The sequence below is a fragment of the Bacillus sp. Brlt_9 genome, from assembly GCF_051948935.1.
Taxonomy (GTDB): domain Bacteria; phylum Bacillota; class Bacilli; order Bacillales; family Bacillaceae_G; genus Bacillus_A.
This window is the reverse complement of record NZ_JAYJLO010000002.1, coordinates 230,687-461,372: the sequence shown is the minus strand read 5'-3', so window position 1 is coordinate 461,372 and position 230,686 is coordinate 230,687. Positions and strand designations below refer to the sequence as shown.

At 36.6% G+C, this 230,686-nt stretch carries 229 protein-coding genes, 2 tRNA genes, 2 pseudogenes and 8 other annotated features; of the genes and pseudogenes, 54 read left to right on the top strand and 179 right to left on the bottom strand.

The genetic code is table 11. The features are described from left to right. Positions 1-359: 359 nt before the first annotated feature. The 10 genes from aspS to VF726_RS08540 all read right to left on the bottom strand — a co-directional run bounded on the left by aspS (position 360) and on the right by VF726_RS08540 (position 13,870). On the bottom strand, positions 360-2,135 hold the full coding sequence (gene aspS / locus VF726_RS08585; RefSeq protein ID WP_097841224.1) for an aspartate--tRNA ligase: 1,776 nt from the start codon (positions 2,133-2,135) through the stop codon (positions 360-362). Between the two features lie 12 nt (positions 2,136-2,147). Continuing rightward, entirely contained in the window at positions 2,148-3,419 is a 1,272-nt protein-coding gene (hisS, locus tag VF726_RS08580) for a histidine--tRNA ligase (protein ID WP_440167403.1), read from the bottom strand. A gap of 69 nt (positions 3,420-3,488) precedes the next feature. Beyond that, positions 3,489-3,717: a binding site (T-box leader), on the bottom strand. 54 nt (positions 3,718-3,771) lie between these two features. Next, on the bottom strand, positions 3,772-3,948 hold the full coding sequence (locus VF726_RS08575) for a hypothetical protein (RefSeq protein ID WP_048531368.1): 177 nt from the start codon (positions 3,946-3,948) through the stop codon (positions 3,772-3,774). Between the two features lie 201 nt (positions 3,949-4,149). After that, the gene (locus tag VF726_RS08570; RefSeq protein WP_076873213.1) at positions 4,150-4,590 is read right to left on the bottom strand and encodes a D-tyrosyl-tRNA(Tyr) deacylase; all 441 of its coding nucleotides are present in this window, start codon (positions 4,588-4,590) and stop codon (positions 4,150-4,152) included. A gap of 17 nt (positions 4,591-4,607) precedes the next feature. After that, complete coding sequence (gene relA, locus VF726_RS08565) at positions 4,608-6,791, bottom strand: GTP diphosphokinase (protein WP_001262809.1); 2,184 nt, start codon at positions 6,789-6,791, stop codon at positions 4,608-4,610. Positions 6,792-7,001: 210 nt separating this feature from the next. Further along, positions 7,002-7,514: an adenine phosphoribosyltransferase gene (locus VF726_RS08560; protein ID WP_000346214.1), complete on the bottom strand. Its 513-nt coding sequence runs from the start codon at positions 7,512-7,514 to the stop codon at positions 7,002-7,004. Between the two features lie 47 nt (positions 7,515-7,561). After that, a complete protein-coding gene (gene recJ, locus VF726_RS08555) occupies positions 7,562-9,901 on the bottom strand; it encodes a single-stranded-DNA-specific exonuclease RecJ (protein WP_440167399.1) in 2,340 nt (779 codons plus the stop codon). A gap of 101 nt (positions 9,902-10,002) precedes the next feature. Then, positions 10,003-10,896: a cation diffusion facilitator family transporter gene (locus VF726_RS08550; RefSeq protein WP_440167397.1), complete on the bottom strand. Its 894-nt coding sequence runs from the start codon at positions 10,894-10,896 to the stop codon at positions 10,003-10,005. A 154-nt stretch (positions 10,897-11,050) separates the two neighbouring features. Continuing rightward, positions 11,051-13,315, bottom strand: a complete 2,265-nt coding sequence (gene secDF, locus VF726_RS08545; protein ID WP_440167395.1) for a protein translocase subunit SecDF — start codon at positions 13,313-13,315, stop codon at positions 11,051-11,053. A gap of 270 nt (positions 13,316-13,585) precedes the next feature. After that, positions 13,586-13,870, bottom strand: coding sequence for a post-transcriptional regulator (locus VF726_RS08540; protein WP_048531380.1), 285 nt, complete (start codon positions 13,868-13,870; stop codon positions 13,586-13,588). Between the two features lie 172 nt (positions 13,871-14,042). Between VF726_RS08540 and spoVB the strand changes: the two genes are divergently transcribed. After that, the gene (gene spoVB, locus VF726_RS08535; protein WP_440167393.1) at positions 14,043-15,602 is read left to right on the top strand and encodes a stage V sporulation protein B; all 1,560 of its coding nucleotides are present in this window, start codon (positions 14,043-14,045) and stop codon (positions 15,600-15,602) included. A gap of 86 nt (positions 15,603-15,688) precedes the next feature. Here spoVB and VF726_RS08530 read toward each other — a convergent pair whose 3' ends face one another. After that, positions 15,689-16,279, bottom strand: a complete 591-nt coding sequence (locus VF726_RS08530) for a DUF421 domain-containing protein (RefSeq protein WP_440167391.1) — start codon at positions 16,277-16,279, stop codon at positions 15,689-15,691. Between the two features lie 103 nt (positions 16,280-16,382). Between VF726_RS08530 and VF726_RS08525 the strand changes: the two genes are divergently transcribed. Further along, a complete protein-coding gene (locus tag VF726_RS08525; RefSeq protein ID WP_440167389.1) occupies positions 16,383-16,766 on the top strand; it encodes a TIGR04086 family membrane protein in 384 nt (127 codons plus the stop codon). 35 nt (positions 16,767-16,801) lie between these two features. On the opposite strand, the gene yajC is transcribed toward VF726_RS08525, so the two are convergent. The 6 genes from yajC to ruvA are packed head-to-tail and all read right to left on the bottom strand — an operon-like array spanning position 16,802 to position 21,135. Beyond that, positions 16,802-17,062, bottom strand: a complete 261-nt coding sequence (gene yajC / locus VF726_RS08520) for a preprotein translocase subunit YajC (RefSeq protein ID WP_048531388.1) — start codon at positions 17,060-17,062, stop codon at positions 16,802-16,804. Positions 17,063-17,089: 27 nt separating this feature from the next. Continuing rightward, on the bottom strand, positions 17,090-18,229 hold the full coding sequence (gene tgt / locus VF726_RS08515; protein ID WP_000125362.1) for a tRNA guanosine(34) transglycosylase Tgt: 1,140 nt from the start codon (positions 18,227-18,229) through the stop codon (positions 17,090-17,092). A 12-nt stretch (positions 18,230-18,241) separates the two neighbouring features. After that, positions 18,242-19,294 carry a tRNA preQ1(34) S-adenosylmethionine ribosyltransferase-isomerase QueA gene (gene queA, locus VF726_RS08510; protein WP_440167386.1) on the bottom strand — a complete coding sequence of 351 codons (1,053 nt, stop codon included), beginning with the start codon at positions 19,292-19,294 and terminating at the stop codon, positions 18,242-18,244. A 19-nt stretch (positions 19,295-19,313) separates the two neighbouring features. Continuing rightward, positions 19,314-19,514: a DUF2905 domain-containing protein gene (locus VF726_RS08505; RefSeq protein ID WP_000138162.1), complete on the bottom strand. Its 201-nt coding sequence runs from the start codon at positions 19,512-19,514 to the stop codon at positions 19,314-19,316. Then, positions 19,511-20,512: a Holliday junction branch migration DNA helicase RuvB gene (ruvB, locus tag VF726_RS08500; protein WP_046197784.1), complete on the bottom strand. Its 1,002-nt coding sequence runs from the start codon at positions 20,510-20,512 to the stop codon at positions 19,511-19,513. Before ruvB ends, VF726_RS08505 begins: the two co-directional genes overlap by 4 nt. 5 nt (positions 20,513-20,517) lie before the next feature. Further along, positions 20,518-21,135 carry a Holliday junction DNA helicase RuvA gene (gene ruvA, locus VF726_RS08495; protein WP_000464511.1) on the bottom strand — a complete coding sequence of 206 codons (618 nt, stop codon included), beginning with the start codon at positions 21,133-21,135 and terminating at the stop codon, positions 20,518-20,520. Positions 21,136-21,323: 188 nt separating this feature from the next. Between ruvA and VF726_RS08490 the strand changes: the two genes are divergently transcribed. After that, entirely contained in the window at positions 21,324-22,268 is a 945-nt protein-coding gene (locus tag VF726_RS08490; protein WP_166702892.1) for an iron-hydroxamate ABC transporter substrate-binding protein, read from the top strand. 10 nt (positions 22,269-22,278) lie between these two features. On the opposite strand, the gene VF726_RS08485 is transcribed toward VF726_RS08490, so the two are convergent. Further along, complete coding sequence (locus VF726_RS08485) at positions 22,279-22,809, bottom strand: BofC C-terminal domain-containing protein (protein ID WP_440167382.1); 531 nt, start codon at positions 22,807-22,809, stop codon at positions 22,279-22,281. A gap of 441 nt (positions 22,810-23,250) precedes the next feature. Between VF726_RS08485 and VF726_RS08480 the strand changes: the two genes are divergently transcribed. Beyond that, on the top strand, positions 23,251-23,685 hold the full coding sequence (locus tag VF726_RS08480) for a branched-chain amino acid ABC transporter substrate-binding protein (protein WP_440167380.1): 435 nt from the start codon (positions 23,251-23,253) through the stop codon (positions 23,683-23,685). A gap of 32 nt (positions 23,686-23,717) precedes the next feature. On the opposite strand, the gene VF726_RS08475 is transcribed toward VF726_RS08480, so the two are convergent. From VF726_RS08475 to nadB, 5 genes and pseudogenes are all read right to left on the bottom strand, one after another. Next, positions 23,718-24,365 (bottom strand): YhcN/YlaJ family sporulation lipoprotein, encoded by a 648-nt coding sequence (locus tag VF726_RS08475; RefSeq protein WP_440167378.1) that lies wholly within the window; start codon positions 24,363-24,365, stop codon positions 23,718-23,720. A 1,865-nt stretch (positions 24,366-26,230) separates the two neighbouring features. After that, positions 26,231-26,387: pseudogene (gene safA / locus VF726_RS08470) on the bottom strand (SafA/ExsA family spore coat assembly protein); the annotation flags it as partial. A 226-nt stretch (positions 26,388-26,613) separates the two neighbouring features. Further along, the gene (nadA, locus tag VF726_RS08465) at positions 26,614-27,720 is read right to left on the bottom strand and encodes a quinolinate synthase NadA (protein WP_440167376.1); all 1,107 of its coding nucleotides are present in this window, start codon (positions 27,718-27,720) and stop codon (positions 26,614-26,616) included. A 30-nt stretch (positions 27,721-27,750) separates the two neighbouring features. After that, positions 27,751-28,584 (bottom strand): carboxylating nicotinate-nucleotide diphosphorylase, encoded by an 834-nt coding sequence (gene nadC, locus VF726_RS08460; RefSeq protein ID WP_440167374.1) that lies wholly within the window; start codon positions 28,582-28,584, stop codon positions 27,751-27,753. Positions 28,585-28,603: 19 nt separating this feature from the next. After that, positions 28,604-30,133, bottom strand: a complete 1,530-nt coding sequence (gene nadB, locus VF726_RS08455; RefSeq protein WP_440167372.1) for an L-aspartate oxidase — start codon at positions 30,131-30,133, stop codon at positions 28,604-28,606. A gap of 152 nt (positions 30,134-30,285) precedes the next feature. Here nadB and VF726_RS08450 point away from each other — a divergent pair, with 152 nt between their 5' ends. From VF726_RS08450 to VF726_RS08440, 3 genes are all read left to right on the top strand, one after another. Further along, positions 30,286-31,428: an IscS subfamily cysteine desulfurase gene (locus VF726_RS08450; protein WP_440167370.1), complete on the top strand. Its 1,143-nt coding sequence runs from the start codon at positions 30,286-30,288 to the stop codon at positions 31,426-31,428. After that, positions 31,428-31,970 carry a transcription repressor NadR gene (locus tag VF726_RS08445; protein ID WP_000812272.1) on the top strand — a complete coding sequence of 181 codons (543 nt, stop codon included), beginning with the start codon at positions 31,428-31,430 and terminating at the stop codon, positions 31,968-31,970. Before VF726_RS08450 ends, VF726_RS08445 begins: the two co-directional genes overlap by 1 nt. 79 nt (positions 31,971-32,049) lie before the next feature. Further along, positions 32,050-32,697 (top strand): MOSC domain-containing protein, encoded by a 648-nt coding sequence (locus tag VF726_RS08440; RefSeq protein WP_440167367.1) that lies wholly within the window; start codon positions 32,050-32,052, stop codon positions 32,695-32,697. Between the two features lie 62 nt (positions 32,698-32,759). On the opposite strand, the gene pheA is transcribed toward VF726_RS08440, so the two are convergent. From pheA to hemA, 32 genes are all read right to left on the bottom strand, one after another. After that, a complete protein-coding gene (gene pheA, locus VF726_RS08435; RefSeq protein WP_000621725.1) occupies positions 32,760-33,611 on the bottom strand; it encodes a prephenate dehydratase in 852 nt (283 codons plus the stop codon). 96 nt (positions 33,612-33,707) lie between these two features. Continuing rightward, positions 33,708-35,624, bottom strand: a complete 1,917-nt coding sequence (locus VF726_RS08430) for an ABC transporter permease (protein WP_440167364.1) — start codon at positions 35,622-35,624, stop codon at positions 33,708-33,710. 49 nt (positions 35,625-35,673) lie between these two features. Then, complete coding sequence (locus tag VF726_RS08425; RefSeq protein ID WP_440167362.1) at positions 35,674-37,596, bottom strand: FtsX-like permease family protein; 1,923 nt, start codon at positions 37,594-37,596, stop codon at positions 35,674-35,676. Then, positions 37,571-38,347: an ABC transporter ATP-binding protein gene (locus tag VF726_RS08420; protein WP_000114530.1), complete on the bottom strand. Its 777-nt coding sequence runs from the start codon at positions 38,345-38,347 to the stop codon at positions 37,571-37,573. The genes VF726_RS08425 and VF726_RS08420 overlap by 26 nt, the downstream gene beginning before the upstream one ends. A gap of 93 nt (positions 38,348-38,440) precedes the next feature. Further along, positions 38,441-39,523 carry a HAMP domain-containing histidine kinase gene (locus tag VF726_RS08415; RefSeq protein WP_440167360.1) on the bottom strand — a complete coding sequence of 361 codons (1,083 nt, stop codon included), beginning with the start codon at positions 39,521-39,523 and terminating at the stop codon, positions 38,441-38,443. After that, positions 39,513-40,220 (bottom strand): response regulator transcription factor, encoded by a 708-nt coding sequence (locus VF726_RS08410; protein ID WP_440167358.1) that lies wholly within the window; start codon positions 40,218-40,220, stop codon positions 39,513-39,515. Before VF726_RS08410 ends, VF726_RS08415 begins: the two co-directional genes overlap by 11 nt. Before the next feature lie 139 nt (positions 40,221-40,359). After that, positions 40,360-41,646: a GTPase ObgE gene (gene obgE, locus VF726_RS08405; protein ID WP_048531424.1), complete on the bottom strand. Its 1,287-nt coding sequence runs from the start codon at positions 41,644-41,646 to the stop codon at positions 40,360-40,362. Beyond that, positions 41,646-42,194 (bottom strand): sporulation initiation phosphotransferase B, encoded by a 549-nt coding sequence (locus VF726_RS08400; RefSeq protein WP_001003587.1) that lies wholly within the window; start codon positions 42,192-42,194, stop codon positions 41,646-41,648. Before VF726_RS08400 ends, obgE begins: the two co-directional genes overlap by 1 nt. Before the next feature lie 63 nt (positions 42,195-42,257). Then, on the bottom strand, positions 42,258-42,548 hold the full coding sequence (gene rpmA / locus VF726_RS08395) for a 50S ribosomal protein L27 (protein ID WP_000944957.1): 291 nt from the start codon (positions 42,546-42,548) through the stop codon (positions 42,258-42,260). Positions 42,549-42,551: 3 nt separating this feature from the next. After that, positions 42,552-42,896, bottom strand: coding sequence for a ribosomal-processing cysteine protease Prp (locus VF726_RS08390; RefSeq protein WP_001973720.1), 345 nt, complete (start codon positions 42,894-42,896; stop codon positions 42,552-42,554). Positions 42,897-42,907: 11 nt separating this feature from the next. Continuing rightward, positions 42,908-43,216 (bottom strand): 50S ribosomal protein L21, encoded by a 309-nt coding sequence (gene rplU, locus VF726_RS08385; protein WP_000270907.1) that lies wholly within the window; start codon positions 43,214-43,216, stop codon positions 42,908-42,910. A gap of 14 nt (positions 43,217-43,230) precedes the next feature. Then, positions 43,231-43,308, bottom strand: a sequence feature (ribosomal protein L21 leader region). Positions 43,309-43,385: 77 nt separating this feature from the next. Next, positions 43,386-44,774: an Rne/Rng family ribonuclease gene (locus VF726_RS08380; RefSeq protein WP_440167352.1), complete on the bottom strand. Its 1,389-nt coding sequence runs from the start codon at positions 44,772-44,774 to the stop codon at positions 43,386-43,388. A gap of 67 nt (positions 44,775-44,841) precedes the next feature. After that, on the bottom strand, positions 44,842-45,702 hold the full coding sequence (spoIVFB, locus tag VF726_RS08375) for a stage IV sporulation intramembrane metalloprotease SpoIVFB (protein ID WP_440167350.1): 861 nt from the start codon (positions 45,700-45,702) through the stop codon (positions 44,842-44,844). Further along, positions 45,695-46,441: a stage IV sporulation protein SpoIVFA gene (gene spoIVFA / locus VF726_RS08370; protein ID WP_087957059.1), complete on the bottom strand. Its 747-nt coding sequence runs from the start codon at positions 46,439-46,441 to the stop codon at positions 45,695-45,697. Before spoIVFA ends, spoIVFB begins: the two co-directional genes overlap by 8 nt. Positions 46,442-46,574: 133 nt before the next feature. Beyond that, entirely contained in the window at positions 46,575-47,372 is a 798-nt protein-coding gene (minD, locus tag VF726_RS08365; RefSeq protein WP_000503310.1) for a septum site-determining protein MinD, read from the bottom strand. 2 nt (positions 47,373-47,374) lie between these two features. Beyond that, positions 47,375-48,061 (bottom strand): septum site-determining protein MinC, encoded by a 687-nt coding sequence (minC, locus tag VF726_RS08360; protein ID WP_087957061.1) that lies wholly within the window; start codon positions 48,059-48,061, stop codon positions 47,375-47,377. A 35-nt stretch (positions 48,062-48,096) separates the two neighbouring features. Next, entirely contained in the window at positions 48,097-48,642 is a 546-nt protein-coding gene (mreD, locus tag VF726_RS08355) for a rod shape-determining protein MreD (protein WP_440167346.1), read from the bottom strand. Between the two features lie 14 nt (positions 48,643-48,656). Continuing rightward, the gene (gene mreC, locus VF726_RS08350) at positions 48,657-49,508 is read right to left on the bottom strand and encodes a rod shape-determining protein MreC (protein ID WP_440167344.1); all 852 of its coding nucleotides are present in this window, start codon (positions 49,506-49,508) and stop codon (positions 48,657-48,659) included. Positions 49,509-49,549: 41 nt separating this feature from the next. After that, complete coding sequence (mreB, locus tag VF726_RS08345) at positions 49,550-50,569, bottom strand: cell shape-determining protein MreB (protein ID WP_000466737.1); 1,020 nt, start codon at positions 50,567-50,569, stop codon at positions 49,550-49,552. Positions 50,570-50,726: 157 nt separating this feature from the next. Next, positions 50,727-51,404, bottom strand: a complete 678-nt coding sequence (gene radC, locus VF726_RS08340; protein WP_087957065.1) for a DNA repair protein RadC — start codon at positions 51,402-51,404, stop codon at positions 50,727-50,729. A 46-nt stretch (positions 51,405-51,450) separates the two neighbouring features. Beyond that, on the bottom strand, positions 51,451-52,026 hold the full coding sequence (locus VF726_RS08335; protein WP_440167341.1) for a Maf family protein: 576 nt from the start codon (positions 52,024-52,026) through the stop codon (positions 51,451-51,453). Positions 52,027-52,247: 221 nt separating this feature from the next. Further along, positions 52,248-53,210 carry a stage II sporulation protein B gene (locus tag VF726_RS08330; protein WP_440167339.1) on the bottom strand — a complete coding sequence of 321 codons (963 nt, stop codon included), beginning with the start codon at positions 53,208-53,210 and terminating at the stop codon, positions 52,248-52,250. Positions 53,211-53,375: 165 nt separating this feature from the next. Further along, positions 53,376-54,677: a bifunctional folylpolyglutamate synthase/dihydrofolate synthase gene (locus VF726_RS08325; RefSeq protein WP_440167337.1), complete on the bottom strand. Its 1,302-nt coding sequence runs from the start codon at positions 54,675-54,677 to the stop codon at positions 53,376-53,378. Positions 54,678-54,771: 94 nt separating this feature from the next. Then, the gene (locus VF726_RS08320) at positions 54,772-57,417 is read right to left on the bottom strand and encodes a valine--tRNA ligase (protein WP_440167335.1); all 2,646 of its coding nucleotides are present in this window, start codon (positions 57,415-57,417) and stop codon (positions 54,772-54,774) included. A gap of 38 nt (positions 57,418-57,455) precedes the next feature. Next, positions 57,456-57,687, bottom strand: a binding site (T-box leader). 170 nt (positions 57,688-57,857) lie between these two features. Next, entirely contained in the window at positions 57,858-58,883 is a 1,026-nt protein-coding gene (gene ysxE / locus VF726_RS08315; protein ID WP_440167333.1) for a spore coat protein YsxE, read from the bottom strand. A 64-nt stretch (positions 58,884-58,947) separates the two neighbouring features. Continuing rightward, a complete protein-coding gene (gene spoVID / locus VF726_RS08310) occupies positions 58,948-59,958 on the bottom strand; it encodes a stage VI sporulation protein D (protein ID WP_440167331.1) in 1,011 nt (336 codons plus the stop codon). A 78-nt stretch (positions 59,959-60,036) separates the two neighbouring features. Continuing rightward, positions 60,037-61,326 carry a glutamate-1-semialdehyde 2,1-aminomutase gene (gene hemL / locus VF726_RS08305; protein ID WP_440167329.1) on the bottom strand — a complete coding sequence of 430 codons (1,290 nt, stop codon included), beginning with the start codon at positions 61,324-61,326 and terminating at the stop codon, positions 60,037-60,039. After that, on the bottom strand, positions 61,326-62,315 hold the full coding sequence (hemB, locus tag VF726_RS08300; protein WP_440167327.1) for a porphobilinogen synthase: 990 nt from the start codon (positions 62,313-62,315) through the stop codon (positions 61,326-61,328). The genes hemL and hemB overlap by 1 nt, the downstream gene beginning before the upstream one ends. Before the next feature lie 69 nt (positions 62,316-62,384). Further along, entirely contained in the window at positions 62,385-63,137 is a 753-nt protein-coding gene (gene hemD, locus VF726_RS08295) for a uroporphyrinogen-III synthase (RefSeq protein WP_440167325.1), read from the bottom strand. A gap of 2 nt (positions 63,138-63,139) precedes the next feature. Beyond that, complete coding sequence (hemC, locus tag VF726_RS08290; protein ID WP_440167321.1) at positions 63,140-64,069, bottom strand: hydroxymethylbilane synthase; 930 nt, start codon at positions 64,067-64,069, stop codon at positions 63,140-63,142. Positions 64,070-64,084: 15 nt separating this feature from the next. Then, positions 64,085-64,918: a cytochrome c biogenesis protein gene (locus VF726_RS08285; protein ID WP_166702920.1), complete on the bottom strand. Its 834-nt coding sequence runs from the start codon at positions 64,916-64,918 to the stop codon at positions 64,085-64,087. 17 nt (positions 64,919-64,935) lie between these two features. Next, on the bottom strand, positions 64,936-66,270 hold the full coding sequence (gene hemA / locus VF726_RS08280; RefSeq protein ID WP_440167319.1) for a glutamyl-tRNA reductase: 1,335 nt from the start codon (positions 66,268-66,270) through the stop codon (positions 64,936-64,938). A 416-nt stretch (positions 66,271-66,686) separates the two neighbouring features. Here hemA and VF726_RS08275 point away from each other — a divergent pair, with 416 nt between their 5' ends. Both VF726_RS08275 and VF726_RS08270 read left to right on the top strand, forming a co-directional pair. Continuing rightward, the gene (locus VF726_RS08275; protein WP_440167317.1) at positions 66,687-67,139 is read left to right on the top strand and encodes a MarR family winged helix-turn-helix transcriptional regulator; all 453 of its coding nucleotides are present in this window, start codon (positions 66,687-66,689) and stop codon (positions 67,137-67,139) included. Positions 67,140-67,141: 2 nt separating this feature from the next. Continuing rightward, positions 67,142-67,558, top strand: coding sequence for an organic hydroperoxide resistance protein (locus tag VF726_RS08270; RefSeq protein ID WP_048531467.1), 417 nt, complete (start codon positions 67,142-67,144; stop codon positions 67,556-67,558). Positions 67,559-67,592: 34 nt separating this feature from the next. Here VF726_RS08270 and ysxC read toward each other — a convergent pair whose 3' ends face one another. The 7 genes from ysxC to VF726_RS08235 all read right to left on the bottom strand — a co-directional run bounded on the left by ysxC (position 67,593) and on the right by VF726_RS08235 (position 77,032). Beyond that, positions 67,593-68,189 carry a ribosome biogenesis GTP-binding protein YsxC gene (gene ysxC, locus VF726_RS08265; RefSeq protein ID WP_144612374.1) on the bottom strand — a complete coding sequence of 199 codons (597 nt, stop codon included), beginning with the start codon at positions 68,187-68,189 and terminating at the stop codon, positions 67,593-67,595. Next, positions 68,186-70,516, bottom strand: coding sequence for an endopeptidase La (gene lon / locus VF726_RS08260; protein WP_087957079.1), 2,331 nt, complete (start codon positions 70,514-70,516; stop codon positions 68,186-68,188). The genes ysxC and lon overlap by 4 nt, the downstream gene beginning before the upstream one ends. Positions 70,517-70,700: 184 nt before the next feature. Continuing rightward, on the bottom strand, positions 70,701-72,371 hold the full coding sequence (gene lonB / locus VF726_RS08255) for an ATP-dependent protease LonB (RefSeq protein WP_033656407.1): 1,671 nt from the start codon (positions 72,369-72,371) through the stop codon (positions 70,701-70,703). A 106-nt stretch (positions 72,372-72,477) separates the two neighbouring features. Beyond that, the gene (gene clpX, locus VF726_RS08250) at positions 72,478-73,737 is read right to left on the bottom strand and encodes an ATP-dependent protease ATP-binding subunit ClpX (protein WP_048531476.1); all 1,260 of its coding nucleotides are present in this window, start codon (positions 73,735-73,737) and stop codon (positions 72,478-72,480) included. 264 nt (positions 73,738-74,001) lie between these two features. Next, complete coding sequence (gene tig / locus VF726_RS08245) at positions 74,002-75,279, bottom strand: trigger factor (RefSeq protein WP_212955906.1); 1,278 nt, start codon at positions 75,277-75,279, stop codon at positions 74,002-74,004. 309 nt (positions 75,280-75,588) lie between these two features. Then, entirely contained in the window at positions 75,589-76,587 is a 999-nt protein-coding gene (locus VF726_RS08240; RefSeq protein WP_440167313.1) for a hypothetical protein, read from the bottom strand. Positions 76,588-76,783: 196 nt separating this feature from the next. Beyond that, the gene (locus VF726_RS08235; RefSeq protein WP_001983650.1) at positions 76,784-77,032 is read right to left on the bottom strand and encodes a hypothetical protein; all 249 of its coding nucleotides are present in this window, start codon (positions 77,030-77,032) and stop codon (positions 76,784-76,786) included. 473 nt (positions 77,033-77,505) lie between these two features. On the opposite strand from VF726_RS08235, the gene VF726_RS08230 reads away from it, so the two are divergent. After that, positions 77,506-78,120, top strand: a complete 615-nt coding sequence (locus VF726_RS08230) for a PH domain-containing protein (protein WP_440167310.1) — start codon at positions 77,506-77,508, stop codon at positions 78,118-78,120. Between the two features lie 84 nt (positions 78,121-78,204). On the opposite strand, the gene VF726_RS08225 is transcribed toward VF726_RS08230, so the two are convergent. Continuing rightward, entirely contained in the window at positions 78,205-78,405 is a 201-nt protein-coding gene (locus VF726_RS08225) for a cytoplasmic protein (RefSeq protein ID WP_151633448.1), read from the bottom strand. 625 nt (positions 78,406-79,030) lie between these two features. Between VF726_RS08225 and VF726_RS08220 the strand changes: the two genes are divergently transcribed. Further along, positions 79,031-79,984 (top strand): WXG100 family type VII secretion target, encoded by a 954-nt coding sequence (locus tag VF726_RS08220; RefSeq protein ID WP_377823936.1) that lies wholly within the window; start codon positions 79,031-79,033, stop codon positions 79,982-79,984. Between the two features lie 12 nt (positions 79,985-79,996). Continuing rightward, entirely contained in the window at positions 79,997-80,353 is a 357-nt protein-coding gene (locus VF726_RS08215; RefSeq protein WP_001173693.1) for a DUF6572 domain-containing protein, read from the top strand. 158 nt (positions 80,354-80,511) lie between these two features. Here the strand turns inward: VF726_RS08215 and VF726_RS08210 are convergent. The 8 genes from VF726_RS08210 to VF726_RS08175 all read right to left on the bottom strand — a co-directional run bounded on the left by VF726_RS08210 (position 80,512) and on the right by VF726_RS08175 (position 86,432). Then, a tRNA-Arg gene (locus tag VF726_RS08210) sits at positions 80,512-80,585 on the bottom strand. A gap of 1 nt (position 80,586) precedes the next feature. Next, positions 80,587-80,660, bottom strand: a tRNA-Gly gene (locus VF726_RS08205). Between the two features lie 109 nt (positions 80,661-80,769). Next, the gene (locus VF726_RS08200) at positions 80,770-81,273 is read right to left on the bottom strand and encodes a metallophosphoesterase (RefSeq protein ID WP_440167307.1); all 504 of its coding nucleotides are present in this window, start codon (positions 81,271-81,273) and stop codon (positions 80,770-80,772) included. Between the two features lie 13 nt (positions 81,274-81,286). Next, a complete protein-coding gene (locus tag VF726_RS08195) occupies positions 81,287-81,895 on the bottom strand; it encodes an XTP/dITP diphosphatase (RefSeq protein ID WP_142286678.1) in 609 nt (202 codons plus the stop codon). Between the two features lie 11 nt (positions 81,896-81,906). After that, positions 81,907-82,644: a ribonuclease PH gene (gene rph, locus VF726_RS08190; RefSeq protein ID WP_001261765.1), complete on the bottom strand. Its 738-nt coding sequence runs from the start codon at positions 82,642-82,644 to the stop codon at positions 81,907-81,909. Positions 82,645-82,772: 128 nt separating this feature from the next. After that, the gene (gerM, locus tag VF726_RS08185; RefSeq protein ID WP_440167303.1) at positions 82,773-83,822 is read right to left on the bottom strand and encodes a spore germination protein GerM; all 1,050 of its coding nucleotides are present in this window, start codon (positions 83,820-83,822) and stop codon (positions 82,773-82,775) included. Positions 83,823-83,952: 130 nt separating this feature from the next. After that, on the bottom strand, positions 83,953-84,762 hold the full coding sequence (racE, locus tag VF726_RS08180; RefSeq protein ID WP_000774001.1) for a glutamate racemase: 810 nt from the start codon (positions 84,760-84,762) through the stop codon (positions 83,953-83,955). A gap of 344 nt (positions 84,763-85,106) precedes the next feature. Further along, positions 85,107-86,432: an MFS transporter gene (locus VF726_RS08175; protein ID WP_440167301.1), complete on the bottom strand. Its 1,326-nt coding sequence runs from the start codon at positions 86,430-86,432 to the stop codon at positions 85,107-85,109. A 377-nt stretch (positions 86,433-86,809) separates the two neighbouring features. Here VF726_RS08175 and VF726_RS08170 point away from each other — a divergent pair, with 377 nt between their 5' ends. Further along, on the top strand, positions 86,810-87,499 hold the full coding sequence (locus VF726_RS08170) for a type 1 glutamine amidotransferase domain-containing protein (RefSeq protein ID WP_440167299.1): 690 nt from the start codon (positions 86,810-86,812) through the stop codon (positions 87,497-87,499). A gap of 42 nt (positions 87,500-87,541) precedes the next feature. On the opposite strand, the gene VF726_RS08165 is transcribed toward VF726_RS08170, so the two are convergent. From VF726_RS08165 to VF726_RS08130, 8 genes are all read right to left on the bottom strand, one after another. Further along, positions 87,542-88,180, bottom strand: a complete 639-nt coding sequence (locus tag VF726_RS08165; protein ID WP_001233029.1) for a TetR/AcrR family transcriptional regulator — start codon at positions 88,178-88,180, stop codon at positions 87,542-87,544. A 157-nt stretch (positions 88,181-88,337) separates the two neighbouring features. Continuing rightward, positions 88,338-89,000: a type 1 glutamine amidotransferase domain-containing protein gene (locus VF726_RS08160; RefSeq protein WP_440167295.1), complete on the bottom strand. Its 663-nt coding sequence runs from the start codon at positions 88,998-89,000 to the stop codon at positions 88,338-88,340. A 98-nt stretch (positions 89,001-89,098) separates the two neighbouring features. Next, complete coding sequence (gene gerE, locus VF726_RS08155) at positions 89,099-89,323, bottom strand: spore germination transcription factor GerE (protein ID WP_000659484.1); 225 nt, start codon at positions 89,321-89,323, stop codon at positions 89,099-89,101. A 165-nt stretch (positions 89,324-89,488) separates the two neighbouring features. Continuing rightward, a complete protein-coding gene (locus VF726_RS08150; RefSeq protein ID WP_440167292.1) occupies positions 89,489-90,784 on the bottom strand; it encodes a purine/pyrimidine permease in 1,296 nt (431 codons plus the stop codon). Positions 90,785-90,823: 39 nt separating this feature from the next. Then, positions 90,824-91,723: a DMT family transporter gene (locus VF726_RS08145; protein WP_440167290.1), complete on the bottom strand. Its 900-nt coding sequence runs from the start codon at positions 91,721-91,723 to the stop codon at positions 90,824-90,826. A 93-nt stretch (positions 91,724-91,816) separates the two neighbouring features. Beyond that, positions 91,817-93,061: an amidohydrolase family protein gene (locus tag VF726_RS08140; RefSeq protein ID WP_440167288.1), complete on the bottom strand. Its 1,245-nt coding sequence runs from the start codon at positions 93,059-93,061 to the stop codon at positions 91,817-91,819. A gap of 13 nt (positions 93,062-93,074) precedes the next feature. Further along, entirely contained in the window at positions 93,075-94,325 is a 1,251-nt protein-coding gene (locus VF726_RS08135; RefSeq protein ID WP_440167286.1) for an amidohydrolase family protein, read from the bottom strand. A 111-nt stretch (positions 94,326-94,436) separates the two neighbouring features. Continuing rightward, positions 94,437-96,002: a glutathione ABC transporter substrate-binding protein gene (locus VF726_RS08130; RefSeq protein WP_440167284.1), complete on the bottom strand. Its 1,566-nt coding sequence runs from the start codon at positions 96,000-96,002 to the stop codon at positions 94,437-94,439. A gap of 326 nt (positions 96,003-96,328) precedes the next feature. Here VF726_RS08130 and nikC point away from each other — a divergent pair, with 326 nt between their 5' ends. The 8 genes from nikC (at position 96,329) to VF726_RS08090 (ending at position 103,440) form a co-directional block, all read left to right on the top strand. After that, positions 96,329-97,228, top strand: a complete 900-nt coding sequence (nikC, locus tag VF726_RS08125; protein ID WP_000453816.1) for a nickel transporter permease — start codon at positions 96,329-96,331, stop codon at positions 97,226-97,228. A 15-nt stretch (positions 97,229-97,243) separates the two neighbouring features. Beyond that, positions 97,244-98,164 carry a nickel ABC transporter permease gene (gene nikB / locus VF726_RS08120; RefSeq protein ID WP_440167281.1) on the top strand — a complete coding sequence of 307 codons (921 nt, stop codon included), beginning with the start codon at positions 97,244-97,246 and terminating at the stop codon, positions 98,162-98,164. 14 nt (positions 98,165-98,178) lie between these two features. Next, positions 98,179-99,195, top strand: a complete 1,017-nt coding sequence (locus VF726_RS08115) for an ABC transporter ATP-binding protein (RefSeq protein ID WP_440167279.1) — start codon at positions 98,179-98,181, stop codon at positions 99,193-99,195. Between the two features lies 1 nt (position 99,196). Next, the gene (locus tag VF726_RS08110; RefSeq protein WP_440167277.1) at positions 99,197-100,183 is read left to right on the top strand and encodes an ABC transporter ATP-binding protein; all 987 of its coding nucleotides are present in this window, start codon (positions 99,197-99,199) and stop codon (positions 100,181-100,183) included. 69 nt (positions 100,184-100,252) lie between these two features. Further along, on the top strand, positions 100,253-101,026 hold the full coding sequence (locus tag VF726_RS08105; RefSeq protein WP_440167275.1) for a sensor histidine kinase: 774 nt from the start codon (positions 100,253-100,255) through the stop codon (positions 101,024-101,026). Next, positions 101,023-101,718, top strand: a complete 696-nt coding sequence (locus tag VF726_RS08100) for a response regulator transcription factor (RefSeq protein WP_440167273.1) — start codon at positions 101,023-101,025, stop codon at positions 101,716-101,718. Before VF726_RS08105 ends, VF726_RS08100 begins: the two co-directional genes overlap by 4 nt. A 3-nt stretch (positions 101,719-101,721) precedes the next feature. Then, a complete protein-coding gene (locus tag VF726_RS08095; protein ID WP_440167271.1) occupies positions 101,722-103,026 on the top strand; it encodes a sodium:solute symporter in 1,305 nt (434 codons plus the stop codon). Between the two features lie 228 nt (positions 103,027-103,254). Then, on the top strand, positions 103,255-103,440 hold the full coding sequence (locus tag VF726_RS08090) for a PspC domain-containing protein (protein ID WP_000044335.1): 186 nt from the start codon (positions 103,255-103,257) through the stop codon (positions 103,438-103,440). Positions 103,441-103,509: 69 nt separating this feature from the next. Here VF726_RS08090 and VF726_RS08085 read toward each other — a convergent pair whose 3' ends face one another. Continuing rightward, positions 103,510-104,082: a helix-turn-helix domain-containing protein gene (locus VF726_RS08085; RefSeq protein WP_087957097.1), complete on the bottom strand. Its 573-nt coding sequence runs from the start codon at positions 104,080-104,082 to the stop codon at positions 103,510-103,512. Between the two features lie 100 nt (positions 104,083-104,182). Here VF726_RS08085 and VF726_RS08080 point away from each other — a divergent pair, with 100 nt between their 5' ends. Next, positions 104,183-105,148: a DMT family transporter gene (locus VF726_RS08080; RefSeq protein ID WP_440167268.1), complete on the top strand. Its 966-nt coding sequence runs from the start codon at positions 104,183-104,185 to the stop codon at positions 105,146-105,148. A gap of 143 nt (positions 105,149-105,291) precedes the next feature. Further along, positions 105,292-105,957 (top strand): MIP/aquaporin family protein, encoded by a 666-nt coding sequence (locus tag VF726_RS08075; protein WP_440167266.1) that lies wholly within the window; start codon positions 105,292-105,294, stop codon positions 105,955-105,957. A 59-nt stretch (positions 105,958-106,016) separates the two neighbouring features. Here VF726_RS08075 and VF726_RS08070 read toward each other — a convergent pair whose 3' ends face one another. The 3 genes from VF726_RS08070 to VF726_RS08060 form a co-directional block, all read right to left on the bottom strand. Then, a complete protein-coding gene (locus VF726_RS08070; RefSeq protein WP_000512998.1) occupies positions 106,017-106,448 on the bottom strand; it encodes an Rrf2 family transcriptional regulator in 432 nt (143 codons plus the stop codon). 118 nt (positions 106,449-106,566) lie between these two features. Then, a complete protein-coding gene (locus tag VF726_RS08065; protein WP_440167262.1) occupies positions 106,567-107,787 on the bottom strand; it encodes an ABC transporter permease in 1,221 nt (406 codons plus the stop codon). A 2-nt stretch (positions 107,788-107,789) separates the two neighbouring features. Beyond that, the gene (locus tag VF726_RS08060) at positions 107,790-108,674 is read right to left on the bottom strand and encodes an ABC transporter ATP-binding protein (RefSeq protein WP_440167260.1); all 885 of its coding nucleotides are present in this window, start codon (positions 108,672-108,674) and stop codon (positions 107,790-107,792) included. Positions 108,675-109,017: 343 nt separating this feature from the next. Here VF726_RS08060 and VF726_RS08055 point away from each other — a divergent pair, with 343 nt between their 5' ends. Beyond that, positions 109,018-109,845 (top strand): 5'-nucleotidase, lipoprotein e(P4) family, encoded by an 828-nt coding sequence (locus VF726_RS08055; protein WP_440167258.1) that lies wholly within the window; start codon positions 109,018-109,020, stop codon positions 109,843-109,845. A 26-nt stretch (positions 109,846-109,871) separates the two neighbouring features. On the opposite strand, the gene motB is transcribed toward VF726_RS08055, so the two are convergent. Further along, positions 109,872-110,660 carry a flagellar motor protein MotB gene (gene motB / locus VF726_RS08050; protein WP_001256734.1) on the bottom strand — a complete coding sequence of 263 codons (789 nt, stop codon included), beginning with the start codon at positions 110,658-110,660 and terminating at the stop codon, positions 109,872-109,874. Then, entirely contained in the window at positions 110,650-111,444 is a 795-nt protein-coding gene (gene motA, locus VF726_RS08045; RefSeq protein ID WP_000344858.1) for a flagellar motor stator protein MotA, read from the bottom strand. The genes motB and motA overlap by 11 nt, the downstream gene beginning before the upstream one ends. Before the next feature lie 264 nt (positions 111,445-111,708). On the opposite strand from motA, the gene VF726_RS08040 reads away from it, so the two are divergent. Next, complete coding sequence (locus VF726_RS08040; RefSeq protein ID WP_440167255.1) at positions 111,709-112,488, top strand: M15 family metallopeptidase; 780 nt, start codon at positions 111,709-111,711, stop codon at positions 112,486-112,488. A 36-nt stretch (positions 112,489-112,524) separates the two neighbouring features. Here VF726_RS08040 and VF726_RS08035 read toward each other — a convergent pair whose 3' ends face one another. The 4 genes from VF726_RS08035 to sdhC all read right to left on the bottom strand — a co-directional run bounded on the left by VF726_RS08035 (position 112,525) and on the right by sdhC (position 116,252). After that, positions 112,525-112,971: an acyl-CoA thioesterase gene (locus VF726_RS08035; protein ID WP_440167253.1), complete on the bottom strand. Its 447-nt coding sequence runs from the start codon at positions 112,969-112,971 to the stop codon at positions 112,525-112,527. A 93-nt stretch (positions 112,972-113,064) separates the two neighbouring features. Next, positions 113,065-113,826 carry a succinate dehydrogenase iron-sulfur subunit gene (gene sdhB, locus VF726_RS08030; protein ID WP_048531517.1) on the bottom strand — a complete coding sequence of 254 codons (762 nt, stop codon included), beginning with the start codon at positions 113,824-113,826 and terminating at the stop codon, positions 113,065-113,067. Continuing rightward, on the bottom strand, positions 113,819-115,612 hold the full coding sequence (gene sdhA / locus VF726_RS08025; protein WP_048531519.1) for a succinate dehydrogenase flavoprotein subunit: 1,794 nt from the start codon (positions 115,610-115,612) through the stop codon (positions 113,819-113,821). Before sdhA ends, sdhB begins: the two co-directional genes overlap by 8 nt. 13 nt (positions 115,613-115,625) lie before the next feature. Beyond that, complete coding sequence (gene sdhC / locus VF726_RS08020; protein WP_000678354.1) at positions 115,626-116,252, bottom strand: succinate dehydrogenase cytochrome B558; 627 nt, start codon at positions 116,250-116,252, stop codon at positions 115,626-115,628. 300 nt (positions 116,253-116,552) lie between these two features. Between sdhC and VF726_RS08015 the strand changes: the two genes are divergently transcribed. After that, entirely contained in the window at positions 116,553-117,002 is a 450-nt protein-coding gene (locus VF726_RS08015) for a YslB family protein (RefSeq protein ID WP_000042224.1), read from the top strand. A gap of 114 nt (positions 117,003-117,116) precedes the next feature. Here the strand turns inward: VF726_RS08015 and uvrC are convergent, their stop codons facing one another. The 8 genes from uvrC to VF726_RS07975 form a co-directional block, all read right to left on the bottom strand. Beyond that, positions 117,117-118,901, bottom strand: coding sequence for an excinuclease ABC subunit C (uvrC, locus tag VF726_RS08010; protein ID WP_440167249.1), 1,785 nt, complete (start codon positions 118,899-118,901; stop codon positions 117,117-117,119). A 147-nt stretch (positions 118,902-119,048) separates the two neighbouring features. Then, entirely contained in the window at positions 119,049-119,363 is a 315-nt protein-coding gene (gene trxA / locus VF726_RS08005) for a thioredoxin (RefSeq protein WP_001018943.1), read from the bottom strand. Between the two features lie 211 nt (positions 119,364-119,574). Beyond that, positions 119,575-120,552, bottom strand: coding sequence for an electron transfer flavoprotein subunit alpha (gene etfA, locus VF726_RS08000; protein ID WP_429600486.1), 978 nt, complete (start codon positions 120,550-120,552; stop codon positions 119,575-119,577). Positions 120,553-120,588: 36 nt separating this feature from the next. Beyond that, positions 120,589-121,362, bottom strand: coding sequence for an electron transfer flavoprotein subunit beta (gene etfB, locus VF726_RS07995; protein ID WP_001029030.1), 774 nt, complete (start codon positions 121,360-121,362; stop codon positions 120,589-120,591). A gap of 78 nt (positions 121,363-121,440) precedes the next feature. Continuing rightward, positions 121,441-122,217, bottom strand: a complete 777-nt coding sequence (locus VF726_RS07990) for an enoyl-CoA hydratase (protein WP_000911295.1) — start codon at positions 122,215-122,217, stop codon at positions 121,441-121,443. An 11-nt stretch (positions 122,218-122,228) separates the two neighbouring features. Further along, positions 122,229-122,816, bottom strand: a complete 588-nt coding sequence (locus VF726_RS07985) for a TetR/AcrR family transcriptional regulator (protein WP_000742223.1) — start codon at positions 122,814-122,816, stop codon at positions 122,229-122,231. A gap of 106 nt (positions 122,817-122,922) precedes the next feature. Continuing rightward, a complete protein-coding gene (locus VF726_RS07980) occupies positions 122,923-124,608 on the bottom strand; it encodes a long-chain-fatty-acid--CoA ligase (protein WP_440167243.1) in 1,686 nt (561 codons plus the stop codon). 189 nt (positions 124,609-124,797) lie between these two features. After that, positions 124,798-125,853 (bottom strand): BclA C-terminal domain-containing protein, encoded by a 1,056-nt coding sequence (locus tag VF726_RS07975; protein WP_440167241.1) that lies wholly within the window; start codon positions 125,851-125,853, stop codon positions 124,798-124,800. Between the two features lie 449 nt (positions 125,854-126,302). Here VF726_RS07975 and VF726_RS07970 point away from each other — a divergent pair, with 449 nt between their 5' ends. The 3 genes from VF726_RS07970 to VF726_RS07960 all read left to right on the top strand — a co-directional run bounded on the left by VF726_RS07970 (position 126,303) and on the right by VF726_RS07960 (position 129,936). Next, positions 126,303-127,277, top strand: a complete 975-nt coding sequence (locus VF726_RS07970) for an ABC transporter substrate-binding protein (protein ID WP_440167239.1) — start codon at positions 126,303-126,305, stop codon at positions 127,275-127,277. Positions 127,278-127,284: 7 nt separating this feature from the next. Further along, positions 127,285-129,321 (top strand): Fe(3+)-hydroxamate ABC transporter permease FhuB, encoded by a 2,037-nt coding sequence (gene fhuB / locus VF726_RS07965; protein WP_440167237.1) that lies wholly within the window; start codon positions 127,285-127,287, stop codon positions 129,319-129,321. A 111-nt stretch (positions 129,322-129,432) separates the two neighbouring features. Beyond that, positions 129,433-129,936, top strand: a complete 504-nt coding sequence (locus tag VF726_RS07960; protein ID WP_440167235.1) for a DinB family protein — start codon at positions 129,433-129,435, stop codon at positions 129,934-129,936. Positions 129,937-130,000: 64 nt separating this feature from the next. Here VF726_RS07960 and VF726_RS07955 read toward each other — a convergent pair whose 3' ends face one another. The 7 genes from VF726_RS07955 to VF726_RS07925 all read right to left on the bottom strand — a co-directional run bounded on the left by VF726_RS07955 (position 130,001) and on the right by VF726_RS07925 (position 135,199). After that, positions 130,001-130,693, bottom strand: a complete 693-nt coding sequence (locus tag VF726_RS07955) for an ABC transporter permease (protein WP_440167233.1) — start codon at positions 130,691-130,693, stop codon at positions 130,001-130,003. Between the two features lie 24 nt (positions 130,694-130,717). Further along, entirely contained in the window at positions 130,718-131,590 is an 873-nt protein-coding gene (locus VF726_RS07950) for a DUF4097 family beta strand repeat-containing protein (RefSeq protein WP_440167231.1), read from the bottom strand. 34 nt (positions 131,591-131,624) lie between these two features. After that, positions 131,625-132,329 (bottom strand): ABC transporter permease, encoded by a 705-nt coding sequence (locus VF726_RS07945; RefSeq protein WP_440167229.1) that lies wholly within the window; start codon positions 132,327-132,329, stop codon positions 131,625-131,627. A 34-nt stretch (positions 132,330-132,363) separates the two neighbouring features. Beyond that, positions 132,364-132,525 carry a hypothetical protein gene (locus tag VF726_RS07940; protein ID WP_440167227.1) on the bottom strand — a complete coding sequence of 54 codons (162 nt, stop codon included), beginning with the start codon at positions 132,523-132,525 and terminating at the stop codon, positions 132,364-132,366. Further along, positions 132,518-133,441 (bottom strand): ABC transporter ATP-binding protein, encoded by a 924-nt coding sequence (locus VF726_RS07935; RefSeq protein ID WP_440167225.1) that lies wholly within the window; start codon positions 133,439-133,441, stop codon positions 132,518-132,520. Before VF726_RS07935 ends, VF726_RS07940 begins: the two co-directional genes overlap by 8 nt. Positions 133,442-133,566: 125 nt before the next feature. Next, a complete protein-coding gene (locus tag VF726_RS07930; protein WP_440167223.1) occupies positions 133,567-134,502 on the bottom strand; it encodes a HAMP domain-containing histidine kinase in 936 nt (311 codons plus the stop codon). Position 134,503: 1 nt separating this feature from the next. Continuing rightward, positions 134,504-135,199 carry a response regulator transcription factor gene (locus VF726_RS07925; RefSeq protein ID WP_440167221.1) on the bottom strand — a complete coding sequence of 232 codons (696 nt, stop codon included), beginning with the start codon at positions 135,197-135,199 and terminating at the stop codon, positions 134,504-134,506. Between the two features lie 169 nt (positions 135,200-135,368). Between VF726_RS07925 and VF726_RS07920 the strand changes: the two genes are divergently transcribed. After that, entirely contained in the window at positions 135,369-135,542 is a 174-nt protein-coding gene (locus VF726_RS07920; RefSeq protein WP_001293578.1) for a hypothetical protein, read from the top strand. Further along, positions 135,543-135,737, top strand: coding sequence for a YwbE family protein (locus VF726_RS07915; protein ID WP_001014310.1), 195 nt, complete (start codon positions 135,543-135,545; stop codon positions 135,735-135,737). 39 nt (positions 135,738-135,776) lie between these two features. On the opposite strand, the gene VF726_RS07910 is transcribed toward VF726_RS07915, so the two are convergent. After that, positions 135,777-136,976, bottom strand: a complete 1,200-nt coding sequence (locus VF726_RS07910; RefSeq protein WP_440167217.1) for a class I SAM-dependent rRNA methyltransferase — start codon at positions 136,974-136,976, stop codon at positions 135,777-135,779. A 300-nt stretch (positions 136,977-137,276) separates the two neighbouring features. Between VF726_RS07910 and isdG the strand changes: the two genes are divergently transcribed. Further along, positions 137,277-137,600: a heme oxygenase gene (gene isdG, locus VF726_RS07905; protein WP_000587815.1), complete on the top strand. Its 324-nt coding sequence runs from the start codon at positions 137,277-137,279 to the stop codon at positions 137,598-137,600. A 68-nt stretch (positions 137,601-137,668) separates the two neighbouring features. Here the strand turns inward: isdG and srtB are convergent, their stop codons facing one another. From srtB to zapA, 13 genes are all read right to left on the bottom strand, one after another. Beyond that, entirely contained in the window at positions 137,669-138,433 is a 765-nt protein-coding gene (gene srtB, locus VF726_RS07900; protein WP_440167214.1) for a class B sortase, read from the bottom strand. A gap of 32 nt (positions 138,434-138,465) precedes the next feature. Continuing rightward, on the bottom strand, positions 138,466-139,236 hold the full coding sequence (locus VF726_RS07895) for an ABC transporter ATP-binding protein (RefSeq protein WP_000403752.1): 771 nt from the start codon (positions 139,234-139,236) through the stop codon (positions 138,466-138,468). After that, positions 139,226-140,209 (bottom strand): FecCD family ABC transporter permease, encoded by a 984-nt coding sequence (locus VF726_RS07890; RefSeq protein ID WP_440167212.1) that lies wholly within the window; start codon positions 140,207-140,209, stop codon positions 139,226-139,228. Before VF726_RS07890 ends, VF726_RS07895 begins: the two co-directional genes overlap by 11 nt. 27 nt (positions 140,210-140,236) lie before the next feature. After that, positions 140,237-141,118 (bottom strand): heme ABC transporter substrate-binding protein IsdE, encoded by an 882-nt coding sequence (isdE, locus tag VF726_RS07885; RefSeq protein WP_440167209.1) that lies wholly within the window; start codon positions 141,116-141,118, stop codon positions 140,237-140,239. 69 nt (positions 141,119-141,187) lie between these two features. Then, positions 141,188-144,475, bottom strand: coding sequence for an NEAT domain-containing protein (locus VF726_RS07880; RefSeq protein WP_440167207.1), 3,288 nt, complete (start codon positions 144,473-144,475; stop codon positions 141,188-141,190). A gap of 32 nt (positions 144,476-144,507) precedes the next feature. After that, positions 144,508-144,966 (bottom strand): NEAT domain-containing protein, encoded by a 459-nt coding sequence (locus VF726_RS07875; protein ID WP_440167205.1) that lies wholly within the window; start codon positions 144,964-144,966, stop codon positions 144,508-144,510. Between the two features lie 23 nt (positions 144,967-144,989). Then, a complete protein-coding gene (gene isdC / locus VF726_RS07870; RefSeq protein WP_440167203.1) occupies positions 144,990-145,700 on the bottom strand; it encodes a heme uptake protein IsdC in 711 nt (236 codons plus the stop codon). 499 nt (positions 145,701-146,199) lie between these two features. Beyond that, positions 146,200-147,525: a branched-chain amino acid transport system II carrier protein BrnQ6 gene (gene brnQ6 / locus VF726_RS07865; protein WP_440167201.1), complete on the bottom strand. Its 1,326-nt coding sequence runs from the start codon at positions 147,523-147,525 to the stop codon at positions 146,200-146,202. Between the two features lie 114 nt (positions 147,526-147,639). Beyond that, positions 147,640-147,890, bottom strand: a binding site (T-box leader). A 108-nt stretch (positions 147,891-147,998) separates the two neighbouring features. Next, the gene (locus tag VF726_RS07860) at positions 147,999-148,688 is read right to left on the bottom strand and encodes a 23S rRNA pseudouridine(2604) synthase RluF (protein WP_440167199.1); all 690 of its coding nucleotides are present in this window, start codon (positions 148,686-148,688) and stop codon (positions 147,999-148,001) included. A 195-nt stretch (positions 148,689-148,883) separates the two neighbouring features. Continuing rightward, positions 148,884-151,244 (bottom strand): endonuclease MutS2, encoded by a 2,361-nt coding sequence (locus VF726_RS07855; RefSeq protein ID WP_087957128.1) that lies wholly within the window; start codon positions 151,242-151,244, stop codon positions 148,884-148,886. 19 nt (positions 151,245-151,263) lie between these two features. Next, entirely contained in the window at positions 151,264-152,982 is a 1,719-nt protein-coding gene (polX, locus tag VF726_RS07850) for a DNA polymerase/3'-5' exonuclease PolX (RefSeq protein ID WP_440167196.1), read from the bottom strand. 55 nt (positions 152,983-153,037) lie between these two features. After that, positions 153,038-153,577: a CvpA family protein gene (locus VF726_RS07845; protein ID WP_440167194.1), complete on the bottom strand. Its 540-nt coding sequence runs from the start codon at positions 153,575-153,577 to the stop codon at positions 153,038-153,040. 1 nt (position 153,578) lies between these two features. Next, on the bottom strand, positions 153,579-153,848 hold the full coding sequence (zapA, locus tag VF726_RS07840; RefSeq protein WP_000082701.1) for a cell division protein ZapA: 270 nt from the start codon (positions 153,846-153,848) through the stop codon (positions 153,579-153,581). A gap of 124 nt (positions 153,849-153,972) precedes the next feature. Here zapA and rnhC point away from each other — a divergent pair, with 124 nt between their 5' ends. From rnhC to VF726_RS07825, 3 genes are all read left to right on the top strand, one after another. Beyond that, positions 153,973-154,908 carry a ribonuclease HIII gene (gene rnhC / locus VF726_RS07835; protein WP_440167191.1) on the top strand — a complete coding sequence of 312 codons (936 nt, stop codon included), beginning with the start codon at positions 153,973-153,975 and terminating at the stop codon, positions 154,906-154,908. A gap of 116 nt (positions 154,909-155,024) precedes the next feature. Then, positions 155,025-155,294, top strand: coding sequence for a hypothetical protein (locus VF726_RS07830; protein WP_440167189.1), 270 nt, complete (start codon positions 155,025-155,027; stop codon positions 155,292-155,294). 13 nt (positions 155,295-155,307) lie between these two features. Further along, positions 155,308-155,559 carry a hypothetical protein gene (locus tag VF726_RS07825; RefSeq protein WP_440167187.1) on the top strand — a complete coding sequence of 84 codons (252 nt, stop codon included), beginning with the start codon at positions 155,308-155,310 and terminating at the stop codon, positions 155,557-155,559. A 41-nt stretch (positions 155,560-155,600) separates the two neighbouring features. Here VF726_RS07825 and VF726_RS07820 read toward each other — a convergent pair whose 3' ends face one another. The 5 genes from VF726_RS07820 to VF726_RS07800 all read right to left on the bottom strand — a co-directional run bounded on the left by VF726_RS07820 (position 155,601) and on the right by VF726_RS07800 (position 162,350). Then, positions 155,601-155,735, bottom strand: coding sequence for a YuzL family protein (locus tag VF726_RS07820; RefSeq protein WP_000039594.1), 135 nt, complete (start codon positions 155,733-155,735; stop codon positions 155,601-155,603). A gap of 92 nt (positions 155,736-155,827) precedes the next feature. Next, the gene (gene asnS / locus VF726_RS07815; protein WP_000432171.1) at positions 155,828-157,219 is read right to left on the bottom strand and encodes an asparagine--tRNA ligase; all 1,392 of its coding nucleotides are present in this window, start codon (positions 157,217-157,219) and stop codon (positions 155,828-155,830) included. 52 nt (positions 157,220-157,271) lie between these two features. Then, positions 157,272-157,523: a binding site (T-box leader), on the bottom strand. Between the two features lie 235 nt (positions 157,524-157,758). Continuing rightward, complete coding sequence (gene pheT, locus VF726_RS07810; RefSeq protein WP_440167184.1) at positions 157,759-160,179, bottom strand: phenylalanine--tRNA ligase subunit beta; 2,421 nt, start codon at positions 160,177-160,179, stop codon at positions 157,759-157,761. Between the two features lie 18 nt (positions 160,180-160,197). Further along, positions 160,198-161,232: a phenylalanine--tRNA ligase subunit alpha gene (gene pheS, locus VF726_RS07805; protein ID WP_000388217.1), complete on the bottom strand. Its 1,035-nt coding sequence runs from the start codon at positions 161,230-161,232 to the stop codon at positions 160,198-160,200. A gap of 43 nt (positions 161,233-161,275) precedes the next feature. Continuing rightward, positions 161,276-161,504: a binding site (T-box leader), on the bottom strand. Positions 161,505-161,552: 48 nt separating this feature from the next. Next, positions 161,553-162,350 (bottom strand): TrmH family RNA methyltransferase, encoded by a 798-nt coding sequence (locus VF726_RS07800; protein ID WP_440167181.1) that lies wholly within the window; start codon positions 162,348-162,350, stop codon positions 161,553-161,555. Positions 162,351-162,432: 82 nt separating this feature from the next. On the opposite strand from VF726_RS07800, the gene sspI reads away from it, so the two are divergent. The 4 genes from sspI to VF726_RS07780 all read left to right on the top strand — a co-directional run bounded on the left by sspI (position 162,433) and on the right by VF726_RS07780 (position 165,152). Further along, complete coding sequence (gene sspI / locus VF726_RS07795) at positions 162,433-162,642, top strand: small acid-soluble spore protein SspI (RefSeq protein WP_000009509.1); 210 nt, start codon at positions 162,433-162,435, stop codon at positions 162,640-162,642. A 177-nt stretch (positions 162,643-162,819) separates the two neighbouring features. After that, on the top strand, positions 162,820-163,377 hold the full coding sequence (locus VF726_RS07790) for an HD domain-containing protein (RefSeq protein WP_000554791.1): 558 nt from the start codon (positions 162,820-162,822) through the stop codon (positions 163,375-163,377). Between the two features lie 139 nt (positions 163,378-163,516). After that, positions 163,517-164,230 (top strand): lysostaphin resistance A-like protein, encoded by a 714-nt coding sequence (locus VF726_RS07785; RefSeq protein WP_440167177.1) that lies wholly within the window; start codon positions 163,517-163,519, stop codon positions 164,228-164,230. A 247-nt stretch (positions 164,231-164,477) separates the two neighbouring features. Continuing rightward, a complete protein-coding gene (locus tag VF726_RS07780; RefSeq protein ID WP_088059833.1) occupies positions 164,478-165,152 on the top strand; it encodes a CPBP family intramembrane glutamic endopeptidase in 675 nt (224 codons plus the stop codon). A 27-nt stretch (positions 165,153-165,179) separates the two neighbouring features. On the opposite strand, the gene VF726_RS07775 is transcribed toward VF726_RS07780, so the two are convergent. Continuing rightward, positions 165,180-166,208, bottom strand: a complete 1,029-nt coding sequence (locus VF726_RS07775; RefSeq protein WP_088113762.1) for a DUF4179 domain-containing protein — start codon at positions 166,206-166,208, stop codon at positions 165,180-165,182. A gap of 21 nt (positions 166,209-166,229) precedes the next feature. Continuing rightward, positions 166,230-166,772, bottom strand: coding sequence for a sigma-70 family RNA polymerase sigma factor (locus VF726_RS07770; protein WP_088059837.1), 543 nt, complete (start codon positions 166,770-166,772; stop codon positions 166,230-166,232). Between the two features lie 145 nt (positions 166,773-166,917). Between VF726_RS07770 and VF726_RS07765 the strand changes: the two genes are divergently transcribed. Next, entirely contained in the window at positions 166,918-167,289 is a 372-nt protein-coding gene (locus tag VF726_RS07765) for a DNA-binding protein (RefSeq protein ID WP_440167174.1), read from the top strand. Between the two features lie 79 nt (positions 167,290-167,368). Then, a pseudogene (locus VF726_RS07760) lies at positions 167,369-167,682 on the top strand (ammonia permease). Positions 167,683-167,702: 20 nt separating this feature from the next. Here VF726_RS07760 and VF726_RS07755 read toward each other — a convergent pair. Next, positions 167,703-169,502 (bottom strand): DHA2 family efflux MFS transporter permease subunit, encoded by a 1,800-nt coding sequence (locus tag VF726_RS07755; protein ID WP_440167172.1) that lies wholly within the window; start codon positions 169,500-169,502, stop codon positions 167,703-167,705. Positions 169,503-169,514: 12 nt separating this feature from the next. Beyond that, complete coding sequence (locus VF726_RS07750; protein WP_048531600.1) at positions 169,515-170,168, bottom strand: HlyD family secretion protein; 654 nt, start codon at positions 170,166-170,168, stop codon at positions 169,515-169,517. 297 nt (positions 170,169-170,465) lie between these two features. On the opposite strand from VF726_RS07750, the gene VF726_RS07745 reads away from it, so the two are divergent. Then, positions 170,466-171,083, top strand: a complete 618-nt coding sequence (locus VF726_RS07745) for a TetR/AcrR family transcriptional regulator (RefSeq protein WP_000023671.1) — start codon at positions 170,466-170,468, stop codon at positions 171,081-171,083. Between the two features lie 40 nt (positions 171,084-171,123). On the opposite strand, the gene VF726_RS07740 is transcribed toward VF726_RS07745, so the two are convergent. The 19 genes from VF726_RS07740 to VF726_RS07650 all read right to left on the bottom strand — a co-directional run bounded on the left by VF726_RS07740 (position 171,124) and on the right by VF726_RS07650 (position 191,346). Further along, on the bottom strand, positions 171,124-172,209 hold the full coding sequence (locus VF726_RS07740) for a M42 family metallopeptidase (protein ID WP_000163547.1): 1,086 nt from the start codon (positions 172,207-172,209) through the stop codon (positions 171,124-171,126). A gap of 70 nt (positions 172,210-172,279) precedes the next feature. After that, a complete protein-coding gene (locus VF726_RS07735; protein WP_440167169.1) occupies positions 172,280-172,771 on the bottom strand; it encodes a dUTP diphosphatase in 492 nt (163 codons plus the stop codon). Between the two features lie 470 nt (positions 172,772-173,241). Then, positions 173,242-173,598: a 50S ribosomal protein L20 gene (rplT, locus tag VF726_RS07730; RefSeq protein WP_001138362.1), complete on the bottom strand. Its 357-nt coding sequence runs from the start codon at positions 173,596-173,598 to the stop codon at positions 173,242-173,244. 37 nt (positions 173,599-173,635) lie between these two features. Further along, a complete protein-coding gene (rpmI, locus tag VF726_RS07725) occupies positions 173,636-173,836 on the bottom strand; it encodes a 50S ribosomal protein L35 (RefSeq protein WP_001125945.1) in 201 nt (66 codons plus the stop codon). Between the two features lie 21 nt (positions 173,837-173,857). Next, complete coding sequence (gene infC / locus VF726_RS07720) at positions 173,858-174,361, bottom strand: translation initiation factor IF-3 (protein WP_000973214.1); 504 nt, start codon at positions 174,359-174,361, stop codon at positions 173,858-173,860. A gap of 62 nt (positions 174,362-174,423) precedes the next feature. Then, positions 174,424-174,544, bottom strand: a sequence feature (ribosomal protein L20 leader region). A gap of 210 nt (positions 174,545-174,754) precedes the next feature. Further along, positions 174,755-176,692 (bottom strand): threonine--tRNA ligase, encoded by a 1,938-nt coding sequence (thrS, locus tag VF726_RS07715; RefSeq protein WP_000786081.1) that lies wholly within the window; start codon positions 176,690-176,692, stop codon positions 174,755-174,757. Positions 176,693-176,740: 48 nt separating this feature from the next. After that, positions 176,741-176,969: a binding site (T-box leader), on the bottom strand. Positions 176,970-177,000: 31 nt separating this feature from the next. Continuing rightward, positions 177,001-177,882 carry a putative sporulation protein YtxC gene (ytxC, locus tag VF726_RS07710; protein ID WP_440167163.1) on the bottom strand — a complete coding sequence of 294 codons (882 nt, stop codon included), beginning with the start codon at positions 177,880-177,882 and terminating at the stop codon, positions 177,001-177,003. Between the two features lie 279 nt (positions 177,883-178,161). Further along, the gene (gene dnaI, locus VF726_RS07705; protein WP_440167161.1) at positions 178,162-179,100 is read right to left on the bottom strand and encodes a primosomal protein DnaI; all 939 of its coding nucleotides are present in this window, start codon (positions 179,098-179,100) and stop codon (positions 178,162-178,164) included. A 33-nt stretch (positions 179,101-179,133) separates the two neighbouring features. Then, positions 179,134-180,540, bottom strand: coding sequence for a replication initiation and membrane attachment family protein (locus VF726_RS07700; RefSeq protein WP_440167159.1), 1,407 nt, complete (start codon positions 180,538-180,540; stop codon positions 179,134-179,136). A 153-nt stretch (positions 180,541-180,693) separates the two neighbouring features. After that, complete coding sequence (gene nrdR, locus VF726_RS07695) at positions 180,694-181,155, bottom strand: transcriptional regulator NrdR (protein WP_001203687.1); 462 nt, start codon at positions 181,153-181,155, stop codon at positions 180,694-180,696. Between the two features lie 285 nt (positions 181,156-181,440). Beyond that, entirely contained in the window at positions 181,441-181,824 is a 384-nt protein-coding gene (speD, locus tag VF726_RS07690; protein ID WP_002003660.1) for an adenosylmethionine decarboxylase, read from the bottom strand. 388 nt (positions 181,825-182,212) lie between these two features. Then, positions 182,213-183,241, bottom strand: coding sequence for a glyceraldehyde-3-phosphate dehydrogenase (locus tag VF726_RS07685; protein WP_000198978.1), 1,029 nt, complete (start codon positions 183,239-183,241; stop codon positions 182,213-182,215). Between the two features lie 109 nt (positions 183,242-183,350). Further along, the gene (gene coaE / locus VF726_RS07680; protein WP_440167156.1) at positions 183,351-183,953 is read right to left on the bottom strand and encodes a dephospho-CoA kinase; all 603 of its coding nucleotides are present in this window, start codon (positions 183,951-183,953) and stop codon (positions 183,351-183,353) included. A 53-nt stretch (positions 183,954-184,006) separates the two neighbouring features. Beyond that, positions 184,007-184,639, bottom strand: coding sequence for a sporulation membrane protein YtaF (ytaF, locus tag VF726_RS07675; RefSeq protein ID WP_340421127.1), 633 nt, complete (start codon positions 184,637-184,639; stop codon positions 184,007-184,009). Between the two features lie 72 nt (positions 184,640-184,711). After that, positions 184,712-185,542: a DNA-formamidopyrimidine glycosylase gene (mutM, locus tag VF726_RS07670; RefSeq protein WP_429605906.1), complete on the bottom strand. Its 831-nt coding sequence runs from the start codon at positions 185,540-185,542 to the stop codon at positions 184,712-184,714. Positions 185,543-185,554: 12 nt separating this feature from the next. Beyond that, a complete protein-coding gene (polA, locus tag VF726_RS07665; RefSeq protein ID WP_440167153.1) occupies positions 185,555-188,188 on the bottom strand; it encodes a DNA polymerase I in 2,634 nt (877 codons plus the stop codon). 283 nt (positions 188,189-188,471) lie between these two features. Beyond that, positions 188,472-190,235 carry a sensory box histidine kinase PhoR gene (gene phoR, locus VF726_RS07660; RefSeq protein WP_440167151.1) on the bottom strand — a complete coding sequence of 588 codons (1,764 nt, stop codon included), beginning with the start codon at positions 190,233-190,235 and terminating at the stop codon, positions 188,472-188,474. Further along, on the bottom strand, positions 190,228-190,947 hold the full coding sequence (phoP, locus tag VF726_RS07655) for a two-component system response regulator PhoP (protein WP_001065226.1): 720 nt from the start codon (positions 190,945-190,947) through the stop codon (positions 190,228-190,230). The genes phoR and phoP overlap by 8 nt, the downstream gene beginning before the upstream one ends. A 162-nt stretch (positions 190,948-191,109) precedes the next feature. After that, entirely contained in the window at positions 191,110-191,346 is a 237-nt protein-coding gene (locus VF726_RS07650) for a hypothetical protein (RefSeq protein WP_440167148.1), read from the bottom strand. 89 nt (positions 191,347-191,435) lie between these two features. On the opposite strand from VF726_RS07650, the gene VF726_RS07645 reads away from it, so the two are divergent. Next, positions 191,436-191,567 carry a hypothetical protein gene (locus VF726_RS07645; RefSeq protein WP_001241581.1) on the top strand — a complete coding sequence of 44 codons (132 nt, stop codon included), beginning with the start codon at positions 191,436-191,438 and terminating at the stop codon, positions 191,565-191,567. 56 nt (positions 191,568-191,623) lie between these two features. Here the strand turns inward: VF726_RS07645 and VF726_RS07640 are convergent, their stop codons facing one another. The 5 genes from VF726_RS07640 to VF726_RS07620 form a co-directional block, all read right to left on the bottom strand. After that, positions 191,624-192,097 carry a MaoC family dehydratase gene (locus VF726_RS07640; protein WP_000914178.1) on the bottom strand — a complete coding sequence of 158 codons (474 nt, stop codon included), beginning with the start codon at positions 192,095-192,097 and terminating at the stop codon, positions 191,624-191,626. A 216-nt stretch (positions 192,098-192,313) separates the two neighbouring features. Next, complete coding sequence (mdh, locus tag VF726_RS07635; protein WP_000153232.1) at positions 192,314-193,252, bottom strand: malate dehydrogenase; 939 nt, start codon at positions 193,250-193,252, stop codon at positions 192,314-192,316. A gap of 19 nt (positions 193,253-193,271) precedes the next feature. Then, complete coding sequence (icd, locus tag VF726_RS07630) at positions 193,272-194,564, bottom strand: NADP-dependent isocitrate dehydrogenase (protein ID WP_000206898.1); 1,293 nt, start codon at positions 194,562-194,564, stop codon at positions 193,272-193,274. Between the two features lie 160 nt (positions 194,565-194,724). Further along, entirely contained in the window at positions 194,725-195,873 is a 1,149-nt protein-coding gene (gene citZ / locus VF726_RS07625) for a citrate synthase (RefSeq protein WP_440167144.1), read from the bottom strand. 387 nt (positions 195,874-196,260) lie between these two features. After that, positions 196,261-196,722 (bottom strand): DUF441 domain-containing protein, encoded by a 462-nt coding sequence (locus VF726_RS07620; RefSeq protein ID WP_000625507.1) that lies wholly within the window; start codon positions 196,720-196,722, stop codon positions 196,261-196,263. A 421-nt stretch (positions 196,723-197,143) separates the two neighbouring features. Here VF726_RS07620 and ytvI point away from each other — a divergent pair, with 421 nt between their 5' ends. Continuing rightward, on the top strand, positions 197,144-198,262 hold the full coding sequence (gene ytvI / locus VF726_RS07615) for a sporulation integral membrane protein YtvI (protein ID WP_001081377.1): 1,119 nt from the start codon (positions 197,144-197,146) through the stop codon (positions 198,260-198,262). A 558-nt stretch (positions 198,263-198,820) separates the two neighbouring features. On the opposite strand, the gene VF726_RS07610 is transcribed toward ytvI, so the two are convergent. From VF726_RS07610 to dnaE, 8 genes are all read right to left on the bottom strand, one after another. After that, positions 198,821-199,210, bottom strand: coding sequence for an FxsA family protein (locus VF726_RS07610; protein WP_440167141.1), 390 nt, complete (start codon positions 199,208-199,210; stop codon positions 198,821-198,823). Between the two features lie 198 nt (positions 199,211-199,408). Further along, positions 199,409-201,166, bottom strand: coding sequence for a pyruvate kinase (gene pyk / locus VF726_RS07605; protein ID WP_048531634.1), 1,758 nt, complete (start codon positions 201,164-201,166; stop codon positions 199,409-199,411). A 53-nt stretch (positions 201,167-201,219) separates the two neighbouring features. Continuing rightward, positions 201,220-202,179, bottom strand: a complete 960-nt coding sequence (gene pfkA, locus VF726_RS07600; RefSeq protein ID WP_000821161.1) for a 6-phosphofructokinase — start codon at positions 202,177-202,179, stop codon at positions 201,220-201,222. Between the two features lie 128 nt (positions 202,180-202,307). Further along, positions 202,308-203,282: an acetyl-CoA carboxylase carboxyl transferase subunit alpha gene (accA, locus tag VF726_RS07595; RefSeq protein ID WP_060632500.1), complete on the bottom strand. Its 975-nt coding sequence runs from the start codon at positions 203,280-203,282 to the stop codon at positions 202,308-202,310. After that, positions 203,270-204,139 carry an acetyl-CoA carboxylase, carboxyltransferase subunit beta gene (gene accD / locus VF726_RS07590; RefSeq protein WP_000942865.1) on the bottom strand — a complete coding sequence of 290 codons (870 nt, stop codon included), beginning with the start codon at positions 204,137-204,139 and terminating at the stop codon, positions 203,270-203,272. The genes accA and accD overlap by 13 nt, the downstream gene beginning before the upstream one ends. A gap of 185 nt (positions 204,140-204,324) precedes the next feature. Further along, on the bottom strand, positions 204,325-204,969 hold the full coding sequence (locus tag VF726_RS07585) for a FadR/GntR family transcriptional regulator (protein WP_440167138.1): 645 nt from the start codon (positions 204,967-204,969) through the stop codon (positions 204,325-204,327). Positions 204,970-204,983: 14 nt separating this feature from the next. Then, the gene (locus tag VF726_RS07580) at positions 204,984-206,192 is read right to left on the bottom strand and encodes an NAD(P)-dependent malic enzyme (protein ID WP_166703035.1); all 1,209 of its coding nucleotides are present in this window, start codon (positions 206,190-206,192) and stop codon (positions 204,984-204,986) included. A 133-nt stretch (positions 206,193-206,325) separates the two neighbouring features. Further along, positions 206,326-209,652 (bottom strand): DNA polymerase III subunit alpha, encoded by a 3,327-nt coding sequence (dnaE, locus tag VF726_RS07575; RefSeq protein ID WP_440167136.1) that lies wholly within the window; start codon positions 209,650-209,652, stop codon positions 206,326-206,328. 42 nt (positions 209,653-209,694) lie between these two features. Between dnaE and VF726_RS07570 the strand changes: the two genes are divergently transcribed. Together VF726_RS07570 and ytrI are read left to right on the top strand one after the other, a co-directional pair. Then, complete coding sequence (locus VF726_RS07570) at positions 209,695-210,108, top strand: YtrH family sporulation protein (protein ID WP_002003648.1); 414 nt, start codon at positions 209,695-209,697, stop codon at positions 210,106-210,108. Beyond that, positions 210,105-210,608, top strand: a complete 504-nt coding sequence (gene ytrI / locus VF726_RS07565; RefSeq protein ID WP_001265736.1) for a sporulation membrane protein YtrI — start codon at positions 210,105-210,107, stop codon at positions 210,606-210,608. Before VF726_RS07570 ends, ytrI begins: the two co-directional genes overlap by 4 nt. 51 nt (positions 210,609-210,659) lie before the next feature. On the opposite strand, the gene VF726_RS07560 is transcribed toward ytrI, so the two are convergent. Beyond that, entirely contained in the window at positions 210,660-211,592 is a 933-nt protein-coding gene (locus tag VF726_RS07560) for a DHH family phosphoesterase (RefSeq protein ID WP_098880534.1), read from the bottom strand. Between the two features lie 160 nt (positions 211,593-211,752). Here VF726_RS07560 and VF726_RS07555 point away from each other — a divergent pair, with 160 nt between their 5' ends. Beyond that, complete coding sequence (locus tag VF726_RS07555; protein WP_440024982.1) at positions 211,753-212,049, top strand: YtpI family protein; 297 nt, start codon at positions 211,753-211,755, stop codon at positions 212,047-212,049. A gap of 23 nt (positions 212,050-212,072) precedes the next feature. Here the strand turns inward: VF726_RS07555 and VF726_RS07550 are convergent, their stop codons facing one another. The 4 genes from VF726_RS07550 to VF726_RS07535 all read right to left on the bottom strand — a co-directional run bounded on the left by VF726_RS07550 (position 212,073) and on the right by VF726_RS07535 (position 215,267). Continuing rightward, positions 212,073-212,330 carry a DUF3949 domain-containing protein gene (locus VF726_RS07550; RefSeq protein ID WP_431172373.1) on the bottom strand — a complete coding sequence of 86 codons (258 nt, stop codon included), beginning with the start codon at positions 212,328-212,330 and terminating at the stop codon, positions 212,073-212,075. An 89-nt stretch (positions 212,331-212,419) separates the two neighbouring features. Continuing rightward, complete coding sequence (locus VF726_RS07545) at positions 212,420-213,361, bottom strand: phosphotransferase enzyme family protein (protein ID WP_440167132.1); 942 nt, start codon at positions 213,359-213,361, stop codon at positions 212,420-212,422. 102 nt (positions 213,362-213,463) lie between these two features. Continuing rightward, positions 213,464-213,787 carry a hypothetical protein gene (locus tag VF726_RS07540; RefSeq protein ID WP_440167130.1) on the bottom strand — a complete coding sequence of 108 codons (324 nt, stop codon included), beginning with the start codon at positions 213,785-213,787 and terminating at the stop codon, positions 213,464-213,466. 166 nt (positions 213,788-213,953) lie between these two features. Next, positions 213,954-215,267 (bottom strand): CBS domain-containing protein, encoded by a 1,314-nt coding sequence (locus tag VF726_RS07535; protein ID WP_098545481.1) that lies wholly within the window; start codon positions 215,265-215,267, stop codon positions 213,954-213,956. A 244-nt stretch (positions 215,268-215,511) separates the two neighbouring features. On the opposite strand from VF726_RS07535, the gene VF726_RS07530 reads away from it, so the two are divergent. Then, the gene (locus VF726_RS07530) at positions 215,512-215,673 is read left to right on the top strand and encodes a hypothetical protein (protein ID WP_440167127.1); all 162 of its coding nucleotides are present in this window, start codon (positions 215,512-215,514) and stop codon (positions 215,671-215,673) included. Between the two features lie 40 nt (positions 215,674-215,713). On the opposite strand, the gene VF726_RS07525 is transcribed toward VF726_RS07530, so the two are convergent. Then, positions 215,714-216,397 carry a metal-dependent hydrolase gene (locus VF726_RS07525; protein WP_440167125.1) on the bottom strand — a complete coding sequence of 228 codons (684 nt, stop codon included), beginning with the start codon at positions 216,395-216,397 and terminating at the stop codon, positions 215,714-215,716. A 149-nt stretch (positions 216,398-216,546) separates the two neighbouring features. On the opposite strand from VF726_RS07525, the gene pepQ reads away from it, so the two are divergent. Then, positions 216,547-217,644, top strand: coding sequence for a Xaa-Pro dipeptidase (gene pepQ, locus VF726_RS07520; protein ID WP_060632512.1), 1,098 nt, complete (start codon positions 216,547-216,549; stop codon positions 217,642-217,644). A gap of 41 nt (positions 217,645-217,685) precedes the next feature. On the opposite strand, the gene VF726_RS07515 is transcribed toward pepQ, so the two are convergent. Further along, positions 217,686-218,060, bottom strand: coding sequence for a hypothetical protein (locus VF726_RS07515; RefSeq protein WP_440167123.1), 375 nt, complete (start codon positions 218,058-218,060; stop codon positions 217,686-217,688). Between the two features lie 94 nt (positions 218,061-218,154). Here VF726_RS07515 and VF726_RS07510 point away from each other — a divergent pair, with 94 nt between their 5' ends. After that, positions 218,155-218,982 carry a DUF2785 domain-containing protein gene (locus tag VF726_RS07510; RefSeq protein ID WP_440167120.1) on the top strand — a complete coding sequence of 276 codons (828 nt, stop codon included), beginning with the start codon at positions 218,155-218,157 and terminating at the stop codon, positions 218,980-218,982. 14 nt (positions 218,983-218,996) lie between these two features. On the opposite strand, the gene VF726_RS07505 is transcribed toward VF726_RS07510, so the two are convergent. From VF726_RS07505 to VF726_RS07465, 9 genes are all read right to left on the bottom strand, one after another. Then, a complete protein-coding gene (locus tag VF726_RS07505; protein ID WP_048544386.1) occupies positions 218,997-219,203 on the bottom strand; it encodes a hypothetical protein in 207 nt (68 codons plus the stop codon). A gap of 63 nt (positions 219,204-219,266) precedes the next feature. After that, on the bottom strand, positions 219,267-220,271 hold the full coding sequence (locus VF726_RS07500) for an anti sigma factor C-terminal domain-containing protein (RefSeq protein WP_440167117.1): 1,005 nt from the start codon (positions 220,269-220,271) through the stop codon (positions 219,267-219,269). Next, positions 220,252-220,761 (bottom strand): RNA polymerase sigma factor, encoded by a 510-nt coding sequence (locus tag VF726_RS07495; RefSeq protein WP_262740131.1) that lies wholly within the window; start codon positions 220,759-220,761, stop codon positions 220,252-220,254. The genes VF726_RS07500 and VF726_RS07495 overlap by 20 nt, the downstream gene beginning before the upstream one ends. A 122-nt stretch (positions 220,762-220,883) precedes the next feature. Further along, positions 220,884-221,228 carry a DUF6176 family protein gene (locus tag VF726_RS07490; RefSeq protein WP_440167115.1) on the bottom strand — a complete coding sequence of 115 codons (345 nt, stop codon included), beginning with the start codon at positions 221,226-221,228 and terminating at the stop codon, positions 220,884-220,886. A 2-nt stretch (positions 221,229-221,230) separates the two neighbouring features. After that, a complete protein-coding gene (locus VF726_RS07485; RefSeq protein ID WP_440167112.1) occupies positions 221,231-222,019 on the bottom strand; it encodes a GNAT family N-acetyltransferase in 789 nt (262 codons plus the stop codon). Then, positions 222,016-222,348, bottom strand: coding sequence for a cupin domain-containing protein (locus VF726_RS07480; RefSeq protein ID WP_440167109.1), 333 nt, complete (start codon positions 222,346-222,348; stop codon positions 222,016-222,018). The genes VF726_RS07485 and VF726_RS07480 overlap by 4 nt, the downstream gene beginning before the upstream one ends. Before the next feature lie 44 nt (positions 222,349-222,392). Continuing rightward, a complete protein-coding gene (locus tag VF726_RS07475; RefSeq protein WP_440168278.1) occupies positions 222,393-222,761 on the bottom strand; it encodes a hypothetical protein in 369 nt (122 codons plus the stop codon). Between the two features lie 141 nt (positions 222,762-222,902). After that, a complete protein-coding gene (ald, locus tag VF726_RS07470; RefSeq protein WP_001219405.1) occupies positions 222,903-224,036 on the bottom strand; it encodes an alanine dehydrogenase in 1,134 nt (377 codons plus the stop codon). A 213-nt stretch (positions 224,037-224,249) separates the two neighbouring features. Then, positions 224,250-225,041, bottom strand: coding sequence for an SDR family oxidoreductase (locus VF726_RS07465; RefSeq protein ID WP_440167107.1), 792 nt, complete (start codon positions 225,039-225,041; stop codon positions 224,250-224,252). A 147-nt stretch (positions 225,042-225,188) separates the two neighbouring features. Here VF726_RS07465 and VF726_RS07460 point away from each other — a divergent pair, with 147 nt between their 5' ends. Continuing rightward, the gene (locus tag VF726_RS07460; RefSeq protein WP_001066672.1) at positions 225,189-225,647 is read left to right on the top strand and encodes a universal stress protein; all 459 of its coding nucleotides are present in this window, start codon (positions 225,189-225,191) and stop codon (positions 225,645-225,647) included. Between the two features lie 41 nt (positions 225,648-225,688). Here the strand turns inward: VF726_RS07460 and VF726_RS07455 are convergent, their stop codons facing one another. Beyond that, positions 225,689-226,384 carry a hypothetical protein gene (locus VF726_RS07455; RefSeq protein WP_440167104.1) on the bottom strand — a complete coding sequence of 232 codons (696 nt, stop codon included), beginning with the start codon at positions 226,382-226,384 and terminating at the stop codon, positions 225,689-225,691. 95 nt (positions 226,385-226,479) lie between these two features. On the opposite strand from VF726_RS07455, the gene VF726_RS07450 reads away from it, so the two are divergent. Next, positions 226,480-226,659, top strand: coding sequence for a ProA domain protein (locus VF726_RS07450; protein ID WP_440167102.1), 180 nt, complete (start codon positions 226,480-226,482; stop codon positions 226,657-226,659). A 97-nt stretch (positions 226,660-226,756) separates the two neighbouring features. Beyond that, positions 226,757-227,323: a DinB family protein gene (locus VF726_RS07445; protein ID WP_440167100.1), complete on the top strand. Its 567-nt coding sequence runs from the start codon at positions 226,757-226,759 to the stop codon at positions 227,321-227,323. A gap of 52 nt (positions 227,324-227,375) precedes the next feature. On the opposite strand, the gene argH is transcribed toward VF726_RS07445, so the two are convergent. Then, positions 227,376-228,767: an argininosuccinate lyase gene (argH, locus tag VF726_RS07440; RefSeq protein WP_440167098.1), complete on the bottom strand. Its 1,392-nt coding sequence runs from the start codon at positions 228,765-228,767 to the stop codon at positions 227,376-227,378. Next, entirely contained in the window at positions 228,764-229,969 is a 1,206-nt protein-coding gene (locus VF726_RS07435; protein WP_000412329.1) for an argininosuccinate synthase, read from the bottom strand. The genes argH and VF726_RS07435 overlap by 4 nt, the downstream gene beginning before the upstream one ends. A gap of 167 nt (positions 229,970-230,136) precedes the next feature. Here VF726_RS07435 and VF726_RS07430 point away from each other — a divergent pair, with 167 nt between their 5' ends. Continuing rightward, entirely contained in the window at positions 230,137-230,454 is a 318-nt protein-coding gene (locus VF726_RS07430; RefSeq protein ID WP_440167096.1) for a radical SAM protein, read from the top strand. Positions 230,455-230,482: 28 nt separating this feature from the next. Here VF726_RS07430 and VF726_RS07425 read toward each other — a convergent pair whose 3' ends face one another. Beyond that, positions 230,483-230,677: a hypothetical protein gene (locus VF726_RS07425; RefSeq protein ID WP_440167094.1), complete on the bottom strand. Its 195-nt coding sequence runs from the start codon at positions 230,675-230,677 to the stop codon at positions 230,483-230,485. Positions 230,678-230,686 lie beyond the last annotated feature (9 nt).

The following is a 230,686-nucleotide window of genomic DNA, read 5'->3' as shown; positions in this document are numbered from 1 at the left end:
CCAAATACACGTTTAAAAAGGAGGATTTAGAGAACCGAGCAGATCGAGGCACGTATGCTAGGAGGAGCGCAGTGTAGGAGTACTACTCGAGCACCGGACTAGCATACGTAACGATGAGGTGTGACAGTTATCTAAACCGGACTTTTTAAACTTCCTTTCAATACACGTTTAAAAAGGAGGATTCAGAGGACCAAGCAGATCGAGGCGCTAAAGCCAGGAGGAGCACAGTGTAGACGGACTACATGAGCACCGGACTGGCGAAGCAACGACGAGATGCGACGGCCATCTGAACCGGACTTTTTAAACAACCTCTCAAAAAAAGTCTAGATGGTATTAGTATAACCATCTAGACCCTATTCTTACTTCTCTTCTTTTAAGCTTAATTTTAAGTTCAACTCTTCAAGCTGTGCTTCTGCAACTGGGCTTGGAGCTTCTGTTAATAAGCAGCTTGCGCTTGCTGTTTTCGGGAATGCAATTGTGTCGCGAAGGTTCGTACGTCCTGCAAGTAACATAACAAGACGGTCTAAACCTAATGCAATACCGCCGTGTGGTGGCGTACCGTATTCGAATGCTTCTAATAAGAATCCGAATTGCTCTTGTGCTTCTTCTTGTGAGAATCCAAGCGCTTTGAACATTTTTTCTTGTACGTCACGCTCGTAAATACGAAGTGATCCACCACCAAGCTCATAACCGTTTAATACAAGGTCATATGCTTGTGCACGTGCTTTTTCTGGTGCTGTTTCTAATAACTCAACGTCTTCACGGAATGGCATTGTGAATGGGTGGTGAGCTGCGAAGTAACGATCTGCATCTTCATCGTACTCAAGAAGTGGCCAATCCGTTACCCATAGGAAGTTATATTTACTTTCGTCAATTAACTCAAGCTCTTTACCTAGACGTAAACGAAGTGCACCTAAGCTATCTGCAACAACACTCTTCTTATCTGCTACGAATAGTAATAAGTCGCCAGCAGTAGCTTCTAATGTAGCCATTAACGCGTTTGCTTCTTCTTCACCGAAGAATTTCGCAATCGGTCCTTTTAAGCCATCTTCTTCAACTTTAAGCCAAGCTAGACCTTTTGCACCGTATACTTTTACGAATTCAGTTAATGCATCGATATCTTTACGAGAGTATTTGCTCGCAGCACCTTTTGCATTAATTGCTTTTACTTGTCCGCCGCTTTCTACAGCACTTGTAAATACTTTAAAACCACAACCTGCTGCAAATTCAGATAGGTCTGTTAGTTCCATTTCAAAGCGTGTATCTGGCTTATCAGAACCGTAACGAGCCATTGCATCAGCATATTTCATACGAGGGAATGGTGCGCTAACTTCTACACCTTTTGCATCCTTCATAACTTTCGTCATCATGCGCTCCATCATATCCAAAATTTCATCTTGTGTTAAGAATGAAGCCTCGATATCGATTTGCGTGAATTCTGGTTGACGGTCTGCACGTAAATCTTCGTCACGGAAACAGCGTGCTACTTGATAGTAACGCTCAAATCCGCCGACCATAAGAAGCTGTTTAAATAATTGCGGAGACTGTGGTAACGCATAGAATTCACCGTCATGTACACGACTTGGTACTAAATAGTCACGAGCTCCTTCTGGTGTGCTCTTCGTTAAAATTGGTGTTTCCACTTCTAAGAAATCTTCTGTGTCTAAGAAGTTACGAATTGTTTTCGTTACGTCGTGACGCATTTTGAATGTGTTAAACATTACAGGACGACGTAAGTCTAAATAACGATATTTCAAACGCACATCTTCTGATGCATCTGTATCATCAGCAATAATGATTGGCGTTGTTTTCGCTGCATTTAATACGTTTACTTTCGTTGCTTGTACTTCAATACGACCAGTTGCCATGTTGTCATTAATTGCGCCTTCACCACGCTCAACAACTGTACCTTCTACGTGTAATACGTATTCGCTACGAATTGTTTCTGCTACTTCTAGCGCTTCTTTTGATGTTTCTGGGTTAAATACAACTTGTACGATACCTGTACGGTCACGTAAGTCGATAAAGATTAATCCACCTAAATCACGGCGTTTTTGTACCCAACCTTTTAATTGAACTGTTTGTCCAACTGCTTCTACTGTTACTTTTCCACATGCATGTGTTCTTTCAGCCACTGTAAGTTCCCCCTATATTAATTTCTCTGCTACGTATGAAGCAAATACATCTAATGCTACTTCTTCTTGTTCTCCTGTTGCCATATCTTTCAAGTTGATGATGCCTTTATCTAGCTCATCTTCCCCTAATACAGCTACAAATTTCGCTTTTAGACGATCTGCTGATTTAAATTGTGCCTTCATTTTGCGGTCTAAATAATCTTTTTCAACTGATAATCCAGCTTTACGAAGATCAAACGCAACTTTTGCAGCATGGTCTTTCGCTTTCTCTCCAAGCGCTACAACGTAACAATCAATGCTATGTTCAATTGGCAATTCAATATTTTCAGCTTTTAGCGCCATAATTAAACGTTCGATACTCATCGCAAAACCGATACCTGGCATTTCTGGTCCACCAATTTCTTGTACAAGTCCGTTATAACGGCCACCACCGCTTAATGTAGTAATAGCACCAAAACCTTCTGCCTCACTCATAATTTCAAATACAGTGTGTTGGTAGTAGTCTAAACCACGTACTAAGTTCGGATCTTTTTCAAATGGAACATCCATCATCGTTAATAGTTCTTGAACTTTTTCGTAGTATACTGCTGATTCTTCGTTTAAGTATTCTGTAATAGATGGTGCTGTTCCCATTAGTTCATGGTTACGGTCCTTCTTACAATCTAAAATACGAAGAGGGTTCTTTTCTAAACGAGATTGACAGTCAGAACAGAACTCACCGATACGTGGCTCAAAGTGTGCGATTAACGCATCACGGTGCGCTTGACGGCTCGCCGCATCACCTAAGCTGTTTAATACAACTTTAATATTTTTTAAGCCCATGCCGCGGTAAAACTCTACAGCAAGTGCAATTACTTCTGCATCAATTGCAGGATCGTTACTACCGATTGCCTCAATACCGAATTGTACGAATTGACGATAGCGACCTGCTTGTGGTCTTTCGTAACGGAACATTTGACCGATATAGTATAATTTCGTTGGTTGTGTTGCATCACCGAACATTTTGTTTTCAACGTAAGAACGTACAACAGGTGCAGTACCCTCTGGACGTAATGTTAAACTACGCTCTCCACGATCTTGGAATGAGTACATTTCTTTTTGTACGATATCTGTCGTATCACCAACACCACGTAAAAATAGCTCAGTGTGTTCAAAAATTGGTGTACGAATTTCTTTATAATTGTAACGACGGCAAATTTCGCGTGCTTGCCCTTCTATATACTGCCATAACTCAACAGTGCCTGGAAGAATATCTTGCGTTCCGCGTGGGATTTGAATAGACATATTCAGTTCCTCCTCAAATTGTTTTAATCTTAATAAAAATAAAAAAACTCCCGCCTCTACTGTTTGAACAGTAGGGACGAGAGTATTATACCCGTGGTGCCACCCTAATTGAAGCACGTATGCTTCCACTTTTTTAATAACGCTTAAATGTGCGTTCATCTCTACTAAGCATATGCCGTTCAAGTTGAAACCTCCAGAGTGTCATTCAATTCGTCATCATGTAGAAATGTTTTCAGCCTAAGACATTTCTTCTCTTTCCATGTGTGTCTCATTTACTCTTCTCTATCAACGGTTATATTCATATGTAAATATAAAATTACTATACGTTTGTTGAGTAGGATTGTCAAGTACTCTAAGAGCGTTCAATTTGCTTCTTTAGGCGCTTTACATCTTGAAGAGAAATCCCAAACTCAGAAGCAAGCTCCATTGAAGTATTGTTTTGCTCTTTCGAAATAAAATCATGAAAACTCACGTTAAACAGTTGATTTGCACCATTTGTAACAGAGTGCCCTTTTTCATTCATACGCATACGTATATCCCTCACATTCAATATGGATGTTTTACTTTTTATTGTTCCATATTGATTAAAGAGTTATACATAAACGAAACAGCTATTAATTCCAAAGAAATTCTCGGGGGTTATTTCCCACAAATAGCGGGATAAATGAACAAAACATACAACAATGTATAAAAAAGAGAGGATGATATCATCCTCTCTTCTTAAGCAACACTATTTACTTTCCACAATTAAGGTCACCGGACCATCATTGATTAAAGAAACATCCATCATTGCTCCGAACTTCCCTGTTTCTACACGCAATCCTTGCTTACGTACTTCTTCATTAAAGAAATCATATAAACGCTCTGCATAGTCAGGTTTGGCAGCATCCATAAAGTTTGGACGTCTTCCCTTGCGGCAATCTCCGTATAATGTGAATTGCGAAATTGATAGAACTTGTCCTTCTACATCAAGTACAGAATGGTTCATCTTTCCGCTCTCATCTTCAAAAATACGTAAGTTCGCAATTTTTTCTGCAATGTAAGTTGCATCTTTTTCTGTATCTTCATGCGTAATGCCAACTAGTAATGTTAAACCGAACGGAATTTGTCCTACGATCTCACCGTCTACTGTGACAGACGCTTCTTTTGATCGTTGTAAAACAACTCTCATCTTTTCTACACTCCCTATTAATGCATCATGCGTCGTACTGCATAAATTTCTGGAACGCGTTTAATGCGCTCAACTACTTTTTTCAAGTGCTGTAAGTTACGAATAGAGATTGACATATTAATTGTCGCCATCTTATTACGGTCACTTCTACCAGAAACTGCCGAAATGTATGTTTTCGTCTCTGTAACAGCTTGCAGCACTTCATTTAATAAACCACGGCGATCGTAACCTGAAATTTCAATATCAACGTTATACTCAATTTCTTTTTCAGGGCTACCTTCCCACTCTACTTCTAATAAACGTTCTATAGCTTCTTCTGTATGAACATTTACACAATCACGGCGGTGAATCGAGACGCCTCGGCCTTTCGTAATGTACCCAACGATGTCATCGCCTGGTACTGGGTTACAGCATTTTGATAAGCGAATTAGTAAATTATCCGCACCGCTCACTTTAACGCCAGAATCCCATTTTCGAATTTTCATCGGTTTACGAACTTCTTTAACTTCAACAATCTCTTCTTCTTCACGTTGCTTACGGAACTTGTCCGTTAGTCGCGTAACAATTTGTGATGCAGTGATGCCATTATATCCAACTGCTGCAAACATATCTTCTTCATTTGCAAAGTTGAATTTTTCAGCAACACGTTTTAAATTGTCAGGAGCTAACACTTCTTTCATCTCATACTCTAGGCTACGCACTTCTTTCTCAACAAGTTCACGGCCTTTTTCAATATTTTCATCTCTACGTTGCTTCTTAAAGAATTGACGTATTTTGTTTTTTGCATGAGATGTTTGAGCAAGTTTCACCCAATCTTGACTTGGTCCATACGAATGTTTTGATGTTAAAATCTCAATGATGTCACCTGTTTTTAATTTATAATCAAGCGTCACCATTTTCCCGTTTACTTTTGCACCAATTGTTTTATTCCCAATCTCTGAATGCACGCGATATGCAAAGTCAATCGGAACAGATCCAAGTGGCAATTCCATTACATCGCCTTTCGGTGTAAAGACGAATACCATGTCAGAGAATAAATCGATCTTTAATGACTCCATAAACTCTTCCGCATTAGAAGCTTCATTTTGCCATTCTAATATTTGACGGAACCATGTAAGTTTCTTCTCTAATGTACCTGTTGTTTCTGCTGTTTTTCCTTCTTTATACGCCCAGTGTGCCGCGATCCCGAATTCTGCAATCTCATGCATTTCTTTCGTACGAATTTGTACTTCAAGCGGATCACCTTTTGGCCCAATTACAGTCGTATGAAGAGATTGATATAGGTTTGCTTTCGGCATTGCAATATAATCTTTAAAACGACCTGGCATCGGCTTCCAACACGTATGAATAATTCCAAGTACCGCATAACAATCTTTAATACTATTTACAACGACACGTACAGCTAATAAATCGTAAATTTCATTGAACTGTTTATTTTGCAGTGCCATTTTGCGATAAATGCTATAAATATGTTTTGGTCTTCCAGAAATTTCAGGTTGAATTGCAACTTCGTCTAATTTCTCACGAATACCAGTCATTACTTCGTCTAAATACTCTTCACGTTCTGCACGTTTACGCTTCATTAAATTTACAATACGATAATATTGCTGTGGATTTAAATAGCGAAGTGACGTATCCTCTAGCTCCCATTTAATAGTACTAATTCCGAGTCTATGTGCTAAAGGTGCAAAGATTTCTAACGTTTCATTCGCAATGCGACGCTGCTTCTCTTGAGGCAAATGTTTCAATGTACGCATGTTATGAAGACGATCAGCTAGTTTAATTAAAATAACTCGAATATCTTGAGCCATTGCAATAAACATTTTGCGATGGTTTTCTGCTTGTTGTTGCTCATGAGATTTGTATTTAATCTTTCCAAGCTTTGTCACACCATCGACAAGCATAGCAATTTCTTTGTTAAATTCCCGTTCAATATCTTCTAATGTAATCTCTGTATCTTCTACTACATCATGTAAGAAACCTGCCGATACCGTAGCTGGATCCATGTGTAAATCAACTAAAATACCTGCAACTTGAATTGGATGAATAATGTATGGTTCACCCGATTTTCTGTATTGTTCGCTATGCGCATCGCGTGCATATTCATAGGCACGTGCCACTAGCTCAATATCTTCATCCACTAAATATTGACTTGCTTTCTCGAGTACCTGTTCAGCTGTTAGTACCTGCTCATTTGCCATCGAATCACCTTTTATTGAAAATTGACTTTATCTTTAATTAAATAGAATAAATTATATTCTATCATTATAACCCAATGATTGTGAATTGTGAAAAGGAAAAGATTTTACTGACATTTCACCATGATTTTTTGTTCAATTATACAAAAGTACCCGCTCCTCTCCAAGAGATTCACGGGTACTTTTTATCACCGTAGTTTTACTATATAGTGATTAGTATTTTTCTAATACTAATACATCGTAACCATCTAACATTTTACGACCATCTAAGTAAGTAAGTTCTACTAAGAATGCAATTCCTGCTACAACTCCGCCTAGCTCTTCAACTAGCTTAATTGTCGCTTCAATTGTTCCACCTGTAGCTAATAGATCATCTGTAATTAATACGCGTTGACCTGGCTTAATTGCATCTTTATGGATTGTTAAAACATCTTTACCATATTCTTTACCGTAGTCAACTGTAATTACTTCACGTGGTAATTTTCCTAATTTACGAACTGGCGCAAATCCTACTTCTAACGCATAAGAAACTGGGCAACCAATAATGAAACCGCGAGCTTCTGGTCCTACTACAAGATCGATGTCTCTCTCTTTTGCATACTCAACGATTGCATCTGTTGCTGCTTTGTATGCTTTACCGTCGTTCATTAACGGTGTGATGTCTTTAAAAACAATACCTTCTTTTGGATAATCCGGTACAATTGCGATATGTTGCTTGAAATCCATATTTCTGAATCCTCCTCAGATCTAAAAGGTTTGTAAATACAAATCCTTTACCCTAACTGTTCTACTTCTTTATGATTACGAATCGTTTCAAACCATGTATATAGTTGCTGATATGTGCTATAAACCAATTCTTTTTCTAATTGTAAGTGGTTCATTTTCTCACGATATGTGTTCGATTCAATTAAATCACGCTTTTGTTTTTTGTCTGCCATAAAAATGACGCCATCTTTTATTGTAACAAATTCTAACTCAAAAAACACCTGTGTCATGAAATTTACTGTATCTTTTGACCAACCTTTATGTTGACATAGTTGCGCTCCATATTGTCTTAAAGAAAATGGTGCTTTTTGGCTCAAGAACGAATAGTACCATTTAAAGTGTTCTCTCGTCGGAACAGTACTAAATAAATGATTATTCTCTTGATAAAATAGTGTATAAATTCGCGATGGGAACCCAACTTTAAATAGCGCTCTTAATTCATCTGTTCCTTTTGGTAAATCAAGGAACACGATATATTGGTCATCTAACTCAGTTACTTCTGATGCATGCATCATATGCTCTTTATAGTCTTCTAAAGAAAATTTATTCAATACCTCTTCAGAAAAATACACCATCGTTATTTTTTCTTTCGGAAGTTCTGCTACATTTGCTTCTACGTTACGCATACTACGCCAATCAAATAATTGCCATGCCTCTACTGCAATATCTTGTACCATTAATTGCGGCTTCTTAAAATTATTCCATTCATTAATAGATGCTTCTCCTATTACAGATACCTTTGCAACTGGAGAAATTTCTTTCGCATACGCACCAAAACCAAATCCGATTGTATCCAGTGTTGCTTGTCCATCACGAAGAGCCATTTTCAAATGAGAACCGTCGGATCCGATTGCTCGAATACTTTCTAGCTCTGCATCCTTCACTGCAATACGTGGTTTTGGATTTCCAACACCAAATGGCGCTAACTTTTGCATATCTTCAATGGCTGCAAGTGTTACATCCTCCACTTTACAAAAGACATCAACAGATGTAATCGGAATAAAATCTTCTTCCGTTAAAATCGTATCTGCTTGTTCATTTAAGCGGCGGCGTAATTCATCTACATCATTCATATGTAGCGTCATTCCCGCTGCCATCGGATGCCCTCCGAAGTGTGGCAATAACTCTCTACAATCTGACAAGTTTGCAAACAAATCAAATCCTGCAATACTACGTGCTGAACCTTTTGCTGTTTCCTTGATAGGATCAATGCTTAATACAATCGTCGGACGATAAAAACGTTCAACTAATTTAGAAGCGACAATTCCAATTACACCTGGATTCCAGCCTTCTTTTGCAAGCACCAACACTTTATTGTCTTCTGGCGGGAAATTATTTTCCACTTCAGCGATAGCTTCTTCTGTAATTTGCTTTACAATATCTTTTCGCAATTTGTTCAGCTCATCAATTTCTTCAGCTAGCTCTTTTGCTTCTTCTGGATCATCTGATAATAAAAGATGTACAGCCGGCGTAGCATCTTCTAAACGTCCAACTGCATTAATACGCGGTGCGAGTGAGAACCCAATACTCTCTTCTGTAATTTCACTTTGCGAGACATTAGCAACTTTAAATAGCGCCTTTAATCCAATATTTTTCGTCATGCGCATATGCTTTAAACCACGCTTCACTAGCAATCTATTCTCACCATGAAGTGATACTAAATCGGCTACTGTACCAATTACTGCAATTTCTAATAAATGTTCTGGTACACGTCCTAATAATGCATGTGCAACTTTAAACGCAACACCTACACCAGCTAAATAGTGAAACGGATATACACCGCCATCTAATTTCGGATGAATAATCGCAAGTGCTTCTGGCAATTGTGGTGGTGGCTCATGGTGATCCGTAATAATAAGATCTACGCCAAGCTCCTTCGCTATCTTCGCTTCATGTACCGCTGCGATACCAGTATCCACAGTAATAATTAGTGAAAATCCTGCGCTATGCGCCCAGCGAAATGCTTCTTCATTTGGTCCATAACCTTCTGTAAAACGGTTTGGAATATAAAATTCTACGTCTGCACCTAATTCTTGCAAGGCAAGATATAACACAGTCGTACTACTTACTCCATCGGCATCGTAGTCACCAAATATTAATATTTGTTCTCCATTTTGAATCGCCTTATTTACACGTTCTACCGTTCGATCCATTCCTTCTAATAAAAATGGATCATGAAATTCTTGATTTTCTGTATTTAAAAAATCTAAAATCTTATCTTCTGTATCTAATCCTCTGCCGAGGAATAAAGAAACGACAAGTGGTGATAATTGTAATTTACTTGCTAATTCACTCACTCGCTCGCCATTATATTCTTTTTCTTTCCAACGCGTCTTCGGTTGTAACACGAAATCACCCCTTAACCTGTTCATTATACAAGACAGATTAAGGGGTGACAATATAATGCAAACTACGATGCAATATCTATATACTAAAATGTTAATAATATTTAATTTGGAGAATACGGATTTATATGTACAAACACATTTTGTACGTTATCTTGTTTCATAAGCGTTTCTTTCACATGCTTTCCAATGCGGTGCCCTTCCTCTACAGTAATGTATGGATCTACAGAAACTTTAATATCAACAATAACGTAATGACCATGCTCCCTTGCATATAAAGAACCAATTTTTTTCACACCATCTATTTGAAGTACTGCTTCTCTAAGAGGAACAACATCTTCCTCATGAAGAACATGATCAAGCGTTGCATGTATTGCTTCCGCCCCAATACTCCACGCCATTTTTGCAACAAGAAGTGAAACAAATAATCCTGCAATTGGATCGGCATATACAAGCCAATCTACCCCAAACTTACCACCGATAATCGCTGCACAAATACCGATTAAAGCTGCAATTGAAGAAAATACATCCGAACGGTGCTCATATGCATTTGCAATAATTGCATCACTATTTACCCTCTTCCCTAATCGGAATTTATATTGAAACATTCCTTCTTTTACGACAATCGAAAGAACAACAGCAAAAATCGTAATTCCTTTCGGTGGTTCTAGTTCCTGCGAAAAAGCTTTTATAGACGAAATCGCTATCTCGATTCCCACAATAAATAATAATACCGCAACAATAATCGCTGAAATCGATTCAGCTTTACCATGACCATACGGATGATCTTCATCAGGCGGCTGCTTTGCTGCTCGCAATCCAAACAGTACAGCCAGCGAACCGATTACATCTGATGCAGAATGCACAGCATCCGCTAATAGCGCTTTACTATTCCCAATATAACCAATTACCGCCTTTACAATCGCTAATATAATATTCCCAACGATCCCGACAATAGCACCAAACTCGGCCTGTTTAAAACGTTCATCTTTTTCCATAATTAAAATCCCTTCTTTTCTTAACCTATCTTTTTAGTTTAACAAAAACAGCGATAAAACCACCACTTTCTTCCATTTATTTTTTTCAAAAGTTGCTATCTTATTGTATCCACAAACGAAAAAAGAGATGCCTCATAAAGAGACATCATCTTTTTTATACTTGCGGTTCAGATTCTACTTTCTCAACCTTCTTCTTGTTTTTAGCTTTTTTCAAACGACGGTTTTCAAGCATTAACCAAATTTGAGAAGCAACGAAAACAGAAGAGTACGTACCTACAACTAAGCCGACAAGTAAGGCAAACGAGAAGTTACGTAGTGACTCACTACCGAAGATAAGTAACGCAATTACTGGGAATAACACTGTTAATACGGTATTAATCGAACGACCAAGCGTTTGACGAATACTTGCATTTACGATTTCTTCTAAGTCTTTTATATCACGAACTCGTTTTTTCTGTTTGTATAATTCACGGTTTCTATCAAATGTAACAATCGAGTCATTAATAGAATAACCGATGATTGTTAATACCGCAGCGATAAACGTTAAGTCTACCTCTAATTGGAAAATACTAAATATAACAACCATAACGAATGCGTCATGTAATAATGCAAGTACTGCAGATAATGCGTACGTAAATCTGAATCGAATACTTACGTATAAAATGATAACCGCAGAAGCGATTAATACTGCGATAAATGCATTTCGTGCAATTTCTTTCCCAATTGTCGGTGAAACTGTACTTACGTTTGGATCTGTACCATATTTATCGTGGAAGAATGTTTTTGTTTTCGCAATTTCATCTTTTGATAGAACACCTAATGTACGAACTGCGAACCCTTTATTGTCATCTCCAGTCGGTACAATATTTTCTTCCTTCACATCAATGTTCAATTCTTTAAAATCTTTATGAACATCAGACACAGTAAGTGTTTGTTTTGATTGCAAGTCGATACGTGTACCACTCGCAAAGTCAATACCAAGATTCAATTTGAAAATTGGTAAAATAATTGCACCTGCAATTACAACTACAATCGAGAAAACAAGGAATTTATGACCGATATTTACGAAGTTAATACGATCAAATCTTGTCGGTGGATGTACTACACCTTTTGTTAATGGAATAATATCCTTTTGTTTTACACCAAAGTATCCTGGTTTTTTATCGAAGTAACGGCTCTTTACAAGTAATCCTAGTAAGAAACGAGTACCGAATACGTTCGTAATGAAACCGACTAAAATACTTACGATTAAACTTGTTGCGAATCCTTTTACAGAGCTATTACCATAAACGAATAACACACCAGCTGCTGCAAGTGTTGTAATGTTCGCATCTAAAATCGTTGCTAATGAACGATGGTTACCAGCACGGAATGCTGACATCATTGACTTACCAATTTTCAGCTCTTCTTTCAGTCTCTCGTACGTAATAATATTCGCATCAACTGCGATACCTACCCCGAGCACTAACGCCGCAATACCTGGCAACGTAAGAACTGCATGCATCCAGTTAAAGACAAGTAATGTAACGAAAATGTATAAACCTAACATAATAACCGCTACAAGTCCTGGTAAACGGTAGAATACAAGCATAAATAAGAAAATAAGAGCGATACCAATCGCACTAGCGAAAATCGTTTGCTCTAACGCTTGTTGACCAAACTTCGCTCCAACAGATGTTGAATACATTTCTTTTAAATCAACAGGAAGTGCACCTGCATTTAATAAAGATGAAAGTTGTTTCGCGCTTTCAACTGTGAAGTTTCCACCTACGATAGATACTTCAGCTTGATTAAACACTTGGCTTACTGTTGCTGCTGATAAGAACTTCGGATTCGGTTTTGCAGATTCTGCTTTGTATGAATCTTTTCCTTCTTCAAAATCAAGCCAAATTACCATTAAATTCGTTGGTGGTGGCATTTTTGAAATTTTTTCAGTCACTTCACGGAATTTTTCAGCGCTTTTTAGTGTAAGACCTACGCTCGCACGGCCTTGCTCATCGAATGTTTGCTTCGCTCCGCCGCCTTTTAAATCCGTTCCGTCCATAAGAAGGTTGTCATCTACATCACGGAATGTTAATTTCGCTTGTGTTGATAACATTTCACGTGCTTTTTGCTGATCTTGTACACCAGCAAGCTGTACGCGAATTCGGTCCTGCCCTTCAATTTGAATGTTCGGCTCACTTACACCGAGAACATTGACACGATTTTCAAGAGCACCTACTGTACTTACAAGTGCCTCTCGGTCAATTTTATCACCTTTTTTGGCTGGTTTTACTTCATACAGAATTTCAAAACCACCGCGAAGGTCTAGTCCTAGACTAATTCCTTTTGCTATGTCTTTTCCTGCCGCACCAATTACTCCACCGATCAATAATACGATGAGGAAAAAGGCGGCAATTCTCGTACCACGCTTTGCCATATGTACCCTCTTTCTGCTACTAACACTTTAAATAAATCTCTTACGATTCACTTTTACACGTGTGCATACGCCTAGTTAGTAGACTTCCTTTCTATAATTTTGCTAGTTCATCGCTAGCTGTGTCGATATGGTTTTCACAATACCTACACTTTCATTATTTATTTTTTCTCTTCACTACCCCCTTTATATATAATCTTAGACATAATTATTTCCTCATTATCAATACCTATCATTATACTGCAAAAGGAAGAACAAACCAATTGCAGTCGGTTATTTATTTTCATATTCATCAAACGACCAAAGTGGCGCTTGATATGCTTCAACAGTTAAATACGTCATATATTCATTAGCACTTACTGTTAATACATCATTAACTAATTCATACAATCTAACATCACTGTCTATCTTCTTCCACTTTTTCGTTTTAAGAAACTTCCAAATGTCATCATCTGTTACTCGATCATAACCGAACATGTGGAACTCTTCTACTTTACTTTCTAAAACGACTTGTAACTGTCCGCGGTATGATTCTACCAAAGCCTCTTTTTCTAACATACATAACATCTCCTTCTGATTTCAGCACGAAAAGTCGCTTTTAATCCCGCTCTAATGGACAGCAATAACTACTTTCAAGAGCACTCTCTTAAATGCTTGTCATTCTTGTCTCGTACGTGCATATAAATTATTGTAAATCATTCCACTGATTTTGAGAAGGTAGGAGAAGACCATGACGAGACAAAGCTTTTTAAAAGGCGCATTTATTTTAATGATAGCCGGCTTTATTACCAAAATCCTTGGATTTATTAACCGGATTGTAATGGCACGTATTTTAGGGGAAGAAGGCGTTGGCCTTTATATGATGGCCGTTCCTACATTCATTCTAGCAATTACATTAACACAAATCGGTCTTCCTGTCGCAATCGCAAAATTTGTAGCAGAAGCGGAAGCTGTGAACGACAAACAAAGAGTTAAAAAAATATTAACAGTATCATTAGCTGTTACATCCGTTATTAGTATCATTTTAACAATCGGAATTATGCTTCTCACACCTATTTTAGCAAAAACATTATTAACTGACGAACGAACGTACTATCCATTAATGGCCATTTTGCCTGTCGTTCCTGTTATTGCTGTTTCTTCTGTTTTACGCGGGTATTTCCAAGGGAAACAAAATATGAAACCTAGCGCTTACGCCCAAGTTATAGAGCAAGTTGTCCGCATTACCATTATCGCTATATGTATTCAATTATTTTTACCATACGGCGTAGAATATGCTGCAGCTGGCGCTATGTTATCAGCCGTTCTCGGTGAAGTTGCATCTTTATTATTTTTACTCACTTTATTCCAGCGCGAAAAACATTTATCTATACGCTCTGGATTTTTCACTACTGTAAAGGAAAGCAAGGGGACACTTTATTCTCTTATGGATATTGCACTTCCAACTACAGGAAGTCGCTTAATCGGTTCCGTTTCCTATTTTTTTGAACCTATCGTCGTTATGCAAAGCTTAGCGATTGCCGGCGTCGCTGCCTCCGTCGCAACCCAGCAATACGGTATATTAAACGGGTATGCCTTCCCACTTCTTTCGCTGCCAGCCTTTATTACATACGCTCTTTCTACAGCACTCGTTCCATCCATTAGTGAAGCAATGGCCAAAAGACAGCACAAATTAGTAGAACATCGCTTACAACAAGCTCTACGCATCTCATTAATTACTGGTGGATGGTCAGTTGTTATATTGTACGTATTTGCTTCTCCTATTTTGACCCTTATGTATGGATCGGATAGTGCAACAGCATTCATCCAGCTTCTTGCGCCTTGTTTTTTATTTCATTATTTCCAAAGTCCACTCACCTCTGTTTTACAAGCTTTAAACTTAGCACGTGCGGCGATGATGAATACATTTATTGGCGCAATCGTAAAATTAATCGTTATTTTTGTACTAGCTTCAAGACCAGAATTTCAAATGATGGGGGTCGCCCTTGCAATTGCAGCAAATATAGTAACAGTAACATTTCTTCATTACGCTACTGTTTTAAAGAAAATTACATTTACCATTTACGCAAAAGACTACATTTTCGGCGGACTTGCCATCGGTATTGCAGGCTCCTTCGGTTTTTACCTTCATAAGTATATGATTTTCTCTCATTCACTTGGCATACAAACATTATGGGAAATCACTTTAACAACACTCGTTTATATCGTTCTCCTCTTCACTTTCAAGCTCATTCGAAAAGAAGAGTTAAGTCGGCTCCCTATCATTCGAAAACTTTCATTTTTGAAGTAAACAGGCTTACTATTTCATATAGTAAGCCTCTAGTTTTCTTTCAAATCAACAAAGAATTGTCCGTTTTGAAAGCTACAGTATAAAATTTATGTTACATCGTTATAGCCTAAGTTTTTTAATTTTCCAACGAGCCACTCATCTGTATGTTCAATCATTTGCAAATGACTAGATTGAATTTCTCCATCAATAACAAGAGGAAGAGTAAACTGCAATGCATCCTCTTGACCTTTTCGTTTTTGAAAGACAGATAACTTCCCAGACGGTTCTAAAATAGCGTATTCTACATCCCGGATGTCTCCAACTCCCTGTTCCCTTAGTTGCATCATTAAATCATCTATATTATATCGCTGGTTTTTCATCTTTTTTTCGTCAATTTTTCCCGCATTAATAATGATCGCTGGTTCCCCTTCTATTAAATGCCGAAAGCGTTGAAACTTTAAAGAAATGACAGACAAAATGATCTGTATACACATAAGAAAAATCATCGGAACTAATTGATGCCAAAGTGATTTATCGGTATTTTCAATTGCCACTACAGCCATTTCGCCAAGCATAATGAATACGACTAAATCTAATACACTTAATTCTCCTATTTCACGTTTACCCATAAAACGAAAAATAATTAATATGATGATATACAAAAGCATCGTCCGGCCAATTACCGATACCCATTCCATTTCTGCATCTCCTTTTTTACCTATAGATTCCCCTATAAAAAAGAAACTAGTCTAACTTAGGCAAAAGGAAAATATGCTTGTATTAAAAAGGGGGAATGTATAAATGGATGGAACGAAAAAATTATCAACTGCAATCGGCTTCGGCATCGTTACCCTATTAATTCTCGCAACAATTACTAGCATGATAATGGCTCTTTTATTAAAGTTTACAAATATGAATGAAGGGACGTTAGCTGTTACTATTTTTATACTTGCTCTTTTATCTATGCTTATATCTGGGTTTACTGCCGGAAAAAAAGCACAAGGCAAAGGTTGGCTAGTAGGCTTCACAACAGGACTTACATTCACTATACTCGTTTTTCTAGTTAACTATTTAGGCTTCTCTCAAACTTTATCGAACTCACAGTTACTTTATCAATTAGCATTAATAGGCGCCAGTACACTCGGTGGTATTTTCGGTGTAAATATGTCAAAACAAAACAACTAAAAAAGGCCCTGCATATTTCATGCAGGGCCTCCTCATTAGTTTTTCACAACTTCACGAATCGCATTGCGATCGAAAGTTAAGTGTGAACCACCAGATTTAATAACGATTTTCGTATCATCTACTGATTCGATTGTACCGTGTAAACCACCGATTGTTACGATAGCATCACCTTTTGCTAACTCACTTTGCATTTGAGCAACTGCTTTTTGACGTTTTTGTTGCGGGCGAATTAATAAGAAATAGAAAATCGCAAACATCGCAACGATCATAACGATATTCATCATACCTGGATTCATCTTTTGTTCCTCCTTTTAAATTATGTATTAGAAGTTTTTAGCATTCGGTTTATTAAAGCCATACTGTTCAAAGAACTCTTCGCGGAAATCGCCAAGACGGTCTTCACGAATAGCTTGTCTCACCTGCTCCATTAAGTTTAACAGAAAATGAAGGTTGTGATAAGACGTTAAACGAATTCCGAACGTTTCATCACATTTCATTAAGTGACGAATGTACGCACGAGAGTAATTTTTACATGTATAGCAATCACAATTTGGATCAAGCGGACCGAAGTCTCTTGCGAATTTCGCATTTTTCACAACAAGGCGACCTTCACTTGTCATACATGTACCATTTCGAGCGATACGAGTTGGAAGTACGCAGTCAAACATATCAATACCACGAATTGCACCATCGATTAATGAGTCAGGAGAACCTACTCCCATTAAGTAACGTGGCTTATTATCTGGAAGAAGTGGTGTTGTAAACTCAAGTACACGGTTCATAATATCTTTTGGTTCCCCAACAGATAAACCACCTACAGCGTAACCAGGGAAATCCATTGAAACAAGGTCTTTTGCACTTTGACGACGAAGCTCTTCGAACTCTCCGCCTTGTACAATACCGAATAAACCTTGATCTTGCGGACGCTCATGCGCTTTTAAACAACGTTCTGCCCAGCGGCTTGTACGTTCTACAGATTTCTTCATATATTCAAAAGTAGCCGGGAATGGTGGACACTCATCAAATGCCATCATAATATCTGAACCTAATGCATTTTGAATTTCCATCGCTTTTTCTGGTGATAAGAATAATTTATCTCCATTTAAGTGGTTACGGAAATGAACGCCTTCCTCTTCAATACGACGGAAGTCACTTAAACTGAATACTTGGAAACCACCAGAGTCCGTTAAGATTGCACGATCCCAGTTCATAAATTTATGCAAACCACCTGCTTCACGAATGATTTCGTGACCTGGACGTAACCATAAATGATACGTATTACTTAAAATAATGCCAGAATCCATTGCTTTTAATTCTTCTGGTGACATTGTCTTAACTGTTGCAAGTGTACCAACTGGCATAAATGTTGGTGTATCAAATGAACCGTGCGGCGTATGTACACGTCCTAAACGGGCACCTGTTTGTTTACAAGTTTTAATAAATTCATAACGAATTGCTGTCATAATTTACTCCTTTTATTTGTTTCCCATCTTAGCGTGAGATGCAACGAACATTGCATCACCGAAGCTAAAGAAACGATATTTTTCTTTTACTGCTTCATTATAAGCATGAAGTACATTATCTCTGTTTGCAAATGCACTTACAAGCATAATTAATGTTGATTTCGGTAAATGGAAGTTTGTAATCAAACCATCAATTGCTTTAAATTCATAACCTGGGTACATAAAAATGTCTGTCCAGCCAGAAGCAGCACAAAGCTTGCCATCGTGATCTGTCGCAATTGTTTCTAACGTACGAGTTGAAGTCGTACCTACCGTAATAATACGTCCACCATTCTCTTTCACACGGTTTAATAATGCCGCTGTCTCTTCAGACATATGGTAATATTCTGCGTGCATATGGTGTTCTTCAATCGTATCAGCAGAAACTGGTCTAAATGTTCCAAGCCCTACGTGAAGTGTGATGAAAGCTAACTCGACGCCTTTTTGTTTTAACTTCTCTAGTAACTCTTCTGTGAAGTGAAGTCCTGCAGTCGGCGCTGCTGCTGAACCGACCTCTTTCGCATATACTGTTTGATAGCGATCGCGATCTTCTAGCGTCTCTTTAATATATGGAGGAAGTGGCATTTCTCCAAGTTCATCTAAAATTTCATAGAAGATGCCGTCATATGAAAATTCAAGCTGACGTCCACCTTGATCTGCAGTTCCTGTGCAAGTTGCTTTTAATTTCCCTTCGCCAAAAGAGATAACAGTTCCTTCTTTTACACGTTTCGCTGGCTTAACAAGCGTTTCCCACTTATCGCCTTCTTCTTGTTTTAAAAGAAGCACTTCAATGTGTGCGCCTGTATCTTCTTTCACACCATGCAAACGAGCAGGCATTACTTTCGTTTCATTTAAAACTAAGCAATCCCCTTCATGTAAGTAAGAAAGAATGTCCGTAAAATGTTTATGCTCAATGTCACCTGTATCACGGTCTAACACCATTAATCTTGATGTTTCACGATCTTCTAATGGGACTTGTGCAATCAGTTCTTCTGGTAAATGAAAATCAAACAGATTAATATCCATAGCTATATCCACCTATTTCTTATTTAAATCGATTTATTATATACATAATAAAAGATAATACAATACTTAACACAATACATGTAATGATAGGAAAATAAAAGGTAACGTTTCCTTTTTTCACAAAAATATCGCCTGGAAGTCTTCCAATGAACTTCCAAGCTAATCCAACAACGATGAGCAAGATACCTGCTGTAATAAGCAACTTTGGCATCTCCGTCATACTTTTGGCATCTCCATTCCGAAATGCTCATATGCAAGTGGCGTTACGATTCGGCCCCTTGGCGTCCGTTGCAAAAAGCCAATTTGTAATAAATACGGCTCATACACATCTTCAATCGTATGAGATTCTTCTCCGATCGTTGCCGAAACCGTTTCTAACCCGACTGGGCCACCGCGGAATTTCTCAATAATACCAAGCAATAATTTATGATCGATATGATCTAGGCCTAATTTATCTACTTGCAGTAGCTCTAACGCCATTTGTGTAATTTCCATCGTAACTGTTCCGTTACCACGAACTTGTGCGAAATCACGTACACGTCGTAATAAACGATTCGCAATACGAGGTGTACCACGAGCACGTCTTGCAATTTCTAGTGCGGCTAACGAATCAATTTCAACTTCAAATACTTCTGCTGTACGTTCAACAATCTCAGAAAGCTGATCTACTGTGTAATATTCTAATCTTGAAAGTACACCGAAACGGTCACGAAGTGGTGCTGATAATGCCCCCGCACGTGTCGTTGCTCCAACTAATGTAAATGGCGGTAAATCTAAACGTACAGACCGTGCTGACGGTCCTTTTCCAATTACAATATCAAGGCAAAAATCTTCCATCGCAGGATATAGTACTTCTTCAATCGATCTATGCAAACGATGAATCTCATCAATAAATAATACATCCCCTGGCTGAAGCGCTGTTAATACGGCTGCTAAATCTCCTGGCCTTTCAATTGCTGGACCTGAAGTTGTTCTAACATTTACGCCCATTTCATTGGCAATAATATTGGCAAGCGTCGTTTTACCAAGTCCTGGTGGTCCATATAAAAGCACGTGATCTAACGTTTCTTCACGCATTTTCGCTGCTTCAATAAACACCTCTAAATTATGTTTCGCTTTATCTTGGCCAATATACTGACGGAGCGTCTGTGGCCGTAATGAATATTCTAAATCTGCATCTTCATATGCAGATTCCCCTGAAAGGAGACGTTCGTCCATTATACTCACCTCTTACCATTTAGTAAAAGACTAAGTGCCTTTTTAATATATTGATCCGTCGTTAATGATTCTTTTAATAACTCTGGTACAACGCGAGAAACTTCTCTTTCTGCGTATCCAAGTGCGCGCAGAGCTTCCAGCGCCTCATCAAGCTCAGCTGATGAACCTTTCTTCTCATCAAAACGTTCTGTGTCTGAGAATAAATCAACAAATGCATCTGGCACGACATCAGCTAATTTCCCTTTTAAATCTAAAATCATTTGGCGCGCTGTTTTCTTTCCAACGCCCGGGAATTTCACTAAAAACTTCTCATCTTCATGTTCAATCGCTTGAACGACCTGTCCTGTTTGACCAGAAGCTAAAATTGCAAGAGCGCCTTTTGGTCCAATACCAGACACACCTAACAACTTTGTAAATAATAAACGCTCTTCACGTGTTTTAAATCCGTAAAGCGCCATAATATCTTCTCTCACATAATGATATGTATAAACACGGATTTCTTGCTTACTTCTTTGAAATACATACGGATTCGGTGTGAAAATTTGATAACCAATTCCATTATGATCAATTACGACATATTCCGGTCCTACATACTCCACGTAACCTGTAACATATTCAAACAAAATACGATCTCTCCCTCTTAAATCATGTATTCCATTTTAACATATTTAATGATAGAAAAGCGAGACTACCCCAACAAATGTTCTCCATTTGAAACTTCTGTTATTTTCCATTGACAGAAAGCATGAACCACCTTAATATACAGAGGTCGATAATGATTATCAATACTAATTAAAGGGGTTACATCAGGATGAAACAGAAGCTATTTATTTTATGTACTATTATGCTAGTTGTTCTTTCTATCGTTGGCTGTTCTTCTCAAAAAGAAGAATCAAAAGCGAAAGAACAACCGAAAACAAAAGTTGTAAAACATGCTAAAGGGGAAGCGACAATTCCAGTAAATCCAAAGAGAATTGTTGACTTATCTGGATCAACGGAAGAATTATTACTTCTTGGACACAAACCTGTTGGTACAGCAAACACATATAAAGATAAAATCCAAAATCACTTAACAGAAAAATTAGATGGCGTAAAAGCAGTAGGTTGGTACTGGGCACCTAAAGTTGATTTAGAAGCTGTTACTGCTTTAAAACCAGACTTAATTATTTTAAATAATCGTCAATTAAAGATTTATGACCAATTAGAAAAGGTTGCACCGACAGTTGTTTTAGAAACAAACTTAGAAGACTGGCGCGGTAAGTTTAAAGAAGTAGGCAAACTATTTGACGAAGAAAAGAAAGCAGACAAATGGATTGCAGACTACGATAAAAAAGCAGACTCTTTATCTAAAAAAATTAAAGAAAAAACAAAAGATGAGAACTTTATGTTTGTCGCAGTTACACCACAAAACTTCCGCGTATACGGTAGCTTCGGATACGGTGACATCATCTTTAATGACTTAAAACTTCCAGCAACAAAAGGTACAGATTTAAAACAAACGATGGCGCAAGTATCGCTAGAAGGTCTTGTTGCATTCCAACCTGATCAAATGTTTATTGTAAACTTTGGCGGCGAAGCTGATAAAGTTTATGAAGACTACAAAAACAGTGCTGTTTGGAAAGACAATAAAGCTGTGAAAAACAATCATGTATATGAAGTATCCAATGAAATCTTCAATACGAAAGCTTTCAATCCAATCGGAAAAGATATGCTAATCGATGAAATCGCAAAACAAATTTTAGATAAAAACAAGTAAAAAAAGCAGCTCACCATGAGCTGCTTTTTTTCTTATTTTGCACAGCGTATTGTTTCATTTTTTCAATCGTCTTCACAAAACCTTCTTTTGATTTAATACGAATACCACGCTTCAATTTCGCACGATCGTAACTCTCAAGCTTTTTCATATCAATTTGAAAGAAGGAATGAATCGCATTATCACTTTTCGGTACACCTTTAAAAATTTGTAGTATCCCTTCCTCTGACACGCCAAAATAACCGCTCGTCTTTAATAACGGAGAAATATCATCAACTTTCTTTTGTAATACAATTTGTACATCATCACGATCAACAAGTTGCCATTCTTTATATTGCTGTAAAAACTTTTCTAAGTCTGCCACTTTTTCTGTAAATATTTCCTCACTTACTTCTCCATCAACATACATTCGCTCTAATAAAATTGTAACTTCCGGCTCTTTTTCTGTTACTTCTGGTACTGGACCTTCCGCCTTCACGTTCGTTTCATAAACGAAACAAAACATCATAACGAAAGCTTGCATCGCAATCAGTATCCATCTCATTTCCGTTCACCTCTTTTAGGCAAGATCAAACTTTCATTAGTAGTTTTTCCGGAAATGGAGGTTTTATCCATATAAACAACCACATTATAATTCTCTTGAAAATAAAAAATGCAGATAAAGTTTTATCTTTATCTGCATTAGCATTTGTTTTTATATAAAATGAAAGACGCCTGCAAAGCAGGCGTCTTGATGCGTTTACGGCGAGAGACCAGGCGACCACATTCGCGTGTTTAGCACTTAAGCATATCTCTCGTCTTACGTAAATTAGCTCATCGCTTTGCTAATATAACATTAATAACGTATAAGTGCAACATGTTTATAAAAATATTTTACTTCCTCTTTCATCCAAAAGAATTATACGTAAAATATAAATTGATAAATGCAATATATACGTTACAATTAATGTAACAACGAAATCATAATAAACAGGAGATGGATATTGTGAAAAAAATAAAGGATGAACGTCTCATTCTACAAACATTAAAAAACATACGCATCGCTTTTCTTTTTCAATCACTCGGTATAATTGGCATTTTAGGCTATATCGGATTCACTGAAGGAGCGGATCAAATTACAAAATCTCCATTATGGTTATTATTTATTCTTACGAGTATGGTACTTAGTTATTTACAGTTAAGCGTTTCTATCGATGTAGAAGAAAGCGAAAAGGAAATAAAATTAACTCCTTATTACAAAATTGTTTTACGTTCTCTTATTGTAGGAATCGTTATGGCTATTATTTATATTATTTTCAGTCCAGAAAGACCTATCTTTGAAGCTATTTTAACAGGTGGTATTCTCTTCTTATGCTTTTTAGGTTCTTATTCGGTTAGTTATTTTATTAAAAAACGTCGTTTACAAGACGACGATGAATAAAGAGGAAGGGCAGCCCTTCCTCTTTTATTTTACTATCGCATAGTACCTGTTAAACCGTAACGAATGTCTCGGAACATATTTGTTATGTCACGATTAAAATCGTTTGTAACTGTACCGTTACGTAGTCGTGTACTCATTGCGTCGACACGAGTAAACATGTCATTTCTTACAGAAACATAGACATTTCTGTTTCCAACTTCATTTACAACAGCTTGACGAACTTCATTTGCAAGCGCTGTTTCATTCGATACTGGATTACGTGGTTTCACTGCAATCGCCACATCGTTTCCATATACAACTGTAGACACACGGTCTACGTTATTCATACGTTTCACACGATTTGTAATTCTTTCTGCTGTTTTACCATCATTGTTAATGTATGAATTGTTCATTGTAATATTACGTGTTGGATGCGGATTAGCAATTTGGCCATTGTAATTTACATCACGGTAATAATTGTTATATCCTGTACCGTTACGACCATTTCTATATGTTACATAATCTGTATAACGATCGTTACGCGTTACATTATCACGATATTGGTGTGTATCATTATAAGATGTACGCTCGTAATTGTAGTTACGTCCATCCATTGCATTGTTATCTTTTGGTGTACCACATGCAGCTAATGCACTGGTAACTAACAAAGAAGCAGCAATCACTTTTACTTTCGTATTCAATACAAAAACCCCCTCTGTTAGAATGAGCTTCTCTTCTGAAAAGCTCCCTCTTATGATGAGTAACAGAGAAGGTTTTTACACTGTTAATATTTCACTGGGAATTTTCTAACATCCGATGTAAATCTTCCTGTTTCAAAACGACTCTACATACAAAAAAGGTGGGAATAATCCCACCTTTTTTTAAACTTCTTCTTCATCCTCTTCTTCTGAAACTGGCTCCCCAAATACATTTGGTGGATCTGGTTGGTAATACATCGTTCCTGGCTGTGGTGCATATGCCGATTGAGTTGGTTGATAATATAAAGGATTCGCGTATTGCGGCCCTCCAGGTTGCGGACTATATAGCCTACTCTCACCTCCACACCCACAATCTTCCTCCCCTTGCACGAGCGGCGGCATATTATTATCCATTGGCATCATATTTGGATTTGGCATAGACGTGTACTGCGGTCCAAATGGCGGTCCTTGCTGATACGGCATTTGATATGAATTTGGTGGTTGATTATACGGATTCGGCGGCATCATAGGTTGTTGGTATGGCATTTGATATGGCATCATATTCGGTGGTTGATTGTTATCCATGATCGGCATCATATTTGGCATTTGATTATTATCCATGATTGGCATCATATTTGGCATTTGATTGTTATCCATGATCGGCATCATATTTGGCATTTGATTGTTATCCATGATTGGCATGATGTTTGGCGGTTGATTGTTATCCATGATTGGCATGATGTTTGGCATTTGATTGTTATCCATGATTGGCATCATATTTAGCATTTGATTGTTATCCATGATTGGCATCATATTTAGCATTTGATTGTTATCCATGATTGGCATGATGTTTGGCGGTTGGTTATTGTCCATGATTGGCATGATGTTTGGTGGTTGGTTATTGTCCATGATTGGCATCATATTTGGTGGTTGGTTATTGTCCATGATTGGCATCATATTTGGTGGTTGGTTATTGTCCATGATTGGCATGATGTTTGGCGGTTGGTTATTGTCCATGATTGGCATCATATTTGGGACTTGAATATTTGGCGGTATAACTTGTGGAATCACTACATTTTCTTTCGATACATTTGGTGACACGATATTCCCTACATTTTCTTTCTTCACTTGCGGTGATACGATATTCCCTACATTTTCTTTCTTCACTTGCGGTGATACGATATTCCCTACATTTTCTTTCTTTACTTGTGGCGATACGATGTTTCCTACATTTTCTTTCTTCACTTGCGGTGACACGATATTTCCTACATTTTCTTTCTTCACTTGTGGTGACACGATATTATCTTTTTTCGTTTGCGGAGAAATGATGTTATTAGGTTTCATTTTCGTAATTTGAGGAGCAATTAACTCGTTTCCTTTTTTAATAACATCTGAAATTTTATATTCTTTTTTCGCTTTAATTGGTGGTTGCGGTGGTTGTGGTAATACATTTACCGAGAACTTTGTGTTTTCTTTTTCTGCTGGCTTTTGTTTTTCTATAACCGGTGGTTTTTGAATAACAGACGGTTTTTCAACTGGTTTTTCTATTTGAATTGGCTTTTCTTTTTGCACTTCTTTTTGTGGCTTTACCTGTATTTCCTTTTGCGGTGTCACTTGCATTTCCTTCTGTGGTTTTACCTGTACTTCTTTTTGCGGCTGCACTTGCATTTCCTTCTGTGGTTTTACTTGCACTTCTTTTTGTGTTTGTTGCATAGCAGGTTGCTGTGTAATTGGCGCTGATTGATAGGTAACTTCTTCCTCATCTTCTATTCCAAGCGGAGTTGGCGTTGCTGCAAACTCTTTTTGTTGCACCTCTTTTACGTATTGCTTTGGAGGTGCTGAACCTGCTCCAGCATGTTGTTTTACGTGAACGCTGCTTGATGGCACTTTAATTTTCATACCTGGCATGATTAAATCTGGATTACTAAGTTGTGTATTTGTATTTTTCAACGTATCAAAATCCACTCCGTACTTTTTTGCAATTTTCCAAAGGGTATCTCCTTTTTGCACGATATGAATTTTCAAATTTTCCCCCTCCTGTATAACTTATCTATAAGTAACAAATCTCATGAAGTAACACCTTCTAAATAACATGAACTTCTTTTTACTTTTAACACTCCTTCTATTTCCAATATAGTTCGAAGTGGCATAAGCATAAGAAAATCACAATGATTTCTTCACAACAATGTATGCCCATTTCGTTCTCGTTATGATTATATGTACGAAAAAAAGCAACGGGAATCCCGCTGCTTTACACACGCTCTAACATACGATTTAATGCAAGAACCGCTTCTTCGGTCACTTGTTTATCTACGCTAATAACGTTAATTACTTCTCCTCTTTCTATCGTTTCAAGTGCCCATAATAAGTGCGGCAGATCAATTCGGTTCATCGTTAAACACGGACACATAAATGGATTAAGTGAAACAATTTCTTTATCTGGATGTTGTTGAATAATTCGGTTCACTAAATTCATCTCTGTACCAATCGCCCATTTACTTCCAGATGGAGCCGATTCAATCATATCAATAATATATTTCGTTGATCCTGCGTAATCCGAAGCAGCTACAACTTCGTAGCAACATTCCGGATGTACGATAATGTTCATATCCGGATGATTTTTCCGTACATTCTCAACGTTTTTCACTGTAAAGTTTTGATGAACAGAACAATGTCCTTTCCATAAAATCACTTGAATTTCTCCTATATCTCCATCGTACTCTAATGAATCTGTATGCGGGTCCCAGACTGCCATTTTATCTAACGGGATACCTAAATCGTATGCTGTATTTCTTCCTAAATGTTGGTCCGGTAAAAAGACAAGGCGCTCTTTTTGTGTAAATGCCCAAGATACCATTTGTTTTGCATTAGACGAAGTTACTGTCGCTCCGCCATTACGACCGCAAAACGCTTTAATTGCAGCTGTCGAGTTAACATACGTTAACGGAATCATCGTATCTCCAAATAATTTTGTGAGCTCTTTCCACGCTCTTTCTGTTTGTTCGATATCTGCCATATCTGCCATCGAACACCCTGCACGCATATCTGGCAACATAACGATTTGATCGTCTGTCGTTAACATATCTGCTGTTTCTGCCATAAAGTGCACACCACAAAATACAATGTATTTTGCTTCTTTATTGCTCGCTGCAACTTGCGCAAGCTGAAGTGAATCTCCTGCTGCATCAGAAAATTGTACCACTTCATCTTTTTGATAGTGATGTCCTGGAATAAATAGTGATTTCCCCATTTTTTCTTTAATTGCACGAACACGCTTTTCCATATCTTCTATTGTCATCGTGTAATAACGCTCTGGTAACATCGTTTCAATCGGTTGTACTTTTTCTAAAATACTCATATCCCTTTCTCCCCCTCTAAGCCACTTTCCTTACGCCTCTATATTGAAACTAATATCAAGTGCTTTCACTGAATGTGTTAACGCTCCAAGTGAAATATAATCTACCCCTGTTTTTCCGTATTTCGATAATTCTTCAATTGTAATGCCTCCTGATGCTTCCGTCACGATGGCACTTGGTACAATCTTTGAAAACTCCCGGATCTCATCTGGCGTACGGTTATCAAACATAATAATATCCGCACCAGCAGCTACTGCTTCTCTCACTTGGTCCTCTGTTTCTGTTTCCACTTCTACTTTCACCATATGTCCTAATTTTTCTTTCACCGATGTAACGGCTTTCGTAATAGAACCAGCAAAAGCAATATGATTGTCTTTAATCATGACACCGTCATATAAACCAAAACGGTGATTAAATCCGCCTCCGCACACAACTGCATACTTATCAAACATACGTAGCCCCGGCATCGTTTTTCGTGTATCGCAAATACGTGTATGGCTACTATTTAAAGCACGAACAGCTTCATGTGTCATTGTAGCTATCCCACTCATACGCTGAATAACGTTTAATATAACGCGCTCTGCCGTTAATAACGAAGCAATTGGCCCTTGCACAGTTGCTATTATTTCGCCCTTTTCTACAAGATCTCCATCTTTTTTATGAAGCTCCACTTCAATTCTCTCATCAATTAATTTAAAGCCTTCTTCAATTACTAAACGCCCCGCAAAGACACCTGTATCCTTCGCAAGAAATGTTCCTTTTGAAAGTAAATTGTCTGGAAAAATAAGCTGAGATGTTACATCTCTTTCTCCTATATCTTCTAGAAAAAATCGATTTAATGCTTCTTTAACTTTTATCATGTTCATAAAGCCCCTCTTCCCTTCATCACACAAGTTGTAGTTTTCTTTTCACTCGAACGATCTCTTTTTTTTCGCTATTTCTATCTAGATAATCACTTCTATAATGACCACCAATGCTTTCTTCTCTTTGCAAAGCTGATACGACTATAAGCTCACAGACTGTTAACATATTAATAAGCGTTATCTCTTCATTTGTAAGAGCGTCATGTTGCAATATCATATTTCGAACACCGTATTTACTAAGCCATCTCTTTGCATAAGATAAACTTTGCTCTGTTCGCACAATCCCAACATATTTCATCATGCATTCTTGTATTTCTTCTTTCGCCGGCAAATGACTCAGGGCGATAAACTTCTTTTCCTTCTCAGCTAGTGTGTTCAATCTGCCTTTTGCCGCTTTCGTTAAAATATGTTGTCCTATTCTTTTTCCAAACACAAGACCTTCTAATAACGAATTACTTGCTAGCCTATTTGCCCCATGAACACCGTTACAAGCTACTTCACCGACCGCATATAAATTTGGAATGGACGTCTCTCCATCACAGTTCGTTTTCACGCCGCCCATATGAAAATGAGCACCGGGTACGACCGGAATACGTTTTTCATTTATATCGATGCCATTCTTTTTACACAATAATGATACAGTCGGAAAACGTTCTTCGAAATTTCGGATAGACTCGATATTTACATACACTTGTTCACCCGACAAAAGCTGTTCATGAATCGCTCTTGCTACTACATCGCGCGGCGCGAGATCGTGATCATGGTGTATATCCATCATAAAACGCTGCCCTTTTCCATTTATAAGGACAGCTCCTTCACCACGGACAGCTTCAGAGACGAGGCCGCAGCACCGTCCGTTCGCGTATAACATTGTTGGATGAAATTGTACAAACTCTAAATCTACGAGTTCTCCGCCTGCGCGGTATACCATCGCAAGTCCATCACCCATAATTGTCTTATCGTTAGAAGTAAAGGCGTATAAACCGCCAATCCCACCTGTTGCTAACACCGTATAATCTGCAACGTAACGCTTCAGCTTCCCTTCACTATTTCGCGTTAAAACTCCAACACATTTATCATTTTCTATAATAAAATCGAGCACCATTTCCTGTTCCACTACCGTAACGTGCGGAGCTACTTCTTGAATGAAATGCTCTAATAAATTCTTTCCTGTTGCATCGCCGCCTGCATGTAAAATGCGACGCTTTCGATGTGCACCTTCTTTTCCAAGATGAGGACCCGTTTCATCTCCATCAAATTTCATTCCATTTCCAATGAGATTATTCATCTCTTTCGGTCCTTCCTCGACTAAATAACGGACCACATCTTCATTGTTATAATGACACCCAGCTACTAACGTATCTTCAAAATGATCGTTTGGATTGTCATATGTAGCAACCGCTGCGGCAATTCCGCCTTGCGCTAAATATGTATTATTATTACGGTTCGTTTCTTTTGTGATAATAATCACATTCTTTTCGTGACAAATCTCTTTCGCAACACGAAGTGCCGCAACGCCACTTCCAATAATTAAGACATCTGCACTTGGCATAATTGTTGCCTCCTACTTTACACTTTTCAACTGTCTTGACACCTATATTTACATAGTTTTAAAATAATGACAAGAGTTTTTTTATAATTCTTATTTTCACTACCATTTAAAAAATAAAAGAAATGTAACTCTTACTAGAGAGAGGATCTTACATGATGATATATCTTGACTATGCAGCTACTACACCTATGAGCGCGGAAGCATTACAAACATATATGAAAGCAGCATCGCAATACTTCGGAAATGAGCAAAGTTTACATGACATTGGAGGAACAGCATCTTCTTTATTACAAGTTTGCAGAAAAACATTTGCTGACATGATTGGTGGAAAGGAACAAGGGGTATTCTTCACGAGCGGCGGCTCAGAATCTAACTATCTGGCGATTCAATCTCTTCTAAATGCCCGAAATAAGAAACATATTATTACGACACCTATGGAACACGCATCCATTCGAAGTTATTTTCAATCCCTACAATCAGAAGGGTATACAATTACTGAAATTCCTGTTGATGAAGGCGGGCGAATTCATTTAGATGATTTAGAAACAGCTATTACAGAGAATACTGTTCTAGCAAGCATACAGCACGGAAACTCTGAAATTGGAACCGTTCAAAACATCGCAGAAATTGGAGCACTTTTAAAAAAATATAAAGTTTTATTTCATTCCGATTGTGTGCAAACATTCGGTAAGCTTCCTATCAATGTTTTTGAGATGGGGATTGATAGTCTTTCTGTTTCAGCACATAAAATATACGGACCAAAAGGTGTTGGCGCTTGCTATATAAATCCGCAAGTACGCTGGGCACAAATATTTCCGGGAACTTCTCACGAAAAAGGGTTTCGCCCAGGTACAGTAAACGTTCCTGGCATCGCATCTTTTTTAACCGCAGCTGAGAATATATTAAAAAATCAGCAGGAAGAAAGCTTACGTTTTAAAGAGTTGCGAGCCTACTTTTTAGAGCGATTACAAGCACTTCCTCTAGAAATTGAAGTAGAAGGTCATTCTACTTCTTGTTTACCACATATTATTGGGGTTACAATAAAAGGAATAGAAGGTCAATACACAATGCTAGAATGTAATCGCCATGGTATTGCCATTTCCACCGGAAGTGCTTGCCAAGTCGGTAAACAAGAACCTTCGAAAACAATGCTTGCAATTGGAAAAACGTATGAAGAGGCAAAACAATATGTCCGCTTCTCTTTCGGGCAGCAAACAACGAAAGATCAAATTGATACTACTATTCATGCACTACACACAATTGGAAATCAATTTTATAGAGGTGTTAAATCATAATGAAACAAAATGAACAAAAAAAGATTTTAGGTGAAGAAAGACGACAACTTATCCTGCAGTGGCTTCTTGCTGCAAACGAACCGTTATCAGGGAATGAACTATCGAAAAAGACGAACGTAAGTAGACAAGTTATTGTGCAAGATATTTCCTTGCTTAAAGCACGAAACGAACCGATTATTGCGACTGCTCAAGGGTATCTATATTTAAAACCACAAGAGAAACAACAAGCTTTCGAACGCGTAATTGTATGCCAACATAAACCAGCAGAAGTACGTCAAGAACTTACAATGCTTGTTGACCACGGCGTTACGATTAAAGATGTAAAAGTTGAGCATCCTGTATATGGTGACTTAACAGCATCCATTATGGTAAGCAATCGCTTTGATGTAGAGCAATATTTACAAAAAATCGAAAACACAAATGCTTCCTACCTCTCGCAACTAACAGACGGTATTCACTTACATACAATTGAAGCAGATTCTAAAGAAAAATTAGACGCTGCTTGCGAGGCTTTAGATAAAGCGGGATTTCTCGTTTATTAATGTAAAGCACAGAGTTTTTATAATTCTCTGTGCTTTTTTAATGCTATAATATTGTAATCAATCGTAAAGGAGATCAAATATGAGAATTGAACTCGTTCACTTTAGCATTGGCAAACCGAAACAAATGAAATATGGCGAAGATAAAGAAATGATAACAGGTATATGTAAAGATTCTACGGAAGAAGCTTTTCTCTCAAAAGATGGCTTCCTTGGTGATGACGTAGCGGATTTAAAACACCATGGGGGACCTGATCGTGCAGTTTGTGTGTACTCACACGAGCATTACGCACTATGGGAAGAGGAATTTCAAACAACACTCCCAGCTTCTGCATTTGGCGAAAACATTACCGTAACAAATATGTTAGAGCGTGATGTTTGCATCGGAGATACATATCAACTAGGCGAAGCAATCATTCAAGTAACACAAGCAAGAGTACCTTGTAGCACAATTTCAAAACGTCTTGGTATCCCTGGCATACTGCCGCGTATTGTAGCAACTGGCTTTACTGGCTATCTATGCCGCGTTCTTCAAGAAGGTACTGTACGTAAAGATTCTAAAATTACTTTACTAGAACGTCCATCAAACAATGTATCTGTTTTATTCTCTAACGAAATTTATTTTCATAATAGAAAAGATAAAGATGCTATTGAAAAGATTCTTTCTGTTCCAGAACTAGCTGATGTTTGGCGTGGTCAGTTAGAGGATCGTCTTGCGAAGTTAAAATAAAGAATCCCACCATTTATAGGTGGGATTTTATTTATCTATCACGCGGTATAACCTAGCTCCCCTTACAACCAATAAGAAGAATAACTCCCAAGCACAGTAACAGAAAAACCGAGTGCTTCAAGTTCCATCGTTACACCTGGCAATAATACATCATCGTATGCTTTATCGACATCGATTAAGAAAAAGTAATTTCCAAGGCCTGTTTTCATCGGACGCGATTCGATTTTTGATAAGTTTAGTTTTCTCCATGCGAAAGCTGATAACACTTGATATAGTGCTCCTGCATAATCAGCAGGTAACGTTATCATAAGCGTCGTTTTCTCTCCGCGGTTTTCTCCGTTATTTGAGAGTATTGCTTTCTTTTTCTTATGGAGCACGAGGAAACGTGTATGATTATTTTTATGTGTATGAATACTTCGTCTTACAATCGTCAATCCGTATTTCTCTGCAGCTGCTTCATTTGCAATGGCAGCAATTTTTTCTTCAGGATGTTCTTTCACATATTGTGCAGCGGCACTTGTTGATGTCATATCTCGAGCAGTTATCCCTTTTAATTCTTCATTTAAAAACTTATGACATTGGGCAATAGCGTGCGGATGAGAATGCACTGCATATACTTCTTCCCACACTTCTGCATACTGCGGATGCACAAGTAAATGTTGCTGAATTGGTACTGTAATTTCTCCTACAATAGAAAGTGGTTGCTCATGCACGAGGTAATCAACTGTTATATTCACTGAACCTTCTATGGCGTTTTCTAGTGGTACCACTGCATAATCTACATTTCCATTTGCAGCTGCATCCATACAATCTGGGATCGTTCGATACGGTACATGCTCTGCTTCCGGAAAAAAACGACTCACCGCCATATTTGTAAATGTTGCTTCTGGTCCTAAATATCCTACTCGAATCATCGTCTTTTCCCCTCTTTTTCGTTTTCTTACTGTTATACCATACTTTTTTATATTCTTCTATGTAAATTTCGAATATTAAAAAAAGACTAGCATTCGCTAGTCTAAATGTTTCCTATATTCTCTTTGAGCAAAAAAGAAATACATGATGCATGCAGCGATATAAAATAGAATAAACAAGCCTACTTTTCGTAATGAACCATCCATAAACATCGTATTATGAAACGTATATAACGCAACTGCACTATGCATACTCCCTACTATAATTGGCGCAAAAAATAGCGTACATAATTGCCAGCGAGAAATCTTCCATACTTCTTCCTTCGTCATTCCAAGTTTAGAGAGTGCACCATACTGCTTTCGGTCCGATGCAATATTATGGAACCATTTAAAATATACGATGCTACATGATGTAAGGAAAAATAATATACTAATGAATGAGCCTAGAAATAGAGTAATATCACCGAACGATTTCATATTCACATATAACTCCATATTACTTCGAAATGCATGATCTTTATCTTGTTTCATATGTTTCCGTAAATCTTCATTTAATTCTTTCGTATTTTCGATATTTGGTAATGTATAGCCTCTATATATCATTTTTTCAGAATCAGGAACTTGATTTGCTATACTGTCAAAGTCTTTATCATTCATAACGAAGAACAGACCATTAATGTACGAAGGATGATAGTTAAATTGAATCCCTTCTTTCTGGCCGTTAAATACGAATTGATATGGTTGATTCATTACTTGCAATTGAATCTCTTTTTGATTATATACATTCGAATTATTGTATTTATTATAATAAACGAGTGTCACTGTACCTTTTTTAGGATAATACGTTTTCTGTTTTTGTTTCCTCGCTTCTTGGTTATATTCACTTCCTTTTATAAGCGGTACTATTGTTGTTTCTCCCTTATTGGACTGAAAAGATGCATACACTCCAACAAAACTCATATATTGAAAATCATCATACCCATATTGGTGCAATAATTGTTCAACCGTTCCTTCCGCAAAGACTTCATGAGAAGAAGTACCTTTTTCTATGTAAGAAAATGAGTGCACTCCTCCACCCCGCCACATATCTTGCATACCAGAAAAATATAAGAACACCGTACCTGTTGCCGTAACTACAAACGTCGTTGCCATTGACATTAAAAAGAAAAAACGACCATTTTCCTTCATTCGATGTGACAATTGATTCACTATAAATAAATACGGATATGTATACATAATCTTTTTATTTCGTTTTATCATTTCTAATATTTGAGCAGTACCATGTGTAAATGAAAAATACGTTCCGAAAAAGACAAGTATAGACACAGGCAAAAAGAAGTATAACGCTATCGTTAGCATCGTAGCTTGTAACGCTAACGCATATCCTATCCCTAAACAAATAAAGCCGAATATACAAAGCCACATTGATGTTTTCTTCTCTTTTTTATCTGTTCGAAATTCTTTCAATAACCGAATGATTTTTATGTTCCATATACGTAAAGCACTTATAAAAGATAACAGAATAAAAACAACCATATATGTAATAAACGTTACCCCAATCGCTTTCAAGTCAAATATGACAGGGAGTTCTTTCGGAAGCCCCAGCAACATACTAAACACCATAAAGAAGAGCTTTAGAAAGATCATGCCAAGCCCAATGCCAAAAATATTAGCAAATACCCCGATCAACATTTGCTCGGTCATAATTACGCCAATTACGTTAGATTTCGTTGCTCCCATTAACATATATAACCCTAATTCTTTCTTACGCGCTTCTATGAAAATAGAAGTAGAGTACAAAATAAATATGACGAAAAAAGAAATGATTATAACATTACATATAATAAGTCCCCAGCGTACGTTTTGATACCACATCGTCTCCTGCATATACGGATGTACAATGACAGACATGTATGCAAAAGACGCAAATATTGCAAAACAACTACTTAAGAAAAACACTTTATAATTACGCCAATTTCCTTTTATATTTTGCAGCGCTAGTTGCCGAATGTTCATCTATCGTCCCCCTATAACTTACTACATAGGTAAAAAGCTAGAGGTTTCTCTAGCTTTTCACGTGTTTCAAATATCCTCTTTGCGCGATTATAAAGTAAATCGCAGAAGCTATAACGTATGCTCCAATTACAATCGCACCTGATTTCCATAAATCGAGATAAAGCATTTTCCCTAACGTATGAAGAGCAAATCCACTATGAATGGCACCGATCAAAATTGGGATAAAGAAGATAACGCCCATTTGTCGAATTGCAATTTTACGAATTTCTTTATCTGTCATACCGATTCTCTTTAATGATTTAAATTGAATACGATCTTGTTCTTTATCGTTAAACCATTTAAAGTATGTCATACTACAAGCGAAGAAGAAGAACAGTACAGCTACAAAGAAACCGATAAACATCGTAATTGCTCCTGATTCCCTTATATTTTTATAATTGAGCACCGAGTTATTTAATTCCGCTTGCTTATCTGGTGCAATTTCCTTTTTCAAATCTAACACAAGGTCTTCTGTACTTTTCCAGTCTTCTATATAATAACCGTAATATTTCGTCTTTTCTTCATCTGGTACGAGTTTTGCGTATTTCTCAAAATCTTGATCATTCACAATGAGATATTCACTATCATTAAAAACAGAAAATGAAGTTGGCTTATTCAGTTGAACAGACTGCGTTTGTCCGTTAATTTTAATTTCATACGGTTTCGAAAGATCTATCTTCATCATATCGTTCGCCATATCCATTATGACCATCGTTGCACTACCTGGTGCATTATGAACTTCTCTAACTTGCTCTCTCTTTTGTTTACGTACTTCAGCGTTATATTCTTTTTCTGAAACAATCGCCATTGGCACTTCATGTTCACTGTTAAACATCGTGATTTTTTGAGTTCCAGGAAGTTTTACGTACGTTACTTCTCGCGCATCTTCAAACCCCTGTTTTTTTATTAATTCTTTTGTTTTTCCTTCTTTGATGACATTATGCGTATGAATGCCTTTTTCCTCATACGAAATAGCATGCGGGGTACTAGTTACTGCCTTATAACTCATATCCTCAAAAAATACGTACAGTGTACCAACTGCTGAAGATACAACGGCCGTAATGATAGAAATTACAAATAGAAAACGAGCATTATCTTTCATTTTATAAATCAGATTGCTAAGTACGAACATATTTGGATATGTATAAAAAGATTTTTTTCGTTTTTGTAACGCCTTTAATACAACTGTACTACCTTGTGTAAACAGTAAATAAGTTCCGCCTATCGTCAACCCTACAATCGGTAAAAACAGAATGATAAAATTCATAAATGTTACTTGGAAGCTAAGTACATATGCAACAATAATACATCCTATACCAACTACACATAACCATGTAAATGCAAAAGGTTCTACTTTTTGTTTTCTTGCTTCTCTTAATAAATCAATAATTTGCAAGCGTCCTACTGTCCAAACGCTAAACAATGATAAGATTAAAAATAGAATAAAGTATACACCCGCTGTAATCAAAACTGCTTTACTATTCCATACGAGTGGAAGTGTTTTATCTATTTTCAATATTACACTTAATGCTTGGAAAAATAATTTTGAACAAAGCATACCAAGCCCAATACCTACTACAATGGCAATGCTACCTAACATAAGCTGCTCTAATATAATCATCCGGCCAAGTTGAGATTTTGTTCCACCTATTAACGTTAATAGACCAAATTCTTTTTTCCTTGCTCGTAAAAATGTTGAATTTGCATATAAAATAAAGAGTGCTGAGAAAATGACTACAATATAATTCATCGATTCTAACCCTTTTGAAATCATATCCCTCATACTAATATTACCGCTTACGACATCTGGATGATAAATAAAGGAAGCATACATGAAAAATACGACTATCGATAAACAACTACTTATAAGAAACGCTTTATAATTACGCCAATTTCCTTTTACATTACTAAGCGCGAGCTGGCGAAAGTTCATGATATTCTCCTCCTAGCATCGCAAGTACGTCCAGAATTTCTTGGAAAAAGGCTTGCTTCGTTCTTCCTTTATGTATTTCTGAGAAAATTTCTCCGTCGCGAATGAATAGAATACGTTCGCAATAACTCGCCGCTACTGGATCATGCGTAACCATTGCAATTGTCACTTTCTTTTGTTCATGCAAATCTTGCAACGCGCTCATTAATGATTTCGCTGACTTCGAATCTAAGTTTCCAGTCGGTTCATCTGCTAAAATTAACGTAGGCTCATGAATAATCGCTCTCGCAGCTGCTGCACGTTGTTGTTGTCCGCCTGATACTTCATATACTTTTTTATTTAAAATTTCTTCGATATTTAAAAACTTTGCAATCTCAAGCACTTTTGCATCGATTTCATTTACAGATTTCTTCGCCATGACAAGTGGTAAAATAATATTTTCTTTAATCGATAACGTATCAAGCAAGTTAAAATCTTGGAAGATAAATCCTAAATGTGTACGGCGAAACTCCGCTAATTTTGCAGCACGCATTTGATTAATTTCTTCCCCATTTACAAGCACATGACCTGAAGTTTGCTTATCAATTGTTGCTAATAAATTTAAAAGCGTTGTTTTCCCGCTTCCTGAAGGGCCCATAATCCCTACAAATTCGCCTTCTTCTATTTTAAAATTTATATCATTTAAAGCAGTCGTCGCTACTGAACCTTTTGATTGATACACCTTTGTTAATCCTTTTACTTCAAGAACACTCATTTCTAATCCCCCTATGCGTTTTCTTCTTACATTTACTATAAGAAAAATAAGAAAAAGAAACGAGTGATTTCCCTTACAAAACGTTTTGTTATCTTACAGTTTTGTCATTTTTCTCATTAATGTATGATATTCTTCATCTTTTGCAAATTGGAACGTGAATGTTGTCCCTTCCCCTTCAGCCGATTGCACATAAATACCGTGATGTAAATTATCACAAATTTCCTTCGTAATATATAAGCCCATTCCAGTCGCTTCTCTCGTTTTACGGCCATTTATTCCCGTAAAGAATGGATCAAATATACGCTTTACATCTTGCTTTGGAATACCAATTCCATTGTCCTTAATATGTAATAATACCTTTTGGTCTTTTTCTTCAATTTGAAATTGAATTTCCTTTTTCTCTGTCTCTGAAATTTTCGTATACTTAATTGCGTTTACAACAATTTGACTTATAGCAATACTGAGCCATTTTCTGTCAGATGCAACCATACAAGTATCTTCCTCAAACATTACTTTCGGGAATACAGACGATTGAATAAAGGATTTTCGATTTTCATTAATAATACCTCGAATGATATCTATCACATTTACTACTTCTACCTTATAATCTTTCGCAAACTGCCCTAACCTTGCCATATGTAACGCTAAATCTAAACCGTTTAATATACGATTATTTTCTTCACGAATACTTTCAACTGTTGCTCTTGCTTCACGATGTTCTTTACCAAACTTCTGTAATAATAATTCGATAACAGATACTGGTGTTTTCATTTGATGAATCCATTGATTCATAAATATCATTTGCTGCTGTTCTTTCGCATGTTGTTTATGAACTTCATTCATATATTGCTGTCTTAATAACGTAAATGATTCAACGACCATCTCTTGCTCTGACGTATAAGAAGTATCAATAAGTAATGAATCATGTAATGTATTTCCGCCAGTAACATACTTTTCGATCCTCTTTAAAAACACACTCCGTTTTCGGTAATCGTAAATGAGGTATACAGTAAACACAAGCATCCCTAATAAAAGTCCATATAACCACGTACTCCAATCAATGGATCGCTTTTCTAAAAGACTTTGCAGCTGCAAAACGAGCCCAAATAAACAAAGGCTAACGATATAGGAAAGAATTAAAGAAAAGCGGTCCATGAGGTAATTTTTAACCTTCATGCCCTTCTCCCCACTCTGTAAGAAGCGCATAACCATATCCACGTTTCGTTACAATCGCATTTTTAATGCCTAGCTCCTCTATTTTCTTCCTTACACGTTTTACATTTACAGTTAATGTATTATCATCAACAAAGGCTACTTCATCCCACAGGGCTTCTAACAATTCTTCGCGCGTTACATATTGATTTGCTTGTTTCATTAAACACTCTAATAAGTAAAATTCATTTTTGGTCAGCTCCGTTTGTTGCCCCTGCCACTCAACGATGTGTTGTGATGGGAATAACAACAGTCCATTTACACCTAAACAATCACTCTCCGCAACAGAGGCATACTCACCATACCCACGGCGAAGTGCACTTTTCACCTTTGCCATTACAATATCTAAATGAAATGGCTTCGTAATGTAATCATCACCGCCATTTTCAATCGCCATTACTTGATCCATTTCCCCTGTTCTTGCAGAAACAAAAATAATTGGCGCATTCGATACACTGCGGATTTGACGACACCAATAAAAACCATCAAAATACGGTAAATTAATATCAAGTAACACGAGATGTGGATTTACCTTTACGAACTCATCTTTTATATGTCGTAAATCACTTGCTCTAAATGACTGATAGCCATACCTTTCTAAATGCTCTTCTAATATCCCCGCGATTTTTTCATCGTCTTCTACAATTAATATTTTATACATGTTCACTTTCTCCCTATAAAAAATTCTTCTAAAACCACTCCTCTTTTTATTATAAATTGAAAATTTAATTAGTGGGGATTTTTTCCTGTTTAAATCAGACTTTTACGATATAAAAAAAGACTGCCATATTTCGGCAGTCTTAGTCGATAAATTCAAATTCATATTCAAGAATTTTTACAATATCTCCGTCTTTCGCACCACGTGCACGAAGAGCTTCATCAATACCCATTCCGCGCATTTGACGAGCGAAACGACGTATAGATTCATCACGTGAGAAGTCTGTCATCTTGAATGTTTTCTCGATATCGTAACCAGAGATAACAAACGTACCATCACTTTCACGTGTAATTTCAAATTTAACACCTTCAGTATCAAATTTGTACATTACACTTGTGTCAGACTCATCCGCAACTTGATGTATCGGGAATTCTGGTGTTGTTTCTATTAAGTTCGCTACTTCAAACAGTAAGTCACGAACACCTTGTTTCGTTACAGCTGAGATTGGGAAGATTTTTACTTCGTCTCCCACTTTCTCTTTAAATGCTTGTAAGTTTTCTTCTGCATCTGGCATATCCATTTTGTTTGCAACAACAACTTGTGGACGCTCCGTTAAGCGAAGATTGTATTCTTTTAATTCATTATTAATCGTTACGTAATCTTCAAATGGATCACGGCCTTCTAAACCAGACATATCAATAACATGCACGATTACACGTGTACGCTCGATATGACGTAAGAATTGATGTCCAAGTCCAACGCCAGCATGTGCGCCTTCAATTAGTCCAGGAAGGTCAGCCATAACGAAGCTGCGGTTATCACCAGTTTCAACAACACCAAGATTTGGAACGATTGTTGTGAAGTGATACTCTGCAATTTTCGGACGTGCTGATGATACGACAGATAATAATGTAGATTTACCTACACTTGGGAATCCGACAAGTCCAACGTCTGCTAGTACTTTAAGTTCTAGAATGACATCACGCTCTTGACCTGGTTCCCCGTTCTCAGCGATTTCTGGCGCTGGGTTCGTAGCTGTTGCGAAACGTGAGTTACCACGGCCACCGCGGCCACCTTTTGCAATTACAGCAGTTTGCCCATGCGTTACTAAATCGGCAAGAATTTGACCAGTTTTTTCATCTTTTACTACTGTTCCTGGTGGAACCTTTACAAGTAAATCTTCAGATTTACGTCCGTGCTGACCTTTACTCATTCCGTGCTGACCACGATCAGCTTTGAAATGACGTTGGTAGCGGAAGTCCATTAATGTACGTAAGCCTTCCTCAACAACGAAAACAACATCTGCACCTTTACCACCGTCGCCACCTGCTGGGCCACCTTTTGGAACATACTTCTCACGACGATACGCAACCATTCCGTTACCACCGTCGCCGCCTTTTACATATATCTTGACCTGATCTACAAACATTATTTCACCACACTTTTTTCAATTGGTTGTAATATAACTGAGACCTCTTCGTCTCTTACTGTATAAGAAATGGAATACCATTTATTGTTTTGGGTCGCAAGCCAATTCTGTAGTTCTTCTACACTCGTTAGCTTACCACGAAAATCAAAAAAGAAACGAGCATTCTCCGCGTCACATTCAATTGTGATACAAACATAATTTTCAACATATACGTCTAAACTATGCTGAAGCATTGAGAAAAATTGATTCGTCCATGTACATACAGTCTCATCTAAGTGAGATAAGTTATGTAATTTCCCTAATACTTCGTACTCCAATAAGCACGGCTGCTGTTTCCAATTATATGTTAAAATCCACTCTGAAAATAAAGGCATTGATAGCCCCATCAGATTGGATTCTTGTCTCGCTTCTTGGACAAAACGATCGATGAGACTATGAATTTCTTCCACTTTTCCAAGGGAAAGGTTTCCTTTCACCATCTGCATACGATTGAGCCAATCATGCCTTGAATGGCGCAATGCATCTATAATTGTCCATTTTTCATTCATTTAGATACCCCTTAATATAGAAAAACTCTAACCTGCACTCAGGTTAGAGTTTTCCGTGAGTTCTTATGCTTCTTGAGCAACAGGATATACGCTCACTTGTTTGCGGTCACGGCCAAGACGCTCAAAGCGTACTACGCCGTCAACTTTCGCGTATAAAGTGTCATCGCCACCACGACCAACGTTAACACCTGGATAAATTTTTGTACCGCGTTGACGGTAAAGAATTGAACCACCTGAAACCGTTTGACCATCTGCGCGTTTAGCACCAAGACGTTTTGACTGAGAGTCACGACCGTTCTTTGTACTACCTACACCTTTCTTAGATGCGAAAAACTGAAGATCTAATCTTAACATACGTTACACCTCCTGCACTTTTTCTATTAAACGGATATACTTTCCGTAATCAAGTTCGATCGTCTTAAGCGAAACAACCAATCCTTCTAAAAGCGTTTGTGCTTTTTCTGCTGCATGAACGTCTAAATCATTAGGCAATTCATACGTTAAGAATCCGCCATCGCTTCCGAGTTCAATAGTTGCCTGCACATTACAAAGTTCTTCCACTGCATTTATAGAACCAAACACAACCGCTGTAGTTCCAGCACAGACAAGATCTTGTCCATGTGGCGCATAATCGGCATGTCCAGTCATTTTAAATGATTGGATACTTCCTAATTTCGTGCGACTTATCGTAATTTTAATCATGTTAACCTGGATTAAGCGTTGATAGCTTCAACAACTAGCTTAGTGTAAGGTTGACGATGACCTTGTTTCTTACGATTGTTCTTTTTCGCTTTGTATTTGAAAACGATGATTTTCTTAGCGCGACCTTGTTTTTCAACTTTCGCAGTAACTGTTGCACCTTCTACAACTGGGCTACCAACTTTAACGTTTTCGCCACCAACGAAAAGAACTTTGTCAAAAGTAACAGTTTCACCAGCTTCAACATCTAATTTTTCAATGTAGATTGCTTGACCAGCTTCAACTTTAATTTGTTTTCCACCTGTTTCGATAATTGCGTACATACTTGCACCTCCTCTTAATTACTAAGACTCGCCAAAAACGAGGTAGACATAAATGCCTTTAGGGAACCTGTCTTGTGCGGTTGTAGCATATAGCCGTTTAGGTGCTATAAACTATAACATAAAGATGTTATCATGAATCATAGACGGTTGTCAATGAAAGTTCTACTAACTATTTTTTCCGTTCTACAATTTCTTTTTTACTTCCAAAACGGATAATGGCGTACTTTTCGATCATATCATCTTTGAAATAAATTTCAAATGGAATATTTTTTTGTAATTCTTTTTGCAAAAATTGCTTTTGTAATTCTTTAGGTGCAGCAATTAATACTGCTTCGTCTTCTATATTTCCATATGTGATTAGCTCTCTCTCTAACTCATACGCAATTGTTTCATATGACATCACATACCCCGTCGCTTTGCACGGTACACACTCTTCTAGTAATACGTCGCGTAAAGAATGTTTTTTACGTTTACGTGTCATCTCCAAAATCCCTAACTCTGTAAACCCAAGTACTCTCGTATATGTGCGATCACTTTGCATAGCAGCGATGAGACATTCTCTTACCTTTTCTTTATCTTCTCTTCTTTTCATATTAATGAAATCAATTAATATCATACCGCCAATATCACGCAATCTTAATTGACGCGCTATCTCTTCAGCAGCCAATTCATTTGTACGAAGAACTGTATCTTGTAAATTCTGTTTTCCAGTAAACTTGCCCGTATTCACGTCAATTACAGTCATCGTCTCCATTTGTTCCACAATTAAATACGCACCGTTCGGGAGCCACACAATTTTTTGAAGTGCTTTCTCGATTTCACGCTCTATTCCAAAATGGCTAAACATTGAAGATTTTTCATTATAAAAAGATACTTTTTCTTTTCCGACTTTTTCTTCTAATTCTTTTACTATACTTCTTGTATCTACAACTATTTTTTCAATCGTTTCAATTGGATTCTCTTGAAATACACGATCTAAAAAGGTGGCCGGTCGATGAAGTAGTAACGGTGCCTTTCCTTGGCCCTCTTTTCTTTTTAACTCTTCATATAGCTGCTGTAATCTTTGCATTTCAGCTTGTATTTCTTCAATTTCTCCTTTTTCAGAAGCAGAACGGAAAATGTACCCACCTGTCCCTTCTACTTCAATTTGGAGTAGTTGCTGCCTTCTTTTATTATTTTTTATTTTCCGAGAAACGGCACGCATTTCATCATATGGCATATAAACGACATATTTCCCGGTAAATTCTATGTTCGCTGTCAATTTCGGCCCTTTCGTATCAATTGCCTCTTTCACAACTTGTACGAGTACTGCCTGCCCTTCATGTATACGATAAGAAGACGGCACATCATCGTATGAAAGATACGCATGTTTTTCTAAACCGATGTTTACAAATGCTGCGTTCATTCCAGCAATCGTTCTTACGATACGTCCAACATAAATATGCCCAACAATCTCTTGTTGTTCATTTCGCTTCCATAAAAACTCAACCATTTTTTTCTTCTCTTCAATCGCAACGCGTTTTTCCGATCCAGCGTAGTTTATATATAACGTTTTCAAAATTCTTTCCTCACTTTATAATCTTCTTTGCTTTTACAATAATAAAAGGTTAGTGCTATCGTCAACACTAACCGATTAATTCTTCGACAGATGAAGTTGTTCGTTTTTCAGTAAAATACGCATAGAGCAATTCATTTTCATCCAATGTGTAATGTTCTTTATATTTTCCATGAACGATAATAGAGTGCTTATACCCTCTACGAAATTTTGTGAAGATCTTATATAAATGATCTTCTGATTGCACTTCAATGGGTGCAATCTTTTCAATTCCTCTTTTGTTCCCATAGTATCGTTCTAACAAAAAACGCATAAAGGCGTACCGTCTTTGTTTCCATTCTTGATATAACGATATCGCTAAAAATATGAGAAGTACCCACATCATAATATTGTTACTATTCCAAAGTAACTGCCACACTAATATTACACTAAAAAAAACACATGATAATTTCATCATCTTTTCATGTGCTTGTAAATAAGGAAAACGATATGATAATACGTTAAACAATACTTTCCCGCCATCAAGCGGCCAAATAGGAAGTAAATTAAATGCTAAAATAATTATATTATTCCACATAAAGAAATAATATAATTCCGCACTTAGCCAACCCGTTGCAAACAATATATAACCTACCGCCATCATCCAAATATGTTGAATAGGTCCTGCAATTACGACAACAAGCTCCTCTTTCAATGACTTATTGCCATGTTCCTCAAGCTCAGCTACACCACCAAACGGTAAAAGTTGAATCCTTTTAATCCTCCAATTATAATGTGCCGCTGCGAAAGCATGCCCAAGTTCATGGATAAGAACGATACAAAATAAAAGCAGCAACTCTTTAAAACGTGCCGTAAAAATACCAATGACTATAATAACCCAAAACAACGGATGCACTGAAATTTTCGTTAAAACATCTCTATATTTAATCAAACGAAATCACCTGAATCGGGTCGATAAATTTTTCATTCTTTTTTATTGCAAAATAAAACTTACCATTTTTATTATTTGCGTCATTATTCACTGTTCCAATTTTTTGTTTCTTTGAAACGTAATCATATAATTTCACTGACATGTCATTTAAATTCGCATACCATGACTCCGTACCATCTGCATGCTGAATTTGAACTGTATTACCGAGTTCCTCTTTCTTGCCTGCAAAAACAACAAGCCCTTCATTCACTGACTCAACAGTTGCATTTGTAGCTGTTTGGACAAATACACCTTGGCCATTTTTTTGAAACCCTTGCATTACCTTTCCTGAAGCAGGAATTGCATAATCTTTTTGCTGAATCGTTCCTTCTTTTTTCTCATTAGGCGAATAAAATACGAGCGGTTTTCCAAACTGCTTTTCGTACCATTTCGCTACAGTAGCAAACTGAAATTCTTCTTTCATCACTTTTTCTGTAACTGCTTTCGCACCGTCGAAAGAAGAGGGGGCATTCTTATATAAAATAGCGACAGAAAGAACTAATATTGCTGATAATAAAACTTTGAAGAGAAACACTTCTTTTCGAAATAAAGGATGAATTTCCTTTTCTCCATCTTCAATAAATACTGTTTCACTGTCAAAATTCCCTCCAGCAAAATATTGCTCTTCCTCCATCCTCTCTTGCTCTGCCTTCCTCTTCGCAATCCGTTTTTTAATTTCTTCTACACGTCTATTCTTCATACTGTCTCCTTTCTTTCATTAAGCTAATTTACAGAGAAACAGTTGTATACAGTTTGTACATATGTATGAGCTAGGCAAGGAAGATATTCGTGTGAAGAAAAAAGAAAGCACTCCGCAAATATGCGAAGTGCTTTTAACGGATTCCAAAGAAGTTTTTCATCTTTGTAAATACCGATACCTTTTCTTGTTCAAATGCTTGTAGCGGGACATTTTCACCCAACAAACGTCTTGCAATATTACGATAAGCTAACGCTGCTTTTCCGCTCGGTTGCAACGCTACAGGTTCACCTGTGTTTGTAGCACGGATAACTTCGTCATCATCTTCGACAACACCAAGAAGCTCGATTGACAATGTACGTACGATTTCATCAACATCTAACATATCCTGTTCATGAAGCATATGACTACGCACACGATTAATAACAAGTTTCGGTGGTTCAATATCCTCTTTTTCTAAAAGCCCGATAATACGATCCGCATCGCGCATTGAGGATACTTCTGGCGTCGTAACAACGATTGCTTTATCCGCACCAGCTACCGCGTTTTTAAATCCCTGCTCAATCCCCGCAGGACAATCAATTAATATGTAATCATAATCTTGACGTAATACTTGTATTAATTCATCCATTTGTTCAGGTGTTACCGCTGATTTATCACTCGTTTGTGCTGCAGGTAATAAATAAAGATCATCAAAACGTTTATCTTTAATAAGAGCCTGAGGTAAACGGCAACGCCCTTCAACGACATCAACAAGATCAAATACAATACGATTTTCCAGCCCCATTACTACGTCTAAGTTTCTAAGACCGATATCTGTGTCAATTAAGCACACTTTCTTTCCAGATAACGCTAGGGCTGTACCAATGTTCGCAGACGTTGTAGTTTTACCTACACCGCCTTTTCCAGATGTAATTACTATTGCCTCTCCCACAGCTATACAATTCCCCTTTCTAACTTTGTTAAATTAGGTCTAAGATGAGTGAGAAGTTGCAGTCGATCGACAACAATGTGATTGTTCTCATTAATATACGCACATTCTGCCGCCTCCGCTCCGTCTTCTTTCTCTTCCGGAGCCCGCATTGCCACATCACTAATTCGAAGTTGCATTGGGTTCATAATAGATGCAGCGATTACAGCATCCGAATCCCCATCGTACCCAGCATGCGCAATTCCTCTTAATGATCCTACGACAAAAATATTCCCCCCAGCGATAACCGTTCCGCCTGGATTAACATCACCAATTAACAATAAATTTCCTTTTACATGTAAAACTTGTCCAGAGCGAACAATTTTGGAAATAGGGACAATTTCTGTTTCTTCTTTCCAAGCTATTGCTTCTGCTTTCGTTATAACATCACTTTCAATTGAATCCACAACAAGATTCTTTTTATTACGAATTAACGTACGAATCTCTTCTTGTTGGACTTCTGTTAAATAACGATTTCCCACTTTCACATGCACTTCAATTAAAGAGCGCCCATCACCATCATAGTAATGTGTAGAAAGCTTTTCATCCAATTCCTTCAACAATTCAGAGAATGAACAACAATCATCTAAATGAAGCGTTATTCCGTCTTTTGTCCCTTTTATTGTTACATTTTGTTGCTTTTTTTCCTCCACTAAAGTTCACCCCACCGATTCAATTCGACATAAAATTAGAAAATCCTTTTTTCTTTTTCTTCCATCGCTTTTGAAAGACGCACTAAATATCGTCTCAGTGGGAAACAAACTATCAATAAGAAAATTGCATTTAGCAATAAAGTAGACAGGAGACGATCTGTGAAAAAGACATACGCCGACATATGAGTACGTCCTAACAAAGTTAAAAATCCATACACATAATACTCTAATGCTACAATGCTAGCTAGTACGATAGAAGCAACAATAAATAAATTCAATTGTAGTACCTTCATCACACTATAAACTAAATAAGCTAAAATCGGATATGCAAAAATATATATACCGACAAGTTCTGTGTATACGGTATCAAATAAGAAACCAAATAATAGTCCGTAATAAATCCCTTGGACCGGACTATAGTACACAGTAACAAAACATAACACAATGATAAAGAAATGAGGTGCTGCTATACTGTCTTTCCAAAAAACTGCTGTTGGAACAATAGTAGCAAACATATTTTCAAATAAAAAAACAAAAAGGAGCAAAAGAGGAAGAGCTGCTCTTTTTAAAATCTTCATCATCTCTTCTCCCCCTCCTATTCTAATGGCGCTGAAGGCGTTTCACGTTTCGCAACCATAATATGCTCTACGTCATTCAAATCAGCGGCAGGTTTTACATAAGCTGTTTGTGTTAAGCCGTATGCATCCGGCTGAACATCAACGATTTTTCCAATTACAAGACCTTTCGGGAAAATATCACCAAGTCCAGATGTTACAACTAGTTGATCTTTTGCTACATGAGCATCAGAACCAATCTTTGTGAAAAGAAGTAAGTGTTTTTCTTTGTCGTAACCTTCAATCAATCCAAAGATTTTCTCATCACCTTGTACGATAGCAGAAACACGATTTGTTCGGCTCATAGAGCTTAGTAGCTCTACTGATGATGTGAACTGAGATACACTTTTCACTCGTCCAACTAAACCTTGTGAAGTCATAACAGCCATATCTTTTTTAATTCCTTGCTGTGCCCCTTTATCAATTCCAATTAAATCGTACCATTTATCTGGATTACGAGAAACAACAGTCGCTGGAATTTCAGTATAACCGCTATTTAACTTATCTTTACCCGTTAACTCTTGTAGTTTCTTTTTATCATCTTCTAATTGTTTTACTTTTCCTGATAGGTCTGCATAATTATCTAATTTTGCTTTTAATTCTTTATTCTCTTCATACGTGCGCTTTACATCCTCTACATTTTCGAAGAATCCAGCTACGTATTTCGCTGGCTTTTGGAATACACGTTCTACAACACCGACAGTGTCTTTAACAAACTGCTCTGGCCATGTTAAACTGTTCCGTTCTTTCAATGAGATTCCAATCAATGCCACGAGAAGAATGATACTAACTAACAAAACAATTAATCTTTTGTTTAAGAAAAACTGTGGCACGTTCACACCCTCTTAATTTCATTGATTTTTATTTTGCAATATTATCGAGCAGCAGTTTTGAAAAGATCGATATTGTCTAATGCTTTACCTGTTCCAATTGCTACGCAATCTAATGGATCTTCTGCAACAAGAACTGGCATATTTGTTTCTTCACTAATCACTTTATCTAAGTTACGTAGTAATGCTCCGCCGCCTGTTAATACGATACCACGGTCCATGATGTCTGCCGCTAATTCAGGTGGAGTTTTCTCTAACGTATTTTTAACAGATTCTACAATTGCATCTACTGTATCTTTTAATGCATCTGCAATTTCTTCTGGCTGAATTAGTACTGTTTTTGGTAAACCACTTACTAAATCACGACCACGAATTTCCATAGGCTCAATACCTTCTGGCTCGCCTGCAGAACCGATTTCTAATTTCAATGCTTCAGCTGTTCTTTCACCAATCATTAAGTTGTAGCTTTTCTTAATGTACTGAATGATTGAATCGTCCATATCATCACCAGCAACACGAACTGATTGACTTGTTACAATACCACCTAAAGAAATAATTGCAACTTCTGTTGTACCGCCACCGATATCAACAACCATGCTACCAGTTGGTTCCCAAACAGGTAAGTTTGCACCAATTGCTGCTGCAAATGGTTCTTCAATTGGATAAGCGTCACGAGCACCAGCTTGACGAGTCGCGTCAATTACTGCACGTCTTTCTACAGCTGTAATACCAGATGGTACACATACCATTACGTATGGTTTACGTGAGAAAAATCCATTTGATTTTTGAGCTTGTTGAATGTAATATTTCATCATTGTTGCTGTCGTTTCGTAGTCAGCAATTACACCGTCTTTCATCGGGCGAAGTGCCACAACGTTTCCTGGTGTACGACCAATCATTTGTTTTGCATCGCTACCTACAGCAACGATTTGTTTCGTATCAGTTTGTAACGCTACTACTGAAGGTTCACGTAAAACTACACCTTTTCCTTTTACATATACAAGCGTGTTCGCAGTTCCTAAATCTATTCCAAGATCGCGAGTAAATCCACCAAATCCAAACATATTATTTATCTTCCTTTCTTGTTTTCACGGACTCATTTTTTCTTACTTTATATTATAAAAACAGTACGTTTTTTATATCTTTATCCTTTTTGTAGATAAATTTCTACAAAAAACTCATAAATCACATTATAAAACAAAATAAGTAAAAAGCATAGTCTTAAATATGACCTTTTTCCTTTAAACTCACGAATTTATGGTCGCCTATTATAATATGGTCAAGGACTTCAATTCCGATAATTCGACCGCATTCTACTAAGCGTTTTGTTACTTCAATATCTTCTCGGCTCGGCGTGGGGTCTCCTGAGGGATGGTTATGAAGACATATGATAGAGGCTGCTGCACGGCGGAACGCTTCTTTAAAAACTTCCCTTGGATGTACAATTGATGTGTTTAAACTTCCAATGAAAATCGTTTGCCTATGTATAACTTGATTTTTTGTGTTCAAATATAAACATACAAAATGCTCCTGCTGCAGGAAACGCATTTCTTCCATCATATATCTCGCGCAATCTTCTGGGCTTCGAATGCTATATCTATTTTGATACTCTAAACGCACCATTCTTCTACCGAGTTCAAAAGCAGCTATAAGCTGGGTTGCCTTCGCAACCCCAACACCATGTATACTGACGAGCTCTTCTAACGTTGCGTCTTTCAACATACGTAAACCGTCAAAGTGATGTAAAATTTTATCTGATAACTTTAAAACTGTTTCTTCTTTAGAACCTGTTCTGAGTAACACTGCAAGAAGCTCCCGATTCGATAAACTTCCAGCTCCTTCTAACAATAAACGCTCCCGTGGCTGTTCTTCTTTGACAACATCACGAATACCGTTCATTTCTCCACCCCTTTATTTGTTCTCTCAAAGAAAATCCCATGCAATTTTACGCATGGGTTATATCAATATTGAATTGTTTTAATTCCCGAACAAGACGTGAAATTGGTAAACCGACTACACTATAGTAATCCCCTTGAATATGTTGAACAAAAATAGATCCTTTACCTTGAATTCCATAACTTCCTGCTTTATCAAGAGGCTCTTTCGATGCAACGTATACGTCAATTTCCTCTTCTGTTAATTCCCAAAACGTAACTTCTGTACGCTCGTAAAAAGTGACTGTTTTGTCTTTTGCTATAATTGCAACACCAGTATACACTTCATGTGTTTTCCCTGATAATAATTGCAACATTTCTTTCGCCTCAGCCTCATTAGAAGGCTTTCCAAGAATACGCGACTCATATGTAACAATTGTATCTGCGCCTAACACAATATGATCACTGTTATTTTCTGCTACTGCAGATGCTTTTTGCAGGGCAAGGGACATAACAATATCAGAAGGTGATGAGTAGGCACCAATCGTTTCTTCTACTTCACTTACAATGATTTCAAATGGTACATCCGCTAACTCAAGCAGTTCCTTCCTGCGAGGTGACCCTGATGCTAAAATAATTTTTCTCATATTTTCTCCTTCCTTTCTCATATGAAGCAGAATTATTTACATCAATCGTATCAAAGGAATAGTTTGTCCACAAATGAAAGAAATATTATTTTCTCTAAACAAAATAATACTTTTTTACTAAAATACGATTATATTCCTGCCATTGAGAAAGCACTTTGCTCTAAATTCAAAAGAAAAGAAAGAAGTACCTATACTTCTTCCTTCGTCATTTCATTATCCTATTAATTCACCTTTTGTGAAACAATTTTTTCATATGAAAGTATACCATCAATAATAACTTGATTTAATTTCGCCAAAGATTCCTTATCACCTTTTCCATCCTTCACTGTTTGCACAGCTACTGACGTATACATATACAATTTCTTTGCTTCTTCCTGCTTCATACTTTTTCCTTCTTTTTCAATTGCTTTCCACTCTTTTTCAATCGCACCTATATCTTTTGCATTACTTTTCCCACTAGCTTGTACGCTAGAAGTATATTTTGCTAAATGAGTATATAATGGCTGTACTTTTGTTAAAAATGCACCCACTTCTTTATCATTTTTAAGTAACGCTTTATCTGTTATATCCCAGTTCTTTTTCAATACAGAGACATTATCATTTTTATACTGCGTCATTAATTGATTTATGCCTTGTTCATCGCTTGCAATACCAACAACTAATGCATACTTATCACCGCTCGGTTTTAAAGCTGCTACGCCCCCATTACCTTTCCATTCTTCAAGAGCAGCCTGTCCCTTTTCTTCAGAAGAATAAATTCCTCCTTGAACAAAAAATAATTTCATTGGATCCAATGATGTTCCTGTCTGTGCTTTTTGTTTTTCCTGTTTTGGTGCTGGTGTTTGTTCTGACATTCCGCCCACCTTTGATTCTTCATTTTGCATCTGCTTCGAAGCTGTTACTCCACTTCCCCCTGTCGCACCTTGCCCTTTAAGTAACTGTAGCATTCCCATCCCAAACGCCGTACCAATAATAATCGCCGTTGCAACGATTGCAATTAACGTATTGCTCCACTTCTTCCGTGTTTTTTCTGTAGACACTAATTTCGCTTTTTGAAACGGAACAACGTTTTTCGGTCTTTCACTTTCTACTACCATCCATTCAAATTCATCTTTCTTCTTCTCCTCATACTTCGCTTCTGTTCCATTCACTTTCACTGAGATCGTTCGTGATTGCTTGTCCATACACTCACACCTCACCTCTTATCGTTGTCCGCATCATACCATATTCATTTCACAAAAAAACGAGATATTTGTCAGAGGAATTCGCCAAATAACCCTATATATTTATCTTATATGTATGCATTTGACTTCATTTGTAGAACAAAAAAACTAGATAGCAAAGACTATCTAGTTTTTCTCGCGAATATATTTTCGAACTTCCGAAATGAAATAAAGAGAACCTGTTATGATAAAAACATCATTTTCCCCAATCATTTCAACTTTCGTATCAATTGCCTCTTTCCAATTTTCAAAAACTAATTTTGATTCTTTCTTTCCATACGATGCAAGCTCGCCTGCTGAAATAGCACGATCAAAGGCGAATGTTGTAAAAATAATTTCATCGGCAATTGTTTCTAATTGACCTACCATATTATGCAATTGTTTATCACCAAGGGCAGTAAATAAAACTATTACATTTTTATCTTTGTAATGTGATTCTACTGTTTTCACAAGACTTTCGATACCTTCTGGGTTATGCGCACCATCTATAATAATATCTGGATTACTTTGCAGTTTTTCAAAGCGCCCAATCCAATACGCTTCCTGTAATCCCGTTCTGATTTCTTCTTCCTCAATTAAAAATGATAAGTATGTTTTTACATACACGACTGCCATAAGTGCAAGTGCTGCGTTTCCTACTTGATGACTACCTTTCATCGAGATTCGCACATCTTCAAAAGAGGCGAAAGGACAAGTGAAATCGAACTGTTCTCCATCTTCGCTAGACTGTTTATGTAACGCTGTAAAATGGTTGCCCATCTCATATAAGTTTGCATGATTTTCCTTTGCAACCTTTTGAATGACTTGCAACGCTTCCTCATCTCGTACACCAGTAATAACCGGAACACCAGACTTAATAATTCCCGCCTTTTCATATGCAATTTCTCCTAGTGTATTACCTAAAATATGCATATGATCGTGGCCGATATTTGTAATAATCGTGAGAACAGGGTGAACCACATTCGTAGAATCAAAGCGCCCTCCAAGCCCCGTTTCAAATAAAACAACATCACAGAAATTAACTTTACCGAAATAACAAATTGCCATAACAGTAATAATTTCAAACTCAGTCGCTTCCCCTAAATCCGTCTCATCTAGTTTTTCAACGATTGGCTTTACCATCTTTACAAGTTCTGTAATCTCTTCATCTGCAATTGGTGTGCCGTTCACACTAATACGTTCGTTAAATGTTTCAATATAAGGAGAGGTAAATGTCCCTACCTTATACTTTGCATCTTCTAACATGTAGCGCATATATGTTAACGTTGAACCTTTTCCATTTGTACCAGCAAGATGAACACATTTTATGTGACGCTCTGGATTTCCTAGCTCTTCTAGCATCCATCTCATTCTTTCTAACCCTGGTTTAATACCAAACTTCAATCGGCTATGAATCCATCCTATTGCTTCTTCGTATGTATGTATCACGTATGCTTTCCCCTTTCAAAAAACAACCTTCATCATTCTATTATACGCAAAGAAAAGAGACTCACCAATATAGTGAGTCTCTAAAAAACATTTTTTATTTCTCAAGATCCGCTAGACGTTGGCGAACTGCTTCGCGTTTTTCTAGGTAATCTTGCTCTTTCGCACGCTCTCCTTCAATAACTGCTGCAGGAGCTTTCGCTACGAAACCTTGGTTTGAAAGTTTCTTCTGTACACGTTCTACTTCTTTGTCGAACTTCTCAAGTTCTTTCTCAAGACGCGCTCTCTCTTCATCAAGATTGATAAGATCAGCTAACGGTAAGAATAACTCTGCACCTGTTACGATTGCAGTCATCGCTTTTTCTGGCGCTTGTAAATCCGTTTGAATTGTTAATTCGCTTGGGTTACAGAAACGCTCAATGTAAGAGCTGTTTTTCGTAAGTTGAGCAAGTACAGCCTCGTCTTTTGCTTTAATTTGCATTTGAACTTTTTTGCTCATTGGCGTATTAACTTCTGCACGGATGTTACGAACAGAGCGAATGATATCAACTAGAAGATGCATTTCTGCCGCTGCTTCTGTATCTTGTAAATCTTCGCGAACTGTTGGCCATGCTGCTACTGTAATAGACTCGCCTTCATGCGGTAAATGCTGCCAAATTTTCTCTGTTACGAATGGCATGAATGGGTGTAATAGACGCATTGTTTGGTCTAATACATAAGCTAAAATAGAACGAGTTGTTTTCTTAGCTGCTTCATCTTCACCGTATAGTGGAAGTTTCGCCATTTCAATGTACCAGTCACAGAAATCGTCCCAAATGAAGTTGTATAATGAACGACCAGCTTCACCGAACTCATATTTATCCATATTACGTGTTACGCTTTCGATTGTTTCATTTAAGCGCGTTAAAATCCACTTATCTGCAACTGATTTTTCACCAGTTAAATCGATTTCTTCATACTTCATATCATCCATGTTCATTAATACGAAACGTGATGCATTCCAAATTTTATTAATGAAGTTCCAAGTAGATTCTACTTTTTCCATGCTGAAACGTAAGTCTTGACCTGGTGCACTTCCCGTTGATAAGAAGAAACGCATTGCATCTGCACCGTACTTCTCGATAACTTCCATTGGGTCAATACCGTTACCAAGAGATTTACTCATTTTACGTCCTTGCTCATCACGAACTAAACCGTGAATTAATACATCTTTAAATGGACGCTCACCTGTAAACTCTAAACCTTGGAAGATCATACGAGATACCCAGAAGAAGATGATGTCATAACCCGTTACTAGTGCATCAGTTGAATAGTAACGTTTGAAGTCTGCTGAATCTTCATTTGGCCAACCAAGTGTTGAGAATGGCCATAAAGCTGAACTGAACCATGTATCAAGTACGTCGTTGTCTTGATTCCAGTTTTCAATATCTGCTGGTGCTTCTGTACCTACGTATACTTCACCAGTTTCTTTATGATACCAAGCTGGAATGCGGTGTCCCCACCATAATTGACGAGAAATACACCAGTCGTGAATGTTTTCCATCCAACGTAAATATGTGTTTTCGAAACGCTCTGGTACGAACGTTACTTTTTCTTCTTCTTTTTGTTGAAGCGCTACTGCCTTCTCAGCAAGTGGAGCCATTTTTACGAACCATTGTGTTGATAAGTAAGGCTCAACAACTGCACCGCTACGCTCACTATGACCGACTGAATGCATATGAGGCTCAATTTCTACTAATACGCCCGCTTCTTGTAAATCTTTCACTAACGCTTTACGACACTCGAAACGATCCATGCCGTTATACTTACCAGCTTTTTCGTTCATCGATCCATCTTCGTTCATTACTAAAATACGTGGTAAGTCATGACGGTTACCTACTTCAAAGTCATTCGGGTCATGAGCTGGTGTAATTTTTACAACACCTGTTCCGAAATCTTTTTCTACGTACTCATCAGCAATAATCGGAATATCACGGCCTACGATTGGAAGTGTAACTGTTTTTCCGATTAAATGCTTGTAACGATCATCTTCTGGATGAACTGCTACTGCTGTATCACCAAGCATCGTTTCTGGACGAGTAGTTGCAAGACGAATATGACCAGAACCATCTGTTAATGGATAGTTCATATGGTAGAATGCACCTTGAACTTCTTTATGAATTACTTCAATATCAGAAAGGGCTGTGCGTGTTGCTGGGTCCCAGTTAATAATATATTCACCACGGTAAATTAAGCCTTTTTCGTATAATTGAACGAATACTTTATTAACCGCATCAGATAAACCTTCGTCTAATGTGAAACGTTCGCGAGAATAGTCTAGTCCTAAACCAACTTTCCCCCACTGTTGACGAATGTGAGAAGCGTATTCTTCTTTCCACTCCCAAGCTTTTTCAAGGAATTTCTCACGGCCAAGATCGTAACGTGAAATACCTTCTTCACGAAGTTTCCCTTCTACTTTCGCTTGTGTTGCGATACCCGCATGGTCCATTCCTGGAAGCCATAATACATCGTAACCTTGCATACGCTTCGTACGAGTTAAAATATCTTGAAGAGTTGTATCCCAAGCGTGACCTAAGTGTAACTTACCAGTTACGTTCGGAGGTGGAATTACAATAGTATATGGTTGTTTCTTCTCGTCTCCTGTTGCTTCAAAATATTTGCCTTCTAGCCACCACTGATAAAGGCCTTCTTCAACGGACATATGATCATATTTAGTTGGTAAATTCTTTTCCGTGTTTGACATTATTTTCCCTCCTTAAAATAAAAAATGCCCCTCATCCAAAAAAGGACGAGGGACATCGCGGTACCACCTTTATTTACAAACAAATTCAGAATTTGCTTATACTCTTAATTTGATAACGGACAAATCCGTCTTTTCCTAATGAGAACTATTCCGTTCAGAAAAGATGCTCCAGGGCTACCTTCTAACATAACTATCTAGAGAATCTCCCAGCTAATGATTCTCCTCTCTGAAGACGTTTCTTGTTATACTCTTCCCCTTCAAGGCATTTATATGATTGTTAATTATTATATACAATAGTGTAAAAAACGAAACCTTATTCGTCAAGATAAATTTAAGTCTATGAATTTTCGGGCACACAAAAAAGATAAGTAGCATCCTCTACTTATCTTTTGATCCCGCTATTTGCAGGCAGTCATACCCGTACTAATTAAAGTTTCACTTTATCCGTTCCCTTGCTGGGCAGCTTGTAATTGCGATAGGAAATATTCTATATTACTAACGAGCCAATGCGCTTGTTGCAAGCTCTTTACTCCGAGAAGTTCATTTTCCTCATTACGACTCTCTCTTCTTTTCTTATAAGACTGGATTTGCCGAATAAATTGCGATGGATACGTCATATACGCAAACATAAGTAGTTGCTCTTCTTTCGTAAAAGGGAAATTTTTTTGGTACATTTGATACCATTCAAACCGATCACTTCGCGCAATTGGATACGTGTTTAAAGACCGCGAATAAAAACCTACTATATCTTGCACAGGTGTTGCAAACTTCGATTTTTCTAAACTAATAAAATAGCCGTTCCGTTCATAATCAAATAAAAAGTGATTAAGTGATACGTTACCATGCACAAAAGTAATACGTGTTTTTTCTTTTTCTTTCATCGCATCGTTCCACTCATTTAATTGCTTCGTTGCAAACTCACGCGCCCTCATTACATGATGATAGTACGTACAATATTGTAATTCAAACGGAGACATATACCACTTTGCTTCAGATTCTACGAGGAACTCTTCTAACATTTCACCATCATTCTCCCAGCGATCAGATATATTCGTATAATGCTTTTCTAAATCTTCTTCTGTATACGTTTCTTCTTTCACCGTTTTTTGATGTAACGTCCCGAGAGTTTGAAACATTTTATGGTATTGATCATTATCCTCGCCGTTCCCTTCCGCACGTTCTAACCACGGCATTAAATAATAATTATACGTACCGTCACTTAAAATATAATTGCCATCCGTCGCATGGTATATCGGTACATAATTTGAAAAACCTTTCTCCTTCAAATATTGAATATGGTGCAAAAAGTTATTCCGCTCTAACTTCCTGCTTTCTATTCTCTTAAGCGCATATGGACCTTGATTCGTATAAATTTTCGTTACGCTTCCGTGCTCTTCCATATGCTGTGTATCCAATCTATATTGACTTACAATGGGTTCATAGCGATTTCGTAATTCCATATCCATACGAATAACCCTTTCTATTCAAAACATAGCCTTTAGAAAAAAGTGGGTGAAAACACTCACCCACTTATTTCGCTTTTGCTCTTGAAACAGGAATATAAATAATTTGTCCTGCAGTCAAATATATATCTTCTGTTTGATTGACACGGTATAAGTTTTGTACAGACGTTTCATAACGATCTGCAACAGATTCGATCGTATCTCCTTCTTGCACGAAATACATTCTTAACTTTGTAAATTCCTCTTCCGGTTCCTTCGTAAATAATTTCGTTAAATATAGCGCATTTTCATCTCGCTGTGAATACGCTTCTTCTTCTTCTTGCTCTTCTTGTTTTTTCGCTTTCTCTTTCTTGAAATCTTTTCGTCCGAACAATTCAAATTGCGGCGTTGTTTCTTGCTCTTCTTCACGCTCTACAAATTCATGTTCTTCTATTTCCTCTTCCTCTACTTCCTGCTCTTTTCTTTCTTCTAGTTGGAACGGTTCGAATGCGTAATCTTCCCACTCATCTGATTCCTTATAAGCTGGCTCTTCAACTTGCGGCGTCGGTCTAGTTTCATACTCTTGCGCTGAATCATCCTCTAACTCAGCATACGCCGTTTCTTCCTCTTCATCCTCAATTCTTTCTTCATCACATAAACCTGTAATAGATATATCCGCTAATAATTGTAAGCAACCATTTTCCTTTAATTCATAATCAAATTCCTCGATAGATACATATAGTTCTTCAATCACTTTCACACGGTTTCTCGGAATTGATATTTCAAGCGGAAAGGAATGAACAAGTTCATTAACCCCATCTTCCCTTGTTTCTACATAATCAATTGACTTCGCTGGTGATAGATCTCTTAATGAATAAGCCGAATCATCTTGCCGCGCAACATACTCTCCCGTTAAATCTAATTGCCCTCTCACGATAACTTCATGATCAAGCTCTTCTATCTCAACGTCTGGATCTAACGAAATTGACAAAAGTTCTTCGACTTCCTGTCCTTTTTGGAACCAAACAGATTCTTTTAATGAAAAACGTAATGAATGATCTGTTGCCACTTCTTTTCCCCCTCCCAAACTATATGTCATTACAGATTTATGTGCGGAAAGCTGACTTTATGAATAAAAAAAATCGCCCCCTTATGGAGAGCGATTTTCTTTATTCAATTAAGCTTTTAATTTTGACATAGCAATCTCAGCCGCTGCAATTGTCGCTTCAATATCTGCATCACTATGTGCTGTCGATAAGAATAAGCCTTCAAATTGAGATGGCGGCAAGAATACACCTTGCTCTACCATTTCACGATAGTAAGCTGCAAAGAATTGTAAGTTTGAAGATTTTGCTGCATCGTAATTAATAACTTGTTCATCTGTAAAGAAGATACCAATCATAGAACCTGCACGGTTAATATGATGCGGAATGCCATGTTTTTCAGCCGCTTTACGCAAGCCAGCTTCTAACATTTCAGCTTTACGCTCGAATTCTACATATGATTCTGGCGTTAACTGTACTAACGTTTCATAACCTGCTGCCATTGCAAGTGGGTTACCTGATAAAGTACCTGCTTGGTAAATCGGTCCGCTCGGTGCAACTTGGCGCATAATTTCTGCTTTACCACCGTATGCTCCTACCGGTAAGCCACCACCGATTACTTTACCTAAACAAGTTAAATCAGGTGTTACACCGTAATAACCTTGTCCACAATTATAAGCAACTCGGAATCCTGTCATTACTTCATCAAAAATAAGCAATGCACCGTTTTGCTCTGTTACTTCACGAAGACCTTCTAAAAATCCTGGTTGCGGAGGAACAACACCCATATTTCCTGCTACTGGTTCTACGATGACACAGGCAATATCATCACCGAATTGTTCGAAAGCGTATTTCACACTTTCTAAATCGTTATACGCTACTGTAATTGTATTTTTCGCTACACCTTCTGGTACACCAGGGCTATCTGGTAAACCTAGCGTCGCCACACCAGAACCTGCTTTAATTAATAACGAATCACCATGACCGTGGTAACAACCGATGAATTTCAAAATTTTGTTACGCCCTGTATAACCACGAGCTAAACGTAGCGCACTCATCGTCGCTTCTGTTCCTGAGTTAACCATACGTACAATCTCAATTGATGGTACGCGCTCAATAACAAGTTTCGCTAATTCATTCTCAATTTCCGTTGGAGCACCGAAGCTTGTTCCTCTTTCAGCAACAGATTTTAAAGCTTCCACAACACGATCGTTTGCATGACCATGAATTAAAGGACCCCATGATAATACGTAATCGATGTATTCATTTCCATCGATATCATATACTTTAGAGCCTTTTCCGCGCTCCATAAACAACGGATTCATACCGACAGACTTAAAGGCACGAACAGGGCTATTTACGCCACCAGGCATTAAATCTTGCGCCTCTTCGAACGCGGCAATCGACTTATCAAACTTTTTCATTATTTAGCGCCTCCTTCTTGTAACCATCTTGCTGCATCTTTTGCATGATACGTAATAATTAAATCTGCTCCTGCACGTTTCATACTAATTAATTTTTCAAGTACAACTTCTTTCTCATTAATCCAACCATTTTGCGCTGCCGCTTTAATCATCGAATACTCACCACTTACGTTATAAGCAACGACTGGTAAATTAAAGTTATTTTTCACATCACGAACGATATCTAAGTAAGAAAGAGCTGGCTTTACAATTAAGAAATCTGCCCCTTCCATTACATCTGATTCTGCTTCACGGAATGCTTCCATACGGTTCGCTGGGTCCATTTGATATGTTTTGCGATCACCAAATTGCGGTGCACCGTGCGCTGCATCACGGAATGGTCCGTAAAATGCTGATGAATATTTCACAGCGTACGACATAACTGGTACATGTCCAAAACCATTTTCATCTAATGCATGGCGAATTGCTGTTACGAATCCGTCCATCATGTTTGATGGCGCAATAATATCTGCCCCTGCTTGCGCTTGACTTACAGCTGTTTTTGCCAGAACTGCAAGAGACTCGTCATTTAAAATAATACCATCTTCAATTACACCGCAATGACCATGGCTTGTGAATTGACATAAACATGTATCTGCAACTACTACTAAATCAGGGAATTCGCCTTTAATTTGCTTAATTGCACGTTGCACAATTCCATGATCACAATATGCTGATGATCCAACTTCATCTTTTTCAGCAGGTAAACCGAATACAATAACAGAACGAATACCTAAATCAACAACTTCTTGCATTTCAGCTTGCAATAAATCTAAAGACATTTGATATACGCCTGGCATAGAAGGCACTTCATTACGAACATTTTCTCCTTCTAATACAAAAATAGGGTAAATAAAATCTTCCGTATGTAAAAACGTTTCACGCACAAGCGCACGCATGCCCCCGCTTTGTCTTAAGCGACGATGACGATTAAATTGTAAAGAGTTCATAGATTTCTATCCCCATTCTTTTATTTTATCCCACTATTTGCGGGCAGTAAGACCCCACTAATTAAAGTTTTACTTTATAGATTCGCAAATGCATTGTAGTAATGCTTCTACAGTGTACTCTTTCGGCATAATAATATGCGGAAAATAAAGGCTCGCCTCTTTTTCCGTAATAGGCCCTATACAAGCAATTGTACATTTTTTTGTCCATTCTCTCCAGTTTGTGCCCTCAAGTAAATGAACAAAACTAGTAACAGTTGAAGGGCTTGTAAATGTAATAATATCTACTTTCCCTACTTCTAATGCTTCTATAAGCTCCTGCCTTTTCTCTACATTTTCTTTCGTACCATATACGATTAATTCATCTAGAGAAACACCAAGTCCTCGAAGTGCAACCGGAATTACATCTCTTGCTAAATTCCCTTTCGGAAATAAAATGCATTCATTTCCACTTAGTTTTTTTACAAACTCTTCTGCAAATACTTCTGCAACAAATGAAGTTGGAACAAAATCCACTTCATAGCCTCGCTTTTCTAACTCTAACTTTGTTTTCACGCCTACTGCAGCAATTTTAATCGTTGCTGGTAGCTTCTTTTTCAAACTATCTAGAAAAAAAGCTACCCCATTTTTACTCGTAAAAATAACCCAGTCATATGAATACAGCTGCCCTGCTATATGTTGAATTTGCCTATGAGACATACCTTCCATACGCAAAAGCGGAATTTCCAATGGAATTCCGCTCTTTTCTTTCACCGCTACACTCATTTGCTTTGCTTGATGCTGGGCACGTGTAATCAATACCGTTTTGCCAGCGAGAGCGTTCATATTTATTGTTGCCCCTTATTTGCAGCAAGAATGAGTTCTTTTGCGCCTTGTTTAATTAAACGGTCCGCAGCCTCTAATCCTACTTCCTTTGGATCAGTTCCTACCACTGTTTCTTTCAATAAAACAGAACCGTCCATAGACCCGACAAGAGCTGTTAATTCGATTGCATCGTTTTCTGTAAGAGTTGCATATCCAGCGATCGGAACTTGGCATCCACCTTCAAGTTTATGAAGAAATACTCGTTCTGCTGCCACTGTTTTTTCTGTTACTGCATCATTCATATGCGCTAACAACTGTAGTAAATCCTTATCATCTTCACGACACTCAATCGCTAATGCACCTTGCCCTACAGCAGGTACACATAACGTCTCATCTAAATGTTCTGTAATAACTTCATTATCCCAGCCCATTCTTTGTAATCCAGCTGTCGCTAAAATGATAGCGTCATAATCTTCTTCTTTTAATTTACGTAAACGTGTATCGATATTTCCGCGAATCCACTTCACTTGTAAATCTGGTCTCGCAGCTAACAATTGTGCACTACGTCTTAAACTACTCGTACCTAAAATGGCACCTTCTGCTAACTCTTTAAACGACGCTCCGCTTTTTGAAATAAAAGCATCACGAGGGTCAACACGCTTTGGTGTACAACCAATCATTAACCCTTCTGGAAGTACAGCCGGCATATCTTTCATACTATGTACAGCCATATCAATTTCTTTCGTAAGTAACGCGTGTTCAATCTCTTTCACAAATAAGCCTTTTCCCCCTACTTTTGAAAGAGTAACATCTAAAATCACATCACCTTTTGTGACGATTTCTTTCACTTCAAATTCATATGGTAAACCTAGCGCTTTTAACTGATCAATAAACCAGTTTGTTTGTGTTAATGCTAATTTACTCTTTCGTGATCCTACAATAATTTTGCGCATAATTTTCTCTCCTCATTATAAATACCAAAAGTGGAAGTTGGATAAACTGCTTAATAGAAAAATATTAATTAGCATTACGAGAAATGCTCCGATGTTCCACTGCACTATTTTCTTCCCTTGCAACACATCTGCCGCTCGTAAATAAAGACCCGCACAATATACAAATAGAACGACAAAAGACCCGATTACTTTCGTATCATACCAATGGAAATTGTCCAATTTCGTATATCCCCATATGCACCCTAATAAAATAGCTAGTAAGAAAAATGGAACAGAAAATAAATTTAACCCGTAAGACATCGATTCTAGCTTCGGTAAATTTCCTAACCTTCTTAATCTTGCATTCCATTTTTTCTTTTTTAATAGGCGATATTGCAATAAATACATAATAGAAAAAATGAACGATACAGTGAACGTTGCATAAGAAATAATAGCCATACCGACATGTACGTATACAAGCTCCGAAACTAATTGATCTGCAAGTACTGGTGACATCTTTCCGAGCGGTGTAAAAATAGAAAAAGCGCTTACGCCAAACGCAACAACATTTGTAAAAAAGACTAAAAAGTCAATCCTCATAAATCGATTAATGACTAAAGACATCGTAATTAACAGCCAAACATAAAAATAAATCCCTGATAATAAAGTTAATATAGGATTCGTTTCTGAATCTGTAGCCCGAAGTAACATGAAAATAGACTGCAGAACCCATACAATCGAAAGTAACCAAAAAGCAAATCGATTCGCCTTTCGGTTACTTTGGAAATAATCTATAAAATATAAACTAATGCTACAAGCATATAAAATAATTGCAATATGATAAATAATACTGTTATTTAAAAAACTCATCCGATCATCCTTCCAAATTATAAAGATGGAACGGATGGTGTCCACGCTCTTTTATGTTCTACTTCTTCCGCACGACTCTCTACGTCTTCCATTTCTAAATCAAAAATCTTTGCAAATAACGCTAATTTTTCGTCCGCTCCCTCTTCAGCAGCTATTTCTTTCGCTACTAAAATTGGGTCTTTTAATAATTGATTAATAATACTTTTCGTATGCTTACTAATTACTTTTCTCTCACGATCACTAAGGTTCGGTATTTTTCGTTCCAAACTTTCCATCGTTTCACTTTGAATAGCAAGCGCCTTATCACGAAGAGCTGATATTAATGGAACGACACCAAGTGTACTTAACCACGTTTTAAATAAAACAATTTCCTCTTCAATCATAAATTGAATTTTCTCTGCTTCTTTCAAACGTTCTGCACGGTTCGCTTCCACTACTCCTTGCAAATCATCAATGTCATATAAGAAAGAACCTTCTAATTCATCAATCGCTGGATCAATATCACGCGGTACCGCAATATCAACCATAAATAATGGACGACCAGAGCGCATTCTCTCTACCTTTGTCATCATCTCTTTCGTAATGACATAATCCGATGCACCAGTTGAACTAATTAAAATATCAGCTTCTAATAATGCACATTGCAATTCACTTAAAGGTTTTGCATGTCCCATATATTTCTCAGCCATTACTTCAGCTTTTGAAAGCGTCCTATTCATAACTGTTACTTTACGAGCACCGCTTCCATATAAGTTTTGCAGTGCAAGCTCACCCATTTTACCCGCACCAAGAATAAGTACGTGACAATCTGTTAACTCACCGAATATTTTTTTTCCGAGCTCAACAGCAGCATAACTAACAGACATCGCACTTTCACCAATTGTCGTTTCTGAGTGAGCACGTTTCGCTAACGTAACCACTTGCTTAAACAACTCATTAAAAATTGTGCCTGTTGCTTTCACTTGCTGTGCTTCTAAAAAGCTATCTTTTATTTGTCCTAAAATCTGCGTTTCTCCAACTACCATAGAATCTAAACCGCACGTTACGCGGAATAAATGATCTACTGCACCATCTTGTTCAAAAATCGTTAAATATGGTGCAACCTCTTCTATTTCAAGCTGAAACCAATCAGCTAAAAACTTCTTAATATAATACCGTCCCGTGTGTAATTGATCGACAACAGCATAAACCTCAGTACGATTACAAGTTGATACAATGACATTCTCTAACACGCTCTTTTGATTTTGTAATGTAGTCATCGCTCGCTCTAGCTCTGCTGCCTGAAATGTGAGTTTCTCACGAAATTCTACAGGGGCTGTTCGATAATTTACACTAACAACAAGAATATGCACGCAGCATGTCCCCCTTCACCCGTTTTATCACTTTATCTACTATCATAATACAACTTTCCTCTTATGAATCTGACAATCGTGTGAACAACCGATTATTTTTTTATTTATTCTCCGTATGTAATAAAGGAGATTCAGTAAAACTAATAAAAACTTCCTACTTTATAATGATTATAAATTAATAACTCTATTTGTACGTTACCAAAAAAAGTCCTCATAATCAAGTGATGGAAACTATTCCATATGAATTATAACATCATCTTTCCTATCTTCTTTCATCATGAAGGAAAATATGTATGATTGTTCCAAATTGTAGCACAAACTTTCTCAATACAATGTATTTGACATTGTATTTCTTTTTCGTTATATTGATTTTACAAAATTAAATTGTGCACAACTTAATTAGAAAGGAGTTATGTATGACAGAGGATTCTTTACATCTAGATAACCAACTTTGTTTTTCTATTTACGCCTGTTCTAAAGAAGTCACCCGCTTTTATCGACCATATTTAGAAGAGATGGGTATTACGTATCCGCAGTACATTACTTTACTCGTACTATGGGAGCAAGATGGACTAACAGTAAAAGAAATTGGTGAGCGTCTATTTTTAGATTCCGGTACGTTAACACCTATGTTAAAACGAATGGAATCATTAAACCTTGTAAAACGTGCTCGTTCCAAAGAAGACGAGCGTAAAGTTTGTATTGAATTAACAGAACAAGGTAAAGATTTAAAAGAAAAGGCTTGTTCATTACCGACAACGATGGCTACAAATTTAGGAATTACAGAACAAGAATATCTCTCTTTATTAATTCAATTAAATAAACTAATTGAAACAATGAAAACAATTAATGATAGAAAAGGGGAATAAACATGGATAAATTATATACTGCTTCAGTAACTGCTACAGGTGGAAGAAACGGGAAAGTCGTTTCAGATGATGGCATATTAAATCTTGATGTAAAAATGCCGAAAGCACTAGGTGGTGCAGGCGGAGAGGCAACAAATCCAGAACAACTATTTGCTGCTGGTTATGCCGCATGTTTTGATAGCGCATTACAACTTGTTATTCGTACAAAACGTATGAAAGTAGAAAGTACAGAAGTAACTGCTCACGTTTCTATCGGAAAAGATACTGATGGTGGTTTTGGCCTATCTGCTGTACTTGATGTACATGTTGCTGGTGTCTCACATAGCGAAGCACAAGAACTTGTAGAAGCAGCTCACGGTGTATGTCCGTATTCGAAAGCAACGAGAGGAAATATTGAGGTTACATTAAACGTAAAATAAAAAATGTAGTAAATAAAAAAACGCGCGACATTCGTCACGCGTTTTTTGTTTTTGTCATTCTGTGAATGGCCTTCCACGCTTCTTCTTTTCCAAGTCCTGTTTCAGAAGAGAATAGAACAATTTCATCTCCAATTTCAACAGCAAGCGTTTCTTTTACAACTTTTAAATGCTTTTGCCATTTCCCTTTCGGAATTTTATCAGCTTTCGTCGCAATAATAATTGTTGGGATTTCATAATGCTTTAAGAAATCATACATCATCACGTCATCGCTTGTTGGTTTATGACGTAAATCAACTACTAATACAGCTGCGTCTAATTGCTCACGCGTTGTAAAGTATGTTTCAATCATCTTGCCCCATGCTGCGCGTTCTGATTTAGATACTTTCGCATATCCATAACCTGGAACGTCAACAAAATGCATCATCTCATTGATTAAGAAAAAGTTCAGCGTTTGCGTTTTTCCGGGTTTAGAAGAAATACGAACTAACTTTTTACGATTTAAAATTTTATTAATAAAGGAAGACTTCCCGACATTTGAACGACCTGCTAATGCAATTTCTGGTAAATCACTGTCTGGATATTGTTCTGGTTTAACAGCACTAATTACAATATCTGCTTTTGTTACTTTCATTGTTTCACTCCTACTAATGCGTGCTCCAATACTTCATCTAAATGAGATGCAAGCACAAACGTAAGGTTTTCTTTTACGCTTTCTGGAATATCATCTAAATCTTTCTCGTTTTCTGCTGGCAAAATAATTTTTGTTAAGCCTGCGCGGTGAGCACTTAATGTTTTTTCTTTTAAACCACCAATTGGTAATACACGACCACGAAGTGTAATTTCACCTGTCATCCCTACTTCTTTACTTACAGGAATACCTGTTAGTGCAGAAATAAGTGCCGTTGCCATCGTAATACCTGCTGACGGTCCATCTTTTGGAACTGCTCCTTCTGGAACATGAATATGAATATCATTTTTCTCATGGAAATTCGGATCAATCTGAAGCTCTTCTGCACGAGAACGAATATAGCTAAACGCTGCTTGTGCGGATTCTTTCATAACATCCCCAAGTTTCCCTGTTAAAATTAATTTCCCTTTACCTGGCGCTACAGACACTTCAATCGCAAGTGTATCACCGCCCGCTGCTGTATACGCTAAACCTGTCGCCATTCCAACTTGGTCTGTTTTCTCAGCTTGCCCGTAACGGAATATGTGCTTACCAAGTAAATCAACAACATTTTTCTCTGTTACTACAATACGCTTGCGCTCTGCTGTAACGATAATTTTTGCTGCTTTACGACAAACTTTTGCAATTTGGCGCTCTAGTGTACGAACACCAGCCTCACGTGTATAATAACGAATAATTTCAAGAAGCGCTTCATCACGTACTTGTAAGTTACCTTTTCGTAAGCCATGCTCTTTTAATTGTTTCGGTAATAAATGTTCACGGGCAATGTGAACTTTTTCAAGTTCTGTATAGCCAGCAATCGAAATAATTTCCATACGGTCAAGTAATGGGCCTGGAATACTTGAAAGTGTATTTGCAGTTGCTACAAACATAACTTTTGATAAATCATATGGTTCTTCAATGTAATGATCACTGAAGTTATGATTTTGTTCTGGGTCTAGCACTTCAAGTAATGCTGCTGATGGATCTCCACGGAAATCGTTAGACATTTTATCTATCTCATCTAATAAGAAGACTGGATTAACTGATTTCGCCTTTTTCATACCTTGAATAATGCGCCCTGGCATTGCTCCAACATACGTACGACGGTGACCACGAATTTCAGATTCATCACGTACACCACCAAGGGATACACGGACAAAATTACGATTTAATGATGTTGCAATGGAACGCGCTAATGAAGTTTTTCCGACTCCAGGAGGTCCTACTAAGCAAAGGATAGGTCCTTTTAATGAATTCGTTAACTTCTGTACCGCTAAATATTCAAGTACGCGCTCTTTCACTTTCTCAAGACCGTAATGATCTTTGTTTAAAATCTCTTCCGAATGAGCAAGATCAATCATATCTTCTGTTGCTTCTGTCCACGGAAGTGCTAATAACCAATCGATATAATTGCGAATGACACCACTCTCCGCAGAACTTGCTGGTAACTTTTCATAACGATCTAATTCTTTCAGTGCAGCCTTCATTGTTTCTTCAGGCATTCCTGACTGTTCAATTTTCTCACGAAGCTCTTCAACTTCCCCGCCCTTACCTTCTTTATCGCCAAGTTCAGTTTGAATCGCCTTCATTTGCTCACGTAAGAAATATTCTTTTTGCGTGCGTTCCATTGAACGTTTCACTTTTTGTCCAATTTTCTTTTCTAAACTTAGTAATTCTTGTTCATCTTGAATAATTGAAATAAGTGTATGTAATCGTTCTTTCACAGATATGATCTCTAAAATTTCTTGTTTCTGCTTCGTTTTAATTGGCAAGTGAGAGGCAATTAAATCAGCTAATCTTCCTGGCTCTTCTACATCAGCTACCGTTGCAAAAGTTTCATTTGAAACTTTTTTCGAAACTTTAATATATTGTTCGAAATGCTCTAGTAATGTACGCATAAGAGCTTTCTCTTCTAAATCAGCTTCCACTTCTTCCGTTACCGTTTTAATAGAAACTTGCACTACATTTTCCTCTTCAATAAACTCTACTACTTCTGCTCTATGTAAACCTTCTACAAGGACACGAAGCGTACCGTTCGGCAATTTTAACATTTGCTTCACTTTCGCCACTGTACCTACACTATATATGTCATCTTCTTTCGGATCATCGATATTCATTTCTTTTTGCATTGCTAAAAAGATGATATTTTCATCCATTGCCGCCTGCTCTAGTGCTTGTATCGATTTATCACGTCCTACATCAAGATGCAGAACCATCGTTGGATATACGAGAACGCCTCTTAATGGTAGGAGGGGTACGATTCTTTCATTCGTATTCATACTAGACATAGCACCTCCATAATAAAATAAACTCCTGTTCAACTATTTTATATTACAATACATCTAGATGCAATTGCAGAGATTTTCCGCAATTGTAAATCCTACGTTTTTTCTCCCTTAGAAAAAGGAAAAAAGACTCCGCTTAAGCATACAAACTTAAACGAAGTCTGGCAAATTTTATTATCGTTCATTCTCACATTGATTGTGCATCTGTCTCGTCCACAGCAGTATGTATATCAAGCTCTCGATGCATATTTTCTTGCATAAATGTTAGCTCAAATACTTCTTTTAACTTACGAACAGGGATGATTTCAATCCCTTTTATTGTGTACAAAAACGGTTGCATGTTTTCAGCAGGAATGATGACTTTCTTCGCACCTGCTTTTTTCGCGGCTTTTATTTTCGCGTACACACCACCGATAGGCTTCACTTCTCCGTGTATACTTATCTCACCAGTCATCGCTACTTCATTATTCACATACGTACGATGCACTGCTGAATATACACCTGTTGCCATCGCAATACCTGCCGAAGGCCCATCAATCGGGATACCACCTGGAAAATTAATATGTATATCGTACCCTTCTGGCAACACATCTAGAGAACGAAGTACTGTTAATACATTATCTACAGAGCCTTTCGCCATACTTTTACGGCGAATGGATTTCGTTTGACTACCAATACTTTCCTCTTCAACAATTCCGGTAACATTTACCGATCCTTTATCTTTCGCCTTGATTGCTGTTACTTCAATTTCTAATAACGCGCCTGTATTTGGTCCGTATACAGCAAGTCCATTTACAAGACCGATTCTCGGAATAGGATAAATACGTTTTTCATACTTCGGTGTAAGCTGACTAGAGTGAACAACCCACTCAATATCTTCATCTTTAATGAAAGAGCGTTCCTCATTTATTGCCATACCAGCAGAAATTTGCACAAGATTAATCGCTTCTCGTCCATTTCTCGCATACATCCCAATCATTTCAATACCATTTTCACCGATTTGCATTTCCACTTTGTCAGCTGCATTCTTCGCTACTTTTTGAATTTCTTCTGTATCTAACTCACGGAAGAACACTTCTAAACAGCGCGACCGAATAGCAGGAGGAATCTCCTCTGGTGAACGTGTCGTCGCCCCAACTAAGCGAAAATCGGCTGGTAAACCTTTTTGAAAAATGTCATGTATATACGTTGGAATCATCGTATTCTCTTCACTGTAGTAAGCACTTTCCAAAAACACTTTTCGATCTTCTAACACCTTTAACATTTTGTTCATTTGAATCGGATGTAGTTCACCAATCTCATCAATAAACAAAATACCACCGTGTGCATCTGTTACCGCACCTTTTTTCGGTTGCGGAATACCTGCTTGCCCCATCGCACCAGCACCTTGATAAATTGGATCATGCACCGAACCGATTAAAGGATCTGCAATACCACGTTCATCAAACCTTGCTGTCGTCGCATCCAGTTCAATAAATGTTGCATTTGTGCGAAATGGAGATTTTGGATTTCGTTTCGCTTCTTCTAATACGAGACGTGCTGCCGCTGTCTTTCCGACACCTGGTGGACCATATATAATTACATGTTGCGGGTTCGGACCACAAAGAGCCGCTTTTAACGACTTAATCCCGTCCTCTTGCCCTACAATATCTAAAAAGGATGTAGGACGCACCTTTTCCGCAAGCGGCTCTGTTAAAGAAATCTCGCGCATTTTACGAAGCTGTTCTAATTCTTTTTTCGATTCTCGATCAATTGAAACTTTTTGTGTTCGCTGATTTCGAAGTAAATGCCAAAAATACAATCCGACAATTACACCAAAAACAAGTTGAACAAGTAAAAATATATTTGTCCAGCTCATCATTTATTTCCTCCCGCAATGTTTTATCTCTTAGTATTTCCGCGGAGGAACATAGCTAAACATAAAGAAAAACAGCAATTATAAAAATTGCTGTTTCTCCTTCGCATTATGCAGATGTTTTTGTATCAAGTACAGTACCGTCTTGTAACACCAATTTTGGCGCTGCATTATCCGCTACTGTTTCTTTTGTAAGAACACACTTCTCGATATCTTTACGAGATGGAAGTTCGAACATTACTTCAAGCATTAAGCCCTCAATAATAGAACGAAGTCCACGAGCACCTGTTTTACGTTCAATTGCTTTTTTCGCAATCTCAATTAGTGCGCCTTCTTCAAACTCTAACTCAACATCGTCAAGCTCCAATAGTTTTTGGAATTGCTTAACAAGTGCATTTTTCGGTTTCGTTAAAATATCAACAAGAGCATCTTCATCAAGCGGCTCTAGGTTCGCAATAACTGGAAGACGACCGATAAACTCTGGAATTAAACCAAATCTTAAAAGGTCCTCTGGTAATACGTGAGATAAAACATGCTTCTCATTTACATCAGCATTTTTCTTCTCAGAACCAAATCCAATTACTTTTTCACCAAGACGACGTTTAATAATTGGCTCGATGCCATCAAACGCCCCACCACAGATGAATAAGATATTCGTTGTATCAATTTGAATAAACTCTTGGTGTGGATGCTTACGACCACCTTGAGGTGGAACGCTTGCTACAGTACCTTCTAAAATTTTCAGAAGTGCCTGCTGCACACCTTCACCAGATACATCACGTGTAATTGATGGATTTTCGGACTTACGTGCCACTTTATCAATCTCATCAATATAAATGATTCCTTTTTCCGCTTTCTCTACATCATAATCAGCTGCTTGGATTAATTTTAGTAAGATGTTTTCTACATCTTCCCCAACATATCCAGCTTCAGTTAAAGATGTTGCGTCCGCGATTGCAAATGGAACATTTAAAATACGCGCTAACGTTTGTGCCAGTAATGTTTTACCACTACCTGTTGGCCCGATAAGTGCGATATTACTCTTCGCTAATTCTACATCATCAATTTTGCTGTTAGAATTAATGCGTTTGTAATGGTTATATACCGCTACCGCTAGTGCTTTTTTCGCGTTATCTTGTCCGATGACATACTCATCTAAGATTTCACGAATTTCTACCGGTTTCGGTACATCTTTGAATTCTACTTCTTCGTCTTTCGCAAGCTCCTCTTGTACAATTTCAGTACAAAGTTCGATACACTCGTCACAAATGTAAACACCTGGACCTGCAACTAACTTTCGAACTTGCGTTTGTGTTTTACCACAGAAAGAACATTTTAATTGCCCTTTTTCATCATTAAATTTAAACATATTTTCACACCCCTTACAAAGTGCTAACCTCTTGCCTTCGTATGTACACGATAAATGTATCGTATGTAAATACATATTATGTCACTACGTGGCGAGAAATACAAATAATATGACTAGTTATGTACAAATAAAAAGTTTTTAAAACTTTTGAAATATGTATATTCGACTCATTAAGGAAGTTTTCCTTCTTCATCGAAAAGTTTTATAAATATATTTCTATATTTATAAAACAAGGCACGATTAAAATCGCGCCTTGTTATTTTATTATGCAGCGTTTTCTACTAAGAAATCTACAGCTTTACGCACTTTAAGATCTTCAGCTAAAGCGTCTACGCTTCCAAGAGCTTGCTTGATAGCGTCTACTGGCATACCGTACATTTCAGCCATTTTTTCAACTTCTGCAGTTACTTCTTCTTCAGTAACTTCGATGTTTTCAGCTTCAATGATAGCTTCAAGAACAAGGTTGATTCGTACGCGTTTTTGAGCGTCTTCTTTCATTTGCTCTTTTAATTTGTCAGCGTCAGTACCTGTGAATTGGTAGTAAAGCTCAAGGTTCATACCTTGTTGGCTTAAACGTTGCTCGAATTCACGAACCATACGATCTAACTCAGTGTCGATCATAGCTTCTGGAATTTCGATTTCAGCGTTAGCAGCAGCTAATTCTACTACTTCGTCACGTACTTTGTGCTCAGCTTCGTGCTTTTTGCCTTCTTCTAAGTTTGTACGAAGTTTTGCTTTTAATTCATCAAGAGTTGCAACCGCTTCGTCTGCTTCTTTAGCGAACTCGTCGTTTAACTCAGGAAGTTCTTTTGTTTTGATTTCGTGAATTGTTACTTTGAATGTTGCTGGTTTGCCAGCTAATTCAGCAGCGTGGTACTCTTCTGGGAATGATACTTCAACGTCTTTAGAATCACCAGATTTAAGACCAATTACTTGCTCTTCGAAACCTGGGATGAAAGTACCAGAACCGATTGCTAGAGAGTAGTTTTCGCCTTTTCCGCCTTCAAATGCTTCGCCATCAACGAAACCTTCGAAGTCGATTACAGCTGTATCACCGTTTTCAACAGTTCCTTCTTCTTTAACAACTAGTTCAGCTTGACGCTCTTGTAAAGATTTTAATTCGTTCTCTACATCTTCGTCAGTTACAGTTGTTTCAACTTTTTCTACTGCTAAACCTTTGTACTCACCTAATTTAACTTCAGGTTTCACTGTAACTTTTGCAGTGAAGATAAGGTTAGCATTTTTTTCGAACTTCTCGATGTCGATTTCAGGATGATCAACTGGGAAGATACCAGCTTCATCAATCGCTTCACCGTATGCTTTTGGTAAGATGATATCTAAAGCATCTTGGTATAAAGATTCGATACCAAAGCGTTGTTCGAATAACGGACGAGGCATTTTTCCTTTACGGAAACCTGGTACGTTGATTGTTTTTACTACTTTTTTGAACGCAGCGTCGATAGAGTTGTTTACTTCTTTAGCATCAACTTCGATTGTTAAAACGCCTACGTTACCTTCTAATTTTTCCCATTTTGCAGCCATTTATTCTTTCCCTCCAACTATAATAATGTATGCACATACCTCTATAGATTAAGATCTTCATTATCTCTTTTTTGAAATAACAAAAGTACAAATAATCCTCTAGCAAAAGCTTTCAGATATAATGTTCCAATCTACTAATTGCCTAAAAGACAACTACGGTATATTTTGTTCGAGAATAATATGAAACATATTAAGTAAGAGAATTACACTTCTCTTCTCTTACAAACAGGCAGATTTCTGCCTTTTGCAACCCTTACATTATAACATAGAATATGCTCGTTTCAAGAACCGAACGATTCTTTTTCATAATTATACGGGCAAATATCCTTCTCTTTCAACACGTAATAACCATTGATAGGCAATATGAAACTCATCTAATTCAATATTATACGCTGTCATAAGCTCTTCTTCATCAATAGTCAATCCGAAACGCTTTCTTCCAATTCTCTCTAAAACAGCAGCCCAAATCTCCACTTTATCCATTAATAGAGCGAACGGGAAAACGCTAATTTGCAATTCTTTCCAATATGTAACCATCGCTTCAAATATATCGGGATAATTTTGCTCTAATCGACTTGATAATGTATGTATAATGTTATCGGATTGCTCCTCATTATGACCTGTAAATGCTGGAATTACCTTGATTGTATTCCCAAACTTTTCTACCTCTATCTCTTCTTCTATTTGATTTTCTATCATTTTATATAAAATAGAAGTTTTCAAATAAGGGTGCTGTTTTTCGTCTATTAAAAATTTCTTTAAAATAGGTAATGCAAGATCCAAGTCTTTTAACGAAAGTTGCTGAATCGCTCTTAGCTTTTGTCCAAAGTTTTCTCCAAACATTTCATTAGTAAACTCATCTAATTCAAAATTCGAATCGACTAGTGACGTATCTACTTCATTTAACATACCTTCTGCAAATAAAGCGAGCTGTGCTAATTTTTCCTTTTGCTCAGGCATTACATCTTTCGTTTGCAACACTTTTTCAACGGTTTCAATGACACCTTCATAATCATTCGTTTGAACTAAAATCGTCACATATGTTTCCAGAATATCACCAAATAATACGGCTCCCGTTTCAAGTAACTGTTCACATTTGTCTTTCGCTTCTTCCATATGCTTTAACTCTAACAAACAAATAACCGAAGCGAGTTCCGTTTGTTCCGTTTCTGCATTATACTGACGTAATATTTCAAAGCAGCGCAATGCATCTTCGAATTTCCGCTCTTTCAGCGCTAAAAAACCTTCATCAATATATCGCTCTGATAGCTGCGGAAACAATACGACCGTATTTTCTTTTTTATCCATACGTCCGCCTCTTTTTCTAGATTTTAATTATCTTTAAAGTAAATATATCAAATGAGTAATGAGAACACAACATCCCAAAACCATTTGTTTGAAATATGAAAATATTTAATTTTTATATTTCAATATAAACAAATCCCTACTCAAAATTAAAATATGCAAATAAAAACCCTCAGCAATGAAAGCAGAGGATTTATCATTAATGGAAAGCTTTTATAATAGTGGGGTATATAACAAGGGTAATAATTTGGAGAACAATAATTGCCATAACAATCATGCTAAAATAGAAGATTGGTTTACTTCGCTTCATTAAAAACATAATAATAAGCATCGTACAAGCAAACAAACTTAAGAAGAACAAACTCGTTGTCGAACTAAGTATACCACTTGGGACAAAGAACAATAACACTACACTACAAGTACCTATAATTCCAAATAACCATTCCATTCATTCACTCATTCCCTTTCCCTCTCATGGCAGTTTTTTACTAAGCGATTAAATGTTTTACAACATCAACTACATACGTTAATTTCTCATACGCTACAAATCCAAATGCAACTGTTAAACCCGTTACGATTAATCCCTTCATCATTTCTTCCTCCTCGTTTTATCGTTGTTACCTTCATTATAGGGGATTAGCAATTTGTTACCATCGAACTTCCTTACAGTTACCTTACAGAATTGTAAGATTTCAAAAAAGGGATAAAAAACAACTTATATCACTTGAGGGGACTTCATGGAATTTCTCTATAATCACTTACAAAATCAGCTTTTTTCTCAGCATCTTTTTACATATTTTTAAATAACATTCGTTACTTTTCTCAACTTACCTTCAAATGTTTTTAATTATAAGAAAACACTTCATTAAAATCGTGTTAATATATTTTTGTACAATTAAGAATTTAAAAGGGGGATTATATATGTTTAAAAAAATGGCTGCAGATGTATTAGGACTAAGCGATGTAGGATCTGTCATCACACCGAAAGATTACGATAAAGTTGATGCTGATGATTATGTGATGCATGAAGACGGGGAGAAAATTTACTTTCTAATTAAATCAAAATCAGATGAATATTGTTTCACAAACAAAGGATTAATCCACCTAGATGGCACAAGCGCAACAAGTAAAAAACGGACACTACGCCGCTTTAGCTACAGTAAATATCCAATTAAAAACGTAGCACTTGAAACTGCCGGAACGATTGATTTAGATGTAGAAATTAAGTTCCAAATGGGCGATGAGCATTATTCAATTGATGTTCATAAAAAACATATTGAAGAATTAAAAGATTTATATAAAGCTTTACTTAAGATAGAAGAAATCTCATACGACAACGATATTACATTGCAGTATGCACATAAAAGTCTAGATATGGCCTCTAACGCTTTCAGCCGTATTTCAAACGCACAAGTAAATTTAGCAGAGCAGTTTAAAGAAATGAACGAAATCGCCTTTAACTGGCTCGTTGATACGAAGAAACAATATAATGTGAAAGATTATGGTTTTGTCTTTGAGAAGTTTATTAATAACTAAACAAAAACCCTTGTTATCAAAAGATAACAAGGGTTTTTTAGCGTCCCAGGAGAGATTTGGACTCCCACTCCGCCCATTTCCGTACTATTTTATATATTTTGATCGCAGCCTTAATATATCTTCCTCTTCGCGAATGCCTGCCGATCCCTTCCTCACATTTTTTACGACAGTCCAATCCGGGTTAGTTTCATCACCAATGTTCTGTACTGTAAAGTTGCCATCACCATATTTCCGGTGACCTTCTGCCAATTTCTCCGTTAAATCATTCTCATTTGATCTCGCCATCTTTGCGCCATCTCCCTTTTTTTAAAACCTTATTAAACCGTCTAACCAATCACAGGTCCAGTCAATTGGAGATTCTTGTTTTCCGCATCTATTAATTGTAACACACTGCCGGGGATAAGTTCCGACAATCGATGCTCAATCTTACTAGAATGGTAAAAAGTTTTAGAACATTCTAAGTAAAAAATTAGGATAATACGGATATGGATTTGAGTTCCATCATAAGCCTATTGATTCTTTAAATTAAATACTATGAGGAACAAGGCGCATAAACGGCGCTCCTTTTATTTAAGAAAAAGAATTACATATACAACTGCTTAATATCGAAGGAAAAGTTACAGATATTAAGAATGAGCTACAATTATAACCCAAACTAGACGCGAAACTTATAAGTAGTCACTTCTTGTGATAATCTTTCACTCGTATTAATTATGCTATTTTATTCCTACCCCCATCTCTTACACCAAAACATCAATTTTTACCGTCCCAAGAGAGATCCGAACTTCCGGCCCACCTATTATCTACAATATGTAAGCGATTCTTTCATGGCTTGTTTAACATACACTGGCTAATGTATAGATATGGTATAATTTTCTTGTGAAAATATTATAGGAGAAGCAGGGATGGTATGGTACAAATAAAAGTAACACCTGAACGTCTAGAGCAAGTAGCCAAGACGGTAAAGAACGTACGGTACACCTTAGAACAAATACATAATGGTTTATACAATCAAACAGAACATATTGCCGCAAACTGGGCAGGAGCAACTAGCCAACATTTCTATCAAATGTTTAACGAAGCTAAACCGAAAATGTTCACAGTTTTAACGGAATTCGATAAAATAGCTGCCGAATTAGAAAGAGTTGCGGAAAAATTCCGCACGGCAGATGCTGAGTACGACGGCAATCTAGTTGAAAGTGAGATTATAGCTAATACCCCTTCTTCAGAAAATAACAACACATCACCTGGTGCATCTTCTTCGAAAAAAGATGGTGAAAGTTTAGAGAAAGTTACTAGAGACCTGGTGGGCGAGCTATCGGGAGAATACGATGTACGACGTGTTATAGAAGGTGTTGATCCCGATACTGGCGAAAAACTTTCATGGTGGGAACGCACTGGTGCTGGTGTCATGGTTTTTGCGGGGCTTACGCCTGTTGGTAAGGGAATAAAAGTAGTCAAAGGCGCAAAAAAAGTTTCCAATGCAATAGATGCAGCAGCCACACTAGAAAAACAACGGAAAACTTTAAAAGCTAATAGCTTAGCAGGTAAAGAATACGAAACAAAAATGTTCGAGGTTATAAAACAACAAAAACCTAAATCTGAATTGAATGAACAAATAACCGTACAAACAAAATCGGGCGTACGCACTCGTATAGATATAGGAGGCAAGGACGCAAATGGCAAGATTGACTTAGTAGAGTTAAAATCTTCACCTACTGCACCTCTTACTAAAAATCAGAAAAAAGCCTTCCCTGAAATTGCGGAATCAGGTGCAATAGTTAAAAGTAGGAACAAACCACCATTTGAACATTTAGAAGAGATTCCACCAACGAAAATAAATGTAATAAGAAAAGAAGAATAAGGAGGCTTTTATATGGCATTACATGATACGGATCAAGTCGATTTAGTTTTAATAGATGAGGATAATAAAGATAATGTATACTTAACAATCTTTGATGCTTTAGAGTGGAATAAAAGCGAAGAACTTGACGATGAACACATTTTACTTTTACAAGACAAAATCAATACATATTTAGGATTCATTGAAAGTGATGAAATCTACGAAAAAGTTCCAAGTACAATAGGAAGAACACATTTCATTATACAAGTGTATTCGCAGAATGAACCTAGTTTTTACGGGAAAAAGTTTTATAATATTGTAAGTGAACAATTAGGAGAATCTGGATATGGATTTGAGTTCCATCATAAACCTATTGATTCTTTAAATTAAATAAGAGGAATAGGGCGCATAAATGGCGCTCTTTTCTTAATGTACTTCAATCCATAATAATTATCATATATTGCGTTATATTTTACACTTCTTGCACATATATCAATTTGTAGACAAACAAAAAACCTTGTTATCAAAAGATAACAAGGTTTCTTTAGCGTCCCAGGAGAGATTCGAACTCCCGACCGTACGCTTAGAAGGCGTATGCTCTATCCGGCTGAGCTACTGGGACATGGAGCGGGTGAAGAGAATCGAACTCTCGACCAGAGCTTGGAAGGCTCTTGTTTTACCACTAAACTACACCCGCATATGTTATTTTATTTTTCTTCGTTAGCGCTGTTGCCCTATCGACAATATTTATTATATGTATAACCATACATAAAGTCAACACCTTTTTTAAAAGAGGATAATTTTTCTTATCCTCTTTTAAAAACTGCTTGTTCAACTAGTTGTCCGTCTAATGTTTCAAAACGAACTTCCATTTGATTTTCATCCATTTCTAATAAAGCAAATGTTTTTTCTACACGCTGACGCGGTAATAAAACACTACCTGGATTAATAAATAAAACACCGTCGATTAATTCTGCACCTAATACGTGAGAGTGTCCGAAGCATGCAACTTGCGCCCCTACCTCTTCTGCACGGTACGCTAATGTTTGTAATGTCATTTTTACGTTATGACGATGTCCGTGCACAACTACGAAACGAATGCCATCTACATCAGTTACAATTTCGTCTTGAAAGTTAGCATAATCACAATTCCCTTTTACAACATGGAAACCTTGCAGCTCTTCATGAGCAGGCGTTAGCTCCGAATCACCGCAATGAATCATGATATCTACTTTCCCTTCATATTTCTCTTTTAACTGCTGTAATTCCTTCACAGAGCTATGACTATCGCTTACGATTAAAGCCTTCATCAATCTCTCTCCCTTATTCTCCTAAAAACCATTCAGGGATTTTTTCTTCTAGCTTACGCAGAGCACGTCCGCGGTGACTAATGGCATTCTTCTCATCTGAACTTAGTTCCGCCATCGCTTTTTTATATTCTTCCACATAAAAAATCGGATCATATCCAAAACCGTTTTCCCCGCGGCGCTGTTCTAAAATATATCCTTCGCACGTCCCGTTTACAATGACAGGCTTTTTATCACCTTCAGGGAAAGCCACTGCTAATGCACAGTAGAAGCGAGCTTTACGCTTATCAAACGCTACATCATTTAATTCTTGTAAAACCTTATCGATATTCGCTTGATCATCTTTCGGCTCTCCAGCAAAACGAGCTGAATACACGCCTGGTTTTCCATTTAAAGCATCTACAATAAGACCTGAATCATCCGCAATTACGATTGCATTCAACTGTTTGCTTAAACTATCCGCTTTTAAAATTGCATTTTCTTCAAATGTTTCACCAGTTTCCTCGACTTCTTCAATATGAGGAAAATCGTGTAATGATTTTACTTCTAAATCAAATCGCTCAAATAACTCAGCAAATTCACGTACTTTCCCCATATTTTTTGTCGCTACAACAACTTGTTTCATACTTTCCACCTCTACTCTATATGAGATACGATGTCACCTAACGCTTCTTTTTGCATGTCAATCAGTTGGAAAATACCTTGTTCCGCAGCATCAAGTAATTCATTTAACTGCGCTCTGCTAAACGTCGCTTCTTCTCCAGTTCCTTGCACTTCAACAAACTGACCTTTTCCAGTCATAATTACGTTCATATCAACGTCTGCTTTAGAATCTTCTGCGTAGTTTAAATCTAAAACAACACCTTGTTCTTCAACAATCCCTACTGACGTTGCGGCTAAATAATCTTTCACTGGAATTTTAGATACTTTTTCTGCTTGTAATAACTTTTCAAACGCTAATACCATTGCTACATATGCACCTGTAATAGAAGCAGTTCTCGTTCCACCATCCGCTTGAATAACATCACAATCAATCCAAACCGTTCTTTCACCAAGTGCTTCTAAGTCAACTACCGCACGTAATGCTCGTCCAATTAAACGCTGGATTTCCATTGTACGTCCTGTTACCTTCCCTTTACTTGACTCCCTAATTGTACGTTGTTCTGTCGCACGTGGAATCATCGCGTATTCAGCTGTTACCCAGCCCTTTCCTTCTCCACGCATAAACGGCGGGACACGCTCTTCAATTGTCGCTGAGCAAATTACCTTTGTATCCCCAACCTCAATTAATACTGATCCTTCTGGATGTTTTAAATAATTCGTATGAATATGTATATGGCGTAATTCTGTTTTCTCTCTACCATCTACTCGCATAAAAATAACCTCCTCATAACTACTTGTTAGTATAGCCAAATTTAAATGTATGATATGTATACAATAAAAGAAGGGGAACCCAAAAAGCAATTCCCCTTTCTTACTTAAGTATATCAAATTATTGGCGATTAAAAACTACCTGTATTCACGTTTTCTGGACGATCTACTGGTTTTATTAACTTTCCGCCCTTTTCATCTATAAGATTTGCTTTACCATTTACTTCAATAGAAACGCTTTTCACGCCTTTCTTTTCAGTTAAAGATAAAACTAACGACTTCAATACGTAATTTGAAATCATATTTTTATCTGGGTTTATAAATATATTTTCGTTAAAGTTTAATGTAAGATTTCCATCTTGTAATTTCGGATTCGTAATAAGTTTAACTCCTGGATTAAAATCATTCAGAAGCGATTGATGAATCGGTCCTTTTACAAGTTCATCTATAATTGCTGCATAATCATTTTCTTTTCCTTCTACAACGCGGCGTGTTACTGGCACGTAGTATTGCTGTTTATTATTATTTTGTGCCATAAAATAAAGTGTTACCGGTTTTGTATTCGTTACATCCGCTACTTGCTCATCATCGAAGTTGATACCGTTAGCACGGCTCACCCCTTCACCAAGCGGTGTACCACCAACAGGCATCTTCGCCAACTTCTCACCATTTATTTGGAACTGCACTTGTTTTACTTCTTTAAATTGTGTCAACGTCCACGCTATCGACTCAACGATTTGACGCTCTTCTTCTTTTGCATAGTTTTTCATTTCTTGTGAGAAATCAATGACTGCTGTCCCATCTTTTTTCAAATCTAAGGTCATCGACGTATTCGCTGGGATGACTGCACGGAACCCATTCGGTAATAAATTCGTTACCGGTCCATCTTTCACAAGGTACTCTAACGTTCGCTGAATAACCTCATTTGCTTTCGGAGTAGGTATAGCTAACGTTTGCGGTACAACATAGCCATTTTTATCAACAAGGTATAGTTCTCTATTCACCATTTGTCCTTGCTTCACTTTCTTAGATACTTCTTTATTTCCACCCTCTGTATACGTAACTTGTTTTGGCGGATCAATTTGTTCCGTTGCTTTCTCCTGATTTATAAAGCCACACCCTGTTAGTAAAACAGCGCTCACAGTAGCACCAACAACCCATTTAAAAGTGGATTTAGGCATGCCATTCCCCCCTAAAATCTAAGTTTGTACTATTATGTATACGAGCTGTTTCACGTTTTAGAACAAGCTATGCTTCTTACAAACAAAAAACTCCTGATTTCTCAGGAGTTCACTTATATGAATTCTACTATTATTCTTTTTCTAAATAAATATGTTTCACATTTTCAATCGGTTGGCCAAACCATTTTGATGCAATTTCTTTAAATAGACCTATTTTTCCTGTTGTTAAGAAGAGATGATCACTTTGTTCCTCTCCCTCATTCAACATTTTACTATGGTATAAAATTGTACTTACTTCGCGCGCTGTTTCATCACCTGAACTAATGAGTTGCACTTTATCTCCCATTACTTTTTTTATAACAGGCCCTAAAATCGGATAATGTGTGCAACCTAAAATAAGCGTATCAATATCGGTATTTTTCAGTGGTTGCAACGTTTCCCTTACAACTTCATACGCCATTTCACTTTCAAAATTACCACTCTCTACAAGCTCAACGAAAGGCGGACACGCTAAACTTTCTACCATAACACGGTTATTAATAGACTTTAACGCTTCTTCGTATGCACCACTTTTCACCGTTCCAATCGTTCCGATAATCCCAACATGATACGTGTTTGTCACTTTTAAAGCTGTACGTGATCCTGGGTGAATAACTCCTACCACTGGAATTGGTAATTGTTTCTGCATCTCTTCTAATACAACCGCAGTTGCTGTATTACACGCAATAACTAACATTTTGATATTTAAATCTAGTAAATGCTCCGTCATTTCCCACGTAAATTGACGCACTTCTTCTCGAGAACGTGGACCATAAGGGCAACGTGCTGTATCCCCTAAATATATAATACGCTCTTTCGGCAACTGACGAATTAATTCCTTCGCTACTGTTAAACCGCCAACTCCTGAATCGATAACACCGATTGCTCTATTCAACTTCATCACCCGTTTTCTCATTCATCATCTTATTTTATCATTATATTTTACACACTTTAAGTTCGCTCACTTAAACTGCTTCTGTATGAAAATTTTCATTTGTACCTGTATAGACTAGGACCTTTTTTATTTTGCTCCTTTTTTTCATAATTTGCAAGACAGAAAAATAACCGACCTTCTATACGAAAATCGGTTTCTTCTATATAAAGTGCGTATTTACCACGCTATTTGCCGGGCAGTAAGACCCCCGCGAAAGCAAAGAAGTTAGATGGGGATCATGCTGCCCATAAAAGCCCGATTGTTGTAGGCTAATAATTAGTGGGGATACCCCCACTAATTAAAGTTTCACTTTATTGTTCCATCTTTTTTTGGAAAGAAGACATTCCTATTAACAAGAAGAAATGAGCAGAAATTAACATGACGATTAAAATAAAATTCAAACGATAACTATTTGTAGATTCCATAATTTTGCTCGTAACAGCTGGTCCAAATGCCATACCGAAAAAGTTAATTAAATTATATAAGCCAAGACCGACTCCAACTTTAGCTGGATGTAATGTTTTCGGTATAAATGTGTTTACTGATACTTGAATAGCTGAATAACTCATAAATGTTAAAATAATCGCCACTAAAATAACCATTAAGTTCCCATCCGGAATAAGCGCTAAAATTAAAAAGCCAACGATCATAATGACAGACGCTACATAAATCATGTTCACATTTCCAAACGAAGGGACAATCTTCCCAGTAATAAAACTAGACACCATACCAAAGAGTGATGCAACAAACAATGCAATTCCAATAACGAACGGAGACAATCCGTGCTCTCTTCCTAACAGTAATGGTAATAATAATAAACTAGCACATAACGCCACATTCATTATAAATCCGACCGCTATTAAACGAAGAAATGGTTTATTTGTAAACAACTCAATATCAATAAATGGATGCTCCGCGTTCTTCATACGAACCGTGAATAAAAATAAGAAAACTACCGATAACACAAATAGCCAACTATTAATATTTACACCTAATAAAACAGTCGTAATGAATGCAAATAATAACGCCGCTCCGATGTAATCAAAATGAAACGCTTCAGCCGTATGATGCGCTTCTTCTGACATAAATTTCATAAGCAAGAAAATCCCAACTACTGAAATAATCATAAATAAAAATAAATATGGCCACCCTAATGTATTTGTAATTGCTCCGCCAACTAAAGGACCAATGCCTATCGCTAATGCAATAGAAGAACTAATCATCGCTAACGCACCAGGCTTCTTAGCAGGAACAACTAACTTTGCCACCGCAATCATACTAAGCGCAATAAATGCCGCGCCCCCACTCGCCTGCACTAATCTTGCAAGAATGGTAATCGCATAAGATTGATTCATAAATCCAATAATAGAACCTGCTGCGAATATGATAATTGAAATAATTAATAGTTTTTTTACGCTATAACGATCAGCCAGCTTCCCATAGATCATCGAACCAATACCGACAACTAAGGAATACCCTACTACAACCCAACTTACCTTCGATTGGCTAATGGATAAATCATGAGCAATATCCTCTAACGCTACATTAAATAAAACCGCATTCATCGGTCCTAATAAAACGATAAAACATAATGTGAAAACAAACCATTTTGAATGGTTACTTATATCTTTCCCCATGTGTAACACCTCTCCTGATTGTAGTAACTGTAAATAAAAATGAAAAATAAAGTTGTTTAGCTCCTCTATTACCACTAAACAACTTCATCAAATGTATACATTCATCGCGCGACAAATTGAATTCGAAACGAAACATGTACATTGTTCGATATTCATGGAACTATCATAGTTTCAGCATTACAGTTTGTCAACGAAAAATACACAAAGTAAACTGGTTTAGTGTTTTTAGTTTACTTTGTTTAAAAATTGTTATACACTAATTTCGAATCCGGTATAAGGAGGACTGCTATGGTTATTCAAGTTTGCAATTTCTAACTTAATAAAACCAAATAAATAAAAAAACTTTTATATAGAAGAAACATTACAGGAGGATTATGATGAAGAAAAAAATGTTAGTCGTATTAACGAGCATAGAAAAACATCCAAATTTAAATCGAGCTACTGGTCTTTGGCTTGGTGAAGCTGTCCATTTCGTTAAAAAGGTTGAAGAAGCTGGTTATGAAGTAGATTATGTTAGTCCACAAGGCGGCTATACACCGATTGATCCGCATAGTTTAGCAATGGCGGAGAGCGTCGATTGGGAATGGTATCAAAAGAAAGAATTTATGAATCGTCTCGGTTCTACAATGAAACCGAGTGAAGTGAACCCAGAAGACTACGCCGTTATTTATTACGCAGGCGGTCACGGCGTAATTTGGGACTTCCCAGACAATAAAGAACTTCAAATGATTAGCCGCAACATTTATGAAAATGGCGGAATCGTTTCCTCTGTCTGTCACGGAGCTGCTGGTTTATTTCATATCACATTAAGTAATGGGGAACGTTTAATTAGTGGTAAAAAAGTAACAGGATTCTCAAATGAAGAAGAAAAACTAGCTGAATTAGATCAATTTGTTCCATTTTTAACTGAAGATGAACTCATTAAAAGTGGAGGACTTTACGAAAAAGCTGCAGAGCCTTGGGAAGCTTTCGCTGTAGAAGATAATCGTGTTATCACTGGTCAAAACCCAGCTTCAGGTGGTGCAGTAGCTGCATTAGTATTACAACACGTAAAAAATAACATGTAATAAAAAAGCAGGTTTTCCATTACAATAGGAAAACCTGCTTTTTTACGAAATCATTTGCAAAATAGCAATAACTTCTTTTTCAATTTCCGAATCATCAATTGCTTCTATATACTCTGGTTTAAAAAGTTGATACTTCTTTAATTGATAAAAATCAAGTATCGCTTTCTTTAACGTAATATCGTACTGAATACAAAAAGAATGATCTATAATACGTCTTAACATCACATCATCTTGCACCATAAATAATTGTGCGTTCATTTTATTAAAGTAGCCTTGTTCCATACCAGCTTCAAAAAAGATTTGCAAATTATGATTACGATTTTGTTGTGCAGCGACTAACTGATCAGATAAGTGCGGATATGCCTCTTTCAAATCTTGTAAAAAGACATCTGAAATATACGTCACACATTTTAAAGAGTGAATAAACGTCTTTTGGAAACGTTCTGCAAAAGACATACTTTCATCTTGATTATACGCATCTCCTTCAAGAAGGTAGTTCATAAAATCTTCTACTACAGCTTCAATAATCTCATCTTTTGAAGAAAAACGTTTATATAAAGTAGCTTTACTAATATCCATATACTTCGCAATTTCATCTATTTTCAATTGACTAAAACTCGTTTTTCTAATAACAGGCTTTATTTTATTAATATAAGTGTTTGCACACGCAACTTTTCTCATTAAAAGAGCCTCCCCTTTTGTCCATACAAAATAGTATAGCAAATTCGCGATTAATTATAAATGAAGTCACTATACTCAATACATCTTTTTAGTTTAAGGGGGCATTTATCTTATAGAAAAAAATGCCCGCTACCTTTATGAGTAACGAGCACTTTTTCTATACTTTATTTACAGCTCTTCTTATAGCTTTCCCTATTTCCATACTAGACTGCGGATTTTGCCCTGTAATTAAACGCTCATCTACTACGACGTGCGGCGTAAAATTTGGAGCCACATAAAACAAAGCCCCTTCTTCTTTCAATTTATTTTCTAACAAAAACGGCACTCGCTTTTCTAAATGTACAGCTTTTTCCTCATCATTTGTATAACCTGTTATATGCTTACCCGCACTAAAAAACGAGCCGTCCTTATTTTTCACACCGACTAAAGAACTTACTCCGTGACAAACAGCCGCTACAATCCGGTTATTGTTGTACATATTCTCAATCAAATTTGCAACATATGGATTACCTGGAAAATCTACAATCGCCCCGTGCCCACCACCAAATAAAACCGCATCATAATCCGAAAAATGAACATTTGAGATCGGCTTCGTATTTCGCAATAAAGAAGCGACATGCTTAAATTCACGAGGTATCCCGTTCGGAATAGAAACTCTATCAATAGGTACTTTACCGCCCTTTATCGACACAATATCAACATCAAACTTAGCCTTTTTAAATACACGATAAGGAGCTGCAAGCTCTTCCAACCACAAACCAGTCGGGTGTCCATTCATATCATGAGCGCTTGTTGAAACTAACAATATCCTTTTCAACATATCCCCTCCTTACTACCTATTTATGTATGGAATGTTCTTATAGAACATGAAACAGACAGAAAAATAGCCGACTCTTCATTTAAAAGTCGGCTTCCTTTTTATAGTTCGAGCTCTCCCATGCGAAGAAGCTCAACAACTGCTTGTGAACGTCCTTTAACTCCTAGCTTTTGCATTGCGTTTGAAATGTGGTTGCGCACTGTTTTTTCACTGATAAAAAGTTCACCTGCAATTTCCTTCGTTGTTTTATCTTGAACCAGTAATTCAAATACTTCTCTCTCTCTCTTTGTGAGTAACGGTTTAGATTGATACGCTTTTTCCTTCAACTGGTATAACCCTCCTTGCTTAAGCCAGAGCCGTGTATGTGTAAGTTGGGTGTTTATTTAGTCAAGATATTGTATGAACGAAATGTGCGGGTGGTGAATGAAAATGGGCTTTATTTCACATGTTATTTTAGACTTTTATACAGTACGTTCACTCTTTGTATCCACTCAATTTTCAGTACGCCATATTTGTTCTAGTAATATGCTGACAACTGTACCTACGAACAAACCATTTCCGAATATATATTGCATAACAGACGGTAAGGATTGGAGCGCTCCAGACGGTAAAAACATAACGCCGCTGCCAAATAATACTGCAACGCCTAAAATCGTTACATTCCTTTCATTAAGCTCCACTTGTTTTATATTATTAAACCCAATTCCAATTAGCTGTACGAAAGAAGCCATTAAAACCGCAGAGGCGACAGCGGATGGTAAAGATGCTAAATAACGAATAATACTTGGGAACATCGACATCACGACTAATAACATACATGCTAGTAAGAACGATCGTATATATTTTTGTTTCGTTAAACGTATAAATCCTGCTGTCGCGGGTAGCGGCACGACACCTACAGTTGAAAATACAGAAGAAATGATATGCGAAATGCCTCCAACCCACGTACCATCCTTCAACTGTTTCTGTTCAATAGTCCCTTTTTGAATGGTAGCTTGATTAATTGCTATAATAGCTGCCACTGTATTAGAAACTAAAATACATACCATAACGAAACTTGATACAGCCATACCTGTATTCCATTTTGGAAGCCCCCAAGCAAATATTTGCGGAAGTTGCACAAAATGAGTTACTTGAGATGGAATCGTCACTTTTCCTGCAATTAGAAAAAGAATCCACCCACTAATTAATCCTATTAAAACCGCATAACTTTTGACAAAACCTTTCCCGAAGTTAGATAGTATAATAACGAAAAGAAATATGCTAAACGCAATTATCGCTGTAAATCCATCGATTTGAGAAGCAGTAGCAGTAATTCCTAGCATTCCTTTTAAAAATACGCCACTTAATTGTAAACATAATAAAAGTAAAAACGTCCCTGTCACAAGCGGCGTAAATAAAAATAAAATGCGTCCAATAAAACCAGTTACCCCTAATCCAATTAAAATAACACCGGAAATTATCATTCCTAATTCTAAAATTTGCAACGTACTATGTAATTGATCTTGTCCGGCCGTTGCGTAAGCAAGTACGGTAAATACTCCAACCCAAGATCCAGCTGGTCCATCCGCAATTGGTAGTCTATGTCCAAGCCACCCTTGCAAAAAAGAAGATATACCGACTACAAAAAATGTACGCTGCATTAAATAAAATATTTCTTCCGTCGTAAGATGAAATAATCCGCCAACGACAATTGGTAGTGCGATTGAATTTGCTAGTAAAAATATAAACCATTGCAAAGTTCCCATAATATGATTTTGATTATGTTGATTGTCCAATTTTTTCATCCCTTCCATACATTTCACATAGAAATACACACTATACTATTACGTAGCTTTTCGAAACAACACCTTTTGTCCCTTCGATTTCTTCCCGTATCCAAATGTTGCAATATAAACTCCACAAACGATAAAAACAGCTCCAATTATTTGAATAGCTGTTACACTTTTCTGCAATATAATATAGCCTACCACCATCGTAACGAATGGTTCTAAATTTAAAAACATTGCTGCTGTTGATGCTTGTGCTTTTCTCAATTGATTATTCCAAACCAATGTACAAATTCCATGCATAAGTATTGCTGTCACAATGAGAAGCGCCCAACTCTCTATAGAGTATTTCAACGTTATATGAGAAAAGGTAAAAGCAAGAAACGGTAGCATAATTAAAAAACCAAAAATTGAAGAAAAGAATGTAATCAAAAACATATCATCTCTGTTCCCCAATTTCCGAATTAAAACGATAGATAAAGAAAAAGATAGCATCGTTATAAAAATCCATATTAACCCTTCTGAAAAGACAAACCTCTGCCCAACACCAATTACAAAAAACACTCCAAAAGTAGCAATTCCCCCTCCTATTACTAACTTGGCTGTTAACGGTTCGTTTAAAATAAATACCGCTAAAATAGAAGTCATGACAGGAGTAAGTGCTAATATTAGCGCAGCTGTTGTTGGATCTGCTGTTTGTAACCCTTCATAAAAAGACCATTGATTAATCGCGACACCTATGATCCCAATTAATAATACACTTTTCATCTCATTCTTTTCTATATATAAGTCTTTCTTACACATAATAGCGTACGCTAGAAAAAACAAATTAATAAATAGTAAGCGAAGTGTCGTTAACCACACCGGATGGAATGTATTTACTAAAATCGCACCAAATATAAAATTACTCCCCCAAACTACTACACATATAAACAGTAATATATATGTACGTGTCACCTATTCCCCTCCTTTTCTCGTAAAAAAGAAGGATTCCTATTCTTTCATTAGGAACCCTTGAAAAAATATATATAAATTAGGGAGATACGTAAATTAAATCAATACACCTTGAACATGTTGCAAGGAACCTGCTACGATTTTTCCTTCTTTCATTACAGCTGGTCGCTTCGCTCGTCTAGCAATCGCTTCTGCTGAACATGTAGCTTGTAAGAAGACGAAGTCAGCTTTATCTCCTACTTTAGGCCAAACTTGATTTCCTTCTTGATCTAATGGCGTTTTTCCACCTGTAATATACGCTAAAGAAGAAGATAAAGACTTCTCATCAATCCAGCGATACTTTTCTGCTAAACGCCCTACTCTTTCAAAAATATCAGCATTGCCAAATGGGCCCCACGAATCAAACATACTATCGCAACCTAAAGAAACGGAAACACCTTTTTCTGTAAGTAATGGTACTGGCGGCATATTTCTGTTAATTGGTACTGTCGTAATAATAGACATTCCTCTCTCAGCTAATAGGTCTGCCATATCTGCTCCTTCTTCTTTAGATACATCGCCTAGACTAAATGCATGACTGACCGCAACACGCCCGTCCCAATTAGCCTCTTCTGTAAATTGAGCTAATTTTTTAATTGTATAAATACCTAAATGCCCTGCATCATGTAAATGCAAATCAACATCTGCATTTGCCTCTACAGCAATTTCCATCATATCAAAAAGTGATTTTTCAATGTTATTATCTACAGTAGCTGGATCTACACCACCTACTAAATTTGCGCCCATTTTCATCGCTTCTCTCATAAGAGAATGCGCTTCTGTACGAAGTAAACCATGCTGTGGGAATGCTACGATTTCATATGTAAACGCACCTTTCATATTCTCTAAAGTTTGACGGACAGATTCTAAGTTTTTAAGACCGATATACGGATCAATATTTACATGCGTTCGTATATGAGTCGAACCAGCATTTAAAATGTTGCTTAGTAATAACTCTGCTCTCTCTCCAGTTGTTTGAGCTAAAATTGGTAACTCCTGCTGTTCTAACTCTAATCTCTCAATAATATTTTTTACTGGTGTACATGCTTCCCATGGACCACCAAGTCTTGTCTTATCAAGGTGAAAATGATTTTCCACAAACGACGGAAGAACAAGCAATTCTTTCGCATCTTTCGTTTCATATTCTGTTTGAAGCGGTACATCCGCAAGTACAATCTTTTCGATCTTTCCATCCTGTATGAGTAAATGATGCAAAGCTGTTTTTGTACCTGTAACTACTTCATTATTAAACTTGTAACCTGTTTCTAATCGTACATTCGTTAACCAATACACATTTTGCATTTCAATCATCCTCTCAAACAAGATTATTTATAGCCGCTTTTTGCAAACTACCAGCAACCACATTTCCTTTATATAAAACAGCACAGCGCTCTGTTTGTCTTGCTACTACTTCGGCTGAACATGATGCTTTTGTAAAGACGATATTTGCTTCATCCCCGACTTTTGGCCATTGACGATTCCCTTGATCATCTAATATAGATTTCCCACCCGTAATAAACTGAAGTGCTTTCCCTAAAGAGCGCTCGTCAATCCATCTAAATCTCTCCGCTAGACAATTTGCCTTTTGCAACATATCTCCTGTTCCAAATGGCGACCAATGATCAGTTATACTATCGTTTCCTAGTGAAACTTTTACACCTTTACGATTTAATAGTGGAACTGGAATTACATGTCTACTAATTGGAACTGTTGATGTTATATCAATGCCTAATGCCGCAAGTCGTTCAGCCATTTCCTCTGCTTCTTCTACAGATACATCTCCAAGTCCAAGAGCATGACTAATCGTAACCCTTCCTTGCCACCCTGCTTCTTCTGTTAATGCTGCCAATCTCTTCATTGTAAATGTTCCGAGTTGGTCCGCGTCATGTAAATGAATATCAATATCTGAATCGAACTCTACTGCAATATCCATAATTGTATTTAATGATTTTTCAATATTACCGTCTACTGTAGCTGGGTCTACTCCACCTACTAAATGAGCTCCCATACGCATAGCGTCTTTTACAAGCCCTACGGAATTACTTCGTAACAAACCGTGTTGCGGGAATGCTACGATTTTTGCTGATAACTTGTCTTTATATGTTTCTAGCGCTGCAATCGTTGCTTCTAAATTTCCAAGACCAATTACAGGATCAATATTGCAATGTGTTCGAATATTTGTCGCTCCATTTTCAAGAAGTAATTGCAACATTTTCTCCGCTCTACTCTTTGCAGTTTCTAATTGCTTCGGAAGAATAGTTTGCTCCTCATGAATGCGAGTGAATATACTTTTTACTGGTGTACATGCTTTCCACGGTCCACCATAATACGTTTTATCAATATGAATATGCATTTCTTCAAATGCTGGTAATGCCAGTAAACCATTTGCATTTACTACTTCACCATCTTGTTCCGATATAATTCCAGGTAATATCTTCGTAATCTTTCCATCTTCAATAAACAAACTACAAATCTCTGTTTCTGTACTTGTAATTCGCGATTCCTCATATACGTACCCACATTCAAGTTTCACATTCGTTAACCAATATTGTGATTTTACACTCACTTTGTCAATCTCCCTTCGCAATATGATTTTTCTACTGTACAAATGAAACAAAAATAGATAAAAATTTCTATCAGTGTAAAATAATGTTTTACACTGATAGAATTTCCTATTTTACTGTAGTTCTACACCTTCCAGTCGCAAATACCCAGATGGATCAATCCAAAATCCTTTTATATTTTTCGTAGTTGCGGCAATATGATTAATCCCTCGAATTGGTACTAATAAAGCATCTTTTAATTCAATTTCTTGTAACTGTTTATACAATTCTTTTCTCTTCGTCTCATCTTTTTCTTTTCTAGCCTCTTCTATTAATTTATCTACTTCCGAATTACTATAGAAGAATTGGTTACCAGTTGCTCCGTGTGAACTAGAATGGAATAAATTATATTGATTATAGTCACCATCACCTGTTGCATTTCCCCATCCTCCAACAAACATCGCATGTTCTGATTTATTCGTTGCAGCTAAAAACGCACCATATTCCATAACTTTAATTTCTACATCAACGCCAATCCCTTTTAATTGAGATTGAATTACTTCCACTAACGCCATTCTAACCTTGCTGTCATTCGTCCAAATTGTTGTTTTAAACCCATTTGGATAGCCAGCCTCTGCTAATAATTTTTTTGCAGTATTAATGTCATACTTATATCCTTTTACGTCTTTCGTATAACCGAATACTTTAGGAGTCATTACCGAGTTCACTTCAGTCCCAACATCGTTATATACCCCTTTTAAAATCCCTTTCGTTTCAATCGCATGTGCAATCGCTTGACGAACAAGCGGGTTGTCAAATGGCTTTTTCTGTACATTAAAGCCAATATATTCTACACCTAAACCTTCATTTTCAATTAACTCCATGGATGGTGAATTTTTCACACGCTCTACCTCAGTTACAGGTAAATTCTCTGCAATATGAGCTTCACTAGTTTCAATCATTCCAATACGTGTTGCATCTTCTGGTACTACTTTGAATACCACTTCATCAATCTTTGATTTTTCACCCCAATAATTTTTATTCTTTTCAAGTCGAATTTCTTCACCTGGTTTCCATGATTTAAAAGTATATGGACCTGTCCCAACCGGATGCTGCGCTAAGCCTTTCCCTTTTTCATCAATTGCCTTCGGACTTAAAATACTTCCTTCATTACTTGCGAAAATAGATAAAAGAGGTGAGTATGGGTATTTCAATACGAACTGTACTGTGTATTCATCAATTACTTTTATTTCTTGAATCATGGAATAAACAGTTGCTCGATTTGAACCTACTTTCGGGTCTAATACACGTTCAAAGTTTTTCTTTACTGCCTCAGCATTAAATGGTGCACCATCTTGGAATTTCACTCCTTGTTGCAACTTAAATTCCCAATTTAAATCATCAATTTGTTTCCATTCCTTTGCTAACATCGGCTTAAAATCCATGTTTTTATCTCGTTGTACAAGATTTTCATACACTTTATGGTACACAACACTTGCGGAAGGGATGTTTGTAATAAAATGCGGATCTAAATTATCAGCATCTGACAGTCTAGCAATTGTTAAAACACCGCCTTCTTTTGTTCCATTGCTTCCTGACCCTTCATTTCCTGTCTTCGTATTAGATGAACACCCCGCTAGAAAAACTGAAAGACATAAAATTGTGATAAAACAAATCACAAGTCCCCTTTTGAATCTCATCGCCCTTCCCCCTCCACTTTCTTTTATCTCTACATCCTAAAGTGAAACCTTACATCTAGCTTTCTATCTCTTACTTTCTAATAGCAGATCATTCCACCACCCTTTCTTTTTCAATTTCGTCTATGTATTTGTAATTATAAATAACTTTGCGGAAAAAGTTTTTAAACATCTTTACTTCTATTTGCACTTTCTTTACTTATTGAATTTTCTGAATTATTTTGAAACATCTTTACTTCTATTTGCACTTTCTTTACTTATTGTTTTAAACTCGTTGACTCGTTTTAATTTTCTGATAATTTAATCATAAAGAAAGGGAGGTATGAAAAATGGAAGTTCGTCTTTCTAAAGAAGAAAATACTTCTTTACAAACGATTCAAACGAAGAACACATCGAAATGGATCATTAGCTATCGAAAACTGAAAAAAAATAAGATGGCATTTATCGGGGGTATTATCGTTCTTTTCTATATTTTAATAGCTATATTTGCCCCATTGTTAGCACCCTACAATCCATTTGATATTCAGTTAGTTAACAAATTACAACCACCATCTATGGAACATTGGATGGGAACAGATGATAAAGGCAGAGATATTTTAAGCCGCCTTTTACACGGGACACGCCTTTCGTTACTTGTTGGATTTTCTTCTGTATTTATTGGGGCATTGTTCGGCATTATTCTTGGTATCATTTCTGGTTATTACGGTGGATGGTTTGACACAATCATTATGCGAATCATTGATATTATGCTAGCTTTCCCTGGTATTTTACTTGCTCTTGCCATTGTAGGCGCACTAGGACCAAGTCTTGTGAACGTAATTATCGCTATTGGCTTTTTCTCAATCCCTATGTTCGCTCGTATCGTTAGAGCTTCTACATTAACAGTAAAAAAATTAGAGTATATCGATGCTATAAGAGCACTAGGGGCAAACGATTTTACTATTATTATGAAACACATATTCCCTAACATCTTATCACCTATTATCGTCCAAGCTACTTTACGCTTAGCTACAGCAATTTTATCTGCAGCTGGATTATCATTTTTAGGACTTGGAGCACAACCACCTTCACCTGAATGGGGTGCCATGTTAAGTAATGGGCGCGACTTTTTATTTACCGCACCACATATTGCAATGTTCCCTGGAATCGCAATGTCTACACTCGTAATCGGTTTAAACATGTTTGGTGACGGATTACGTGATGCACTAGATCCGAGACTAAAAAAATAGAAAGGGGCATTATACATGCTAATGTTTATATTTCGTAGAATACTACAATTAATTCCCGTTCTTTTCGGCGTTGTATTCGTCGTTTTCTTAATTATGCAAATGGTACCCGGTGACCCAGCTCTCCTTATCGCTGGTGAAGGAGCATCAAAAGAAACTGTCGAGCAAATACGCCATCAATTAGGATTAGACAAACCCTTTATCATGCAATATTTCTCTTATATCGGAAATATATTACAAGGAGATTTCGGGGTTTCAATTCGTTCTAACCGCCCAGTGTTAGACGAAGTATTAATCCGCCTTCCAATCACTATTGAACTCGCACTGTGTAGTATCGTCATTACAGTTGTAATTGGGATGATTGCTGGTATCATCTCTGCTACAAAGCAATATTCTTGGACAGATGTTTCTATTATGATTATCGCTTTGTTAGGTGTCTCATTACCAAGCTTTTGGTTTGGACTTATGCTCATTTTCTACTTCTCTGTCCAAATTCAAATATTCCCCGTTTCTGGTTGGGGAACTTGGATACACATGGTTTTACCAGCACTTACACTAGGTGCATCTGGCGCAGCAATTGTAGCACGTATGACTCGCTCAAGTATGCTTGATGTTATACGCCAAGATTATATACGAACAGCAAGAGCAAAGGGGGTAAAAGAAAGAGTTGTTATATATAAACATGCTTTGAGAAACGCATTAATTCCCGTTATTACTGTTGTTGGATTACAATTTGGTGCCCTTTTAGGCGGTACAGTTTTAGTAGAATCAGTTTTTGCTATAAATGGACTTGGAAGATTGATCGTAGACGCCATCCGAATGAGAGACTTACCAATGTTACAAGGGGGCGTATTAATCGCCTCGGTCATCTTCGTTCTAGTCAATCTTATTGTTGATATTTTATACCGTCATTTCAATAAACGTATTGAACTTAATTAAGGGGGTGCACAAAAATGAATAAAAAGGAAGAGGTATTACAAGTTAAAGATTTAAAAACACATTTCTTTACAGACGAAGGTGTAAGCAAAGCGGTTGATGGTTTAAATTTCTCTGTTTCTAAAGGAGAAACACTCGGCATCGTAGGTGAATCTGGTTGTGGGAAGAGTATCACTTCTCTATCCATTATGAGATTAATTGACCGAGAAAGCGGCAGTAAAATTAAGGGAAGCATTTTATTTAAAGGAAAAGATTTATTACAACAAAACGAAGCTGAAATGCGTGCAATTCGCGGAAATCAAATCTCAATGATTTTCCAAGAACCAATGACATCTTTGAATCCAGTATATTCTGTTGGGGAACAGATCGCAGAAGCAATTCGTATCCATCAAAAATTAAATAAAAAGGAAGCTTGGAATAAAGCCGTCGATATGTTGAAACTAGTTGGAATTCCTTCTCCTGAAAAGCGTGCAAAACAAGAGCCTCATGAACTAAGTGGAGGAATGCGACAACGCATTATGATTGCAATGGCACTTGCTTGCAATCCAGATTTACTCATTGCAGATGAACCAACAACCGCTCTTGATGTAACAATTCAAGCTCAAATATTATCACTTATGAAATCACTTCAAAAACAACTCGGTATGGGAATTATCATGATTACACATGACTTAGGAGTCGTGTCAGAAACATGCGATAGAGTCGCCGTTATGTACGCTGGAAAAATCGTCGAATATGCAGATATCGAGCATATATTTACTAGTCCAAAACATCCTTATACAATCGGACTTCTTCAATCTCTTCCAAGACTCGATACAGACCAAGAAGAGTTACAAACTATTCCTGGATCCGTACCGAGTCCATACCATATGCCGAGCGGATGTCGCTTTGCTGATAGATGCACACATGCAAAAGAACTATGTCACAATACTCTTCCAGAACTTCAACTCACGCAAGATGGAAGTGAAGTTCGATGCTGGATGTTTACAGACCTTTGGGATAAATCATCTTCAGAAAAATTGGAGGTATTATAATATGTCTACTGCTACGCAAATCAATAAACGAGAGTTATTACAAGTACAAAACTTGAAACAATACTTCCCTATAAAAAAAGGAATTCTAGGACGCTCTATTAGCTATATTAAAGCGGTTGACGATATTAGCTTTACAATTTACGAAAAGGAAACTGTTAGTATTGTTGGTGAATCTGGTTGCGGAAAATCCACCACTGGGCGTGCAATATTGCGCCTTGATGAAGCAACAAGTGGAAAAATTATTTTTCAAGACAAGGATTTACTAGCATTAAATAACTCAGCAATGCGAAAGGTTCGAAAAGATTTACAAGTTATTTTTCAAGATCCCTTTGCTTCTTTAAACCCTAGGCAAACTGTAGGGAGCATTTTAGAAGAAGCTATGGCCATTCAAAACGTATATCCAAAAGGTGAAAGAAGGGCGAAAGTTATTGAGCTGCTCGGGAAAGTTGGTCTTCCACCTGACGCAGTGAAGCGCTATCCACATGAATTTAGCGGTGGTCAACGGCAAAGAATCGGAATCGCACGCGCCTTAGCTGTAAATCCAAAACTCATTATTTGTGACGAGGCTGTCTCCGCCTTAGATGTTTCAGTGCAAGCACAAGTTTTAAATTTATTAAAGCATTTGCAACAACAATATGGATTAACATATTTATTCATCTCTCACGACTTAGCTGTCGTTCGTCACATATCAGATCGCATCATTGTAATGTACCTTGGTACCATTGTGGAGATTGCCGATAAACATTCTCTTTTTAACAATCCACAACACCCTTACACAAAAGCGCTTCTCTCAGCAATTCCTACCATTAGTGCAGGAACGAAAAAAGAGCGTATTGAACTTAAAGGAGACCTCCCCTCTCCTCTAAACCCGCCAAAAGGCTGTCGTTTTCATACTCGTTGTCCGTATGCCATTGAAAAATGCGCTACGCAGCAACCAAGCTTTCAATCTATAAGCGAAGATCATAAAGTAGCCTGTCATATCATTTGATTCGAGTCTGAATAATAGAAATATTTACAACACTTTAGTATAATAATAAAAAACAAGATTGAGGTATGTATGTTAACTTATGAAGCATTTGCTGTATTAATAACTATACTTGTCTTAGCTCCAATTTTTGGAGCTATTATTTTATTATGTTTATTTATTTTTGAAAAACGAATCGATTTACTAGAAAGTGAAAAGAAAAAAATAGCACTAGAACGAGAGTTGCAACAGTCTTTATATCATCAACTTACGCAACAAATTCAGCCTCATTTTTTATTCAATACATTAAATACAATTTTAAGCTTAGCTCGTCTACAGAGAACAGATGAAGTTGTCAAATCACTCGAGATCTTTTCTCTATTTTTAAAAGGGAAATATAAAACAACAGATTTGTTAATTCCTATTTCTGAAGAACTAACATATACGAATTATTATATTGAGATTCAAAAAATGCGATTTCGCTCAAGGCTTTCAGTAAGCATTATCTCTTCTGAAGATTTACATAATGCCCATATTCCACCTTTCGTTATTCAAACGTTAGTTGAGAATTCCTTTAAACATGGGCTAGAAAAAAAAGCTGGTCAAGCAATTTTAAATATTCATCTATACAATACAAATAACCGAATTACACTTCTAGTATCCGACAACGGTACTCAAAACGAACCATTTACTTCCCATACGGAAGAGAGCGGGTACGGACTTGAAAATATAAAACAACGATTTCAGTTATTCTTTCAAGAACAAACTACGTTCTCTTTCCTCTCTACAAAAGAGAACGGCACGAAAGTAGAAATCACATGGCCTTTCATCACAGAAAAAAACACAGAGGAGGTAATACAAAAATGAACGTGCTATTAGTAGATGACGAACCATTGGAACTGGAACAATTAGAATTTCTTATCCACCGTCAATTTCCTAATTGGACACTGCATCTAGCCTTAGATGCGGATGAAGCTTTACGTATAAATGAAAAATTCTCGATTCATTTAGCACTTTTAGATATTCACCTTCCAGGAATATCCGGCCTACAACTAGGTGAAAAATTAAAAAATAAAAACTCTAACTTGGATATCATCATCGTAACCGCATATCAAAATTTCGATTATGCAAAACAATCTATTCGTCTAGGAGTTATTGACTATATAACAAAGCCAATTATAGAAAAAGAACTCATTGATATATTACAAAAGTACAAAGGAAATTCCAATACTCCTTCCTACTCACGTATTATTCAAGATACATTAGACATCATCCATGAAACCTTTCATGACAAACTACACTTAGCAGACATCGCAGCTAAAGTACATACAAATCCGACTTATTTAAGCCGAAGGTTCCATGAAGAAGTAGGTATTTCATTTTCCGGATATATCATGCAATTTCGTATTGAAATGTCACAGAAATATTTAACGGAACACCCACATTGGTGTATCTCTCAAATCTCTGAACGATCTGGTTTTAATAGTCAGCATTATTTCAGTACTGTTTTTCGTAAAATGACCGGAATGACTCCGAAAGAATATAGAGGCGAGGGATAAATTGTGGCGAAAAACAACTCAGCTTTCACACCTTTACAATTAGGTATCGGAACTGGTACTGTTCTTTTATTATCTAAATGGGTCGCAAGTATATCAACACTCGCTTTACCTGAATCGATTATTAATTATGGGCTAATCGCTGGTATTCTTTATGCGATGATTGGCCCTTTTACTCTTATTTTATTGGGGATTTTAATAAAAAAAATACGTTCTACATTCCCAGAAGGAGAATCCATTCACGATTACTTATCTTATAAACTTTCTCACAAAGGATATATAATTGTATGCTCTTTCCTTGTTCTATTAAGTATAGAAAGTATGTTCATTCAAACGAAAGTTGCTAGTATTTTACTTAATGTTTTTTTCCATATTCCATATACATTGGGTTCTTTCCTTTTCATTACCCTTTGTACAATATTCGTAATATTAAGTAACGCTAAGCTATTTACTAAAATGGCTATTATGCAAACTGTATTAATGTTTTCTACTATGATCATTATTCCAATTTATTTTTTTGTGCAAGATGGCATTACCCATGTATACGATGGAATCCGCTTATATCACCCGTACTTGCTATTTTATGAAAATATAAACGGAATATATTTTCTTACTGCCGGTATTCTCATTGAAACAGGAAGAGTATTAATAAGCCCTGCATCTTGGGATAAAGCTTTCCGTATTCATCCTAAAAAAATTATTCCAACTTTTTTACTATCAGGATTTATATGGATTACTATCCCCTTGGCGTTCGCTTCTCTAATTATGATAGTTATCTTTAGTGGGAGCTTAGATCATTTATACGATCTTCTAGTCCAGCTTCCAAAAAAAATAGAATTTATCATTTTATTTTTTCTGCTCGTTATCGGTTCGTTAAGCGCAATAACATCTAGTTTTATTTCTTGGATGCATGGATTTACTAAACTCATTCGAGATTTTATACCGATGATACCTACAAAAATAAATTTCAAATTATATACAACTCATTTTATTTCTATCACTATCGGATTTTTAGCTTTTTTCATTACAATTACTACAAACTATACTATTTTAGAAATTATTTTTTTCTTTGGTATTCTTTATACATCTCTTATCATCACAATATTATTCGTTATTTTCAACAAGCAAAAAATCAGCATCATTATACCGCTCATCTCGATTATTGGTGCTCTTACCGGTTATGTAGTTTACTTCTTAATCGGTCCTTTAACGAGCATTTGGGTTAGTATAGCGGTTACTCTTTCACTAAGTATTTGTTATCTGTTTTCACATTGGATACATCAACAATTCAACTATAAAATGAAACAATAATATGAGGCCTTTTTGGTAGCTTAAATTTTGCTACCTAAGGCCTTTTTATTTTTATCGTAAACTATTATACTGCGCTATAAATTAGATTTATTGTTTATATGACCTCACATCTAAATTGTAAAATACGATTCACTTTATAAAAAAATGTAATACAACCTCATAGTCTTCTCATAAATTTCCATATAGAATAGAAATATATAGCTTGTCATAAAAAGGAGGGATTGGAAGATGTCAAAAAGATTATGTAAATCCGAAACTGATAAAATGCTATTTGGTATATGCGGTGGTTTAGGAGAATATTTTGATATTAGCTCTACTCTCATTCGCATACTTTGGGTCATTGCTATTTTATGTTTTGGGACGGGGTTTTTAGTTTATTTCATTTGTTTATTACTTATGCCACGCTCTTACTAATAACATTCTTTCATTTATTTGAGCATAGCGCACAAAAAATATCCTATAGAAAATCTATAGGATATTTTTTCATGAAGAATATTTCATCGTTAAATGTAATACTGCTACTTCATCTTCTTCATTCTTATAACTATGTTTCTTGTTCGCTTCAAATTGAATAGAGTCAAACTCATTTAATTCGTATACATCGCTTTCTACTTGAATCGATACTTTCCCTTTCATTACCGTTACAAGCTCAATAGCACCTTCATGATGAGCTTCTGGTTCATATATACTATTCGATCTTAAACAAGCACGGTGCATCTCCATCCCTGTTTCTTTCGTATAACGAAACATCGTTTCTAAATGCCATGCTTGTCCTGCATCTACTGCAAATCCTTCACCGCAGCGCGCAACAGCTACAGGTTCCCCAACAACCATCAATCTCGATAAAGGAATCGATAACCCTTTCGTTATTTTCCAAATGACAGCTAACGTCGGATTCGTTTCGCCTCTTTCAATCTTTCCTAATGTTAATTTACTAACCCCTGTTTTTTGAGCTAATTCTTCTAAACTTAATTTTTGTTCATTTCGAATTTGTCTTAATAACTGACCTACTTGCTGAATGACTTCTTTCGTTTGCATATCTTCATGTTCTTTCATCTATAAAACCACCTTAAAGTATAAAATAGTTTACTTTTATTAATTTTATGTATATTATACTATACATAATCATCAAATTCCGAAAGGAGTGCTATACTTCATGCGCGCAATTTTATTAGGCCTTTTATCATCAGCCTTTTTTTCCGCAACCTTTATTATTAACAGAGCGATGAATGTGTCTGGAACGAGCTGGGCTTGGACAGCTTCCTTCCGCTTTTTATTTGCTCTCCCTATTTTATTCCTTATCGTTTTATTTCGCAAAAACTTAAGGGGTTTATGGGAAGAATTAAAGAAGCATCCATTAGCATGGATCGGATGGGGTTCCGTTGCTGGTATTGGCTTCTATTCTTTATTAAGTTTCGCGGCTGTCTTTTCTCCAGCATGGCTCGTTGCTGGAACTTGGCAAGTTACTATATTAGCAGGTTTACTTTTATCACCATTATTCTTCATTAAAATAGAAACGAAATCAGGCACAAAACTTGTACGTGGAAAAATTCCACTTCGTAGTTTATATGTCGCACTATTTATTTTACTTGGTGTAATTTGTATGCAAGCAACTGCTGCAGGTCATATTACAATGACTCAGTTTATTTCAGGATTTTTACCTGTCGTAGTAGCAGCCTTCTTATATCCATTCGGCAACAGAAAAATGATGGAACTTGTTGGCGGGCGTCTGGATACGTTTCAACGTGTATTAGGAATGGCAATCGGCAGTCTTCCTATAACAATTTTACTTGGTATATACGGATTTTCTACTACCGGTATTCCAACATCCAGCCAAATGTTGCAAGGGTTTTTGTTAGCATTATGTTCAGGAGTAATTGCAACGATGACATTTTTCTTTGCTACTGACTTAGCAAAAGATAACCTCGCTCTACTTGGAGCTGTTGAAGCAACGCAAGCCGGAACAATGGTCTTTACCGTACTTGGCGAAATTATTTTCTTAAATGGTTCATTTCCTGGCGGGCTTTCCCTACTTGGAATGATTATTATTATGTTAGGAATGGTTGCAAATAGTATTTTAAACCGTTCTGTTCCAGCCGTTAAACAGAAAAAAACAGCATAAAAAAGAGTATGGTTCTATAACAAAGAACCATACTCTTTTTTCATTGTCCCCCTATTTCGCCTTATCAGAATAGTATTTCATTAGCTGTTTATACTAAAACCTATGTTATAATACGTTTCATGTGCAATATTAGGAGGTAAATTATGTTAAAAAAAGCAATCGCTGAATTTATTGGTACATTTGTACTTGTATTATTCGGAACTGGAGTAGCTGTCATCGGCGGCGGAATTGAAGGAATTGGAACATTAGGAATCGCTATGGCTTTCGGTCTATCTATTGTAGCTATGGCATATAGCATCGGAACAATTTCTGGATGTCACATTAACCCAGCAGTATCAGTAGCTATGTTCATCAACAAAAGAATGAACGCTATGGAACTTTGTTATTATGTATTAGCTCAAATTTTAGGTAGTTTATTAGGAACTGCAACGTTAGTAACAATTTTAAAATCTGCTAAAACACCTTTAGATAATTTAGGACAAAATGGTTTCGGAACTCTTGGTTTATCTGGAGCATTTCTAGTTGAATTTATTTTAACTTTCGTATTCGTATTAGTAATCGTTGCTGTAACAGGTAAAAAAGGAAGTTCTTCTCTAGCAGGATTAGTAATTGGTTTCACATTAGTGTTAGTTCACTTATTAGGAATTCCGTTAACTGGAACTTCTGTTAACCCAGCTCGTAGTATAGCACCAGCTTTATTCGCTGGCGGAGAAGCACTTTCTCAACTATGGGTATTCATCGTTGCACCAATTCTTGGTGGTATCGTAGCAGCTATTGTTGGTAAATTCATTTTAAATACTGAAAAATAGAATTTTCAATATTTCTGAACAAAAAAAGGCGAGCCCTCATTATGAGGATGCTCGCTTTTTTACTCTTTCATTTTAGACTTTAAGTTTGTAACCAATTGATCTACCGTTACATTTGCAAGTACGTTTTCCATCGCTTCTTGCGCTTGCATTAAAATAATTTCTAATACTGATTGAATATTAGCTCCTACTGGACATTCAATGTTGGGATTTTCATGGAAGGAAAATAGCTGCCCTTCTTCTACAACTTCCACTGCTTTATATACATCAAGTAATGTAATTTCTTCTAAATCACGAGCAAGTGTCGTACCACCTTTACCAGCTTGTACATCAACAAGTCCTGCTCTCTTCAACATTCCTGTAATGCGACGAATCACAACCGGATTTGTATTCACACTACCAGCAATCCATTCAGAGGTACAGCGAGAGTTTCGATCTATCGCAAGTAATGTCAACATATGAACACCTACTGTAAAACGACTACTAATCCCCATCTGCACACCCTCCTTTGTATTCATTCTATTAAAAGACGACTCTTATTATTATATACTATTTTTAATTTATACATAAAGAAAAAGCATGATTTCAATAGGAAATCATGCTTTTCTCTCATTATTGACGCTTTATAAATTTCGCTAAATCTTTAAATTTCACTTTATCTGAGTAATTCATTACGCCGTTTACGTAAATGCGGCTTGCAAGCATATTGACGATAGCGATAGTCACCAATAAAATGACTAATGTCACAATAATCTCTACAGTACCGGCTTCACCTGCTACAAGCCTCGAAAATGTAACCATAGGTGTAAAGAAAGGAATATACGAACTAACTACAGCTAATGTACTATTAGGATCAAATAATGATTTAATACTAATGAAAAATGCTGCTATCCCTAACATTGTAATTGGAAACGAAAGAGATTGCACATCCTCAATTTTTGATACAACAGCACCAACCGCTGCATATAACATTGCGTATAGTAAGTAACCCATAACAAAATACACAACAAACATACTAATTACTACAGCATCCAATTTAGAAAAGTCTAGTGTAAGTCCCACTAAAGATGCATTTTCTAAGTCTACCCAACCTAATAAATATGGTACGAGAAAACCGAAGGAGGCAATAACAAGTAATAGTAAAGCACTAGAAACAATTGCTAAAATTTTAGCATGTAGCATTGTTAATGGTCTTACTTTCGGAAGCATTAACTCCATAACACGAGATGACTTTTCAGATGCTATCGTCGTCCCAATTGCAGTTCCAAACACAATAATAAACATATATAAAGCAAACGAGAAAACATAACCAATTCCAAAGGAAGATGCATGATCCTTTACTGCCTCTTGCTTTAACGGAATTTCCATTTGTAACTGTTTTGCTACTTCAGCAGATACATTATTTTTTTCAATCATTACCGCTGTATACTGTTCCTTTAAATAACTTGCCATAAGTGTAGCCGTTGATTGGCTCGGAAAACCACTATACATATACGTCACTTCTGGAATACCATTCTTTTCTGTAATACGGAATAAACCGTCTAAATTCCCATCTTCCACTTGCTTACGTAGCTCATTAAACTTATCCTTATTTTCTACAGTTACTTTAGCAGACGGAAGTAACTTTGTTATATCACTTTCTTGCACTTTATAAATATCGCTTTCAGTTACTACAGCAAATTTATCTTTTCCTTTATCATTATCAGCTGTGAAATGATTAAAGGCAAAAAGTCCAAACACAACTAAAAATAAAATCGCACTCGTAATTAATGATTTTTTAGATAAAAATGCTTCTCTAAAATAAAATGAAAATACGTGAGAAAATTTACGCATCGTTATTTCGCCCTCTCTACAAAGATTTCGTTTAACGTCGGCTCTAACATTTTAAATTGTCGTAAAGTAACACCTTGTTCTTGTAACTGTTGTAAAATCTTTAGAGCTTCTGCATCATCTTGTACTTGCACATAAAGAAGGCCTTGTTGTTTTTCATACGATACATGAATAGCCGCTAATCCCTTCTCATTCTCTTCTGTATCTTCAATCGTTAAATTACGGAAACCGTATTCTTTTTTAATATCACTTAACTGGCCTTTTACGACTGCTTCGCCTTTTTTCAAAATACATACATGTTGGCAAAAAGCCTCTACTTGTTCCATACGATGACTAGACAAAATAATTGTCTTTCCGCTCTGTACTTGTTCTTCAATGATGCTAGCTAACATCCCAGCATTCACTGGATCAAGTCCGCTAAACGGTTCATCTAAAATGAGAAGTTCAGGATTATGAAGAAGGGCAGCAATTAATTGGATTTTTTGCTGGTTCCCTTTTGAAAGCTCTCCTGCCGTTTTAAATTTATATTCCGGTATGGCTAATCGCTCTAACCAGTGATCAATAGCAAGATCTACTTCTTTTTTCGTCATTCCTTCTAATCTACCAAAATATCGCAACTGGTCTATTACTCTACTTTTTGTATATAAACCTCTTTCTTCTGGTAAATATCCAATCGTTATCCCACTAGTCCCAAATGATTTTCCATCCCATGTAATAGAGCCTTCATTAGGCGTTAATAATCCGAGAAGCATTTTGATTGTCGTTGTTTTCCCTGCACCATTTCGGCCAAGTAATCCTAGCACTTCACCTTTTGGTAACGAAATTTGCAAGCCATTAACTGCTTTTGATTCCCCAAATTGTTTCGTTAAGTTTTGAATTTGTAAACTCAAAGTATAAAGCCTCCCCTTTAGTATCATTCATACTCTCTTTCAAAAACTATGTTTATACAAGATAAAATATAGCACTACACTTCATCCTCTTAATATGTAACATCTCCTTAATCCATCATTTGTTCTATTTAGTTAAAATTGTAAATATTATCGCATGATTTGTCAATTATTATTGTCATTTCGACAATTAAACTTGTCAAAATAATTCCCACTATTTTTCTCATCTTTCTAATATAGGACATACTACTATATATACAAAAGACAATATGCAAATGTTCATACAAAAAATATTATTTTTCGATATATAATATTAACTGATTTTCTAACATCAAGGAGGATACATATGAAGATGAAGAGGGGCATTACCACTTTATTATCTGTAGCGGTTCTATCTACATCACTTGTAGCATGTTCAGGAACACAAGAGAAAACTGTGGCGAAAGAAGAGAAAGTAAAATTAACAGACCAGCAACTCATGGCTGATTTATGGTATCAAACAGCTGGCGAAACGAAAGCACTTTATTACCAAGGGTACAATATCGGTCAATTGAAGCTTGATGCAGCTCTTGCAAAAGGGACAGAGAAAAAACCTGCTATCGTACTTGATTTAGATGAAACGGTTTTAGACAACAGTCCTCATCAAGCAATGAGCGTAAAAACAGGGAAAGGTTATCCGTATAAATGGGATGACTGGATTAATAAGGCTGAGGCTGAAGCCCTTCCAGGCTCAATTGATTTCTTAAAATATACGGAGTCTAAAGGGGTAGATATTTACTACATCTCAAATCGTAAAACGAACCAACTAGATGCAACAATTAAAAATCTTGAGCGTGTAGGTGCTCCTCAAGCAACGAAAGAACATATATTATTGCAAGATCCGAAAGAAAAAGGAAAAGAAAAACGCCGTGAACTCGTTTCGCAAACACATGATATCGTCTTATTCTTCGGTGATAACTTATCTGATTTCACTGGTTTTGATGGAAAAACTGTAAAAGATCGAAATCAAGCAGTTACAGATTCAAAAACACAATTTGGTGAGAAATTTATTATTTTCCCGAATCCAATGTATGGTGATTGGGAAGGCGCTTTATATGAGTATGATTTCAAAAAATCAGATGCAGAAAAAGATAAAATCCGCCATGACAACTTAAAATCATTTGATGCAAAATAAAAGAGGGTGGCATTCGCCATCCTCTTTTATTTTACTTTCTCTGTTAAAGGCAAGATGAATACTTCCACACGTCTATTCTTTGCCTTTCCTTCTTGTGTATCGTTTGGAGCAATCGAACGATATTCTCCATAACCAATCGCACTAAATTTTTCTGGTTGTAATTCTTTATTTTGCAGTAATACTTGCATAAAATTAACTGCCCGCTGCGTACTTAATTCCCAGTTCGACGCAAACTGCGCATTGGCAATAGGGACATTATCCGTATGACCCGATACTGTAATTTCACGAGGTGACGCTGAAACAAGTAAGCTAGACATCTCTTTTGCAATCCCTAAAGATTCTAATTTCACATCTGCTTTCCCCGAATCAAACAGTATATTCTCTAATATTGTCACCATTAATCCCTTTTCAGTTAATTTAGTTTGAAAAGAAGAGGATAATTGTTTTTCATTAATATATTGATCAATCTTTTTTTGTAATGCTTTCAATTCATCCATCTCTTTTTTTTCTTTCGCTCTAGCTTCTTCTTGTTTTTTTGCTTGTTCTGCCTCAAGGCTACTTGCTGATAATTCTTTTTCATCATTTGGCTTTTGATCACTTAAAAATTCTTTGTTACCTGTTCCACCGGCTAATTCACTTCGAAAAGCAACTGCCATCTGTTTAAACTTCGCAGCATCTATACTACTCATTGCGAATAAAACGATGAACAATGCAAATAACAACGTTAACATATCAGAATATGGAATTAACCAAGTTTCGTCGATATGCTCATCATGTTTTTTCTTTTTGCCTCTTCTATTTTTCTTACTCCGCATTTTTTTCTGCTCCTTTTTCTAGCTTTTTACGCTCAGTTGCAGAAAGTGAACCTAAAATGCGGTTCTTCATAATAAACGGATATGTACCCTCTTGTAACATTAATAAACAATCAATAATTAAACGTTTTTTCTCGATTTCAGCTGCAGATTTTTGTTTTAACTTATTTGCAAATGGATGCCATAATACATAACCTGAGAAAATACCAAAAATCGTCGCAATAAACGCACCTGAAATAGCGTGTCCTAACTTTTCAATATCAGTTAAATTGCCAAGTGCAGCTACAAGACCGATAACAGCACCTAAAACCCCTAATGTCGGCGCATATGTACCAGCTTGTGAAAAAATTGCCGCTCCTTTTGCATGCCTTTCTTCAATTGCTTCTAATTCAGCTTCTAAAATCTGCTCTAAATCTTCTGCGGATACGCCATCAATCACAAATTTCATACCACGCAAAAGAAATTCATCTTGAATTTTGTCTAATTGTTGCTCTAAAGACAAAATACCGTATTTTCTACTTTCTGATGTCCAATGAACAAATAATTCTAGCAACTGTTCATAACTTAAATCCTTTTTATTTGAACCAAAAAGAACTTTAAATAATTTTGGAACCCTTTTTAGTTGATTCATCGGAAATGCTATACATACTGCAGCAAATGTACCGATAAAAATAATTAATGCTGCGGCAGGATTCAATAAGGCTGTTACGTCAGCGCCCTTGACGACCATCCCTACTACCACTGCTACAAATCCTAAAATAAGTCCAATAATTGTTGCAAAATCCATTCCCATTCACTCCTAGTCTATACAAGAAGTTCTTTATTCTCGATAATCGCTACATCTTCTTATGTATATATATTACATAAAAAATTCATTTCATGAAAGATAAGAAATGAATTAAATGAAAAAACAATACAATTTCACACATTTTCTGACATTTTCTTTGCATTTCTATTACGTTACGACTCTTATATTTCTTTTTCAACAAACTAGACTTATAATAAAAACAATACATATTTTATTAAGAAAGGACTGTGATTACAAGGCATCATGAAAAAAATAATCATTATTTCTGCCGCTACTATTGTAATCGGTATCACTTCTTTCGCTTACTTTAGTTCTAAATCACCACTACAAAATGGGGCGAAAGCTGTCGAAAGTCAACAGCATAGTAATCACCAAAAAGAAGAGATTCCTGCTTTTCCAAAAGCTAATCATAATGCAAAGAAGCTAGACAATGATTTTTCCGTTGTAACAAATCCAGATTCTAATCTTGTCTTAGTTAATAAACATCGAAAACTACCAGACGGATACACACCTGAAGACTTAACAAGACCAAACGTACCATTTACTAGCCCAAAAGATAAAGAAAAAACATTGCTGCGCGAAGATGCTGCAAATGCGCTTGAAAATATGTTTGAAGCGGCACGGAAAGAAGGACTGGAACTTACAGCTGTATCTGGTTATCGTTCATACAAACGCCAAAAATCATTACATGATACATACGTTAGACGTCAAGGAAAAGCTGAAGCTGATTCAGTAAGCGCCATTCCTGGTACAAGTGAACATCAAACTGGTTTAGCAATGGATATTAGTTCAAAATCTGCTAAATTCCAATTAGAGCCTATTTTTGGAGAGACAGCCGAAGGAAAATGGGTTGCAAAACATGCCCATGAATTTGGCTTTGTTATTCGTTATTTAGAAGACAAAACAGAAACAACAGAATATTCATATGAACCGTGGCATTTACGCTACGTTGGAAATCCATACGCTACATACATATATAAACATCATTTAACATTAGAAGAAGCGATGGAAGACAAAAAATAAGAGAGCAACTTGCTCTCTTATTTTTCTTTCACTCTATTATTGTAGTAATTTTTTCTTCCACTCTTCAGGCCACGGTTCGCCTCTACCCGTTTTTTTCGATGCTTGCACCATCATTCCACGACCAACTAAGCAAACTTCTCCTTCTGCATTTTTTACCATATAATGCAAATCTAAAGAAGAATTCCCAACCGATCTCGCTTTTACATACACCTTCAACTGTTCATCAAAATATATTTGCTTAATAAAATTACATTGTAAATCCGCAACAACAATCATCGTTTCTGAAGATTCATGCGTCCATTCCTGCATAAATCCAAGTTCTTTAAATAATGCGATACGCGCTTCTTCAAAGTAGGTAAAGGCAACGACATTATTTACATGTCCAAACATATCTACTTCACCAAAACGAACTTTTACAGGATTGTAAAATGAAAAACCACTTTCCCATTGCTCAAAGTCTTCAATATAAGAAATCCTCTTCATTAATCCATCTCCTTTTCACCCTTATAATAAACAGAATAAACAGAAAAATAAACTTATAAATATTGCCTCTTCATGTTGAAGAGGCAATATTTATTAATAGTTATTGTCGCTACCAAAGAAATCTTTGAACGATTGAATTGTTGTATCACGGTTTAATGCCGCAATTGAAGTTGTTAATGGAATACCCTTTGGACATGATTGCACACAGTTTTGAGAGTTACCACAGTTTGCAAGTCCTCCATCTCCCATAATTGCACGTAAGCGATCTGCTTTATGCATTTCACCCGTTGGATGTGAGTTGAATAAACGAGCTTGTGATAACGGTGCTGGTCCAATAAAGTCAGATTTACTATTTACGTTTGGACATGACTCTAAGCAAACACCACATGTCATACATTTTGAAAGCTCATAAGCCCATTGACGTTTCTTCTCAGGCATTCTTGGTCCTGGTCCTAAGTCATACGTACCATCAATCGGAATCCAAGCTTTAACGCGTTTTAGAGCGTTAAACATGCGACTACGGTCAACTTGTAAGTCACGTACAACTGGGAATGTCTTCATCGGCTTTAAGCGAATTGGTTGTTCTAACTGATCAATAAGAGCTGTACATGATTGACGTGGTTTTCCGTTAATCACCATCGAACATGCGCCACATACTTCCTCTAAACAGTTCATATCCCATGCAATCGGAGTCGTGTCGTTTCCTTTTGAATCAACAGGATTACGACGAATTTCCATAAGCGCCGAAATAATATTCATATTTGGACGATACGGAATTTCAAACTCCTGGTCAAACGCTTGCGCGTCTGGCCCGTCTTGTCTCGTAATGATGAGGCGGATTGTTTTCTCAGACATGTTGTTTATCCCCCTTCTCTTCACCCTTAGCAGCTACATCATGTTTTGAAGAATAATCACGTTTACGTGGTTTAATTAATGAAACATCCACGTCTTCGTAATGGAATGCTGGTGCATTTCCTTCCCCTTCAAATTTCGCCATCGTAGTTTTTAAGAAGTTTGCATCATCACGATTTGGGAATTCAGGTTTGTAATGCGCCCCACGGCTCTCATTACGGTTATACGCTCCAATTGTAATAACACGTGCTAACTCAAACATATTTGCAAGTTGGCGTGTAAATGAAGCACCTTGATTACTCCATCTTGCTGTATCGTTAATGTTAATACGTTTGTAACGAGCCATTAACTCTTCAATTTTTGCATCTGTTTCTAATAACTTTTTATTTTCACGAACTACTGTTACGTTATCTGTCATCCATTCTCCAAGCTCTTTATGAAGAACATATGCATTTTCGTTACCATCGAGCGTTAAAATATTGTTAAATTTCTCTGTTTCGATCAATTCATTTTGCTCATACACAGTAGATGAAACAGCATCTGATGATTTAGTAAGACCTTTCATATATTCAATTGCGTTTGGTCCTGCTACCATACCACCGTAAATTGCTGATAATAGTGAGTTCGCACCAAGGCGGTTACCACCGTGCATAGAATAATCACACTCACCTGCTGCAAATAAACCTGGAATGCTTGTCATCTGCTTATAATCAACCCATAGTCCGCCCATTGAATAGTGAACAGCTGGGAAGATTTTCATTGGTAGTTTACGAGGATCATCACCTGTAAATTTCTCATAGATTTCAATGATTCCACCAAGTTTAATATCTAGTTCTTTCGGATCTTTATGAGAAAGATCTAAGTACACCATGTTTTCACCGTTAATACCTAGTTTTTGCTCTACGCAAACATCAAAGATTTCACGCGTTGCGATATCACGAGGTACAAGGTTTCCGTAAGCCGGATATTTTTCTTCTAAGAAGTACCATGGTTTACCATCTTTATATGTCCAAACACGTCCACCTTCACCACGTGCTGATTCACTCATAAGACGTAATTTATCGTCTCCAGGAATTGCCGTTGGATGAATTTGAATGAACTCACCGTTTGCATAATATGCGCCTTGTTGATATACAGCAGAAGCTGCTGTACCTGTATTAATAATAGAGTTAGTTGATTTTCCAAAGATGATACCAGGGCCCCCTGTTGCCATAATCACGGCATCAGCTTGGAAACTTTTAATCTCCATAGTTTGTAAGTCTTGTGCAACGATTCCTCGGCACACACCTTCGTCATCCACAACAGCTCGTAAGAAATCCCAACCTTCATATTTCGTTACAAGTCCTGCTACTTCGTGACGACGTACTTGCTCATCTAATGCGTATAGTAATTGCTGTCCAGTTGTTGCACCAGCAAATGCTGTACGGTGATGTTGTGTTCCACCAAAACGACGGAAATCAAGAAGACCTTCTTCCGTACGGTTGAACATAACACCCATACGGTCCATTAAATGGATGATACCAGGTGCTGCTTCACACATTGCTTTAACTGGTGGTTGGTTCGCTAAGAAGTCCCCACCATAAATTGTATCGTCAAAGTGGATCCATGGAGAATCCCCTTCACCTTTTGTATTTACGGCACCGTTAATTCCACCTTGGGCACATACAGAATGCGAACGTTTTACTGGTACTAAAGAGAACAGTTCAACATTTACTCCTGCTTCCGCCGCTTTAATCGTTGCCATTAAGCCAGCCAAGCCACCGCCGACTACTATAAGTTTCCCTTTCATGCTCTCCCACTCCTTACTGGTTTGCTAGCTGTGGATCGATGAACGCTAATAATGCACTCACACCTACATAAGATAGACCTAAGAAAATAGCTAATGTTACATAAGTAGAGATTCTTTGTGAACGTGGAGATACTGTAATTCCCCAGCTGATGCAGAATGTCCATAGTCCATTTGCAAAGTGGAAAATCGTTGAAACAACACCAACTAAGTAGAATGCAAACATAGCTGGATTGTTTAAAATATCTGCCATCATATCATAGTTTACCTCTTTACCTAACATTGCTTGAATACGAGTTTCCCAGACGTGCCAAGAAATGAAGATCAGCGTAACGATACCTGAAATTCTTTGGAAGACAAACATCCAGTTACGGAAATAACCGTAAGAAACCGCATTGTTCTTAGCTGTAAATGCAATATATAAGCCATATATAGCATGGTACAGTATTGGTAAAAAGATAATGAAAATTTCTAGCGCATACCGGAATGGAAGGAGCTCCATAAAGCCTGCAGCTTTGTTAAAAGCCTCTGCTCCTCGTGTTGCAAAGTTGTTTACAATTAAATGTTGCGTCAAAAAGACACCAACCGGGATGACCCCCATTAATGAGTGCCACTTACGAAACGTATACTCGCGGCCTTTCATGTCCCCATTACCCCCCTTGAATGATTGACTGCTGTTTTCAGATTAGTTTATGGCAATAATGTTTTTTCACTATTGGCATAAGAAAAACTGAAAAAATTATTCGAAATATTTCAGCATAATTTGATACCAAGTTCATTTTACTCCTATTTTTGTCGAAGCGTCAAGAAAACGTATACATAATTTGCATATAATTTGCCAATTCTTTTTTTCTTCTTATATATTCAGATTTTCCTAAAGAAAAATCTGTTTTTATAAATGAGAAATGTTATATAATAATCCCTATAGAAAGAGGGGAATATTGTGAGTAAAAATACAATCGATACAACATCTTTAGAAGATGTTTCATTGAACGCCTTCGCTTATGAATTGCTACGTGAAGAATTACTACCTGATTTAATCGGTAACGATTTAGATGGTATTTTATACTGGTCCGGTAGAAATCTTGCAAGAAAATATCCACTAGAAACAATTGAAGAAGTCATTCAGTTCTTTGAAAAAGCTGGCTGGGGCACTTTAAGCATTATTGAACATAAGCGTCGTGAAATGCAGTTCCAACTTAAAGGCACACTCATTGCTGAACGTCAAAAACAAAAAAGACATTCTTCTTATCAATTAGAAGCTGGATTCATCGCTGAACAAATTCAAAAGCAACGAAACGTCGTTGCAGAGTCCTACGAAGAAAAGAAAAAACGTTCAGACTCTATTACATTTCTTGTGAAATGGGATATAAAAGATCTCATTGAAGTGTAGCATTACCTACAGTCAACTAGACATATAAGTTTAGTTGACTTTTTTGTATTTTCATTCAGTTATCTTTATTTTAAATCTTCAGAAATTATACCAGAAAATAGAAGACGTTGTAAACTACAACGTCTTCTTATCCGCTAAATAAGTATAAATCGTCTCTGCGACATTTTTCGGCATACCTGCTTCGACAAATTCTGTTACAGAAGCTTCTTTCATCTTTTTTAGCGACCCAAAATGTTTCAGCAATATCTTTTTTCGTTTATCTCCAATTCCAGGAATATCATCGAGTGCCGATTGAATGACAGATTTTCCGTGTAATTGACGATGGAATGTAATTGCAAATCGATGCACTTCATCTTGAATACGCTGCAATAAATAAAATTCTTGGCTATTTCTCTCCAGCATCACAGGTTCAGGTGGATCTCCAATAATTAAATGGGATGTTTTATGTTTGTCATCTTTTACAAGCCCTGCCTTCGGAATGTATAAACCGAGCTCATTTTCTAGAATATCACTCGCAGCCGCCAAATGGCCTTTTCCGCCATCAATAACGATTAAATCTGGTAAAGGTAAATTCTCTTTCAGTGCCCTTGTATAACGACGTCTCACAACTTCTCTCATAGACTCATAATCATCTGGTCCTTGAACCGTTTTAATTTTATATTTCCTGTATTCTTTCTTAGCTGGTTTCCCATCTATAAAGGCAATCATTGCTGAAACAGGATTTGTCCCTTGAATATTTGAGTTATCAAACGCTTCAATACGATATGGTGTTTCGATTCCGAGCTGCTTCCCTAAATTCTCTACCGCTTTAATCGTTCGCTCTTCATCACGTTCAATTAAGTAGAATTTCTCTTCAAGAGCAATCTTCGCATTTTTATTTGCTAATTCTACAAGGTCTTTTTTCTTACCACGTTTCGGCTGCGTTGCTTCCACTTCTAAAAAGCGCTCTACTAACTCTGAGTCTATACTTCCTGGAACGACAACTTCCTTCGGTTTAAAATGACTACTGTTTTCATAAAATTGACCGATAAACGTTAAAAATCCCTCTTCTGGTTCATCGTAGATTGGAAACATAGAAACATCACGTTCAATTAGCTTTCCTTTTCGAACGAAGAAAACTTGGACACACATCCATCCTTTATCAACTGCATACCCAAACACATCACGATCCACTAAGTCACTCATAATCATCTTTTGTTTTTCCATAATCGCATCGATATGCGCAATTTGATCACGTAACTCTTTTGCACGTTCAAATTCTAGTTTTTCTGAAGCTTCATACATCTTTGTTTCTAATTCTGTCCGAACTTCTTTATGTCCACCATTTAAAAATTTAATAATTTCATCTACAATTTCTTTATTTTGTTCTTCCGTCACTTCTTTCACACAAGGTGCTAAACATTGACCCATATGATAATATAAACAAACTTTATCGGGCATATTTGAGCACTTACGAAGCGGATACATACGATCTAGCAGTTTTTTCGTTTCATGAGCTGATTGTGCATTCGGATAAGGACCAAAATACTTTCCTTTATCCTTTTTTACGTTTCGCGTAATGAGTAATCGCGGCTGTTTTTCAGCTGTAATTTTAATGAAAGGATATGTTTTATCATCTTTTAATTGAATATTATATTTTGGATCATGTTTTTTTATTAAGTTTAGCTCTAAAATGAGAGCCTCTAGATTTGAGGAGGTTACAATATATTCAAAATCTACAATTTCTCCTACAAGCCGAAGTGTTTTTCCATCATGTGAACCAGTAAAGTACGAGCGCACACGATTTTTAAGCACTTTTGCCTTTCCGACATATATAACCGTTCCTTGCTTATCTTTCATTAAATAACAACCAGGTTGATCTGGTAAAATAGCCAATTTTTCTTTTAAATGTTCGTGCACTCGTTACCCTCCATTTCTACATGCTTAGCATTTTTATTTTCACATGAAAACATACTATGCCAAAACACCCAACATACGTTCTTTTATTGTAACGGAAAGGTGTAAAAAAGGAAAATAAAAAAAGCTACCAAATGGTAGCCCTTTATTTTAGAAGTGTTTAGAAACTAATTCTACTAACGCTTCTTTCGGTTTGTAACCTAACGCTTGATCAACTACTTTACCGTCTTTTAATACGAAAAGAGCTGGAATGCTCATTACTTCGAATTGACGAGCAGTTTCTTGGTTTTCATCCACGTCTACTTTTACTACTTTTACTTTTTCGCCTAGTTCTGCATCAATTTCCTCTAATACAGGAGCGATCATTTTACAAGGTCCACACCAAGGTGCCCAGAAATCTAATAATACAACACCTTCGCTAGTTTCAGCTGCGAAGCTTTGGTCATTTGCGTTTACAATTGCCATTTTATTTCCTCCTTCAAGTATATTCTACCAAGAGTATATCATTAACTTATATACGTGGCGAATAATATGTATCGTTATGTATTGTAACAAAAAAGTGTTCCTTTATACTATATAAAAATACGGATAAAATACTAAAAAGATGAGAGACAGGGGATCTCTCACCTTTTTCTATATATAGGGGTACTTCACTTGGAACTCAAGGGTACTCAAATCATGAATGTACTTTTAACTTTTTAAACTCTTCTGTTAAAAGAGGTACGACTTCAAATAGATCGCCAACAATACCATAGTCAGCTACTTTGAAGATGCTTGCTTCTGGGTCTTTATTAATCGCAACGATTATTTTTGAGTTAGACATACCAGCTAGATGCTGAATCGCACCAGAAATACCACATGCAATGTATAGGTCTGGCGTAACAACTTTACCAGTTTGACCAATTTGTAATGAGTAATCGCAATACTCAGCGTCACAAGCACCACGAGATGCCCCAACAGCGCCGCCTAATACGTCAGCTAACTCTTTTAATGGCTTGAATCCTTCTTCACTCTTCACACCGCGTCCACCAGCGATAATAACTTTCGCTTCAGAAAGGTCAACACCTTCTGCTGTCTTACGGACGACATCTTGAATGATTGTACGTAGGTCTTTCACATCTACTGTAATAGAAGACACATCACCACTGCGAGACTCATCTTTTTCAAGCGTTGCAATGTTATTTGGACGCACTGTCGCAAATAAGATGCCGTCTGTTACAATCTTCTTCTCAAACGCTTTACCAGAGTAAATTGGACGAGTGAAGATAATATTTCCACCTTCAACCTCTAAAGCAGTTACGTCAGAAACTAGTCCAGCTTCAAGCTTCGCTGCTAATTTTGGTGATAAATCTTTACCAAGTGCTGTATGTCCAAATACGATACCTTCTGGATTTTCTTCAGCATATACAGCTAAAAACGCTTGTGCATAACCGTCAGATGTATATGATTTTAATTTATCATTTTCAACTGTCACAACGCGATCTGCACCGTAATGAATCAATTCATTTGCAAAAGAGGCAACGCTGTCTCCAACTAGAAGACCTACTACTTCACCGCCTTCTGCAATTGTTTTTGCTGCTGCTACCGCTTCAAACGAAACGTTACGTAGCGATCCATCACGAACTTCACCCATTACTAATACTTTACGAGCCATAGATTTTCCCTCCTGCATATATAATTTCGTATTTTATTAGATTACTTTCGCTTCTGTATGGAGCAACGATACAAGTTCTTTTACTTGATCTTGCAGCTCGCCTTGTAACACTTTTCCTGCATCTTTCTTAGGAGGCAAATAGATTTCAATTGTTTTTGTCTTTGCTTCCACATCATCTTCTTCTAAATCTAAATCATCTAATTCTAATTCTTCTAGTGGCTTTTTCTTCGCCTTCATAATACCTGGAAGCGATGGGTAGCGTGGTTCATTCAAACCTTGCTGTGCTGTTACTAAAACTGGTAATGAAGTTTCAATCACTTCTGTATCACCTTCAACATCACGCTCAATCTTCACGTTTGTACCGTCAATTTCAAGTTTTGTAATCGTCGTTACGTACGGAATATTTAACGCTTCAGCCACACGCGGGCCAACTTGTCCAGATGCACCATCAATTGCAACGTTTCCGCCTAAAATTAAATCTGCATCTTTATCTTTTAAATATTCAGCAAGCACTTTTGCTGTTGTGAACTGGTCACCATTTTCTACATCATCTTCAATATTAATTAATACTGCTTTATCACAGCCCATCGCTAATGCCGTACGAAGTTCTTTCTCACTATCTTCGCCACCGACTGTTACAACAGTAACCTCTCCACCTTGTGCGTCTCTTACTTGAATTGCTTCTTCAATCGCATATTCATCGTAAGGGTTGATGATGAATTCCGCTTCGCCATCGTAAATTGCACCGTTTTTAATTACGATTTTTTCTTCTGTATCAAATGTTCGTTTCATGAGTACGTAGATGTTCATTCCATTTACCCCCTTGTTTTTCAGAAAGATTCTATCAATTTTAATTTTCTGTTAATTTATATTAAAAAAATAATTGAACTACCTGCCACTAAATGAAGGCTTACGTTTTTCTAAAAACGCTGCTACACCTTCTCTTCCATCTTCACTCGTAAATACTTCACCAAAGATTTGAGCTTCGCGTTGTACACCTTCATAATAATGAGATGATTTCGTCGTTTGCAATAACTCTAGTACAGCACGAGTCGTCGCTGGGCTTTTTCCAGCAATCTGTTTTGCAACTTTAAGCGTATCATCTAAAAATGTTTCTTCAGCAAAAACTCCATTAACAAGTCCCCATTTTAACGCTTCTGCACCAGTAATCGGTGTACTTGTTAACATCATTTCACAAGCTTTCGCTTTCCCAACATAACGTGGTAATCGCTGTGTACCTGCAAATCCAGGAATTAATCCAAGTGTTAATTCAGGTAAACCAAGTTTTGCACTTTCAGTTGCAAAGCGCATGTGGCAAGACATAGCAAACTCAAGGCCGCCGCCAAGTGCCGCTCCATGAATTGCCGCGATAACTGGTTTTGAACATTTTTCAACGCGTTCAAACGTAACTTGTCCAAGCTGCGCTAATTCAGTCGCTTGCTTCGCTTCAGTAACAGATGTAAATTCTTTAATATCTGCTCCCGCCGAGAAGAAACGCCCTTCACCGTGAATAACAACAACACGAATGTTATCATCCTTCTCCACTTGATCAATTAATTCAGTAACGTCATGCATAACTTGTGAAGACATCGCGTTAGCCGGCGCATGATTTAACGTCGCCACTGCGATATGATCTTCAACTCTTACAGATAGGAATTTCAACATGATCCCTCCCATTATTGACGATAACCACAGGCTGCAATAAGTAGCCCATGTACCGTTTTTGAAAGTGCGACCAGATCATACTTATGATCGCTCATTACCCAATTGGTCACAACTTCATCTACTGTTCCAAAGATCATTTGTCTTGCCACGCGAACATTTAAATCCGCTTGGAATTCACCTTGCTTTATACCTGTCTCTAAAATCTCATCCATAACTTGTAAGTAGCCTTTTAATACTTCATTTATTTTTAGGCGTAAGTCTTGATTGGACTGTCTTAGCTCTAATTGCGTAACGATAGCAAGAGGATCATTTTGCGACAACAGCAAGAAGTGCGTTTCTACCAACATGAATAACTTCGATACAGCGCTTTCAATTCCTGCTGTTTTTTGACGAATTGTTTCGACAAATTCTCCCATCTTCTCTTGGAATAAGGATATTAATATATCTTCTTTATTTTTAAAATATAAATAAATCGTGCCATCAGCTACCCCAGCTTGCTTTGCTATTTTAGAAACTTGCGCTTGGTGGTACCCATTCTCCGCAATCACAATGACTGCCGCATCAATAATTTGATTGTATTTCGGTCTATTTTTCTTCACTTTACTGTCCCCTTCAAGAAGATGACTGAATGAATAGTCATTCATATTCTTATAATACTGACTATTTAGAAAAGTGTCAATCCTATTTTTTCAAAAAGAAAGGGCCTTAGCCCGTTTGCTCATCCTCATTCTTTCTTTTCTCTTCATCTATTAAGACACGGCGTAAAATTTTTCCGACTGTCGTTTTCGGCAGTTCATCTCTAAACTCATATACTTTCGGCACTTTATAGGCAGCTAAATATTTACGCGCAAACTGATTTAATTCTTCCTCAGAGCACTCCGCACCTTCTTTTAACACAACAAATGCTTTAACTGTCTCTCCCCGGTACGGATCGGGAACTCCAATCGTCACTACTTCTTGCACTTTTTCATGCTCATATAATACCTCTTCTACTTCACGAGGATATACATTAAATCCACTCGCAACAATCATATCTTTCTTACGATCTTTCACATAGAAGAAGCCATCTTCATCCATGTAACCAACATCCCCTGTATGGAGCCATCCATCTTGTAATACAGCGGCTGTTTCTTCTGGCTTATTCCAATACCCCTTCATAATTTGAGGCCCTTTTACTACAATTTCACCAATTTCTCCTGGTGGTAATGCCTCACCAGTTTCAAGCGACATAATCATTGCTTCTGTATCTGGCCATGGAACCCCAATGCTACCTGGCACTCGCTTTTCCCATAAAAAATTACTATGTGTAACCGGAGATGATTCTGTTAAACCATATCCCTCTACTAATTTACCACCTGTAACTGTTTCAAACTTTTCCTGTACTTCTACTGGCAGTGGTGCTGAGCCACTAATACAAGCACGAATAGACGAAATATCGTATCCTTTTAAAAGCGGGCTATTTAAAAGAGCGATATAAATAGTTGGTGCCCCTGGAAACAATGTCACTTTATGCTTCTTAATCGCTTCAAAAACCATTTTCATATCAAACTTTGGAATAAGAACCATTTTGTATCCTTGCATAACACTCAAATTCATAACAGCCGTCATACCGTACACGTGGAAAAATGGAAGAACACCAAGAACGACTTCTTCTCCTTCTTTACAATTATATAACCAATGAACCCCCATCAACGTGTTAGAAACGAGGTTTTTATGCGTTAACATGACGCCTTTCGGAAATCCAGTTGTTCCTCCTGTATACTGTAAAAGAGCTAGATCATTTTCAGGATCACACGGTACTTCAACATCCGTATTCACTTCTTTTTCTACTGAATTCCAAAGGTGAATCGTTTCACTCTCTGATACTTTCACAACTAAATTCGACTGTTTTTTCTGCACGAATGGATACAATAGATTTTTAGGGAAAGGTAAAAAGTCAGCAATACGAGTTACGATAATATGCTCAATTTTTGTAGCAGATTGAACATTCGTTACTCTTGGAAATACTAAATCGAGACAAAGAATTACTTTGGCTCCTGAGTCATGAAGCTGGTATTCTAACTCTCTTTCTGTATACAGTGGATTTGTTTGTACTACGATACCTCCCGCAAGTAATGTACCGTAATAACCAATTACAGCCTGCGGACAATTCGGCAACATAATAGCAACTCGATCACCCTTTTCCACACCGAGATTTTGAAGATAATTTGCAAATCTCTTCACCTTATCATGGAAGTTTGAAAATGTAATATCCTTCCCCAAAAAGTGAAGCGCTTTCTTTTCTGGATAGCGAGAAGCCATCTGTTCTACATATCTATGAAGCGGCTGAATATCATAAGAAATCGTGCTTGGAATTTCCTCTGGATAACTTTTCAACCATGGTTTTTCCACCTTCATTCCCCCTTCAAATACATAAAAAATAAATGAATGTTCATTCATGATGGTTGTGTTCATTATATTATAGTCTCCATAACGTTACAATCATAATATTCTGACTTTTGTATAACTATGCTTCACTCCATTAACTTCTTATTATATGTACAAACTCTCCTAATCTTAAAAGAATAAGAGAGTTATTATTTAACTTAACCTTATTATCGTTAACACAGCTCCTGGTGTAGTCGTTGATAATGTTGCAACAGCTAACAAACCAAATAGTTGCAAACTAATGGCACTTCCAGCCGCAAGAGTCGTAATAATTGTTGCACTAAATGATGTAGTTGCTAATGCGGGAGAATTGATCGTTCCAGCAAGAGGTGCACCATTAATTGTAATCCGCGAACTAACTAATAATGAAGCCGTTATATTAATCGTATATGAAATATAATAATTCCCAGCATTTGCAACCGTAAATACTGTATTCCCTCCAGAAACAGTAATACCTGGACCGATATTTTGATTATTCGGAAGCGGGACATTCGTTCCACCAAGAAGTACCGATATCGCTGTTCCCGACGTATTATTTGCAAAAGCGTATGTTGCCGTTATACTTGTGCCAGTTGCCCCCGTATCTCCTGTTGCTCCTGTTGGTCCCGTTGAACCTGTTATTCCTGTTGCTCCCGTCGGACCCGTCGCTCCCGTTGGACCCGTTGAACCTGTTATTCCCGTCGCTCCCGTTGGGCCTGTTGCTCCTGTTGGGCCTGTTGCTCCTGTTGGACCTGTGTCGCCTGTTACCCCTGTCGCCCCCGTTGGACCTGTTGCTCCTGTTGGGCCTGTTGCTCCTGTTGGACCTGTTGGACCTGTTGCTCCTGTTGGACCTGTTGGACCTGTGTCGCCTGTTACCCCTGTCGCCCCCGTTGGACCCGTTGCTCCTGTTGGACCTGTGTCGCCTGTTACCCCTGTCGCCCCCGTTGGACCCGTTGCTCCTGTTATTCCTGTCGCTCCTGTTGGACCCGTTGCCCCTGTATCGCCTGTTACTCCCGTCGCTCCCGTTGGACCTGTGCCACCTGTTACTCCTGTCGCCCCCGTTGGGCCTGTGCCACCTGTTGCTCCTGTTGCTCCTGTTGCTCCCGTCGGACCGGTTGGACCAACCTTAGGAACTGTCCCATCGCAACTAAAACAGCATGAATCAACATGTACACCATTTTGATTATTACACCCACAATATCCATTTACGTTATTGCTCCATGAAGACATGTTGATCACTTCCTTTACATGCAATCTTTTAAATACAATCACCGAGTTAGAAAACATCTATCTAAATAACAAAGAAATACTTTACCTATTAGGGATAAACACAGGTTTATTCCATACATTCTAGTAATTATTACATGCGATTCTCACTCCTTTTGCTTGTACTTTCGCCTTATCTCCACAGACTATTAACAATACACATTACACTATCGTACACAGCCACTTTCCCATTTAAACTTTCCACATTCGCCAATATTTTTAGTAAAGAGGCTTATTCTTCATAAATAACGACTATAATATATAAAAATTCATATAATTTGTTATTTTTCGTCAAAATTTTAAAAATATATTGACACTTAAAATACCCTCATAGTATGATTTGGGTGTTGTAATTGATAACCATTTTCACTTATGGTGCTAGTTACAAAAAACACTTTATTTGGGGGCAGAAGATGAAGAAAATTCTCAGTATTTTCATAGTAGTTCTTCTATTCGCTGTTGGATGCGGACAGCAAAAAGAGGAGAAAAAAGAAACAAAGACAGACGATAAGAAACAAGCTATAACAATTAAACACGCTGAAGGGGAAACAAAGTTAGATAAACCAGCGAAAAAAGTTGTTGTACTTGAGTGGGTATATTCAGAAGACTTATTAGCGCTTGGTGTTCAGCCAGTAGGGATGGCAGACATTAAGAATTATAATAAATGGGTAAATACAGCAACAAAACCAGGTAAAGATGTTGTAGACGTAGGGACACGTCAACAACCAAACTTAGAAGAAATTAGCCGTCTAAAACCAGATTTAATTATCACAGCTTCATTCCGTAGTAAAGCTATTAAAAATGAATTAGAGCAAATTGCACCAACAGTTATGTTTGATCCATCAACAAGCAATAACGATCACTTTGCTGAGATGACAGAAACATTTAAACAAATCGCAAAGGCAGTTGGAAAAGAAGAAGAAGGTAAAAAAGTATTAGCTGATATGGATAAAGCATTCGCTGATGCAAAAGCAAAAATTGAAAAAGCAAACTTAAAAGATAAAAACATCACAATGGTACAAGCATTTACAGCTAAAAATGTACCAACATTCCGTATCTTAACTGACAATTCTACAGCTTTACAAGTTACAAAAAAATTAGGTTTAACAAATACATTTGAAGCTGGAAAATCTGAGCCAGATGGTTTCAAACAAACAACTGTAGAATCATTACAAAGTGTACAAGATTCAAACTTCATTTACATTGTAGCGGATGATGATAACATTTTTGACACGCAACTAAAAGGGAACCCTGCTTGGGAAGGTTTAAATTTCAAAAAAGAAGACAAAATGTATAAATTAAAAGGCGACACTTGGATTTTCGGTGGTCCTGAGTCTGCAAAATCTTTAGCAACACAAGTAGCAGATGTAATGACAGCGAAGAAGTGATTACACGATGAATAGCTTACAACATACACTTCGAGCAAGTCTTGTATTCGGAGGAGGAGCATCTCTCTTGCTCCTCCTTTTCTTTATTCACATCGGACAAGGTCAAGCAAACATTTCCTATAGTATGATTATTGATGCTCTTACCTCACCGAATCAATCGCTAGAGCACCAAACTTTAATTATGCTTCGATTACCTAGAGCAGTAATTGCCATTTTAGCTGGAGGTGCCCTTGCTGCATCTGGGGTTATCTTACAAACGTTAACGAAAAATCCACTTGCTGAATCGAGTACAATGGGTATTCACTCTGGCGCATATTTCTTTCTAGTAGCGGCTACAATTTTCTTACCGAAAGGTCTGCAAATTAATTCACTTCTTTTCACATTTATCGGTGGTGCTATTACTGCTTTATTTGTATACCGTATTTCTGGTGGAAAAAAGGGAACCCCACTTAGAATGGCACTAGCTGGTATGGTCGTTACATTAATGCTTTCTGCCTTTACTGGAACAATGCAGCTTTTCTATGAAAATGAAACAGCAGGTTTATTTTTATGGGGAGCTGGATCTCTTATTCAAAATAACTGGGATGGCGTTCAATTCGCTTTTCCATTTATCATTATTTCTTTCCTAGTTTTACTAGTTATATCTCGTAAACTCAACATTCTCTTACTTGGTGATGATGTTGCTGTTTCTCTTGGTGAAAAAACAGCAGTAACACGTCTTATCGCCTTCATTGCTGCGATCTTTTTAACAGCAGTAATTGTAACTGTCGTTGGACCAATTGGATTTGTCGGCTTAGTTGCACCACATTTAATGCGCCTTATTGGCTATCGTCAACACTTTACTCTCCTTCTCTCTTCTTTCTTATGGGGAGCTGTATTATTACTTGGAGCAGATGTTGCCGGTAGATTAATAGATCCAACCGGTGCGGAACTTCCTGTTGGGGCAGTCACGGCAATGATTGGATCGCCTTGGCTTATTTACTTAGTGTATCGCATGATGAAGTCAAAACAATATATGAATGATAACGGTGCGAATGCAGCTGGAGCTAGTTCCCGCTATTATTCTTATAAAAAGGTAATCATTATATCTATCGTACTTTGCACTGTGACGATTGCTCTTGGTGTTACTATTAGTAGTAACGCTTATATCGAAAGCATTACAAATGCTATAACAGGACAATTAACACAATTTGATAAAAATATGATGATGAACCTTCGTTTACCAAGAATGCTCGTTGCCGCTATCGCTGGCGCATGCCTTGCAATAAGTGGGCTTGTTTTCCAAGGTATATTAAGAAATCCACTTGCTGATCCTTCTATTATTGGTATTTCATCGGGAGCTGGTGTTGGTGCCTTAACCGTTATGTACGTCTTCCCTGCACTTCCTGGTTTCTTCCTACCAATTGGTGCATTTATCGGCGGACTACTTGCAGTTGGCATTGTCCTCTTCTTCTCATGGAAGTCAGGATTTAGCCCAACAGCCCTTGCTTTAATAGGAATCGGTATTTCAGCTCTCGGCTCAGCGATTATTCAAATCTTTATCGTTAGAGCAAATTTGAACGTTGCTGCTGCTTTAACATGGCTATCAGGTAGCACGTATGCAAGAGGATGGAATCACTTAGAAAATATTATTCTATATCCATCACTTATTCTCGTGCTTATTATCTTTTTCTTAATAAAACAACTTGATGTTCTCATACTTGGAGACGATTTAGCAACAGGGCTTGGACAACCAGTAAATAAAACGCGCCTAGCTCTCATTGTATTAGCAACACTACTTGCATCTGTAAATATCGCAGCTGTCGGTACGATTGCCTTTCTAGGTCTTGTTGCACCACACTTAGCACGAATCGTCGTTGGTATGAATCATCAAAGATTATTCGTTTGCTCCGCACTGTTTGGAGCAATCCTTCTTTCCATTGCTGACTTACTCGGACGAACAATTGCATACCCGAAAGAAATTCCTTCTGGTCTTGTCGTTGCTGTACTTGGAGCACCTTATTTCTTATGGTTGATGAGGAAGAGTGGGAAGAAGGTAAGTTAAAAAAGAGGCTTCTTGTTAGAAGCCTCTTTTTTTTATTCGTTCTTATAGTTCAAAAGGAAACTAGCTTTTTTTCACGAATGTAACCTATGAACATAACTAGGAGGGATAAATATGTACCAAACTATTGAAGGCTTCTTGCAATCATGGACATACGAGGCTGAGTCTACTCAAAAGATGCTCGATGCATTAACAGATGAATCTTTATCACAAGAAATTGCACCTGGGCACTGGACGTTAGGCAGAGTTGCTTGGCATATCGTGACGGCAATTCCAGTTATGCTATCTGGCACCGGGCTTAAGTTTGAAGGAGAAACGAAAGATTATCCTGTACCAAGTTCTGCAGTAACAATTGCAGATGAGTATCGCAAAGTGAATGCGGCTTTTGTTGAAGCACTTCAAGGTGAATGGACTGATAAAGACTTAGCTACTATTAATGACTTCTTTGGTCGTCCTATGCCGAATTCTATATTTTTAATGACACTCATCAATCATCAAAATCATCACCGCGGACAAATGACAGTTTTAATGCGGCAAGCTGGCTTAACAGTTCCTGGCGTATATGGCCCAGCAAAAGAAGAATGGGCTGCAGCTGGAATGGAAGCTCCTAAAATGTAACTACAGAAAAAGACAAGGTGTTTACACATCTTGTCTTTTTCTGTAACTTGTTTCATGTGAAACTTTATAATACATCTTCCTTCTCTATATTTTTAATTCCGTAATATGCAATCGCAAATCCAATTACAGCAAGTGCTAGTTGAAGGGGAAGAAACGTTGCTGTAGAAAACATTGGAGTATTATTAATGGCAATGGATACAACAATGAGAGATGAAACAATTGTAGTCGGCACTGAACGTTTACGCATTCCGAAATATAATGGGATTAAGCTTATTCCCGCAGTAGCAATAGCTAAAGGAACAAGGTTTATCCCTTCTCGCGTCAATTGATCTACTGTGAATGAATTAGGAAGAATGGAAAAATAGCTATCTATACAAAAGAAAACTCCTACTACTAAAATGTTAGATACAATAACTGTTATACATGTTAATGTTGCTGTAATAACCAACTTACTAATCATCATTTTCTTCCGATTAATAGGATAAGAAAACATTAGTAGTATTGTTTTGTTTTTATATTCACCAATTATTAACCTTGCGATTAACACACTACCAAAAATAATAAATGTTGCTCTTACTAATGTACTAGCCATTAACAAAACCATCTGTGGATCTCTTATTTCTGGATCTCCTTCTATTTGAGAAACGATGCTCGTAAAGATCAGTAATACCAGTATAGCGATATTTGTAATAATCGCTCCCCTTACATACCATCCAAGCTTAAACTTCTTCATTTCTAACTTCATAAGACGTAACATAATAGTCCTCCTTCCATTTAAATTTTAATCAATATAAATCGCTCCTGTTTTACTTAAAATCTTCATTTCGTTTTTCGCATCACCGATGGTTCCTGCTTTTACCTTCTCAGTATTTTTATCTTTCTTAAGTCCATTTACATTCACCATTACGTCAGACGAATTACTTTTAGCCATAAGTTTTAAAGAAGTCGGAACCCCTTTATACCGTACGCCAATATCTCCTGATTTTGTTTCTATAAATAACGATTTTCCTTCTTTCATATCTTTCAGTAATACTTCACCGGATGTTGAAGTGATGTTCATATTTGAGTTACTTACATTTGTTATATAGTTATCACCAGTCGTAGATTTTATATTTAATTCTTGTACTGAACTATCTTTTATAGCTAACTCTCCACTTTGCGATATGAATTCACCTTTCTCAGCTGATAGTCCTACAACCATTTCATCTCCAAACTTGCTTTTTGTCACGATACTTTTTACTACTATATTACTTATTTTCACATCACCCGATTTATTATTTAATACAATTTCATCTATTTCTTTCTTCGGAATAGCTATACATATACTATTTTTCTTCCTAAACGTAAAACCATTAAAGAATCTGATTGCCTTTTGTTTTTGCTTAACTATAACTTTATTCCCTGCTTGTTCTATTTCGACGGGATCTATCTCTTTATCTACTCGTTTACCTTGAGCCGAAATGACTATTTTGTTAGCGTCTGTACCTTTAAATTCAATATCCCAGTTTTCATTGTCTACTTCTATTTCTTTTATATTATTTATCTCAAACGACTTTTCTTTCTTAAAATCTTTCCCCTGAAATACCTTAAAACCAAAAACCGCACTAGCAATTGTCAAAAATAAAATTGCAATTACTATTATTTTTTTCACCATTCATACCCCAGTTCGTTGTTGTTTTAAGCTTGCTTCACGCCACATCAATCTTGTCAATTTTACGATACGATAGATAACTAATGAAAATCCCTAATAAACAGAGCACTATTGGGATAGCTATAAAATCAAACATACTTACTTGATCGCTTCCAGCCCCAACGTTACCACTAATCAGCATACCAATTATTACTGCCGAAGTAATCGTTGTCGGTGTTGATTTCTTTCTCATCCCAAAAAATAAAGGAATTAAACTTATACCAGATATCATAAATGCACTTATAATAGTAGTTGGAACGATAGCTATTATTTCACCTATCGTAGCTGGTGTTTCAATCAATCCCATCATTGGACTCACAAAATATACGAGCAAACTAATAATGAAAGTAGCGATAATCGTGCTCACAAAACAAAAACAAAAAACAATTGTTAATTTCGCTCTCATTAACATTTTCCTTTGCAGTGGGTACATAAATGATAGTTGTATCGTTTTGTTCTTATACTCATCAATTACTAAACGTGATAAAATGACTGAACTAAAAATAATGAATGTTATCCTAATAAAAACATTTGCTAAAGCCATGTTCTGTGTGAAGTTAGAGAAGAGCACGTCTCCCTCGGCTTTAATTCCTAATGCCATAAGGCTTACTGCAGCGAAAATTGCTATAATACAAATTGCTACACTTTTAAAGTAACTAGATAATCGATGCTTTTTCCACTCAAGCTTCATTAATCTAAGCATACAAACCACTCCTCCATTCTTTATATAACTATCTCTACGCTGCTAACATCCTAACTCCAGCCGTAACTACGCTTACTATTCCTACCACTAGTAAAATTAACGGCCATTTCCTCTCAGGTTTTCTATAATATAAAAACCCACTTATGAATATTACGATCAATCCACTTACTAAATTCACTAACAATCCATTAAGCATGAATGCCTTCTCCATCCATTACATTTAAGAAATATTCTTCTAAGGAACTATGTTTCTTATTAATACTTTCAATTTCTACATCGTTCATAATAAGTGCTTTTGAAATAGCTTGCTGCGTCGCCTTCAATTCATACACACGAATCATATTCCCGCTCATTATTTTGTAATTTTTTATACCAAGTTTATCTTCTAAAATGTAAGCTGCACGTTTCACATCAGGAACAGTAATTTCAATGTACTCTGTTTGTTTTCCGTTAATACTCTTCATTGAAACTTCTTTTATTAGTTTTCCATTTTGAATTACACCAATTGTATCCGCCATTAGTTCCATCTCACCTAAAATATGACTAGAAACTAATAACGTAATCCCATATTCTTTGCAGAGCATTTTAAATAAGTCTCTTAATTCTTTAATACCAATTGGATCTAAACCGTTAATTGGCTCATCTAAAATGAGTAGTTCTGGCTTTGTCATGATCGCCCTTGCAATACCAAGTCGTTGCTTCATCCCTAATGAAAAATCTCTTACTTTTTTATCATCTATACCGTGCAGTTTCACTAAATCTAAAGCATGATCAATTGCGTTCTTGTCGTAATACCCCATATATTCACAATGTAATTCTAGGTTTTCCTTCGCCGTTAATTTATCATAAAAGATTGGATATTCGATAATTGTCCCCATGCGCTTTAATAATTCATAAGATGTATCCGTTAACTTCTCACCAAAAATTTCAATATCACCGCTCGTCGGTTTTATTAAATTTGTGATCATTTTCATAATCGTTGTTTTACCTGCACCATTCGGTCCTAAGAAACCGTATATCTCTCCTTTTTTCACATGCATGTTAACGTTAGAAATAACTTCTTTTCCTTTAAACACTTTCGTTAACTGATTCGTTTTTAATATATATGTCATATCATTTTCCCCTTTCGCAATACTTTATATTTCTATAATAGACAATGGAAATCTCTTTTTTCTTACCCGTTCCTTACAAATTCCTTACGCTGAAAAAAAGCTTGTAGAATCTAATCCTCTACAAGCTAAAACAGCATCTTTTTTAATACAACTGTAAAAATCGTTTTTTCATATGGCTTACTAGAAAGATGTATTTTTCCGTCCATCGCTTCCACAAGCCTTTTCGTAATCGTTAACCCTAAACCGCTTCCTTGGTACAATCTATTTCTGGAATCTTCAAGTGTGTACATACGCTCAAACACTTTATCAATATGAGATTCATCAATTCCTTTTCCTGTATCCCATATATCTATATACACACTCGTTTCATCATCTCTTAACTTCACACCGAGTGTCTTTCCATCGTCTCCATATGTAATTGCATTTGATATTAAATTATTCAATACTCTACCTAATACTTCTACATTTCCAAGTGCATATATATTTTTTTCTGGTATATTAATATGAACTTGAAAACCTTTCGTCGTCACTAAATCATAAAAAGATAAAATTTTCTCGCGACAAACTTCATTCATATTTACTTTTGTCATTTCGATTGCTTTGTCACCAGATTCTAGTTTTGCTAAATCAAAAAACTTATGAATCAGTTCCATTACTTCTATTGTTTTCACATGCACCTTTTCAAGTAATATTTGCTGTTCTTCTTTATTCATCGTTTTATCCTTATTTAACATTTCTGTATATCCAAGAATAACTGTTAGTGGCGTCTTTAAATCATGTGAAATATTTGAAAGCATTTTTCTCATCGAAATTTCTACTTTTGCATGATCTGCATTCGTTTTCTGTTTTGCATTTAATAATTGATTAATTGCCACTAATAATTTTTGCAATTCTAGATCATCTGTCATAACGAGTAACTTCTCGCCTGTTTGTTCATTTACAATACTTTCTAATTTTTCATATGTGTATCGTAAATTTTTGCTACTGTTTTTCCTCATTTTATACTGTATGTAAATGACACATAACAATATAAAAATAATACCTATTAACAAATTGACCATATTACATCACTTCCAACTTATAGCCAATGCCCCATAACGTTTTAATATATTCTGGATTAGATGGATCACTTTCGATTTTCTCACGCAATCTCCTCATATGAACATTAATAACGTTATCATCACCGTAATACTCTTCATTCCAAACTAACGTATATATTTGTGCTTTTGTAAATACACGATTTTGATTTTTTACGAACAGTTTTAAAATATCAAATTCTTTTAAAGTAAGTTTGAGAGACTTCCCGTTTTTTTCTACGGTAAAATTAATTGGATCAATTGTTAGATCACCAATTTGAATCATCTTTTCTTCTGTTGATTCTGTAGCCGAGTATTTCGTAGATCTCCGAATACCTGCCTTTACACGTGCAGCTAATTCAATCATAGAAAATGGCTTACAAATGTAATCATCCGCTCCAAGTCCCAATCCAACAGCCTTATCAACATCTGTATCTTTTGCTGACATCATTAAAATCGGAACGGCACTTTTTTCTCGAATGATTCGCACAACCTCTAAGCCATCTAGCTTTGGCATCATAATGTCGAGAATAATCAGATCAAATGAACCTTTTAAATATGTGTTCACGCCTTCTTCTCCATCAGACGCAATCGTAACTTGAAAACCTTCCTTTATTAAATACTTTTCCACCATCTCTTGAATTGAAATATCATCTTCAACTAATAAAATATGATGTGACATATGTCTATCCCCTTTTTTACAAACATTAGCATTTTAATTGTATCGCAACGAATGAATGCTGGAAACAATTATATGAATTTTCAAACCAACTTCCCTTCCTTCCTTAACAATGATATGATGAAATTCACTACGATTGTTCATAATTAACTTTATATAAAGGAGACTTATCATGTCAGAAAACAAAAAAGTAAGCTTAGCTGATTTAATGCGCGAACAACTTGCAAAGAAAAAGCAAGGGAACGGTAATGGTCAAAATGCTAAAAACCAAAGCCAAGAAACAAAAAAATTACAAAACCAACAAACGAAGAAAACAAACAACCAACGTAGACGTACAGGTGTATAAATGAACGGTCAAAAACGTTCTAATATCGCACCCGGCCTTGAAGTTGATATTGTATTAAAACAAGATCAACGCACAGGCAAACTAACACGTGGAATTGTAAAAGATATTTTAACAAACTCTCCTTCCCATCCGCATGGCATTAAAGTACGATTGCAAGACGGGCAAGTCGGTAGAGTACAAAATATCGTTCAATAAGAAAAGGAGCTCAAGTAAACGCGAGCTCCTTTTTCTTTATTACCCTTTAATTTTCTCGATGAAAACTACTTTTAAATAGTCTCCTTCTTTAAATTGATCAATGGTACGAAAATCTTCTGGTAAAGAATGTTCTTCTAATATTTTATATTTGCCATTCATTTCTTTAAATGCCGTATCGATAAAGCCTTTAAACTTTTTCATATCGAACGCACTACAATTTGTAGAAGCAACGATAATCCCGTTATTTTCTGTAATGGCAATTGTTTCTTTTAATAAGTTTTTATAATCTTTCGCTGCACTAAATGTATATTTCTTTGAGCGTGCAAAGCTTGGAGGATCAAGTACGACCATATCAAATTTCATCTTTTTCTTCGCTGCATATTTGAAGTACAGAAAGACATCTTCTACAATAATATCTTGCGCTTCATAATCAACTTCATTTACACTAAACTGCTCAATCGTTTTACTTAAACTACGATTTGCAAGATCCACACTCGTCGTTTTGCTCGCTCCACCAAGCGCTGCAAATACGGAGAAAGCACCTGTATAAGAGAACATATTTAAAACGGTTCTTCCCTTTGCATACTTATCACGAATTTGTTTTCGAACGTTACGCTGATCTAAAAATACACCAACCATCGCCCCGTCATTTAAATAAACAGCAAAGTTCACACCATTCTCTTTTACGATAAGCGGGAACTCACCACGCTCTCCTGCTACGAAATCATCGCCTTCAATGTATTTCCCTTTCGTATCAAAACGCTTTTTCTCATAAATCCCTTTAAAGTTTGCTACTTTTTGAAGAGCTGCAATAATCTCATCTCTGAAAGTATAAATCCCTTCACTATACCAACTTACTACATAATAGCCATCATAATAATCGATGATTAAGCCTCCAAGACCATCACCTTCACCATTCAGGACGCGGAATGCTGTTGTATCACTTGATTTGTAAAATTGCTTTCGTTTATGTAAGGCAGATTTTATTTTACTTTCAAAGAAAGTTTGATTAATTTGTTCACTCTCTTTTCTCGTTAAAATCCAGCCGTATCCTTTATTTTGTTTTCCATAATAGCCTTTTCCGATGAATTGGTTCTTCTCATCTACCACTTTAATGATTGTTCCTTCTTCCTGAACATCATTTAAATTTTGAATCGCATCTTTTAAAATAAGCGGATATCCACTTTTAATTTCTTTTATAAATTTCGGTTTTATTTTTACAGTTACTTCTGATCTCATATAATAACTTCCTTTCCATTTGCATGCTTTCTAATTCGTAGGAAGCATATAAAAAACGAGGCTAAAAAATAACCTCGTTTCACTATACCATATTATTGCTTTGCTAGTACAACTCGCTCATTCTCTCGCTTAACTGCCACCTATTTACTACATTTCGAACTGAAATTCTTACTTTCCAACATAATAGAAAAAATACTTATATATTTCACATTTACCATTGACAATGATAATGATTTTCATTATCATTTAATGTATATGAGTTCTCGAAAATAAAGGCTACATTTAATAGGAGGAATAAACATGATTATTGTTACAAATACAGCTAAAATTACAAAGGGTAATGGACATAAATTAATTGATCGTTTTAATAAAGTAGGTCAAGTCGAAACAATGCCAGGCTTTTTAGGATTAGAAGTGCTTCTAACACAAAATACAGTTGATTATGATGAAGTAACAATTAGCACACGCTGGAATGCAAAAGAAGATTTCCAAGGTTGGACGAAGAGCCCAGCATTTAAAGCTGCTCACTCACATCAAGGTGGAATGCCAGATTATATTCTTGATAATAAAATCTCGTACTATGATGTGAAAGTTGTACGTATGCCAATGGCTGCAGCACAGTAAACATATCTCTTTTTTAAAGTATAGAATATGAGGAGCGTTACCACTTCTCATATTCTATACTTTTTTATTTACTGTCTTTTTACTAGTTTCGCATGCACAACTAACCTTCCTGCTTCCGGATCAAGCGCATAGTCACATGTAGAAAGTGTTATAATTTCATCGTTAGCCGCCAATTCCGTATCCGTTTTGTAAAGTGATTTATCTTGAATTTGCTTTAAGAACGCTGTATACGCTGCATCGCTTTCAAAATCCGTTTCAATGTAATAAAAATCCGTCGTTGTCGTATATACTGAAAACACTTCAACATCGTATCCTTCAAATAATGTATCGTAATACAATTTACGATGGGACATGAAGAAATCTTCATCCAACATCTTTTTTAAGCTTCCAAACATAGAACCGTCCTTCATACGATGACCATATAAAATTGTATTTCGATTTTGAGATTTCACATCATTACGATAATCCATAAAAATACTTCCCGCTCTCATATCCTCGCCTTTGTAATTACGAAATAAATAGTAATCATTATCCTTCGCTTGAACGATTGGATAATTGATTTGTGTATCATCCATCGTAATCCATCCAACTATTTCTGGATTCATTTTTTGGAGAGCTTGAAACTGTTTACGTACTTCCCCATCTTCTGATTTTTCTTCCATTGGACTTCTCTTATAAATATGTTGCGCTTCAGCCATTACTTTACGATTTTCATAATAATCCATGAAAATCCCACCCAATTCATACATTGAATAGAAAAAGATTCCTAAAAATACAATTGTAAGTATTCGTTGAAAAAAAGAATTCTTTTTCCGTTCTTTCTTACTATTCAAATTATCACCTCAAAACGGATTATGCTCAGCCTTTAAATTCCCATTGGGACCATATACAACCCTGTATCTTCATCTTGCTTTACAACGACATCTACACCATATATTGCCTTAACCATTTCTTCTGTTATTACATCATTAGGATTGCCTTTCGTAACAATCTCCCCATCTTTCATAACAATAATATGATCACTGTAACGAATAGCTTGATTAATATCATGTAGTACCATTACAATCGTTAATCCATACACTTCATTTAACTCTTTCACTAACTCTAATATTTCTAGCTGATAATAAATATCTAAATATGTTGTCGGTTCATCTAAGAAAAGCATTGGTGTACTTTGAGCTAATGTCATCGCAATCCAAACTCGCTGTCTCTCTCCGCCCGATAAAGCATGAATTGGCTTTTCACGTTTACTTTGTAAGTTCGTACATGTTAGTGCACGCTCAATTGCTTCTCTATCTTCATCAGTTTGCGAAGAAAAAACATTTTTATATGGCATACGTCCAAAGCTTATTAGTTTTTCCACTGTAATATCTGCTGGTGCCTCATTTTGCTGATGGACAACAGCTAACTTTCTAGCAAACTCTTTCGGCTTATACTCACTAATCGCTTTCCCATCAAGTATTACTTCTCCACTATTAGGAGCATGATTTCTAGACATAACACCAAGTAATGTTGATTTCCCGCAACCATTTGGACCAATGATTGTTGTAATTTTTCCAATTTCTATTTCACTACTAACAGACTTTAAACGATTTGTTACATTATCGTATGAAAAGGTTACATTTTTAATTTCCATGAACTTTATCACTCTTTCTAAGCAAGAATATTAAGAATGGCCCACCAATGACCGCCATAATTGTTGCTGCTGGAATTTCATTCGGTGGCACAATTAACCTTCCAATCGTATCCGCCGTCAAAATTAATAACGCTCCTGCAAGTGCAGAAAATGGAATCAACACTTTATGGTCTGAACCAACTAGCTGTCTTGAAATGTGCGGAACAAGTAAGCCAACGAAAGCAATGACTCCTGCAATCGCTGTTGATACCGCCGCTAAAAGTACTGCAATAGCAGAAATAATAAGACGAACTCTCGTCACGTGCAAACCTAAATTTTTCGCAGTTTTATCTTGTAGCGATAATAAGTTACACCAAGCTCCTACAAACAGAGCAAGAATAAGACCAATTGTTCCATACGTAACCATTATTTCTACATCGCCCCACGTCTTCATCGTTATGTTAGAAGTCGTCGTTTGCTTAATACTCTTAATGAAATATCCGCAAATCGTAATGAACGATTCATTTAATCCAGTGAACATCGCATTAATCGCTATACCCACTAAAATAATGCGAAGTGGACTTAACCCTGACTTCCATGAGAATGCATAAACGAGATAACATGCAAACGCACCACCTAAAAAGGCGAATACCGGTGTCCAGAAAAAGAATTGCGGGAATAACGTAATAATAACAAGCGTCATAAAACTTGCTCCAGAAGATATCCCGATTACTCCAGCATCAGCAAGTGGATTTTTCATAACAGCTTGAAAAAGCACACCCGAAACAGCAAGAGCTGCTCCAGTGAACAGTGCAATAATAATACGCGGGAAACGTAAATCTTTAATCACTTCAACGTCTTCATTAGCCCCTGTAAATATCCCTTGTACAAGGTCCACTATCCCTATTTCTAAACTCCCTTTCATCGCTGACAATGATGTCATAACAATAAGCAATGCAGTAACACTGAGGAAACTCCAAGTTTTTTTATTCATTCCACTCTTCCTTTATATTAAAATGCATCACGGATACATCATTTTTTTCAATTCATCTAACGCTTCAATTGCTGCTAAATTACCTGTCGTCCCAAATAAACGCTCTTCTAAATCGTAAACACGGTTATTTTTAACTGCAGCGAAGTGTTTCCAAATGTCATTTGTTTTAAATTCTTTATCGAACATTTTTACGACTTCATCAGGCATACCATGAGCTGCTCGTAAAATAATGTCTGGATCTGCTTTTTTTAAATACTCTGTATTAGAGGCTAAATACTCTACTTGCTCACCTTGTACAATGTTTTTACCACCTAATTGCTTCACTAAATCTCCAATGTAAGAATGCTCTGTCGCTACTAAATAACTCCCCGGCACACCTAATAAAATAAGTACTGTCGGTTCTTTCTTTCCTTTTACTGCTTTTTTTATATCTGCAATCTTATTATCTAACTTCGTTACAACTGCTTCAGCTTGTTTTTCACGCCCATATTGCTTACCTAAATTACTAATGGAATTCTGCATATTTTTTAAGCTAGTTAAGTCTACAAAGTTTGCTTTCATACCTACACCATCAAAAACTGGCTTTAATTCATATTCAAGTGTTGTCACAGATAATACTTCTGACGGCTTTAATGATTTTACCTTTTCCATATCAGGACTCATCGGATTCCCGACTTCAGGTAAACCTTTATATCTCTTTGGTAAATCTTTCGTACTTGTCGGAACACCAACTAAATCTACTTCTAACGCATCCATAATTTCAGTAACAGCAACTGTCGTTGCAACAATTCTCTCTTTACTCTCACTCTTCACCTGTTTTGCTGCTTCTTTTTTGGGCGCCGAGCATCCAGCTATACTCACTAATAAAATGATAGCCATTAGTACACTAGCAATTTTCTTCACTCTCAATCACCACTCCTTTCTAAACAATATGAAACAAGTCTTGATGCACACGAACACGCATCAAGACTCCAAAAATTACAATCTACCTGCTCTATATTTACGAACTAGTAAAGCAAGTGACCCTAGCAGTAGCACCATGTATAAACCTAGTTGTGCTGTATCTGCCGTTTTTGAGTTTTTCTCTTTTTTCGGATCATTTTTTTGGCCTTCTTTTTTCTTCTTATCATCTGCATTTCGGTTAAAATCAGGCGTATCTACTTTTTTCACATTATCTACTTTCGGTGTAATCACTGGATTGTTCGGATCATTTTTCGGATCTTTTGTTGGATCCTCTTTAATCGTTCCTAATGCACCAATATTGTTTGTATCAAATTGAATTTGGACATCGTAGAAATGGTGGTAGTTCATTTCGTTGATATCTACTTTTACTTTTGCATTTAATTTTGCAAATAAATCACTTACTTCAAATTGCACTACTCTTGTATTTGCATTTTTATCTTCATTCACTAGTTTTGCATCAGCAAATAAACCATCTTTTTCTGTTTGGAATTTCGTAATCCACGCACTATTTTTCAGCGTCATCTCAATGTACTTTTTACCATCTTTAACGATTAATTTTGCTGGATGTACAGTATAATCATGCATCTTTGAAAGCTCATTTGTTTTATCTTTTAACACTTTAAATGGAATATCATATTGACCATCTACTAAATTTTTCGGATCAACGATTACTTTCGGCTTATTATCTCCGCCTTCGTTATTGTTTCCACCTTGGTTATTGTTTCCGCCCTGGTTGTCATTTCCACCTTCGTTATTGTTTCCGCCTTGGTTGTCATTTCCACCTTCGTTATTGTTTCCGCCTTGGTTGTCATTTCCACCTTCGTTATTGTTTCCGCCTTGGTTGTCATTTCCACCTTCGTTATTGTTTCCGCCTTGGTTACCTAAAGCTTTAATACTATTTTCATCAAATACAAATTGAACATCGTAGAAATGGTGGTAATTCATCGCATCAATATCTACTTTTACTTTTGCATTTAATTTTTTTGATAAATCATCTACTTCTATTTCTACTACCTTTGTGTTTTTCTCTTTGTTTTCGCTTAGCGCTTTCGCGTCAACGAAAGAACCATTTTTTTCATACTCAAACTTCGTAATCCACGCACTATTCTTTAATGTAAACGATACATACTTCTTACCATCTTTTACTTTTAATACACCTGGATTCTTTGTATATGTGTTCATGATCGAAATTTCATCGGTTTTATCTTTTAACACTTTAAAACCAATGCTATATTCACCATCTTTAAGAGCTTTTGGATCAATGGTTGTGTTATCGTCCTGGTTGTTGTTGCCACCTTCGTTATTGTTTCCACCTTGGTTGTCGTTTCCGCCTTCGTTATTGTTTCCACCTTGGTTGTTGTTTCCGCCTTCGTTATTGTTTCCACCTTGGTTGTTGTTTCCGCCTTCGTTATTGTTTCCACCTTGGTTGTTGTTTCCGCCTTCGTTATTGTTTCCACCTTGGTTGTCGTTTCCGCCTTCGTTGTTGTTTCCGCCTTCGTTATTGTTTCCACCTTGGTTGTCTACTGGCTGAATGCTATCTTTATCAAATGCAAATTGAATATCGTAGAAATGATGGTAGTTCATTGAATCGATATCTACTTTCACTTTTGCATTTAATTTTTTTGATAAATCTCCTACTTCCACTTCCACTACGCGTGTATCAGCTTTCTTATCTTCACTTAATACACTTGCATCAATAAACGAACCATTTTTCTCGAATTCAAACTTTGTAATCCAAGCACTATTCGTTAACGTAAATGACACATACTTCTTACCATCTTTTACTTTTAACACACCTGGACTTTTCGTATATGTGTTCATCATTGAAAGTTCATCGGTTTGATCTTTTAACGCTTTAAAGTTAATGCTGTATTCGCCATCTTTAATTGTTTCAACATTCGGCTTCTCTACTTCTGGTTTTTTATCACCGTCTGGTTGTTTCTCTTCGTCTTTAATTTGCTCAAGTTTTTCTTGATTAAATTGAAGTTGTAACTCATGTGTTTGTTTATAATTTCTTGATGCCACTTCAATAAATACTTTTGTATTTATTTTTTTAGATAAATCATCTACTTCGAATTCTACAATTCTTGTATTTTTTTCTGCATCTTCACTCACTACTTTTGCATCAACAAATGCACCGTTTTTTTCTGTTTGGAAATTTTTAATTGATGAGATATCTTTTAATGTTACAAGTGCTTTTTTCTTACCATTTTCTACTTTTAATACCGCTGGACTTACCACACTATCTTTCATTCTAGATTCTTCATCTGTCTTATCTTTTAACACTTTAAATGGAATGCTGTACTCTCCATCTTTAATTGTTTCAACTTCCGGTTGTTTCTCTTCATTTTTAATTGGCTCAAGTTTATCTTGATTAAATTGAAGTTGTACCTCATGTGTTTGCTTATAGTTTCTTGATGCCATTTCGATAAATACTTTTGTATTTAACTTCTTAGATAAATCATCTACTTCAAATTCTACTATTCTTGTATCTTTTTCTTTATCTTCACTCACTACTTTTGCATCAGCAAATGCGCCATCTTTTTCCGTTTGGAAATTTTTAATTAATGAACTACTTGTTAGTGTTACAATTGCCTTTTTCTTACCGTTTTCTACTTTTAATACTCCTGGATTTACCATGTAAGTATTCATCTTAGATTCTTCATCTGTTTGATTTTTTAACACTTTAAATGGAATACTGTACTCTCCATCTTTAATTGTGTTAGAATTTGGTTGTTGATCTGGGTCAGGCTTTTGGTCGGGCTTCTGACTTGGATCCGTAGTTTCATTAGGATCTGGCTTATTAGCTGGGTCCTCTTTTTCATCTGGTTTTTCTACATGAATTGGTGTAATGCTATTTTGATCAAATGCAATACGCACATCATAGTCATGATGATAATTTAAAAAATCTATGTCTACTTTTACTTTCGCATTTAATACTTTCTCTACATCATTCACTTCAAATTCTACTACTCTTGTATCTTTTTCTTTATCTTCACTAATTACATTTGTCGCAACAAACTGGCCACTTTTTTCTGTTTCAAACTTTGTAATCCATGAACTATGTTCTAACGTAAAGGATACCTTCTTCTTCCCATCCTTCACTTTTAAAGTTCCTGGACTTACAGAGTATTGATTCATCATAGATTCTTCATCTGATGTATCCTTAAGAACTTTGAAACCGATTGAATATTCACCGTCAGCTAGTTGACTTGCTGCTTGAACTGCAAGTGGTTGTAATGTTGATACGAATGTAAATACCATTAAAAACATAGCAACAATAATTTTTACATACCTGTTCAATGGAACGACTCTCCCTTTTGAAAATTTTGTATTTATTTAACACTGTTCCCATCAAATACAAAACGAATATCATATGAAGCATTATAATTAATAATTGGAATATTAATTTTCACCTTGCCATTTAGTTTTTTTGACAAGTCAGCAACTTCAAATTCTACAACTCTAGTATTCTCTTTTGTATTTTCACTTAACACAGTAGCTTCTACAAGTTGACCATTTTTTTCTACTTGTAAACTTTTAATAGAAGTACTATCTTTCACTTTGAATGAAACATATTGTTTTCCATCTTTAACTGTTAATGTTGCCGGACTTTCAAAATAATTATTCATTCTAGATGATTCATCTTTATCGCCTTTCCATACAGTAAAAGCAATATTATACTTTCCATCAGCCAATTTTGTAGCAGCCTTCGCCTCTTGTAAACCTAGTGTTGCTATAAACGTAAATAAAACAGCAAATACGGCAATAATCATTTTAAATTGTTTAAACATATATTCATCGCCTTTCAAAATATTTATTTACTTAACTTCACTTTACGAATTAAGAAAACACCTGAAATAAGAATTAACGCTGCAAATAATCCGATGCGTGCTTCATCGCCTGTTTTTGGGTTATCTGTTTTTTCAGCTTTACCACTTTCATTTGTTCCTTTGTTCGCCTCTTTATTTGCTTCTTTACTCTCTTCTTTCTTCACTTCTTCTTTTACTTTTGTATCTGTTTTTGTTTGATCATTATTCTTTGTTACAGTAGTTGCTTTATTTTCTCCACCTACCGCTTTTACGTTTGCATCAAACGCAAAGCGAATTGTGTAATTATGATCATAATTTACATTTGGTACAACAACATGAATTTTTGCAGCTGCTGGTTTAGATAAGTCGTCTATTTTAAACTCTACCGTTCTTTTATCTGCTGATTCATCTTTACTAACAACTTTTGCATCAACAAAATTCCCATTCTCAGGTGCTTTAAATTCTGTAATCCAAGCACTATGATTCATCGGAATTTGTACTCTCATTTCACCATTTTTTACAACTAACTTAGCTGGTTTTTCAAAATAATCATTTGCCATTGAAGCTGAATCATTTTCCGCTTTTTGAATGACATAGTTAATATCATACGTACCGTCAGCTAGTTGCGCTGAAACTTTCCCATATGGCATGACAAGAAAAGCTAGCATACATACGAACGTTATAATAAAAGCGGGTAATACAGAAATCTTTCTCATTTGGCTTACTTCCTCCTCGTTTATCCTTCATCCATACTTTTTTGAAAATGATAATTATTCTCATTTTACAAGAAAAAAATAATAATCCTCTATCACTATTTAATTGTAATTTATTTATGTAATGTAGATATTATTGATTATCATTCTCACTACATGTTAAAAATAATATCCCTCTCTATTCCTTATAAAGAGCGATTCATATTTTCACATAAGTCCCTATCTCTTTCGTTGATTATCATTCTCAATGCAACTCAAAAAAAATAACATTCACCATTCTCGTACTCTATCACCTCTATCTACAAAATGATATCGTTATAGAAAACCTTATACCTTTCACTCCTCACTTTCCTTCCAATATTTCCACAACTAAGTCAATCTTAGCCTAATGCTAATTTTTTTGTCAACTATATTACGTATAAAATTTTTAATATCTAAATTTCCCTATATGCAATTTTTTCTACAAAAAAAGAGGCTTTCTTTCATAGAAAGCCTCTTTTCACTATTTTTCTACAGCAACTTCTTGCTTTTGAAACAAAGAAATGACATATCCAATTACAATACCTACTAGAGCAGGAACTAACCAACCAATCCCTACACTATATAACGGAACTTTATTTAAAATAGGTACTAATGCCGCAATTTGAAGATTCGCATTGTGCAATCCATCAAAGAAACTGATCATGAATGCTCCTACAATACCACCTACATACATTACTAAAGGAAGACGAATATAGTTTTCAACAAGTGATAATACAATCAGCACGATACCAATTGGGTAAATTGCAATTAAAATCGGTAATGCTAATGCATTTAACTGAGTTAATCCAAGATTCGCTACCATAAATGCTAATATACAGAAAATGAAAACGACTTTTTGATAAGAAAGCTTTGGTAGTAAGGAAGAGAAATATTCTCCACAAGCTGCCACAATACCTACAGAAGTTGTTAAACATGCTGCTGAAATTGCGATTCCTAGTAATAGAGTGCCGTAGCTACCAAATAAATGATTTACAACGTTTGTTAAAATAATTCCCCCATTTGCTCCCATTCCAAGAGATACACTAGAAGCTCCCAGGTAAGCAAGCGCTAAATAGACAAGTAGTAAACCGAGCGCTGCAATAAATCCTGCAAAGATTGTTACTTTCGCAATGCTGTTCTTATTTGTAACACCTTTTGCTTTTAAAGCGTTAATAACAACATTCCCGAATACTAGTGCTGCAAGTCCATCTAAAGTTAAATATCCATCAATAAAGCCTTTAAAGAGCGGAGCACTATATGCTTCTGTCGGTGCACCAAATTCTCCAATTGGTGTAATAAGTGCTTTCACTACAATAATTGCAATAACAGCTAATAAAATCGGAGTTAATACTTTACCGATGCGGCCCACTAATTTCGATGGGTTTAAAGCTAAATAGAAAGTTACGGCAAAGAAAATGAATGTAAAGATAACAAGTGGATACGATTGACCAGCTATCTCACTTGGTAAAAACGGTGCAACACTCATTTCATAAGCAACAGTTCCTGTACGTGGAACACTTACGAATACGCCTAAACATAAATAAATTGCAGTGATAAAAACTAATGCGAATATAGGGTGCACACGTCCTGCTAATTCATTAATATCTCCCTTTAGAGCGATAACGATAACTCCTAATAAAGGCAACCCAACACCTGTTACGATAAAACCAAACAACGCAATCCATACATCTGTTCCAGCACCTTGTCCTAACGCTGGCGGGAAAATCATATTACCTGCACCGAAAAATAGTGCAAATAACATTAAACTTATTGCAAACATCTCAGAAAACTTTAAAGATGATTTCATTTCTACTAACCTCCTAAATGTTTTATTAACAAAATATTCTGAATCAAAATCCGTCATATGTCCTCTTTCAAGCATACTTCCCCGTAAAAGAACGCAAAAAACACCCGTCCCTAACAAAGGGACGAGTGTTGAAATCGTGGTTCCACCCTTATTCTAATAAAATGAATTTATAGCAAAATAAGCTCATTTTATAGCTCGTGTAAATTGATAACGGTTTTATCCGCCAAGAATTACAATGCATCATGCAGTTCACTCTTGAAGTTTAGAGGTGGTAAGTTTGTCTTTCCGTATTAGGAAGCTCACAGCCTAGGCTCCCCTCTCTGAGAATCGTCAAAAACAACTCATGTCCTCATCATTACTTTTATAAAATATCTTGTCGAAACTTGTTGTTTTTTATTATATGGGCTATTTTTTAAAAAATCAATAGTTTTATTTTTTCTGACAAAAAAATATAGGGAGAAAATTTTTCCTCCCTATAACTGTCCTATTAATATTTCTAATTCTTTAGCTGTAATATCCCGCCACTTTCCAGATTCCAGTCCATTTATCTCTACATTCATAATACGAACCCGCTTTAACTTTATTACAGTAAACCCGAAAGCGCGGCTCATTCTACGAATTTGTCTGTTCATTCCTTGCGTTAAAACGATCCGAAATGTAGATTGATCCACTCTCGTTACTTTACATGGCTTCGTCATTCCATCTTTAATCTTTACACCGCTAGACATCTCATCAATAAACCAATCTGTAAACGGCTTATCGACAGTGACAACATATTCTTTCTCGTGCTCATGATCACCATGTAAAATTTGATTCGCAATCCCGCCGTCATTCGTTAATAATATTAGTCCTTCCGATGCTTTATCTAATCGCCCAACAGGAAAGATCCGCTCTGGATAATTGATATAATCAATAATATTATCTTCAATATGATCGGCTGCTGTACAAGTAATACCAACTGGTTTATGAAAGGCGATATATACCCTTTCTTTCTCTTCTTTTGCAAGAACCTGTCCATCAATCGTTACAACATCACCATCATTAACAAGTGCACCGTGCGTACATATTTCACCGTTAATAGCCACACGTCCTGCTTTAATGGTGCGGTCTGTTTCACGTCTTGAGCAAGAATTTGCTTCGCTTATGTATTGGTTGATTTTCATAGCTTATTCCTTTTCACATATATTAAAAGCGTCAATCTATGGCAATATCATTATGCCACGATTGACGCTCGTTTACTTCGCAAAAACAACTAAATAAATAACCCCAATCACCAAAAATATTCCGCAACAAGCTAACAATACTTTTGCAAGTTTGTCCATAAACATATAATGGTTTCCCCTTTGTTTCGTTGTTTTCTATTTTAATTCGACAACTGTTACGCCTAGGCCTCCCTCGCCCATGTCACCGTAACGGAAGTTTTTCACACCTCGGTGCTTCTTCAAGTAATCTTGTACACCTTGGCGAAGTGCTCCTGTTCCTTTACCGTGAATGATTGAAACGCGTGGATAGCTTGCAAGCTGGGCATCGTCTAAATATTTCTCGACGCGCACCATTGCATTTTCAAATCTTTCACCACGAAGGTCAAGTTCTAATGAAACGTGGTAGTCTCTACCTTTTACTGTTGCAACTGCTTTTTTCTCTGTTTGCTTCGGCGTATTAATGTATTCCATGTTAGACTCTTTTACTTTCATCTTCAGAATACCGATTTGTACGCTCCACTCTGTATCACTTACTTTTTCAAGTAGTTGACCTTTTTGACCGAATGTTAGTACTTTTACTTCATCACCTGCGCGTAACTGTTGTTTCGGCGCAGTGTTTTTCACGTTTACTTTTTGTTTCTTCACAAGCTCTGGCGCTGCGCCTTCTAGACGGCTCTTCGCTTCAATTAGCTCGTGATCTTTCACGTTTGCAAGCTGTGCCTTACGCAATTGACGAAGTTCTTGAATAATGCCTTCTGCCTCTTTCTTTGCAGCTTCGACTTTTTCTTCCCCTTCTTTTTGCGCTTTTAATAATCGTTCATCACGATCTTCGTTAAATTCAATGATTTGACGTTGTAAATCGCGATGCAATTTTTCAGATTGCTTGCGAAGTGCTTCTGCTTCGTTCCAGTCACGCTCTGCGTTCTTTTGACTTTCTTCTAACTTCGCAATCATATTTTCAATTTTGTTTGTATCTGTACTAATGTGATTACGAGCTTGATCAATCACGCGATCAGATAATCCAAGGCGTTTCGAGATTTCAAAGGCATTACTACGTCCTGGTACACCGATTAATAATTTATACGTTGGGCTTAACGTGTTCACGTCGAACTCAACGCTCGCATTAATTACTTGTTCACGGTTATATCCGTATGCTTTTAATTCTGGGTAATGCGTCGTAGCAACAACGCGAGCACCGCGATTACATACTTCATCTAAAATTGAAATTGCAAGTGCAGCCCCTTCTTGTGGGTCTGTTCCAGCACCTAATTCATCGAATAAAACTAAGCTTTCAAAATCAGCTTTTTCTAAAATATCAACAATGTTCACCATATGTGAGGAGAACGTACTTAAACTTTGTTCAATCGATTGCTCATCACCGATATCAGCAAAGATGTTTTTAAATACACAAATCTCTGACTCATCCATTACTGGAATGTGAAGGCCAGATTGCGCCATTAATACACAAATACCAACTGTTTTCAGCGTAACTGTTTTACCACCTGTATTCGGTCCTGTAATAACAATTGTCGTGAAATCTTTACCTAACATAATGTTATTTGGCACGATAATTTCTGGATCAATAAGCGGATGGCGTGCTTGTCTTAAATCCATGTAACGCTCGTTGTTTACGATTGGTTTCGTTGCTTTAATACGCTTCGCATAGAAAGCTTTCGCAAAGATGAAATCAAGATTTGCAACTACCTCTACGTTTGATAAAACGATATCCGCTTCTACTGCCACTTCTTCTGTTAACATCAATAAGATGCGCTCGATTTCTTGTTTTTCTTTCACACGTGCTTCTTGCAGTGCGTTATTTAATTCTACAATGACTTGCGGTTCAATAAATAACGTTTGTCCAGAAGCAGATTGATCGTGAACAATACCGCCATATACGCCGCGGTATTCTTGTTTTACTGGGATTACGTAACGTTCGTTACGAATCGTTACAATCGAGTCAGACAGCATCTTTTGCGCATTGGAAGAACGCGTCATGTTTTCTAACTTTTCACGAATGCGGCTTTCCGCAGTACGAATTTGAGTACGAATACCACGCAGTTTATCACTTGCGCTATCGACTACTTCACCACCATCACCGATGCAATTTGTAATTTTCTTTTCTAAATCATATAAAGATACAATTTGAGCGACATGCGTTTCTAAAATTGGAAGCTCGACACCATTATCAACCATATCTTCAATGAAACGTTTCATATTACGACTACCATACATCGTATTGGCAATATCAAGTAGTTCATTTGGGCTTAACATACTTCCAATCTTTGCACGCTTCACATTTGAGCGAATATCCGTAATACCACCTAATGGTGCACTACCTTTTAAACGAATGACTTTCGCTGCTTCATCCGTTGTATCTTGCATCTCTACAATTTCTTCAAAATCTGTGCTCGGTACTAAATGCTTCACTTTATCACGACCAAGTGAAGAAGCTGTATGTTCAAGTAATTGTTCTTTTACTTTATTGTATTCTAATACACGCAACGTTCTTTCTAACATGTTGCAGGTCCCCCTTGTGTTACTTATTACGTTTAATATAGTCTAATAAACGTTCAATATCCCACGTATTAATCACGTTATCTTTTTGAATCCAACCTTTACGTGCTGCTGCTACACCTGTTTCCATATCTTCTAACATTTCAAGCGTATGAGCATCCGTATTAATCGCTACTTTTACACCAGCATCTTGTGCTTGTTTTAATAATTTCGCGCTTAAATCTAGACGGTTTGGATTCGCATTTAATTCTAAAACTGTATTTGTTTCTTTTGCGAGTTCAATTAATAAATCTATATCTACATCATAGCCTGCGCGTCGTCCAAGAAGACGTCCTGTCGGATGAGCAATCATCGTGACATGCTTATTCTCTAGCGCAGCACGAAGACGTTTCATAATCGTTTCACGGTCTTGTGAGAAGCTAGAGTGAATCGCTCCGATGACGTAATCTAATTCTGCTAATACTTCATCATCAAAATCAAGCGAGGCATCCGGTAAAATATCCATTTCAATTCCGCGTAAAATTGTAATGTCTGGATACTTTTCATTCATGCGTTCAATTTCTTTCGCTTGCTCGCGAAGGCGCTCTTTCGTTAAACCATTCGCTACTTTTAAATATTGAGAGTGGTCGGTAATTGCCATAAATTTATAACCACGAGCACGACATGCCTGTACCATTTCCTCAATTGAAAAAGCACCGTCACTCCACGTTGTATGCATATGTAAATCACCTTGTATATCAGAGAACTGAATTAAGTTTGGATACTCTTTAATTAATTCAATTTCTTTTCCATCTTCACGCACTTCTGGCGGGATAAACGGCAGTCCGAAATGAGCAAAGAATTCCTCTTCTGTTTCAAATGTCTTCACTTCACCTGTTTCTAAATTTTCTACACCGTACTCACTAATTTTCTCGCCTTTATCTTTTGCGATTTGACGCATTTTTACGTTATGGTCTTTTGATCCTGTGAAATGGTGAAGAGTTGTAATAAATTCTTCTGGTTTTACTAAACGGAAATCAATTGAAATATCATATTCATATTGAAGACGAACAGAAACTTTCGTATCTCCGCTCGCGATTACTTCAATCATATTATCAAATTGCAGTAAATGCTCACGTACTGCTGCTGGTTCTGTCGTTGCAATGATAAAATCTAAATCTTTCACCGTTTCACGAACACGGCGCAAACTACCAGCACGAGAGAAACGAATTACTTCAGCAATATTCGACAATTTCTCCTCTATTTCCCCGGCAATAGGCAATACCATCGCGATTGGTAAACGCTCTGGACGAGACCCTACTTGATCGATTGCTTCTAATATTTTCTCTTCTGTCTTCTTACCGAAACCTGCTAAAGCTTGTACTTTATTTTCCTCACACACCGCTTTTAGCGATTCCATATCAACGACACCAAGTTCTTTATATAACTTAGCTACCTTTTTACCACCAAGGCCTGGCAATTTTAATAACGGCAATAAGCTACTCGGCACTTCTTGTTCAAGCTCTTGTAATACTTCAGATGTTCCCGATTCTATATATTCTTGAATAACTGCTGCTGTTCCTTTTCCAATGCCCGGAATCTTCGTGAAATCTTCAATCTCAGAAAGACTACGATCATCACTTTCTAATGCTGCTGCCGCTTTACGAAATGCAGATATTTTAAATGGATTCGCGCCCTTTAGTTCCATAAACAGGCCGATTGTCTCTAATAATTTAATAACTTGTTTTTTATTTACTTTCATCATTGCCCCGCCTTTCTTTCATAGAAAAAAACTCCTCTTTCCGAAAAAAGAGAAGTTATACTCTGCTACCTGTCTGCCATAGTTCCTTCACCTTTTCAGAGAGAATAGGTGTATCGTCTACAATTATTTTGCTAATTGATGATTGTTGTAATGGTGTTTGTAGTTGTTCAATCGGAAGAATGTTTCCAACGATAATTAAAACAAACAAAATAATATACACTTCTAAAAATCCGAGGATTGCCCCCGCAAACGCATTGACTTGCTTTAAAACCGGTATTTCTGCAAACATATTTAACAAATTACCAAGTAATGAAAGTGCGATTTTTGTAATAATAAACAATATGATAAACGCAAGCGCTTGATAAAATACTGTTTCAATATTATTTGCATCAATCCATTCTGGAACAGATACGTTTTTATCAAATGGATACGGAATAAATTTCGCAAGTGCTGGCGCTAAATCTTTACAGTACCAGTATGCAACAAGGTATGCGATAATAAAGCTTGTTAACTTTACAAGTTGCAGAATAAACCCTCTGCGTAAGCCGAGGAAAAATCCCATAACAAGCAGTAAAATGATAATAATATCAATCATGTTATTCCATTCCTTTTTTTGTCATACTTTCTTTCAATTTCTCATGTTCTTCTTTTAATTTTATGTAATCGTGTATGACGTTTACCGCCGTCAATACCGCTAGTCTACTCGTGTCAAGCGAAGGATTCTTGGCATTGAGTTCGCGCATTTTATCATCCACAATCGCTGCTACCATGCGGATATGACTTGTACTTTCATCGCCAACAACTGAATATTGCTGACCATAGATTTCTACATTAATTCGACTTTTCTTTCCCTTTTGTTGTGACAACTCACCGGCCTCCAATCACGTACAGAATCCTAAAGTTTATCATACCATGAACCTTCATAATATGGAAACAGAAAGAACAATCCGATATGATAAAAATAACAATATAAAAAAAGGGGTGACCATTATGTCAAATTCTATCGTAATTCAAACAAATTCTACAGTAATTGAAGACATGAAACAACAATATAAACATTCGCTTAGCCCAAAAATTCCACAAGGCGGAATCTTCATGGCAAAAGTACCATCTTGCACAATTACAGCGTATAAATCTGGAAAAGTAATGTTCCAAGGTGGACGTGCTGAAGCAGAAGCTGCCCGTTGGCAAACTGTCTCTCAAACACCGAAAACAGCTGTAAAAAGATCTGTTGATTCACACCGTTATGCACCGCCTGCTTCCATCGGTACAATGTCTATCGTAGGGTCAGATGAAGTTGGTACTGGTGATTTCTTCGGACCGATGACAGTAGTTGCTGTATATGTGGATGCGAAGCAAATTCCACTACTAAAAGAACTTGGTGTAAAAGACTCTAAAAACTTAAATGACCATCAAATTACTGCCATTGCGAAACAACTTCTACACGTTGTTCCTTATAGCTCTCTTGTCCTTCATAACGAAAAATATAACGAGCTATTTGATAAAGGAAACAACCAAGGTAAGTTAAAAGCTTTACTACATAATAAAGCTATTACAAACTTATTAGCAAAGATCGCACCTACAAAACCTGAAGGCGTCTTAATCGATCAATTCACACAACCTGATACATACTACAAATATTTAGCAAAACAAAAACAGGTACAGCGTGAAAATGTTTACTTCGCAACGAAAGGTGAAAGCGTTCATTTAGCAGTAGCCGCTGCTTCTATTTTAGCTCGTTACTCATTCGTAAAACAGTTTGACGAGCTAAGCAAAAAAGCTGGTATGCCACTTCCAAAAGGTGCCGGTAAACAAGTCGATATCGCCGCTGCTAAATTAATTCAAAAGCTTGGTAAAGAACGATTACCTGAGTTTGTGAAACTGCATTTCGCTAATACGGAGAAAGCGTTTCGCTTACTAAAATAGTATCGACAAAAACAGGAGCCTACAAACTCCTGTTTTTTGTTTCACTCTACTATTAACCTTATATTTTTGTTAAAATTTAAATATACAGATTATTCTAACGCAGGAGGAGATTCCCATTGCTACTTCTACAAATGATTCTAAATATTTTACTAGGTGATCCACACGAAAGACAGTTTGAAATTAGAGAAAACATTCAGCTACTAAGTGAACAACCAGCATTCAACGATTTAATAGAGCGTTACGGCCGGTCTTTCTTATTAAACTTTCGGATTCGAAGATTTATCGGGAAACACGATGCCCGGTTGTTAATACATAATCCAGTAAAACTACAACACTTCTGTGAGGAACTTGAGTTTATGATTAGAAGAAAAAGATTGTTTACATAAGGAGGGAATTCATATGAACGCTGTAAAAATTAAAAAGTTATTATATGTTTTCGTACACCTCGTGGGCCCACTTTCTTACCTCACTATTTCTATCATTTGGGGAGCTTTTTTCACTACTAAATCCACATTCGAAAATATATCTGATAGTCTTGGTGTGATGGCCATCTATTACGTGTTCATGAGCTTACTGTGGTTTTTCTATTTAGATCGATTAGACAAAGATGTAGATACCATTACAAAAGAGATTCATGATAACAAGATATAATACACAAAAAGGGAGAGCCACCAAGACTCTCCCTTTTTATGTTAGCTTCGTTTCTGCTTCTTATTTGATGAAGATACTTTATGAGAACCCGTTTCATGTGTCGTCGTTCCTTGTCCTTCTACTTCTGGAGAACCAAGGCTTGATCTTGAATGATCTTTTTTCACTTTTTTACTCATTTATATTCACCCCTTCGCGTTACTTTTTGCTATGGGGCAATAAACTATGCAAAATAAAAAGCGAGAGGAAAGCCTCTCGCTTTTTTCACATTTTAGAATTCAGAAGAACCTGGAGTTCTTGGGAATGGAATTACGTCACGGATGTTAGCCATACCAGTGATGTACATTAGGAAGCGCTCGAAACCTAGACCGAATCCAGCGTGTTTTGTACCGCCGTATTTTCTAAGTTCTAAGTACCACCAGTAGTCCTCTTCGTTCATACCTAATTCTTTAATTCTGTCTACTAAAACGTCCATTCTTTCTTCACGTTGGCTTCCGCCGATTAATTCGCCGATGCCAGGAACTAGAAGGTCAGTAGCAGCTACTGTTTTTCCATCTTCATTCATACGCATGTAGAACGCTTTAATGTCTTTTGGATAGTCTGTTACGAATACAGGGCGTTTGAAGATTTCTTCTGATAAGTATCTTTCGTGCTCTGTTTGTAAGTCAATACCCCATTCTACTGGGTATTTGAAGTCAGCACCTGACTCTTGAAGCACTTTAATTGCTTCTGTATATGTGATACGACCGAAGTCCGAGTTGATTACGTTGTTCATGCGCTCTAGAACTGTTTTATCAACGAAGCTGTTGAAGAATTCCATTTCTTCTGGTGCATGCTCTAGTACGTATTTCATTGCATATTTCAGCATATCTTCTGTAAGATCCATTACATCGCCTAATTCAGCGAATGCAATCTCAGGCTCAACCATCCAGAACTCAGCAGCGTGGCGAGTTGTGTTTGAGTTTTCTGCACGGAATGTAGGTCCGAATGTGTATACGTCACGGAATGCTAATGCATAAGCTTCAGCGTTCAGCTGTCCACTTACTGTTAAGTTTGTTTCTTTGCCGAAGAAGTCTTTTGATTCATCAACTTGTCCGTCTTCGCCTTTTGGTACGTTGTTTAAATCTTGCGTTGTTACGCGGAACATTTCGCCTGCACCTTCTGTATCACTACCAGTGATGATTGGTGTGTGAACATGTACGAATCCACGCTCTTGGAAGAACTGGTGAATCGCAAATGCTGCAACAGAACGTACACGGAACGTTGCAGAGAATGCATTCGTTCTTGGACGTAAGTGAGCGATTGTACGTAAGTATTCAAACGTGTGACGTTTCTTTTGAAGTGGGTAATCAGAATCTGATAAGCCCTCGATATCAATTTTTTCTGCTTTAATTTCAAATGGTTGCTTCGCTCCAGGCGTTGCAATTACTTTACCTTCTACTTTAACTGAAGAGCTAAGCGGAAGTTTTGCAATTTCTTTGAAGTTTTCTAACTCTGTATCGAAAACGATTTGAACGCTTTTGAAGAAGCTACCGTCGTTTAATTCGATGAAACCAAATGCTTTTGAATCACGTAAGTTACGAATCCACCCTGATACTTGTACTGTTTGACCTGCGTATTTATCTGTATCTCTATACAGACTTTTTACTAATGTGTTTTCCATAGTGAAATTCTCCTTTGCTGATATATTTAAATACAAAAAAACCTTTCATCCATAAAGGGACGAAAGGTTAAACTTCGCGGTACCACCCAATTTGTCATAAAGACCAACTTTAACTCGTATGTAATACATACTTCCCGGTTTGTAACAGGCCGGATTCCCGTCTAAGTCTACTCTTGAATACAAGATTCAATTTCGGTTAGCAACTCCAAGGTGTTCTTCACATATACCGCCTCATCAGGCTCTCACCGTCCCTGACTCGCTTTGGATTATAGTATATACTACTTTTCCTTATCATCGTCTTTCATTTTGTTAAACTAAAATTAATGTACTACATTCGAGAGAAAGATGCAAGACGCCAAAACATATATCGGCGATTTTTAAAATATATCAACCGTAACTCCAAATATATCAGCGATTTTCATAATATATCAACCGTAACTTTAAATATATCGGCGGTTCGACATAGAATATCGACCTACCGACACTTTTCGACAATCGTGCCATAAAAAAATTGCCGGAATAAATCCGGCAATTTCTTATTACTTACGTAACTCCGCACCAAATTTCTCTTCTACCGTTGTTAATACACGGTTGTGTGCTTCTGTTACTTCTTCGTCTGTTAACGTACGTTCTGCATCGAAGTAAGTCATAGAGAATGCAAGTGATTTCTTGCCTTCTTCCATTTTTTCACCTTCGTATAAGTCAAATAGTGTTACGTCTTTCAGAAGTTCTCCACCAGCTTCAGCAATAACTTGCTTCATTTCGCCAGCTTTTGTTTCTTTCGTTACGACAACAGCCATGTCACGTGTCATAGATGGGAAACGTGGAATTGCTGCGTAGTAAGTTTCTTCAGCGTCTGCACCGAATACTTTTACAAGAGATAGTTCGAATACGAATGTATTTTTCACATCTAATTGTTTTTCTGCTTCTGGGTGCAATTGACCGATGAAACCAATTACTTCGCCATCTAATACGATGTCAGCTGTACGACCTGGGTGCATACCTTCACGTTTTGCTGGTGCATATGTGATTTGGTTTGAAACGCCAAGTACGTCGAATAGTCCTTCTAGTACACCTTTCACAACGAAGAAGTCTACTACTTTTTTCTCACCTTGCCATGCATGGTGAAGAGCAAGACCTGTCATAACACCTGCAAGATGTTGTTCTTCTTTCGGAAGTTCTCCTGCTTCTGTCGGTAAGAAGATAGAGCCTACTTCGTATAAAGCAACGCTGTCGTTTTTACGTGCAACGTTGTATGAAACTGCTTCTAACAATTGTGGCACTAGGCTTAAACGAAGTTGGCTGCGCTCTTCACTCATTGGAAGTGCAAGATTTACAGGCGCCTTTTCGTTTGGCTCAACCATATATTGTTTCGCTTTGTCAGCACTTGTTAACGAATACGTGATTGCTTCATATAAACCAGCACCTTCTAAGAAGCGGCGTACTTTACGACGTTTCGTTTGTGCTGATGTTAATTTACCACGAGTCATTGTTCCAGAAGGTAATGTAACTGGAATGTGGTCATAACCGTATAGACGGCCTACTTCTTCTACTAAGTCTTCTGAAATTGTAATATCAGGACGACGTGCTGGTACATTCACATGGAATGTTCCTTCTACTTCTGTGAATGGGAACTTCAAGTTTGTGAACATTGTACCCATTTCACTTGCAGAAATATTTGTACCTAATACACGGTTTACTTTTTCAGCAGTAACAGATACTGTACGCTCTTGTACTTGTAAGTTATCAGCTTCTACTACACCTTCAAGTGCTTCTCCGCCAGCGTATTTCGCCATTAAAGCAGCTGCGTGTTGAATTGCTTCAAACGTACGCGTTGGATCGATTCCTTTTTCGAAACGTGCACTTGATTCACTGCGAAGACCTAAGTCTTTTGATGTACGGCGCACGGTTTGACCTGCAAAGTATGCAGATTCAATTAGAACGTTTACTGTCTCATTTGTAACTTCAGAATCTGCTCCGCCCATTACACCAGCAACAGCTAAAGCTTTTGTTCCGTTTGTAATTACAAGATGGTGATCTTGTAACGTACGCTCTTGATCATCTAACGTTTCAATTTTTTCGCCTTCTTTTGCAAGACGAACAACGATTTCTTTTGAACCTAATTTATCGTAATCGAATGCGTGTAACGGTTGACCGTATTCCATTAAAATGTAGTTTGTAATATCAACTACATTGCTAATTGGACGAATGCCAGCTGCCATAAGGCGCGTTTGCATCCACATTGGTGATGGACCAATTTTTACGTTTTTAACCATTTTTGCAATATATAATGGATTTTCTTCTTTCGCTTCTACACTTACAGAAATGTAATCAGCAGTTTTTTCTGCTGTTTCTTGTAAGTCGATAGCTGGAAGTTTTACTTCGCGGCCGTAAATAGCAGCTACTTCATACGCAACACCTAACATGTTTAAACAATCTGCACGGTTTGGTGTTAAACCAAGCTCAAGTACCTCATCATGTAAGTTTAAAATTTCAAGTGCATCTGCACCAACTTCAGCGTCACTTGGGAAGATGAAGATACCATCTGCGTAGTCTTTCGAAACTAATTTCCCATCAATACCAAGCTCTTGAAGAGCACAAACCATACCGTGAGATGCTTCACCACGTAGTTTTGCTTTTTTAATTTTGAAGTTGCCAGGAAGTACAGCTCCAACTTTTGCAACTGGTACTTTTAAACCTTTTGCAATGTTAGCAGCACCACAAATAATTTGAACTGGTTCTTCTTCACCGATATCGATTAAGCATTTGCTTAATTTATCAGCTTCTGGGTGTTTTTCACATTCTAATACGTGACCAACCACAACACCTTTTACACCTTTATTTAATACTTCAACACCTTCTACTTCAATACCACTTTTCGTGATTTTGTCTGCTAGTTCTTGTGCTGTTACATCTTTAATATCTACATACTCTTGTAACCAACGATATGATACGAACATACTTATCCTCTCCTTCCCTTACGCTCGTTTGAATTGTTGTAAGAAACGTACATCATTTGTATAGAAATGACGAATGTCATCTACGCCGTATTTCAACATTGCGATACGCTCTGCGCCCATACCGAATGCGAAACCTTGATATTCTTTTGAATCATAACCGGCCATTTCAAGTACGTTCGGGTGAACCATACCTGCGCCTAAAATTTCAATCCAGCCAGTTCCTTTACAAGTGCCGCAACCTTTGCCGTGACACATCATACAAGAAATATCCATCTCTACAGATGGCTCTGTGAATGGGAAGAAACTTGGACGAAGACGGATTTCACGATCTTCACCGAACATCTTTTTCACGAATACTTGCAATGTACCTTTTAAGTCACTCATGCGAATGTTTTTATCAATTACAAGACCTTCAATTTGCATGAACTGGTGTGAATGCGTCGCATCATCGTCATCGCGGCGATACACTTTACCAGGACAAATAATTTTAATTGGGCCTTTTTCTTTATTATTTTCCATTGTACGTGCTTGCACAGAAGATGTATGTGTACGTAGTAACGTCTCTTCTGTAATGTAGAATGTATCTTGCATATCACGCGCTGGGTGATCTTTCGGTAAGTTTAATGCTTCGAAGTTGTAGTAGTCTTTTTCTACTTCTGTTCCTTCAGCTACTTCATACCCCATACCGATGAATACATCTTCAATTTGTTCCACAACAGCTGTTAACGGATGGTGACAACCTGTTTCAACAGGACGACCTGGCAGTGTAACATCAATTGTTTCGGTAGCTAACTTCGCTTCAATTACTGCTTTTTCTAAGTTACCAATTTTGTCGTCTAAACGTGTTTGAATCGCTTCACGTACTTCATTTACTAATGCTCCCATACGCGGACGCTCTTCTGCTGATAATTTTCCCATGCCGCGTAAGACTTCTGTAATTGGACCTTTTTTCCCTAAATACGCTACGCGTACGTCGTTTAAACCCTTTAGCTCTTTCGCTTCTTCAATAAGCTCTAACGCTTTTTGCTTTAGCTCTTTTAAACGTGCTTCCATTTGGAACCCTCCTAATTTTAAAAATAAAAAAACCTCGCTCCCAAAAAGGGACGAGGTAAATTCGCGGTACCACCCTAAATTGACAGAACATGTCTGCCCACTCATTAGTTATAACGATCAATTCTGACCGGAACGCCTTTACATATACATGGTCCTGGCGTCAACTCCAGAGGTGAATTCACTTCCGTCTACCATAAGAATGCTTTCAGTCTAAGGCATTCTCTCCCTATATGGCGATTTTGTAAGTTACTCTTCTCTATCAACGTTTTTCGTTATTTAACTTTTAATATAATATACTTCAACTTATTATAAGAAGTTTTTTATTTGTTCGCAACTGGGCTTTGCAAATAATACGTTAAAATCCCTGCTGCAACCGCAACATTTAATGATTCTGCCCCGCCGTAAATCGGAATATACAAGTTTTGATCCGTTTTTGCAAGAATTTCTTGGCTTACGCCGTTTCCTTCATTTCCTACAATTAATGCAAAACTACCAGCTGGTGTTACTTCACCATACGGAACTCCATTTTCAAGTGCTGTTCCATATACAGGAACGTTATGTTCTTTTAGCTTGTCTACCCATTCCTCTAAGTTACCTTTTACAACTGGTAAATGGAAAATAGAACCTTGTGTAGAGCGAAGTACTTTACTATTATATGCATCAACGCATCCTTCTCCAAGCACAACGGCATGAATACCAGCTGCATCAGCTGTACGAATAATTGTCCCTAAGTTACCTGGGTCTTGAAGGCCGTCTAATAAAAGAAACTTCCCATCTGCAAGAGCTACTTCACTCTCGTGTTTCTCACAAACAGCAAATACACCTTGCGTCGTTTCTGTTTCACGAAGTACTTTTACGATTGCTTCAGGTACGATATACATTTCCACATCATTAACTGTCCAATCTTTCGGAAGGTCTGTCTGATCTGAAACGATAAGTTCTGTTACAACTCCTGCTTTTAAAGCTTCCTCGACTAAGTGGAATCCTTCTACAAAAAATAAACCTTTTTTATCGCGCTCTTTTTTCGTCTGCAGCTTTTTCCACTGCTTCACACGCGGATTTTGTACTGAATCAATGTTTTTCATAATATGTATTTCCCTCTCTTCTTGTCTTATCATTATAGCCTATTTTTCATACATATTTACATAAAAAAGAACAAAAACTAACGTCAGTTTCAATTCTGAAGAAGAGGTGAAAATAATGAGTTTTAATTTACGTGGCGCTGTATTAGCAAATGTATCTGGAAATTCACAAGACCAATTACAAGAAACGATTGTCGATGCAATTCAAAGCGGTGAAGAAAAAATGCTTCCAGGTCTTGGTGTTTTATTCGAAGTCATTTGGAAAAACGCTGATGAAAATGAAAAGCACGAAATGTTAGAAACGCTAGAGCAAGGATTAAAAAAATAAGCAATTTGAAAATCACCTTCGCATAAGCCAAGGTGATTTTTTTACGAAAAAAATTTTCCCTTCTCCTAAACATTTCTACTTTACTAACGCTACCCGGATGGAGTACAATGTTCAAAATACATTTAAACCGATCGATTTTCTTATAGACACCATTAGATAAAAAGGAGTGAATGTTTTATGCATCGTATTACGCTTGAACAAATTTTTAAACACCATATTACACAAAAATACGTAAATCGTTCTGGGATGGTCCACGCGATTGCTGTCGCTTACCATGCGTTTCACTTAGCTAAAAAGCATCACGCCTCAGTCGATGCTGCAACAAAAGCCGGTTTCCTTCATGATATCGGACATCATACGTGGTACACAGGCGGCGAATGGGACTATGACTTGTATAAAAAGAATGATATCCATGCAATTAAAGGAGCAGAAAGAGCTCATAAATTGCTTATTAGATTAGGAGAACATCCGAAACTAGCAAAAGAAATTTCTATCGCGATTCTTCTTCATACAGATTCTTTCTTAGTACAGCAAGAAATTGAAAGAACATCTCTTCAAAACATTATTAAATGGGCGGATGAAGCAGATGAAGAACCAGGTGGAGCGCACCATTATCGAACGATTTCTTATGAAAAAGCGCTAAAGGCAATCCAACAGTTAGATCGATTAGTAGAGCGTGAATTGCAAATAGAGCAATCGAAATCGAACAACAAGGCAGAACATAGTTATCAATGAGAAAGAGGCATCACTATAGAGTGATACCTCTTTTATTATTTTATGGAAAATACACCTTTATATGTAATATTTAAATGTTACATATAAAAATAAAATACTTTATAATTAAATATATAAATATAAAGAGGTGATTTTACAAATGCAACCCGCTACACAACTTTCTAATGAACAGAAATACTCTATGTCATGGGGACAATTTATTAGCTCCGTTTTATTCGCTTTTTTCGGAACTGGACTTATTACTGTGTTCCTCGCAATGCCCTTAACAATTTATACAGCAGGTCTTACAGATAAAAAACAAATCGCCCTGTATGAATCTATTGCTAATACTGCAAGTATCGTATTACAACTAGCCGTGTTGTTATTCTTCATTTTTAAATTCGAACCCGCAAAAAAATTACTACTAAAATCATTTAACTTTACAGCACTTAAAGAATGGCGTACATACGTATACTTACTTCTTTTCTTCGCTATAAACATTTTACTCAATTACATCTTGTTAAATTATATGTTCCAAGACGCAACAAAGCAGCAATCTTCCGCATTAAACTTAGATGTTTTTAAGCAATATCAAATATTATTACTTCTCGGTTTCGCTATACTTACACCAATTTTTGAAGAGCTTATTTTCCGTGGCTTTATACTTCGCTTCTTCTCAGAGCGCTTTCCATTTTGGATTGCAGCCATCATAACAAGTTTCTTCTTCGGTATCGCTCATACATACTCACTTGGAGTCATGGTAATTACTTTCTTCATGGGATTATTAATGGCTATTTTATGTAAAAAAACAAAATCCATTATTCCAGCTATGTTATTTCATATTATGAATAATATGTTGGCATTCTTGAGTTAAAAAGAGGTATCATCGCGATACCTTTTTTCACTCTTTTATCACAACTTCAAACTCTTCCATTTGCACAAAACATCAATGTAAAATCATTACTGTCTGTAAATATTAGCTTCAAAATATCATTTTTACTACACTGATGACTTTTTTGTATAAATATTCTATAATCTTTATATATAACTATAAAATAAGCAAGGATAGGTGATTCACTATTATACAAGCCACGCAACTAACTTACCCACAAAAACACCCTATGTCACTCTCACAATTTCTATTTTCACTCGTTTTTGCGATTTGGGGAACAGGATTTCTAGCCGATCTCTTTATAGGTCTTCCTACCGTTATTTATACAGAAGGTTTAACCGATCCAAAACAAATTGCTTTAACAAAATCACTTACTACTTTTGGGAGGCATTTATTTGTATTGTGCATTTTATTAATTTTAATTTATGCATATAAGCCATTAAGAAATTTAATTGTCCCAACACTAAACTTTACAGCATTAAAAAAAGTAAGCACATACATCTATATCATTCTTTTTTATGGACTACATATCATTAACGATATATTTATAATTAATAATATTTTTCCTGATGCGGTAAAAGAGCAGTCATCCGCTTTAGACCTAGAAATGTTAAAACAATACAAACTATTATTGCTAATAGGTGGCGCTATACTTGTACCTATTTTTGAAGAACTTATAGTCCGCGGTATTATTCTTCACTTCCTCCAACAGCGCTTCCCATTTTGGATTGCAGCGTTTGGGTCTAGCTTCCTCTTCGGAATAGGTCATATATACTCAACTGGTGTGATGTTTAGTATGTTCATCATGGGTCTATTTATGGCCATTTTATGTAAAAAAACAAAATCCATTATTCCAGCTATATTACTTCATATTATAAATAATATGTTAGCCTTTTTAGGATAAAGAGAGGTATCATCACGATACCTCTCTTTACTCTTTTATAACAACTTCAAACTCTTCTTCCTTTAGCACTTTTCGATAATCCGTTTTCTTTTCTCCTTCTTCACCAGAAGTTAGGACAGGTGTCAGTATAATTTTCGTTACATTATCCTCTAGTTTTTCAAACCGCCAATAACTATTTTTCGATAGTGTATGTCCTGAAACCGGTTTTAGCTCTTTCCCATCTTGATCTTTTCCGATAAATGTTACATCTAACTTTGTTCCGTTCAACATCTTATAGTTCAACTTCGCGGATATAGGAGAAACTTTTAAATCTTCCACTTCTATTTTTTGACCATTTTCTAATTTAAAATGTTTATGGATTGGGATTGTTTTCGTTTCTGCTTTTAATTTGTCTCCAGATGCTTTAAAAGAAAAGCCCCATTCTCCTTTTATTGATTTTTTACCTTTTAACGGCATAAGTCTTCTATATACAATTTGTATATCTAGTTCCCCATCCAATTCCATTGGATTCATTTGTGAATCTTTCAAATTTGTAGTAGTAAAAAATGTGTATGTATAATCATTTACTTTTTGTTTACCTCCACCACCACTACCATTTAACTCTTTTCCATTTATATAAACATCTGGGTGCGGTAAAAAAATCCCCCCTAGATTAACACTGTTAGATTTAAACGTACTATTAACAATAATCTGCCCTTCATCTATCATCACTTCATCTAACCGTACTTCTACACCGTTATCATAAACTGTTTGTCCTATTGTCGTTTTATATTCTTTTAAAGGTTCCCCTCTACTGTTTACGTAGTCTTCCATTTTACTTCCGATTAACGGTATATCCGCAATCATCCTTCTCATATCTACAGTCATCATCATAATAAATAATGCCGCAGCCGATGTTACAATCGCTACATTCCGTTTCGTATGAGCTTTGTTCTTGTTTATTTTTTTACGAACTCGCTTTTTTATTTTCTGTTTCTCTATATGAGTTAAGTTAACCTCTTCATATTCATTCTCATCCATTTTTATATCATTTAACATTTCATATGGATCTTTCATTTTCTTCACCTCTTTTCTTATTTATTTCATCCGGTTATGTAAAAATAATGACCTTAACTTCTTTCGCCCTCTCGATAGACGATTGTATATAAAAGAAGTTTTCACTCCCATTTTCTCTGCAATATTTTCTACACTATCTTCTTCCACGTAATGCTTCATAAAAATTTCTTTATCGTTCTTCTTTAAATGGTCCAATATATGTTCCATATCATTACTAATTTCATTTTTAGTCGTATCGGTATGCATCGCTATTTCACCTATTTGATCTAACCCTTTTTCATTTACTATTTTCGCATATTTCCTTGCATAATCGATAGATTTGTATTTTGTAATAGCCGCGATCCAATTTTTTAAAGTATTTTTCTCTTCATCATACTTTTCAATATGATTCCAAATCGCTAATAACACATCATCCATACATTCCTCTTGTACATCTTGAAACGAAGCTAAATGCTTCTGAATAATACTTTTTATAAGTCCACCGTACTGGTCGATAATAAAGTATAATGCTTTTTCATTCCTTTTCCTTAGCTGCATTGCAACGTTCTCTTCTGTAATTTTCATATGCACCCTCCTCTCTAACGTTCTCTATATCTATTAATTCGTATCATTACTTCTCATTTCTATCAATTTATACATATTTATTAATAATATCCAAAATAAACCTCATGTAGTAAAATATAACTCATTACATAGAAGGAGATTATATATGTTTAGCTTACTTTGGGTTGTTTATATGCCATTTCTTGTTTTATGCGGATTTTTCGGGGGTATTTTTTTAATTGTTACTAGCATAAAACATCGTAAATTATTTGTTAGTTTACTGGGGCTACTTACCCTATCCTTTGTCACGCTACCTTTTGTTTTTTGGGGCATGGGGGTGAATAGTAATACAATCCTCCCTATTTCAACTACTTTATATTGGATACTATTTTCTTTAACTGGATTATTAGCAGGGATAAGTGGATTACAAGCAAAACTTAAAAGTATACATAATATGGGATTCATTATTTTTACCGCTGGAATATTAGGGGTTATTTTCTGGGTACTCATGTCTGTAGGTGATTCATTTTATATATAACATTTTTTGAAAACCACAAATCAGGGGTAATACAGAAGTGTTCGGAATATTAACTTGAATCATTTTAGCTCTTACTTTCATGTTATGCGAATTCATTGTCGGCGTTTTTTAATTATTGCTAGCATGAAATATCGTAAATTACTTACTATTATAGCTGGTGTAATTAGCATATTACTTATCGTTGTTCCTATCATTTGTATAGGTTCTGGAATAGATTTAGAGGGGATGGTTCCAATTTCGGGAACTTTATATTGGTGTTTCTTCTCTTTAGCTGGACTATTAGCCATTATAAGCGGCAGACAAATATCGAGTATTCGTTCTACGGGAACGATTTTGTTTATAACAGGGCTGTGCTCCGTAACTAGTTATCACCTTTTATATGTAACTGCATAAAAAACAAAAAAGCAGGGAAATTAATTCCCTGCTTTTCTATTTGGTTTGTTGCCTGATGGTAAGAAGAACGATAACACCCAAGCAATCCCTGCGAGTATCGTTGCAATTAAGAAGGCATCGTTAATACCGTTAATTGCAGATAGCTTTGAAATTTGTCCATATAATAGTTGCGTGCTCATCGCATCTCCTGCTTGCGCTGATCCAGCTAAGGCCGCTAAACTTTGCCCCATACCGTGTACTTTATCAACTAATATTGGGTTTGACGTTGTTAACATATTTCCGTAATCTGCTACGTGGGCAGTCGTTTGTTGCGTCATAAGTGTAATTAAAATCGCCGTTCCAATTGAACCAGCTACTTGTCTTGATGTATTTTGCGTTGCTGTACCGTGAGAAATTAATTTCATCGGCAGTGCGTTCATACCAGCTGTCATAATTGGCATCATAATGAATGACATACCAATTGAACGTATAATATAATCCGTCATAATAACGCTATACGGTGTATCCATCGATAATTTTGTAAATTCATATGTCGCATACGTCGTAATTGCCAATCCAATTATTGCTAATGGACGAATGCCATATTTATCGAATAATTTACCCGCTACTGGTCCCATGATTCCCATAATTAATGATCCTGGAAGAAGTAGTAAACCAGATTCAATTGGCGTAAAGCCACGAATATTTTGTAGATATACTGGAAGTAATAGCATACCTCCGAATAATGCCATCGTTACGATTGCGTTAATTACTAAAGTGAAAGTAAATACTGGATATTTAAACACTTGTAAATCAAGCATTTTATTGTCCGTTGTTAACTCTCTCCAAATAAATAACGCTAAACCAATTACACCGATAATAAGTGAAATAATGACTTCTGCACTAGTCCAACTATTATTTCCAGCTTCACTAAATCCATACAATAAGCTTCCTAGTCCAATACTTGAACTAACCACACCAAATATATCTAATTTCGTTTTAGACACTGGCTGAGCTAGTGTAAAGAATTTTAAAGATAGGAACGTAATAATTAAACCAATAATAAACATCGCATAGAACATTAAGTTCCAGCTGTAATTTTCAATCACCCAACCTGTTACAGTTGGTCCGATAGCTGGTGCTAAAATCATCGCTACACCTAGTAATCCCATCGCTGCTCCGCGCTTATGAGGCGGGAATAATGTCATGAAGATATTCATACCAACCGGCATTAAAATACCCGCACCAACCGCTTGAATAACGCGGCCCGTCATCATCATTGTAAAGTTTCCTGAAATAGCACAAATGATAGATCCTACAGTGAAGAATAACATTGCTGCTACGAATAATTTACGATACGTAAATCGCGAAACTAAAAAGGCACTAATCGGTACTAAAATACCATTTACAAGCATGAAACCTGTAATTAACCATTGCGCTGTTGAAGTTGATACATTAAATTCATTCATTAACGGTGGCAATGCGACGTTAATGATTGTTTGGTTTAAAATAGAAACGAACATGCCGAGAATTAATACAGCTACAACTGCTTTTACGTTCACATTCTCTACAGGCGTAGACATTTGCTTTTTCGGCACTTCTTTTTCTTTTTTTACTTCTTCTTGCTTGCCTGTTTCTAACTCAACTACATTAGAAATTTTTGATTCTTGCTCTCGTTCAATTTCTTTCTCTTCTGTTTCTACCTTACTTACTTCTATTTTATTTACGGCTGGGACTTGTTCTTCTCCCACGTTCGTTTTTTTCTTTCGTAAAAGACGATTTACAAGGAAGAAGACGATTATACAAAATAGTGCATATCCTACAATTGCAATTGAGGACATCTCATCTCCCCCTTACTTATGAATACGAACTGACACATTCATTCCAGGAACAATATTTACTGATTTACTATGATCTAAAGAAATTTTAACTGGTACTACTTGTGTTACTTTCGTATAGTTCGCTGTTGCGTTGCTTGATGGTAACATAGAGAATGTGTTCGCTGTTGTTAATCCAACTTGCTCTACTTTTCCTGATAACGTTGTATCTGGGTATGCATCTACATACACATCTACATCTTGACCTTTTTGTACATCGTCAACATCTGTTTCTTCAATGTTTGCTGTTACCCATAAATTGTTCATATCAAATGCATAAGCAATTGGGCTACCTGCTCCAACGAAAGCATTTGTCGTCGCGTTTGATTGTACAACTGTTGCATTTTGTGGAATTGTTACATCTACTGTTTGTTCTCCATTTGCTGCCGCTACAGTAACAGCACCTAATTTATCGTTCTCATTGTAGTTCTTACCTACTTCAGCTTTCCAGTCCGTTAATTTACCTGCTACTGGTGATGCAATCGGAATTACCTTTCCATCAATTTTTGCATTGTCTGTTTTTAAGTAATTTTCCGCTTGATTGTAATAGTAGTAACCGCCAATACCGCCGCCAACTAGTACAATTAATGTGATAATGTTAATAATCACCATTCTTCGAAACTGATTCATTGCATTCCTCTCCTTATATCGCATATAATTTTTTTCTAAACTATTTACGTCCTTATTGTTTAGATTGTTTAATTGTTAATTATATTAACCTTTAAACAAAAAAATCACACCATTTACAGCGTAAACGAGAATATGTCTACCTGCGAGCGGTGCTGATTTCTGAAGGACTATCGTTTATAATTATAAATAATTATTTTGAAACTACAACCGACAATTTTCGTATGAAATGTCGCTTAAACAACAATATAATACCATCGTGTTGTTTAAGTATAAAAAATTAAACGAGGAGAAGTAACAATGTCTATTAAAAATACAAATGATCCACGTGTAAAGCGGACGAGACAACTCATACAGGATGCTTTTGTCGCTTTAGTAGGCGAAAAGGGCTTCGAAAATGTAACTGTCCAACATATCGCAGAACGCGCTCCTGTAAATCGTGCTACGTTTTATAGCCATTACCATGATAAATATGACTTATTAGACAAAAGCATTGAAGAAATGTTAGAGAAGCTAACAGAAGTTATTAAACCAAAAAATAGAAATAAAGAAGAGTTTCAACTTACATTTGATTCACCAAATCCAACCTTTCTAGCCTTATTCGAACATATCGCAGAAAATGCGAACTTCTATAACGTTATGCTTGGTGATAAAGCTGCTGGAAACTACTCTTATAAAATGATGAAAACAATACAAACTCATTTAACATTAAGCTTATCTATTTCACAGCCAGATGATAAAGATCTTATGGTTCCTCGTGATATTTTAATTAGTTATGTGACAGGGGCTCATATTGGGATGATCATGTCATGGCTAAAAAGAGGAATGATATATACCCCGCATTTTATGGCCATGCAATTAACTCGTTTAATTATTTTAGGTGCTCATACTGCTGCTGGATTAGAAAGACCTTTTTAAAACATAAAAAAGCGAAGGATAATATCCTTCGCCTTTTCTATTAATTAAATGTAATGTTATGTACAGCCTCTTTATCAAGACGTTTAATAACTTCTACAATTAACTTCACTGCATTTTCATAGTCATCACGGTGTAACATTGCCGCATGAGAATGAATGTAGCGCGTTGCAATCGTAATTGCCATAGACGGGATACCATTTACAGCAATATGAATGGCACCTGCATCCGTTCCTCCGCCCGCTACCGAATCATATTGGTATGGAATTTCCAATTCATCAGCAACATCAACTACAAAGTCACGTAAACCTGTATGTCCAATAACAGAAGCATCATATAAAATGATCTGTGGTCCATCGCCCATTTTGCTTTGCGCTTCTTTTGCCGTTACACCTGGCGTATCTCCAGCAATACCAACATCTACCGCAAACGCGATATCTGGTTTAATATAGTTTGCAGATGTTTTCGCACCACGAAGACCGACTTCTTCTTGTACAGTACCTACGCCGTATACAACGTTTGGATGCTTCTCATCTTTTAATTGTTTTAATACGTCAATTGCAATTGCACAACCGATTCGGTTATCCCATGCTTTTGCAAGTAACATTTTTTCATTTTTCATTACTTGGAATTCAAAGTAAGGTACAACTTGATCTCCTGGTCGTACGCCCCACTCCATTGCTTCCTCTTGGCTAGAAGCACCAATATCGATGAACATGTCTTTAATATCAACCGGCTTTTTACGTGCTTCTGGAGGTAAAATGTGCGGTGGTTTTGAACCAATTACACCTGTTACGTCTCCTTTACGCGTTACAATTGTTACGCGCTGTGCAAGCATAACTTGTGACCACCAGCCACCAACCGTTTGAAAACGAAGGAAGCCTTTGTCATCAATTTGCGTAATCATAAAGCCAACTTCATCTAAATGACCTGCAACCATAATTTTCGGGCCGTTTTCTTCCCCTACTTTTTTTGCAACTAAGCTTCCTAAATTATCAGTAGAAAGTTCGTCCGCAAACGGCTCGATATATTTCTTCATTACTTCACGTGGTTCACGCTCATTACCAGCAATACCACGTGCATCTGTTAATTCTTTTAGCATTGTCAATGTCGCGTCTAATTTTGTCATTGCCAACACCCTCCTTTTTCTTCAGTCACTTCATTATACAATAATTAAATTGAAATATTCAAAAATTAAATTAGTATCCTTGTGTTTGACGCTGATGATTTACTTCATTTTTGTCTAAATACGCTTTTTCAATCTCTTCTTGTTCAAATTCAAGCGCTTGTCCAAGTCGAAGATAGCTTGTAAATAATTCAATATAGTTCGTAATAGATGGTTGATCTGTAAAACGAATCACCTTCGCATATGTGTCTAAGAAAATTTCTACTTGTGTTTTATTCGTTTGTGCACACTTATAGAATAGGAAGTTTTTATCAATACCTAAATCAATTCCGATTGATAAAATAAAATGCAAACCATCTACGTATTCTTCTAGTATTACTTCACGTTCTGATGCTGGTTTGTTGCTCCAATATTTAAAACAACGCGTTTCATTTGCAAGTTCTCCAACTTCTACAAGAAGAGCTAACATTTTTTCTTTTAACAACTTTTTCGGTTGTAAACCGTGTTCCTTCGCAATACGGTCATCTAATTCTTTTTGTAATTTAAATAGTTGTAGTAAGTCCATTCTATTGTCCTCCTCCAACATCGCATTATACGCAACAATGTTGTTTCATCTCAAAGTTCATTATTATTTTTCGTTTCTTATTAATAAGCCAGCCATTTACCTCTTTACAAAATAGCTTGTCCTTAATTTACAAATACGTTTCAATCATCACAATTAGATTGTTCACTCCGATTGGTGATAGTTAATCATTATACGTGGATTGCCCACTAATAAAAAATATTATTTTATCTGATGAAAGTTCCATATCATCTTTCCATTATAGCAGTGTCGTTTCAGGTAGGAAAGATACTCTTCTTTCCAAAGGAGTATAATTGAAAAAAACCAGGAGGATTCTCCTGGCTTCATATGTATATTCTTCTATATTGCTATGGCTTTTATATTGATTTTGTCATATCGATAACGACATATCTCTCTTTGTATACAAACAAAAAACCTTAGAAGAAAAATCTTCTAAGGTTTCAACTAATTAATTAGTTAATGTTGTTTTTTGCAACTGTTGCTAATTCAGCGAAAGCTTTTTCGTCATGAACAGCTAAGTCAGCAAGCATCTTGCGGTTAACTTCGATGCCAGCATTTTTAAGACCGTGCATTAAGCGGCTGTAAGAAAGACCATTCATACGAGCTGCTGCGTTGATACGTGTAATCCATAATTTACGGAAGTCACGTTTCTTTTGACGGCGGTCACGGAATGCATACATTAGAGATTTCATAACCTGTTGGTTAGCAACCTTGAATAATGTATTTTTTGAACCGTAGTAACCTTTTGCTAATTTAATTACTTTTTTACGACGTTGACGAGTAACTGTACCACCTTTTACTCTTGGCATAATATTACCTCCTAATTGTTCTATATATCAGCCGAACTTATTTTAAGTTGTCAAGCATTTGACGAATGCGTTTGAAGTCACCAGCGCTTACTACACCAGCTTTACGTAGTTTACGTTTAGCTTTTGTAGATTTGTTAGCGAATAAATGGCTTGTGTAAGCGTGAGAACGTTTCAGTTTACCTGATCCAGTCTTTTTGAAACGCTTTGCAGCGCCGCGATGAGTTTTTTGTTTAGGCATAGGTATTTCCTCCTCTATCTATTACTTATCGTTTTTCGGTGCTAAAACTAAGAACATACTGCGTCCTTCCATTTTAGGCTTAGATTCGATTGTACTAACTTCAGCACAAGCTTCTGAGAAGCGATCTAAAACACGTTGACCGATTTCTTTATGAGTAATGGCACGTCCTTTAAAGCGAATTGACGCTTTAACCTTGTCGCCTTTCTCTAAAAACTTGATAGCATTACGAAGTTTTGTGTTAAAGTCGTGTTCATCAATTGTTGGACTTAAACGAACTTCTTTCATGCTAATTACTTTTTGATTTTTGCGCTGTTCTTTTTCTTTCTTCTGTTGCTCAAAGCGGAATTTACCGTAGTCCATAATGCGGCATACTGGCGGTTTCGCATTTGGAGCAACTAATACTAAATCAAGATTAAGATTTGCAGCTAAGTCTAAAGCGTCATTACGAGACTTGATTCCAAGTTGATCGCCATTTGCGCCAACTAAACGTACTTCACGTGCACGAATTTGCTCGTTAATCATCATATCCTTGCTAATAGTAAGCCACCTCCAAGGTTTTCTCAGAACATAGTTTGTAGTCATAGAACCCGACAAAAAAAGTGCGGGCATACGACACCCACACTTGTAAAATCTTAAGTAAGAAATACATTTACCTGTAAACTGCGAATGCGTCCATCAGGTGAGAAGCGGGTGCTTCTACTTGTTCCACAAAACAATATTCTATTATCCTTGATGAGTTTATCATAGGACATGACGTCTGTCAAGAAGACGCGATGTGTTTTACTAACAACAAGAAATATTGTAACAAACAACTAACATACTTGCAATACTTTTTTATGATAAGTGTTACATGGTTATTTTTTCTAATTTTTCTCACTTATATTACATAGAAAAGCCGCGGTGTACCGCGGCTCTGTCTTATCGTTTTCCTTCTACTTTAATCATATCAACAAAAGCATCTAATGCGATTGTTTCTGATTTTTGTTCACCGTATTTACGTACGTTTACGCCGTTTTCAGTTACTTCATTGTCACCTACTACAAGCATGTACGGAATTTTTTGCATTTGTGCTTCACGGATTTTGTAACCAATTTTCTCTTCACGAGTATCTAATTCAACACGGATACCAGCACGGCGTAATTCATCTTGTACTTTCTTCGCATAGTCTAAATGTACTTGTGGAGAAACCGGAATTACTTGCGCTTGAACTGGAGCTAACCAAGTTGGGAATGCCCCTTTGTATTCTTCAATTAAGAAGGCTACAAAACGTTCCATAGTTGATACAACACCACGGTGAATTACAACTGGACGATGTTGTTTACCATCTTCACCAACGTAAGCTAATTCAAAGCGTTCTGGAAGTAAGAAGTCTAATTGTACAGTTGAAAGTGTTTCGTCTTTTCCAAGAGCAGTACGAACTTGAACGTCAAGTTTTGGACCGTAGAATGCTGCTTCACCTTCAGCTTCATAGTAATCAAGACCCATTTCATCCATAGCTTCTTTTAACATACCTTGTGCTTTTTCCCACATCTCATCATCAGCATAGTACTTTTTAGTATCAGCTGGGTCACGATAAGATAAACGGAATGAATAGTTCTCTAAACCGAAATCTTTGTACACTTCTAGCGTTAAGTTTACAACACGTTTTAACTCTTCTTTAATTTGATCTGGGCGAACGAAAATGTGCGCATCGTTTAAAGTCATTCCGCGTACACGTTGTAATCCAGATAACGCACCTGACATTTCATAGCGGTGCATTGTTCCAAGTTCCGCAATACGGATTGGTAGTTCACGGTAGCTGTGAATATCGTTTTTATAAACCATCATGTGGTGAGGGCAGTTCATTGGACGAAGAACTAACTCTTCATTATCCATTTCCATTGATGGGAACATACCATCACGGTAGTGATTCCAGTGACCAGAAGTTTCATAAAGCTCTCTGCTTCCTAGTACTGGAGTGTATACGTGATCATAGCCTAAGCTTGCTTCTTTATCAACGATGTAACGCTCGATAATGCGGCGGATTGTTGCACCCTTTGGTAACCAAAGTGGTAAACCTTGTCCTACTTTTTGGCTATTAGTAAATAGTTTTAATTCTTTACCTAATTTACGGTGATCGCGCTCTTTCGCTTCTTCAAGCATACGTAAGTGCTCATCTAATTCTGCTTTCTTAACGAATGCAGTACCGTAAATACGTTGTAGCATTTTATTATTGCTATCGCCGCGCCAGTAAGCACCCGCAACGCTTAATAATTTAAATACTTTAATTTTCCCTGTAGATGGAAGATGAACACCACGGCAAAGGTCGAAGAATTCACCTTGCTCATAAATTGAAATAACCGCATCTTCCGGAAGATCGTTAATTAAATCTAATTTTAACTCATCGCCGATTTCTTCAAAACGACGAATTGCTTCTGCACGTGGTACTTCATGACGAACGATTTCTAAGTTCTCGTTCACGATTTTTTGCATTTCTTTTTCGATTTTCTTGAAGTCTTCAACTGTAATTGCTTCTTCCATATCAATATCGTAGTAGAAGCCATTTTCAATTACTGGACCAATACCAAGCTCAACCTTAACATCTTTATATAAACGTTTTAACGCTTGTGCTAAAAGGTGGGCTGTTGAATGGCGTAAAATGTATAAGCCATCTTCAGAATCTAATGTAATAATAGAAACTGCACCATCTTCTTCAATTGGTGTAACAAGATCGATCATCTCATCGTTTAATTTTCCAGCCACAGCTTTTTTCTTTAAGCCTGGGCTAATAGAAGCTGCGATTTCTTCAGTTGTTACGCCTTTTGGAAACTCCTTCACAGCTCCATCAGGGAAAGTAATTTTAACTACATCTGCCATCACTGGTCACTCCTCTTTTTTTTCAAAATAAAAAACACTCATCCCGTAAAAAGGGACGAGTGTTGAATTCGTGGTTCCACCCTTGTTCCAATTAACCTTATTGTTAATTGCTCAAGTTCAACATAACGGTGTTGCCCGTTAGCAATTACTAGAAAAAACGTTCACTGCTAAAGTTTAGAGGTGGTAAGTAATAATCCCGTACTAGGAAGCTCACACCCTAAGGCTTCCCTCTCTGAAAATCGTAGAAAACTACTCATGTCCTCATCATGACATTTCAATATATTTCATTTATGTAGGTAATTATATGCTCAAAAACTTAGAAAATCAAGGGCGTTACCTTTATTTTTTAAATTTTTCACATTGCGCTCAAACTCATGTAATCCATGTAATTGTACCCGTTCTTGAAATACATTTCGCAAAGTAATAATCATATTATGGTCTTGTTCTTTCGTATATAAATAAATTTTTTTCGGCGAAATAGAAAGAAGTGGCGCAATTACTTTCGTATCAATATATACATCCTTTTGCTTCAATAATTCCTCATCTATATATTGAACCAATTTCTCCTGTTTTAAACGTCTACCTTTATCATCATAGAAAATAAAACTTTCATCAAAAATAAGGTGCACACAGGACAAACGTGATTTTCGGCTGCGTACTTGTTGCCTTAGCGTCTCAATAAACATTTGATATTCTTGTTCCAACTTATACTCATCAATCGCCACTTCAGCAAGCTTAGCTACCATTTCCCTATATGTACGAAGACGAAAACGAACATATGATGAAAACGAGAATGAAAGTGGATCACAAAGCCAGTTATTTAAAGAAGTTTTAATATATGATTCAAATGTGTGACGTGTTAATTCACGAGCAATCCCTTTTCTTCTTCCTTTTAAAATCTCATGTGCCATATGCAGTATTTGATGACATTCTTCCTCTTCTTCATAAAAAAACTTCTCTTTTAAGATTGTATATATCCACTCATTTTGTTTCACATTCACAATGAAATATACCATTACTGGCAATAAAACCTTTTCAATATAATTCGATTCACATACTGGTATATGAATCACCACTTTTTGTTCCTGTAAATACACACTCGTTTCCTTATATAACAGTTCCGCTCTTTTCAGTAGTTGTCTATATACGTGCACAGCATCATTTTTTTCTTCGAAGCAAATTTCAATCACTTTTGTCCCCCCTTTTATCCCTGCTCTAAAGGACTGTATCTATACGTTACAAATCCTATAAGAGTCCGTCCCGCGTGAAAGTTCACTCTTAGTAGAATTACATTTCTTATCGTTAGAAAATCCACTCGATATGGCTTGCTAATTTTATATATATTAAGGGAGGGAGAAAAAAATGATACAAGCTACAATGAATTTTCTATAAGAACTTTTCGTTTTGCAATTCACCTAGTCTGAAAAGTGTTCAAAACGAAAAAAAGAGCAAGCTTCTCAGCTTACTCTTTACTTATGACGTCGGTTTTTCCCGCCAATTGGAATTGGCTTCGCTAAATATTTAATTCGTTCCATAATACGCGCTGCTTTCATTTGTTCTGCTTCACCGCGTTGTGTGTAAGTTAAATGATGTTCCAATTCCTTGAAATCAAAGTTAGACGTAAAGAACGTCGGTAAGTTTTCTAACATACGGAATTGCAAAATCGCACCAAGCACATCATCACGCACAAAGCTTGACATCGCTTCTGCTCCGATGTCATCTAACATTAAAACTTGTACGCGTTTCACCGCATCAATCTTTTCCCCAATTGAATTATCTTGAATCGAACTTTTAATTTCACGTAAAAATTCAGGGAAGTATACGAGCATCGAACTTATTTTCTTTCGAGCAAGCTCATTCGCAATTGCTCCTAACAAATACGTTTTCCCTACACCAAATTTACCGTACAAATATAAACCTTGTACTTTTTTACCAGGTTCATATGTATTTAAAAATTCATTAGCTGCACCAATTGCATCAATACGTGCATCTAAATCTGAAGGATCTAAGTTTTCCATTGTTGCCTGTAAAATGTCAGTTGGCATATATACACTTTGAACGAGCTTTTCATATTTCTTTCTCTCATCATATGCTACTTTTCTAACGCAACGATCGTATTGAATATCGATCATCTTCCCTTGGATAACGAGCTTTGGCTCATATCCTTGCAGCATGTTTTTACACGAACCTAAATCCGGACAATCCGCGCAACCTACACTTTGTCCAATATATTCGTATAATTTTACAAGACTGCGCTCAATCATAGAAGTTGTTACTTCACCTTTATGTTCGTCTATAAATTCTTTCACACGCGGATGTGCCATTACTTCCGCCTTTAATACTTCATATCTATTTTTAAAATTTTCATTTTCCATTAACTTTGCAAATGAATTTTGAATATGCTCCATCTTCTCACCTCAAAGAGCGTTCATTCTCTTCTATTAATCACGCTTATATTTTTTTAACACTTCTTCTAGTCGTTTTCGTTCATCATCTAACGTACTTGCATCTTTTTTCTTACTTACATCTTTCTTCACTGTTTCTTTCGATTGTTCTTTCGGCTCTTCTTTCAGCCAATCTGGTACCATTTCTTGTCGTACCGTTTTCTTCGACGTACGACCTTTTTTCTTCGTCTCAGCCCACTCTTGATATTGACGATTCTCTTCTTTCGCTAATGCCATTGCTTCAGCTACTGTACCTACCTTTTTACGTGCCCAATGCCCAGCAATCTTCTCCACATACGTTTTCGCAAGTTTCATATCCGAGCGTAGCATAACGTAATAAATAAGTACATTCACAACACCTGGCGCTAACTTTTGATTAATCATTACATCTTCAACAATTTGCAAGTCAGCCTTTGTCGCCTCTGCACCGCCAGAGATTTCTTTCAGTAGTTGTTTTGGTGAGATTTCCTCTAGCTGTTTGATTAACATCTCTTCTTGCGTAGAAGGCTCTTTCTCTTTCATCATACGTGCAGCGTGAGGCTGTACTCTTTCACTTAATACAGGTAACGCTTGACCGTTTTCGAACTGATACCAATCACGTGCTCCTTTTCTAAGCCTTTCGACATCAATTGTCTGCATCTCTGTCATCGCACCAAGAACGATATTTTGCATTGATAACACATCTACATCATACACGTAAGCAAGTGTAATGACACATTCTCGCACTTGATCTGTAATCGCCTTTTTAGGGACAAGAGCCGACAAGCCATCTACAAATAAGGAGAAATCAAAGAAATCATTCCAAACTTTTGGAGCGTCTCCCTTTTCATTACTTGGCATTGCTGTCGTTTTTGGAATACGAAGGTCTTCCTGCGCATGCTCAAGCTGTCCTGGATTAAACGAACCAAACACATCATTAAAAGAACGCGTCACATTTTCATAAGATACAAAATCAAATTCTTCTTCTAAGAAATATTGCTTTACTTGATTATATTTTGTCCGACTCAATCGATTGTATAAAAAGATACTTAAAACAATGTCATCAAAAAACTGCTTCGGAGATAAAGGTGGTTGCAGCTCATATATAAACATTCGAATATCTTTTTCTTTCTTAATATATACTTTCAAAAGCCCAATTGCCTCTAACTTTACTCGTTCCTCATATACTTCGGGAAGTTGCATTTGCATGGTCACCATAAGGGAATGATGCGTATTCTCTTTTCCAAACACACGGTCTTGCTCTAACTCTCCCCATAGCGTCATGTACAAGCTAAAAGCTCTACTACCTATTAACGGCTGATACAACATCGTTAACACTTTTCGGTCGTAATTATGCAATAACCCTTTCGCACTTACTTTATAACGATCAATTGGCAATAGCTCCATCCATGACTGTTTTTCCATTCTTGCTTTTCCTTTCCTCTCATCCAATCTATCCTCTACTTCATTCGTTCTATCTTCATTATATAATTCCTTAGCGAAAAAGAGCTATTAGCTTACGCCTCTAGCTCTCTTATCTCATTACTTACGGTATGTAAAGAGAATACAATACAGCTTCTACTCTCTTTCTTTTTGCAGTATATCTTTTAATTCTTCAATAAATACATTTAAATCTTTAAATTGGCGATATACAGAAGCAAAACGCACGTAAGCAACATCATCGATATCACGCAGTTCTTCCATAACAATTTCACCAATCATATCACTTTTCACTTCTGATATACCTAAATTACGAAGTTCACGTTCCACACTTTGAGTTACTTCTTCTAATTGTCTTAAAGATACCGGTCTTTTTTCACATGCTTTAATTAAGCCACGTAAAATCTTTTCTTTATTAAACTCTTCTCGTGTACCTTCTTTTTTTACAACGATAAGAGGTGACTCTTCTACTCTTTCAAATGTCGTAAAGCGACTTAAACAGCTTTCACACTCTCTCCTTCTTCGAATAGAGCGCCCCTCGTCTACCGGACGCGAATCTAACACTCTTGTACCATTATGAGAACAGGATGGACAACGCAATATATTCACTCCTTTACACTATACTCTTTATTTTTTCTCTACTTACTTCATCTGACAATATATATACATTATTATATAACTCATTCTAACTCTCTTACCACTTTAAGTTGAAGCGCATTATTTTATCATCTCGTTTTCAAAAATAAGATGGTAGATGAAATGCTGCCTTATTCGTAAGAGGTCCATTTATTCAACTAACGAGTACGTTATATTTTCCCTTTTTTATAAACTAAAAAAGAGGTGCATTATACACCTCTTTACATTTTAAATCAATTATGTTCTTTTTTAAAGAGCTTTTGTTTCTCTCTGCTTAATTTCGAAGCTACCAGTGCCTCGAGGAAGCTCGATGCTCTCACGCGTTTTCGCGTTTAAACCTTCTGCAATATATTCTGCAGCAACATTTGGATCAATACGATCCCCACAAGTATAAACATCAATACTTGCGTAACCGTGCTCCGGAAAGCTATGAATTGTTAAATGTGATTCCGAGATAATTACTACTCCACTTACACCTTGTGGTGCAAATTTATGGAAAGCAACCTCACGTACTTCAGCACCAGCTCTTAGTGCTGCATCCACAAATAATTGTTCAATATACGGCATGTCATTAAGCTTGTCGAAATCGCAATCCCAAAGTTCAGCGATCACGTGACGACCCATCGTATCCATAGTATCCATTCTACAGTTCCCCCTTGTAAATTTATTCTAACTGTTCGAATTGAAAACTAATTTGCAATTTGGCTTGCTCCACTACCACGGGGGAAAGTTAGTCCAGAGAGGTCCTAACCCTTTAAGTAGTGACTACGTACCTCAGCTCTTAAGTTTACGAGTGTTAGTATACTTTGTTTATTTTCATTTTGCAACAACAGTTTTTTCGATTTTCTGTCATATTTTCCTCTTTACTTTTCCCTAAAAAAAATAAATGATTCACAAATACAGTAATCCCAACGTTTCGTGGTATGTCCACTTCCGAAAATATACTCCTATAATTTTTTTCCTTTTCAGAAAAAAATAAAAAAAAGAGGGCAAATATTCCCTTGCCCTCTCCCTTATTTACTTAAATATGTTGCACATTTTTTTGTTTCGCTAATTCGTCAACAACTAACGTTACAAGATCTACAACACGACGAGAGTAGCCCCACTCGTTATCATACCAAGCAAGTACTTTCACTTTACGATCACCCATTACCATTGTAGATAAACCATCAATGATAGCTGAATGTGTATTTGTATTAAAGTCAATAGATACTAAAGGCTCTTCACTGAATTCTACAATGCCTTTTAACGCACCGTTTGCAACAGTTTTGAATGCTTCATTAATAGCTTCAACTGTCACATCACGTTTTACATCTACTACTAAGTCAACAAGAGACACGTTTGGTGTTGGTACACGAAGTGCCATACCATGAAGTTTTCCGTTTAAGTGCGGAAGAACTTTTGCAAGCGCTTTCGCAGCACCTGTCGTTGTCGGAATGATTGATTGTCCGCAAGCACGTGCTCTTCTTAAATCTTTATGTGGGTTATCAATATTTTTTTGGTCATTTGTATAAGCGTGAACAGTTGTCATTAAACCGTTTTCAATTCCAAACTGCTCATCTAACACCTTAACAACAGGCGCTAAACAGTTTGTTGTGCAAGATGCATTTGAAATAACAGTATGTTTTGTAATATCTAATTGGTCTTCGTTCACACCAACTACAATTGTTACATCTTCATTTTTACCAGGCGCTGTTAAAATAACTTTTTTCGCTCCAGCTTCAACATGAAGAATTGCTTTTTCTTTTGAATTAAATTTACCTGTTGCTTCAATTACAACTTCAACACCTAAATCTGTCCAAGGCAATTCCTTTGGATCGCGGTTGTTTAAAAGGCGAATCATTTTCCCATCAACTAATAAATGATCTTCAAATGCTTCTACTGTTCCGTCAAACTTGCCGTGAACTGTATCATATTTAATTAAATGTGCTAACGTTTCAGATGGATAGCTTGCATTGATTGCTACAATTTCGAATGCGCTTTCTTTTATTGCCTGACGAAATACCATTCTCCCAATACGTCCAAATCCATTAATTGCCACACGAGTCATAATATGTTATCCCCCTTGAATGCGTTATACTATTTATCTCCAATCCCAATAATAGTATAACACAAAAAGGGGATATGTCACTAAGCATTTTCATTAATTTCACAATTTTTTAGTCAATAATGTTCCAATTCTTTAAAATCACCTGTAATTGTGTTTTCGTTCCCATAATTGTGCCATCATTATTTATCACTTCATCTGCATGTTTCACTTTTTCTTCTAACGGCATTTGAGATTGAATACGAGCTGTTGCTTCTTCTTCTGAAAAATTATTTCGTTTCATTAAACGTTCTAATTGCGTATGCGGCTTAACTGCTACAACTAATACGCGGTCAACAAGACTTGTTAAGTTGCTTTCAAATAAGAGAGGAATATCTAACACAACCGCTTGTGCACCTTCTTTTATGTACAGTTCCTTTTGCCTATTCATTTCCTCACGAACTGCAGGGTGAACAATTTTGTTTAACTGCAATCGTTTTTCTTCATTATAGAAAACAACACTTCCTAATTTTGGACGATCCAGCTCTCCATCTCCTTGTAATACTTCCGCTCCAAACACTTCTACTATTTGGTTATATGCTGGTTTTCCTCGCTCTACAACTTCTCTTGCAATAATATCCGCATCAATAACTGGTATACTCAGTTCACGAAACATTTGAGACACTGTACTTTTTCCACTTGCAATGCCTCCTGTTAATCCAATTACTACCGTCATCATAATCCTCCTCGCAATATAAAAGGCGCGAAACTAATGTTCCACGCCCGTACTTACATTTTCCAAATTCCAATAATAATGAGTAATACCCCAGGCAGGAATGTAAATTTTTGTAACCATTTCATATTTGATAAAACCGTTCCAAGTTTCATTCCAATAAATAAAAACAAAGAACTCATAACCGCAACTAATACAGCCATCATAGCAGGGGCATATCCTAATAAAGATGCACCAATTCCGGCACCGAACGAATCTATAGAAAGAGCGATACCAAGAAGCAATGCTTCTCCTGCAGAAATAGTGCCTGATTTATCAAAATCCGCCACAGTCGGTTTCCGTAAAATTTGAATCACTAGCCCGAGTGAAGCAATTTCTAATTTCCAAACTTTCTCCTCTTGCTTCGGTTCTTCTTTTTTCTCACTTCGAAAAAATTGGTATAATACCCAAATTCCGATTCCAATAAGAACAAGCCCACCGATACGCGTTGCGATAACAGGTGAAAATACTTTCGCGATCATATGTCCAATTCCCATTGAAACAAGCATAACAGCCGCTGAACACATTCCGATAATTATAATTGATCTTAGTGGAATTCTTACACTTCTCAAACCATATGTTAGCCCTACACTACAGCTATCTAAGCTTAATGTAAAAGCTAATAAAATAAGAGATAAATAAAGGTACATCGGTAAGCTCCTCCCTTATACATAGCTCTGCTGTATGTATATGACAAATGCCTATCCGATGTTATCTCTTTTCTATATTCTTGGCTGGCAAATCGGGCAGTAATGCGTTCCTCTTCCGCCAACAACTGTTTTTTCTAATATCGTACCGCAAGTTACACACGGTTCTCCTTTTTTTCCGTATACATTTAGAAGTTCCTGGAACGAACCAATTTGTCCTTGCGAGTTAATATACGTTCGAATTGTACTACCGCCACGCTTTACCGCTTCGCCTAGCGTTGTAACAGTCGCCTCATAAATTCGCTCGATTTCTTCTGCCGTTAAAGACGATGCTTCTCGCTCTGGGTGAATTTGTGAACGGAATAAAACTTCATCTACATATATATTTCCAAGCCCCACTAAAAGACGTTGGTCTAATAATACGACTTTTATTTTGCGATTTGTTTTTTGCAATCTCTCTTGTAAATACTGTGGTGTCAATTCAGCATCAAATGGCTCCGGACCTAAGTCAGCAAGAGGCATTTGATTCAACTCTTCACCTTTTTTAAAGAGATGCATCGTCCCAAACTTTCTCACATCTTTATAATGTAATTCCGTTCCATCTGTAAATAAGAAACGGACGTGCGTATGCTTATCAATTGGCTCATCCTCTTGATGCAGTAAAAACTTACCTTCCATACGCAAATGTGAAACAATAACATAATTCGTTACATATAAAAGCAAAAACTTTCCTCTTCGCTTTATATTTTCAATCTTCTCGCCTCTAAGCATTTCTTTAAAGATTTCTACATCATCCGGTCGTTTTACTATTTTTGGATATGTAACAATAACATCTTCAATTGTTTTTCCTGTTACAAGATTTTCAAGTGTCCGTCTGACATTTTCAACCTCTGGTAATTCAGGCATTTCATCACTTCCTTATTTTGCGTCGTACCAAGTTGGACCGTAAGAATAATCAACTTTTAGCGGAACTGCGAGTTCAATTGCATGCTCCATTACTTCTGGTACAAGCTTCTCTAATTTTTCAATTTCTTCTTTCGGCGCTTCAAATATCAATTCATCGTGTACTTGCAGAAGAAGACGCGCTTGTAATCCTTCTTCTTCTAAACGATCTGCCATAATAATCATTGCTTTTTTAATAATATCTGCTGCAGTACCTTGAATTGGCGTATTCATAGCTGTACGCTCAGCAAAGCTGCGTAAATTGAAATTACGACTCGTAATTTCCGGAATGTAACGGCGACGATTTAATAATGTAGCCACATATCCTTTTTGCTTCGCATCTTTTACGATGTCATCCATGTATTCTTGTACACCAGGGAAACTTTCTAAATACTTTTCAATAAATTCCGCTGCTGCTTTTCTTGTAATTCCTAAGTTTTGTGAAAGACCATAATCACTAATACCATACACAATTCCGAAGTTAACAGCTTTCGCTTGTCTTCTCATATTTGAAGTTACTTCATCTTTTTCAACACCAAATACATCCATAGCTGTTTTCGTATGAATATCCATGTCATGTTGGAACGCGTCAACTAGCCCTTTATCATTTGCAATATGAGCTAATACACGAAGCTCAATTTGTGAATAATCCGCCGCGTACATAATCCATCCTTCTTCTGATGGAACGAATGCCTGACGAATCTTTCGTCCTTCTTCTAATCGAATCGGGATATTTTGCAAGTTTGGATCCGTTGAACTTAATCGGCCCGTTTGCGTTAATACTTGATTGAAACGAGTATGGATTTTAGATGTGTCTTCATGTACAACTTTTAATAAACCTTCAATATACGTTGAGTTTAGTTTCCCTAATTGACGGTAATGTAAAATGTTTGGAATAATTTCATGGTGATCCATCAGCTTATCTAGTACATCAGCTGACGTAGAATAACCTGTTTTCGTCTTTTTAATAACTGGTAAGTTTAAGTTCTCAAACAGAATTACACCAAGCTGCTTCGGTGAATTAATATTAAATTCTGTTCCCGCAAGCTTATAAATTTCCTGTTCCATTTCCTTTAATCTACCTGCAAGTTCTTCTCCCATATTACGAAGGCGCTCTGTATCAACTTTTACACCTTTTACTTCCATATCAGCTAATACACGTGCAAGTGGTAATTCTAACTCGGTAAACAGTTCATATTGCTCATTCTTTTCTAACTCTTCAACGAATGTTTGCTTTACATCGTATAATACATGTACTTTACGAGCCACATGCTCCGCTACTACGTCTAGCTCTGGAACAGCACGCTTCGCACCTTTTCCGTAAACTTCTTCATCAGATTTCACAGCATGCGTTTCTTTCATTTTCGCTACAGTACGGAAATCTTTATCCGTATCAGCCGGGTCAAGTAAATAAGCAGCGATTAATAGATCAAAGTCAATCCCTTGCATATCTATATCGTTCCATTTCAGTGCAACAATCGCACGCTTCGCATCAAATGTATGCTTTCTCATTTCTCCATCTGCAAGCCACTCTTTAAAAGCATCTGATTTAAGAGCAATGTCTGTCTGAATAAAGTAACAGCCATTTTCATTTTGAATACCGAAACCTTGAATATCTGCTTTATGATAATTATCTTCTTGTACTTCAACGATAAGCGCACTATCTTGCTGAAGCATTTCTTCTGTAACTTCTTCTACAATATCAAATGTAATATCATCTAATTCAGCTGGAGCCGTTTCTTCTGGCGTAACACCTAATTTGTTTAAAAGAGATGTAAATCCTAAATTCTCGAACATTGGAATGACATCACTTGCTTCATATCCTTTATACTCCATATCATCCACATTCACAGTAATCGGTGCGTCTGTAATAATGGTTGCAAGATCTTTACTCATAAGAGCTTGGTCTTTATTTGCTTCCAGCTTTTCTTTTAATTTCTTCCCGCTTACTTGATCTATATTTTCATACACTTCTTCAACCGTTCCAAACTGTGTTAACAATTTAATCGCAGTTTTTTCACCAACCCCTGGTACACCTGGAATATTATCTGATTGGTCTCCCATTAAACCTTTCATATCGATAATTTGCTTTGGTGATAAACTGTATTTCTCAAATAAAGCTTCTTTCGTATATTCATCTACTTCCGTAATCCCTTTTCGAGGAATACATACAAGCGTGTTTTCAGAAACAAGTTGAAGTAAATCTTTATCTCCTGAAATAACTTTTACATTTGCCCCTTGTTCACTCGCTTCTTTTGCTAGCGTTCCCATAATGTCATCCGCTTCATAATTTTCAAGCTCATAACGCGGTACGTTGAATGCATCAAGCATCTCACGAATAAACGGGAATTGCTCTGATAATTCAGGTGGAGTCTTTTGACGTCCTCCTTTATACTCACTATATGTTTTATGACGGAATGTCGTTTTCCCCGCATCAAACGCTACTAACATATGCGTCGGTTTTTCTTCCTCTAATATTCTCATTAACATCATTGTAAAACCGTAAATTGCGTTCGTATGTATACCTTTGTCGTTATTTAAAAGCGGTAGTGCAAAGAAAGCACGATACGCGATATTATTACCATCTACTAATACGACCTTTTTTTCCAAATCAGAAACCTCCCCATGCAAATTTGAAATGGTTTTTTTCACAGAAAAAAACCGTTCCTTTCCTCTCTCTATATTAACATGACTAATAGAGAGAAGAAAAATAACGGCTATTTTCTATCATATATAAAAACGTTTACTAATATAAAAGGGAAGTGACGAGAACAGCATAACTATTCTCGTCCAAAATTACTCCTTGGATGAAGGGGTTTTCATGTATTATATTAACAGAGCTTTATTAATATTTAATTAAGCCATTGTTAATATATTGTAAACATCCTTCATCCTATTTTTCAGTTGCTGATTTTGGTAAAACAACTGTAAATGTTGTCCCTTCTCCAACTTCACTATCCACTGTAATCGTACCGTGATGCGCCTCGACTAAATGCTTTACAATCGATAATCCAAGGCCTGTACCACCAGTATTTCTACTTCTCGCCTTATCCACTCGGTAAAAGCGTTCAAAAATACGCGGAATTTCATCTTTACTAATACCAATTCCAGTATCCGAAACTTTTATATAAGCATTATATTTATCTTCTGCTAATTCTACAGAAACAACGCCTCCAGCCGGCGTATATACGATTGCATTATTAATTAAATTAATAAAGATTTGCTTCAAACGACTTGGATCTCCAATGACAGAGACTCGTTTTAGCGTATTTACTTGTAAAGAGATTTCTTTTTCTCCCGCTTTATTATCAAGCACCATATGAATGTCTTCAAGAAGTCCCTTCATATCAACGGTCCCCATACTCAATTTAAATCCTTGTTGCTCAATCTTTGATAAATCTAATAAATCTTCAATTAACCCTTGCATACGTTCACTTTCTTTTAAAATAATATGCAAGAAATGTTCGCAGAATTTTTTATTATCCATAGCGCCGTCTAAGAGCGTTTCTGAAAAACCTTTAATAGAAGTAATCGGCGTTTTTAGTTCATGGGAAACATTCGCTAAAAAGTCTTTTCTCATTTGTTCTAACTTTTTCAGCTCAGTAATGTCATGGAATACAAGTACAATCCCTTTCCATTCATGGTTCGTCCCGATAATCGGTGCTCCATATACCTCAAAATGCTTTCGCTCAATTCCAAGCGGCAATAACATTTGTTTGCGCACTTTCACTTCTGTCATAAAGATTTCTTCCACAAGCTCTATAATTTCTGGATGATGAAACGACTCATAATATAAACGATCTAAATATTCTTCATCTGTTACATGGAAAGTTTCCTTATACGAACGATTCACAAGGTTTATATAACCGCGGCTATCAATTAAAATCATTCCACTTCCCATATTTTCAATTAACGTATGCAGACGATCTTGTTGCATTTCTTGCTCAAGTGTCATCTCTTGCAAATTACGAGCTAAAATATTAATCGCCTTACTTAGCATTCCTGTTTCATCCGAATGACTTTCGTAAGCGCGCGCTTTATAATTGCCCTTCGCTAATTCGATAGCAACTTTCGTAACGGATTCAATCGGCCTAATATATTGCCCTGTAATTTTCATACCTAAAAATACGACTACAAGACACGCAATAACAAATCCGATAATTAATAATCCCCACGTTTTTTGATGAACAGCTTTCAAAGGCTCAATTGTACTTTTTACCAAAATGTACCCTTGTTTCCCTGCTACATCTTGAACGAACACCGCATGATAAAATTCATTATTCTGATCTGTTTCTTTCGTAATGACTTTATTTCTTTGTTTCGTTGTTTCAGAATAAAGTTCTTTCATTACCCCTTGGCTAAATGCAGACTGTTCTCCTCCGCTATATTGAACGTTCTTTTTTTCATCCAAAAATATAATAGAAGCTGATATTTTTTCTTCTAACTTTTTAAATACGTACGGATTTTTTAAAACATCATCAAAACCTTGTTCTTCTGCTAATACCGCAACATACTCTGTCTCTTTTACCATTCTCTCTTTCGCATGATCTATATAATAGTTTTCAAACATGGTTTCCAGCAATAAACCGAGTCCGACTAAAATAAAAACAATAAGAGAAACAAATGTAAAAAGAAGCCTGGAACGAAATTTATTCATCCCCTTTTGGCTCCTCTAATTTATATCCTAAACCACGTATCGTTTTAATGTACGTCGGTTTTTTCGTATTTTGTTCAATTTTATCGCGCAAATGGCTAATATGAACGTCAACAATTCGTGTATCACCAGCGAAATCATAATTCCATACAGCACTTAATAATTGATCACGCGTTAATACGCGGCTCTTATTCTTCGCAAGATAAACAAGTAATTCAAATTCTTTTGGTGTTAATTCCAGCTTTCTTCCTTGGAAATAAGCTTCATAAAACTCTGGTAAAATTTTGAGTTCAGCAATCGTGATGCTCTCTTCATCTGACGTTTCTGTAACTTGCTCTTCTTGTTGTAATTTCGTACGGCGTAAAATTGCCTTCACACGCGCGACAACTTCCCTTGGGCTAAATGGCTTTGTCATATAATCATCTGCCCCAAGTTCAAGACCTAGCACCTTATCAAACTCATCATCTTTTGCTGTTAACATTAAAATTGGCGTCATAACGCGCTGCAATCGTAATTCTTTACACACTTCCATACCATCCATTTTTGGAAGCATTAAATCTAATATAATTAAATCTGGACGTTCTGTTGTCGCTTTTTGAAGCGCCATTTCTCCATCCATCGCTGTTATCACTTCAAAACCAGCTTGTTGTAAATTAAATTCGATTAAAGTTAAGATAAACTCCTCATCATCAACTACTAAAATACGATTGTTCATTCTTTTCCTCCAAGTTATAGACTTGAAACCTTCTTCATCCTAGTATTTTCCCCGTTATTCTCATCATACTAGAAAACAAGGTCCCTCTCAATATAATTGTCTATTCATGGAGTTCGTTTGTGTAGAATTGAGAAAATAGACGTAATTATATCTCGCCTGCAGCTACACAGGATTTTGCCAAACTCTATAGATTTCTCTCTCTTCTTTAAAACTCACTTCTGTATGAATTATAAAATCTTGATTTTGTGCTAGGAAAAATGAAAGAGCATACGCTATTTTATAATCTGGTGTTTCATATCCATCAAATACTCTCCCGTACATTTCATTCGCAACCGCGTCCGCCCACACTTCAGCTTCTCTTATCGTTTCAAAGATAACGTCTTCTCTTTTCCACCTCATCTTAAAAACCACTCCTTTCATTGACTTATATTAACAATCTATATATCATTAATTAAAATATATAAATATTAATAATGTGGAGGTCTATTATGCGACTAGTACTACCTATTCTATCTTTAATAGTAACGTGTATTCTTACATTCAACGCCCCAAGCTGGGATACGATTAAAACAGGTTGTTCAGATTTCGCCGAGGGATTCACACAAGGATTCTTCAACTAAAAATAGCGCTAGCCCCTTATAGAAAGGTATGCTAGCGCTATTCACATTTTCATGTTTTAAAAATTATCTAATGCTTTTTCCATAATAGAGACTGATTTATAAGGTGGCGTTACTGTTAATGAGCCTTTCACAACAGTATCCCCTTTTTCATCATGAGCAGATACAAGCATATCAATTGTATGTTCCTCCTCAGAAACAGCCACAACTTCAAAGTGGATTTGTAACGTTTCATAATGGTGAACATGCTTCACGAATGTAAGGTCCTTTCTCGTAATATGACTACCTGGACCTGGTAAATATTTCGTAACTGCCGTTGTAATCATTCCAGTTAGCATTATGCTTGGTACAATCGGCTTTTCATACGGAGTTTGGGATGCGTAATCATGCTGAATATATAATGGATTGGCATCATTCGTTAACCCTAAGTACAATAACAAATCTTTATCCTCAATTTTTTCAGTGATAGACAATTTCTCTCCTACTGTAATTTCATCCATTTTACGACCAATTTGAACTTTTTTCTTTAACATGTTACAACCCCCTCCGATTTTTTCACCTTATTATCCTACTAAAAGCGATACTTGATCCGAAATTTACTATGATGAGGGCAATGTATAGTATAAATCTATAGTTCCGTTATAGGATACACCAAATGATAGCGTTTTCATATTATTTCAAAAAAACATTTGTATAAATAGTAGAAAAAGATCCGGGGCCCCGAATCTTTTTCTACTTCTATTTCATTATTAAACAAGAACCTTCATAACATTACGTACAGATTCTACAGAGCGATCTAACGCTTCTTTTTCATCTGCAAGAAGTTCTAATTCAATAATTTTTTCAATTCCGTTACCACCTAGAATTACTGGTACCCCTAAGTAAAGGTCACTATAACCATATTCACCTTCAAGGTACGCAATAGCTGGTAATACACGGCGTTGATCTTTTAAGATTGCTTCTGTCATTTCAACTAAAGAAGCAGCTGGTGCGTAATATGCACTACCGTTTCCTAATAAGCCTACAATCTCGCCGCCACCTTTACGGGTACGTTCTACAATTGCTTCTAAACGCTCTTTCGGAATTAACGTTTCTAACGGAATGCCACCTGCATAAGAATAACGTACAAGAGGTACCATATCGTCACCGTGTCCACCAAGAACAAATCCTGTAATGTCTTTCACAGAAAGATTCAATTCTTGTGCGATGAATGTACGGAAACGAGCTGTATCTAATACGCCCGATTGACCGATAACACGCTCTTTCGGGAATCCTGCTTCTTTAAATACAGAATATGTCATTGCATCAACTGGATTTGTTAATACAACAATAATCGCATTTGGTGAATGTTTTGCAATGTCGCGCGTAATACTTTTCATAATTTTTGAGTTTGTTGCTACTAAGTCATCACGGCTCATACCAGGCTTACGCGCGATACCCGCTGTAATCACAACAACGTCAGAATCAGCAGTATCTGCGTAATCAGATGTTCCAATAATGTTAGCATCAAAACCTTGTACTGGGCTCGCTTCTAACATATCTAACGCTTTCCCTTTTGTTGGATTTTCCAGTTGTGGAATGTCCACTAATACAACATCTGCAAGTTCTTTTTGTGCTAATAAGAATGCTGTTGTTGCTCCTGTAAATCCTGCACCGATGACTGAAACTTTCTTGCGTTTGATTGTCATAATTTACCCCCCGCTTTAATTATGCGTTTTTGATTATCGCTACATCCATGTTTTTAATAAGTTCATTAGCGAACTCAGAACATTTCACTTCTGTTGCACCTTCCATTAAGCGTGCGAAATCATAAGTTACTACTTTTGAAGCAATTGTTTTCTCCACTGAAGCAGTTACTAATTTCGCAGCTTCGTTCCATCCTAAGTGTTCTAATAATAATACACCAGAAAGAAGAACTGAAGATGGGTTTACTTTATCTAAACCTGCATATTTTGGAGCTGTGCCGTGCGTAGCTTCAAAGATAGCATGTCCAGTTACATAGTTAATGTTTGCACCAGGTGCAATACCAATTCCACCTACTTGTGCAGCAAGTGCATCAGAGATGTAGTCTCCGTTTAAGTTCATTGTTGCAACAACATCGAACTCACGTGGACGAGTTAAAATTTGTTGTAAGAAGATGTCTGCAATAGAATCTTTTACGATGATTTTTCCAGCCACTTCAGCGTCTGCCATCGCTTTATTCGCTGCATCTTTACCATCTTTTTCAACGATACGATCATATTCAGCCCAAGTAAATACTTTGTCACCGAATTCTTGTTCCGCAACTTCGTAACCCCAGTTTTTGAAAGCACCTTCTGTAAATTTCATAATGTTTCCTTTATGAACTAATGTAACAGAAGAGCGTTTTTCGTTAATTGCATATTGAATTGCAGCACGAACAAGACGCTTTGTCCCTTCTTCTGAGATCGGCTTAATACCAATACCAGATGTTTCTGGGAAGCGGATTTTATTAACACCCATTGCTTCTTTTAAGAAAGCAAGAACTTTTTCTGCTTCTGGAGATCCTTGTGCATATTCAATTCCAGCATAAATGTCTTCTGTATTTTCACGGAAAATAACCATATCAGTATCTTCCGGACGTTTTACAGGTGAAGGAACACCTTCAAAGTAACGAACTGGACGCAGACATACATATAAATCTAATTCTTGACGAAGCGCTACGTTTAGAGAACGAATACCACCGCCAACTGGAGTTGTAAGTGGGCCTTTAATCGCGATTAAATATTCACGGATTAAATTTAAAGTCTCTTCTGGTAACCACTCGCCTGTTTGGTTGAATGCTTTTTCCCCTGCAAGCACTTCTTTCCAAACGATTTTCTTCTCACCATCATAAGCTTTTTCAACTGCTGCTTCTAGTACGCGAGATGCAGCTGCCCAAATATCAGGACCAATTCCATCTCCTTCGATAAATGGAATAATCGGATTGTTTGGTACATTCATAACACCATTAGTTACAGTAATTTTTTCACCTGTCGTCAATGTGATAACCCCCATGTTTGAAATTTCATATGTATGAAACTGAGGGAATAACCCCTCAGTTCAAACCGTTAGTAAAATTAAAATATTCTAATCATTACATCTTCCCGAAAAAATCAGACTTTTGAAAGCGTATTTTCACTATCAAAATAGTGTTTTTCGCTTATCGTTGTGCAATTGGAACATACACTTGATGTGTTGGTCCATTATAATCAGCACGCGGACGGATTAAACGGTTGTTTTCATATTGTTCTAGAATATGAGCTAACCAGCCTGACATACGGCTAATTGCAAAAATAGGTGTAAATAAGTCATGGTCAATTCCTAAACAATGGTATACAGAAGCTGAATAGAAATCAACATTTGGTGGAAGACCTTTTTCTTTTGTTACAATGTCTTCAATTTTGATAGACATATTATACCATTTGTCTTCTCCTAAAAGCACGCATAATCTCTTAGACATTTCACGTAAATGTTTTGCACGTGGATCACCATGCTCATATACACGGTGGCCAAATCCCATAATTTTCACTTTATTTTGAAGAGCATTATGAATATATGATTCTACATTTTCTTCTTCGCCAATTTCAGTTAACATCTTCATTACATTTTCATTTGCCCCGCCGTGAAGAGGACCTTTTAATGCACCAATTGCTGCTGTAATACCAGAATATACATCTGAAAGTGTAGCTACGCAAACACGCGCAGTAAATGTAGAAGCGTTTAACTCATGATCCGCATGAAGTACAAGCGCCTTATCAAAAGCTTCAATTTCAACTTCATTTGGCTCGCGGTCATTTAACATGTACAAGAAGTTTGCAGCTAATGATAAATCTTTTCTCGGCTCAACAACATCTAAGCCTTTACGGATTCTTGCATAAGCAGCAATTAAAGTTCCTACTTGAGCCTGTAATTTAACCGCTTTCAAATAATTGGACTTTCCATCCATAATTTCAGCGCTCTCATCGTATAATGATAGCATGGAAATTGCAGTTCGTAAAACAGACATCGGATGCGCAATTTTTAAATCTACTTGTTTCAAATATGTTAAAATCTCACCCGGAACTTTATAGTATTCAGATACAGTGTCTTTAAATTCCGCTAGTTCTTGTTCGTTAGGAAGCTTGCGGTGCCATAATAAGTATACTACTTCTTCAAATGTAGCATTCTCAGCTAAATCATCAATATTATACCCAACATAAGTTAATGTATCATCAATAATAGAGCTCACAGATGATGTTGTTGCTACTACCCCTTCTAAACCTCGAATAACAGTCATGACATTCTCTCCTTTTCCTGAAAATTCTCCCAACCTTGCTCCTTATATCTATTTGCTCCCCTTATAAATTATGAACGCCCGTTCACTCTTTAGGCAAGCAAAATGCACGATCATGCAAATTTTTTGCGATGTTCCCCTCTTAATGTCCATTACCTACATGGAAAGCATGAGCGTGAATGTCTCCCCGAATCCTCACGCTCAAAACAACAAGTTAGTGAGGAAAATGAATTCCGAAGAGTTTTATGATAAAAACAACATAAAACAATATCATTATAAAATTGTTTTATGTTGTTTTTATTTTATCTGGTGTAAAGTCTCTGCTGTTATGTAACTTTTCAAAGTTTCTAATCCTATTATAAACAATTATCTGACTTTTGTGAACAGAAAGAATTCAAAAATTTTATATTACTATAAAATTCCTTATTTAAACATCTGTATAATACTCATGACTGCATAGGCAATTCCAGCCCCAATTAATGGACCTACAGCAACCCCATTAAATAAAGCAACCGCTATAATTGTCCCGAAAACGAGCGCAGTTGTAATATGAGGATCTGTCGTTAATAATTGCACACCGCCTTTCGCTAACAAAGCAACCGCTACCCCTGAAGCTAAAGCAATCCATGCATAATACGATTTCGCTGCTTCTCCAAGTTGTTTAAACCCTATTTCCCCCGTCGCAATCGGTACGAGTACTGCGATTGTAATAACCGTAACACCGAGGTTAATTCCTTTCGTTTGCAAATAAGGAAAGACCTTATCTCCTAGAAACGTAAATTTCAATAAAAATAACACACCAATAGCTACAGTAAGCGATTGATTTTTGGCAATAAGTCCTATAATAAGTAGTATGAATAAAAATAACGTTGACTGACTAATCATGTCTGCACTTCCTTTCTGAAAATAATGAACTCATTTCCAAACAAAAATACCTTTAAACCTATCGTTATACATGATATACGGATGCCTATTTATCGATAACACCTTCAATTTTTTATGTATTTTAAAATGAAAAACCGAGACTTTCACACAAAAAAATTAAAGCATGTATACATGTTTGAAAACGGTCGTCTCTTCTTTCTTTTCTAATAAGAAACAGGTAAAATAAAAAGAAGAGAAAATGAAGTTTTTACCATATAGTAGAAGCATCATCAACAAGCTTTCACAGTCATTCATGTACTGAAAAAGCAGGCTAAATCCATCATTCCACTATAACATAAAGTGAAACTTTAATCAGTGCATCACACTCGTTATAAGTTGAACGAATTAGGATAATCCAAATTGGAATGGGAGGTATACATCTTTGAACCGAAACTTACTATATATGATATTGCGACTCATATTTGTCATTGTAGCAACGGTAGCCGGGTTCTATGCATTACTATATATGTCAGGACTTATCTACCCTTTTATTATCGCTTTCGCATTTGCTTATTTGATTAATCCTGTCGTCAATTTCCTTAATCAAAAACTACAATTTCCTCGCGCACTCGCAGTACTCGTTAGCTTAATTCTCGTATTCGGAGCTATCGTCGGACTCGTTACATATCTTGTAACAGAAGCAATATCTGCCACAACATACTTACTACAACTTGTTACAGTTAAGTTTCCGGATATCGTTGCATTCGCTCAGCAATTTGCACTTAATCATATTATGCCTCTCTATGATGATTTAATTTCTAAATTTAATCATCTTGGGGAACCACAGCGTTATACGATTACACAAAACATTCAAAACTTAGGAACCGAAGCAACGACACAAATGAAAGAACTTTTAACTGCAATTATAAGCGGGTTAACAAATTTCATTAGTGCATTACCAACAACTTTAACTGTCCTTGTATTCGTTTTATTAGCCACTTTCTTCATTAGTTACGATTGGCACCGTCTTGCTCAGAAAGTAAGAAAATTTTTGCCTAATCGTGTTCATGGCTATGGAAAAACTATTTTTGTCGATTTAAGAAAAGCTTTATTCGGTTTTGTTAAAGCACAACTTACACTCGTATCTATGACAACTGTTATTGTACTAATCGGACTGTTAATATTACGCGTACCATACGCCATTACTATCGCGATTATTACAGGGGTTGTAGATTTACTCCCGTATTTAGGAACAGGCGCTGTCTTCGTTCCTTGGGTTATATACGTATTTTTCACTGGCGACACTGCTTTCGCCATCGGTCTTCTCATCTTATACATCGTCGTGATTGTCCAAAGACAAATTATGGAGCCTAAAGTACTTTCTTCTAATATTGGCCTCGATCCATTAGCAACACTGATCGCTCTATTTGTCGGCTTTAAGCTTTTTGGCTTTTTAGGATTAATCATCGGTCCAGTCACCTTAGTACTACTTAATACATTGCACAAAGCTCGTGTATTCCATGATTTGTGGAAATATATTAAAGGCTCACCTTCAAAATAATAGTTTCTAATTCATATACAACAAAAAACTTACATGTAATCAGTGGGAAATTCCCACTGATTATTCCTTGTACTTATTTTTTACACTCATTACATACAACAAGAGAATTGGCCTAAAAACAGGATAATTCTCTTGTTTTTTGCATAAAAACGTATATTTCGAGGTATTTTTACATATTTATTCTATTATTTTCATAAATATTACTTACATTTATTACTTTTTATGGAAATGGATAAATATACAAAACAACATAGAATTAGACGTAAACCAAGCTTTTTACTCCTCTCATTTAACTTTTCCACACTAATTAATTCTTTTCATACACGAAAACAAGCTTAAGTTTAGAAATTTTCTCTTACAATACTTTCATTAAGAGCTAATAACTCCTCTTATCACATATCCAACCAAAAAATACACAACAAATAAAACTTTAACGTAAGGATTTTGTCCCCCACTCATAATCTTCACCAACCAGATTTTTTATCGACAGCCCTTTAACCATCCAGTCATCCTTTTTGCAAACAAAAAAATAGTGCTTAGATCGCTATAATCTAAGCACTATTTCTGCACAATAATAGTAGAGTTCTTTCTAAACTTCCATTCCATCCACTTCATAACAATTGGCTTCAACAAAGCCCTTGTCACAGGGATAACAAAGATAAAACCCATTATATCCGTTACATATCCAGGAAGCACTAAAAGAATACCTCCTACAAAGATAAAAATACCATCCAGCACTGCTCCTCCTGGCATTTCCCCTCTATTCAACTTAGATTGAATCTCTCCAAGCACTTTAAACCCTTGCCTTTTCGCTAAATACACACCTACAACACCCGTAAATACAATCATAGCGAACGTAGACCATAAACCTATTACATGACTCGATCCAATTAAGACTGTAATCTCAATCGCCGGTATTAAAATAAACAACAATAGTAACCACTTCATAGTTCTACACTCCTCTCATATGCGATCACTTTAAACGCCCTCACAACGCCCCTATACACCACATTAAAATCAAATACACTTTCTTATCAAACTTCCTAATAAACAGCTTTTAAAAGCAATTTCAGACGCCTCAAGCTAGTTATATCTCATTTTTGTGTAAAAAAAAGAGAAGGACTCCGATCCTTCTCTCCGTATTACTTATAGCACTTCCGCATGTCCATTATAAACAATTCCGCGTGCTGCATCAACTGTTACTTCTTGGCCATTTTTTAAAGTTGCTGTTACGCCGTTTACACCAACGATAACAGGAATACCGATTGATACACCTACAACAGCCGCGTGGCTTGTTAAACCGCCTTCTTCTACAACTAGAGCAGCAGCTTTTTCGATTGCAGGAATCATATCTTTATCAGTGCTTGTTGTAACAAGGATATCACCTTCGTTTACGTTCGCTACAGCTTCAGCAGCTGTTTTCGCTACGACTACTTTACCTTTTGCAGCTTTACGACCGATTCCTTGTCCTTTAGCAACTTCTTCGCCAACAACGTGGATTTTCATTAAGTTTGTTGTACCAGTTTCAGCAACTGGTACACCAGCAGTGATTACTACAGTGTCTCCAAGTCCAATTAGACCTGCATCCATACCTGTTTGAATTGCTGTATCTAACATTTCGTCAGTAGAAGCTGCGCGCTTCTCAGCCATAAATGCTTGTACACCCCAAACAAGTGCAAGACGGCGTCCCACTTGCTCGTCAGATGTTACAGCTACGATTGGAGATTTTGGACGGTATTTAGAGATCATTTTCGCAGTATATCCACTTTCTGTTGGAGCTACGATTGCAGCTACATCAAGAGCAAGTGCTGTATGCGCAACAGATTGGCTAATTGCATCTGTAATTGTTGGAGTGAACTCTTTAATACGTTTTTTGAACATATCTTCGTATTGTAATGATTTTTCAACACGTACAGCGATGTTAGCCATCATTGTTACTGCTTCTACTGGGTATTGACCAGCAGCTGTTTCACCTGAAAGCATGATTGCATCTGTACCATCGAAGATTGCGTTAGCTACGTCACTTGCTTCCGCACGAGTTGGACGTGGGTTACGTTGCATAGAATCTAACATTTGTGTTGCAGTAATAACTGGTTTACCTAACACGTTACATTTTTTGATTAGACGTTTTTGTACTAATGGTACTTCTTCTGGTGGAATTTCTACACCCATGTCACCACGAGCTACCATTAAACCGTCAGAAACTTCTAAGATTGAATCGATGTTGTCGATACCCTCTTGATTTTCGATTTTTGGTACGATCTGGATGTACTGAGCGTTATGCTCTTCTAATAATTCGCGAATTTCTAATACGTCAGATGCTTTACGTACGAATGAAGCTGCGATGAAATCAACTTTTTGCTCGATACCGAAGATGATATCTTTTACGTCTTTTTCAGTGATACCAGGAAGCTTAATGCTTACGTTTGGTACGTTAACACCTTTTTTATTTTTTACAGTTCCGCTGTTAAGAACTTTTGTACGGATATTTCCGTCAGCTTTCTCGATTACTTCTAGCTCAATAAGACCGTCATCGATTAGAATGCGAGAACCTGGGTCTACATCGTCATAAAGACCAGCATAAGATACAGAGAACTTCTCAGCAGTACCTAATACTTGCTCAGTAGAAAGAACTACTTCTGCACCTGTTACAAGCTCAGCTTGTCCGTCTACGAAGTCATGAGTACGGATTTCTGGACCTTTTGTATCAAGTAAGATACCAACTGTTTTACCAGTTTTCTTTGAAGCTTCACGAATGTTTTTAATACGAGCGCCGTGCTCTTCATGGCTACCATGAGAGAAGTTTAAACGAGCAACGTTCATACCTGCTTCGATTAATTGCTCTAATTTTTCAATACTTTCACTAGCAGGACCTATAGTACATACAATTTTAGTTTTACGCATATTGCACCTCCGAAAATTATGAAACCGTTCCCAAATATCCGACATTACGCCGATTAGATGGATAATTCTTTAGATAATTGATACATATCTTTATCGATTGTATGCTTTTGAGCTAACGCTTCGATAATGTCATGATCAACAAGTTTATTATCTTGAATACCTACACAACGTCCACCTTTACCAGCAATTAATAATTCAACTGCTCTTGCGCCAAGACGGCTTGCTAATACACGGTCTTGTGCACTTGGTGATCCACCACGTTGTACGTGACCTAATACAGTTACGCGAGTATCAAAGTTTGTTGCTTCTTCAATGTGCTTACCGATGTCAATTGCACTTCCAACACCTTCAGCCACAATGATAATACTGTGTTTTTTACCACGTTCACTACCGCGCTTCAGACGAGCGATAACATCTTCCATGTCATACTCTTCTTCTGGAATTAAAATTGTTTCAGCACCATCAGCTAAACCAGCCCATAATGCGATATCTCCAGCATGACGTCCCATTACTTCGATAACATATGTACGTTCATGAGATGTAGCTGTGTCACGAATTTTATCAATTGCATCAATAACAGTATTTAAAGCTGTATCGAAACCAATTGTGAAATCTGTTCCAGGAATATCATTGTCGATTGTACCTGGTACACCAACACATGGGAATCCTTGTTCAGTTAATTTTTTAGCACCTTGGTAAGAACCATCTCCACCAATAACAACAAGTCCTTCGATACCGTGTTTCTTTAATTGCTCGATACCTTTTAGTCGTACTTCTGGATCTTTAAACTCAGGACATCTTGCTGTATATAATTTTGTACCACCACGGTGGATAATATCGCCAACAGAACCAAGTTCTAATTTTTCAATATGACCAGAAATTAAACCAGCGTATCCATGGTAAATACCATATACTTCAATATCATGGAAAATCGCTTTACGAACAACTGCACGAATGGCAGCATTCATACCAGGTGAATCTCCACCACTTGTTAATACACCAATACGTTTCATTTGTACTCACCTCATAAAGATTATTTGCCTTATAATAAAATAACACGAAAAAATATAAAAACACAATGGAGAAGATGTGTCTTTTCATAATAAAAACGTGCATTCGCGAAGAGGAACGCACGCTTTTCTTATTTTATCCCAATGGAAGCGTTTGAAAACGAAACTTGCCCAATTTTCATATATTTTTCATAACGTTTTTCGATTAATTCATCTTTCGAAATTCCGTTTAATTGTTCAAAAGTTTTTCTAATCATTAAGTCTATATTTTCTGACTGTTTCAAAACATTACGGTGTGCTCCACCTTTTGTCTCTGGAATAATTTCGTCAATTACACCTAATTCTTTCAAATCTGCCGCTGTAATTCTCATCGCCTCTGCAGCTTCCTTTGCTTTTCCTGCATCTTTCCAAAGAATTGCCGCTGCACCCTCTGGTGTAATAACAGAATAAGTGGAATTTTCTAGCATATGAATGTAATCCCCTACCCCAAGACCTAGTGCACCACCACTACCACCTTCGCCGATAACGATACAAATAACAGGTACTGTTAATCCTGCCATTTCAAATAAATTGCGAGCGATAGCTTCACTTTGACCACGTTCTTCAGCAGCTTTACCAGGATAAGCTCCTTTCGTATCAATAAAACAAATAATTGGACGATTGAACTTTTCCGCCTGCTTCATTAAACGAAGTGCTTTTCGATATCCTTCTGGATGAGGCATCCCAAAATTACGGCGAATATTTTCTTTCGTATCTTTTCCGCGTTGATGCCCAATTACAGTTACAGGCATCCCTTTATACTTCGCAATGCCGCCGACAATCGCTGCATCATCGCCAAATAGACGATCTCCATGACATTCAAAAAAATCAGTAAATAAGTGCTCAATATAATCGAGCGTTGTCGGTCGTTCTGCATGACGAGCAATTTGAACACGGTCCCATACTTTCATATTGCCGTATATATCTTCCTCTAAATTTTCTAGCTTGTCTTCCAAAATACGAATCTCCTCACTGAAATCCATCTGGCTGTTTTTCGTATAGTCTTTCAGTTCACGAATCTTATTTCTTAGCTCAACAACTGGTTTCTCAAATTCTAGCTCTGCCATACAGCCATTTCCCCTCCTTGATGAACTTCTAAAATCTTGCGAAGCGATTCTCTCATATCATCACGATGCACCACAGCATCTAATTGACCATGTTCTAGTAAGAATTCTGCCGTTTGGAAATCTTCTGGTAGTTTCTCGCGCACAGTTTGTTCAATTACACGTCTACCAGCAAATCCGATTAGCGCTCCCGGTTCTGCAAGATTATAATCACCAAGTGAAGCGAAACTCGCTGAAACCCCGCCCGTCGTTGGGTGAGTCATAACAGAAATAAATAATCCTCCTGCATTACTATGCTTTTTCAAAGCTACGCTTGTTTTTGCCATTTGCATTAAACTTAATATCCCTTCTTGCATACGGGCACCACCCGAAGCAGTAAAGATAATAAATGGAACTTGTAAGTCGTATGCCTTTTCAACCGCACGGGCAATTTTTTCTCCTACAACAGAGCCCATGCTCCCCATTCGAAAACGAGAATCCATTACTGCAACAACAACAAGCATGTCATCAATTGTTCCTTCACCAGTTACAACCGCTTCGTTCAATTCAGTCTTCTTACGATCGCTCTCTAGCTTCTCTTCATATCCTGGAAACTCGAGTGGATTTAATGAAACCATTTCTTTGTCATACTCACGGAATGACCCTTCGTCCAATATACTATCAAGACGTTCCCATGCATTCATAGGATGATGATATCCACAATTCACACATACTTTTAAATTCTTTAGAAGCTCTTTCGTATACATGATTTTTTTACATTTCGGACATTTTGTCATAACGCCATCTGGTACATCTTTTCGTACTTGTTCTGAAGGTATTGCAGCGTACTTTTTCTTTTTCACGAATAAATCTCTTAGCACAATTTGACCCCCTTCGTTGAGAGCTAAGGTTAGCGTAAGAAGAAAATTGGGCTAACACCAAATTTTGATGTTAGCCTTATCTTCTCAATCTGTCTAATAACCTCACTCTTTACGTTTAACTTTAACCGCTACGCGATAGAATGTTTGTCATAACGTGTCATGGTCATTTCGACAAATTTTATACATTACGAGTGAAACTGTATATTCTCTACTAATTCATCGTAAATTTTTAATGCATCATTTTCTTGTTTTCCTTCCAAAGTAGCGTAAAGCTTTCTATACATATCGATAGAATCCCCTGAAACTTTACAAGAAAGAGTTGATACGTAATCATTTACGATCATCCAAATGCGATATAGTAAATAATTATCGACTTGTTCAATAAGTGTTTTAAAGAACGTTTGATGAAGCGTCGGAATCGAATTTTCATTTCCTTCAAGCACTTGATGTAATTTACTTAGCACTTTAGAAAACGTTTCTTTCGGTAAATTACATACAACTCGAATCATATCTTTCTCAAGCAATCGTTTTGTTTGTAATAAATCACGAATTGTTTTCTCATCTTGCAGCAAAAACGGAGCAATCAATTGTACAAGACCGTTATCGTAAAAGTTTCGAATAAACGTCCCTTCACCACGTCTCGTTTCAATTAATCCTACCAGTTCTAAAGCACGCAACGCTTCTCTTACAGAGGAACGCCCCACATTTAAACGTGAACTTAACTCACGCTCAGACGGCAAACGATCCCCCGCTACCAATCCATCCTCTTCCATAATGGAACGGATTTTTTTTACAATTTCGAGATATACTTTTGTATTTGATGATGTCAATGGAAATTCCTCGCTTATTCTTTACCAATCAGCGCTAATTGTTTTGTTTTCTCAGCAACTTCATTTGGATCTACTTGACGGCGAGCTACTCCTGTCTCCATTGCAGCTTTCGCAACGTAAGATGCCACTTGAGGCGCTACACGCGCGTCAAACGGTGCTGGAATGATATAGTCTGCATTTAACTCATCTTCTGCTACAAGCTCAGCAATAGCCTGTACAGCTGCCATCTTCATTTCTTCATTAATTTGTGTCGCATGTACGTCAAGTGCACCGCGGAAAATACCAGGGAACGCTAGTACATTATTTACTTGATTTGCGAAGTCAGAACGACCTGTTCCAACAACAGCTGCGCCCGCTGCTTTTGCCAATTCTGGCATAATTTCTGGAACTGGATTCGCCATTGCGAAAATAATTGCATCGTCATTCATTGTACGAACCATCTCTTCTGTTAATGCACCTTCTGCAGATACACCAATGAATACGTCCGCACCTTGTACAACATCAGCTAAAGAACCTTCGATACGATTCTTATTTGTATATTTTGCAACTTCATCCTTCACCGGATTCATACCTGTAGGACGCCCCTCGTAAATCGCGCCTTTACGGTCACACATAATAATGTCGCGTACACCATAGCGATATAAAAGTTTAATAATTGCAATACCTGCTGCACCTGCGCCATTTGCGACAACTTTAATGTCAGACATTTTCTTTCCAACTAGTTTTAGCGCGTTCACAAGACCTGCTACTGTTACGATAGCAGTTCCGTGTTGATCATCATGGAAGATAGGAATATTCGTTTCTTTTTTCAAACGTTCTTCAATAATGAAGCAGTTTGGTGCTGCGATATCCTCTAAGTTAACGCCGCCAAAAGTTGGCTCCATTAATTTTACAGTTTCAACGATTTTATCTACATCGTTTGTATTTAAGGCAATTGGGAATGCATCTACACCAGCAAAGCTCTTGAATAGTACAGCTTTACCTTCCATTACTGGAAGAGATGCTTCAGGTCCAATGTTACCAAGACCAAGTACAGCTGTTCCATCAGTCACAACTGCTACCATATTTCCCTTCATCGTATATTCATATACCTTACTTTTATCGTCATAAATTTCTTTACAAGGTTCTGCAACCCCTGGAGAATATGCAAGACTTAAATCTTTTGCATTTTCTACTTTTACTTTTGATACAGTTTCTAATTTTCCTTGATGCACTTTATGCATGTGAAGTGCTTCTTCACGAAGTGTTGACAAACTATCCACTCTCCTCAAATTATTCTAGCTGATATCAATTTCTCCAAGTGGTCTGACCACGAACACTACTACTATAATAATCGAAGTGTAGGGAAATTGTCCATTATATTTTCACAACTACATTTTCTTCCCCGACAATTTCACGAAGTGCTCCTAAACATTCTTCACTTGGATGAATCGATAAACTTCGAGATAATTGTACCATTTTATGTTCCTTTTCATAATAAATTAGTACTTTCGCAAAACCCGAATAGTCAAACAATATTTTAGTAACCTGATTTAACAACTTTTTCTCATATTGAGACGGCAATTTCACGTAAACAGATGCGTCTTTTTTTTCTTCATACACATCCATTTCCTCTAACGGATATAGTCCATTTACAATCCATTGCAACTTATGATTTCTAAGCTCAATCATGCCGTCAACTAAAACAATTGCTCCTTCTTGTAACCTATCTGAGAAATGTATATACGTTTCAGGGAAAAGAACTGCTTCCATTTCATCATTTTGATCACAAAATGTAATAAACGCCATCTTTTGCAACTTTTTCGTACGAATCACTCTTACGCTTGTTATATACACGATCGCTCTTTGTACCTTTTTCTTATGTCGCATCGCCTGAGCGAGAGATGGAATTTCTAATTCTTTCGCTAACTTCACATACTGCGCTGTCGGATAGCTTGATAAATAAAAACCTAGTGCTTCCTTTTCTTTATTTAACTGTTCAATAAATGAGAGCTCTTCTCCTTGTACGTATTTTGATTTTGGAACAGCATCTCCTAAATCACGTGCAAGATTTGCGTACTCTACCGCTCCTTTAAGGCTTTTCCACAAATTCGTTCTCGAAACACCAAAATCGTCAAAACATCCAGACCAGACGAACGCCTCTAAATTTCGCTCTGTTACAAACTTTGACGGCATGCGAAGACAAAATTCAAATAAATCTTCAAACATTTTTTTCTCTCGTTCTTCGATTAATGCTGTCACTGTAGCCATTCCGATGTTTCGAATGGAGAGTAAGCTGTAGCGTATCGCATTACCTTCTATTTGGAAATTGTAACCACTTCTCTGAAGAGATGGCGGCAAAACGTGAAAACCTTTCCGCTTCGTTTCTCGTATATACTGCACAATCTTATCTTCATTTCCAATTGCACTCGACAATAGTGCCGTCATAAATTCCAGCGGATAATTCGCTTTTAAGTAGGCAAGTTGATATCCAATCATACTGTAAGCTACCGCGTGACTTCGGTTGAAACCATAATTTGCAAATCTTACAATTAAATCATAAATTTTCTCCGCAGATGTCTCGTCATAACCATTTTGTAAACAACCTTGCACAAAATGCTTACGTTCCTGATCTAAAATATCACGATTTTTTTTACTCACTGCACGGCGTAATAAATCTGCTTCTCCAAGCGAGAATCCCGCTAACTTCGATGCAATTTGCATAATTTGTTCTTGGTATACGATTACACCGTATGTTCTTTCTAAAATCGGCTTTAAGTCCGGATGTAAATATTCAATTTTTCTTTTTCCATGCTTTGATTCAATAAAGGTCGGAATTTGTTCCATCGGTCCTGGTCTATATAACGAGTTAACAGCGACAATATCTTCAAATTCATTCGGCTTTAACCCGCGAAGTACATTTCGCATACCACCTGATTCAAGCTGGAATACACCTGTTGTATCCCCTCTACCTAACAATTGGAACGTTTTTTCATCTTGAAGTGGTAAATTTCTTATATCAATTTGTGTTCCCGTTTTTTTCACGATAAACTTTATAATATTTTCAAGTAACGTTAAATTACGTAATCCTAAAAAGTCCATCTTGAGCAACCCAAGTTCTTCTAATGCATCAGCTGGGTATTGCGTAACATACACATCGTTATGCCCTTCTTGAATCGCAACACTCCCGGTTAATGGCTCTTGGCTCATAATAACGCCAGCTGCATGAATAGACGTATGACGTGGTAAGCCCTCTACACGTTTTGCAATTTCAAACACACGCTCATGCAAAAGATTCCCTTGTATAAACTCACGGAGTGATTGCGATTCCTCATATGCATCTTTTAACGTTATACCAAGCTTTGATGGAATAAGTTTTGAGAATATATCAATATCTCGCGGCGGAAGCCCCATCACACGCGCAATATCTCTAATTGCCGCTTTCGCTGCCAGCGTCCCGAACGTTACAATTTGAGCAACACGAAGCTGACCATATTTATCTTTCACATACCGAATCATCTCATCACGTCTTATATCTGGAAAATCGATATCAATATCTGGAAGTGTCACACGTTCGGGGTTTAAAAATCTTTCAAATAATAAATCGTATTCAATCGGATCAATATCTGTAATTTCTAATACATAAGAAACGAGTGAGCCAGCCGCCGATCCACGGCCTGGTCCTGTTAAAATATGATTTTCATGCGCATACTTCATAAAATCCCATACGATGAGGAAATAATCACTAAATCCCATACTAGAAATCACGTTTAATTCATGGTTCAAACGCTTTATATGTACTTCTTTCGGCGTACCATAACGTTTCCCCAATCCTTCTTCACAAACACGTCGTAAATACATATCATTCGTCTCGTTAGCTGGAACAGGAAATTTCGGTAATTGATTTACATGAAACGGTATTTCTACTCTGCAACGTTCTGCAATTTCTACTGTGTTATAAATCGCTTCTTCTACGTGAGAAAATAGTGCTTCCATTTCATCTGATGATTTTAAATAATATTGATCTGTTTTCAGCCTCGGCCTATCTGGATCCGTCATTTTCGTTCCACTTTCAACAGATAATAAGCATTCATGAACAAGTGCGTCACTTTGATTAATGTAGCGTACATCGTTTGTTGCAACGACTGGAATATTTATCCTACTCGTAAATTCAGGTAATTTCTCTTGCAGAAGCAGTTCATCTTGAATCGCATGATGCTGTAAACTCATATAAAAATTACCGAACATACTTTGATACATGCGAGCTACTTCTTCAGCTTGACTCTCTTTGTCTTCTAATAATAATTGTTCTATTTCCCCATTTTTACCTGGTGAAATAGCAATTAATCCTTTCGCATAATGTGCAAGCCATTTCTTAGGAATACCTTCTTTTGACTTCGTCATAATGCTACTAGAAATCTTTAATAAATTTTGATAACCTATTTCATTTTCAGCAAGTAAGACAAGCGGATAAGACTTTTCTTCTTCTTCACTAAAAATAGCAGCTGTTAAGCCGATAATAGGATGTATACCATGTTTCTTACATGCTTTATAAAACGGAATAACGCCATACATAACATTTTCGTCCGTAATAGCAAGTGATGAATAACCGAGCTCTTTCGCCCTAACTACAAGTTCATCAATTTTACAAGCACTTTTTAATAAACTAAAAACGGTTTGACATTGTAAATGCACAAACTTCACTGTTGTACCCTCTCTTTACCTATTTGACTACTTTTATTATAGGTGAAGAGGAAAGCGGAAATCAAAACATACTTCTTATACTTTGTCCATATATATGAAGAAGAAAGGGGAATGACGATGGATGTAAGAGAACATACTTTTTTCTCTCTGCTTATTATTAGTTATTTTATTGCCTTTGGGGTTATACTTGGCGGTTCATTAATTGGTGGATTTGGTGCATTTCTTATCGGAAAACCAACTCTAACTTACATTAATCAATTCGCCCAAAATTTAAGAATTTGGGCACTCGTTGCAGCGATTGGCGGAACATTTGATACTTTTTATAGTTTTGAAAGAAGTTTCTTTGGCGGGGATATGAAAGATATCGTAAAACAAATTCTCCTTATTTTTTTCGCAACGGGTGGTATGCAAACCGGTCTTATTATTATTAAATGGCTAACGCAGGAACATGTATGAGAGTACCAAGTGCCAATACAGCAAAAAGATGGTATTTAGTTTTAGCTGGCGCTGCTGTTGGAGGCGTGTTGAGCTGGTTTATTTTTTTGTACATATACGGTGTTTTTCAAGAAGAACAAGCTAGTAAAATAGCAGAACAAAGAGAAATTATCGAAAAACAAGAAGCAAAGCTCCACGTCCTTCTCGAAGATCAAGAAAAATTGAATACTGAAAATAAACGGCTCTTAACCATTCAAGAGATTAAAATAAAACTTATAAATCGAGAAAAATACGATTTAGACAATCTTACACTCGAAAATATGACTACATCTATCCATAATGACCTCCAGCATCTTTTAACGAAGAACATACAAAGTATCGCAAAAAATAAAGACCTACTCAAAAAGGTAATTGAAAACAAGACGTACAAACATTACGATCGGCTATACCGTTTTAAAGTCGATACGATATCTTTTGATACAGTGCTTGAAATTAGCATTACGATAGAGAAAGAAAAATAAAGAAGGAGGGCTTTAGCGCCACTCCTTCTTTTCGTTTTCATATATAATCTCTTATCTACACAGCTCACGTAAATCAGCAAAAAGACGATCCGCTTCTTCCCAAGAAGATGCTTTTGCACCAGAAGCCATCGGATGTCCTCCACCGTTATATTGCATTGCTAATTTATTTATCACTGGTCCTTTTGAGCGAAGACGAACACGAATCACGTCATCTTCCTCTAAAAATAGAACCCACGCCTTTAATCCATCAATATTACCAAGTGCTCCAACAACACCAGATGCCTCAGAAGGAAGTACATCAAACTTTTCTAATACTTCTTTCGTTAATTTAATGTAAGCTGCTCCTTCTTCTACCATCGTAAAGTTTTGTAAAATATAGCCGTTTAAACGAGCAATCTTTTCTTTTGTCTTATACATTTCGTTGTATAAATCTGTGAATTTCACATCCATATCAACAAGCTCACTCACGTAACGAAGTGTTTTTGCTGTTGTATTCGGGAATAAGAAACGACCTGTATCCCCAACAATACCTGCTAAAATAAGACGAGCTGCTTCTTTCGTTATCTGTAATCCTTTATCTTTTCCATAACTGTAAAACTCATAAATCATTTCACTTGTAGAACTTGCTGTCGTATCTACCCACGTAATATCTCCGTACGGATCTTCATTCGGATGATGGTCAATTTTAATTAACATCTTCCCTTTTGCGTAGCGTTGATCGTCAACACGTTCTTGGTTCGCAGTATCACATACAATAACAAGTGCATTTTCATATACACTATCTTCAATATCATCCATTACTCGTAAGTATGCTAGTGACGGTTCATTGTACCCAACCGTATAAATATTTTTCTCTGGAAACGATTCTTGTAGAATTGTACTAAGACCGCCCTGTGAACCTAACGCATCTGGATCTGGACGTACATGACGGTGAATAATAATTGTATCAAACTCTTTAATAGCTCCTAAAATTTGCTCATGCATATGTATAATCTCCTTTTCACTCAACTTCTTCACTTTATCTTCCATTATAACGGAAAGTATTTCATACATGCGAACAATTGCTTTATAATAAAAATTAGAAAGTTTAGATATTTCTTTTTTCTCCACTATTATTTTTCATAAAGCGATGGGAGTGTGCATTATGCCAGTATTAGTCTTCTGTATTATCGTCTCATTTATGTTGTACCTCTTCTACAAAACAAAATACTTTCGTACAAACCGCCCAATGGAGAAAGGTTGGCTCTCAGGAAAATCTGCAATGGCACTCGGTTCATTCGTCTTATTCTTCGGGATAAACCAATTCTTTTTAGACCTTTCAACCGCTCGTATTATCGTTGGTGTCTTATTTGTTTTATTTGGTAGTGCAAGTATATTTAATGGATTTCGCCAATATAAATATTTCTTACCATTAGCAGTGGAAGAAGCTGAATCTGCCTGAAGAAACGTAAAAAAGCATCAACATTATGATGCTTTTTTACGTCCTCTAACTTTTAAAATCATATATGCAACAAACGCAGAAGGGATATTGAATGGGTTGCCTTGCACATGAAGGTGTAATTGTTCTTCCCCAAAAGACATTTTTTCATATAGCTCTCGCTGAGATAATCCTGTTTTTTTCTTTTTTTCATGTAAACCTTGTAAGTATAAATATTGAATCGGTATCATCACAAGAAAGTAAAATAGTGCGATACTACCAAAAAAGAGTACTGTTGATGACATAATGCATACCACCTTCCAGAAATCCATTTTCTTACAATATAATCATACCATAATATATAACCTAAATGAATTACTATTCTGTCTTTTCTTTATATAACTGTTTCTCCACATAACTCTTTTTCAGCATATTGAACATATCGCCGAATAAAAGCGCCAGGATCTTTTCTAATAGGTTCGATATCAAGTCTTAACGGAATCTTTCCCGCCATATAAAAAATTCTCGAAGCAGTCCCAAGTCGAATGGTTGCTTCCGAAATATTTTCCCCATATCCCATCATGAAATTCCCCCATACGTCTTCTAACTGTCCCGAAGCAATTAAATGTAATCTTGGAACACCAATATCAAACTCTTTATACCCAAATCCACATTCATCAAAATCAAGTAAATACCAATCCTCTTTGTCTACAAGAACATTACCAAAATGCATATCCCCATGAACAAATTGTTTTTCTCCTAGTTGAGTTGAATTTGTGAGTTCTTGTATTCTTTCTGCGATTTTCATGCATTTATGCTTATCCGCATGCGATAGAAATGAAGCATGTAGTAATTGTTGTAAAGGCTCGTGGATTATCTTTTTCTCACTATATATAGGCCTTTCGTAACCTATCCAAGTTCGCGGCACTCTTTTGAGCACTTCATTTGTTTTTTCATGAAACATGCGCATGAATGACCCAAGTTTTTCATAATCCCTATCCCTTGGTTCTAAAATTTCACTTCCGCTTATAAACCTAAAGACAACAAAATACTGAATACTCCTCTCATCTTTCATAATAGGTGTGATCCAATCACCATTTTTATTTGCAACTACTTCTGGTACTAACATTTGTTTTCGCATCGCTATTAACCAATGTATTTCAGCTTCTATTTGCTCGGCTGTATAACGTCCTTCTCTATACTGCCTCACTACAAATTTATTTTTGTCCGATTCGAATATATATGTTTGATTTTCTCCCCCATGCAACAATGAAACTTCCGTAAGACTATTTAATTTATATTGCTTACATAACTGTTTTTTAGTGTAAAAATCCATTCCTATCCCCCTAGTTCGTATAGTGAAGCATAGTAGTAATTAGTAGCTTAAACTCCTTATCGACTAATCACCAATTTTCTATCCGTACCAATACATATCCTGCTATTTGTTCACTTCTCTACCCAAACTCTTGCGTAGCTTAAATAATAATTTCAAAACCAAATAAAACAAAATAAAGTTAACAAAAAAGCCTAATGGATTAAAAGAAATTTCCCATCCGCCATAATAAATGAAATTTTCTGCTGGTATACCAAAGTAAAGAAAATCACTCTTATTTTCTCCAGTTGTAGGGATAAAGGAACAAATAATAGCAAAAACCAAACTTACTACATACAATTTCTTTTTATTTGCATCCATTCTTCTATGTGTTAACACATGAAAAGTTATTGCAAATACTACCCCTAAAAAGAGAACTATTACTCCCATTCGACACCTCCACAATTATTGTTCAAGCATCTTCAAGTGATTGCGTGCCCTATTTATAAATATGAAGCAAAACGTGATAGATTCAGTTGCTAACTAAATTTACAAACTCCCTACTGTAGCGTTCTTAAAAAAAATGGAACAAACCAAAGCGGCTTGCTCCATCTTTTTATTTATCGATCAACTGCACCATAAGTAATGCTTTCCCGACAACATTACCTTCATGATGTACTTCTACATCCACCTTACCAAATTTACGTCCAATTTCTAATACTTTCGGATGGACCGATACAACATTGTCAATTTGAACTGGTTTTACGAAATAAATTGTTAAGTTCTCAACAATTAAATCACTCTTCTTTTGCGCACGAATAACGCGATTCGTTGCTTCCGTCACAATCGTTGCGAATACACCGTAAGATAACGTTCCGATTGAATTCGTCATTTGTGGTGTCACTGAAAATTGATATAGATGTTCATTTTTTGCTTCTTTCGGCGTCATAAATTGATTCGTTACAATATCATCGATTGTTTCCCCAACTTGTGGTTGACGCTGAATCATTTGCAACGCCTGAAGTACATCTTGACGGCTAATAATACCTTGTAATTTATTTCCTTCATCAACAACTGGAAGTAACTCAATACCTTCCCACACCATCATACGTGCCGCAGCTGCGACAGACATTTTTCCATTTACCGTAATTGGATGCTTTGTCATTACTTTGTCAATTGGTGTTTCTTTCGCAACACCAATCATATCTTTTGAAGTTACAATACCTAATACTTTTTTATTTTCATCAACAATCGGATATCTTCCGTGCATCGTCTCTTCATTATACGCATGCCATTGCTGCACTGTATCATTTGGCTTTAAATATAACGTTTCTTCAATTGGCGTTAAAATATCTTCAACGAGTACAATTTCTTTCTTAATAAGCTGGTCGTAAATCGCACGGTTAATTAACGTTGCAACTGTAAATGTATCGTAACTACTTGAAATTATCGGCAGTTTTAATTCATCTGCTAATTTCTTCACATGATCTTCCGTATCAAATCCGCCCGTAATTAACACCGCAGCTCCAGCTTCTAGCGCTAATTGATGTGCATTCGTACGATTACCGATAATAAGTAAGTTTCCTGCTTCTGTATAGCGCATCATCGCTTCTAATTTCATTGCCCCGATTACGAATTTATTTAACGTCTTATGTAATCCTTCTCTGCCCCCAAGTACTTGACCATCGACAATGTTAACGACCTCAGCGTATGTCAGCTTTTCAATATTCTCTTTCTTCTTTTGTTCAATTCGAATTGTTCCGACACGTTCAATCGTACTAACATATCCTTTATTTTCTGCATCTTTAATTGCACGGTAAGCTGTCCCTTCACTTACACTCAAATCTTTTGCAATTTGCCTTACAGAAATTTTATGCCCTACTGGCAGGCTATTAATATGTTCTAAAATTTGGTTATGCTTGGTAGCCAAATGGTTTCACCATACTTTCTTTTCCCTAAATTCTTCATGTGTTGTATTTTCAGTATACTATATTTTCAAAACTGTTACACTCTCTCTTTATATATCTGTACTATTTTTTTTATAACAAAATACGCCTTACATTACACCACTGCTTCCATTACAACAATGTAATGGTATTGTCATCTCGTTCGATAGTTTGTCCAGCCGCTCCAATATACAATGAAGACAAGAAATGAAACAAAGGAGCGAATACATGATGAAAAAATTATTAGAAGTTGTAGGTGCTGTATTTTTAGCTTTCGTAGACGGGAAAAGAGTTGCAATGGAATTGAATGAAACACCTGAACAGCCACTTCCAAAAAGAAAAGAATCATCAAAACAAGTACAACCTTTACAAGCTGTCCTACACACGTAAAAAACCCTTCACTTGTCTTTTCAAATGAAGGGTTTCTTTTCTATAGTGTAATACTTTCTCCAGCTTCTAATACTTTCCCTGTACAATTTTGTAGCTTTTCTACAAATTGATATGGATCTTGTTCAATTACTGGGAACGTATTGTAATGCATCGGCACAACAGTTTTCGCCTGAATCCATTTCGCTGCTAAAACAGCATCTTCTGGTCCCATTGTGAAGTTATCACCAATTGGTAAAAATGCTACATCAATGTTATTTAATTCCCCAATTAATTTCATATCAGAGAATAGAGCAGTATCTCCTGCATGGTACATAGTTTTTTCTTCTGCTGTAAATAAAATACCCGCTGGCATGCCTGTATATGTAATCGTCTTATTTTCTTCATCAATATAACTAGAACCGTGGAATGCTTGTGTAAATTTCACTTTTCCGAAGTCAAATTCATGCGAACCACCAATATGCATCGGATGTGTATTCACACCTTGCCAACTTAAAAATGTCGCTAGTTCAAACGGTGCCACAACAACTGCGTTATTTTTCTTCGCAAGCTCTACTGTATCTCCAACATGATCACCATGTCCATGCGATAAAAGAATCACATCTACTTTTACATCTTCAGCCTTTAAATCTGTTTTCGGATTGCCTGTTAAAAATGGATCAATTAAAATTACTTTTCCATTCGTTTCAATCTTTACAACTGAATGCCCATGATAAGATACTTTCATTATTACATTCCTCCCCTATTCACATTCTCACTTTTTATTCTACATGATTTTTCAATTCCCTGTCTTTTCTAACATCTATTTACTTGTCATAACGCTTTCTTCCGAGTTAAAGTTATATTTGTAATTAAATATCTCGGGGGTGCCAATCGATGAATGCTAGATTAGAAAATTTAATGCAATGGCTAAAAGAAAAAAACGTAGAAGCTGCGTTCTTAACTTCTACACCAAACGTCTTCTACATGACAAACTTCCACTGTGAACCACACGAAAGACTTCTTGGTATGTTTGTATTCCAAGAAAAAGAACCTATTTTAATTTGCCCTAAAATGGAAGAAGGCCAAGCACGTAACGCTGGCTGGGCACATGAAATTATCGGATTTACTGATACTGACAGACCATGGGATATGATTGCAAAAGCAATTAAAGACCGCGGTATCAATGCAAACGCAGTTGCGATTGAAAAAGAACATTTAAACGTAGAACGTTACGAAGAATTAACAAAACTATTCCCAAATGCAGCTTTCAAATCAGCTGAAGAGAAAGTTCGTGAACTTCGTTTAATTAAAGATGAAAAAGAACTTTCTATTTTACGCGAAGCAGCTAAAATGGCAGACTATGCTGTTGAAGTTGGTGTAAATGCAATTAAAGAAGATCGTAGCGAACTAGAAGTATTAGCAATTATTGAACACGAATTAAAAACAAAAGGCATACATAAAATGTCATTTGATACGATGGTATTAGCAGGTGCAAATTCTGCTCTTCCACACGGTATTCCAGGTGCAAACAAAATGAAACGCGGCGACTTCGTACTATTTGATTTAGGCGTAATCATTGACGGTTACTGCTCTGACATTACACGTACAGTAGCATTCGGCGACCTTTCTGAAGAACAAACTCGCATTTACAACACTGTACTTGCTGGACAATTGCAAGCAGTTGAAGCATGTAAACCAGGTGTTACACTTGGCGCAATCGATAACGCAGCTCGTTCTGTTATCGCAGATGCAGGTTACGGCGACTTCTTCCCGCACCGCCTTGGTCACGGACTTGGAATTAGCGTCCACGAATATCCAGATGTAAAAGCTGGTAACGAATCTCCATTAAAAGAAGGTATGGTCTTCACAATCGAGCCTGGTATTTACGTACCAAACGTAGGTGGCGTTCGTATTGAAGATGATATTTACATCACAAAAGACGGATCAGAAATTTTAACGAAATTCCCGAAAGAATTACAATTTGTGAAATAAGAAAAAAGGCAGCGTGATTGCTGCCTTTTTCTATTTCTCTACTATTTCAAATTTAACACCATCTTCTCCTCATACTTATCATCCCATTTAATCACAACCTCTATCGGTTCATCTTTAGATAGAGGCGCACAACTGACACAAGAAGATTTCATTTCAACCTTTGCTCCTTTATGAACTTCTGACGTTTGTGTCATTGTGCTAAAGACTCCATTAATAGCAATCTCTAAATTCTTAAATTCTGTATTCCCATCTCCACCCTTGTACTGAAACGTAAACACTCCATCTTCACTGTCGTCCTTAATATGGCCCTTATATTGTCCCATCCAACTTTTGCTCTCGCTAGAAAAAGTAACATACCAAATCGAACAACTTCCTAAAAAGAAAATAGTAATAAAAAAGAATAATACTCTCTTCATCATGCCCCTCCATTCAAAAGCACTTATTTATTGTCTATTTCTTCCTCTTATTATATTATAAAAAATACAGAATTTTCTAAAATAGGAGGTTTATATGTTACAAAAACAGTTAGAAGACATTCGTAATAATAATTACATAATGGATAATACTCTTAACATTGATTCTTTAAGCTCCAATATGCTTGAGCATATCGGTGTGACCGATAGCTATTTAAGAGACAAACTTATTTACTCTACTTTTTATCATCTCATCAACAAAGACTACATTTCACATACACACTTACAGAAATTATTATTAGAAAGCATTAGCGAAAAATATTTATTGTATAACATTCATTCGGATGACGAAGATGCGGTATTTACCCGCGCATTTTCAACATTATTAATCGCGCTCATTATTGATGCTGATACAAAATATAATTTCTTATCACAGAATGATATTTTAACTGTAAAAGATCAATTAATTATATATATGAACCACGAGCATGATTTCCGCGGATATGTGCAAGACCACGGCTGGGCACATAGTATCGCTCATGCTTCCGATACATTTGAAGCGCTTGTTCGTAGTCCTAAACTGGAAACTTTACATTACGAAGAAATATTACAAACTTTATTAAACAAAGTTTGTGTCCATTCGATTTACTACCAATATGAAGAAGACGAGCGTCTCGTTTATCCAATTGTCGCAATGCTACAACGTGGTCTAAAGGAAGAAACACTCATATTAGCCCTTCATGATTTAGTAGCTCAATTACCCTTCCAAAAACAAACATTACATATTGAATCATACGAGTTTCTATACGGAAATATAAAATCTTTCTTATGCAGCTTATTTTTCAGACTACGTACACTGTCTATATGTAAAGAAACAGAATACGAAATTGAAAAATTGCTACGAGAACTTCCAAAATATTATTAAAAAAAGAAGGCCACTCAAAAAGTGCCTTCTTCTATTTCACTAATATTTAATTGAAATTTCACGATCCAAACTGAGAAAAGGTGGACAAGAAGCGCAAACGCCATACATGCTCCGCTTAAAAAAGTTAGTATAGGATGCGAATACACGTGCCCTAATCCATAGGATATCGCCACGAAAAATATTGTTATGTAAATATAAATTGCTCCATGTATTTGCCTCATATGAACCTCCTTTTCCCATATTATAACATAAATTTTCTGATTATTCACATTAATCTCTTGTGATCAATATTTCTCAACTGTTACACCTCTAACAGCAGCCTTAATATATGGTGACCCTTGTAAACTTTGTAAATCCTCTGTTTTGCCTGTTACAACTACACCGTATATTGGTAGGTCTTTTGATTTCGTGTTTTTTATTTCTTTATACGAATCTTTCGCATCATCCATATATCGTTCATCTTCTGCTAATGTTTTCATTGCTCCTATAAATTCTTTTGAATTCCTCTCAAAATCCATTTTCATTTCCTCTTCTTTTTTTGCATGACTTCCCGTAAATCCATAAACCCGATTAGACATTATCGCATTTAAAACTGCACCTGTTGAGTCTATTAAGCCAACATATTTATCCGCTTTCTTTTCATCATATGTATCAACCCAAAACCAAACTGGTTGTACATTTTTTGGTAGTATTCCCATAATTTCATCCATCGTATACGCTTTATCAAACGATAGGGACACTTCCGCAACTTTATTTTTCAAATCCCCAATTTGTTTTAAATCATTCACGTAATTTTTATATTTCGTGAAAGGCAAGTAAAACCTCATTTCGCGTTGCATCGTTTGTATATTGTAATCCGGCAATTTCTCAGCTGCGTCTACATTAAATCGCTCTTCCTCTAAATGCATATTTCCATTATGACTTCTTGACATATATCCCCACACATCATATTCATATATTTCATCTATCCACTTAACTGGTTGACCCGAAATATTTTTATATGAACTATACATAATAGAGTCGCTCATTAAACCCATATTTAATTTTCTGTGAGAATAAAACTTTATGTTGGGACCCTTTACAGTTTGCTCTGCAAATACTCTTCTTTCCATCTCATTAAAGTTTTTTTGTTTTAAATATACTATTAAAGTGAAAGATCCAATAATCACTAAAGTAGATGCAAAGATTGAGATGATAAAATTTCTAAAAAACTGTTTCCTTTTTGCTCTCTTCATCAAAGTCTTCATCTGCTTATCATCCATATTCAAATCAAAGTCCTTCCGACTCATCGTTTCTCCTCCTATACAATTTTTTAAATTGATTTCTTGCACGGTACAAACTTGTTTTCACTGTTTCTTCTTTCATACTTAATAAAATGGCAATTTCCTTATAAGATAGTTCATATTCATATTTCAACAGTAAAATATGACGATAATCCTCCGTCATCGTCTCCAATGTTTTTTGTACCTCACCTTGTAATTCACTTGTTAAAAGCACTTCATCTAACGACTTTTGACCAATAAGAACGACAGATTCAATCGCAATGGGATTTAGTCTTTTTTCTTTCCTGTGTAAATCTCGGTGCTGATTTATCGCAACTCTAAAGAGCCACGGTGTTAAATGCTCTAACGGTATTTCCTCCATAAGTAATAAAGCTTTGTACAACGTATCTTGCACAATATCCTCTGCTTCTTTTCTATCTGCTCCAATCTTAATTAAATATCCAAACACAGCTTTTGACTTCTCTATTAATAATGTTTCAAACGTATCATAGCTCATCCTGCTCTCCTTTCTATATACTCAACGTTTGAGAGCGTAAAATGTATACAGCTTTTCTATAATTTTTTTCAAAATAAAAAGCACATCTATTTTGATGCGCTTCTCTCCAACATACTATTCTATTATTTCATCGCTTCCTTCACAACATCTTGAATCATAACAACTTCTGTTTTCATATCAACAGACTGTACTTCTTCATCAATACATTCATACCAAAACGCTAAGTGCTTTTTATCAATTTCATGATGAGAATTTTCGACAAGAGCCCCAGCTTCTCCTTGCACAGAATACCAATATAAGTACTCTTCTCCATCTCTTATTTCCCGGAAAATTGTCTCAACGTACATCTTTTCGTCGTTTAATGTCAAAAGTACTTCTTTCATATTGTCATTCAGAAGCTGCATCCATTCATCTACACGATGACTTTTACCAGGCTTCACTTTAAATCTCGTTAATTCTACATTCATTTTTATTCCCCCGTTTTCTTACGTACAAACAATCTATATTCTATTGGATTATGAAAACTTAATTTACTAGCTAATTGTTGCGAAGGAATATTGTCTACATAACAATCCCAGCACGGTTTAATATCATTTTGCATGCAATGTTCAATAAACCGTGTTGCAACAGCTTGAGCTAATCCTTTCCCTTGATATGCTTTATGCGTCGCAATATCAATTTCAGCAAATCCATTCCCATTAAATATCGAAACACATTCAGCTACAATTATCCCATCTTGTTCTATACAAAATCCGAAACCACTGTTCAAAAATAGCTCTTTTGACCCCCAATATTCTTTATAGTACTCCTCTGTAAATTCATTGCTTCGTTCTATATCACTTTTATCAATACGCTTCACTTCATATGTATTTTTGTTTGCATCTTGTTTTCTCTCTTCAAAGATTTCTCTTTGGAATTTCATTCGTGGCATATTCCGAAGTACATTACTAAAACGCCCTTCAATCATCATTTCCCACTCTTCACTTGAAGCGAAGAGTGTAAATCTCTTCTCTGTTTTTTCAATAGCCATTTTTAAATACGCAAATAAATCTTCATTATAATTTTGATCATCCGTATCACCAAATAAATAATAGATACCGTTAGCTGTACGAATTAATCCTGCTGTTAATTTCTCGTTTGTAAAAACCTCACCATCTATCATTTGATCACATACCGCATAAGCAAACGTCGTCGTTTTTGTATGACTTTCTAAAATCGGAAGAATTTTTCTATACTCAACTACAGATAACTTTTTCATAATTGCTCCACTTTAATCGTATCAGCTTCTATATTTTCAAAACAAAGATTTACCGTTCTCTTTAACGCTCTCGTTCTATGAATCGTGCATGCTGGAATTAAGATAGAATCATTTGGCTTTAAAACTGCCGTTTCTCCATCTTCAAAATCGATAAGTAATTCTCCCTCTAGTACAATAAATAATTCATCCGAATTAGAATGATAGTGCCAATCATATTCACCAATAAATACAGCGATTCGTAAGCAATGACTATTTACATTTGAAACGACGAAGTTTTTATGCTGATCTTGAATGTCCTTTGTTAATTCTATTAAGTTCACAGTTTCCATCTTTCGTCTCATCCTTTCATTAGTCGTTCTCCTGAAAAACTAGCTTAGTCTCCTCTACCATCACTTGATGAACTTGAAGCATATGAAGATTTTTTGCTCATTTTTCTTTGCTTATCTTTCTTACTTTCATGACTAGGCCATACTGTATCAAAAAATATAAAGAATAAGACTAATTCTATTGCAACAAGGAGAAATTCTAAAATACTCTCAATAATATTAGGAGTTATCTCAAAACTATAAAACAATCCAAATGAATACATACACAAAATTACATACAGAGCCATACAAATATACCGAAATGTTTTTTCTATTATAAGGACTACTTTTTTTGAAAGAGGTATGTTCTGTTCCTGTTTTTTCTTTATATATTTTTGTCTTTTAGCTTGCTTTTGCTTCCTCTTTTTACTCCCCACCGAATCCCCTCTTTTTTTATTATATAATTCTAAATTATCATAATAAAGATCGATTAACATCAATAAATACCCATTTTTACATGTTATTACCCATAAAAAAAGACCCTCCCCATAAAAAGGAAGGTCTCGCATATATCTCTATTATGATAAAGCAGGAGCTTTTTCAAGTAGCTCTTTTGCATCAGCGTATTGTAAGCCGTGAGCTTCTGCAACTGCTTCGAATGTTACATATCCATCTAATGTGTTAATACCTTTTAATAATGCAGTGTTGCCTAAGCAAGCATCTTTATAGCCTTTGTTCGCAATTTGTACTGCATATGGTACTGTTACGTTTGTTAATGCAAGAGTTGATGTACGTGGAACCGCACCTGGCATATTAGCAACTGCATAATGAACAACGCCATGTTTTTCGTAAGTTGGGTTGTCGTGAGTTGTAATACGGTCAGTTGTTTCGAAAATACCACCTTGGTCAATCGCGATATCTACAACGACAGAACCTGGTTCCATTGATTGAATCATTTCTTCTGTTACAAGTTTTGGCGCTTTTGCACCTGGAATTAATACCGCACCAATCACAAGGTCAGATTCTTTTACAGCTTCTGCGATGTTGTATGGATTAGACATTAACGTTTTTACTTGGTTACCGAAAATGTCATCTAGTTGACGAAGACGTTCTGCACTTAAGTCGATGATTGTTACATCTGCACCTAAACCTACTGCAATCTTCGCTGCGTTTGTACCAGCTTGACCACCGCCGATAATTGTTACTTTGCCGCGTTTTACCCCTGGAACGCCTGCAAGTAAAATACCTTTACCGCCTTTGTTTTTCTCAAGGAATTGTGCACCGATTTGTGCAGACATACGACCTGCTACTTCACTCATAGGTGCAAGTAATGGTAGTGAACGATTGTCTAATTGTACTGTTTCGTATGCAATTGATACAACTTTGTTATCAATTAATGCTTTCGTTAATTCTGGTTCTGGAGCTAAGTGTAAGTATGTGAATAAAATTAAACCTTCGCGGAAATAGCCGTATTCACTTGCAACTGGCTCTTTTACCTTCATAACCATATCTTGATTCCATGCTTCTTCAGCAGTTTCAACAAGTTTCGCACCAGCTTGTACGTATTCTTCATCCGTAAAACCAGATCCTAAACCTGCTCCTTTTTGAACAAAAACTTCATGACCATTTTGTACTAAATGTACTGCTCCCGCTGGCGTCATTGCCACGCGGTTTTCATTGTTTTTAATTTCTGTTGGAATACCGATACGCATTATTAGTTCCCCCTTGAGTTATGAAATGACCCCTGAATCATTTTTTAAAGCGCTTTCTACGCTCTTATATTTTAACATAATATCTCAATATTTGACAAAAAATAATACAAGTTTTCCGATAGATTTAATTTTATATTAAAGGACAGTATTATCCACAACTATCAGCATAAAGGATAAACTGTCCAATTATTCGAAACTTCACTTTATTTCATTCTATCGATGTCTATGAATAACATCTACTGCACCCGTTACTTCAATAATTGTACCGGTAATCATATCGGAATCTTCCTCGCATAAAAACGAAATCATTCTTGCGATATCTTCGCCTGTTCCAGATCTACCAATTGGTGTTTTACGTTCTTTCAACTGACGTGCTTCTTGAATTGTCGCTTCTTTCATTTCACCAATAATATCACCAGGACATACCATATTTGCAGTAATTCCATATTCTGCTTCTTCGTAAGCAACTGTTTTCGTTAATGAAACAAGTCCTACTTTCGCTGCTGCAAAAGCTGAACGATAAATCCATCCCGGTGCACTATCTGCACCTTGGAATCCGTAATTAATAATACGGCCAAAGTTCTGTTTTCTCATAATCGGAACGACAAGTTTCAACAAATGAAATACAGCTGTTAAATTACCCTGAATCATCTCATTCCATTCATCTTCTTCATAATCGACTAACTTTTTTCGTTCAAATACATATGGACCAGCATTATTAATTAAGAAATCAATTTTGCCAAAACGGCTTATCGCTTCTTCTACTATTTTATGTAAATCTTCCTTTTTCGTGACATCCGCTTGCACGAATTGTAGACGTTCTTCCATATTTTTACATGTTTCTTTCATCGTTTCCATAGCCGTTATATCGCTATGATATGTTACTGTTACTGCATATCCTTTTGCCAATAACTTTTCTGTTACTTGCTTTCCTAAACCTTTCGTACCGGCTGTAATGAGCGCATGTCTCACAAAACTGCCTCCTTTTAAATTGCTATACTTCATATGTAACAAGTTCTCGCACCAATTACAACTAAAATGAATTGAAACAGAGTTTTCAAAATTCTGTAACGTTTCCGACAAGCACATTACCAAAATTTGTTTTATAATAAAGTTGTAAACGGTAATAAAAATGATTGGGAGGAATTTACTATGAATAATACATATACAAATATTTTAATCGCGGTGGATGGTTCTAAAGAAGCAGAAAAAGCCTTTAAAAAAGCAATTCAAGTCGCAAAACGAAACAATGCAACATTAACAATTGCACATATCGTTGATGTAAAAGCATACTCAGCAGTAGAGGCTTATAGCCGCGCAATTGCTGAACGTGCAAATCTATTTGCAGAAGACTTATTAGAAGACTACAAAAAAACTGCGCTTGAAGCTGGCCTTGAAAAAATTGAGACTGTATTAGAATTTGGTAATCCTAAATCTAAAATTTCAAAAGAAATTGCTCCAAACCATAAAGTAGATTTAATTATGTGTGGTGCGACTGGTTTAAATGCTGTTGAGCGTTTCCTAATTGGTAGCGTCTCTGAACATATTATTCGCTATGCGAAATGCGATGTCCTTGTTGTTCGTGGTGATGAGGAGCAAGGTGATCTTTAATTTATAAATAAAACACCAAGTCCACATGGGCTTGGTGTTTTTCATTTCACATATTTTACTAGAAATACAAGACAAGCTATAACAACAACGGTAATTGCCAATACATAAGGAGGTAGAAACTTCAAAGACCATAACGCCATCATAATCGTAGCTACCGTTAAATAAGATTGCCTTGCATCTTCTGTCATTGTTTTACGAAGGCAGAATACATACAAATAACCAATTGGCGGCGTAATAAAGCAAAGAACATATATGATTTTGGACTTCAAATACCATTTTTGTTCTCCAAGGTTTTGTATATCTTCTTCTATTCTCTTATGTTCTTGTTCTCTCGCTTCTTCTACAAGCGGATCTTCCTCTTCTCCTCGCTTTTCTTTCATATAAGGAAGAAAGTGCATGAAAAAATAGTATGCAAATACGAATGCTCCAAATCCAATATTTACTCTTTCTAATGGAATATGCTCACTAAAAAAAGCAGCAGTAAGTACTAAAGCTAAACAGTACGTCATCATCCAAAATGAACGTTTTCTCTTTTTTCGTTCCATTTCTTTTTTATCTTGTACATGTTTTCTTTTCGAAAGCCATATCGAAATACAGCAATCTACTACAAATAGCATAAAGATAAATATCCCAACGTGTACTGTTTCTACATCCTCAAATGAAAAGATATTTGGGAATGCAACGTGTAATACAATTAGCGTGTACAAAATTAGCGCTATAAAATAAATACGTCTCATTTTCCATTCCTTTCTTATTTTCTAACATTAGGTTAACATACATTTTTTAGGAATAGACGGACAAAATATACATGTTTACAAAAGGAGGTTGCTACATGGATGATTCTGAACGTATTATTTTAGATGTGAATGGGAAAGAAATCGAAATGTTACATACGATCCGTACACATTTTAAAGAGAAACATGGTGTGGAACTAAGTAACGGTGCATTACTACGAGATTTAATGGATATTGAGTTTATTCGAATTACGGAAGATCGACATAAGTATGATTAATTGATACATTGTAAGCCTAGAGCAAAATGCTCTAGGCTTACTTACATCCACACGAAAAATGTTATAATTAGGAAAACCGTGTGGAGGATACGAAAATATGAAATCTGAAAATATCTCAATACATTTTCATACATTACATGTACAAAGAAACGAGTTCCTTCCTCATCTCCATTCACTCTCACAAGAACAACTATGGTATAGGAAAGAGGACAAAAAATGGTCTATTGGTGAACACTTTTATCACTTATATTTAATTGCAAAGATGCTCAAAGTAGCAATTAAATTCTCTCTCACTCTTATCCCTTATGCAAAGCTAAGAAAAAATGCCCCATTTGCAACTGACATACATGACATTTATGCCGAATATAAAGAAAAGCATGGTAAAGGAATGAAAGCTCCTTGGATTTTAATTCCTTCAAAAAAAATCTATCACTCTATGAATGTAACTGGATTAGAAGAATTACTTGCACATGAAACAGATGAAATAAAAAAGCTCGTTCAAAATATAGTAGAAAATATTGCAGGGCATATCGTATTTTTAGATCCAATTGCTCACTACCCTAATTTGATTCAATCTATTCAGCTATTAGCGATACATGAGAAACATCATTTTATGATTATGAAAAATAATTATGAAATGATAAATACTCCTGTAAAAATCTAAATACCAAAAGGTAAGGTGCTTTCTATAAAAAGCACCTTACCTTCTATATACATCATTTAATTCCTACAAACTCTCCAACTAATCCTTTCGCCTTCTCCAAAGCTTTTTCAATCTGTTCAAACCCAGTCCCGCCAGCACTGTTACGACGCTTTACAGCTGCATATGGTGAAAGAACTTCATACAAATCTTCTTCAAATAACAAGCTCATTTCTTTATACGTTTCAAGTGGTACATCTACTAAATAAATTTCTTTTTGTGTACAGTGTAGCACTAGCTTCCCAACAATTTCATGCGCTTGACGGAATGGTAGTCCTTTACTTGCTAAGTAGTCAGCAATTTCTGTTGCGTTAGAGAAATCTTGCGTTACAGCTTGCCCCATCTTTTCTTTGTTGACAGTCATTGTCTCTAACATGCCTGCCATAATATGAAGGCAGCCTTCTACTGTTTTTACTGTATCAAACATTCCTTCTTTATCTTCTTGTAAGTCTTTATTGTACGCGAGCGGTAATCCTTTCATGACTGTAAGTAAACTAAATAAATTACCGTACACTCTGCCTGTTTTACCGCGGATTAGTTCCGCCATATCTGGATTTTTCTTTTGTGGCATAATGCTGCTTCCCGTTGCGTATTGATCGCTCATTTCAATAAACTGAAACTCTTGGCTACTCCATAAAATAAGTTCTTCGCAAAAGCGTGATAAGTGCATCATGAGCATAGATGAGTTACTTAGGAACTCCAGTATGAAATCACGATCGCTTACTGCATCTAAACTATTTTCATAAATTCCATTAAATCCAAGTAGTTCCGCACTATATTCTCGGTCAATCGGGAATGTTGTCCCAGCTAACGCTCCTGCTCCTAACGGTGAAATGTTAATACGCTTTAACGAATCTTCATAACGATTCACATCGCGCTCTAACATCCAAAAGTAAGCGAGAATATGATGTGCAAATGAAATCGGCTGGGCACGCTGTAAATGCGTATAACCAGGCATAATCGTTTCAATATTATTTTCTGCTTGATGAACAAGAACAGTTTGCAATTGTTTTGTAGCTTTTATAATATGTTCTACTTTTTCTTTTAAATATAAATGCATATCAGTCGCTACTTGATCATTACGACTTCGGCCTGTATGAAGTTTCCCTCCTACTTCGCCGATTTGTTCAATTAACATTTTTTCAATGTTTAAGTGAATATCTTCAGCTTCAACTGAAAAATGCAATTTATTTTGTTTCGCTTCTTCTAATAAATATTGAAGCCCCGCCTTTATTTTCTCTGCTTCTTCTTTCGTAACGATGCCCTGCTTTGCTAGCATCGTTACGTGTGCAATACTTCCGTTTATATCTTGATTTACTAATTGTTGATCGAAGGAGATGGATGCTCCGAACTCTTCAACCCATGCTTCCGCTTCTTCTGTAAAACGTCCGCCCCAAAGTTTGCTCACGCTTCCACCTTCTTTTGATTTACTTGGCTGTATACTTTCGTCGGTAAACCGAATAATGAAATGAATCCAACTGCTGCATCATGATTGAATTCGTCCTGAGCAGTATATGTTGCTAGTTTTTCATCGTATAAAGAGTACTCAGATTTACGTCCTTCTACAATCGCATGACCTTTAAATAATTTCACACGCACTGTACCTGTTACATTCTTTTGTGTTTCTTGTAAGAAAGCGTTAAGCGCTTGTTTTAAAGGTGAGAACCATAAACCGTTATAAATAAGTTCTGTTATTTTCTGCTCAATCATCGGTTTAAAATGCGCTACTTCTTTTACAAGTGTTAAATCTTCAAGTTCCTTATGCGCCGTAATTAATGTCATCGCTGCTGGGCATTCGTATACTTCACGCGATTTAATACCAACAAGACGATTTTCTACGTGATCGATACGTCCAACGCCATGTTTTCCAGCAAGTGCATTTAGCGTTTTAATTAATTCTGAAAGTGGATATGCAGTGCCATTTAAAGTAGTTGGCACGCCTGCTTCAAAGCCGATTTCTACAAACTCTGGTTTATTCGGTGTATCTTCTAATGCCAATGTCATCTCATATGCATCTTCTGGCGGTGCTGCCCATGGATCTTCTAAAATGCCACATTCATTGCTGCGTCCCCATAAGTTTTGATCGATTGAAAATGGGCTATCTAAATTAATCGGAATTGGTACGTTATTTTCTTTTGCATAAGCAATTTCTTCTTCACGTGACCATTTCCATTCACGTACAGGTGCAATTACTTCTAGGTAAGGATTTAACGCTTGAATAGAAACTTCAAAACGAACTTGATCATTCCCTTTCCCTGTGCATCCATGCGCAACTGCAGTCGCCCCTTCTTGTTCTGCAATTTCTACTAATTTCTTCGCGATAAGCGGGCGTGATAACGCTGAAACGAGAGGATATTTCCCTTCGTATAACGTGTGCGCTTGCATCGCCATCAATGCATATTCATTTGCAAATTCTTCTTGAACATCAATCATATATGATTTAATTGCACCTACTGAAAGTGCTTTTTCTTTTACAAATGCTAAGTCTTTACCTTCCCCTAAGTCTAAACAAAGCGCGATAATATCATAATTCTTCTCTTGTAACCATTTAATTGCAACGGAAGTATCAAGACCTCCGGAATATGCTAACACAACTTTTTTCTTCTCCATTTTTGCATCCCCCTAAAGAATAAATATTCATTTTCTTTTATAATAATTCACACTTTAACACCTTTTACAAAATGTATCAAGAGTCATTTTCAAATTTTTTCAAACAATTTCGTCGAACTTCTTTCTTTTTTTATGTAAAATAGAGGCAGGAAAATGGAGGTGTATCTATGGAAAAATATTTTATATACAATGAGCATCTAGGAATTGCAGTGCCGAATATACAAGAAGAATGGGATGACATCTCTGAAAAAACACAGCACGCTATTTTACTAAAATGGGAACAAGTTCGCGGCAAAATTCCTGATCGTATAAAAGAACTCGAACATTATATTAATGCAAAACAACATCATTTAAATAACGAAGAAGACTTTGAAGTTTCTTGCAAACTGAATTCAGAAATTGCCGATCTCGCTTCCATCATCAATGACCTTTGGCTTTGGTATCGACTCACTCAAAATGTATCTGAGGGGAAGGCACACCAATGAAAAAAGCATGCCCCTCAATTACTTTGGGTCATGCTTTTTTGCCGTAACACGATTTACAATATATTTCTTGTGCTGTTTTTGCCAAACATACATCAAACGGACCAACTAATATACTTCTTTCTTTCGGCAACTTTACAAAAGCAACGAGCTCTTCTTCATATTGAATCTTTTTCTGACATGAAACGCATATTAATTCTTTTCTTTTGAACATGTCTTTTAGCATATGCTCACT

What these genes read in the sequence shown, in the direction of transcription:
- hisS (WP_440167403.1), bottom strand. Translation starts at nt 3,419, where the DNA reads ATGTCTATTCAAATCCCACGCGGAACGCAAGATATTCTTCCAGGCACT.
- VF726_RS08575 (WP_048531368.1), bottom strand. Translation starts at nt 3,948, where the DNA reads ATGCGTATGAATGAAAAAGGGCACTCTGTTACAAATGGTGCAAATCAA.
- VF726_RS08570 (WP_076873213.1), bottom strand. Translation starts at nt 4,590, where the DNA reads ATGAGAGTTGTTTTACAACGATCAAAAGAAGCGTCTGTCACAGTAGAC.
- relA (WP_001262809.1), bottom strand. Translation starts at nt 6,791, where the DNA reads ATGGCAAATGAGCAGGTACTAACAGCTGAACAGGTACTCGAGAAAGCA.
- VF726_RS08560 (WP_000346214.1), bottom strand. Translation starts at nt 7,514, where the DNA reads ATGGATTTCAAGCAACATATCGCAATTGTACCGGATTATCCAAAAGAA.
- VF726_RS08550 (WP_440167397.1), bottom strand. Translation starts at nt 10,896, where the DNA reads ATGGAAAAAGATGAACGTTTTAAACAGGCCGAGTTTGGTGCTATTGTC.
- secDF (WP_440167395.1), bottom strand. Translation starts at nt 13,315, where the DNA reads ATGGCAAAGCGTGGTACGAGAATTGCCGCCTTTTTCCTCATCGTATTA.
- VF726_RS08540 (WP_048531380.1), bottom strand. Translation starts at nt 13,870, where the DNA reads ATGTTAGAAAAAGAGGCTTTGGTAGAATCATACCGCGGACAGTTACAA.
- spoVB (WP_440167393.1), top strand. Translation starts at nt 14,043, where the DNA reads ATGACGAGACAAAGCTTTTTAAAAGGCGCATTTATTTTAATGATAGCC.
- VF726_RS08530 (WP_440167391.1), bottom strand. Translation starts at nt 16,279, where the DNA reads ATGGAATGGGTATCGGTAATTGGCCGGACGATGCTTTTGTATATCATC.
- VF726_RS08525 (WP_440167389.1), top strand. Translation starts at nt 16,383, where the DNA reads ATGGATGGAACGAAAAAATTATCAACTGCAATCGGCTTCGGCATCGTT.
- yajC (WP_048531388.1), bottom strand. Translation starts at nt 17,062, where the DNA reads ATGAATCCAGGTATGATGAATATCGTTATGATCGTTGCGATGTTTGCG.
- tgt (WP_000125362.1), bottom strand. Translation starts at nt 18,229, where the DNA reads ATGACAGCAATTCGTTATGAATTTATTAAAACTTGTAAACAAACAGGT.
- queA (WP_440167386.1), bottom strand. Translation starts at nt 19,294, where the DNA reads ATGGATATTAATCTGTTTGATTTTCATTTACCAGAAGAACTGATTGCA.
- VF726_RS08505 (WP_000138162.1), bottom strand. Translation starts at nt 19,514, where the DNA reads ATGACGGAGATGCCAAAGTTGCTTATTACAGCAGGTATCTTGCTCATC.
- ruvB (WP_046197784.1), bottom strand. Translation starts at nt 20,512, where the DNA reads ATGGACGAACGTCTCCTTTCAGGGGAATCTGCATATGAAGATGCAGAT.
- VF726_RS08490 (WP_166702892.1), top strand. Translation starts at nt 21,324, where the DNA reads ATGAAACAGAAGCTATTTATTTTATGTACTATTATGCTAGTTGTTCTT.
- VF726_RS08485 (WP_440167382.1), bottom strand. Translation starts at nt 22,809, where the DNA reads ATGAGATGGATACTGATTGCGATGCAAGCTTTCGTTATGATGTTTTGT.
- nadA (WP_440167376.1), bottom strand. Translation starts at nt 27,720, where the DNA reads ATGAGTATTTTAGAAAAAGTACAACCGATTGAAACGATGTTACCAGAG.
- nadC (WP_440167374.1), bottom strand. Translation starts at nt 28,584, where the DNA reads ATGAACATGATAAAAGTTAAAGAAGCATTAAATCGATTTTTTCTAGAA.
- nadB (WP_440167372.1), bottom strand. Translation starts at nt 30,133, where the DNA reads ATGCCAAGTGCAGATGTCTTAATTATTGGAAGTGGCGTTGCGGCACTT.
- VF726_RS08450 (WP_440167370.1), top strand. Translation starts at nt 30,286, where the DNA reads ATGATGATATATCTTGACTATGCAGCTACTACACCTATGAGCGCGGAA.
- VF726_RS08445 (WP_000812272.1), top strand. Translation starts at nt 31,428, where the DNA reads ATGAAACAAAATGAACAAAAAAAGATTTTAGGTGAAGAAAGACGACAA.
- VF726_RS08440 (WP_440167367.1), top strand. Translation starts at nt 32,050, where the DNA reads ATGAGAATTGAACTCGTTCACTTTAGCATTGGCAAACCGAAACAAATG.
- pheA (WP_000621725.1), bottom strand. Translation starts at nt 33,611, where the DNA reads ATGATTCGAGTAGGATATTTAGGACCAGAAGCAACATTTACAAATATG.
- VF726_RS08430 (WP_440167364.1), bottom strand. Translation starts at nt 35,624, where the DNA reads ATGAACATTCGGCAACTAGCGCTGCAAAATATAAAAGGAAATTGGCGT.
- VF726_RS08425 (WP_440167362.1), bottom strand. Translation starts at nt 37,596, where the DNA reads ATGAACTTTCGCCAGCTCGCGCTTAGTAATGTAAAAGGAAATTGGCGT.
- VF726_RS08420 (WP_000114530.1), bottom strand. Translation starts at nt 38,347, where the DNA reads ATGAGTGTTCTTGAAGTAAAAGGATTAACAAAGGTGTATCAATCAAAA.
- VF726_RS08415 (WP_440167360.1), bottom strand. Translation starts at nt 39,523, where the DNA reads ATGAAGGTTAAAAATTACCTCATGGACCGCTTTTCTTTAATTCTTTCC.
- VF726_RS08410 (WP_440167358.1), bottom strand. Translation starts at nt 40,220, where the DNA reads ATGTATAAAATATTAATTGTAGAAGACGATGAAAAAATCGCGGGGATA.
- obgE (WP_048531424.1), bottom strand. Translation starts at nt 41,646, where the DNA reads ATGTTTGTAGATCAGGTCAAGATATATGTAAAAGGCGGCGACGGTGGT.
- VF726_RS08400 (WP_001003587.1), bottom strand. Translation starts at nt 42,194, where the DNA reads ATGAATGAAAAATGGACAATTATAGATGCATTGCGCCATTCAAGGCAT.
- rpmA (WP_000944957.1), bottom strand. Translation starts at nt 42,548, where the DNA reads ATGTTAAGATTAGATCTTCAGTTTTTCGCATCTAAGAAAGGTGTAGGT.
- VF726_RS08390 (WP_001973720.1), bottom strand. Translation starts at nt 42,896, where the DNA reads ATGATTAAAATTACGATAAGTCGCACGAAATTAGGAAGTATCCAATCA.
- rplU (WP_000270907.1), bottom strand. Translation starts at nt 43,216, where the DNA reads ATGTACGCAATTATCGAAACAGGTGGAAAACAAATTAAAGTTGAAGCT.
- spoIVFA (WP_087957059.1), bottom strand. Translation starts at nt 46,441, where the DNA reads ATGAAGAATAGACGTGTAGAAGAAATTAAAAAACGGATTGCGAAGAGG.
- mreD (WP_440167346.1), bottom strand. Translation starts at nt 48,642, where the DNA reads ATGATGAAGATTTTAAAAAGAGCAGCTCTTCCTCTTTTGCTCCTTTTT.
- mreB (WP_000466737.1), bottom strand. Translation starts at nt 50,569, where the DNA reads ATGTTTGGATTTGGTGGATTTACTCGCGATCTTGGAATAGATTTAGGA.
- radC (WP_087957065.1), bottom strand. Translation starts at nt 51,404, where the DNA reads ATGAACGGTATTCGTGATGTTGTCAAAGAAGAACAGCCACGGGAGCGT.
- VF726_RS08335 (WP_440167341.1), bottom strand. Translation starts at nt 52,026, where the DNA reads ATGAGAAAAATTATTTTAGCATCAGGGTCACCTCGCAGGAAGGAACTG.
- VF726_RS08330 (WP_440167339.1), bottom strand. Translation starts at nt 53,210, where the DNA reads ATGGACAAGCAATCACGAACGATCTCAGTGAAAGTGAATGGAACAGAA.
- VF726_RS08320 (WP_440167335.1), bottom strand. Translation starts at nt 57,417, where the DNA reads ATGTCAAACACGGAAAAGAATTTACCAACTAAATATGATCATATGTCC.
- ysxE (WP_440167333.1), bottom strand. Translation starts at nt 58,883, where the DNA reads ATGGATATGGAATTACGAAATCGCTATGAACCCATTGTAAGTCAATAT.
- spoVID (WP_440167331.1), bottom strand. Translation starts at nt 59,958, where the DNA reads ATGACATATAGTTTGGGAGGGGGAAAAGAAGTGGCAACAGATCATTCA.
- hemL (WP_440167329.1), bottom strand. Translation starts at nt 61,326, where the DNA reads ATGAAAAAGTTTGATAAGTCGATTGCCGCGTTCGAAGAGGCGCAAGAT.
- hemB (WP_440167327.1), bottom strand. Translation starts at nt 62,315, where the DNA reads ATGAACTCTTTACAATTTAATCGTCATCGTCGCTTAAGACAAAGCGGG.
- hemD (WP_440167325.1), bottom strand. Translation starts at nt 63,137, where the DNA reads ATGAACGCTCTCGCTGGCAAAACGGTATTGATTACACGTGCCCAGCAT.
- hemC (WP_440167321.1), bottom strand. Translation starts at nt 64,069, where the DNA reads ATGCGCAAAATTATTGTAGGATCACGAAAGAGTAAATTAGCATTAACA.
- VF726_RS08285 (WP_166702920.1), bottom strand. Translation starts at nt 64,918, where the DNA reads ATGAGTTTTTTAAATAACAGTATTATTTATCATATTGCAATTATTTTA.
- VF726_RS08275 (WP_440167317.1), top strand. Translation starts at nt 66,687, where the DNA reads ATGACAGAGGATTCTTTACATCTAGATAACCAACTTTGTTTTTCTATT.
- VF726_RS08270 (WP_048531467.1), top strand. Translation starts at nt 67,142, where the DNA reads ATGGATAAATTATATACTGCTTCAGTAACTGCTACAGGTGGAAGAAAC.
- ysxC (WP_144612374.1), bottom strand. Translation starts at nt 68,189, where the DNA reads ATGAAAGTAACAAAAGCAGATATTGTAATTAGTGCTGTTAAACCAGAA.
- lon (WP_087957079.1), bottom strand. Translation starts at nt 70,516, where the DNA reads ATGTCTAGTATGAATACGAATGAAAGAATCGTACCCCTCCTACCATTA.
- lonB (WP_033656407.1), bottom strand. Translation starts at nt 72,371, where the DNA reads ATGAGCTGGACAAATATATTTTTACTTGTTCAACTTGTTTTTGGTGTA.
- clpX (WP_048531476.1), bottom strand. Translation starts at nt 73,737, where the DNA reads ATGTTTAAATTTAATGATGAAAAAGGGCAATTAAAATGTTCTTTCTGT.
- tig (WP_212955906.1), bottom strand. Translation starts at nt 75,279, where the DNA reads ATGGCTGCAAAATGGGAAAAATTAGAAGGTAACGTAGGCGTTTTAACA.
- VF726_RS08240 (WP_440167313.1), bottom strand. Translation starts at nt 76,587, where the DNA reads ATGGATAAAAAAGAAAATACGGTCGTATTGTTTCCGCAGCTATCAGAG.
- VF726_RS08235 (WP_001983650.1), bottom strand. Translation starts at nt 77,032, where the DNA reads ATGGAATGGTTATTTGGAATTATAGGTACTTGTAGTGTAGTGTTATTG.
- VF726_RS08230 (WP_440167310.1), top strand. Translation starts at nt 77,506, where the DNA reads ATGTTTAAAAAAATGGCTGCAGATGTATTAGGACTAAGCGATGTAGGA.
- VF726_RS08225 (WP_151633448.1), bottom strand. Translation starts at nt 78,405, where the DNA reads ATGGCGAGATCAAATGAGAATGATTTAACGGAGAAATTGGCAGAAGGT.
- VF726_RS08220 (WP_377823936.1), top strand. Translation starts at nt 79,031, where the DNA reads ATGGTACAAATAAAAGTAACACCTGAACGTCTAGAGCAAGTAGCCAAG.
- VF726_RS08215 (WP_001173693.1), top strand. Translation starts at nt 79,997, where the DNA reads ATGGCATTACATGATACGGATCAAGTCGATTTAGTTTTAATAGATGAG.
- VF726_RS08200 (WP_440167307.1), bottom strand. Translation starts at nt 81,273, where the DNA reads ATGAAGGCTTTAATCGTAAGCGATAGTCATAGCTCTGTGAAGGAATTA.
- VF726_RS08195 (WP_142286678.1), bottom strand. Translation starts at nt 81,895, where the DNA reads ATGAAACAAGTTGTTGTAGCGACAAAAAATATGGGGAAAGTACGTGAA.
- rph (WP_001261765.1), bottom strand. Translation starts at nt 82,644, where the DNA reads ATGCGAGTAGATGGTAGAGAGAAAACAGAATTACGCCATATACATATT.
- gerM (WP_440167303.1), bottom strand. Translation starts at nt 83,822, where the DNA reads ATGCCTAAATCCACTTTTAAATGGGTTGTTGGTGCTACTGTGAGCGCT.
- racE (WP_000774001.1), bottom strand. Translation starts at nt 84,762, where the DNA reads ATGAAGTTGAATAGAGCAATCGGTGTTATCGATTCAGGAGTTGGCGGT.
- VF726_RS08175 (WP_440167301.1), bottom strand. Translation starts at nt 86,432, where the DNA reads ATGGGGAAAGATATAAGTAACCATTCAAAATGGTTTGTTTTCACATTA.
- VF726_RS08170 (WP_440167299.1), top strand. Translation starts at nt 86,810, where the DNA reads ATGAAGAAAAAAATGTTAGTCGTATTAACGAGCATAGAAAAACATCCA.
- VF726_RS08165 (WP_001233029.1), bottom strand. Translation starts at nt 88,180, where the DNA reads ATGAGAAAAGTTGCGTGTGCAAACACTTATATTAATAAAATAAAGCCT.
- VF726_RS08160 (WP_440167295.1), bottom strand. Translation starts at nt 89,000, where the DNA reads ATGTTGAAAAGGATATTGTTAGTTTCAACAAGCGCTCATGATATGAAT.
- VF726_RS08150 (WP_440167292.1), bottom strand. Translation starts at nt 90,784, where the DNA reads ATGAAAAAATTGGACAATCAACATAATCAAAATCATATTATGGGAACT.
- VF726_RS08140 (WP_440167288.1), bottom strand. Translation starts at nt 93,061, where the DNA reads ATGCAAAATGTGTATTGGTTAACGAATGTACGATTAGAAACAGGTTAC.
- VF726_RS08130 (WP_440167284.1), bottom strand. Translation starts at nt 96,002, where the DNA reads ATGAGATTCAAAAGGGGACTTGTGATTTGTTTTATCACAATTTTATGT.
- nikC (WP_000453816.1), top strand. Translation starts at nt 96,329, where the DNA reads ATGGAAGTTCGTCTTTCTAAAGAAGAAAATACTTCTTTACAAACGATT.
- nikB (WP_440167281.1), top strand. Translation starts at nt 97,244, where the DNA reads ATGCTAATGTTTATATTTCGTAGAATACTACAATTAATTCCCGTTCTT.
- VF726_RS08115 (WP_440167279.1), top strand. Translation starts at nt 98,179, where the DNA reads ATGAATAAAAAGGAAGAGGTATTACAAGTTAAAGATTTAAAAACACAT.
- VF726_RS08110 (WP_440167277.1), top strand. Translation starts at nt 99,197, where the DNA reads ATGTCTACTGCTACGCAAATCAATAAACGAGAGTTATTACAAGTACAA.
- VF726_RS08105 (WP_440167275.1), top strand. Translation starts at nt 100,253, where the DNA reads ATGTTAACTTATGAAGCATTTGCTGTATTAATAACTATACTTGTCTTA.
- VF726_RS08100 (WP_440167273.1), top strand. Translation starts at nt 101,023, where the DNA reads ATGAACGTGCTATTAGTAGATGACGAACCATTGGAACTGGAACAATTA.
- VF726_RS08090 (WP_000044335.1), top strand. Translation starts at nt 103,255, where the DNA reads ATGTCAAAAAGATTATGTAAATCCGAAACTGATAAAATGCTATTTGGT.
- VF726_RS08085 (WP_087957097.1), bottom strand. Translation starts at nt 104,082, where the DNA reads ATGAAAGAACATGAAGATATGCAAACGAAAGAAGTCATTCAGCAAGTA.
- VF726_RS08080 (WP_440167268.1), top strand. Translation starts at nt 104,183, where the DNA reads ATGCGCGCAATTTTATTAGGCCTTTTATCATCAGCCTTTTTTTCCGCA.
- VF726_RS08075 (WP_440167266.1), top strand. Translation starts at nt 105,292, where the DNA reads ATGTTAAAAAAAGCAATCGCTGAATTTATTGGTACATTTGTACTTGTA.
- VF726_RS08070 (WP_000512998.1), bottom strand. Translation starts at nt 106,448, where the DNA reads ATGGGGATTAGTAGTCGTTTTACAGTAGGTGTTCATATGTTGACATTA.
- VF726_RS08065 (WP_440167262.1), bottom strand. Translation starts at nt 107,787, where the DNA reads ATGCGTAAATTTTCTCACGTATTTTCATTTTATTTTAGAGAAGCATTT.
- VF726_RS08055 (WP_440167258.1), top strand. Translation starts at nt 109,018, where the DNA reads ATGAAGATGAAGAGGGGCATTACCACTTTATTATCTGTAGCGGTTCTA.
- motB (WP_001256734.1), bottom strand. Translation starts at nt 110,660, where the DNA reads ATGCGGAGTAAGAAAAATAGAAGAGGCAAAAAGAAAAAACATGATGAG.
- motA (WP_000344858.1), bottom strand. Translation starts at nt 111,444, where the DNA reads ATGGATTTTGCAACAATTATTGGACTTATTTTAGGATTTGTAGCAGTG.
- VF726_RS08040 (WP_440167255.1), top strand. Translation starts at nt 111,709, where the DNA reads ATGAAAAAAATAATCATTATTTCTGCCGCTACTATTGTAATCGGTATC.
- VF726_RS08035 (WP_440167253.1), bottom strand. Translation starts at nt 112,971, where the DNA reads ATGAAGAGGATTTCTTATATTGAAGACTTTGAGCAATGGGAAAGTGGT.
- sdhB (WP_048531517.1), bottom strand. Translation starts at nt 113,826, where the DNA reads ATGTCTGAGAAAACAATCCGCCTCATCATTACGAGACAAGACGGGCCA.
- sdhA (WP_048531519.1), bottom strand. Translation starts at nt 115,612, where the DNA reads ATGAAAGGGAAACTTATAGTAGTCGGCGGTGGCTTGGCTGGCTTAATG.
- sdhC (WP_000678354.1), bottom strand. Translation starts at nt 116,252, where the DNA reads ATGAAAGGCCGCGAGTATACGTTTCGTAAGTGGCACTCATTAATGGGG.
- trxA (WP_001018943.1), bottom strand. Translation starts at nt 119,363, where the DNA reads ATGGCAATTGTAAACGCAAATGACCAAAGCTTCGCAGCTGAAACTAGC.
- etfA (WP_429600486.1), bottom strand. Translation starts at nt 120,552, where the DNA reads ATGGCTCGTAAAGTATTAGTAATGGGTGAAGTTCGTGATGGATCGCTA.
- etfB (WP_001029030.1), bottom strand. Translation starts at nt 121,362, where the DNA reads ATGAACATCTACGTACTCATGAAACGAACATTTGATACAGAAGAAAAA.
- VF726_RS07990 (WP_000911295.1), bottom strand. Translation starts at nt 122,217, where the DNA reads ATGTTGAAATTCCTATCTGTAAGAGTTGAAGATCATATCGCAGTGGCG.
- VF726_RS07975 (WP_440167241.1), bottom strand. Translation starts at nt 125,853, where the DNA reads ATGTCTTCATGGAGCAATAACGTAAATGGATATTGTGGGTGTAATAAT.
- VF726_RS07970 (WP_440167239.1), top strand. Translation starts at nt 126,303, where the DNA reads ATGAAGAAAATTCTCAGTATTTTCATAGTAGTTCTTCTATTCGCTGTT.
- fhuB (WP_440167237.1), top strand. Translation starts at nt 127,285, where the DNA reads ATGAATAGCTTACAACATACACTTCGAGCAAGTCTTGTATTCGGAGGA.
- VF726_RS07960 (WP_440167235.1), top strand. Translation starts at nt 129,433, where the DNA reads ATGTACCAAACTATTGAAGGCTTCTTGCAATCATGGACATACGAGGCT.
- VF726_RS07955 (WP_440167233.1), bottom strand. Translation starts at nt 130,693, where the DNA reads ATGTTACGTCTTATGAAGTTAGAAATGAAGAAGTTTAAGCTTGGATGG.
- VF726_RS07950 (WP_440167231.1), bottom strand. Translation starts at nt 131,590, where the DNA reads ATGGTGAAAAAAATAATAGTAATTGCAATTTTATTTTTGACAATTGCT.
- VF726_RS07945 (WP_440167229.1), bottom strand. Translation starts at nt 132,329, where the DNA reads ATGCTTAGATTAATGAAGCTTGAGTGGAAAAAGCATCGATTATCTAGT.
- VF726_RS07940 (WP_440167227.1), bottom strand. Translation starts at nt 132,525, where the DNA reads ATGCTTAATGGATTGTTAGTGAATTTAGTAAGTGGATTGATCGTAATA.
- VF726_RS07935 (WP_440167225.1), bottom strand. Translation starts at nt 133,441, where the DNA reads ATGACATATATATTAAAAACGAATCAGTTAACGAAAGTGTTTAAAGGA.
- VF726_RS07930 (WP_440167223.1), bottom strand. Translation starts at nt 134,502, where the DNA reads ATGGTCAATTTGTTAATAGGTATTATTTTTATATTGTTATGTGTCATT.
- VF726_RS07925 (WP_440167221.1), bottom strand. Translation starts at nt 135,199, where the DNA reads ATGTCACATCATATTTTATTAGTTGAAGATGATATTTCAATTCAAGAG.
- VF726_RS07920 (WP_001293578.1), top strand. Translation starts at nt 135,369, where the DNA reads ATGTCAGAAAACAAAAAAGTAAGCTTAGCTGATTTAATGCGCGAACAA.
- VF726_RS07915 (WP_001014310.1), top strand. Translation starts at nt 135,543, where the DNA reads ATGAACGGTCAAAAACGTTCTAATATCGCACCCGGCCTTGAAGTTGAT.
- VF726_RS07910 (WP_440167217.1), bottom strand. Translation starts at nt 136,976, where the DNA reads ATGAGATCAGAAGTAACTGTAAAAATAAAACCGAAATTTATAAAAGAA.
- isdG (WP_000587815.1), top strand. Translation starts at nt 137,277, where the DNA reads ATGATTATTGTTACAAATACAGCTAAAATTACAAAGGGTAATGGACAT.
- VF726_RS07895 (WP_000403752.1), bottom strand. Translation starts at nt 139,236, where the DNA reads ATGGAAATTAAAAATGTAACCTTTTCATACGATAATGTAACAAATCGT.
- VF726_RS07890 (WP_440167212.1), bottom strand. Translation starts at nt 140,209, where the DNA reads ATGAATAAAAAAACTTGGAGTTTCCTCAGTGTTACTGCATTGCTTATT.
- VF726_RS07875 (WP_440167205.1), bottom strand. Translation starts at nt 144,966, where the DNA reads ATGTTTAAACAATTTAAAATGATTATTGCCGTATTTGCTGTTTTATTT.
- isdC (WP_440167203.1), bottom strand. Translation starts at nt 145,700, where the DNA reads ATGAGAAAGATTTCTGTATTACCCGCTTTTATTATAACGTTCGTATGT.
- brnQ6 (WP_440167201.1), bottom strand. Translation starts at nt 147,525, where the DNA reads ATGAAATCATCTTTAAAGTTTTCTGAGATGTTTGCAATAAGTTTAATG.
- VF726_RS07860 (WP_440167199.1), bottom strand. Translation starts at nt 148,688, where the DNA reads ATGAAAATCAACCAATACATAAGCGAAGCAAATTCTTGCTCAAGACGT.
- VF726_RS07855 (WP_087957128.1), bottom strand. Translation starts at nt 151,244, where the DNA reads ATGTTAGAAAGAACGTTGCGTGTATTAGAATACAATAAAGTAAAAGAA.
- polX (WP_440167196.1), bottom strand. Translation starts at nt 152,982, where the DNA reads ATGAAAGTAAATAAAAAACAAGTTATTAAATTATTAGAGACAATCGGC.
- VF726_RS07845 (WP_440167194.1), bottom strand. Translation starts at nt 153,577, where the DNA reads ATGATTGATATTATTATCATTTTACTGCTTGTTATGGGATTTTTCCTC.
- rnhC (WP_440167191.1), top strand. Translation starts at nt 153,973, where the DNA reads ATGTCAAATTCTATCGTAATTCAAACAAATTCTACAGTAATTGAAGAC.
- VF726_RS07825 (WP_440167187.1), top strand. Translation starts at nt 155,308, where the DNA reads ATGAACGCTGTAAAAATTAAAAAGTTATTATATGTTTTCGTACACCTC.
- VF726_RS07820 (WP_000039594.1), bottom strand. Translation starts at nt 155,735, where the DNA reads ATGAGTAAAAAAGTGAAAAAAGATCATTCAAGATCAAGCCTTGGTTCT.
- asnS (WP_000432171.1), bottom strand. Translation starts at nt 157,219, where the DNA reads ATGGAAAACACATTAGTAAAAAGTCTGTATAGAGATACAGATAAATAC.
- pheT (WP_440167184.1), bottom strand. Translation starts at nt 160,179, where the DNA reads ATGTTCGTATCATATCGTTGGTTACAAGAGTATGTAGATATTAAAGAT.
- pheS (WP_000388217.1), bottom strand. Translation starts at nt 161,232, where the DNA reads ATGGAAGCACGTTTAAAAGAGCTAAAGCAAAAAGCGTTAGAGCTTATT.
- VF726_RS07800 (WP_440167181.1), bottom strand. Translation starts at nt 162,350, where the DNA reads ATGATAAGACAAGAAGAGAGGGAAATACATATTATGAAAAACATTGAT.
- sspI (WP_000009509.1), top strand. Translation starts at nt 162,433, where the DNA reads ATGAGTTTTAATTTACGTGGCGCTGTATTAGCAAATGTATCTGGAAAT.
- VF726_RS07790 (WP_000554791.1), top strand. Translation starts at nt 162,820, where the DNA reads ATGCATCGTATTACGCTTGAACAAATTTTTAAACACCATATTACACAA.
- VF726_RS07785 (WP_440167177.1), top strand. Translation starts at nt 163,517, where the DNA reads ATGCAACCCGCTACACAACTTTCTAATGAACAGAAATACTCTATGTCA.
- VF726_RS07780 (WP_088059833.1), top strand. Translation starts at nt 164,478, where the DNA reads ATGTCACTCTCACAATTTCTATTTTCACTCGTTTTTGCGATTTGGGGA.
- VF726_RS07775 (WP_088113762.1), bottom strand. Translation starts at nt 166,208, where the DNA reads ATGAAAGATCCATATGAAATGTTAAATGATATAAAAATGGATGAGAAT.
- VF726_RS07770 (WP_088059837.1), bottom strand. Translation starts at nt 166,772, where the DNA reads ATGAAAATTACAGAAGAGAACGTTGCAATGCAGCTAAGGAAAAGGAAT.
- VF726_RS07765 (WP_440167174.1), top strand. Translation starts at nt 166,918, where the DNA reads ATGTTTAGCTTACTTTGGGTTGTTTATATGCCATTTCTTGTTTTATGC.
- VF726_RS07755 (WP_440167172.1), bottom strand. Translation starts at nt 169,502, where the DNA reads ATGTCCTCAATTGCAATTGTAGGATATGCACTATTTTGTATAATCGTC.
- VF726_RS07750 (WP_048531600.1), bottom strand. Translation starts at nt 170,168, where the DNA reads ATGAATCAGTTTCGAAGAATGGTGATTATTAACATTATCACATTAATT.
- VF726_RS07745 (WP_000023671.1), top strand. Translation starts at nt 170,466, where the DNA reads ATGTCTATTAAAAATACAAATGATCCACGTGTAAAGCGGACGAGACAA.
- VF726_RS07740 (WP_000163547.1), bottom strand. Translation starts at nt 172,209, where the DNA reads ATGACAAAATTAGACGCGACATTGACAATGCTAAAAGAATTAACAGAT.
- VF726_RS07735 (WP_440167169.1), bottom strand. Translation starts at nt 172,771, where the DNA reads ATGGACTTACTACAACTATTTAAATTACAAAAAGAATTAGATGACCGT.
- rplT (WP_001138362.1), bottom strand. Translation starts at nt 173,598, where the DNA reads ATGCCAAGAGTAAAAGGTGGTACAGTTACTCGTCAACGTCGTAAAAAA.
- rpmI (WP_001125945.1), bottom strand. Translation starts at nt 173,836, where the DNA reads ATGCCTAAACAAAAAACTCATCGCGGCGCTGCAAAGCGTTTCAAAAAG.
- infC (WP_000973214.1), bottom strand. Translation starts at nt 174,361, where the DNA reads ATGATGATTAACGAGCAAATTCGTGCACGTGAAGTACGTTTAGTTGGC.
- thrS (WP_000786081.1), bottom strand. Translation starts at nt 176,692, where the DNA reads ATGGCAGATGTAGTTAAAATTACTTTCCCTGATGGAGCTGTGAAGGAG.
- dnaI (WP_440167161.1), bottom strand. Translation starts at nt 179,100, where the DNA reads ATGGAGCATATTCAAAATTCATTTGCAAAGTTAATGGAAAATGAAAAT.
- VF726_RS07700 (WP_440167159.1), bottom strand. Translation starts at nt 180,540, where the DNA reads ATGGAAAAACAGTCATGGATGGAGCTATTGCCAATTGATCGTTATAAA.
- speD (WP_002003660.1), bottom strand. Translation starts at nt 181,824, where the DNA reads ATGGATACGATGGGTCGTCACGTGATCGCTGAACTTTGGGATTGCGAT.
- VF726_RS07685 (WP_000198978.1), bottom strand. Translation starts at nt 183,241, where the DNA reads ATGACTCGTGTGGCAATTAATGGATTTGGACGTATTGGGAGAATGGTA.
- coaE (WP_440167156.1), bottom strand. Translation starts at nt 183,953, where the DNA reads ATGACGGTAGTAATTGGATTAACAGGAGGCATTGCAAGTGGAAAAAGT.
- ytaF (WP_340421127.1), bottom strand. Translation starts at nt 184,639, where the DNA reads ATGTACCTTTATTTATCTCTTATTTTATTAGCTTTTACATTAAGCTTA.
- mutM (WP_429605906.1), bottom strand. Translation starts at nt 185,542, where the DNA reads ATGCCTGAATTACCAGAGGTTGAAAATGTCAGACGGACACTTGAAAAT.
- phoR (WP_440167151.1), bottom strand. Translation starts at nt 190,235, where the DNA reads ATGAATAAATTTCGTTCCAGGCTTCTTTTTACATTTGTTTCTCTTATT.
- phoP (WP_001065226.1), bottom strand. Translation starts at nt 190,947, where the DNA reads ATGAACAATCGTATTTTAGTAGTTGATGATGAGGAGTTTATCTTAACT.
- VF726_RS07650 (WP_440167148.1), bottom strand. Translation starts at nt 191,346, where the DNA reads ATGAGGTGGAAAAGAGAAGACGTTATCTTTGAAACGATAAGAGAAGCT.
- VF726_RS07645 (WP_001241581.1), top strand. Translation starts at nt 191,436, where the DNA reads ATGCGACTAGTACTACCTATTCTATCTTTAATAGTAACGTGTATTCTT.
- VF726_RS07640 (WP_000914178.1), bottom strand. Translation starts at nt 192,097, where the DNA reads ATGTTAAAGAAAAAAGTTCAAATTGGTCGTAAAATGGATGAAATTACA.
- mdh (WP_000153232.1), bottom strand. Translation starts at nt 193,252, where the DNA reads ATGACAATCAAACGCAAGAAAGTTTCAGTCATCGGTGCAGGATTTACA.
- VF726_RS07620 (WP_000625507.1), bottom strand. Translation starts at nt 196,722, where the DNA reads ATGATTAGTCAGTCAACGTTATTTTTATTCATACTACTTATTATAGGA.
- VF726_RS07610 (WP_440167141.1), bottom strand. Translation starts at nt 199,210, where the DNA reads ATGAAGTGGTTACTATTGTTGTTTATTTTAATACCGGCGATTGAGATT.
- pyk (WP_048531634.1), bottom strand. Translation starts at nt 201,166, where the DNA reads ATGCGTAAAACTAAAATTGTATGTACTATAGGTCCTGCTAGTGAAAGT.
- pfkA (WP_000821161.1), bottom strand. Translation starts at nt 202,179, where the DNA reads ATGAAACGTATTGGTGTATTAACAAGTGGTGGAGATTCACCTGGTATG.
- accA (WP_060632500.1), bottom strand. Translation starts at nt 203,282, where the DNA reads ATGGCAGAGCTAGAATTTGAGAAACCAGTTGTTGAGCTAAGAAATAAG.
- VF726_RS07580 (WP_166703035.1), bottom strand. Translation starts at nt 206,192, where the DNA reads ATGCATAAAGTGCATCAAGGAAAATTAGAAACTGTATCAAAAGTAAAA.
- ytrI (WP_001265736.1), top strand. Translation starts at nt 210,105, where the DNA reads ATGAGAGTACCAAGTGCCAATACAGCAAAAAGATGGTATTTAGTTTTA.
- VF726_RS07560 (WP_098880534.1), bottom strand. Translation starts at nt 211,592, where the DNA reads ATGCATGAGCAAATTTTAGGAGCTATTAAAGAGTTTGATACAATTATT.
- VF726_RS07555 (WP_440024982.1), top strand. Translation starts at nt 211,753, where the DNA reads ATGCCAGTATTAGTCTTCTGTATTATCGTCTCATTTATGTTGTACCTC.
- VF726_RS07550 (WP_431172373.1), bottom strand. Translation starts at nt 212,330, where the DNA reads ATGTCATCAACAGTACTCTTTTTTGGTAGTATCGCACTATTTTACTTT.
- VF726_RS07545 (WP_440167132.1), bottom strand. Translation starts at nt 213,361, where the DNA reads ATGGATTTTTACACTAAAAAACAGTTATGTAAGCAATATAAATTAAAT.
- VF726_RS07540 (WP_440167130.1), bottom strand. Translation starts at nt 213,787, where the DNA reads ATGGGAGTAATAGTTCTCTTTTTAGGGGTAGTATTTGCAATAACTTTT.
- VF726_RS07530 (WP_440167127.1), top strand. Translation starts at nt 215,512, where the DNA reads ATGATGAAAAAATTATTAGAAGTTGTAGGTGCTGTATTTTTAGCTTTC.
- VF726_RS07525 (WP_440167125.1), bottom strand. Translation starts at nt 216,397, where the DNA reads ATGAAAGTATCTTATCATGGGCATTCAGTTGTAAAGATTGAAACGAAT.
- pepQ (WP_060632512.1), top strand. Translation starts at nt 216,547, where the DNA reads ATGAATGCTAGATTAGAAAATTTAATGCAATGGCTAAAAGAAAAAAAC.
- VF726_RS07515 (WP_440167123.1), bottom strand. Translation starts at nt 218,060, where the DNA reads ATGAAGAGAGTATTATTCTTTTTTATTACTATTTTCTTTTTAGGAAGT.
- VF726_RS07510 (WP_440167120.1), top strand. Translation starts at nt 218,155, where the DNA reads ATGTTACAAAAACAGTTAGAAGACATTCGTAATAATAATTACATAATG.
- VF726_RS07505 (WP_048544386.1), bottom strand. Translation starts at nt 219,203, where the DNA reads ATGAGGCAAATACATGGAGCAATTTATATTTACATAACAATATTTTTC.
- VF726_RS07500 (WP_440167117.1), bottom strand. Translation starts at nt 220,271, where the DNA reads ATGAGTCGGAAGGACTTTGATTTGAATATGGATGATAAGCAGATGAAG.
- VF726_RS07495 (WP_262740131.1), bottom strand. Translation starts at nt 220,761, where the DNA reads ATGAGCTATGATACGTTTGAAACATTATTAATAGAGAAGTCAAAAGCT.
- VF726_RS07490 (WP_440167115.1), bottom strand. Translation starts at nt 221,228, where the DNA reads ATGAATGTAGAATTAACGAGATTTAAAGTGAAGCCTGGTAAAAGTCAT.
- VF726_RS07485 (WP_440167112.1), bottom strand. Translation starts at nt 222,019, where the DNA reads ATGAAAAAGTTATCTGTAGTTGAGTATAGAAAAATTCTTCCGATTTTA.
- VF726_RS07480 (WP_440167109.1), bottom strand. Translation starts at nt 222,348, where the DNA reads ATGGAAACTGTGAACTTAATAGAATTAACAAAGGACATTCAAGATCAG.
- ald (WP_001219405.1), bottom strand. Translation starts at nt 224,036, where the DNA reads ATGCGTATCGGTATTCCAACAGAAATTAAAAACAATGAAAACCGCGTG.
- VF726_RS07465 (WP_440167107.1), bottom strand. Translation starts at nt 225,041, where the DNA reads ATGAAGTATAGCAATTTAAAAGGAGGCAGTTTTGTGAGACATGCGCTC.
- VF726_RS07460 (WP_001066672.1), top strand. Translation starts at nt 225,189, where the DNA reads ATGAATAATACATATACAAATATTTTAATCGCGGTGGATGGTTCTAAA.
- VF726_RS07455 (WP_440167104.1), bottom strand. Translation starts at nt 226,384, where the DNA reads ATGAGACGTATTTATTTTATAGCGCTAATTTTGTACACGCTAATTGTA.
- VF726_RS07450 (WP_440167102.1), top strand. Translation starts at nt 226,480, where the DNA reads ATGGATGATTCTGAACGTATTATTTTAGATGTGAATGGGAAAGAAATC.
- VF726_RS07445 (WP_440167100.1), top strand. Translation starts at nt 226,757, where the DNA reads ATGAAATCTGAAAATATCTCAATACATTTTCATACATTACATGTACAA.
- VF726_RS07435 (WP_000412329.1), bottom strand. Translation starts at nt 229,969, where the DNA reads ATGGAGAAGAAAAAAGTTGTGTTAGCATATTCCGGAGGTCTTGATACT.
- VF726_RS07430 (WP_440167096.1), top strand. Translation starts at nt 230,137, where the DNA reads ATGGAAAAATATTTTATATACAATGAGCATCTAGGAATTGCAGTGCCG.
- VF726_RS07425 (WP_440167094.1), bottom strand. Translation starts at nt 230,677, where the DNA reads ATGCTAAAAGACATGTTCAAAAGAAAAGAATTAATATGCGTTTCATGT.